Below are 230,686 nucleotides of genomic sequence, written 5' to 3'. Positions count from 1 at the left end.
CGCGTCGTCCGGATTCAATTCGGAGACGGCCGATTGCTGCCTGGTCAGCAACTCTTGCGTCCGCCCACCCGGGTGACCGGAAAATGGTGGCCTGCCGCGATGTGGGCCGGCAAGGCCGAGCTCGGCGCAGACCACTGCCACGCAGTGCTTGCAGTTATAGGCGACCGGGCAACTGCACGAACCGTTCAGCGAATCCAATTCGCCATCCAAAGCCAGCGAATACGAGACGTGGACGGTGTAGTTGCGGTTGTGGGAGCCTTTGCAACGCGCAGTGATGCCATGGTGGACGCGGTCATGGTGCATGACGTTCACGCGACCTTCGCGGGCATACGCAAGCCCGAGACCCCAGGTACTGGGGGTCGCAAGGCCAGGTGGTCCGTCGGGTCGTTTCACAACGGCAAGCCTACGAGGGCGTCCTGACATTTTCGCCAGCGGTGTCGAGGCGTGACGAGGAGCAGCGGCTCGTCAGCGACTTGGCGCACCGGGAAAGGGCTTGTGGTACGCGATCTGCGGGACGTTCGTCCGACGTTCGCCGCTAGCAATATGAGGCGCGTTGCAGAAACCCGGAAGTACCGGAAACTATCGGCATTCGTTGGAATTCCGGGGCTTCGTCTGGTTGTGTGGAGAGACAGTCGAATGTCGTGATCTTGCCTGCGGGACGTGGTAAGAGACGCAGGCGGGGTCGAGCACAGAGGAGGTCATCGAATGAGCGCAAACTCGCAGGGCAAGGTAGATCAACTCGACTTTTCCGACGTCTGGGAGGCCGGTGCGGGAGCCGGCCCGAAGATCACCTTCACGGTGCCAACCGAGGTCGCCGACACCAGGGCATCGAAGTCAGGAACCGAGCTCAAGAACCTGCTCAAACAAGCCCGCGCCGAGCTGAACGTCGTGGGAGTGCTGGGTGACCAGGCCGACGATTTGCTCGAACCGGTCGAGGAGCTCGTCCGCGACACGACCTATTGGCGCCTGCAAAGCAGGGGACTCATCATCTTCGTCGCGCCCGGATTCTTCCGGGCGGTGCGCGTGCCGGTCGAGGTGGACGCCCATGTCACCGTGGGCGAGCGTTTTCACCTGACACCGATTGCGGCGGTCCTGGCCACCGGTGGCAGGTGCTATGTTCTGGCGCTCGCGAAGAACGGCGTCCGGCTGTTCAACTCCACCCGAAACTCGATCGATCAGCTTGACCTGGGCGCCATCCCCGCAACCTTCGATGACGTGATCGACGAGCTTCCGGAGCCTGAGTTGCAGGTGCGGTCGGCCGGGCCGGGAGCGGTCGGGTATCACGGCCACGGAGACAACGGCGACACCGATCGGCTGCTGACCGAGAAGTTCATCACGGCGGTCGCCAAGGGAGTGGACCAAGAACTCGGCACTGCTCGTTCGCAGCCCCTGGTGCTCGCCTCGGTCGCCGAGTATCTGCCGATCTTCCGCAAGGTCAGCCGGTATCCGGCGATTCAGGACGCCGTGATCGCGGGCAATCCGGAGCACACCCAACCGGACAAGCTGCGCTCGGACGCCTGGGCGATTCTCGCGGAGAGCTCTCGGGAGCGGGAGACTGCCGCACGCGAACAGGCGCTCGCTCAGGTTCATTCCGGTCGTGGTTCGCTGGATCTGGCGGAGATCTGCCGGGCTGCCACCGAGGGACGCGTGGATACGCTCTATCTTCCCGAGGATCTGTCTCGGCTGAGCGATCCGGAGACAGCGGCCTTCGTCGACGCCGCGATTTTCGACGTGCTCCAAAACTCGGGGAGCCTGCGCCTGCTGAGTGATGGGGACGAGCCGGCGCAGCCGATGGCCACCTTCCGCTACTGAGGCCTGCAGACTACTACACGTAATTCACGCATTCGTGAATTACGTGTAGTAGTCTGTTACGCATGACAGATGTGATCCGGCTTGAGAACGTCAGCAAGTCGTTCGGGGCGGTGAAAGCACTCGATGGACTGGATCTCGACGTCGCCGAGGGCGAGGTCCACGGGTTCCTGGGGCCGAACGGTGCGGGGAAGACCACGACGATCCGGATTCTGCTGGGCTTGTATCGCCCGAGTAGTGGTCATGCGCAACTATTCGGCGCCCATCCGTGGCGGCATCCTGCCGACCTGCACCGTCGACTTGCGTATGTTCCCGGTGAGGTGAACCTCTGGCCCGCGCTCACGGGCGGTGAGGCCATAGACCTCTTGATCCGGTTAAGAGGAGGATCAGTCCGCCGTTCCGCGCGGGAGCGGCTGATCGAAGAATTCGACTTCGATCCCACCAAGCGCATCCGCAGCTACTCCAAAGGCAATCGTCAAAAGGTGGTTCTGATAGCTGCGTTCGCCCACCAGGCGGAGCTATATATCTTGGACGAGCCGACCTCTGGTCTTGACCCTCTGATGGCCCAGCGGTTCCAATCCGAGGTCATGCGAGTGACGGGCGAAGGCTCCTCCGTGTTGCTCTCCAGCCATATTCTCGCCGAAGTCGAACAGGTGGCCGATCGGCTCTCGATCATCCGCCGCGGCCGGCGGGTCGAGACCGGCACCCTGGACGAGGTCGGCCACCTCGCACACACCGAATACGTGATCACCGACCCGCTGCAGCCCGATAAGCTCGCGCAGCTCAGGGAAATTGCGGATGACGTCCGAGATGATGCCGGGACGATTCGATTCACCGTCGAACCCGGCCGAACCGCTGAAGTGCTGCGGCTATTGGCCGATGCCGAGGTAACCGGATTCACGGCGCAACGCTCCTCGCTGGAGCAGGCATTCCTGCGCCATTACGGCGACGATGCGGCCGGGCAAGCCACGACCGCCGGGACCTTGCCGTGATCACCGGGACCACGATGCTCGCAAGGGCCGCATTGAAGAAGGACAGGCTCTGGCTCACAATCTGGACGCTCGGCGTAGCGGCAGGGGCGCTGATCTGTGCGTCCAATATCTCATCCGGATACGGTGACGAAGCTCAGCGTGCCGCGGCGTTGCAGGCCGCGATCAATAGCCCGGTCTTGCTCATCGGACGAGGCCTGCCCATGGGGCCGGGCGAGGGAGCATTCCTCTTCTATACCTACGGCGTCATCTTCGCCACGATCTTCGCGATCTTCGGGATCATTTTCGCGATCCGGCACGGACGCGCCGAAGAGGACGATGGCACCCGGGAGCTGCTGCGGGCTTGCGCGACCGGACGCGTCGCCGGCCTGTCGGCCGCTTTCATCTCCGGGACGATCGGCACTGCAGTCGTTGCGTTCGGCCTGGTGGCCGGGCTGATCGCCGGGGGAGCCGACGTAGCCGGTTCGCTCCGCGCGGGCGGGGTATGCGCATCCGTGGGGTTGCTATTCATAGCCGTTGGTGCGCTCTGCGGCCAGCTCGCTTCCACCGCTCGCCTGGCGTCCGGGTTGGGCGCAGGCTTGGTCGCCATGCTCTTCCTCGTCCGAGTGGTTGCTGATGTCAATGCCGAAGTCGACCCACTCACCTTGGTGGCAGATCCCGGGGTGTGGGGATGGCTGACACCGTTTACCCTGGTGCAGCTCGCGAACCCCTATGGGAGTCTCGATCTGGCGCCGGTTATGGCGATGATCGCTGTCACCGTGGCATGCGGAATCGTGGCGGCGCTCGTCGAGCGGCAACGCGAATTCGGGGCCTCACTGGTGAGGCCACGGCCAGGCCCCGCTCACGGCGGCCGGACGCTCCGCTCGACGCTCGGGCTCAGCCTGCGGTTGCAGCGCGGTACCTTGATCGGAATGTCGTTGGCGGGCTTCGCGGTCGGTGGGTTCGCGGCAGCCCTGGCGGCGCTGGCATGGAAGGGCGGGGACGACCCCGTCGTCCGGCAACTGATCGAGTCGCTGGTCGGTACCGAGGGTCCGCTCTACGATGTGCTGCTCAGCTACGTCATGGTGTTGGTCGGCGAATGCGGGGCGATCGCCGGCGTGCTGGCCGTGCTGCGTGCCAGACGCGAAGAGGCCACGGGAAATGCTGAATTGATTCGCGGCGCAGCCATCGACCCCACACGCTGGCTTGCCTCGGTTTTGGTGACCGGACTGGTTTCAATCGGGTTGGTACTGCTGGCCGCATGGTGCGGCGCCACCTGTGTCTATCTAGCCCAGGGCATGGGCTGGATCACCATCTGGCAGGTGCTCGGGGCCAGCTTCGTCCAGTTGCCGGCGGCCGCGCTTCACCTCGGACTCATCGGTGTGGTGTTTGCGGTTGCCCCTCGACTGACCAGCGCATTCGCCTGGGCCGTTCTCGGGGCCGGTGTGGTGCTCGCCGAACTGGGCGGACGCCTCGGGCTGCCTGCCCAGGCAATCGCGCTGTCGCCTTTTGTGCACACTCCGCTGGTGACCACCACCGATCCGAGGTGGGGCGGTGCGATCATAATGGTGATTGCTGCCGTTGCACTGGCTGGGTTGGCGATCGCCTGCTATCGAAGAAGGGACCTCAGCCTGTGAGCAATACATCCGGGAAGCCTGAGCGGACGCCGGACTCGGTTTCGGCGAAGGGTTCTCAGCCTGTGACCAGCACATCTGTCCGTGACTATGGAGATCAGCTCGCAGGGTTGTTGGAAGAGGCTGGATTCCCGCGAATGCCTGCGAGGGTATTGATGACGTTTGTGACCAGCGAGAGCGGTGACCTGACGGCTGATCAAATCGCACAGACCTTGGGCGTCAGCCCGGCAGCAGTCTCGGGAGCCATTCAGTACTTACGCTCGACACAACTCGTCCGAGTGGGATCGCTGCCGGCCACCAGACGCCGCATCTACACGCTCAATCCGGCGTGGTACACGGTCACGTTGAGCAGGGCGACGATGTATGGCGAGATCCAGGAATTGGTCCGCGAGATTCCGGCCGAGTTGGGTCCGGACACCGCGGCCGGCAAGCGGGTGGCCGAGATGGCCGATTTCTACGCCTATCTGGCACGAAGGTTCCCCGAGATTCTCGAGGAGTGGCGGGAGCTCAAGAATCAGGAACGTCCGTCTGCTTCGTAAAGTTGTGCAGCGGAGTGCAGCAGGGCGGCGATCGGTTCGCGTTGCTCGGCGACTGCGTCCGGTTTCGAAAGCTTGATGTGACGCATGACCGCGGTGCCGGTGAGCAGGCGGGCGGGGTCGTCCAGCTGCGAACCCTGCAACAGGGTGAGCGATACCCACTTGCCGAATGGCGTCAGGGCGCCCAGGCCCCAGCCGTTGTAGCCGTACTGGTGCGCCCCGTAACCGATCTCGGCGTCGACGGTGTCGACCGAAAAGCGAACATCCGGCAGCACCGTGCGGACGACCTCGTGTAGCGCGAGGTAGGTCGCGACGATATTCTCCGGCCGCCCCTCGATCACCTGGCGAAGCTGATCGACAGTGGGCGCCTCAATATGCGGGTGCGTTTTCGCCATGCGCTGAGTCTATTGGTGGACGGCTACGCGCAATACTCTGATGTATGTTTCAGGCCACCTGTTTTCAGGCCACCTGACGGTAGTGCCGGTTGCGGATGCCCAGGGTGGTCGATCCGGCGAGGGCGGCGGTGAGTGACGCGGTGAGGATGGCCACCTTGGCATGGTCGTGGTGGTCTGATCCGACGACAAAGCTGAGATCGGTGACCAGCAGCGAAACCGTGAAGCCGATACCGGCGAGGACCCCTACGCCGGCGATGTCGACCCAGCTCAACGACGGGTCGAGATTGATCTGCCGGAACCTGGTCACGAGCCAGGTTGCGAATGTGATGCCGATCGGCTTTCCAACGAACAGGCCGAGCACGATCCCGATCAGGACCGGGTCACCTAGCGCCGAACGGAAACCTTCGACGCCTCCGACGGCAACCCCTGTCGAGAAGAATGCGAAAACCGGAACTGCAACACCGGCTGACAACGGACGAAACCGATGCTCGAAGACTTCTGCCAGCCCGGATCGCATGCCACTCTCGCCGGCTGCCGGGCGAACCGGGATGGTGAAACCCAGCAGGACGCCCGCGATGGTCGCATGGACACCCGATGCATGCAGCAGCGCCCAGGCGATGATGCCGACCGGCAGCAGTACCAGCCAGGCGGCCGCTGGACGCAGCCGAAAGAACTGCCGGTAGCGCTGAGCTAGCGTCCCGTAGATGGCAACCGCGACAAGTGCCCCGAGCAGCGCGGCGATTGCGATGGTCTCGGTGTAGAAGATCGCGATGATGGTGATGGCTATCAGGTCGTCCATCACAGCCAAGGTGAGCAAGAAGATCCGTAACGCGCCCGGCAGATGAGAACCGATTAGCGCGAGCACGGCAACCGCAAACGCGATATCGGTGGCCGTCGGGATGGCCCAGCCGCGACTCATCTCCGGCGACCCGGATGCGACGCCCAAGTAGATCGCAGCGGGAACCGCAACACCGCCGACGGCAGCCACGACCGGCACGATCGCGGTACTGAATCTGCGCAGGCCGCCGATGACCATCTCACGTTTGAGCTCGAGACCCACGAGAAAGAAGAACACGGCGAGTAGCCCATCGGCTGCCCACGCCCCAAGAGTCAACTTCAGATGCCAAGGCTCGTAGCCGACCTCGAGATCTCGTAGCCAGAAGTAGCCGGCGGCCCAAGGCGAATTCGCCCAAACCAATGCGGCGGCTGCGAAGACGACCAGCAATATGCCGCCCACGGTCTCCCTACGTAAGAAAGAGCCCACACGGTGAAGAAGGCCGGAGCCCGAAGGTGCTGAGGAGGAAGGCGCGCCGGTTCGTGTCGGGGGCTGCGGAGCGTGTGACATGGGAGATCTCTCGGGTCGGCAACAGTTCGTGTCGACCAGACTTCCCGACGCACCTTCCGGACATGCTACCCGGAGCAAGCGGCGGGCTTGTCCACACGCACGACATCTAAGACCGCAGGATCTTTTCGATGGCCTTGCCTTTGGCCAACTCGTCGACGAGCTTGTCCATGTAACGGGCCTTGCGCATCACCGGGTCCTCGATCTCCTCGACCCGCACCCCGCAGACCACACCGGTGATCAATGAGGCGTTGGCGTTAAGGCGGGCGTCGGCAAACAGGTCCTCGAAGGTCGTCTGATTCGCGAGGTGCTCATTGAGTTCTGCGTCGCTGAAACCGGTCAGCCAGGTGAGAACCCGATCGAGTTCTTCCTTGGTGCGGCCCTTTTTCTCCACCTTCGCCTGATAGAGCGGATAGACCGACGAGAACGGCATGTGGTAAATCCGCTTGAGGGTCTTTTCGTCCGTTTTCATGAGAGGAAGCGTACTTGTCGGGTCGCCGGAACCTGGCTTTCCGAAGTCGGCCGACCCTCTCCTGGTTGAGACTGTCACCATGCCGATGCTCAATCAGTCCGATTACCAGCGCGCCATCACTGGCCTGCCGCCGGGTGCGGTCTACGCCGTAACCGCGCCCGACGGTGTCGAGACGTTCGACTTCTCCGGTTACGTCGACGGCTACCTGGTTTTTGCGATCGCGACACTGTTCGACGCCGTCGATGACAACGGCGAATTGGATGCGGCGGCCACCGAACTTTATCTCGGGCTGGCAGGCATCCAGTTGCGGGTCGCGAATGGCTATCCGGTTCTCTGGGCCTGCCAGCGCAAGGGTGATGTTGAGGCACTGACGGCGCTGCTACAACGATTCGGTGCCGGTCTGCGTAAGCTGCACCCGGTCGGCAAGATCGCGGTCCAGCATGTGCCGGCACTGACGGCTCAGGTCAGCGACGCCTGATAGATCGAATCTATGGACGCGGACAGCGTCGCATTGAATTCGTCGTCGTTTTGCGAGACCGACAGCCCCTCGGTCAGGGCGCGGGAGAAGCTGGCGATCAGTCCATGGTTGCGGGTGAGCCGTTCGTTGGCCTCGTCGCGGCTGTATCCGCCGGATAGCGCAACCACGCGAAGCACCGCCGGGTTGGCGATCAGCGGGGCGTAGAAATCGTCCACCGTCGGGATGCTCAATTTGAACATCACCGGTAGCGGGAAGGACTCTGCGTCCAGTCGCTTGGTGATCTCGTCCAACAGAATCTGCTCGCTCTGCTCCTTGTCGGGCGCGGAGATGGTGACCTCGGGCTCGATAATCGGCACCAGCCCGGCCTCGGCGATCTGGTGGGCCGTTTCGAATTGCTGAGCCACATTCTGGGCGATGCCCGCGGGATTCGCCGAGCCGATGACCGAGCGCATCTTCGTCCCGAAAATATGAGCGGCCTTGGCGCGCACCAGCAGGTCGGCCAAACCGGGGTTGGGCTTCATCAACTGGACGCCATCAGCCTGCTCGGCCAGCCCCTTGTCGATCTTGAGAATGGGAACGACGTGCTTGGTCTCCCACAGGTAGTCGGCCGCGGGCTGCCCGGCGAATTGGCGGTCCATCGTCTTCTCGAACAAGATCGCCCCGAGAATGTGATCGCCACCGAACGCGGGGCTGGTGACGATTCGCTCGCGCATCGCGTGCACGAGATCGAACATCTCGTCCTCGCCGGAATACTTGTCTTCATCAATCCCGTAGAGCCGGAGTGCCTTTGGCGTGCTGCCGCCGCTTTGATCGAGGGCTGCGATAAACCCGTGCCCGGCGCCCATTCGCTCGACTTGCTGTGTATTCATCTGACCTCCTCGGCCTAGATGCCGACATGACGTCTCCAGCCTACGCGTCCCTGGACGAGTCGAGGCGAGCCCGCCCGAATAGCCGAAAAGCCTGGAAGACGGTCGGGCAAGCGGCGGTCTCGATATTTCGTGCCGGGTCCTTAATAGCCGAGTCGCGTCCGCTTATTGGAACCTGTTCGATTCCCGATTCTTGCGAGTCTAAGTATCCCGGAGTCGTTCGGTTCGCACCTGGAACGGTTGGGTTTCACTTCGAGACAGACGCCGGACGGTAAGTCTCTCCGTGGCGTCGCTGGATAAGCCGCGGTTCCACCGCTCGACATAAGCCGCGGTCCCACCGCTCGACCGCTTAACGCGCTTCAGTGTCCTCCAAATGCGCGCATCGCGTCCCTGGCGGGCTTCTGGAAGTTATCTGGCATGCACGCAAGCGCGTTACTGCTCGATGGCTGCTTCTTCGTCCACCGGGGTCTCGTCTTGGCTCGCATGTTTGTGGCATCGTTGATGAATGAGTGATTCCCAACTAACGCCCACACAAGTGGCCGCAGCCAGCCTCAAGGATTGGCACCAGGACGGCGACACTCTGCGTGCCCATTTCGATACCGGCGACTTCGCCACCGGGCTGGAGTTCGTCAACCGCATCGGCGCCGCCGCCGAACGGCGCCAACACCACCCGGACGTCACCTTGACCTATCCCGAGGTGTCGATCTCGTTGAGCAGTCACGATGTCGGCGGCATCACCGGCCGCGACATCGATCTTGCCCGCGAGATCTCCAAAATTTCCGCCGATATGGGGTTATAGAGCGTGGCTTTTAATTCTGTGGGGGCCGCTGCGGGATGATCATGGGCATGGTCCCGTAGTGGCGTGATTTCGGATGGTTTTTCGGCAATCACCGACCAAGACCTTCATGCGTCCGGTTGTCTCAGCTTGCGGTCCTTTTGAACGGACGCGCGAGTGAGCGCCGGCCACGAAAGGAATAGGGCCCGGCGCCGTGTCGCTGGGCGGCACCGCAAAGATTGAGCCATCGATACCAATGTGCTCGCGCATGTTCGGGTGGGAGATCATCGCCCAGCACACGAAGCCGGTCTCGGAATGCTTCCGGGGCGCATGCCCGAGTGGGAGTAGCCTGGCGGGCGTGCCAGAACCTGAGCCACGACCGGTGGGCCGATTGCGCGGGGTTTTCGCGGACACTCGTCCACTGGCTTCGGCCGATTTCCGGCGATTGTGGACCGCCAACATCGTGACGGTGATCGGCGCCCAGCTGACGGTGGTGGCGGTGCCGGCCCAGATCTACGCGATCACCGGCTCGTCCGGGATGGTCGGCCTGACCGGAATCTTCGGACTGGTGCCTCTGGTGGTGATGGGGCTGTGGGGCGGCGCGCTCGCCGATGCCATGGACCGGCGCCGGCTGCTGGAGGTCACCACTTTCGGGCTGATCGCCACCTCCGCGATGTTCTGGGTGCAGGCGGCTCTCGGCCTCGGCAATGTCTGGCTGCTGCTGGGTATTTTCGCGCTGCAACAGGCCTTCTTCGCCGTCAACCAGCCGACTCGCACAGCGATCCTGCCCAAGCTCGTCCCCGCCGCGCAGTTGCCGGCCGCCAACGCCTTGAACATGACGGTGACATCGGTGGGAGCCATTGCCGGTCCGCTGGTCGGCGGTGCGCTGATTCCGGTGCTCGGGTATTCCTGGCTCTACCTGATCGACACGATCACGTTGCTGGCAACGCTTTATGCGGTGTGGCGGCTGAAGCCGATGCCGGTCGACGGTGTGGTAGGCGCGCCCGGGCTGCGTTCGGTGATCGACGGTCTGATCTATCTGAGCGGGCACAAGGTGTTGCTGGTGAGTTTCGCCGTCGACCTGATCGCGATGATCTTCGGCATGCCGCGGGCCTTGTTCCCCGAGATCGCGCACGTCTCGTTCGGTGGCCCGGTCACTGGCGGGCTCGAGTTCGCGCTGCTCTATGCGGCGATGCCCGCCGGTGCGGTGCTGGGCGGAATCTTCGGGGGCTGGGTGTCGCGCGTCCATAAGCAGGGAGCGGCGGTGCTGTGGGCCGTCGCGGCATGGGGTGGCTCGATGGCGCTGATGGGGCTTGCTGTCGGGCTGGCCGGATGGTCGATGAACGTGGCGCTGGGAATTGCGCTGGGCATGCTGGTGGTCGGCGGCGCCTCAGACATGGTGTCGGCGGCGTTCCGGCAATCGATCCTGCTCAGCGCGACCGACGACGCGGTGCGTGGGCGCATGCAGGGCGTCTTCATCGTGGTGGTCGCGGGTGGCCCCAGACTTGCCGATGTTTTGCATGGTGCCGCGTCTGATGTCGTGGGCCCGGCGTGGACGACCGGAGGCGGCGGCCTGCTCGTCGTCGTCGGCATGATCTTGATCGCGTTGCTGGTTCCGGCGTTTCGCAACTACAGCATTCCCAAGAGCTGACCGGGTCTCGAAGGAAACCAGCGCGCTTGGTTGTGCGCCAGATTTCGTTTTGGGGTCGCTGGCTCCCGTGAATTGTGCATTTGGCGTGCACTCAGGCGCGTTGGGGTCCCAGAGCATCAAGCGCGAGCTCTCAACTCACTCGGTTATCCACAGGGCCTCGTTTTTTTGAACGGTTCGGCCCCGATTTGCCAATCCTTGAGGCGTGCATGCGGACCTATTGAGAGCGTTGGCTGCCACCGGAGGAGTGGTCAGCCGTGCCCGGTCACCCCACCTGCGGGGACAGATCAACTGGGCGGTGAAGAAGGGCGAGATCACGCGGATGCTGCCCGCGATCTACGCGCACTCTGGAGAAGCAGCGAGTCTGAGAATCAGGGTGCGTGCTGTGATGCAGGCCGATCCTGATGCAGTGATCGTCGGCCGGGCGGCCGCGGTCTTGCACGGGCTGCTGCGCGAGAGCGAGTGCCGGGTGATCGAAACCGCCTCTGCGCGGTTGCACTCCCGGGGTTGGCTACGGGTAACGCGCAGGTCGATACCGGTCGAGTTGATCAAGTCGGATCAGGGGGTCCGAGTCAGCAGCGCGGCACTGACCGTGGTGGATCTGATTCCGGTGTTCGGTTCTTCGATCGTGGATACCGGCTTGCGTTGCCGGGTCCGGCTCGACGAAATGAAGGCCGCTTTGGCTGCCATTCCGTGGCGTCCCGGTAACCGGCGACGGGCGAAAGTTCTCGCCAAATCGGCAAGTCAGCCGTGGTCGCCGGCGGAGCGGGTCGGTCATGAGGCCTTGAATGCTGCGGGGATACGAGGCTGGAAGGCGAACCTGGCGATCATGTCGTCGGCGATCGCGGACATCGCGTTCGAAGAACTCAAGCTCGTTTTCGAGATCGATGGACGCACGTACCACGGCGACGAGCGGGCTTTCGTGCGGGATCGCCGCCGTGACAAGGAGTTGGCGATCAGAGGCTGGCAGGCAGTGCGGTTCGCGGCGAGTGATGTCTTTGATGATCCTGCCCGGTTCGCGGCGGCCGTGCGGCGCATCTGTCAGGTGCGAGCCCGCCAATTGAGCATTCGGACGACCTGATCGCTCGCCGGTTCCGCTTGGCTGGATGCGGTGAGTCATCGAGTTCAACCGAGTTCAATAGTCGAATCGGACGCTGATGGGCAGGCCATGTTGACTGTGTCTCCTCTCGGCCTGCAAGAAATAGCCGGCAGGGGCCCGGGCGCGCGACATAGCGTTGCCGTGGAACAAATTGCGGAGACTCGGCACCCGTACGGGAGATTTCTCAGCCATCCAGGGCACGGCCGAGCGCGTCGAGCTTGTGCTCGACGGCGGAGAGGCGTGCGTCCAGTTCCCCCACCTGACCGGAGGCGAGCTCACTCGTGGCGGCAGCGGCCACGGCGGGCCCGCGTCTGCGCACGAACTTGAGGTATCCGATCCCGATCGTCACTGCGAGCGCCACCGCCATGACCGCGAGCCGGACGTAGCTCGTCTCTGCGGAAAAGCTCACTCCCACGGCGTAAAGCATGGTGAAAATCCCACCGAGTAGCAGTCCATTGGACAGCACGCCCTGTTTCTCGGGCAGAAATAGCGAGATCGCCAAGATCGCTGTTGCGCATATCAGCAAGATGATGCTGGTGATGAGATACCACTGATCGCTTGCGTCCTGGTACGCCGTCTCGGCGGCAGGAGTCGTGGGATTGGGGTACTCCGGCCGCGGATAGAACGTGTTCACCGCGATGCCGACGAACGCGACCACTACGAGGCCGAGAAAGAACGCGAAGATGATCTGGAGAGCAGCGTTGGCCTTCATGACCAAACATTACTCCTGGCCGCGCCAAACCCGTCAGGAGTTCGACTACGTCTGAAATTGTGGAGCATAGGGGGCTCGAACCCCTGACCTACGGCTTGCAAAGCCGTCGCTCTACCATCTGAGCTAATGCCCCAACGCCTGCGCTGACCCGCGTAGGCCCGCTCATACTACTAGCGGCCGACGCTCAGAACCAAACTATCGATTGCGCGGTGATCGCTTGTTCTTGGAGGCGGTCGCGTTGGGATGCCCTGCGACCGCATTCGTCAGCCAGACCACGTGGGCAGTGTGGTCGACGCAGTACCAAAGCCTGGCACCGGAGGAGATGTCATATTGCCACTGCTCCAACTCGACGCCACGAACGGTGCGACGTGCCGGCGTTCCCTTGAGTGGTTTCAGCGGTCTCGTGAGCGGCGGTTAGGTTGACCTGCCGGTTTACCCTGGTGGTCATGGCTCCACGACGTTTCCGCACGCAGCGCGAACAGATGAGCCATGCCCTGCAGCGCCGGGCGACCCTCGAAGCAATGCGTCATCCGCAGGCCCTGCTTCAAGGCCTTGACCCTTGTGATGCCGACCCTATTCTCGTTCGATCGGCTCTGCATCATGGCTATCCGGCCGGACGCGATTGTCCGGTGTGCGTCTCCGATCGGCTCACCTTGTTGAACTATGTTTTCGGCGACCAGCTGGGACAGTTCTCCGGCCGCATCAAATCGGACGAGGAACTCGCCGAAATGCAGGACGAATTCGGCGAATTCAAGGTTCGTGTCGTTGAGGTTTGCCCCGACTGCGGATGGAATCATCTAATAGAGACATTCGTACTGGGTGATGGCCACTGGCGCCGTCCGCCTCGTAGACAGAAGACAGTTGAGGACATCTATGGCTGACAAGGCAAAATCGCCCAAACGCGGGTCTGATCGTCCGAAATCTGGCAAGGGCGCCAGCAGGGTCAAGAAGAGTGGACGAGCAGGCCACATCGCCAAGATCGCCGGCATTGTCGTGCTATCGGTACTCCTGGTCGTCAGCATCGTGGGCATCATCATCTATGAGAAGGCCGAGTTGCCCGACCCGAATGCCGATTTCGGCACCCAGACCAGCAAGATCTACTTCAACGACGGCACCAGTGAGATGGGCTCACTAGCCATTCAGAACCGCACCAATATCGACTACGGCGAGATGCCGCAATCGATCAAGGACGCGGCGGTCGCTGCCGAGGACCGCACCTTCTGGACGAACCAGGGCGTCGATTTCAAGGGCCTCGCGCGTGCCGTCTGGGGGCTGGTGACGAACCAGGAGATCACCGGCGGCGGCTCGACGATCACCCAGCAATACATCAAGATCCGCTATCTGACCAGCGAACAGACCTTCTCCCGCAAGTTCAACGAGCTCGCGCTGGCCATGAAGATGAACAAGGCCGAGTCGAAGGAAGAGGTTCTGGAGGGCTACCTCAACACCATCTACTTCGGACGCGGCGCGTACGGCATCCAGGCGGCGGCGCAGGCTTACTTCCAGGTGGACGCGGGCGATCTTACGGTCGGGCAATCCGCGGCGCTGGCGGCGATGGTGAACACGCCGTCGGCCCTCGACCCCGCCAACGGGGACGAGGCCGCCCAGCAGCTGCTCGACCGCTATAACTACGTGCTGGACGGCATGCTCGACCCGATGGGTTCGATCACCCAGGAGGAGCACGACCAGTTCTACGGGCAACTGCCGGAATTCCCGGACATAGCCACCAGCGACGTGTACGGCGGCCCCAATGGTTTTCTGATCGATATGGCCGTCAACGAGCTCGAGAGCAAGGGTTTCACTCCCGAACAGATCAACGGTGGCGGCCTCTCGATCGTCACCACTGTCGATGCGCGAATGCAGCAGGCGGCGATCGACGCGGTCGACTCGACCGTGCAGACCGCGGTCGAGAACGCCCGCGGGTCGGTTGACGAGAACGGCAACTGGGTGGAGCCCGACCCGAACGGCCTGCATACGGGGCTCGCGTCTCTCGATGTGAGTACCGGAGGCATCGTCGCGCTCTATGGCGGTGCCGACTATGTCTCCGATTCGCGCAACTGGGCGACCACACCGCGGTACGCGGCGTCCACCTTCAAGGTGTGGGGTGCGGTCGCGGGCCTGCGCAACGGATTCGGGCTGAGCTCGACCTTGCAGGGCTCGACCTATACTCCGCCGGGCGATTCGGTTCCGGTGCACAACGATTCCGGCGCGCAATACGGGACGATCACCTTGCAGACCGCGATCCGTGATTCGGTGAACACCGCCTTCGTCGACCTGGTCGGCAAGATCCCGAACGGCACCGAAGAACTCGTCCGGGCGGCGACCGATGCGGGCCTGGTGGAGCACGACTCCTGGGCTCCGCAGCTCAACCGCATGGTCCTGGGCGAGGGTGAGGTCAGCGCGCTGGAGAACGCGACCGGCTACGCGACGCTCGCGAACAACGGTGTGCGTAACGAAACCCACATTGTCGCTCAGGTGACAGATGCGTCCGGCAACGTCGTCTACAGCGGCAACACCGAGGGCACGCAAGCCATTGAGGACGCAGTCGCCCGCGACCTCACCTATGGCCTTGCTGGTTCGGCTGAGGCTGCGCAACGTACCGCCGTCGGTGGACGCGACGTGGCCGGCAAGACGGGCACCGAGGGCGTCGCGGCCGGGCAGGATGGCGCTACCGCGCAGATTACCCGTTCGGCGTGGCTCGCCGGATACACCAAGCAGATCGCAACGGCTGTCGTGATGGTGGCCGGCGATGACGGCAACGGCAACCTCGACGTCTACAACCCGGCGTGGCGAAGCGCGTTCTACGGGGCGGGATATCCGACCGACGTCTGGGCGGCCTACATGTCGGTGGCCACCGAAGGCATGGATGCGGTGCCCTTCGATCCGCCGGCCAATATCCAGCCGACGGTGCAGAACAGCCTGCCGGTAAACACGCCGTCCGCTCCGGCCACCACCGCAGCGCCGACCGAAACCGCCACGACCGAGGCCCCGGCGAGTGAGGAGCCGCCGGAAACGCCCGGGTCCGATACTGGTGACGGAACCGGTGACGAGGGCGGCGGCGATTCTCCGGCTCCACCAACAGGGACGCCTGCAGTAGCGCCAGCTACTCCGGGCGGCTGATCGTGCACAGCGAGTAGGTAGGCCCCGACAAAGGCGCCCGCGAAACGGCATCGACGCGGTCTATGCGAACGCGAGGGCACGAACCTCAGGTCGGTCGTCGGTGACTGCGGGAGATCCGGGGGCGGCGACGATGAACCGTAACCACGACCGTCATCATCAGTGGCGACTGCGTGTCGCCCGCATCCGCGCCCGAAGTCTGAAGCTGCGCCGGATATACGTATACCGGGCGCACGCTCATAGTTAGTGCGTATAAGGTGATGTGACGCCGCATTGGGCCGTTATCCGTGCGATGGCCGGACCACGCTCATTGGCGGCATGCGGCACAATGGCCGGGTGAGCGAACCAGTCGATTTCACTTCCCGCACCGGCGGACCGGTCGGCAGGCGGGCAAGCCGGGCGGGCATCTGGTTCAATCCGGCATTCTTCGCCTTCATCGCCGCCACCCTCAGCTGGCTGATCGTGACCTGGCGGCAGGTGCCCTGTCGTCCGCTGCCCGGAGACGAATTTCCGAACGCCTTCATGCGGCTGTGCTACAGCGACATTCCGACGCTCTACCTCAACCGCGACCTTTCTCTAGGGTCCGGCATATACACCGATATATCGCTTGAGTATCCGGTGCTCACCGGAGGCTTTGTCGCTCTGGCCAGGATGATCACCCGAGGGCTCGGAGCGGTTATCGCGCCCGGGGCGACGATGGACGAGCAGCTGGCTGCGTCCCAGATCTTCTTTCAGGTGAACGCCGTCCTGCTGTTCATCTGCTTCTTGGTGACCGTGCGTGCGCATCTCGCGATCGGCCAGGATTCGCCCGAGGGCGACTACGCCGGGCCGGCGCGGACATGGGACGCGCTGCTGATTGCCGCCTCCCCGATCGTCATGCTGAACGGCCTGATCAACTGGGACATGCTGGCGGTGATGCTGACCTCGATCGGCCTGCTGGTGTGGGGACGCAAGCGTCCGTTCTGGGCGGGTGTGGTGCTCGGGTTGGCGTTTGCGGCCAAGTTCTATCCCGTGCTGATCTTGATCGCGATCACCGTCATCTGTGTGCGCGCCGACCGCTATCGGCCGATCGTGCAGGCTTGGCTCGGTGCGGTCATCGCTTGGACCGTGGTGAACGTGCCGGTGATGATCTTCGCCTGGCAAGGGTGGTCGCAGTTCTGGACGCTGAACGCCGACCGGGGTTCCGATCTCGGATCCATCTGGTACGTGCTGACCCTGGCCGGGCTGGAGATTCCCCAGGTGACGGCGCTGTCGTTTGTCTGCATGGCGCTCGGCGGCATCGGCATCTGCTGGCTGGTGCTGAACGCTCCCCGGCGTCCACGGCTCGCCCAGATCGTGCTGCTTCTGTTGCTGTGCTTCCTGATCTTCAACAAGGTCTATTCGCCGCAGTACGCCCTGTGGCTGTTGCCCGTCATCGTCCTGGCGCGTCCGAAAGCCGTCGACGTGGGCGTCTGGACGGCAGGCGAGGCGCTCTACTACCTGGCGATCTGGGGATTCCTGGAGGGCAAGTTCGGCATCGGTACCGACTGGGAGTGGATCTACTGGCTCGCTGTCATCGTCCGCATCGGGGTGCAGCTGTGGATCGGTCTGCGGGTGATCGATGATATCCGGATGCCGTGGTCCGATCCGGTCCGTTTGCCGATGGTGGACGACCCGCTCGGCGGGGTGGTCAATCACGCCTCGGACGCGCCGTGGCTGGTGGCCGTCCAGGACCGGGCCGCCCGCAGGACACGGGCCAGGCAAGCGCGCTGGGCGGACGACGAAGACGCGGAAGAAGATCTAGATCCTGAGGGCAGGCCGCCGAGAGATGCTCAAGAACTGGGGGCCGGGGAACCCCGCCGAACCGAGCCGGGCGAATGACCGACACAAAATCGAGCGACACGAAGTCGGCCGGCGTGAGATCGACGGGCGCGTCGAGACCAGCCCGCGGGAGGCCGGGCAGCGCTCGTCCGGTGATCATCTGCTGGCTGGTCACGCGCGGCTTGCTGTTCGGTGTCGCCGCCTATCTGATGGCCAGCACCGGCGCATCGCTGACCCAGGTGCTGACCCATTGGGATGTCGAGCACTACCAGGCGATCGCGCGGCACGGCTACGCCGATCCGCTCGACGTCGCGTTCTTTCCGGGGCTGCCGCTGCTGATGGCCGGTTTGGGTAAGCTCGGCCTGCCCATCGCGGTCGGCACCGCGGTGGCCGCGCAACTGGCATCCGGCTTGGCGGCATGGGCGTTGTACCGCATCGGCGGAGCACCGATGGCCTGCTTGTGGCTGTTGGCACCGATGACTCTCTTCACCGCCGTCCCCTACACCGAGCCGTTCTTTTGCGCTGCCGCCTTCTGGGCCTGGGAACGCGGCCTGGCCACACGCTGGACGCAGGCCGGGGCGCTGGCGGCGCTCGGCTGCACGTTGCGTATCTCCGGGCTCTTCCTGATCGCGGCGCTGGGCATCATGGCGCTGACCAGGCGTGGCAGGCCCTTCGCGCACAAGGTAAAGGACTGCTGCTGGCTGTTGCTGCCGGCAGCCGTGCTGGTCGGCTATGTGATCTTCTTGCACCAACTGACCGGTTCATGGACGGCCTGGTATTCGGCGCAGGGCGAAGGGTGGCAGCGCAACCTCTCGACGCCGTGGGCGGCACTGCAGCAAACCCTCCCGCTGACGGCCGAATCGTACTGGCCGGGGCGTCCGGAAGTACCGATCATGTTCCGGTTTGAGATCGTCTCAGTAGCGCTCGGCTATTTGACCGCGGCGTGGTGTCTGCTGAGGCGCCGCTGGGCCGAGTTCACCTGGGTGGCGATCAATGTGCTCGTGCTCAGCTGCTCCGGCTGGTTCATGTCGGTGAACCGGGCCGTGCTCTTGTGGTTCCCACTCTTCGGTCTGCTCGGCGTATTGTTCAGCTGGCGTCCGAAGTCATCGGGCGGCAGGTCGGCCTGGACGGTGCTGCGCATCCTGCTGCTGTCGGCGGACCTGGCGTTGATCTGCTGGTGGGGCTACCTCTTCGGCACCGGCGGCTGGTCGTCCTAGCGTCACAGGACGCGATAGTGGGTGACCGACTCCGACGCTTGGACGATCGCCTGCCGCAGTGCGGCGGTGAAATCCGTCCCGCTCGCCAGCTGGGCGATCAGTGAACCGTGCAGCACGTCACCTGCGCCGGTGCTGTCGACCACTTCGACCTCGGGAACCGGGAACTCCGCCAGCTGCTCACCGATCATCGCCTGTAGCGGCTTGCCGCCGCGGCTGCGTGCCAGCCTGGGGATGCCCAATGCGGCGAGATCGCTCAGCGCATGCTCGGGATCGCTGCCGGGGAGCGCGAAATCGGACGAGACGACCGCGATGTCGAGCATGGGCAGCAGATCCTCCAGCCCGGGTTTCCAGGAGCCGCCGTCGAGCACGTGAATGGACGCGGGATTCGCAGCAAGCGCGAGTGATGCGTCCAGAAGATGCCCGTCGTGCAGCACGACGTCGGCGCCGTCGAGAACGTTAGGGCCGGGCAAGGTGATTTCTGAGGACTTGGTGGACGGTGCGGGCCGGGTGCGCCCTGCTGCGCTGTGTCCTGCGCTGGCATGCGGGCTGGGTTCGCCGGCGTTCGCTGGTGTCTCGTGGCTTATCACTACCTCGGTGGCTGGATTTTCAGGTTCGGCGGGAGTGTGGTGTGGTGTGCTGTTCGCGCGGGCGTTGCCGGCATTCGCCCCTGGTTCATGGTTCGGGGCTCTTGCCGAAATACTCAATCCCGCGGCGTTTCGGGAGACCACCGAGCGTCCCCCATCGGGAGTGATGAAGATGGTGGAGACCGGAATCTGATGGGTGGGCGGCGCGATGTCGATGATCTCGATGCTCGCCAGCCGCTCGCGGGCCAGGGCGGCCAAGGTGGAGTCGCCGAGCGCAGTCACCAACTTCACCCGGCAACCCTCCCGGCTCGCGATCCGGGCCGCGTTCGCCGCGGGCCCACCCACATCGAACCAGGCATCGTTCGCGATTATCTTGGCGTTGGGCGCGGGCAGCGCGTCCACCACCTGGGCAAAATCAATGGTGGTGAGTCCGACGCAGACGATCACGGGTTGCACGTGCCCATCGTAGTCAAGGCACTATCTGCGGAACTTGCTATGTCGTCCGGAGTCGAGATGCACTTCGGGAGTGGACGCGAGCAACGCGTTCACCGCGGCCGTGCCGAGTTGCGGTCGATCGGTGACACGTTGACCACGTTCGATCCAGACCAGACATGCCGCGTCCAGAAAGCCGAGGAAGCCATAGATCGCGTAGTCACTGACGCCCGAGAGATCGATGAGCTCGCGCAACTCGGCGAGCCTTTCCTCGCGCAACTGATCGCGCAGGTCGGCGAGCTCGGCAGGGTCTGCGCGCGCGCTGACGATCGCGGACGACCACTGCGGCGTCGCACCTGCCAGATAGTCGAGATAGCCATTGACAACGACGGTTAGCTTGTCGCGGATGGCTGCGGCCCGGCCCAAAGCGCGGACGCTCGCTTTCTGGCGGGCAACGATCTCGGCAGCCGCGGCGCGCAGCACCTCGGCATAGAGCCTGGGCTTCGAGCCGAAATACCGGTACAGCAGCGCCTCGGACGCATTCGCCTGCGCGGCCACCTCGGCCATCGAGACGTGCTCATAAGGCTGGGACGCGAAGGCCTCGGCCGCGGCGCTCAGCATGTCTGCCTGTCTGGTTGTGGGGTCGAGACGCCGGCGTGGACTGCGGTCTGTCCTGCTCATGGCCACATCGTAGGCACAAGTGAGCCTTACTCACTAGAGACGCGCTCAAAGTTCTGACGGCGGCGCGGCGACAACCCGAATATGCTCATAGCTATCGGCCTGCATTCACCGGCTCGCGCACGATTGGGCGATCAGAGGTTGTGCGGATAGGTTCGGTCGAGGCACGCGGGTGTCCGTCGCATCAGTGGGCGGAAGACCTTGAATACGGGTCCAGGATCGCATGACGAAGGAGGCTGCCATGTCCGCCCCTGGTTGGACGCAAACAGCAATCTGGTACGCCGTTTATCCGCTCGGCATGACCGGAGCGCTGCACGCTCCGGAGAGCTTCGAAGCCGGATCGGCACCCGTTCACCGGCTGCCGCGACTGGAGGCCTGGCTCGATCATCTGCTCTCGCTGGGCTGCAACGGGCTGCTGCTCGGGCCCATCTTCGCGTCCAAATCACATGGCTATGACACCCTCGACTACTTCACGATCGATCCCAGGCTGGGGGACGACGAAGACTTTGACGCCCTGGTGGGTGCCTGTCATCAACGCGGTATCAAAATCGTGCTGGATGGCGTGTTCAACCATGTCAGCCAGGATTTCCCGGCGCTTCGCGAGGCTCTTGGATCCCCGGATTCACCGGCCTCGGACTGGTTCTTCATCGACTATTCGGCCGACCCGCCGACCAGGCTGAACTTCGAGGGCAGCGACGATCTCGTCCGTCTCAACCATCAAAGCCCGGGCGTGCACAAACTGGTCGCCGACGTGATGCGGCACTGGCTGTCGCGCGGCATCGACGGCTGGCGTCTGGACGCGGCCTACGCGGTTGATCCCGAGTTTTGGGCGGGCCTGTTGCCCGAGATCCGGGCCGACTATCCGCACGCGCTCTTCTTGGGCGAGGTGATTCACTTCGAATCCGATTGGCTCAAGACCTCGACCCTCGAATCGATCACCGCCTATGAACTGTGGAAGTCGACCTGGAGCAGCCTCAATGACGCGAACTTCTTCGAACTCGATTGGACGCTAACCAGGCACGATGAGTTGCTCGACATTCTGCGTCCGCTCACCTTCCTGAGCAATCACGACGTCACTCGCATCACCACGATGGTGGGGGCCGACGCTGCGGTGCTCGCGATGGCCGTGATGTGCACCGTCGGCGGCATGCCCTCGGTCTACTACGGGGACGAGGCCGGTATGCCCGGCACCAAATATGATCGTCCGGGCGGCGACGACGAGGTTCGCCCGGAACTGCCCGCCGATCCGTCCGATTGGCAGCTCCCGGTGCCGTGGCTGCTCGATCAATACCGCGCACTGATCGCCTTGCGCCGCCGCAACCCGTGGCTGGTGGACGCCCGGCACGAAAAACTGGAACTCACGAACGAGCGATTCAGCTACCGGGTGCACGCCGACGAGCACTGGCTGCAGGTCGAGCTCGATGTGGCACAAGAGCCACAGGTGGTCATCAGCGGACCCGAAGGCGAATGCTTCCGGTTCGGCTAGTGCAGGCGCTGCACCACGATGTCGTCGTAATCGGGGGAGTGCTGCGACACGAATGAGGCGGTGAAGGGGCACAACGGCACTATCTTGCGTCCGCGGGCGCGAACATCGTCCAATGCCCACCGGGTCAGCTTGTCGGCGAGCTGACGGCCTCGATGCTGCGGCGGGGTGCCGGTGTGGGTGAAGGTCATGACATCGCCGTCGACGGTGTAGTCGATCTGGCTGACCAGTTCGCCTCCCTCGAGCGCCTCGTAGCGGAATCCCGCCTCATTGTTACGGAACTCCAAATTTGCCATGATCGATCGTCCTCTCTCAAACACGGATGAAGCCACCTTGGTTATCGATGGAATCTGCGTCCGGATCATCGAACCAGACCCCGTCACAGCCGAGGTAACGGAAATGAACAGTACTTCCTGCCGAAAAAAGAATCGTCGTGCTCAAGCTGCCGTCAGGGCGCTTGATCATCGGGTGACGTGACGGCTGCCATTCGTTGAAGTCGCCCACTACGCTCACCGGCGCATTCGGGTGGGACGCGGGCAAGATAAACGTCACGGCGACTGCATCGCTACGCGGCTGCCTGCGGATCACCTTCGGAGCTCACCCTTTCATCGGTTCGGCCAGAGCGTTTCGGGGAGTTGCCGCTACGTGAACGCTCCCGGACTCTGGTCTCATCGGTAACGTCATTCGCGCAACATCTGCCCCGCTGTCGCCCTGTTATCCGAACGTTATGCGAAGTGAGAGCCGTTGCGTGGCGACTCCGGCAGGTGAGATGGACGAGCTGGTCCGAGCGTCTTCGTGGAGGGGTTCAACGGGGCCGTTGCAGAGCAGCCCGTGGTTGGCCCAGCCGAAATCTGAGGGACCGGACTTATTGGGTACGTTTTTGCAGACTATAGCTGCATAACTGAACCCAATAATTGAGAATCCCGCGGGTACTACGCGAGCTGGCTGCGCAGATAGCGTCCGAAATGGGGAACGGTGAAGGCCACCTGGCCGCGCTCGCAGGCATAGACCAGACCTTTCTTCAGCAACGCATCGCGGGCGGGGGAGAGTGATTGAGGGGTGCGGTCCAGCTTTTCGGCTACCGCGCTCGTGGGGACGCCCTCGGTCGAGCTGTCGGGATCGGCGATCTCGGCCATTGCCCGCAGGTATTCGCGCTCGGCAGGTGTCGCCCGCTCGTAGCGGCTGCCGAAGAACCCGACCGCCAACTCGGCTTCGGCCTCGGGGGTCGCCACCGTGATGTCGTCGGCGGTGATCGGCGAGGCGGGCGCCAGATCCCAGGTGACCTTGCCATAGGCCTGAATGAAGTAGGGGTAGCCGCTGGTCACCTGATACATGGCTGCCAGGGCCTCGTCGTCGAAGCTTGCCTCTTCGTCCTCGGCGGGCATCTGCAGGGCGCGGTCGGCCGCCTCCCGATCAAGCCGATCGATACGCAGGTACCTGAATAGCCGTTCCGAGTAGCTCTTGGACGCGCTCAGCGCGGTCGGCAGATGGGGCAATCCCGCGCCGACGATGATCAGCGGCAGCCGTTGCTGGCTGATCTCGTGGCATGCCGCGCACAGCGCCGAGAGATCGTCGGCGCGCAGATCTTGCATCTCGTCGATGCACACCGCCACGCCCACTCCCTTGTCGGCGGCGAGCCCGCCGACGTCGGTGAACAGTTCGACCAGGTCGATCTCGATGTCGCCGGAGTCGGCGCGTCCCGGGGTGGGTGGTACCTGAATCCCGGGGTTCCAGCGCTCGGCGAGCTTGGCGCGTGGGCCCGCGTCCCGCTCGATGAAGGAGCGGATGGTGCCCAGCGTGGTGTTGGCGTCCGGGTGGGCCAGTTCGCGCACCGCGGTATGCAGCGCGGCCCCGAGCGGACGACGAATGCCCTGGTCAGGGCGCGCTTCGAACTTGCCGGTGCCCCACCCGGCCCGCACCGCGGATGACCGGAGGGCATTGAGCAGCACGGTCTTGCCCACACCACGCAGTCCGGTCAGAATGACCGATCGCTCGGGGCGGCCCCGCGCGATGCGCTCCAGGACGACGTCGAAGGCTCGCAGCTGCTCGTCGCGGCCGGCGAGTTCGGGCGGGCGCTGCCCGGCGCCGGGGGCGTAGGGGTTGCGGATCGGGTCCATGCGAGGACTCTATTCGGCTGTCTAGTAGTTCTGGAAGAGACACGCATAGAGCGATCGAGATTGCCGGTACCACGGTGTCGATCGGGTCCTCTATTTGGCTCTAGCTGTCGAGTTAGATAATCGAATACTCGGCTACCGCTTTGGGCTGAAGATGCGGATTCGCTCCGCAACTGCGTGATTCCTGAGCTCGGCCCGGCTAATTGTCTGCTCGGCCCGTGTGCTTCACCTTCGTGATCTCCTCGGTGACGGCTTGCATCACCGGGCGAAGCTGCAGCCACCACTGATCGAGCGGACGGCGATAGGTGGCGTCCATGAAATCCATCATGTGCGAGAGCGGCCAGGTTCGGATCTCGGAGGAGGTGAGTCCCACATAGGAACCGACCGGTCTTCCGGCGGCGAAGGCGGCAGCGAGTTGGTTCAATGCCTCGCTGACAAGGCGCGCAGCCAGCAGGCGGTCGGCGGGAGTGGGCTCGCCGCCTTGCTGAACATGGCCGATGATGTGGGTCCGCACGTCGTATTCGCCCTTGCTCGCGCCCTCCAGCATCTGCCCGATGAACTCGGTCGTGTACGAGGTGGACGCCCGCTCGTTGCGTATCGCGAGGAAGAGCTTTCGTCCGGTCGCGAAACTCTTCTGCAACCACGTCACGTCGGCGGCCAAGGCATCCAACTCGATGCCTTCCTCGTTGAGGTAGACCCGCTCGGCGCCCCCGGCCAGTCCGCTCATCAGGGCCTGGAATCCGCAGTAGCGTCCCATGGTCTCGACGATGAAGGCGCGGGTGGTGGCCGCCCCGCTCATCTTGATCATGTCGATCGAGCTCGCGTTGATGTTCAGCGCGGTGTCGGCGCCGATGGCGAGCTCGGTGCCGGGCAGATTGTTGTCGATGGACGCCGGCACCGCCACGATCGGGACCTGGAATGCGGGGTAGCGGGTGCGCTCCGAATGCAGCAGGTTTGCCGCCTGGTAGGCGTTCCAGCCGCCGATCACCAGCAGCGCGTCGATGTGCAGATTCTCCAGGGAGCGGCTGATCTGATAGAGGTCCTCTGCCGCTGGCACGCCTCGCCGCAACCCCAGTTCGGCACCGCCGGTACCGATCCAGCCCTCGACATCGTCCCAGCCGAGATCGCGGGCCTCGCCCTTGCGCAGACCGTCGAATCCGTTCTGGATGCCGACCATCGAGAATCCGCGTGAAATGCCTAGCCGCACCGCAATGGCGGCAGCGGTATTCATGCCCGGGGCCAGCCCGCCGGCGTGCACGATACCGATGCGCTTCGAGCCGTCGGGTGCCGCGTACCGTTGGGGCTTCGACAATTCGGCGAAGATCGAATCGAGTTCGTTGAACGAGGGCCCCCGGGCGTCCATGGCGGCCTTATAGTCGCCGGACGAGATCAGTTCCGGCACCTGCTGGGTGTTCTCGATGGCGGTGGCCAGCGGCAGCCGGACGACACCGTTGCCCAGAATGCCGATCACTTTCGCCTCGCCGGGCTTCGACGGGCTGAGCACCTCGTCGACGGCCTCGGCGCCGAGCCAGGTGGGCGTCCAACGGTCGTAGGCGCTGGGGGTGCCGCCGCGCTGCACGTGCCCGAGGATCGTGGTGCGGGTGGCCTCGTGCAGGTGGTCCTCGATGACCTGACGGACGTACTCGCTCTTGATCGGGTTGCCGTGGCGGTCGGTGGCGCCCTCGGCGACCACCACGATCGAATCGCGCCTGCCGCGGGCACGGGCGGTGCGCAAGATCTCGCACATCTCGTCCTCCCAGCCCTGCTCGGGTGGGTTCTCGGGGATCAGCACGTAGTCGCAACCGCCGACGATGGCGGCGGCCAATGCCAGGTAGCCGCAATGGCGTCCCATGACCTCGAGGACGAAGCTGCGCTGGTGGCTTGCCGCGGTGCTCGACAGGGCATCGATGGCCTCCATGATGCGATGCAGTGCGGTGTCGGCGCCGATCGTCGAATCCACTCCGACAAGGTCATTGTCGATAGAGCCGACCAGACCGGCGATGATCAGATCGGCGTGCCGGGAGGCTTGTTCTGCACTGATCCGGTCACTTGCGACGAGTTCGTCCAGCAGGGAGGGCCACTCTTGGCGCAGCATGTCGAGCCCGGTCAGAGAGCCGTCGCCGCCGATCACGATCAACCGGTCGATCCCGCGATCCACCAGATTTGCGACGGCCTTCAGCCGGCCCTCGCGGGTGCGGAACTCGGTGCTCCGGAAGGTGCCGATGACGGTGCCGCCCTTGGCCAGGATCGAGCCGACATCGTCCCAGCCGAACGGGCGGATACCGTCGCCGCCGTCGATCATGCCCTGGTAGCCCTCGAAGATCGCGAAGACTTCGGCGCCCCGGCTCAATGCGGTGCGGACGACCGCGCGTACCGCCGCGTTCATGCCCTGCGCGTCGCCGCCGCTGGTGAGGACGCCGATTCTGACGGGGGTTGTCTGTGCCTGCTCGTTGCCCATCTCAATCCTCCCGTCGGCGCGCTCGCTGTAGCGAACTGCACCAAGCCTAGGGGCGGACGCGATTCCTGGTCCAAGGTAAGCGGCAACCTGTGGCCGAAGTCGTTATGCCTCTTGATCTTGTCTTTGCCGAGCTGTGGCTTGACTAGGAAGCCCCTACACTTCTTTCATGGCGACGACGAAGTGGAAGGATGTTCGCCCGGAACTCGTGGTTGCACTCGGCGGCGAGAGCGCAATTGGACGCGCCCGCCGGGACAATCAGGCTTACATTGATGCGTTGATAAAAACGAACGCGATGGACATTTTCGAGACCCTTCGGGCAGCCGCCGATCCAGAGAAGGCCGTTCAGATGAGCGCGTATATGCGCGACCAGTTCCCGTTTCTCGGAATTGCCACCCCACAGCGCAAGAAACTCGCTCGCGAGTTCTTGAAGGAACTCGGAAAAGCGCCCGTCGATTGGGGATTTGTTGCGGCCTGCTGGCAGCAACCCGAGCGGGAATTCCAGTATCTGGCGGCAGATTACCTGATTCGGATGAACGCGTTATTGACGCCGGACGACATCCCACGCATTCGCGAACTGGTCGTCCAGAAATCGTGGTGGGACAGTGTGGACTGTTTGGACAGAGTCGTCGGCAACATCGCATTGCGATATCCGGAGGTCAACGAAACGCTGCTGGCCTGGAGCGTGGACGAGAATTTCTGGCTGCGCCGGCTGGCGATCGATCATCAGCTCGTCCGGCACGAAAAGACCGATACCGAACTGCTCGAGCGCATCATCGTCAACAACCTCGGCCAGACCGAATTCTTCATCACCAAGGCGATCGGCTGGGCATTGCGCGACTTCAGCAAAACCGATCCGGTTTGGGTGCGCGATTTCGTCGAGCGGCATCGCAGCCGGATGGCACCACTCAGCATCCGGGAAGCGAGCAAATACCTCAGCTGACCCGGCGCAGCCAGCCGTGCGGATCGGGCTCGGTGCCGTATTGGATTCCGGTCAGGTGAGAACGCAATTCCAGGGTCTTCTCGCCGGGCGTCCCGTCGCCGACCACGAGGTCGAGATCGGGAGACTTCAGGCCCACCACCGGGCTGACCACTGCAGCGGTGCCACAGGCCATCGCCTCGGTGATGCGTCCGGATTCGATGCCCTCGCACAGTTCGGTAAACGGCAGCGGACGCTCGACCGGCCGCAATCCGTGGCTTTCGGCCAACGTCAGCAGCGAGTCGCGGGTGACGCCGGCGAGGATCTTGCCGTTCAGTTCGGGGGTCACCAGCTCTCCGGAAGCGGTGATGACGAGGAAATTCATCGTCCCGCCCTCTTCGACCAGCGTCCGGGTCGCGGAATCCAGCCAGAGCACCTGCCCACAACCATTGCGGTGCGCCTCGTCCTCGGCGATCATGGACGCCCCGTAGTTGCCGCCGCACTTGGCGTCGCCGGTGCCGCCCGCCATCGAGCGCGAGTAGATCGGTGGCACCCACAAGGTGAGCGGCTCGGGATAGAAGGGCGACACCGGCATGCCCAAGCAGACATAGGTGTATTCGTTCGACGCGCGCACACCGATCAGCGACTCCGAGGCGAACATGAACGGACGCAGATACAGGCTCTTCTCGCCCTCGGGCTCGGGCACCCAGTCGAGATTGAGGGCGACCAGCTGGTTGACCGAATCGAGAAAATCGCCCTCGGGAAGCGCGGGCATCTCCATACGTGTGGCGGAGTGGGCGAAGCGGGCCGCGTTCTTCTCGGGCCGGAACAGCCAGACCGAATCGTCCGCGTGCCGGAAGGCCTTCAGGCCCTCGAAGATCTCCTGACCGTAATGCAAACCGGCCAGCGCCGGATGCAGCGGGATCGGCCCGGTGGCCGCCAGCTTCTCGTCGTGCCAGCCCTGACCACGCGTCCAGGTGGCGATCGCCATGTGATCGACGAAGTAGCGTCCGAAGCCGGGATCCTGCAGGGCAGCCGCGATGTCGGCTGCGGGGGTGCGGGGAACGGAAGGATCAACGTCGAATGCTGCCATGAGGGCGAGTTTAGTGGCGTGCACGCGGGGAGATCGGACTGTGTCAAACCGGAGCAGTGTGCAAAACCTTCCGCGATCGATGACGTGGATCGATACAACAGGCCGAATGGTGGCCGGTGGCGGATAATCGCGGAAGGTTCTGCACGAGAAACCAGTCGTGAGTTGCCGGAAGGCAGCTACTCAGGCCTTCCGAGAGGCGAATGCCCGCAACTCGGCGGCCAGCGCCGCCGCGACGAGGGCGACGATTACCCAGAACGCGATACCTGCTCCCGACGTCGTACCCGCCTGGAACTCGGTGCTTCCGGGGGCCAGGCCGGTCTGGTTCACCGCGATGATGGTCGACAGCACGGTCATCGCGACCGCAGCAGCGAACTGCTGGCAGGTGCTCATCATGGCGGTGGCGTCTGGAGTGAGCTCGCGGCGCACCTTGGCCATGCCGTTGGTCTGGGAATTCGCGAAGCACAGCGCGAAGCCGAACATGAACACCAGGTAGAACGCGCTCAGTCCCACGACGCCTGCCTTGACCCCAAACAGGGCCATCGCCACGGTCGCCACCAGTGCTGTGACGACGCCGATGGTGATCGGCAGTTTCGCGCCGAACTTGTCGAACAGCGAGCCCGCGACCGGGGCAAGTGCCGCACCGACGATGGCACCGGGCAGCACCAGCAGACCGCCGACCAGCGAGGTGCGTCCGAGAGCGAGCTGCACATAGTTGGGAAGCAGATAGCCCAGTCCGAGCGCCACGAACTGCAGGCAGCAGAAGGCCAGCAAGCTCCAGGTATAGCCGCGGTCGCGCAGCACGCTGAGCTGAAGAAGCGGGTTGGACGACCGCCTGGCGGCCATCGCGAACCAGGCCAGCGAGGCCAGGCCGAGCACGACCAGTGCGATCGAAACGACCACCTGAAGCACGGCTGCCTGGGTGCCGCCACTCAGTAGCGAACCGAGCTGCTCGATACCGAGCACCAGCCCGATCAGGCCGATGGCAAGCAGAATCAACTGCCCGAATGCGAGCGGGGCCTTGCTTGTCGGGGTGACCTGTTGAATACTGCGCCAGCCCACGACCGCCGCGACCGCCAACAACGGCAGCGTCATCCAGAAGACGACCCGCCAGCCGGCCATCGTCCCGATGACCCCACCCAGCGTTGGGCCGAGAGCGGGGGCAGAGCCGAGCACCAAGGCTCCGACACCCATCAGCATGCCTACCTTGGCTCGCGGCGCCTGCATCATGATGATGGAGAACATCAGCGGGGTGGAGATGCCGGTACCGACACCTTGCAGAATTCGTCCGGCCAGCAGCACCGGGTAGATCTGGGCGGTGGCGGCGATGATCGCTCCGGCGAACACCACCAGGGCTGCCGTCATGAACAGCGAGCGGGCGGTGAAGCGGCGCTGCAGAAAACCGGAAAGCGGCATGGTCAGCGAGACCACCAGCAGGTAGCCGGTGGTCATCCAGGAGACCGCGCCCATCCCGATGCCGAAGGTTTCCATCAGCGCGGGGAAGAGCACGCCGACCACGGTCTCGAGCAGCAGCCCGAGGAAGGCCAAGATGGCGGTCGCCGTGATAGAGCCGGCGAGGTTGCGGCTGATGGTTTCAGTCGGTGCTGGCCCGCTGGTATGGACCGCAGTGGGTGGAGTGTGGGACTCCGAGAGTCCTCCAGTGCTTCGGTCGTTCGCAGACTCGACGTTCGGGTCTGGGGTCGGGGGCAGCGAAGCGAGAGTGTCAGCAGACACAGGCGACTGTTTCCTTTCGGGGCACGTCGATCTGCGCTAAGTGCCGAATCGGGGACAAGCCTCGATCAAGCTTTATCGACGTGCATGCGCGAAAAGAAACCCTAAACGAATGGGTCAATCTCGGGTAAGTGGCCGCGTGGCAACCGGTTTCCACAGCTCGGCCCGCTGGCTTTCAGTGCCCTTGTGATTCCCGCTTGCCATTAGTGCCAAGTCAAAATCGGTTGCCGAGCCGGACGAGCTGGTTGCCGGGAAGCGAGCCTATCTCTTCCTTCCGGCGAGCGACGGCAACCAGGGCGGCAGGCGATCCGGACGGGCTGACAGCCAACGATTCAGCGATGGCCCGGATGGACGCCTACAGCGCGTCTTCGTTCACGCTGTGCAGCTGGCGTCCGGCCTCCGAGATCGAGCCCGAGAGCGAGGGGAAAACCGCGAACGCCCGGGCGGCCTGATCGACGGTGAGTCTGGCCGACACGCACAGCGAAAGGGAATAGATCAGCTCGCTCGCACCGGGTGCCACGATCACCCCACCGACGATGATTCCCGTAGTCGGAAGGCAGAAAATCTTGATGAAACCGGCGTAATGGCCCTGCATCTTCGCCCGCGCATTGCCGGCCAACGGCAGCGTGACCGAGCGCACCTTGAGTGCGCCGGCATCAATCTGCTGCTGAGTGATGCCGACGGTCGCGATCTCGGGTGCGGTGAACACATTGGACGCGACCGAGCGCAGATCCAGCGGTTGCACCGCGTCGCCCAGCGCATGCCACATGGCAATGCGTCCCTGCATGGCGGCCACCGACGCCAGCGGGAAGACCCCGGTGCAGTCACCGGCGGCGTACACACCCCGGGCAGTGGTGCGCGACATCCGGTCGACCTCGATATGGCCGCCGGATTTCAGCGTGACACCGGTTTCGGACAGGCCGAGATTCTCGGTATTGGGGATAGATCCGACCGCCATCAGCAGATGACTGCCTTCGACCGTGCGTCCGTCCGCCAGTGTCAGGATCACCCGATCGCCATCGCGGCGCGCCGACTGCGCGCGCGAGCGGGACATGATCGTCATGCCCGAGCTCTCGAAGACATCCTGGATGACCTTCGCCGCATCGCGATCCTCGCTGGGCAGCACCTGGTCGCGGGACGACACCAGCACCACGTCGACGCCGAGTTGGTTGTAGGCGCCCGCGAACTCGGCGCCGGTCACGCCCGATCCGACCACGATCAGCCGCTCGGGCAACTCGGTGAGGTTGTAGAGCTGCTTCCAGGTGAGAATCCGTTCGCCATCGGGCTTGGCGTCCGGCAGTTCACGCGGACGCGTCCCCACCGAGATCAAGGTGAAGTCCGCGGGCAACTCTTCGTCCCCATCCGGGGTGGACGCCACGACCCGCTCGGTGCTGAGCAGCTTGCCTCGTCCGGTGATCAGGCGCACACCTTGGGCGGCCAGCGCCTCATTGATGTCGTGGCTCTGCGCGGCGGCGAGCCCCAGCAGGCGCTGGTTGATGCCGGCCAGATCGACCCGGACCGCCTGATGCAGCTCATTGAGCGACCGATCGCCGGGCACCAGTCCGAGTTCGCGGCCGTGCCGCACCCTGGTCATCACCTCGGCGGTCGCGATCAGCGACTTGGACGGCACCACATCGGTCAGCACGGCCGACCCGCCCAAACCCTCCTCGGTGATCAGCGTGACCTGACCGCCCAGTTGAGCGGCGACCATCGCCGCCTCGTAGCCGCCCGGTCCGCCGCCGATGATCACCACAGTCGCCATGGCATCCATTGTTACGGGATTGGCCTCGCTACGTTGCGGAATCACTGCCGGTTCGTGATTACTCAACGACAGCAGCGCCCGAAATCGACAGCCGCGCCAGGGATCTCGGGCGCGGGAGCAGATTTCGGGCGCGGCCCTGTGCCGGCAGCGTCACTGCTCTGGGACGTTCTCCAGATCCGCCAGCCAAAGCTTGGACGACGCGTCCGAGGGCATCCGCCAATCGCCCCTGGGCGACAGCGACCCGCCGGCCACCACCTTCGGGCCATTCGGCAGCGCGGAGCGTTTGAACTGGTTGGCGAAGAACCGCTTGCCGAAGCCACCCAGCCATCCTGTGATGGTCGGCAGGTCGTAGGCGACCCGCTCGTCTTCGGGATATCCCTCGGGCCACAACCCCGAGTCTTTTTCGACCCACGCCTGCTCGGCAAGGTAGGCGATCTTGCTTGGCCGCATGCCATGGCGAAGCGTCCAATAGAGGAAGAAGTCGTGCAGGTTGTACGGGCCGATGGTGCCCTGGGTGCTCTGCGGCTTCGCATCTCCGGTAGTCGGCACCAGTTCGGGAGTGATCTCGGTGTCGAGAATCGACTGCAGCACCTCGTTCACCTGGGAATCGTGCTCTCCGCTGGCGATCACCCAGCGGATCAGATGCTGAATCAGGGTCTTCGGCACCCCGGCGTTGACGCCGTAGTGATTCATCTGGTCGCCGACGCCGTAGGTGCACCAGCCGAGCGCCAGTTCCGACAGGTCGCCGGTGCCCAGCACGATGCCGCCGCGCTGGTTGGCGATCCGGAAGAGGTAGTCGGTGCGCAGCCCCGCCTGCACGTTCTCGTAGGTGACGTCGTAGACGTCGGTGGGATGCCCGAGATCGGCGAGCATCTGCTCCGCGGCGGGCCGGATGTCGATCGTGTCGAAGCTGCAGCCGAGTGCCGTGGCCAATGCGGTGGCGTTGTTGCGGGTGTGATCCGAGGTGGCGAAACCGGGCAGTGTGAACGCGAGAATGTCCGATCTCGGACGCCCGAGTTCGTCCATGGCACGGGCCGCGACCAGCAGCGCATGAGTGGAATCCAGGCCGCCCGACACCCCGATCACGATCTTCGGCGTTCCGATCGAGCGGACGCGCTGCTTGAGCCCGTAGACCTGAATGCTGTACGCCTCGTAGCAGTCCTGGGCGAGCCGGGACGGGTCGTCCGGCACGAAGGGGAAGCGGTCAACCTGGCGCCGCAAGCCGATGTCGCGATGCGGCGGGTCGAGAGTGAATTCCACCACCGGGCCACCCATAGGGAACGGGAAACGCGCCGCGCAATCGTTGAAGGTGTTCTGCCTCATCCGTTCTTGGCGCAGCAGATCGAGATCAATATCGGCCGAGCACCACAGCGAGTCAGCCGGGAAGCGTTCGGTCGAGGCCAACAGCGCGCCGTTCTCGTGAATCGAGGTCTGGCCATCCCAGCTCAGGTCGGTGGAAGACTCGCCCGGCCCGCCCGCGGCATAGACATAGGCTGCCAGATCGCGGGCCGAGGCCGAACGGCAGAGCAGCTCGCGGTCGTCCGCTCGTCCAACCGTGATAGGCGAACCGGAGATGTTGACCAGCACCGTGGCCCCGCGCATCGCCGCCAGCGTGCTGGGCGGCAGCGGCACCCACATGTCTTCGCAGATCTCCACCGAGAAGCAGAAATCGGGCAGATCGGTGGCCTTGAACAGCATGCCCGCCCCGAACGGCACGGTCTCGGCGGCGGCAACCCCGGCCAGCGTGATGGTCGGCTCGCCCTGCGTCCACAGGGGCGCCTCGGCGAAATGCCGCTTCTCGTAGAACTCCCGGTAGTTCGGCAGGTAGCTCTTGGGCACCACGCCGAGCACGCGTCCGCGGTGCAGGACGACTGCGCAGTTATATAGCCGGTTGCCCTGCCGCAGCGGCGCACCCACCACGATCGCCGGCAGCAGCTCGGACGACGCCTCGCGCACGGCCTCAATGGCGTCCAGCGTGGCCTCAAGCACCACATCATTGAGCAGCAGGTCGTCGATCGCGTAGCCGGTCAGGCAGAGCTCCGGAAAGACGGCCAGGCCGACGCCCTCGGCGTCCAGCTGCTTGGCGATCCGGATGACGGTCGCCGCATTGTCCGGCGGGATCGCGATCGAGGTGCGCATGGTGGACGCGGCGATGCGCACGAAACCCTGGTCATAGCACGAGCGGAAGTTCACGCTTGAAAGCCTAATCCAGGCCTACGCCGGACCGGCATCAAACGTTGACCAGAGAGCACTAATCTTGGGGCCATGTTGGTGGTCACGATGAGCCAGATTCCGGGATACCGGATCGAGGCTGTTCTCGGTGAGGTATTCGGGGTTGGCGCTCAGCAGCAGATGCGCCCCGACATGGGTCCGGCGGAGATGGTCTATCTCGCTCGCGAGCAGGCGATCCGGATGATGGTGCAGCAAGGCCAGCAGCGTTCGACGAACGCGATCATCGGCTACTCGATCGATGTCTTCCAGTCCGATCGATTCGGAGCAGGGGTGACCGCGATCGGCACCGCAGTGAAGGCGGTCGCAATCGAAGAAGGCGAAGACGGCGCCACGCCGCAGTCGATCGAAGACTCGAAGATCCCCGGCGACAAGATTCCGCAGCCCGGCCCCGAATACGGCCAATCGTCCCAGAACCCGAACGCGCAGCAGAATGCCGGCGCGACCCCGCCGCCGCTGTCCGGCCAGCCTCCGCAGCTGAACCAGCCAGTGCAACCCGGTCAGCCTCAGGGCTACCCGGGGCAGGCCTACCCGCCTGCTCAACCGGGGCCCGGCTACGCATACCCGGGCCAGCAGCCGCCCGGTCAGCGAGGGCCGCAGCAAGGGTGGGGGCAGCAGCAGTATCCCCAGGGTTACGGACGCTGACCCTTCGTCGGCGTTCAGGCGATCGAGATCGTCTGGCTGGTCAGGTAGCTGGAGCCTGGTTCGACGCGAATCGATTGGTCGCGCACATTGACGGCCTCGGCGCAGATGAAGTGAGACCACTCGTCGTCGCCGAGATCAGCGGTGGCCCGGGCCTTGTCTACCCACGGATTCCAGATCACCGACTGGGCCGAGCCGACCTTCTCGATCAGCAGAGTGCGATCCCACTCCTCATCGACGATCCGCAGCGATTCGGTCGACTCATAGATGCGATCGGTTTCGCCGCCGAAGGTGACTGCGTCCTGCTGAGTCTGGCAGCAGTCGGTGAGACGGTCGCTGTAAGCCGCCCCATCGAGCCCCTCCACGCGGGTCTTACGAATGTCGCCGACCGCGAAGTAGCTGTGCAGGCCGTTCTCGAACTCGAGGGCGGTATCTCCGGCGAAGGCCATCAGCTGCACGGTCAGCGTCTGTCCCATCACAATGTGGAGTTCGAGGCGGAAATCCGTGGGCAGTTCGGCTGCCAGTGCTTCGTCCACGCCTCCGGCATCCAGACACAGAACAAGAGTGGCGGTGCCCGCAGGACTGACCTTGGCCTGCACCAATTTCCATTCCGAGATCCGTGCCACACCGTGCATCGGGTCGCGCGAGCCGTCGGCGCCCGCGCCGAACCACGGCCAGAGCAGCGGCACGCCACCGCGAATCGCGGTGCCCGGCTCGAATCGGGCCTTGTCGCTGAGCCAGATCACCGGACGCTCACCAGCGGGCGTCCATGAGGCGATGTGTGCTCCGTTGAAATAGATGACGCCGCTAGCCGCACCGGTATCAACCTTGATTCCGGCCAGTGGAGCGTCGATGGGCGTGATGCCCTCGGGTAGCTCAATATCGGTCATGAATCCATAACCTACGTTGCTCCGCCGAGGTTCGTCACCTCGAATGGCCAATTTCCCAGATCACCGCCGTGCCGGCGATGCCTGGAGCACACACCCTGGTGGTGGTTCGAAGGTGGATACGCCATAATGCGGAGAGTCGTCCGGCAACGCAATCAGAGGCCTGATCCGAGCGGCGATAGGTGAGGTCCATGACCAACGAGGACCGCGTGCGACATGGACCGGAGAAGACGTTCGAGGCAATTCGTGATTGAGTATTCAAGTGACCAGCGCTGATCTGACCGACGACGCACCCAGGTCCTTGCATGTCGCGATGGTCTCGATGCACACCTCGCCGACAGCCTCACCGGGGTCGGCGGACGCGGGCGGCATGAACGTCGTCGCTCTCAATTCGGCGCTTGCGCTGGCCCGTCGTGGGCACCGGGTGAGTTTGCTGACCAGGCGCGATGATCCCGGCGCGCCTGCCAGTGTCGAGCTTCGCCCAGGGGTGACGCTCTTCAATCTGGACGCCGGACCTGCGCGTCCGGTTGCCAAGAGCGAGCAGGAAGTACTGATCGAGCCATTCTCCGAAGCCCTGAGCGGATGGTTCTTACGCGCGGGGCATCAGGCCGACATCATTCACTCCCACCATTGGTTCTCCGGGGTGGCCGCCCTCCCGATCGCCCGGGCTATGGGCGTGCCGCATCTGCAAAGCTTTCACTCGGTCGCCGCTCCTGCGGGCAGTTCGCTTGACGAGGGGGAGCAGCCGGAATCGTCCGGACGCAACGCCGGCGAGCAACAGGTGGCCCAACAGTCCGATCTGATCATCGCGGTGAGCGAGGCAGAAAGACGGACGATTATCGATCGGCTCGGCGCCGGCCCGGATCTGGTCACGGTGGTCTATCCGGGCGTCGACACCGAGCAATTCCGCCCGCTACGTCCGGCCGAGCCGCATTGGGCGTGGGATGGCTGTTATCTCTTCTTCGCTGCCCGATTGCAGCCGCTCAAGGGGCCAGACCTGGCCGTCCGGACGCTGGCCGCACTGCCCGAGGGGCATCGTCCGAGGCTGGTCATCGCAGGAGAGACTTCCGCCGATTTCTCGTGGTACGCGAGCCAACTGCGCGAGTTGGTGGATTCCCTCGGGCTCACCGATGAGGTCACCTATCTCGGCTCGCAAGACCGCGACGAATTGGCGACCATGATGCGGGGGGCGTGCGCATTGCTGAATCCGAGCCGCTCCGAGACCTATGGGCTGATCAACCTGGAGGCCTCCGCCTCGGGTGTGCCGGTGGTGGCAAGCCGCAACGGCGGCATGCCCGAGTCGGTGATCGATGGCGAGACCGGTCTGCTGTTATCGAGCAGAGATCCCGAGGTGTGGGCCGAAGCCGTGCGCAGATTCACCGACGAGGCCGAATACCGTGCGATGTTTTCTCAGGCCGGTCGCACGTTCGCGCTGCAACATACCTGGTCGCACGTGGCCCGTGAACTGGAGGCCCGCTATCTCGAGGAGCTGGTGCGGTGAGTACTCCTTTGGAACTTCTTGCCTCTGCTAGTGAGGCTGTCTCAGTGAAGCCACTGTTCGTCCACGCGCATCCGGACGACGAAACCGTGCAGACCGGCTCGTTGTTGTCGTGGCTGACCGGCCACGGCGTGCCGGTCGTGCTGCTGACCTGTAGCAGGGGTGAGCAGGGCGAGATCGTCGCGGGCGTGCTGCCTGCCGAAACGACGTCCGGTGAGCTGATCCGGGTCCGTGAGCGGGAGCTCGCCTGTGCTACTGAGACGCTTGGAATAACGGAGCATTATCTGCTCGGCACACCTCCGGCCCGCGCCGGGGGGCTGGCGCCCAGGCATTATCACGACTCGGGGATGCGCTGGGTACGCGAAGGGCTGGCCGGCCCGGCCGATATCGATGATCCCGAGACGTTTACGGCGTCCGATCTGGACGACGAGGTTGCCGATCTGCTGGCCCTGATCGAGCACGTGCGGCCCACCGTGATCGTGGGATACGACAAGGCGGGCAGCTATGGGCATCCCGATCACGTCCGGGCCCACGATCTGGCGGTGGCCGCCGCCCGGGCGTCCGGGCTGCCATTGGTCGAGGTGGCATCCGACGACGACTCCGAAGGCTTCGAGCGATACGACCTCGCCGACCAGAAGCAGACCGTGATCGCCGCCTTGCGCTGCCACGCGACCCAGCTGAGCGTGGTGGACGACCACATCGTCCACGTCGGGGGCCAACACCAGGGGTTGCCTCTGACAGCGGGCCTTCGGCTCGTCCGTCAATAGCGCGGCGACTTAGCTGATCCTGATGCCTTGTTCTGACAAGAAACAGCTATGGTCATCTGGTGAACACGACCGCGCCGCCAGACGACCACGAGATTCGGGTGCTGCTGGTCGAAGACGATCCATTGGCGCGCAAGGCCGTCGCCACCTACCTGGGCGCCGCCGGGGGGATGTGCCTGGCCGGGATCGCCTGCGACGGCGTCGAAGCCATCCAACTGGCGAGCGACATGAATGCAGACGTGGCGATCGTCGACATCCATATGCCCCGGCTGAACGGCATCGAAGCGACCCGGCGGCTGACCAAGGAGCCGTTCAATCTCAAGGTGTTGTGCTTCACCGCGCTTGCCAGCGACGATGTGCTGATGGACGCGCTGTCGGCCGGCGCGTCCGGTTTCTTGCTGAAGTCTGACAGTCCGGAACTGATTCAGCACGGGGTGCGCAGCGCCTACTCGGGGGACGCACTCATTTCGCCGCAACTGGTGTGCCAGGTGCTGGCTCGCGCCAGCGTCCGTTCGCAGCCCCCGGCCGAGCTGTCGTACGTCGACATCGAACTCGTCCAATTCGTCGGCCTCGGGCTCACCAATGCCCAGATCAGCAAGCGAATGGGATATTCGACCAGCACCGTGAAGACCTATGTGAGCCGGCTGCTCGGGCGGCTCGGCAAACGCAATCGTGCCGAATTGGCGACCCTCGCCTACGAGTGGGGGCTCATTGACGAGCGGCGTTCCTGACGGCTCGAGGCCGGGGAAATCGATCTAAATCGATGCGGTGCAATGGACGCTTAACAGGCTAACCTGTAGATAACCTAATTTTTGGTGAGGAGTTTGCCATGAAAGCGTCGATCACTGCTGCTGCGATTGCCAAATACGCGGCCGTCATCGCCCTGGTCGTCACGACCTTCACGCGTGACCCGTGGTATTGCCGTATGTTCCCCTGGACCTGCTGGAGCTGAGCGGTTCTAGTTTGATCTCGCCGATCCGCGGAGCAGTCCGCCAAGGCAAGCTACGTACGGTTGCCGACGCGCTTCAGACACGTTGGCTCGAACCGGTCCTGGCGGCACTGGTGCTCGGCATCGGCATCGCCGACGCGCCCGAGCAGCCGTGGGAGTGGATTACCATCGGGTTGTTCGCGATCGGTGCCGGCGTATCCGGGACATCTTCGGTTGCCGGCGCCGGAATCGTGGGCCTCGGTCTGGTGACGTCGGCGTTTCTGCCGGCAGACCAGGTATCCGGCGCAGGTCTGGCGCTATTCGTCCCGATCTTCGCATTGGTGCGTCGTTCGTCGCGATATGCGGCGCTGATCACTGTTGCGCTGGTCGCGCTCGGATTCTATGTGATGGTCATTCATGCGAGCGGCGGGCGCTCGCTGTCCGGAAGCGCAGCGGCGATCCTACCGACACTATTGGCGCTCAGCGTGGGTTCCGGACTGATCATGCGAGCGTCCCGTGAGCAGCTGGAGGCCGAACGCCTGCGCTCTGAAGAACGCCTCGCAGAACTTCGCCTCGACCTGGCCCGCGAGCTGCACGACAACGCGGTGCACAAGATATCGCAGGCGGCGATGCGTGCCCACATGGCCGCTATGCGTCCGGATACTTCACCCGACTTGGCCGACGAATTCACCCAGATCGCCACCTCGTGCAATGACGCGGCGCATGAACTCCGGCTGCTGCTGAGCGGGTTGCGGCAGACCGATCCCAGCCTCGGTGCCGGCCAGCCCCAAATCATCGATGCGGACGCTCTGGCTGCGCTGATAGAAGGCCAGGCCGATCGGCTCGCCGCCGTTGGATTCACGGTTACCCAGGATGTGAACATCGACGCGCCGACGAGCCTGCAAAGCAGGACGCTGGCCGCGATTGCGGTCGAGGCGGTGAACAACATCGTCCAGCATGCTCCTGCGAAGAGCGACTGTGTGATCAGGGTCTTTCCGCACGACGGCGCCCTGTGCGCCGAGTTCACCAATCACACCCGCAACTCGAAGCAGTCGACCAGCCGGCCGTCCTTCGGGCTGCTCGGCATCGAAGAACGTGCCCGCGCGGCCGGCGGCTTCATCACGATCAGTAAACCCGCAGGCTATTGGCGGTTCGAGGTCACCCTGCCGCCGGTGCCGGCCGTGGTGCCCAGCCCCGAGCTGGATATGGTCGATCAGCCGAGAGCCGCGCGCCGGGCAGCGCCGTCCGCCGATCTGCTGCGCGGCCATCCGCAATCCGAAGACGACTACCAGATCTAGGTCCGTCGGGAGCTGCTCATGCCAACAGCCGCCCAGCTCCACATGCAGCTCGTCTTCATGGATGCCAACTAGCGGGCCATACCTCGCGCATCCGACAGTGTCATGCAGCGCTCAGAAGAGCCCTTCCGGAGCGGCCGGTGGGGCATAGACCGGATCGACACCCTTGAACAGCTTGCTCACCGAGCGTCCTTGATGAATGCGGGCGATCGCCTCGGCGAACAGCGGCGCAACACTCAAAATGGTCAACTCGGGCCAGCCGTCGGGCGGCGGCACGGTATCCGTGGTCACCACATCGTCGATGAACTGGTTGGCCCGCAGCCGCTCGACGGCGCGTCCGGCAAACAGACCATGGGTGCAGGCGACGGTCACCGACAGCGCACCGAAATCTTTCAGCCGCTGGGTGATCTCGAGGATCGAGCCGCCGGTGGCGATCTCGTCGTCCAACACGATGGCGTGGCGACCGGTCACGTCGCCGACGATCGAATCGATCACCACCTTGTCGTCGCCCAGCCGCTGTTTGCTGCCGGCAGCGACCGGAAGCCCGAGCAGCCGCGCGAACTGGGTGGCGTTCTTCGCGTTGCCCAGGTCGGGGGAGACCACCACGCCGCCCGCAAGATCGCTGCCCCGGAAGTGATCGGCCAGCACGCCGAGCGGAGTCAACTGGTCGACCGGGCAACTGAAGAATCCCTGCACCTGCGGCGAATGCAACTGCATCGTCAGCACGCGTGAGGCACCTGCAGTGACGAGCAGGTCCGCGACCAGCCGGCCACCGAGCGAGATACGCGAGGCATCCTTCTTGTCGGAGCGGGCGTAGGAATAGTGCGGAATCACCGCGGTGATCTGTGCCGCGGAGGCACGTTTCGCAGCATCGATCATCAGGAGCAGTTCCATCAGGTGCTCCTGGGTGGGTGGCACCAGCGGCTGAATGATGTAGACGTCTCGCTGGCGCACGTTGGTCAGCAGCTGCGCCTGGAGGCAGTCGTTGCTGAACCGGCTGATGCGCACCGGGCACAGCCTGGTGTCCAGGTGTTCGCAAATACGATTGGCCAACTCGTGGTGGGCCGAACCAGAAAATACGACGATGTCCTTCACGCGGTGAGACCCCTTCCAGCCTCGCGTTGCCGACGAACCCCACACTAGTGCGATTCGCCGCAGCCGGTGCATCGCCCTTGAATCTTCATCAGGTGGCCGCCGCTGCGACGCGAAGCGCGTGCGGAACCTTCCGCGATCGGGCCGATCCACCAGGGACTACGCGATGATTGCGGCGCTTTCGATGCAATCGGGGAAGCTTTTGCACGCGCATACAACCTGCCGTGGACGCGAGCCATCGGAGGGCACGCTGTGGGAGAATGCCAGACATGGCCACCGATCTGCATGAAACCGACGCCCAAGCCGATCTTCCTCCGTGGCGCAGGACTCTCGCCGACGGCTCCCCCTATTGGACGAAGCACTACCAGCCCGGGGTGCCTGCCGAGATCGAGCTGCCCACCCAGTCGCTCAGTTCGCTGCTGGAAACTGCCGTTCACGAGGGTGGAAGCCATGTGGCCACCGATTTCTTCGGTGCGGAGATGACCTACCGTCAGCTGGGCGACCGGGTCGCTCGGGCTGCCGAGGGTCTGCGTCAGCTGGGTGTGAAAGCGGGAGATCGGGTGGCGCTGCTGCTGCCGAACTGTCCCCAGCACCTCATCGCGTTCTACGCGGTGGTCCGGCTCGGTGCAGTAGTCATCGAACACAATCCGCTCTACACCACCCACGAACTCGGCCGGCTTTTCGAGGACCACGGTGCGCGGGTCGCGATCTGCATGGACACGGCGATCCAGAAGCTGGACGAACTGCCGAACTATGCGCGTCCGGCCACCGTCATCTCGGTGAACCTGGTCAAGGCGATGCCGAAACCTCTCCAGTTGGCCCTCAGACTGCCGGTGCCCTCCCTCAAGAAGAAGCGGGATGCCTTGACGAACGGGGCCAAGGGCACCATCAGCTGGGAGAAGCTGATCAACCATCGTCCACTGTCCAGGCGATTCCCGCGTCCGGACGTCAATGATCTGGCCGCGATTCAATACACCTCCGGAACCACCGGCAGGGCCAAGGGTGCGATGCTGACCCATCTCAATCTCTATGCGAATGCCAGGCAGGGCGAGGCCTGGATGCTCGGGGCGACGCCCAGGGAAGAGACGAACTACGCGGTGTTGCCGATGTTCCACTCGTTCGGCGTCACCATGCACACCACTTTCGGCGTGCTCAAGCAGTCGCGGCAGGTGCTCTTCCCCAAGCCCGACGCGGACATGATTTTGGACGCCTGGCGCAAGCATCCGGCGACGATCTACTGCGTCGTCCCGATCCTCTACCAGCGCACCGCCGAAGGGGCGCACGAGCGGGGCCAGTCGCTGGCCAGCGCCAGGTGGTGCATCTCGGGTGCGATGGCGCTGCCCGAGGACACCCGGGAGCTGTGGGAGTCGCTGTCGAGCGGGCTGCTGGTCGAGGGCTACGGGCTGACCGAGGCCTCCCCGGTCGCGCTCGGCAATCCGTTCTTCCCGACCCGGCTGTCGGGAACCATCGGTGTGCCCTTTCCGTCGACCCTGATGAAGGTCGTCGACGTGAACGATGCAGCCCGCGAGGTCGAGGTCGGCGAGCCGGGCGAGTTGCTGATCAAGGGGCCGCAGGTCTTTCAGGGATACTGGCGGGATGCGGATGCGACCGCCGAGACGCTGGTGGATGGCTGGCTGCACACCGGCGACGTGGTCACCGTCGACGACGAGGGTTTCACCACCATCGTGGACCGCAAGAAAGAGATCATCATCACCGGCGGCTTCAACGTCAGCCCGAGCGAGGTCGAGGAGGAGCTGAAGCACCACGAGCACATCATCGACGCTGCGGTGGTCGGCATGCCGACCGGCCGGGGTGACGAAGAGGTGACGGCGGCGATCGTCACCGACGACGATTTCGAGGTGGACGACAAGCAGCTGCGCGCCTGGGCCAAACAGAATCTGGCCGCCTACAAGGTGCCGCGGCACTTCGTGAAGGTGGACGAGCTGCCGCGCTCGATGCTCGGCAAGGTGCTGCGGGCCGAGGTCCGCAAGCAGATCGCGAAGAAGTGAGCGCGACGAGCTACTTGCCCGTAGCGGCCAACGCGCGTCCGGCGGCCGACCTGATGACCGACGTGGTCATCGTCGGCAGCTCGCCGGGCGCATTGTGTGCCGCGATCGCGTGCCGCCAGCTCCGGTTGGAAGTGCTGCTCATGGAGCCGTCCGGGAAACTCGGCGGGCCGGGCGGCGGATCTGACGGCAGGGTGTGGCTGCCCGGCCACCACGGGCTGCCCGGTGATGACTACGCCACGGCGCGCGACTATTTCGACCGCGTGGTCGGCGACTTCGAACCGTGCAGCAGTGCCCCTCGCAGGCACGCGTTCTTGAACGGCACGGCGGCGCTGGCGAGTTGGCTCGCCGATCTCGGCGTCGAACTCGAGCCCGATGTGGCAGGTGATTATTATCCGGACGTGCCCGGAGCGCTGGCGAGCGGACGAGTGCTTCGTCCGGGCGCCGTTGACCTGACGGCGATCGGGCAGCTGGCCGAGTTTCTCCCGGGGAGCGCTTTCGGGTCGAGCCAAGGCGTGGTCGACAAGCTCGAAAGCGGGGTTCGGCGAGTAGGGGAGTTGGCCACCGGACGTCGCTGGGCGCGGGGCCGGGCCGCGTTGGAGGCGGGACTGCTGGCGATCTGCCAGCGGCTGCAGGTGAACATCTGGTGGCAGGCGCCGGTGCGCGAATTGCTGATGGCGGCGGACAACGCCCGGGTGAGCGGGGTGGTGGCCGACCGTGCCGGACGCCAGGTGCGGGTCTTCGCCGGGCGGGGTGTGATTCTCGCCGACGGCGGATTCGGCGCCGATGCGGCGTTGCGGCGGCAGTTCTTGCCGAAACCATCGCGTCCCGATTGGACGATCGGCAAGGCGAGCGACGCCGGGGTGCGCCAGCTCGGCTGGGCGCAGGATCTGGGGTTGCAGCTGGCCGGAATGGGCTATGCATGGTGGCGTCCGGGCTTGTGGGCGCCCAGTGCGCCATCGGTCACCGCTGCCGGACGCGCGCTCGCGCGGCCGCACGGATTCTTGGTCGACGAGCAGGGGCAGCGCTTCACCAACGAGGCAGGGCGTCCGGTCGACGTCGCCCGGGCGATCTATGCCCGATTCAACGATCTGGGCCCGCAGGCCACGTTCTGGCTGGTCATCGATGCCGATCACCGCAAGCACTACCGGCTCGGAAAACTCGAGCCGGGCAGGCTGCCGAGGGCTGCGGAGAACTCCGGGCTGGTGGTCTCGGCGCGCACCCTGCCCGAGCTCGCGACCAAGATCAAGGTGGACGCCGCCGGCCTGCACGCCACCGCCGTGCGTTTCAATGCGCTCTGCGAAACCGGCACCGACGAGGATTTTCATCGCGGGACCAGGGCTTGGGAACGGGACCGGGGCGACCGCAAGAATGCGCCCAACCCCTGCCTGGGCGCGGTCGCGAAACCGCCCTTCTATGCTGTCCGAGTGGTGCCGGCCGACCTGGGAACCAAGGGTGGTCTGCTGACCGATGAGTACTCCCGGGCGTTGTTCGATGATGGTCGCCCGATGCCCGGGTTGTGGGCGATCGGCAGTTCGGCGTCCTCGGTGACCGGGCCCGCCGATCCTGCCCCCGGTGTCGGGCTGGCCGAGGCCATGGTTGCCGGACGCGCAGCCGCCGCGTCCATCGCTACCGCTGAGTGGTAGCCGAAGTCTCCTCGGGCAGCTGGAGGAGCGCGACCGCCTGCTTCAGATAGGACTCCTCGTCGAACCCGTTGACCAGGACGCGCTGCGACGCGTATCCCAGGGTCAGTCCGACGAGCAGCTGGCCGTAGCCCTCGATCCTCGAGGCCGGAATGTCGTGCTGAGTGGCCCAGACCTGCATGGTGTGGTCCAACGCCTCGCGCAACATCGAGAACTCGGCTCGAAGCTGGTGGCCCAACTCGTCGTCCGTGATCGCACCGGCGCCGAGCTGCGCCAGCAGTTCACCCAGGTGGGGAGCAAGCTCCAGCGCGCTCATGGCATAGGACGCCAACTGGGCGGGCGAAGCCGGGCGGTCGAGGTATTCGTTCAGCGCCTCCAACGGAATGGCTATCGCCGAGCGGGCGACTTCGACGACCACGGCGTTCTTACCGCTGAAGTGGTGATAGATCGCGCCGGCCGAGGTTCCGGAGGCGGCGACCAGCTGGGCGACCGAGGTGCCCTGAACCCCGTGAGTACGAATCAGCGCGGCGGCAGCCTCGATGATGCCCTGCTTGCTGGTTTGCCTATCAGTCACCCTTCAACCATAAGTCCTGGGGTCGTCCGCGGTGAACGGCGGGTGGCGGCGTGGCACCTGCCATCGCGCAGTCGAAATCTCATCGCGCGGCCACTATTTCGACCGCGCCATAACATTTCGACCGCGCGATGTGAACGGGCGCGGTGAATCGGGCCGGGCCAGAAGCGACGTGGGGAAGCGACGGGGTGATTGACGCCTCAACCAATCTCTGAGTAGGAGTAAGGATCCAATCTGGGGGGGCGCCCGACAGAACGATCGTTCGGTGGGTTACCGTTATTACACGAACAGAATGAGCGTTCTGTTACATCACAGTCCCGGTCGGATGATCGTCCGGCCCGAATCCAGCGATTCGGGCTGAACCGAACAGATCGGGGCAGAGCTCATGAAGGACGAGATGACCGGCACACTGTCTTTGGGACTCGACGTAGGTTCGACCACGGTCAAGGCCGTGGTCACGAACGGCAGCGAGATCCTGTTCAGCGACTACCGCCGCCACAACGCCGACGTGCGCGGCGAATTGGCGAAGCTGCTGCGAGACATCGAAAAGCAGTTCCCCACCGACGCCCTGTGCGTCGCGATGACCGGCTCGGGCGGCCTGGGCGTCGCCAAGGCCATGGGTGTGCAGTTCGTGCAGGAGGTCATCGCCTCCACCGAGGCCATCGAGCGGCTCAACCCCGAGGTCGACGTGATGATCGAGCTCGGCGGCGAGGACGCCAAGATCACCTACCTGCATCCCGTCCCCGAGCAGCGGATGAACGGCACCTGCGCCGGGGGCACGGGCGCCTTCATCGACCAGATGGCCACCCTGTTGAAGGTGGACGCCACCGGCCTCAATGATCTGGCTGCCGATTACAAGAACCTCTACCCGATTGCCTCGCGCTGCGGTGTCTTCGCGAAGACCGACATCCAACCGCTGATCAACCAGGGCGCCGAGCACTCCGACATCGCAGCCTCGGTCTTTCAGGCCGTCGCCACCCAGACCGTCGCCGGATTGGCCTGCGGCAGGCCGATCCGCGGCAAGGTGATCTTCCTCGGCGGCCCGCTGCACTTCATGTCCGAACTGCGGGCCGCGTTCGTGCGTGCCCTGCATGACAACGTGGACGAGTTCGTCAACCCCGGCAACGGTCAGCTCTACGTCGCCCTGGGTGCCGCGTTCAGCGCCCACGGCCCGGCACTGAGCCTGTCTCACTTGGCCAATGAGCTGGCCAACGCCAACAAGATCCAGATCTCGACCAAGACCATGCGTCCGCTCTTCTTGGACGCCGCCGAGCGCCAGGAGTTCGATGAGCGCCATGCCAAGGCGAGCATTCCGCAGGGCACCCTCGACGGGGTGAGCGGGCCGGTGTGGTTGGGCATCGACGCCGGGTCGACCACCATCAAGTCGGTCGTGCTCGACGCCGAGGGCACCATCGTCCATTCGTCGTATGGTTCGAACGAGGGCGACCCGGTCAAGGCCGCCGTCAATATCGCGAAGACCGTGATCGGCGCCCTGCCCGAGGGCGCCTTCATCGGACGCTCCTGCGTCACCGGCTATGGCGAAGAGCTGGTCAAGTCGGCCCTGCACGTGGACGAGGGCGAGATCGAGACGATGGCGCACTACCGCGCTGCGTCCGAGGTCTGCCCGGGTGTCACCAGCCTGCTCGACATCGGCGGGCAGGACATGAAGTTCATCAAGATCCGTAACGACGCGGTCGACTCGATCGCGGTCAACGAGGCCTGCTCGGCGGGCTGTGGATCGTTCTTGCAGACCTTCGCGCAGACCATGAACACCGATGTGCAGAACTTCGCCAAGGTGGGGCTGGCCTCGACGGCGCCGGTCGACCTGGGCAGCCGCTGCACCGTGTTCATGAACTCGTCGGTCAAGCAGGCCCAAAAGGAGGGCGCCTCGATCGGTGACATCTCGGCGGGGCTGAGCTACTCGGTCGTCCGCAATGCGCTTTACAAGGTGATGAAGCTGCGCGATACCGGCGAACTCGGCGACAAGGTCGTGGTGCAGGGCGGCACCTTCTTGAACGACGCCGTGCTGAGGGCTTTCGAGCTGCAGACCGGCATCGAGGTGGTGCGTCCGAACATCGCCGGGCTGATGGGCGCCTACGGTGCCGCGCTGACCGCGAAGATGCACTACGAGCCGGGCGCCGTGTCGGCCATGATGGAGCGCAATCTCGACGGTTTCACGGTGGAGAGTTCGCAGCGCACCTGCCAGCTATGCCAGAACCACTGCAAACTGACCATCACCAATTTCGACGACGGCGCGCGGCTGGTGTCGGGCAACCGGTGCGAGCGGGGCGCTTCGCTGGAGGCCCGTCCGAAGAAGTCGGAGATTCCGAACCTCTACGACTTCAAGTACAAGCGCATCTTCGGCTACCGCAGGCTCACCGACGCCAAGGCGACCCGCGGCGAGATCGGCATCCCCCGCGCGCTCGGCATGTATGAGGACTACCCGCTGTGGTTCACGATTCTGACCCAACTCGGTTTCAAGGTGGTGATCTCGGGACGCAGCTCCCACGATCTGTTCCAGACCGGCATGGAGTCGATCCCTTCCGAGAACGTCTGCTACCCGGCGAAGATCGCCCACGGCCATATCGAATGGCTGCTCGACAAGGGCATCAAGACGATTTTCATGCCTTGCGTCAACTACGAGCGCAAGCAGTTCGAGGACGCCGACAACAACTTCAACTGCCCGATCGTGGCCTTCTATCCGCAGGTGCTGGAGAAGAACGTCGAGCGGCTGCGCGATGAGGACGTGAACTTCCTCGATCCGTTCATCAACCTGGACAACCCGGAGAAGCTGGCCGAGCGGATGGTCGAGATCTTCGCCGACTGGAATGTCACCTTGGCCGAGGCCAAGGGCGCTGTTGCGGCTGGCTACGCCGAGCTCGACAAGGTGCACGAAGACATCAAGGCCGAAGGCGACCGGGCCCTGCAATACATGCGTGAGAAGGGCATTCGCGGCATCGTGCTGGCCGGTCGTCCGTATCACATCGACCCGGAGATCAACCACGGCGTGCCCGAGATGATCACCACGCTCGGTATGGCGGTGCTCAGCGAGGACGCGCTGACCGCAGGGATGACGAAAACCGTGATGGAGCGCCCGTTGCGCGTCCGGGATCAGTGGACGTACCACACCCGGCTGTACGAGGCGGCCACCCAGGTGGGCACCGAGCCCGATCTGAACCTGGTGCAGCTGAACAGCTTCGGCTGCGGCGTGGACGCGATCACCACCGACCAGGTGCAGGAGATTCTGGAGAAGGTCGGCGACGTCTACACCGTGCTGAAGATCGATGAGGTCTCCAACCTCGGCGCTGCGAAGATCCGGCTGCGCTCGCTGCAGGCCGCGACTAAGGAGCGTCCGGCCTTCGATCCGAGCACCGAGATCGACACGACCGGCCCGAACCCGGTGTACGGTCTGGCCGAGCGCGAGACCCACACGGTTTATGTGCCGCAGATGGCGCCGATTCACTTCCGGATGCTGGAGCCGGTGCTGCGCCGCTCGGGCATCAAGGCCGAGGTGCTGGAGCATGCTTCCACCGCCGATATCGAGTGCGGTCTGCGGCACGTCAACAACGATGCCTGCTACCCGGCGATCATGGTGATCGGTCAGCTGATCAACAAATTCGTCGAAGGCGGGGCCGACCCCGACAATTCGACGGTCGCGATCACCCAGACCGGCGGCATGTGCCGCGCCACGAACTACGTCGGCATGCTGCGTAAAGGCTTGAAGGACGCTGGTTATCCCCAGGTTCCGGTGCTCGCGGTGAGCGCCCAGGGGCTGGAATCAAACCCTGGTTTCAAGCTGTCGGCGGGGCTCGTACACCACGGCATCCAGGGCCTGGTGATCGGCGATCTGCTGCAGAATGTGCTGCTGCGAGTGCGTCCCTACGAGCGGGACGAAGGCTCCGCGATGGCGCTCTACCATCGTTGGGACGCCATCACCCGCGAGTTCTTCACCAACGGCGGCTTCTCCGAAACGCTGAACCGGCGGATCGGCTTCACCTGGATGATCAAAACAATAGTCAAGGAGTTCGACGAGCTGCCGCTGCTCGACATTCCGCGCAAACCCCGGGTCGGCGTGGTCGGCGAGATCTTGGTGAAGTTTCAGCCGGACGCCAACAATGACGCGGTCCGGGTGATCGAGGACGAAGGCTGCGAGGCCGTGCTGCCCGGCCTGACCGGGTTCTTCCTGCAGGGCATGTACACCGCCGACTATAAGTGGGACACCTTCGGCATGGGCTCCAAGAAGGGCCGCCGGGGCCAGAAGCTGGGCATCTGGGCGATCGAGCAGTACGAGCGTCCGATGCGCAAGGCGCTGGCCGCCACCGGTGGCAAGTTCGACGTGCCCGAGACCATCGATCAGCTGGCCCACAACGCTGAGGACGTGATCTCGCTGGGCACCCAGGCCGGTGAGGGCTGGCTGCTGGTCGGCGAGATGATCGAGCTGATCAAGCACGGCGCGCCGAACATCATCTGCGCGCAGCCCTTCGCCTGTTTGCCGAACCACGTTGTCGGACGCGGCATCTTCGCCGAGCTCAGGCGTCAGCATCCGACCGCCAATGTGGTGTCGATCGACTACGACCCGGGTGCCTCCGAGGTGAACCAGCTGAACCGCATCAAGCTGATGGTGGCCACCGCGCAGAAGAATGCCGGGGTGCTGGCGACCTGGACCGACGAAGACTCGGAGTTCGAGCCGGGCTCCCGGGACCTGAAGGTGACCGACAAGCTGGTCGGCGCAGGCGCGGGCGGCCATGGCTGCGGCGGTTCGGGCCCGATCCCGATCGGCATCACGCCGGTAGGTCGCTGAGCAATCCGCCGTCCGAAGCGGGCAGACGCACAGCCGCGCTCGACATCTGAAGCTGCGCCGGATAGACCGGGCGCGTGTTCAGAGATCGGGCGCGGCTGCGCTTGTCAGCGCCGGAAGCCGGCTGCCGATGCCCAGATCAGGCGGCAGCGAGCTGGCCGGAGGTCCACTGCTCGACGAAATCGGGATTCTCCGACACCCACTGCGCGACCGCGGCATCGTTGTCTTCGCCGTTGAAGTTGTCCTCCGAGAACATCACGTTCTCCAGGCTGGCCAGATGATCATCGTCGAAGACGAAGTTGTTCATCAGCTGAGCGACGGCAGGATTGTCGTCCGCAAACCCCTTGGTCGAGAAGGTGTAGAGAATCTCGGCATCACCCATCGCACCCTCGGGATCCTCGAGGTCGCGCACCGGGAAGGCATCGTAGGCCCAATGCGGACGCCACAGCGTCACGGCCACGTTCTCGCCGGCCTCGGTCGACTTCTTCAACTGGGCGAGCATGGCAGGTGTCGACGAGACGCGGAACTCGAGGTTGTCCAGCCCGTAGGTGGGGATGGCGCTTTCCTCAGTGGTCTTGGTCAGGCCGGCACCGGACTCGATGCCGTACAGCACGCCGCCGTACTCGTCACCCATGTCCTTGAGGTCGCCGATCGACTGTGCCGGCGAATCCTCATTGACGGCGATCGTCAGTTTCGCGTTGTCATACCAGCAGCCCTGGGCGTCGAGCTTGTCGCCGTATTCCTCCAGGTAGTCGGCGTGGGTGATGGGCAACCAGGCGTCGACGATGAAGTCGATGTCGCCGTTGGCCACCGCGGTGTATCCGGGTGCGGCGTCGAAGGCCTGGATGTCGACGGTGTATCCGGCGTCCTCCAGCACGTACTTGGTCAGGTGCGCGACCGCGAACGACTCGTCCCAGCCGTTGAAGGCGCCGATGGTGATCTCTTTGTCCGAGTCGGAGGCAAGATCATCGATGGACGCCGAATTCTCGCCCGGGGTGCACTGCAGCCACTTCGGGTCACCCTGTGGAGCGCCTGCGGACCCCTCATCGCCGGAGCCGGATCCCGAGTTGGACGCGCCACATGCGCTCAAAGCCAGCATCGAGGCGACGATTGCAGCACCCACCGCGAGTCTTGGTTTGCTTGTCATCTACCTATTCCTTCCTGTTGGGGTACTTCTTCGAAAGTTGAAATCTCGGAGTGCCGACCTGCGAGTGAGCCGGACGAATCCCCGATACATCGAGCTCCCGTCAGGCCGCGGCGGCAACCTTGGTGCGGCGGAAGAGCGACCGCCGCGGGCTGCGATGCTTGCCGAAGACCGCGGTGACCCGGTCGAGGTAGACGGCGATGATGACCACCGCGACGCCCGCCTCGACGCCGAGCGCGACATTGAGCGAGCTGATGGCGCCGACCACCGCACCGCCGAGACCACCGGCACCGGCCATACCGGCCAGCACCACCATCGACAGCGCCAGCATGATGACCTGGTTGACACCGGCCATGATCGTGGGCAGCGCGAGCGGCAGCTGGATGCGTCCGAGAATGTGACGGCCCGTGGCGCCGAATGCCTGCCCGGCCTCCACCACCTCGGTGTCAACCTGCCGGATGCCGAGTTCGGTCAGCCGCACCCCTGGTGGCAGCGAGAAGATCACCGTCGCGATCGCCCCGGGGACGATGCCGACCGAGAACATCACGATGGCGGGCACCAGATAGGCCAGCGCGGGCATCGACTGCATGAAGTCGAGAATCGGTTTGATGACCTTGGAGAAGCCTTCGGATTTGGCCGCGAGAATACCCAGGGGGATGGCGGCCAGCAGCGCGAAGAAGACCGCGACGATGACCAGCGACAGGGTCGACATGGCGTTGTCCCATTGGTCGAATGCCCTGATCAGGAAGAATCCGATGACCGCGAAGACGGCCATCTTCCATCCGCTCACCAGCCAAGCGATGGCGGCGAAAACGACGATCATCACCCAGAAGACCGGCGAGCTGAGCACCGCGTAGAGGGCGTCATAAATGGTGTTGAAGATGGCGGAGGTGAAGGCGAGGAACCAGTCGAAATGAACTTGGAACCAGTCCAAGAACGTATCGACCCATTCACCGAGTGGAATCCGCGGATGACGGGGATCGAGATTCATGAATTACTCCTGGACAAGATTCTTGGTGGGGGACGCGGCTGCCGAGCCGGAGTGGACGACGTCTTCAGCGGTACTGTCGTCGGCCCGCTGGGGGTGAGGCTCGCCCCACGTGTCAGATTCGCCGTCCGGCCCGGGGCCATCCACGGCCGATGTCTCGGCGCTGTCTCCGGAAGTCCCATTCGCGCCGCCGTTGACGGCCGGAAGCTGGCCCGTGGAGTGAGAGTCGGTCGACATCGCGTCCAGCAGGACGACACGAGGGATGACGCCGAGCAGCTTGTTGTTCTCGTCGACCACGCACAGTGGCACCCGCGATGTCGCACTGGGCGCGAAGAGCTCGGAGATCGAGATGTCGGGCTGGACGGTCAGGATGTCGGCGGTCTGGATGATGTCGTACACGGTCTGCTTACCGGCATGCGCGGCCTCGACCGCGTCCGAGTCGGTGATCATGCCGAGCAGCACATCATTGCGATCGGTCACCAGCAGCCCCGACAGACCGGCCTCGCGCATGTTTCGGATGGCCAGGTGCGGCCCCGTCGTTGAAGTCACGACTCCCGCCGGGTGATGCATGACCGAGCTGGCGGTGAGCACCCGGCTGCGGTCGACGTCCTGAATGAACTCGGCCACATAGTCGTCGGCGGGCGCCGTCAGGATTTCCTCCGCGGTGCCGATCTGGACGATCCTGCCGTCGCGCATCACGGCGATCCGGTCACCGAGCAGCATGGCTTCGTTGAGGTCGTGGGTGATGAAGACGATCGTCTTCTGCAGTTCCCGCTGCAAGGTGATGAGCAGCTGCTGCATATCGCGGCGGATCAGCGGATCGAGCGCCGAGAACGCTTCGTCCATCAGCAAGATGTCGGTTTCGGCGCACAACGCGCGGGCCAGGCCCACTCGCTGCTGCATGCCGCCGGACAACTCGCCGGGGTACTTGTCTCCCCAACCGCCCAGGCCGACCCTTTTCAGCCACTTGTCAGCACGGGCCGTACGCTCGGCGGCATCGACTCCTTGAATCTCCAACCCGTAGGCGGCGTTCTCTCGCACGGTCCGGTGCGGTAGCAGTGCGAAGTGCTGAAAGACCATCGAGATGTGGTCGCGGCGCACCTCACGCAATTGCGTCGCGTTCATCTTCGAGATGTCGTTGCCCATCACCTCGATCTGACCCGAGCTGGGCGCCCAGAGGCCGTTGAGGGTGCGGATCAATGTCGACTTGCCCGAGCCGGACAGACCCATGACGACGAAGATCTCGCCGGGTTGAACGTCGAAGCTGACGTCGATGACGGCCGCGGTGCCCAAGGCACGCAGCTCTTTGCGGTCGGCACCTGCCTTCAGGCGGCGGACCATCTCGTCTTCGCGTCTGCCGAAGACCTTAAAGACATGTGACGCTTTGATCACCGACACAGTTGAGTAACCCCTTCTTTCGGTTTTCGCATGCGGCTGGCCTCGGTGCCCACGCGCTTGCAGCAAGGCGGACAACCGGCCTGCATTAGCGCTGACGGCAGAACCATTGAGAGGTTCCGCTCAGTTCGCCGGGCCGCCCAGGCACATGATCGGCGACGCTACTGCACACCCGAATCGGGTACAAGGCTCCTCCGCCGCGCACCGCAACCGGCGGGCCCGTTACTAAAAATTCGGTCGGGCAGCTCGCCGCCGGCCCTTATCGCGGCCAGTAAGGGCGACAAAATGCCTAGCCACAGCGCTGCTAACGGATTCTCGGCAGAAGTGCAACTATGGCCCGGCGAATCTACCCGGGGTTTGGACTTTTCTAAGAATTGGGGCCACGTTGCCAAATAGGCGAAATTCGACCCGTCCGAAAACGCTGTGCGTAGGCTGGGTGGCGACCTAGCCGAGGAGGGAAATCGTGACCGAGGATTGGGCAGGTGCTGCGCAGAATGCCTCAACCGACGGCGAGTTCGTGCGCGACGCCAGCTACATCGGTGACCGCATCGTAGCGTCGGTTCCGGACGGATCAGCGCCCCGGCCGATGCCGGGAACCGACGGCCGGGTAGGTGAGATGCTGTGGCCCGCCGAACCGGGACGCTACCGCTTGATGGCGGCCAGGGCATGCCCGTGGGCGAACCGGGCCATCATCGTCCGCCGGTTGATGGGGCTGGAGGATGCGTTCTCACTCAGCCTGGCAGCGCCCACCCATGACGTCCGCTCATGGAACTATGCGGGCGTCTACCCCAATGGAGTGGACCCGGTGCTGGGGATTCCCAGGCTTCAGGACGCCTACTTCGCCCGGGTGCCGGACTATCCGCGGGGCATCACGGTGCCTGCCATGGTCGAGGTCTCCTCCGGCAAGGTCGTCACGAACGACTACGACCAGATGACCATCGATTTCATCCGCGAATGGGGCGCCTATCAGCGCGCGGGTGCGCCCGACCTGTATCCGGACGAATTGGCCGACGAGATCGAGGACGTCAACAAGCTGGTCTACCCGTCCATCAACAACGGTGTTTACCGCTGCGGCTTCGCCGGCAGCCAAGAGGCCTATGACAAGGCATATGACGAGCTATGGAAGGCCCTCGACGTGATAACCGAGAGGCTTGAGACCAGGCGCTACCTGGTCGGCGATCACATCACGCTCGCCGACGTCAGGTTGTTCACCACCTTGGTGCGGTTCGACGCGGTCTATCACGGGCATTTCAAGTGCAACCGTTCGAAACTCAGCGAGATCCCGGTGCTCTGGGCATACCTTCGCGATCTCTACCAGACCCCCGGATTCGGCGACACCATCGACTTCGTGCAGATCAAGCAGCACTATTACATCGTCCATGCCGAGATCAATCCGACCGGGATCGTGCCCCGGGGCCCTGAGCTGTCGGGGCTGCTCACCGCTCACGGACGCGAGGAGCTCGGCGGAACTCCCTTTGGCGACGGCACCCCGCCCGGCCCGGTGCCCGAGGACGACCGGCCCATCGCCGGGCACAATCCGCTGTTTCCCGGGTAGCCCGATCAGCCGATCAGGGCTTGTGTCACGGTTTCGGAGACCGAGCCGACGACGGCGCGTCCCTGTTCGTCGGTCGCATTGCCGTCGCTCAGGATCACCAATGAGTACGACTGATCGATGCCGGAGACATATCCGATCGAGTTGTTCGTCCAGGTCGCGTTCGGATCGATCTGCTCGCCGTATGATTCGTCGTCCTCATACGGCTCGTCCTCATATGGTTCCCCCTCGTCGAGGGGAGTCATGTCCTCGTCCTCATCGGGCTGACCAGGAGTTGCCGTCGGGGCATCGGCGGGCTGTTCGGGCGAGGGATCCGAGACCCACTCGTCGGAGGGGTCGTCCAACCAGCCGTTCTTGAGCGCGACCAAAGCCCCCAACGGCGCTCCCTCGCTGACACCCCAAACCTGCTCGGTGTCGATCTGGCGCATCAGGCCGAGCAGGTAGTCGCTGTCGGACGCCGAGATCACCTCGGCGTTGACGATGCCGTCCATCAGGCGCAACTGGTCGTCCGCGGTCGTCATGGTCAATCCCCAGGTGCCTTCGCCATCGGTGAGGGTGTCGGTCATGCCCGCCGCATCGAGAAACTCCCGGATGCCCGCCTCGCCGCCGATGAACTGCCAAAGCTCTTCTTGTGCGTCATTGTCTGACACGGTGATGGCCTGCTCGGCGAGCGCTTGGAGGTTTTCATCGAACATCAGGTCGGGACTCTGCTCGATTTGCCATAGCAGCGTCGCGAGGGTTGCGACCTTGATGATGCTCGCCGTCTCGTACGCGTCCGCCGGTTGGTAGGAGCACAGCACCCCGGTTTCATAGTCGTGAACCGCGAACGAAAAATGTGCCTCATCGGCGGTGAACCGGGGCTCGGCGGCGACCAGCCGTTCGGCTTGGCCGCGAGCTTCGGAATCGTCCGCGGGAGCCTCGCAGCTCACCTCACCCGACGAGATGACGACCGTTGTCTCGCCGCCGCCGGCGGGCGGGTCGACGGTTTGCACGGTTTCTTCGGACTGTGGAGCGGCGCACCCGCACAGCAGCAAGGCTGCCGCGCACGAGATGCCCCAGCCACGTCGGTTCATCGTCCATCCTCCGGTTGCGATCGCGGGCAGGGAGCCGAGGCTCCTGTTGTGAACCCGAATCCATCGGTTCGCGGCCCCTGCAGGGCGCTCATCACATGGCTCAGGTTGACGGGTTGCCACCCTAGCGTGAGTTTCTGTTGATTGTTCGGGGCAGCCCCGCGTGGCGCCCGATTCCGCCGCTCGACCGCCTCAAGATTGGGGCCCGAGGTCGTAGCTGAAGTGCCATTCGTCCAGACCGAATGGTGAGTGCGGCCGTTCGGGAATCTGACGCCACCCCCAATGCTCATAGAGTTCGACCGCCGGCTTGTTGACCGCCAGCACCCACAGATTCGCCCGCGTGCAGCCGAGTTCGCGAAGACTTGCCAGCGCACGGTCATGCAGCGCGCGTCCGACCCCCTGCCCCTGAAAATCAGGATGCACATAGAGCCGGTGCAGCCAGCCTTCGCCGTCCGCCACTCGCCAGGCCAGCACGCCGGCCGGTCGTCCATCAATGGTGGCCAGCAAGGTGGTGGCGCCGCTTTCGTGTAAGACCCGCCATTCGTCGCGCAGCGTGTCATCGGCCGGGAATGGGGTACAGAAGTAGCCGGCGTAGGCGACCTTCATGGACGCCCGGTGCGGCACGATGAGAGCCTCGACGTCGGTGGTCGCAGTGATCCGTATCGAAGTCGTATTCATGTGGTCCACATTCAAAGCAGGTGATCAGCGAGACTGTCCACGATAGCCTGCGCGATCCGAATCCCCGTATCGCGGGTTGTCGACCAATCGGGGCACGCCCGGCAGCGGGGTAACGTTCGATGAATGCTGAGGCAATTGCGTGAGTCGTTGGGCGAGGAGGCAGTGATCACGGACTCGGCGGCGTTGCAGGCGCGATGCCATGACCGGTCGGGGACTCCCGCCCCGGGAATGCCGCTGGCAGTGGTGCGTCCGACAAGCACGGACGATGTTTCGACCGTGCTGCGCATGGCGTATGAGCATGGCATCTCTGTGGTGCCCCAGGGTGCGCTCACCGGTTTGGCCGGCGGAGCCAATGCGCTGCCCGGCTCGATCCTGCTCGATCTGACAGCCATGAGTGCGATTGTCCGCATCGACCCCGTCGATCTGGTGGCAGTTGTGCAGCCGGGGGTCGTCACCGCCGATCTGGCGGCTGCCGCCGCCGCGAGGGGCCTGTTTTATGCACCGGACCCGGCTTCGGCCACCGAATCCACCATCGGTGGGAACGTGGCCACCAACGCCGGCGGCATGCGCTGCGTGAAGTACGGTGTCACCCGCGACGCGGTCCGCTCACTTGAAATCGTGCTTGCCAATGGCGATGTGGTGCGCACCGCGCCGCCCACCGTCAAGAAGGTGGGCGGGCTCGATCTCACGTCGCTGATCGTGGGTTGTGAGGGAACCCTGGCCGTGGTCACCGAGGTCACCGTCGGTCTGCTGCCGGCGCCCGGTCCGGTGAGAGGAATCACCGCGAGCTTCGACTCCCGCGACGCTGCCCTGGACGCGGCTAACGAGATCATGGTGCGCCCGCACCGGCCCAGCACCTTGGAGTTCATGGACGAGACCGTGATCGGTGCCACCGTCGCCTACGACCCGGCGGCAGGCCTCCCGACCGCCGCCAAGGGATGGCTGCTCGTCCTCACCGATTCCGAGCTTCAGGGCGCCGACGACATCGCCGACTATGTTTCGGTCGCCCGCGAGCACGGCGCCATGATGATCGACACCGCGACCGACCCCGAACGGGTGGACGAGCTGCTCAAGGCGCGGAGGCTACTCAACCCGGCGATGCACGAGTTGCGCGGCGACAGCCTGAACGAGGATGTATCCGTGCCGCGAAGCAGGCTGCCGGAACTGATGACTCGGCTTGACGAGCTTTCCGCCGATTGCGGGCTTCCCATCGGCACCGCAGGCCACGTCGGCGACGGCAACCTACACCCGGTAATCTGCTTCGACCCGGACGATCCCGAGCAGACCAGGGTTGCGCATCAGACCCATGAGCGGGTTCTGGCGTTGGCGAGTGAACTCGGTGGCACGGTCACCGGAGAGCACGGCATCGGGTTGGAGAAGCTGAGTGCCGTCGATACCGAACTCGGGCCGAGGGTGCGTGATCTGCAGCGCGGCATCAAGCAGGTGCTGGACCCGTCCGGCATCCTGAACCCCGGCAAGAAGTTCTGAGGCGGACGGGTTTTCGTCCGGGCACGCTCAGCGCCGCAACACCTTGCGTGCGAGGGTATTGCCGAGCAGCTGCGCGAGCTGGACGACAATGATGATCACGCCGACAGCGATCCAGGTGACCGCGAAGTTATAACGCTGGTAGCCGTAGACGATCGCGAAGTCGCCCAGGCCACCGCCGGCGACCGCACCTGCCATCGCGGACATATCGGTGATGCTCACGAACAAGAACGTGTAGCCGAGAATCAGCGGCCCGAGGGCCTCCGGGACGATGACGGTGGCGATAACCCACAGCGGCCCGGCACCCATGGCGCGGGCCGCCTCGATGAGTCCGGGATCGATGGCCACGATATTCTGCTCGACAATCCGCGAGGTGGCCACGGTAGCCATGATGGTCATCGGAAAGATCGCGGCGGTCGGGCCGAAACTGGTTCCGGTCACCTTGATCGTCAGCGGCAACAGAGCCGAGATGAAAATGATGAAAGGAATCGGCCTGATCACGTTGACGAGCACATTCAGCACGAAATGCACCGGGCGGTTCGACAGAAGATTGCCGGGTCGGGTTGTGTAGAGCCCGATGCCGAGAACAAGCCCGGCGATACCGCCGATCCCGAGGGTGACAATCACCATTTGGAGAGTCTGCCCGAGAGCTTCCAACAGCACGGGCCATAGATTCTGATTTCCGGCGGTCATCGTAGGTCTCCATCCTTGGCGTCGACACCCACGGGGTTCGCGGCCGTTCCGTGGTCGGTGAGGGTCGTCTGCCGGCGCAGATCGTCGATGACCGCGTCGATTGCTGCTGCGCCACCGGTCAATTCGACGGTCAGCGAGCCGAGGGGACGCGTCTCGATCTCGGAGATGCCTCCATGAATGATGGCGCCGTCCACACCATGAACGCGCAGCCGTTCGGTCAGCAGCGTCGCGGAGCCGCCCTGATCGTTGACCCCGATCGTCACGATGCGCCCCGGATGTCTGGAGCGCAACCGCTTCAGTACATCGGCACTGGGACGATCGTGAAGTGCTGTGCCCACGAAACGCCTGGTGACCATCTGTTGCGGGTTGGCGAACACGTCGTAGACATTGCCAGTTTCCACGACATGCCCGGATTCCATCACTGCCACCCGACTACACAAATACGACACGACCGCCATCTCATGGGTGATCACCGCGATCGTCACGCCGAACTTGTCGTTCACCCGGCGCAACAGGTCGAGCACATCCTGGGTGGTCTCGGGATCGAGAGCGCTGGTTGCCTCGTCCGCCAGGAGCAGGCTCGGCCGGGTGGCCAGGGCGCGGGCGATGCCCACGCGCTGCTTCTGGCCACCCGACAGCTGATCGGGGTACTGGCCGGCTTTGTCGGCCAAACCGACGAACTCCAGCAGTTCGGCAACCCGGCTTTCGCGTTCGCGTTTGTCTGCGCCGGCCACTTTCAGTGGGTACGCGACATTTCCGGCGACAGTACGCGAGGAGAACAAGTTGAATTGCTGAAAGATGAAGCCGATGCCGGCTCGAATGGGACGCAATTTCCGCTCGGGCAGACCTGTGATCACCTGCCCATCGATCGACACGGTGCCTGCGGTTGGGGTCTCCAAACCGTTTATCAAACGGACCAAGGTCGACTTGCCTGCGCCGGAATACCCGATAATGCCGAAGATTTCACCCGAATTGATATCGAGCGAAAGGTGATCGACGGCACGCACATAACCCGATGAAGTGTGGAACTCCTTGGTTACGTCGCGCAGCGAAACAGTTGCTCCCATTGCCCTAAATTGCCTTCTTCTGATCGTTTTGGCGTGTTAGCCCTGTTCACGGATGAGGTCTTCGAGGCCGCTCAGGATTTCTTGGAGTTCTTCCGGGGTCTTGTCGATGGCAAGCGCGGTGCCCTTGTTCTCCTCCACAACGGCATCGATCACCGACGGATCGTGATAGATCTCGACGAGTCGGTTCAACGTGGCATCGTCGACGTCCTCACTGCGAACTGCCCAGACATTGATATATGCCTCCGCTGAATCCGGATCCTGCAGATCCGAGTAGATGGCGGTGGTCGGGTCGATGCTCGCATCGGCGGCGAAGTTGTTGTTGATCACCGCGCCGTCGAGCGACTGCAGTTGGACGGCGGTCTGATTCGGGTCCACGGGCACCACCGTCACCTTGGAGGCGCTCTGGTCGATGTCGGCCGGAGATGACAACGGATTCCCGCCGTCAGCGAGCTTGATGAGCCCGGCAGATTGCAGCACGAGCAGCGCCCGGGCCTGATTGGTGACGTCGTTGGGAATGGCGATCTGGCCGCCGTCCGGAATCTCCGACGGGCTGGTGTAGCCCTTCGACGTGTACAGGCCCAACTGGAAGATGACCGTTGCGCCGATGGGTGTGAGATCCTCATCGGTGTTCACGTTGTAGTTGGCCAGGAAGAGCAGATGCTGGAACTGGTTCGCGTCGAGCCCTCCCTGCGTGAGGATGGGGTTCGGCTGCTGGTAGTCGGTGAAGTTCTGGATTTCGACGTCGATGCCCTCGGCAGCGGCCAGATCGGTGAAGGTCGTCCAATAGTCCTTGCTGAGGTCGGTGACACCGATGGTGACGGTTTCGGATCCGGCCGACCCGGATTCTCCCGAGCTGGACGAGCAGGCCGTGAGCGTGGTGCCCAAAGCAAGCGCTGTCGCCCAGATCGCAATATTTCGTAGCCTCATTGGAGGGCCTTTCTCAAGATGGCCGGGCGCTGCTGCGCCGCGGTTCGGGTACATGAATGTCAGTGGTGAAGCAGAGTACGAGTTCATTCGCAGTGGCGGCATAAACCAGCACAGGAAATGCGGAGATCAGAACTCGGGAATTGGCCGCAAATGCGGCGATCAACCTGGAAGACTCCGGTTGAGAGCTGGGTGGAGAGTCAGTAGCCGATCAGCGCATACAGCAGCACATATGGCATCCGTGCATGAGCATGGCTGAACCCATGAAACGCGGTGCGCGTGCGGTGCTGAACACAATTGCTCCTGTCGCGAAGATGCGAAACGGAATGTCGAACAGACAATAACACGCACCTGTACGCGCCGAAGAATTGCATCAAAGAATTGAGATTCCGGACGGACCCGTGATTGGGACCGTCGATGCACCACGGATGGCGCCAATACAATTGTCGGAGTCGATCCAGAGGAATCATGTCCAGTCGTCCAAGACCCGGATGATCATCGTCAATGACCCGAATAATCCGACAGGTGCCGTTTTCGGCAGGCAGGTCCTGGAGCGGATCGTCGAACTCGCCGACCGATACAACGTGGTGATCGTGATCGACGAGGTTTACGAGCATCTCGTTTTCGATCAGGCTCGCCATATCCCCATCGCAACCCTGCCCGGCGCCCGGGAACGCACCGTCACCATCTCGTCCGCGGGCAAAACCTTCTCGACCACGGGCTGGAAGATCGGCTGGGCCATCGCGCCGCCCGAGATCACCTCGGCGATACTCACCGTCAAGCAATACCTGACCTATGTGAACGGGGCGCCCTTCCAACCCGCGATTGCAACCGGGCTGCGGCTACCGGACGATTTCTATGCCGGGACCGCCCAGAACCTGCAGGGCAAACGTGACCTGCTGGTCGAGGCACTGCATGATGCAGGTTTTCGGGTCTTCTCACCGAAGGGCGCTTATTACGTCCTTGTCGATACCGCTGCTGTGGGTTATCCGGACGCCACCGAGCTCTCCCGGAAACTGCCATCGACGCTGGGAGTGGCCGGTGTGCCCGCAACCGCGTTCGTCCAGGCCGCGCGCCGCGGACTACCGTTCGTTGTTGCGATTCACCTTCTGCAAGCGTGAGGATGTGCTGCGCGAAGGAGCCTCGAGGCTGGCGCGGCTCCGTTCGGTGTGACCTCTGTCAGTCGGCCGGGGTGCTGGCTTCGCAGACCAGCCGGTAACTGTGCTGGACCTTCTCGCAGGAGCCCAGGAAGCGCCGGCGTTCGTCGTCGGTCAGACTCAACTCGTAAATGTCCTCGACACCGTCGGCACCGATCACCGCCGGGGTCGAGATGTAGAAGCCGGACTGCCCGTATTGGCCGTCGAGGTGCACCGAGGCTGCGAGTACCGCGTTCTCGCCACGCACGATGGCGGTGGTGATCCGGGCGGCCGCAGCGCCCACCCCATATTCGGTGCAGTGCTTGAAGTTGTAGATGTCGTATCCGCCATTGAGGCCGTCGCGCTCGACCTCTTCGGCCGAGAAGCCGAACTGCTCGGGATGCTCGGCGGCCAGCTCGGACAGCGGTTTGCCGCCGATGGACACCTGGGAGAAGGCGGCAAGGCCGCTGAACCCGTGTTCTCCCAGCATGTAGGCATCGATGGAGCGAATCGATACGCCGGTCTTGGTAGCGATCGCACGACGCAGCCGGGCCGAGTCCAGGCTGGTTCCGGTACCCAGCACACGGTTTGCCGGCAGACCCGAAAGATCGTGGACGAGACGAGTCACCACGTCGCAGGGATTGGAGACATTCACCCAGAAGCCGTCGAAGCCGGCTGCGGCGATTCGTCCGACGAAGGTACGTGCGATGGCGGTGGTGCCGAAGAGTTCGCCATCGCGGTTGACCGCGACCTGGGAGACATCGCCGGCGGCGTTGATGATGACGTCGGTCTCGGCGAGGGCCTCGTAGTCGGCGCCGACATCGTGGATTCTCACCGGACGCGGCGCGAATGCCGTCGAGTCCAGCAGGTCGAACCGTTCCGCCCGACACTTCTTCTCGTCGATGTCGCACAGATAGAGTTCGTCGGCGACGCCCCAATTGATGAGTGCGCTCGCGGCGTGCGGGCCGACGTGGCCCATTCCCACGATTCCGATCTTGACAGTATTGCGATGCGCCATGATTGCGCTCGGCCTCCTCGAACCGTCGCCGGTGGCTGAAACCGGCTTGCCAGCATGAGCCTATGCCTCACGAACGGACCGCCTGGATCATGGACTCATGGCGGAACTATCTCCGGCGGTGGAAGCTTTGTGCCTTCAATCCCGGCTGCTTCGACAGCCTTCTGACGGGCACAACTGCGGGATCCACGTGGTATGAATGGGCCGCAGGAGTGCCGGCGTGAGATCAGGGAGGGGGCGCCGATGCCGAAGGATCATCCTTTTGCGGATCGCTGGAACCACAACACCCAGCAGTACCCGCGAGTCGCCGAGCTGATCGCGGACTGCCCGCTCGTGCTGGATGTCGGCTGTGGGGAGGGGACGCTGGCCCGCCATCTGGCAGATCTTGGTCACCAGGTGGTGGGCATCGATCCCGACCCGGATGTGCTCCCCACCGATGGCGAGAGCACCCACTTCATGATCGGTGACGTCACCGGGCTGCCATTCGCGGACGCATCATTCGACGCTGTGGTCAGCGTGATGGTGTTGCACCAGACCAGGCTCGAATTGGCGTTGGTCGAGATGCGCCGGGTGCTGCGTCCGGGAGGCTTGTTGGTGGACATCGGCTACGCCCGCAACAAGGGCCTCGGGGAGAAACTGCGATCGGCCGCCGACATCCCTCAGAACCTGATCGCCAAGATCGGCACCACAAGCTGGGAGCCGGACACCATCAAGATGGACGCGCTGCTCGGCTGGGCGGAGACCCGCGAGGCGATTCAGGGCATCCTGCCCGGCGCAACCTGGCAGCGGCTGCCGGGCTGGCGCTATTTGTCCGTGTGGCGCAACAACTAGCCTTCTCCCCACCCTCACGCGACGGCTTCTGCAGGTTGGCCCGTTCCCGCCGCGCTTGTCGACCTGCCGTCTTTCTTCAGTCGCGAGCGCGGTTTGGCCCCATGCTGAAGACTCAAGCGCACCCACTACATGGGCGGCAGCGCAAAACCAGGTTCCCTCGCTCCGTGACTCTGGTTACAGCTCAACGAACGGTTGGTCGATCACGAACCGGATCTTCATGCCCGGCACCAACTGGGCTATGCGGTCGAGATCGGCGTCCGCCACCGAGCCGATGATCGGGTAGCCGCCAGTCAACGGATGATCGGGCAAGAAGAGCACCGGCTGACCACCCGACGGCACCTGGATGGCCCCGGCCGCCGCGCCCTCACTGGGTAATTCACGGGTCACCACACGATCGAGCGGAGTTTTGCCCTCAAGCCGGACGCCGACCCGGTCGGATTGCGGCGTGACAAGCCATTCCTGCCCGGTCAGCAGTTCGATAGCCTCGGATGTGAACCAGTCGGTCCTTGGCCCGAGGACGACGCGCAGTTCGACGATCTCGTCAAACGCCGCCGGTGGCCGGAACGCCGCAAGCGGTTGATGGGAAGGCACCTGGTCGGGCCAGATCACGCGGCCGGGGCTGCCGCCGCCAATGGGAAGCCGGTCGCCCGATCGCAGTGGATCGGGGCCAACTCCCGACAATGTGTCGGTGGCCAGCGAACCCAAGATGGGCTCCAGCCCGAAGCCACGGCGCACCGCCAAGTAGGCGCGCAACCCACGGGTGAATCCACCGATCCGGACGACATCCCCCGGCTCGACGAGCATCGGGACCCCATCCGGAAGATCCAATTCGCCACGGGTTTCACTGATGATCGAGCGCGGCCCATCGGCCCCGGCCACACCCACCAAGGTGCGAGCTTCGAATCGCAATTCTGCCCCGCCACCGGCGATCTCCAAGGCGGCGGTTCCCGGATCATTCCCGACAGCCCGGTTCGCCGCCATCAACGCACCACGGTCGGCGGCACCCGAGGCCGCGACCCCTTGGCCGAGCAGACCCGGGCGTCCGAGATCTTCGAGCAACATCTGCGGCCCGGACGAGACGGCTTCGCACCAGGCATCCCCCAATTCGGGTGGCTCAGCGGCGGGATCTGTAACCATGATCTGCTCGCGCACCGCCCGGTAGCGCACCGGCTGGCCCGGCTGAGCAAGAGCGGGAGGATCACGATCCAACGACCACATCTGCGCGGCCGAATGCCCGAGCAACTGCCAGCCACCAGGTGATTCGCGCGGATAAACCGCCGAAAAGGTGCCGGCCAGTCCCACCGATCCCGCAGGGATCCGGGTCCTGGGCGACGACCGCCGGGGCACATCGAACAACTCGTCGTCCCCCTGGCAATACGAGAACCCGGGCGCGAAACCGACGAACGCCACCTCCCAATGGGCTGCGGTGTGCCGGTTGATCAATTCCTCGACGCTGACCTGAAGCAGGCCGGCCACATCGGCCAGATCCTCCCCGTCGTAGCTGACGTCGATCGTCACCGTCTCGAATTGCGTCTCACCGGCCTGCTTCGGAGCAACCGCCCGAATCATTTTCGCCAGCTCCGCGGCGCTCACCACCGCAGGGTCATAGCGCACCATCACGGTGGACGCAGCGGGCACCAGTTCGTCCACTCCCAGCAGCGAAGCCTCAACCAATGGCGGGTAATGCGCCAGCACACCCGCGAGATCCGGGTATTCGACGATCAGCGCGCGATCGGAGACCGGGACGATCCGCAGCCCGGCCGGGCGAGACACCTGAGTCATACCGCGTAGGTTTCGTTCAGCACATCGGTGACGAACATGGCTCCCGGCGCGTGGGTGATCGCGAAGGGCACTTTCGATGCGGCGATCGCAGCTTGCGGGGTCACCCCGCAAGCCCAGAACACCGGCACTTCGCCGTCGCGCAGCGGCACCGGGGCGTCCCCGTATTCGGGCGCATAGAAGTCGCGGATACCCAAGGCATCCGGGTCACCGATGTGTACCGGGGCGCCGTGCACCGAGGGATAACCGCCGGAGATGCGCACCGCGTCCGCTATCCGGTCGCAGGCGATCGGACGCATCGACACCACCAACTTGCCCTTGAGTCTGCCCGCGGGCCGGCAGTCGACCCCGGTGCGGTACATCGGCACATTGCGTCCGGCAGTTTGGTGCCGGATCTCGATCTGGGCCTGATGCAGCCCGGCCTCGAAGGTGAAACTGCAGCCGATCAGGAAGGTCACCAGATCGGGATGCTCAGCCCAGGCCTCGGTGGCATCCACCGGCTCGGAATCGAGTTCGCCGTCACGCCAGACGCGGTACTGCGGAATATCGGTGCGCAGATCGCTGCCCGGGGCAAGGGCCGACTCGTATCCGCCGCCCTCGATCACGTCGAGCACCGGAACCGGCTTCGGATTGCGCTGGGCATAGAGCAGCACATCCCAGGCCCAATCCTTGGGCACCGAGATCATATTGGCTTGGACGAGGCCCTCCGCGACACCACTGGTGGGTGCCGGATCGGTGCGGGCCTTGAGCCGGGCCGCCCGTCCCGAGGCGAGTAGATCGCCTTCTGCGAATAGTTGCGACATCATTGCTTCCTTTTTTATTGCTGGTCGATCAGGCCCGGGCGAACGGCGCGATCTCGATGCCGTCAGCGGTCAACGCCGCACGCACCGCGGCAGCCATCTGCACCGCACCGGCCGAGTCGCCGTGCACACAGATCGAATCCGCCTCAATGTGGATGACCGAGCCGTCGATCGCCGTGATCGTGCCCTCATGCACCAACTGGAGCATCCGCTCGGCGACCAGCGCGGGGTCGTGCAGCACGGAGCCCTCCTTTTTGCGCGACACCAGGTCGCCGGTCGGCTCGTAGGCGCGGTCGGCGAAAGCTTCGCGGGCCACCGGCAAGCCAACTCGCTCGGCGACCGCGACGCTCACGCCGCCTGCCAGCCCGAGAAAGACCAGGGACGAGTCGACTGCCTTGATGGCGTGAGCCACGACCTCGGCCAGGTGTTCGTCGCGGGCGATGGTGTTGTACAGAGCACCGTGCGGCTTCACATAACGCACCGGCACCCCGGCACCGGCCGCCATCCCCAACAACGCGCCGAGCTGATACTCGACGTCGGCCTGCAGCGTGGCGTCGTCAATGGCGAGTGCCTCGCGTCCGAAATTCGCGTAGTCGCGGTAGCCGGGATGTACCCCGACCGTGACGCCGCGGTCGCGAGCCGCCACCAGGGTCTGGTAGATGCCGGCCGGGTCACCGGCGTGGAACCCGGCGGACACATTCGCGCTCGACACGACGCCGAGCATGGCTTCATCGTCCGAAACCGGACGATCGGCCGTGTTTTCTCCCAGGTCGCTGTTCAGATCGATACTTAACATCGTTTTCTCTCCATGGAAATGACCCTTGATAAATCCAAATACATTACTTCCCGGGGCCGAGGGCAGCAGCCCGCGGGATCAGCCGAGCAGCTCGAAGATCGGGCCGATCGACACGATCGCCATGTACCAGCTCAGCAGCGTGGCCGCGGTACCGAATGTGAGCAGCCACCTAGGGTATGCGTAGCCCTGCAGCAGGCTCTTTTGCCGGAACCAGCCGATGTACATGAAGATCGTCAGCCCGATCGGCAGGATCAGGCCGTTGAGCCCGCCGACGAAGACCAGGATGTTCGCCGGTGCCGCGCCCCAGATTAGGTAGCAGACCATCGACACTGCGATGAAGGCGATGGTGGCGATGCGTAGTGGCAAACCCTCGTGCAGCCGCTTGTCGAATACCGACAGGAAGGTGGCCGAGGTGTATGCGGCGCCGATCACCGACGAGATCGAAGCGGCCCATAAAATAACGCCGAAGATTCGCAGGCCTGCGGTGCCGAGCACATATTGGAATGCCTGTCCGGCCGGGTTGAAGTTGGTGTTGGTGGTGTCGAGCACGAACCCGGACGCGGCAACGCCGAGGATGGCCAGGAAGAGCACATAGCGCATGATGCCGGTGACGATGATGCCGTTCATGGACGCGCGGTGCACGCTCTTCACGTTGTCCGGGCCCGTCTGACCGGAATCCAGGAAGCGGTGTGCTCCGGAGTAGGTGATGTAGCCGCCGACGGTGCCGCCCACGATCGTGGTGATGGACGCCCAGTTGATGGTGTCCGGAAGCACTGTCTGCTTCAACGCTTCGCCGACCGGCGGAGCCGAGACGATCGCTACGTAGATGGTCAGCACGATCATGGCCACGCCCAGCACCAGTACGACCTTGTCCATGACCGGTCCGGCCTTTTTGTAGGCGAAGATGCAGATGGCCAGTAGCGCGGTGATCAGGCCGCCGAGCTTCGCGTCGATACCGAGCATTGCATTGATGCCCAGCCCGCCGCCCGCGACGTTGCCGATGTTGAAGGCCAGCCCGCCGACGATGATCAGGACCCCCAGTACATGGCCGGCGCCGGGCAAAGCCTCATTGGCGAGTTGCCCGGCGCGCTTGCCGGACACGGTGACGATTCGCCAGATGTTCATCTGGACAGCGAAATCGACCAGGATCGAGATCAGGATCGCGAAACCGAATGCCGCGCCGAAACTCAGCGTGAAGGTTGCGGTCTGGGTGATGAAACCGGGGCCGATGGCGCTGGTCGCCATCAAGAAGATCGCGCCGATGATCGGGCTACGGCGGCTCTTCGCGAACTTCTTTGCTGCCGTCTTTCGGTCTTCACCCGACTGTGCAGCGTCGTAGTTGGTATCGGTCATCGTGATTCCTTGCTGTTGCTTGGCGGCATGAAACCCGTGGTGGCGGGTCGCACAGAGGGCACCACTGAGGTTCGGTGCCCATCTGGGGATTCGGCTGTCAGTGAGCAAGACTGCACCTTGCCGGCTTGCTCCGACCGACGGTCTCAGCGTGTGTTACACAGCGTTAACCGTTGTCTTGGGTCTGTCGGCCGCTTGGGGGCGACCTGATCAAATAACGACGGCGCCTGTCGTTGGCTAGGAAGATTACTCTATTGTTCGGACGAAAACAGGCCCGTTATGAGAGCACAACAGGGGCCCGCTAAGCTTTGCGCCATGCAGATAGGCATTCCACGTGAATCCCTGCCTGGTGAAAATCGAGTTGCAGCCACACCGACGACGGTTCCGCAACTGATCAAACTGGGCTACACAGTGATCATCGAGACGCGTGCCGGGCAACGCGCCTCCTTCCCCGATTCGGCGTATGAGGCGGCGGGCGCGCAGATCGGTAGCACTGCCGAAGTGTGGGCGTCCGATATCGTGCTGGCGGTCAACGAACCCAGCGTCGACGAGCTCGAGGCGATGCGTCAGGGTTCGACGCTCGTCACCTTCCTCAATCCGCGGCAGAACCAGCCCCTGCTCGAGGCGTTGCAGAAGCAGGGTGTCAACGGCATGTCGATGGACATGGTGCCGCGTATCTCGCGTGCCCAGTCGATGGACGCGCTGAGTTCGACCGCCAACATCTCCGGTTACCGTGCGGTCGTCGAGGCGTCCTACGCGTTCGGACGCACCTTCGGTGGCCAGGTCACCGCGGCCGGCAAGGTCGCCCCCGCAAAGGTCTTCGTTATCGGCACCGGCGTGGCAGGTCTGGCGGCCCTGGGCGCGGCCAATTCGCGGGGAGCCGAGGTCTATGCGACCGACGTGCGTCCGGAGACGGCCGAGCAGGTCGAGTCGATGGGCGCCACCTTCTTGAAGGTGCGCACCTCATCGGACGATCAAGGCGTCAGCTCCGACGGCTACGCGAAAGAGACCTCGGACGACTACAACGTGCGTGCGGCCGAGCTCTACATGGAGCAGGCCAAGAAGGTCGACATCATCGTGACGACCGCGGCGATACCGGGGCGTCCCTCACCCAAGCTGATCACCGCCGAGATGGTGCGGGCCATGAAGCCCGGCAGCATCATCGTCGACCTGGCGGCACTTGGCGGCGGCAACTGCGAACTGACCAAGCCGGGCGAGAAATACGTCACCGACAACGGCGTGACCATCATCGGCTACACCGACCTGGCGAGCAGGCTTCCGGGCCTGGCAAGCCAGCTTTACGCCACCAACCTGGTCAATCTGCTGAAGCTGGCCACTCCGCAGGCCGACGGGCAACTCGTCATCGATTTCGACGACGAAGTGCTGCGGAACATGACGGTCACCAAGGCCGGTGAGATCACTTTCCCGCCACCTCCGATTCAGGTGTCGGCGGCACCCGCGCCGCTGCCCGACAAGGAGGAATTGCCGGCCGCTATGAGTGTGTCACCCAAGGAACCGAAGCCCTGGTGGGTGACCTTCGGGATCGTTGCGGTGCTTGCTGTTGCGGCGATAGCGCTGCTGACCATCGCGCCGGCCTCGTTCGTCCGGCTGTTCGGCATCTTCGCTCTCGCCCTGGTGGTCGGCTACTACGTGGTCTGGAATGTGACCTCGGCGTTGCACACGCCGCTGATGAGCGTGACCAACGCGGTCTCCGGCATCATCTTGGTGGGTGCGATCAGCCAACTCGGCAATGAATCACTGGCCATCAAGATCGTCGCGACCTTGGCCGTGCTGATCGCCAGTATCAACGTTTTCGGTGGGTTCACGGTGACCCAGCGCATGCTCACGATGTTCCGGAAGTGATCGGCGATGCTCGCAAACTTTGTTCAGGCGACCTACATCGTCGCCGGTGTTCTGTTCATTCTCGCTTTGGCTGGGCTGTCGAAGTTCGAGACTTCCAAGCGAGGCAATGCCTTCGGCGTCCTGGGTATGGTGCTCGCCGTTGCGGCGACCATCACCGCGGTGTGGGCGCCCGAGTCGTGGCGTGGTGACGATTGGGCCGAGCAGATGCCCAGCTTCGTCGGCGGCGGAGGAGTTCTGCCGCTGGTGTTGCTGGTCGTTGCGATGCTGATCGGCGCGGTCATCGGCTTGTTCAAGGCGACCCGGGTCGAGATGACCGGAATGCCGCAGCTCATCGCGCAGCTGCACTCGTTCGTCGGCCTGGCCGCCGTGCTGATCGGTTTCAACGTGTTCGTCGAGACCCGTCAGCTGCTGGCCGCCGGTGAGACGGTGCACGACGTCGGCTTTCATCTGGCAGAAATTTGGATCGGCATCTTCATCGGCGCGGTCACCTTCACCGGCTCGATCGTGGCGTGGGGCAAGCTGGCCGAGAAGATTCCCTCGAAGCCGCTCACCCTGCCCGGACGCAACTTCATCAACCTGGGCTGCATCATCGGCATCATCGCTTGTGGTATCTGGTTCCAGAGTTCGCATGCATGGCTGCCGTTGATTCTGCTCACCGTGCTCAGCCTGTTCCTGGGCTTCCATCTGGTGGCCGCGATCGGCGGTGCCGACATGCCGGTGGTCATCTCGATGCTGAACAGCTACTCGGGCTTCGCGGCCGCGTTCAGCGGCTTCTCGCTCGGCATGAACGTGCTCATCATCACCGGTGCGCTGGTCGGTGCGTCCGGCGCGATCCTGAGCTTCATCATGTGCAAGGCGATGAATCGGTCGTTCGTCTCGGTGATCCTGGGTGGTTTCGGGGCGACCGCTGCCGCCACCTCTGATGGTCCTCAGGGCGAGGTTCAAGAGGTCAAGGCGGACGAGTTGGCGAGTTGGCTGGCCGACGCGCGTTCGGTGATGATCACCCCCGGCTACGGCATGGCCGTCGCCCAGGCGCAGTATCCGGTTGCCGAGCTGACCAAGCGGCTCACCGAGGCCGGCGTCCAGGTGCGGTTCGCCATTCACCCGGTCGCCGGACGCCTGCCCGGCCACATGAACGTGCTGCTCGCCGAGGCCCACGTGCCCTACGACATCGTCTACGAGATGGACGAGGTCAACGACGAGTTCGATGAGACCGACGTCGTCCTGGTGATCGGAGCCAACGACACCGTCAACCCGACGGCGATGGAGCCGGGCACCCCGATCTCGGGCATGCCGGTGCTGCACGTCTGGGAAGCCAAGAAGGTCGTGGTGTTCAAGCGTTCGATGAAGCCCGGCTATGCAGGGGTGGAGAACCCGCTGTTCTTCCTCGATAACACCTTCATGTTGTTCGGGGACGCGAAGGCTTCGGTGGACGCCATCAATGCCGCTCTCCCGGCAGCGGAGGGCCGTCCGGCGATCGCCTGATCTTTGTCTGCAGCATCGCGGTTGCCCGGTCTTCCAACAGGTGGCCGGGCAACTGGCATTATTGGGTTCACTTTTACGCACTATGGCTGCAAAAGTGAACCCAATAATTGAGCCCGGCCCGGCCCAACGGTAATTCGTACTACACTTGTGTCGTACGGAATCATGATCGGAGCGGAATCGTGGTGATTCGGGTTCATCCGCGAGTGACCAGGAGGCATCCTGAAGTCGCAGAAGCCGATGCCGAACAAGCATTTGTCGGCACGCTTCGAAAGGTATTGCGCGAGGACGCTGACCCCCGCCAGTGGGTCGGCGTCGGGCTTGACGGACGGGGACGGTTGCTGGAATACGTTGCGATTGAGACAGGACCCGATGAATGGCTGATATTCCATGCGATGTCGGCAACGAAGAAAGTGCTCCATGAAGTCGGTTTGAGGAGGTAAGGAAATGGCCGAATACACAGCTGCAAACGGGACGAAGTTCACCGATGCCGATCTTGAGCGATGGGGTCTGGAGGCCGAGTCGGGATTTCCTGATGCCAAATTCGGAGTCTCGTCGCCGGGACGTCCCGTGAGCGTGGGCGATGACGCGCGCCCGCTCACGGTGCGCCTTGATGCGGTTCGCCGAGCGAAGCTTCGTGAGGTCGCCCGGACGAAGCACACCACCGTTTCCGAAGTGGTGCGCGAGCTCATTGATGCTCTGTGAGAACGGCGCACGCTCTTGACGATCCACAGCGAGCACCCATTTCTGCCGCCCCCTGACCAGCGGGATTTGGTGAGGCGGCTGCGAGGATCGATGCCGGCTCCGGTGAGCATCTGGACGAGTGCTTCGGACGGGCAGCGGGACGGCTGGACGATCTCTTCGGTGATGATCGCCGACGGAGAGCCTGCCGAGATCGTCGCGCTCGTCGACGAGGACTGCGACTGGTGGGACCTGTTCAGCGAGACCGGTCTGGCCTGCGTTAACATTCTGGGCCCTGGTCAGGGTGGCATCGCCGACGCCTTTGCCCGGGTGGCGCCCTCGGCCGGTGGAGTCTTCCGGACCGGCGAGTGGCAGGACTCCAGCCACGGTCCGAGATTGACCGGTGCGTCGGCGTGGGCCGGAGTCAGTCTGATGACGGCCGATCCCGAACATAGCGGCTGGGGCCTATTGGTGCGCGCCCAGGTGGACTGGATCGAGATCGCCGAAGGCATCCAAGCGTTGGAGCATCGCAAGGGCCGCTATCTGTGATCGGTGGCATGTTGACGGAACGTAGAAAAATTCGAAGAGTTTTTTTACACATCGCGTGAACATGTAAAGATTTTTTCTGTGCTCACTCGGGCACTTTCAACTGATGCACGGCGGCGTAGGTGTCGCGCAGTGCCGCCATTGATTTGTCGTAGTTCGACTGGGCGACCCCGATGAACAGGCAGTCGATAACCATGAGCTGGGCGATCCGGCTGCCCAGGGCGCCGGATCGAAAGACGGTCTCGCGGGCGGCAGTGGTGAGCACGATGTCGGCGTGGCTGGCCAGCGGTGCGCCGGCATGATTGGTTATCGCGATAGTGGTTGCGCCGGAGCACCGGGCCAGCCGCAGATATTCGATGGTGTCTTGAGTGGTTCCCGAGTGCGAGACCGCGACGGCCACCGTACCGGCGGGGAGTGCGACTGCCGACGTCCAGGCAGAATGTGCGTCCGACCAGTTGACGCAGGTGTGGCCGATGCGGGTGAGCTTTTGCTGCAGGTCCAGCCCGATGAACGAGCTCGCGCCCACCCCGAAGACATCGATCCTGAGTGCCCGCGCAACTGCATCGACAGCTTGGCCGAGGGCATCCATGCTCAGTACCTTCGCGGTATCGGAGATCGACATGGTCTCGGCCAGCGAGATCTTTGCGACGATGTCTGCCAGTGAATCGGCGCGGTCGATATCTCCGGATGCCTCCGGCAGCCCGGCGGTCTCGAATGACTCCCTGGCTACGTCGCGCAGCACGTCAACCCGCAGTTCTTGCAGATGCCGGTAGCCGAGTACCCGATAGAAGCGCACCACCGTCGTGGTCGATGTCTGTCCGCGAGCCGCAAGGTCGGCGATCGACAACGCAGAGGCCTCGGCAGGGTCGTTCAGGAACAAGCGGGCGATGCGTTGTTCGCTCGGACGCATCTTCGGTAACAACGCACGTATGCGCACCAGCGCCGGCGATGCATCGGCCTCGCCGACGCGGTTCATTTCGGCCATCGACTCTCCTGTACAAGGTCTTTAGTTGCAATTATGTGACAGCCTGCGTCATTCTCTTACATAGATGCAGCGATCAACGTACTTTTATTTCACATCCAGGGGTCGGACTGATCACCGCAGTGGATTTGACCAGAGTCCGTCCCGTTCATCCGTACAGAGGAGTTATCCATGGCTGGAGGAAAACGCACGAAGCGCAAGATCCTCGCCGCGTTCGGTGTCGTCTCGGCACTTGCGCTCGTCATTTCCGGCTGCTCGTCGTCTTCACAGCCTGCCGAGACCAGCAATGATGCCGGTGCAACAGGCGGTGCGCTGGTGATCGGTGTCACTAGCGAGCCCGACACGCTCTTCCCGTGGAAGGCAACCCAGTTTCAGGCAGTCAACGTGCTGCAGAATATCTACGGCACTCTGACCGAGTTTGACCAGAATCTCGAAGTCGTGCCCGGCCTCGCCGAGTCGTGGGATACCTCGGACGACGGGTTGACCGTTACCTTGCACCTGCGTGAGGGAGTCACCTTTACCGACGGCAGCACCTTTGGCTCCGAAGACGTCAAGTATTCGCTCGAGGCGATGATGGACGAAGCAACCGCGGCGGTCGGAGCGGCATCGCTCAGTTCGGTTGACGAGGTCGAGGCCACCGATGAGAACACTGTGACTCTCACCATGAGTGCCCCCGACTCGTCCCTGTTCGCGAATCTGGCCCCGATCAACATGGCGATGCTCTCTTCGGACGATACCGAAGAGGCGCTTAACACCACACCCAACGGCACCGGCGCTTTCGAACTGTCGGATCGTAAGCCGAGCCAGTCGCTGACCCTGGCCCGCAACGACTCCTACTGGGGCGAGGCGGCGAAGCTCGACTCGGTCGAGTTCCGCATCATCCCCGACGAGTCGTCCATCGTTTCGGCCATGCAGTCCGGCAATGTGCAGCTCGCTACCTTCGACGACGCGCTGGTGGCACAGACCGCGGAGGCGGCCAACCTCACGGTCGCCAAGACACCGCAGCTGAACTATCACGTGTTGCAGTTGAAGGCTACCGACGGCCCGCTCGCCGATGTCAACGTGCGGTTGGCCATCCAGTGCGCGGTGGACCGTCAGCAGGTGCTCGATACCGCGGCGATGGGCGAGGGTGAGGTGACTGGTCCGATCACCGCTCCGGCTTATGAGTCTGACCCGAGTTCGCGTCCCTGCCCGGAGCGCGATCTCGACAAGGCCGCCGACTACCTGAATAAGGCCGGATTGTCGGATGGCGTGACGATCAATACGATCGTTTCCCAGGGCGAGTACTCGACCTCGGTCAACGAGGCGCAGAACCTGAAGGCCCAGCTGGCCGAGGCAAACATCAACATCGAACTTGAAGTTCTCGAATCGGGTAGCTATGTCGATCGCTGGGTTGCCGGCGACTTCGAGGCGGCCGTTGCGCTCAACGGTGGTCGTCCCGACCCGGACGGCTCGTACTCGCGCTACTTCACCAGCACCGGAAACCTGAACAAGGTCGCCGGCTACTCTTCTCCCGAACTCGACCAGCTCTTCGCCGAGGGACGCGAGACCTCGGACGTCGAGAAGCGCAAGGAGATCTATACCGAGATCTCCAACAATCTCGAAGAGAACGCTCCGTGGATTTGGCTGTTCACCAGCTACTCCTACACCGCGACCACGTCCAATGTGACCGGTTTCACTCCGATGGCCAATGGCTCGCTGCAGTTCTTGCGCGAGACTTCGCTCGCCTGAGTCGGTCGGCCCGGGTTCAGGGGGTGAACCTGGATCCGGGCCGAACTCGTTTGATCCCTCTTTATCTGGAGGAGCATGATTCACCGTCTGTTCGCGAACCGGATATTCCGGCGCATATTGGCCTCGCTGGGCACTTTGCTCGGTGTGGCAATCGTCGTCTTCGTCATGCTGCGGGCCATTCCCGGTGACCAGATCACCGCGGGCCTCGGCACCGAGGCAGCAGCGCTCACCCCTGACCAACGCGCCGCGCTCGAGGCCTACTACGGCCTGGACAAGCCACTGGTCGTCCAGTTCTTCTCCTGGCTGGGCAATATCTTCACCGGCAACCTGGGATTCTCGGCCAGGTCGCAGATGGGCGTCGGCGCGATGATCGCCCAGTCGCTGCCGGTGACATTGGAGTTGGCAATCTTCTCGATCGTCCTCGCCCTTGTCGTCGGTGTGCCGCTCGGCATGATGTCGGCGTCGAAGCCCGATTCGGCCCGTGACGCGGCAGGTCAGGTCGTCGGGCTCGCCGGGCTGTCGATCCCGGCCTTCCTGCTGGCGACCGCGCTCGTGTCGTTGCTGTCTTCGGCGTTCGGATTCAATCCGAACGGACAGGCGTATGCCGGCCTGTTCACCAACCCCGCCCTGAACCTGAAGCAGATGCTGTTGCCGTCGGTCGTGCTGGGCTTCGGAATCGCGGCACCGATCATGCGGACGACCCGCACCGCCGTGCTGGAGATCCGCTCCCAGGACTTCATCCGCACCGCCAAGGCCAAGGGCGTCGGCCCGCGCCGGATCCAGCTGAAGCATGTGCTGCGCAACGCGCTCGTCCCGATCACGACGATGACCGGCCTGCAATTCGGCTATCTGTTAGGTGGTGCCGTGGTTGTCGAGCAGATCTTCTCGTTGCCGGGCATCGGACGACAGGTGCTGCTCGGTATTCAGCAGAAGGAATATGCGGTCGTGCAATCGACGGTGCTGATGATCGCTCTGTTCTTCGTCATCGTGAATCTGCTGACCGACATCTTGTACCGGATCATCGACCCGAGGGTGCGTGCAGAATGACGGACATTTCGCAATCGGTCACCATTGTTCCCGGGGGCGGACGAACCGCAGAGCGCGTCCGGCTGCTCGTGCACAGTGCTTCGGGCTTGACCGGCCTCATCATTCTGGTCGCATTGCTGCTGCTCAGCATGGGCAGTGCCTTCGGCCTATGGGGCGATCCGCTCGCCCAAGACGCCGCCGTGAGAATCCAGGGGCCCTCGGCTGCGCACTGGTTCGGCACCGACCAGTTCGGACGCGATGTCTTCGCCCGGGTCGCGGCCGGCGCTGCCAACTCCGCTCTGATCGCGGTCGTCGCGGTCACCTTCTCAACCGTCGCCGGCACGCTGGCCGGAGTGTTCTCCGGCTTCTACCGCGGCACCACAGACACCGTGGTGGGCGGCATCACCAACGTGCTGTTTGCGTTTCCTCCGCTGCTGCTGGCCCTGTCGCTGGCGTCGGTTTTCGAACGCACCTGGTTCACCGTTGCGATCGCCATCGCCATCGTCTATGTGCCGATCTTCGTCCGCGTCACTCGCGGCCCGGTGCTCTCGCTGCGCGAGATCGAATACGTAAAATCGGCAGTCAGCACCGGCCAATCAAGACTATCGATCATGTTCCGGCACGTGCTGCCCAATATCACCTCGATCATCATCGTGCAGATCGCGCTCTCGCTGTCGTGGGCCGTGCTGACCGAGGCGTCCTTGAGCTTCCTCGGCCTGGGCACCCCGCCGCCGGTTCCCTCGCTCGGTTCGATGATCTACGAGTCCCGCACCCTGGTGACGATCGCCCCATGGACGATGATTGCTCCCGGCGTCGTGGTCGTGCTGCTGGTCGTCGGCCTCAACCTGCTCGGTGACGGACTGCGCGACGCCCTCGACCCATCGAACAGAGGAAAACGATGACCGCCCTCGGTGACGAACTCGCCACGCTGGTGACCGAATCCAGCGACCCGCGCTATTCGAAGATCGACACCCTTCCGGTGGCCGATCTGGCCGCGATCATGAATGATGCGGACGCTACAGTGCCCGGCGCGGTGCGCAAGGCTCTGCCGCAGCTCGTGCCTGCGATCGAAGGCGTCGCCGACCGGATGGCCCGCGGCGGGCGGCTGCTTTATGTCGGTGCCGGCACGCCCGGCAGGCTCGGCGTGGTGGACGCATCCGAGTGCCCACCCACCTTCAACACCGATCCCGACCAGGTCACGGGCATCATCGCCGGGGGACCGGCCGCCATCTTGAATGCGGTCGAGGGTGCTGAGGATGATGAGTCAGCCGGTGTTTCGGCAATGGACGAGGCGGGCGTCGGGATGCTCGACTCGGTGGTGGGCATCGCCTCCAGTGGACGCACCCCCTTCGTCGTCGCCGCCATCGCCCGCGCCCGCGAGTTGGGTGCCTTGACGGTGGGACTGTCGTGCAATACCGACACGAGGTTGAGCGCGGCGGCCGAGCATGCCATCGAGGTTCCGCTGGGGCCCGAAATAGTATCCGGGTCGACCAGATTGAAGGCCGGCACCGCCCAGAAGCTGGTGCTCAACATGATTTCGACGATCACCATGATCCGGCTGGGCAAGACTTACGGCAGCCTGATGGTCGACGTTCGCGCCACCAACGAGAAACTGCGCGAACGCGCGATCAGGATCGTCAAATTGATCACCGATGCCGATCGCGAACAGGCACTCGGCACGCTGGAGCAGGTCAGTTTCGATGTGAAGCTCGCTTCGGTGATGATCGCCCGTGGCGTCGGCGAGCAAGGCGCGCGAGCCCTGCTCGATGGTGCGAATGGACGCCTGCGCCAAGCGCTGGAGGCGGAAAAATGAGCGCGGTCTATACCTGGGTTGCCGGGCCGATCGTGGTTGCCGACGTTCGCGCAAAAGACAAGCTCACTTCCCGGCAACCAGTGCCGGCCCGGCTCAGGAGTACTCATGGAGGCCAACTGACATGCGCGTTCTAGGGATGATCTCGGGTACCTCTCATGACGGGATCGATGCGGCAGTCGTTGATTTCAGCGAACAAGACGGGCTGCTCACCGCTCGGATCGTGACCGATGCGAGCGTGCCCTATGACAACCGGCTGCGTTCTCGATTGATCGCCGCGCTGCCTCCTGCCGAGACGACGTTGGACGAGATCTGTGAGCTCGACACCCTGATCGGGCAGGCCTTCGCAAAGGTTGCCGTCAAGGTCGCGAACGCCGCGGGTGGTATCGACGCGGTGTGCTCGCACGGCCAGACCGTCTACCACTGGGTGAAGAACAACCGGGCTCTCGGCACTTTGCAGATCGGGCAGCCCGCCTGGATCGCCGAGGCAACCGGACGCCCGGTGGTGTCCGACATCAGGGCCCGCGATCTCACCGTTGGTGGCCAGGGTGCGCCTCTGGCGTCCACCATCGATCATTTGCTGCTGGCCGGACGAGGCGAGACTGCGGGCGCTCTGAACATGGGCGGCATCTCGAATCTGACGGTCGTGGCTCCGGATTCGCTGTCGGCCTTCGACATCGGGCCGGCCAACGCGCTGATCGATGCGATCGTGACCACCTACGGGCTCAACCCGCTGGGCTATGACGCCGACGCCACCATCGCCCGCCAGGGCAGAATCGATCAGGAACTCTTGGGAAAGCTCCTGGACGACCCCTATTACTCCTTGCCAAACCCGAAAAGCACGGGCAAGGAATACTTCAACATCGAATATGTCGACGAGGCGATTTCCGGGCTCGGCCACCGCGTGCCGGCCTACGATCTGATCGCCAGCCTGACCGAACTGACGGTGTGCACGATCGCCGATGCCGTGCGGGCAGCTGGCATCAGTTATCTCGCCTGCTCGGGTGGTGGCATTCATAATCCGCTGATCATGGAGGGCCTGCGCCGCGAACTCCCGGGGGTCGAAGTGGTGCTCAGCGATGCCCTTGGGGTGCCCGCCGATTCCAAAGAGGCGGTCTTGATGGCCCTGCTCGGCTGGTGCACGCTGCACGGAGTGCCAGGGATCGTTCCCGGCGGTACCGGTTCTGCCGAACCGAGAATTCTGGGCAGTATCACTCCCGGCACCGGTCCATTGGTGTTGCCCGAGCCAGTGGATACGATCACCGGCTTACGAATCGAAGACCAGAACCGGTAGCCATGGACGACCTCACTTTGCGCGTCGCTTCGCCGGACGATCTCGACCGGATCGTCCGAGTCTTCCTGGAATGCTGGCGGCAAAGCTACGTCGGCGTTTTGCCATCGTCGGTCATCGACGAGATGACCGACGGGCGCGCCGACGCGCTCTGGCAACGGGTGTTGGCCTCGCATGAGGGCGAAGTCGTGGTGGCCGAAGACGGCCGGGAATTGCTCGGGCTCACCCGGTATGCACGGATCGGCAACAAGGGCGCGGTCCACTCGTTGTATGTGGCGCCCGGCGTCCACGGCCAAGGTGTCGGCGGGCGCCTTCTCGGGCATGCGGAAACTCGGCTGCATGCTCAGGGGGCGAGCGTCGTCCGGTTGTGGGTATTCGCCGCCAACGCCGGGTCGTTGGGCTTCTACCGGGCGCATGGCTGGCAGCCCGATGGTGAACAACGAGTGGAGGACGAATTCGGCGAACCTGAATTGAGACTGACGAAGGCATTGGGATGAGGAGGGCCAACCGATGAGCGCCATCGTCCGGCTTCTCACGCACAAGGTGAGCGTGCCTCTCAAACGGCCGTTCATCACCGCCGTGCGCCGGGCGGATGCGGTTGAGCTCGCGCTCGTAGAGGCGGTCGACGAAGACGGACGAAGCGGTTGGGGCGAGGCGGCCACGAGTTGGAAGGTCACTGGAGAATCGCCGGAATCGGTGGCGGCCGCCGTGGTGGACCCGCTCGGCGACGCAGTGCTCGGACACGAACCCGATGATCCAGCCTTGCCCGGTCTGATAGCCCGCGCGATCTGGGGAAACGTGGCCGCCCGCAGCGCGGTCGAGACCGCGGTGCTCGATCTGCGGGCTCAAGCAGCCGGGATGAGCATGGTCACTTTGCTCAAGGTGATGGCGACCGATGCAGCGACTTCGCCGGACGAGATAGCCCTGATGTCCTCTGTCCTCACCGAGCGCAAGGGAAGCCGAAACGGACAAGGCAACGAACATATAGCGCAGATGAGGCCCGCGCTTGGCGCGTCATCCGGGGAGGATAGTTCGACCCTAAGACGCAGTCGGCGTACCCGGGCCGTACGCACCGACATGACATTGTCGGCGGGAGATCCCGAGGAGCTCGCACGGATCGCGGCCGGCCACGTCGAAGATGGCTTCGACCACATCAAGATTAAAGCTTCCCGTGATCACGACGCCTTCGCCGCGGTGAGCGCGGTGCGCCGGGCAGTCGGTGATGAGGTCGTGTTGCGAGTGGACGCCAATCAGGCCTGGACGCCCGGCGAGGCGATCGCCTTCATCCAGAAATCCGAGGATGCGGGGCTTGGATTGGAGTTCGTCGAGCAGCCGGTCGCCTTCTACGATCTGGCCGGCATGGCGAAGGCCAAGGCTGCGAGCCACACCCCGATCGTCGCGGACGAATCGGTGCGCGTGGCCCGCGATGTGCGCGAACTGGCCGAGCGTGGTGCTTGCGACCAGATCAACGTGAAGCTTGCCAAGACGGGCGGCTTGTGCGAAGCACTCGCCGTTGCAGGCGCCACCCGCAAGGCAGGAATGGGCATACTCGTGGGGTGCATGATGGAGGGCCCGATCGGGGTTTCGGCTTCAGCTGCCTTGGCCGCGGTGGTCTCGCCCGATCGCGTCCACGACCTGGATGCAGCACTCTGGCTGGCCGAAACTCCGGTCGCAGGCGGGGCACGATTCGTTGATGAGGCGGTCGAACTGGACGAAGGACCGGGGCTGGGCATTCGAGCGCTGAGGGAGGCGGCGTGACTATCTCCTTGAAGTTCTTCCACATCACGCGATCGGCTGAACAGTATTCGTTTGAGCCTCCGACAGGCATCACGACCTGTCCTTCCTCCAGAGATTCAGAGGAACGGTGGGCGACAAGCGAGGCTCGACAGCCGTGGTTGACGAATAGTTGGCAGAGGGCACGATCATGACTGCGGAATTGATGACTCGGTCGGTGATGGCCGACCCGAATTCGGCCCCGGCAGGTGTCGCTGCAGGCATCAGTTGGTACCAGGTGCGCGAGATCGCGTCCGCAGGCGCCACCGGATCGTCCGGTGAGCCGGTGACCGACGACACCGTCTTCGACCTGGCCTCGGTGACCAAGGTCGCGGCCACCACCTGCACACTGCAACGGCTCGCGGCACTCGGCGAGGTGAACGTCGACGACCCGGTACGCACGTTCTTGCCCGATTCGCCCTGCACCGACGACACCACGCTGGCCGACCTGCTCAGCCATCGGGCGGGCCTGTGGGAGTGGCAGCCGCTCTACCTTTCCGGACGCGACCCCTGGCAGACCATCAACGATCTGCCGCTGCGTTACGCCCCTCATTCCGGTCGCCACTACTCTGATCTGGGATTTATGCTGCTCGGACGCATCATCTCCAAGATCACCGGTCTTCCGCTTGACGGCGCGGTATCCGAGCTCGTCACTGGACCATTGGGTCTCTCCTCAATGGTGTTCCGGCCGAAAAGTCCCCAGCAGTTCTGTGCCGCGGCCGAGCCGAGGCCGGTACCTGGCATCGCGTCCAGCGCGTGGGGAGACGACGCCGAGCGCCAGATGGTCGCCACCGGCGAGCCGTATCCGATCGTGGTCGACAAGATCGACTTCAGTTGGCGAACCACCGAGATCTGTGGCGAGGTGGACGACGGCAACTCCTTCTACGCTTTCGGTGGCATCAGCGGGCACGCCGGGCTATTCAGCACCGTCGGAGATCTGCTTACATTGGCCGCGAGCCTGGCGTCCGAGACCTACGAGCTGTGGGGTGAACAGGCCTCAGCCCGCTTCTTCGCCGATGGCCCGGACGCGGGGCAGGCACTGGGCTGGCGCAGCATGCCCATCCGGTTGGAGGGGCGCAGAACAAGAATGCTGTGGCATCACGGCTTCACCGGCACCGCTGTCGGCTTCATTCCACACAACGGCTTCGCGGTGGCCATGGTCACCAACCGGCTGCTCGCCGGGCGCCCGGTGCCCACGCGCGAACTCTGGGAGCCCGCGCTTGAGACCATCAGCGCTTTGACCCTCGAAGAAGACAAGGAAGGAATGACCCGATGAGCGAACAAGAACCGCTATTGAAAATCAGCGGGCTGAGCGTGGCATTCCGCTCCGGCTCCGAGCTGGTCACGGCGATCAGCGACGTCGACATCGACGTGGCCGCCGGTGAGACCGTGGCGCTGGTCGGCCAGTCCGGCTCCGGAAAGTCCACCACGGGTGCCGCGACCAACCGGCTGCTGCCCGATAACGGCGTGATCACCGGGGGAAGCATCCGCTTCGACGGAAAAGAGATCACCGACCTCGGTGAGCACGAACTGATCCGGTTGCGTGGCGCCGGCATCGGCTTGGTGCCGCAGGACCCGATGTCGAACCTCGACCCGGTGATGCGGGTCGGCGATCAGATCGCCGAAGCCCTCGAGGTGCATGGTTATACGAGCGGTGCCGAGACCGAGAAGCGGGCCATCGAATTGCTGGATATGGTCGGTATCGCCGACGCCGAGCGCAGATTTCGGCAATACCCGCATGAATTCTCCGGTGGTATGCGGCAGCGCGTGCTGATCGCCATCGGACTGGCCTGTCGTCCACGGCTGTTGATTGCGGACGAGCCCACGTCGGCGCTCGACGTCACCGTGCAGCGCAAGGTGCTCGATCAGCTGGAATCGCTGACCGATGAGCTGGGCACCGCCGTGATCCTGATCACCCACGATCTGGCGCTGGCCGCCGAGCGCGCCGATCGGATCGTGGTCATGCACAACGGACGAGTGGTCGAGACCGGCCCGAGCGATCAGGTGCTGAGCCATCCCGAAGACGACTACACGAAGGAACTGATCGCAGCCGCGCCGAGCCTGGCGTCCAAACGGGAGCTGCGTCCGCGTGCCGCTGCAGCGGACGAGCGGCCCGCGATCTTGGTTGAGGCGACGGACCTCACGAAGGTATTCCCGGTGCGGGCGGCCAAGAAGAATGAGCCGCGAGAGTTCATGGCGGTCGACAAGGTGAGTTTTCAGATCCCGGCTTCGTCCACGGTGTCGTTGGTCGGGGAGTCCGGCTCGGGCAAGTCGACCACGGCAAATATGCTGCTGGGGCTGGAGACCATCACGTCGGGGACGATCACCTTCGAGGGCACTGATTTGACAGCGCTGAACAAGACCGAGCTGTTCAGCTTCCGCCGCAAGGTTCAGCCGGTCTTCCAAAACCCGTACTCATCGCTGGACCCGCGGTACACGATCGAGCAGACCATCGCGGAGCCGATGCGAGTGCACGGCGTCGGCGACAAGACGAGTAGACGCACCAGGGTGCTGGAGCTGCTTGACCAGGTGGCGTTGCCGGCAAGTATGGCCGAGCGACTGCCGCACGAACTCTCCGGTGGTCAGCGTCAGCGGGTTGCGATCGCCAGGGCGTTGGCCCTCAATCCCGAACTCGTGGTGCTGGACGAAGCCGTCTCTGCGCTCGACGTCCTCGTCCAAGCGCAGATCTTGAAGCTGCTCGCCGACCTCCAGGCCGATCTGGGGTTGAGCTACCTGTTCATCAGTCACGATCTGGCGGTCGTCCGGCTGATCTCGGACGAGGTACACGTCATGCAGCACGGAACGATCGTGGAATCGGGCACGCCCGAGGAGCTGTTCGAACATCCGCAGCACCCTTACACCCAGGAGCTGCTGGCCGCGATCCCCGGCCGCGACATCGCCGCCTGAGGCTACGCGTCGGCGTCAGCTGTTCCAGCGCAGCATCGCCCAGGATTCCTTCTCGCGGCCCAGGATGGAAAGGCTTGCCGTCTCAACCGGGAATGCCTGGCCGAAGATCAACGGGAAGTCCATCCAGCACAGCGCCAGCACTCGCGAGGCGTGCCCGTGGCCGAAGCAGATGGCCTTGTCGACGCCGGATGAGCGAACCAGCCGGACGACCCGGGTGAGGCGCTGGCGCACTTCGTCCGCTGTCTCTCCGCCCGGAACACCGTTGAACCACAACCGCCATCCCGGGTGATAGTTGGCGCGGATCTCGGCAGAGGTTTTGCCCTCGTAGTCGCCGTAGTTCCATTCCTGGAGGTCGTCGGTGACCACATAGTTGCTGAAGCCGGCCAACTCGGCGGTTCGCCGGGCCCTTAGCCTGGGGCTCGACAGCACCAGGCCGAACTCGCTCGGATCGAGCCGGGGACGCAGCGCCCGCGCCTGTTCTTCGCCTTCGGGGGTCAGATCAAGGTCGGTATAAGAAGTGTGTTGACCGGATTTGCTCCACTCGGTCTGTCCGTGCCGGACAAGGTACAACAGCGTCATGACGTCAATGTAGTGGTTCAATGCGATTTGCGGATACGAGCCCGTCGTCTGCGGAGGAAACCGACACCCATGGACACGTTGAACACACCCATCGCAGCAGTTCGTCGAGCGAATCCCCGGCTTGCTGCCGGCAGGTCTGGGCAACAACCTAAGCCCGGACGACGCCCACACTCCGGGGACACGTCGCCCGGGGCGCGCGGGAAATCGTCCGCACTTGTACGGCTGCAGCCCAGCGGTTACGGCCTCACCTGGGCCTCTTCGGGAAACATGCCGTTCTTGATGCCCCACAACACGGCCTGGCTGCGCCTGGTCACGCCCATCTTCCGGTAGGCCGACCGGATGTATGACTTCACCGAGTTGATGCTCAGATAGCATGCTTCGGCAATGTCCTCGTTGGTCACCCCCTGAGAAATGAGGGCGACGACCTCCGCCTCTCTGGCCGAAAGGCCCTCCTCGCGTCCGGGCCAATTGCCGTTGACCGGGCTGTCGTCCGAGCCACCCAGCTCGACCACGCGCTCACCGTTGCTTGCCCGCATGACTGCAGCCGTCAATTCGTCGGCGGTCAATGCCTTGGAAAGGTAGCCATCGACTCCGAGCATCAAAGCCTCTTGGACGAGGGGCTCGCGCACATTCCAGCTATAGATCAACACTCGGTCATACTTCGGGTCGTGGATCAGGTGTTTCACTCCGGCGAGACCATCCTTGGCGGCGAAGGCGTCGAAGAGTACGACCTTGACCGGCAGATCCGGTGTACGCGCCGAGGCCAACTCGACGACGAGGATTCTCGGATCGCGCAGCAGTTCGGCCACCCCCAAGACAACCACCGGATAGTCATTGACAATGGCAACTGAGACCTGCTCGTCTTCACCCATGAGGCCATTGTCGCCCGCAGCTATGGGAGTTATCGCGAAACGTGGAGAACTCCCCGCGGCCACAGCTCTTTTCAGGGTGCCAGTGCCCCGTTTTCCGGGTACATGCCGTTCTTGATGCCCCAGAGCACCGCCTGCGTCCGCCTGGTGACGCCCATCTTGCGATAGGCCGACCGGATGTATGACTTCACCGAGTTGATGCTGAGATAGCACGCTTCGGCGATGTCGTCGTTGGTCACTCCCTGGGTGATCAGGGCGACGATCTCTGCCTCCCTGGCTGACAGCCCCTCATTGCGTCCGGGCCAGTTGTCAACATCCTGGTCCTCATCGACTTCACCCAGCTCGAGGACGCACTCACCCGCATGGGCCCGGATCACCGCACTGATCAACTCGTCGGCTGCCAATGACTTCGACAGGTAACCGTCGATGCCGAGCGTCATCGCTTCTTGGACGAGTGGTTCTTGCACGTTCCAGCTGTAGATGAGCACGTGCTCAATGCCCGGATCGGCCACCAGACGCCGCACCTGGGCGGGCCCGTCCGTGGTCGCGAACGCGTCGAAGAGAGCAACGTTCACCGGCCACCGCGGTCTACGGTCTGTCGCCAATTCCACCACGGTGATCCGCGGGTCACGCAAGAGCTCGGCCACCCCCAACACCACGACCGGATAGTCGTTCACGATGGCGACCGAGATCTGCTCGACTTCAGTCATGCCACAATTCTCCCTGACTCCGTCGCCGGAAGAACGTCGTCTAATGGCGGGTTCTGCTGCATTCAAGGGACGATCAATAGGAAGAACGGGTTGTTCGTCGTCGGGTGTTGCCCGGGTCTTCACCGCTCCTCAGATCTCAAAAGACCGGCCTTCCGCCGGTGACACCGACGACGGTGCCTGAAACATACGAGGCTTCGGTCGGGCTCGCCAAGAAGACGAATGCTCCGGCGAGTTCTGCGGGCTGGCCCGGGCGTCCCAGAGGAGTGTTCATCCCGAACTTCGGCATGCTGTCGGCAGCCTTGGTGGCGGGCTGCAGCGGAGTCCAGATAGGTCCTGGGGCCACCGCATTGACGCGGATGCCACGCGGGCCGAGTTCGGCGGCAAGATTCACGGTGAAGTTGTTGATGGCCGCCTTCGTCGCGGCGTAGTCGATGAGCGGAGTCGAAGGATCGTATGCCTGAATGGACGACAGGTTGATGATGCTCGCGCCCTCGCTCATATGGCTGAGCGCCTGCTGCGTCGTCCAGAACATGGCATAGAGATTCGTCTTGAAGGTTCGATCCATCTCGGCTGTGGTGAGGTCGGCGATGCCGTGCTCACGCCTTGCCCACTGGAAGCCTGCGTTGTTGATCAGGATGTCCAGGCCACCGAGCTGATCGGCGGCCGAGTCCACGGCATTGCGGGCGGCTTGCTCGTCGGTGAGATCCCCGGGCAGCAGGACGCATCGGGCCCCTGCCTCTTCGACCCAGGTCCTGGTGTCGTCGGCGTCACTTTGCTCGTCCGGGAGATAGCACAATGCAACATCGCAGCCCTCGCGGGCGAAGGCGATCGCGACGGCGCGTCCGATGCCCGAGTCGCCACCGGTGATCAGGGCTTTCATGCCGGGCAATCTGTTACGACCAACCCAACTCTGCTCCCCGTGATCGGGCTGCGGGGTCATCTCGCTGGTCAGGCCCGGGGGCTGCTGTTCCTGGGGCGGGATCCCGTTGTTTAGGTGATCTGTCATGACCCTATTCTGGCCGTCCACTGTGAGGCAGAACACCCCCCTAGGGGTGGACCACATCCCGAACAGCGATTCAGCGGCTAAGGCCATCCTTAACCTTTAATTCGCGTCGGCCGGAATACTCGGCAGGGCAGGCATGTTCTACTAGGCGTGAGGGCGCGGAGCCCGGAAGCTTGCAGCACACCAGCGCGAGCACAGTGGTTTCCGCACCATCCGAAGACAACGTTTAGGAGAGAGAAGGATCATGACTGTTTCTGCTACTCAGGCTCCCATCAACACGTTCCAGGCGTCGAAGGAACTGGCTACCAATCTGCAGGCTGTTCTCGTCGATCTGATCGCACTCGATCTGGTCGGCAAGCAGGCCCACTGGAACATCGTCGGCCCGAACTTCCGCGACCTGCACCTCAACCTCGACGAGCTGGTCGGTGTCTCCCGCGAGGCGTCGGACGAGATCGCCGAGCGGATGCGTGCACTGAGCGCGTCGCCGGACGGTCGTCCGTCGGTTGTTGCCGCGCTGACCACGCTGCCCGAATTTCCGCAGGGCGAGATCAGCACCCACGACGCCATCCGCGAGATCGTGAAGTCGATTGAGGCCGCGGTAGGCACCATGCGCAAGGTCCATGATCAGGTCGATCACGAAGATCCGACAACTTCCGACATCCTGCACAAGATCATCGAAGGCCTGGAGCAGCAGGCCTGGTTCATCGGTGCCGAGTTGCGCGAGCCGACTGTACGCTGAACCCACTGACCGATTAAGCCCCGCGTAGGGGTGGGCGAGAGGTCCGGGCCAATGGCCCGGACCTCTCGCCCTATGTTTGCTGACTTGCTGATCTCGGTTCGTGCCGACGAGCAGTGGAACCAACAAACGGCGCGGCGCGTCAGTATCTCTTGTTACGCGTCAGCACGCGAACCTACCGGGGATCAACTTTGTTGGGTCTTCTGCGGAGTCAGCATTGGATCAATCATTGACAACTCGGCGACAGGCGTTGATCAGCTCTGCTCGGCTTTATGCGAGTTGCCATCGGTCGACGCGAACCGATCCCACACCCGGTGTGTCTCCAACAGTCCCTGCACGGTCTTCAACACAGCCTGTGGGTTGTGTCCCGCGATGACGCCCTTGGTCGTCTGAATTCCCAGCCCGGTCAGAAGGCCGGTCGCAGCTCCCCAGGCACCGATGGGTTTGGCCTGCCGCCAGCACTCGCTGATCAGCAGCGAGACTCGCGGGTCTGTGCTGACGAGCTTTCGCGTCGCGGCTTTCGTGTCTTGGGCACCCAGCGAGTCCGCCGCCGGTTCGGGATCGTCGGCGATCAACAGTGCGTCGAGTTCTGCCGACCGCGCGGTGGCGAAGGTGCGCTGAATAGGCAGCCCGTTCAGCGTTCCGGCATGCGGCCCAATGAGGATCGGCAGCATCCCGCTATCAGCGATAGCGCTTGTCAGAGCCGCAATCGGTGCCGGATCTTCGGGGCTGTCGGAGACAACGACTCCGATCAGGCGTCCGTCCACCGGCCAGCGGCGGCCAACCTGAGAAAGGGCCGGGCTGACGAGGCGTCCGGCTTCGGGCTCGTCATCGGGGTGGGGCTCCTCGGTTGGATCGGGAGCAGGCAGCCCCAGGGACGCCGCGACCTGCCGGCACAGCGACTCGTCGATATTCGCGAGGCATTGCAGTTGCCGGGCGCGTACCGCTGGCTCGTAGCACTTCGAGAGTTCGAACGAGTAGGCCGCGATGATGTGATCTTGCTCGATCGGGCTCATGCTCCGCCAGAAGAGCCGAGGCTGGCTGAAATGATCGTCGAAGCTGCTGGCGAGCTTCCTGTTCTTCGGGGCGGCCGGAACCTGGACGGGGATGTCGGTGAATGCGTGTTCCGGGTCGCCTGCGGTGAATGGGCAGCCGCCGTCCAGCGAATTCGGACGATAAGGGGCGACGCCGCTGTGATCGGCCTGCTGCCCGTACCCGTCGCGGAGCATGTCATTGACGCCCGCGTGCGGCCGGTTGATGGGCAGCTGCCCATAGTTCGGCCCGCCGAGGCGGGTCAGCTGGGTGTCCTGGTAGGAGAACAGCCGCACTTGCAGCAGGGGATCGTCCGTGACATCGATCCCCGGCGGAAGGTTGCCCGGATGAAACGCGACCTGCTCGGTCTCGGCAAAGTAATTGAGTGGGTTCTTGTTGAGCACCAGCCGGCCGATGAGCTGCACCGGCGCCAGTTCTTCGGGGACGATCTTCGTCGGGTCGAGCAGATCGATGCCTTCGAAGGTTTGCTCCGGAGTGTCGGGAAACGTCTGGACGCCGAGCTCCCACTCGGGATAGGCGCCCGCCTCGATTGCGTCGGCCAGGTCCCGGCGATGAAAGTCCGGATCGATGCCAGCGAGCAGTTGCGCCTCCTCCCACACCAGCGAGTGGACGCCCAGCTTGGGCTTCCAATGGAACTTCACCAGGGTCGTCTCTTCGTCCTCGTTGATGAAGCGGAAGGTGTGGATGCCGAATCCCTCCATCATCCGGAAGGAGCGCGGAATGCCCCGGTCGGACATGTTCCACAAGGTGTGATGCTGCGCCTCGGTGTGCAGGGAGACGAAGTCCCAGAAGGTGTCGTGAGCGCTTTGGGCCTGCGGAATCTCGCGATCGGGGTGCGGTTTGCCGGCGTGGATCACATCGGGGAATTTGATCCCGTCCTGAATGAAGAAGACCGGAATGTTGTTGCCGGCCAGGTCGAAGGTTCCTTCGTCCGTGTAGAACTTGGTGGCGAACCCGCGGGTGTCGCGCACCGTGTCGGCCGAGCCGCGGGAGCCGAGGACGGTGGAGAAACGGGTGAAGACCGGCGTGACCTTTCCCTTCGCCAAGAATCCCGCCTTGGTGAGGGAGCTCGCGGTTCCGTATCCCTCGAAGTAGCCGTGGGCGGCCGCACCCCTGGCATGGACGACCCTCTCGGGTATCCGCTCATGGTCGAAGTGGGTGACCTTGTCACGCAGGTGGTGGTCCTGCAGCAGGATCGGCCCTCGCTCACCGGCCTTCAGCGAATGGTCGGTATCACGCAGCCTGACCCCCTGCGAGGTCGTCAGATAGCTGCCCTGTTGCCCGACGGAGGTCTCGCTCGCACTCGGTGTGGCGCCGGTCGGTGTCACCGGTTCAGCCCCTTGTTGGCTGGGCTTGGGCGGCGACGGAGCGGTCGGCTGCTCGGGTTCATCAAAACTGGGCGCCTGCGAACCGGGGCGTCCTGGTGAAGCGGGTAGGTCGGTCTGGAAGTCGTCATCTTTGGAAGACGTCATTAGTTACTCCTTTATGTCGTCGGTGGGCTGTGCGCCGCATCGGCTACGGCGTGTACATGCCGCCATTGACATGCAGAGTCTCTCCGACGACGTAGCTCGATTCGGGGGAGGTCAGGAAGACATATGCCGGTGCCAGCTCGGCGGGCTGGCCGGCACGTCCGAGCGGAGTCGAGTGGCCGAACTCGGGCAGAGCATCTTTCGGCTGATTCTGGAAAGTGAGTTGATCTGTCATTCTCGCTCCTTTGCCTGTACGGGCCGGCGGCACGCCGGGTGAAGCGTGCCGCCAACCGTGCGAGCCGTGGCGGACTCGCGCATCGGTTGCTAGTGACGTCCGCCTTCAACTTTCGCCCGGGTGGGCTGGGCGGCTGCGCCCTTGCGTCCGGCCTCACGAGGGTCGGCGCCGTGTTCACGGCCGAACTGGCCCGAGCTTGCCTGGCCGCCCTTCGAGGCCTGCTGGAGGGTGTCACTGCGATTCCCGAACTGGCCGGGATTGTTCTTAGCTGCCATAGCGTTCTCCCTTTGTTCGATTCTTGATGTGGGGGTGGGAAGCCGTCCGAGCATTTGCTTCGTGCCTTCTGATAACGATCTTCCTGCGAACTGAGAAGCAGAGATACACCCCTATGGGTGGAACGTGCAATGAGATTGGCGGCGCACCCCTAAGGGTGTGGTGTCGGTTCATATCGGGTGCTTATGTTGGTAAAGAGATGGGGTGCACCGGCATGCCCGAGCGCATATACAGGAGGCAAGGATGGCTGTTTGTGATGTGTGTGGTAACGATTACGATTCGCCGCTCAGTGTGACTCAGGGCGGTAGGACGGGTGTCTTCGATAGCTTCGAATGCGCCGCGCACGCCTTCGCACCCGAGTGCGCGCATTGCGGATGCAAGATTCTCGGCCACGGCGTGCAGGTGGGCACGAGCGTGTATTGTTGCGCGAATTGTGCCCGGTTGGCCACGAGCGCCGGTGAGGTTGCCGACAGAGCGTGAGCTATTTGCGGCAGCACAAAATGACATGCTCACGATAAGAGGCAGTTTCTGAAGGGGCTTGCACAGCTCCTTGATCGAATTGACCATGTAACCAAGATGATGGAGAGGAAATCATGGGAATTATCGGCTGGATTATTCTCGGACTCATTGCAGGTGCTATCGCCAAGGCTATTTTGGCGGATCGGGCGCCGGGTGGCTGGCTCGGATCTCTGGTCGTGGGCGTCATCGGAGCGGCTCTCGGTGGCTGGATAGGCAGCGCCATTTTCGGGGTCGGCCTCGAAGACTTCTGGAGCCTGCAGACCTGGCTCATCGCGATTCTGGGCTCGTTGCTGGTGCTCGTGATCTATGGCTGGTTGGGTGGCCGCAGGCGCGCCTGAGTAGTTCTTTTAAGGTGAGTGGGGTCCCGGGCAATGCGCCCGGGACCCCACTTTGTCAAGACTTCAACCTGAGGAAGTCCCCTGCGAGGACAGCGTTGATGGCATAGATTCGATGTCGCCATCAGCTTCGAATTCAACTAGCGCATCGATAGGGGGTTGGCGTGGTGGTTTACGGAGTCGTGCTTGGGCGCCACGACAACCCGAACGGTGGTGAACACCACCTGGTGGGCCCGCAAGTGCAGGCACTGAGAGGCTTGCTGGCGGCACTGCTCGTGCTCGGCGTCCTGCTCGTGTCCGGATGCGGCATCCCCAAGGACAGCAGGGGAAGCCTCGACGCGGCCACCGGCGGAGTTTTGCGAGTGGGAGTATCGGCGAATCCACCGTGGACGCAGGTAGATGCAGCAGGGACGGTCAGCGGCACCGAGGCCGAGCTTGTGGAACGTTATGCCGCGACCATCGGCGCCGAGATCGACTGGCAGGTCGGCAGCGAGGCGGTGCTGGCGGACGCGATCCACCGCGCAGATCTCGACATCTTCATAGCAGGATTGACGTCGGACTCGCCTTGGACCGACAAGGTGGCGCTGACGATGCCATACGCCACGGCGCAGGCGTCCGATGGCAGCTCGGTCAAGATGGTGATGGCCGTTCCGATGGGGGAGAACGCTCTGCAAGTGTCGCTGGAACGATTCCTGGCGGAACAGTAGGTGCAGGCCGGCCATGACGCGCTCACGACAACGATTCGCTGAAGCCTACGGGTTCTTACCCGATGACGTGCGTAAGGACCTTGCCAAGGCCGTACGGCTTGAAAAGGTGACGATCGGAATCCAACTGGTCGTGACGGCGCTGGTCGCGTTGGTGTCGGGCGAATCACAGGCGATGAAGGTGGCGTGGACCGAAGATCTGCTGTCGGTGCTGCCACCGTTGGCCTTCCTGATCGCAACCAGACGCATCCGGCGCCGTCCCTCGGCCGAGTATCCGTACGGGCACCATCGGTCGATCGGGGTTGCGCATCTGGTGGCAGCGTCCGCCCTGTTCGCGATGGGGCTCTACCTGGTGATCGATTCCGGCATCGGCTTGATCAAAGCGGAGCGTCCGCCGCTGGGCATCGTCGTCTTGTTCGGGTATCCGCTGTGGTCGGGATGGCTGATGGTCGCGGTCATGGCGCTCACCAATATCCCCGCGGTGATTCTCGGACGAATGAAGCTGGCGCTCGCCAAACCCCTGCATGACAAGGTGCTTTACGCCGACGCCAAGATGAACAAGGCAGACTGGAGCTCTGCGCTCGCCACCATCGTCGGCATTCTCGGAATCGGCATCGGATGGTGGTGGGCGGATTCAGCGGCCGCTCTGCTGGTCTCGGTGTCGATCCTGCATGACGGCGTCAGTAACGTGCGGGCGGCCGTCGCGGGCCTCACCGATGCCCGGGCGCGTGCCTACGATGACAGCGAACCGCATCCCTTGATCCGGCGGATCGAGGACGAAGTGGCCGCGCTGGACTGGGTGAGCGAGGTCAGCAGTCGCGTCCGTGACGAGGGACACCTGTTTCACGTCGAACTGTTCGTCGTGCCGGCCTCGGGTCCGGCCGTGTCGGTGCAAGCGTGCGTCGATCTCGTCGAGCACCTGCGCGCCCTCGATTGGAAACTCCACGACATCGTGGTCATCCCGGTGCCCGAGTTACCCCGCGACCAGGCACTCCCTCGCGAACTGCCGGACGACGATTCCCGGTAGCGGCAGGCCGGCATTTTCGTGTCGGTGCCAGACTGTATCGTCAATCATGTGCAGCGCTCGCGGTGCACTCACGGGCTCCAAGGCCGGAGTCCGCACCCCAGATACGAACCCACCGTTCGTCCCCAGGTCAGGAGGTTGCCGTGATCAATCCCGATGAAGAAACCCGCACGCCGTTCCCAGGCGAGCAGATCCGCCAGGCGATCGAGCTGGCCGAGCAGACCGCGCAGCGCTGGGCGGAGGCCTCCGCGAAATACCCCGAAAACCGGGCGGCGCGTCTGCTCGCCGATGTATTGGACGACCCGGACGGTCTGGATTACACCGTGCAGTTCGTTGACCAGGTGGTGCGTCCCGAAGATATGAACGTGGCGGCGCGCCACCTGGCAGATCTGGGCGCGCGTAACCCCTCGTTCTTGCCCGGATGGCTGCGAGTGCCGGCCAGGGTCGGCGGCAAGGCCGGCAGGCTCGTCCCGAAGGTCGCGGTTCCGGCCGCGCGCCGGGTCTTCCAGGAATTGGTCGGTGACCTGGTGGTCGACGTCACGGACGACAAGCTGGGCCCGGCCATCGAGCGGCTGCGCGCGGACGGTTCGCGGCTCAACATCAACCTGCTCGGCGAGGCCGTGCTCGGCGACGAAGAGGCCGACCGCAGGCTCGCCGATGTGGCCGCGCTGATGCGCCGCGACGACGTCGACTACGTGTCGCTCAAGGTGTCGGCGGTTACCGGGCCGCACAACGCGTGGGCCTACGACGAGGTGGTCGAGGCCGCAGTACGCAAGCTGACCCCGGTATACGCCGTAGCCAGGCAGGCATCGTCGGCGACCTTCATCAACCTCGACATGGAGGAGTATCACGATCTCGACCTGACCCTCGACGTCTTCACGCAGCTGCTGGATCAGCCCGAGAACCAGCAGCTCGATGCCGGAATCGTCTTGCAGGCCTACCTGCCCGACGCGCTGCCCGCGATGGAGCGCCTGCAGGACTGGGCGGCCCGGCGCCGCGCCAAGGGTGGTGCGCCCATCAAGGTGCGACTGGTGAAGGGCGCGAACCTGGCGATGGAACGCGTCGACGCCGACATACACGGCTGGGAAGAGGTCACCTGGGAGTCCAAGCGGGCCACCGACGCGAACTATCTGCGGGTGCTCGAGTGGGCGCTCACCCCCGAGCGGATGGCGAACGTGCATCTGGGCGTGGCCGGCCACAACCTGTTCACGCTGGCCTTCGCCTGGGAACTGGCCGGGCTGCGCGGGGTACGTGACGGCATCGACGTCGAGATGCTGTCGGGCATGGCCACCCAGCAGGCGGCCGCCGTCAGGGAGGATGTCGGCGATCTGCTGCTCTACGTGCCGGTCGTCCACCCGGAGGAATACGACGTGGCCATCGCCTATCTGGTGAGGCGTTTGGAGGAGAACTCGGCGTCCGAGAACTTCATGGCGCGCATCTTCGACATCGGCACGGACGCGGGCGCCCAGTCGTTGGAACGCGATCGCTTCCGGGCGGCTGCGGCTCAGTGGTTGCGTGAGGGCGACTCGCGCGTCCACCCGAATCGCGGGCAGGACCGAGCCACGCAATCCGGTGCCGCCCTCGAGTATCCGGTGCGGGTTGAAGGTGACGGCTGGGAGTTCGCGAACACGCCGGATTCCGATCCGGCGCTGCCCGCGAACCGCGCTTGGGCCATGGAGATCCTGAAACGGGTACCGGGCTGTGGGCTCGGCATTGAAACCGTCGAAGCCAGCACCATCTCGGATGCCGGCCGGCTGGACGAGACGATCGCGCGCGGTGCTGCTGTCGGCCGAGACTGGGCGGCCACGGGTGCGGACGAACGCGCTGAGATCTTGCACCGGGCAGGCGTCGAATTGTCCAGGCGGCGGGGCGAACTCATCGAGGTTGCCGCGTCCGAGTTGGGCAAGACCATCGACCAGTGCGATGTCGAGGTCTCCGAGGCCACCGATTTCGCGCACTACTACGCTGAACAGGCGCTCACGCTCGACGCCTTGCCCGATGCGGTGTTCACGCCGGCCGCGCTCACCGTGGTGACGCCGCCGTGGAACTTCCCGCTCGCCATCCCAATGGGAGGCACGGTGGCGGCGCTGGCGGCCGGGTCGGCCGTGATCTTGAAGCCCGCATCGGCGGCGAAGAGATGCGCGGCACTGCTCGCCGAATGCCTGTGGGCTGCAGGCGTGCCCCGCGACGTGCTGCAGTTCGTGGTGCCCGCCGATCACTCGCTCGGCGAGCAGCTGATCCGGGATACCCGGGTGGAGCGGGTCGTGCTCACCGGCTCCTCGGATACCGCGCGGATGTTCCGCTCCTGGCGGCCCGATCTGCCGCTGCTGGCCGAGACCTCCGGCAAGAACGCAATCATCGTGACTCCGTCGGCCGACTTCGATCTGGCCGTGAAAGACATTGTCACCAGCGCTTTCGGGCATGCCGGTCAGAAGTGTTCAGCGGCGTCCCTGGTGATTCTGGTCGGATCGGTGGCGTCCTCCAAGCGGTTCCGTAACCAGCTGATCGATGCGGTGTCGTCGCTGGTGGTCGACTGGCCGACGAACCCGGCCGCGCAGATGGGCCCGCTGTCGGAGGTGCCGGACGAAGGCTCGAAGCTTCGGCGCGGGCTGACGCAGCTGGAGCCGGGCCAGAACTGGGTGCTGAAGCCCCGCCAACTGGACGACACCGAGCGGCTGTGGAGCCCGGGCATTCGTGCCGGGGTGGAGCCCGGTTCCGAATACCACATGGTTGAGTACTTCGGGCCGATCCTCGGTGTGATGCGTGCCGCGAGCTTGGACGAGGCCATCCGGTGGCAAAACGCGACCGCCTATGGGCTCACCGCGGGTCTGCAGTCGCTGGACGCCGGCGAGATCCGCACCTGGCTGGATCACGTGCAGGCGGGCAACGTCTACGTCAACCGCGGCATCACCGGGGCTATCGTCCGCAGGCAGCCGTTCGGTGGCTGGAAGCAGTCGGCGGTAGGAGCCGGTGCAAAGGCGGGCGGCCCGAACTATCTGTTCGGCTTCGGCTCGTTCACGCCCCGGGAGGAGATCGCGGATGCTTTCGCTCGACCTGTCGAATTGCGCAAACCGCAGCTGACCGAACTCCTGGACGCGGCAGCGCCCAGCCTGGACCAGGCCGATTGGGCCCGGCTGGAGCGGGCGATGCACTCGATCGAAGATGCATGTGACAAGGAGTTCGACGTCTTGCACGACCCGAGCGCGCTGCGCTCGGAGCGCAATGTGTTGCGCTATCTGCCGGCTGCGGCGACCATCCGTGCCGAGGCCGGTGCCGGGCTCACCGATGTGGTGAGCGTGGCGGGCGCGGCGCTGGCAGTGGGCGAGTTCAACACCCCGAAGGGTGCCGACGGCAAGCGGCGGCTGCGCAGGATGGCCGCTGGTAATCCGGACGCCATCCAGCCGCTCACCGTCTCGGTCGCCGAGGCTTTGCCGGAGCCGGTCGAGCGGGTGCTGGGCAGGTTCGGGGCCGTCGTCCTGCACGAGTCGCGGGAGTCGTTCGTCGTCAGGGCGAAGTCCGAGGACCAGCATCACGATGGCCGCATCCGACTGGTCGGCGGCGACCCGGATGGACTGGCCCGTGATCTCGACGGTGACATCGACGTGGCGATCTGGGGTGGCCCGGTCACCGGTGAGGGACGCGTCGAGGTGCTGCCGTTCGTCCACGAGCAGGCAGTCTCGATCACGAATCATCGCTTCGGCAACCCGACGCCCTTGGGCGCGGAGGTACTCCCCGCGAGCGCTGCTAGCATCAGTGCGTGATGGTGGTTTGCTGGTAGAGCGCCAACCGGGCTTGTCCATCGATCCGGCGGTAGACGCTCGACATGATTGCCGTGAAAGGTTCGGGTAGATCCGGCCGCGATGAGGTGCAGCGGTAGGTGAGAGCAGCAGCATCTTGCCCGAGCTGGATCAGTTGCGCGTCGGTGATTTCGTAGGACGCCCAGCCTGGCGCGCCGTCAAGGGAGTTGGCGACCGCCTCTCGCGTCATCGTCATGCCGTTCACCAGGATGAACAAGGCATCCGGTGTCATCAGTTTGCCGTAGAACGTGCCGCCCCTGGATTCGCAGAGCGAACGCCAGCCTGCATGTTCGAGTTCGAGAAGCTCGTCCAAAGTGAAACCGTTCATGCCGTCGATGCTATTTGGCGCGGCTGGTTCCTGCGGGTGTGACCTTGTATTGGTAGCCGAGTTTTGAGGTCCAGGTGTAGTGGCCGGGGTTGGTTGGTGGAGTTGCCAGCCGCCGAAGGTTTTTGCTCGGTGAGCGGTCCGGCTGAGGGGTCCGAGGTTGCCGGGGCTGGTTTGGCCGGCTGGCGCGTTCCGGCCTCTGATGTAGGGGGCCGTGTGGTCCAGATCGCAGTGTTTCGCGGCGGCGGTGCCGTACGGGAACACGTCGGTGGGGTTGCGTTGCTCGATGGCGAATCGCATCTTGTCTGGTGTCTGGTAGGCGTCGGTCGGTTCGATCTGTGCCGGATCAATGATTGGCCGGACGACGACTTTGGTGCCTTTCAGGAATTCGGGGAGTTGGCTGGTGAGCAGGGGTCCCCAGTCTTCGATCCGGGCAACGCCGACGGGTGGCAGATGCGGCTGGTGGCAGATCAGGTGCCGGTCGTCGAGGCCGGTGTTCTGATCAGGTGTGTCGTTTCGGGTCTGCTGACCGGTCATCGAAGCCGTGCCCATCGGCCCGGTGCGGAGCGCGAGATCGTCGGCGTTGATGTGGATGATCAGGGTGTGAGTGGGCGTGCTGGTGCTCTTGTCGCCACCGTTGGCGAATGCAGCATGAGATAGTTGTGCCTGTTCCTCGTTGTTCTGTTTCGTGGCGCTGTTGCCCACACACGACGCCCATTCTGGCTGGGACCGGTAGGCACTGCCGTGGCTGGCCTGTCCGACATCTCGCGGTCCGGGGTGCTCGAACTCCTGGTGGCCGGGCGCGGTGGTCCCGGTCGGCCAACCGGTCCGGGAACGCCCAGGGCTGTCGGATGCCCGGTTGCTGGTTTGTGTCTGGTGGTGGCGGCAAATCACGCCGAGCGCTTGGGTCCGGCGTAGGTCGTGGTCGGTGAAGCTGTCGACGTCAGGGTTTTTCGGGAGGATGGCGGCGACTTTGTTCAGGATGGTGTTGAACAGGATACCGTCTGTGGCGTCGAGGATGCCGTGAATGGTGACGTGTCCGTCTTCGATGGGGGAGATCCGGATGAACCGGGCCTTGCGTTTCGTCTCGGCCCGCTGGGCAGCAAGCGCGGGGTCGGCGGCGATGATCCATTCGTCCAGGCGTTTCATCACCATGCTGAAGGGCAGTGTTTTCAGGGCGTCTGCGAGCTGGGTGTCGACTTCGAGGGCCGCGGCCAGGGGGAGGTCGTTGCACCGGTGGGAGGCTTTCAATGCCTGCCAGACCCGGATTGTTCCCATCAGGACTTGGCTCAGCGTTTTGGGGAATCGGTAGGCCAGGTCGAGGGCGTCTGCGATGCGGCAGATCGCGGTGTGGGCGGAGATCCCCAGGAGGGGCCCGATTTCGAGGGCGAGGAATTCGCCGATGTGTGGGGTGCCGTCGTGCCCGTAGGCCCGTAGTTTCTCGGTCCGGGCGACCCGTTCGATGCTGGCGTCGATCTGGTCACAGGTGACGGCCCATAGTTGGGCGGCGTGCAGGATGCCAACCAGTTCGGCGGTTTCGGCAGCGATCACTTGGTGGTGGGCGTGGTCCAGGCTGGCGAACGCTTCCCGGCGCGCCTGCTCCGATACCGTGAATTGTGGGTCGGGGATACCGGCCGGCAGTGACGGCCCGGCAGCTGTTGTAATCGAACACGCCGTCGCGGCTGGATGAACGGTAAGGCCGAGCGGCCGGCCTGTTTGTTTCCCGTTGGCTTGGAGTGTTGGTGTTTCCATGACACAACTGTAGTAGAACGTCAGTTCGAATACTAGTGCCTGCAACGAATCCTTGAATATATTATTCGAATGTGTGCTGCATATCCGATGTCTGAGAGGTGGATAGATGCGGGTCGGCGGCAGCTTCACGTCTGGGTTGGTCATGATCTGATTGATGTCGGCGGAAGCAGGGACCGGTGAGGTGTGGATGGCCGCGGACCTGGTCTCTACTGTCATCGACCCGAACCCGCTTCGTCTCTAAGCTCGTCGGCGCGAAGGCCGTCAGCGCTGAATCGCCCGTGCGGATGCAGAAGACAGTGCAGGGGCTCAGAATGTCTGCTGACTACACCGCTATCTTCGAGCGGATCGTCAACACGGTCAATGCGCTATAACCGGGCGTCCTGTTCTGCTTCAACGAGACACCCGAGACGACCATCGACGCAGTACCGCGTCCTCTGCTATCAGGCGCTGCCGGGGCCCGGCGGGAGCGGGGCGTCCAACAGACGCGGACGATAGTCGAGCAGCACGGTTCCTCCGTCGAAAGTGCGCGTCTCGATCATGTCGAGCGCCACATCGGGGTAGCCGTCGTAGATTCTGTCGCTGCCGGTTTTGCCGGTGATGACTGGGAAGACGACGACCCGGAAGCGGTCGACGAGGCCAGCCGCCATCAGCGATCGCGCCAGTGACACGCTGCCGATGGTGGACAGTCGTCGCTCGCCATGCTCCTTCAACTCGCGGACCGCCTCGGCTGCGTCACCACGGACGAGCCGACTGTTGGCCCACTCCAGCGGTTCGTCCAAAGTGTTCGAGAACACAACCTTCTGCATCGCACCGAGCTGATCGACGCCTTCGGCCTGCGAGGCGGCGAATCCATGCATGAGGCGGTAGGTGTTCGCGCCCATCAGCAGCGTCGCCTCGTTTTTGGCGTCCTCCCCGAGCCATTCAAGATATTCGGGGCCCTCGAGCCCCCACCAGCCGGGCCATCCTTCGGCAGCGCCGTAGCCATCGAGCGAGGTGATGAAGTCAACCATGAGTTCCATGAGAATCGCTCCTTTCGTGCCTCCAGCAAACCCGCTTTACCGCCCATCCGCATCTGACGAGGGGTGGAGATATGCAGGCGTACGGGCGTTGTAGACAAGGTCGGCGAGCTGCAGGCGTGCTTCGGCCTCCACTGAGACCGCATCATATTCCGCACGCTCGGCTCCGGTCATTGCGGCCAGAGACTCGTCCCTTATCTGTTCCCAAGGGGTGGTGGTGTGGTTGCTCATCGTTTTTGCCCCGCTTATCGGTACTCGGAGACTGCTCGGCGACCCCTTCGTGCAGTCTGTCATCCGATGGTATGGCAGGCGAGTTCGACGAGCATCCCGGCACCGAACAGGATGAGGAACCCGCCGGCGGCCTTGCTGAGCCATGGGAGGACGCGGCCCATGTGGGCGAGGGCTCGTCTGGAACCGAGCGCGACGGCGACGAAGATATCCCAGCCTAGTAGAACGGTGAACATCCAGACGCCGTAGCCCAGCAGCACCAGGGGCGCAGCGTCCCCGACGATCGCGGCGAGGCTGACATAGAACAAGATGTTCTTCGGGTTCAGGAGCCCGGAGGTGATGCCGAGCCCGAAGTTCCGCTGCCAGGTCGTGTGCTCGGTGCTCGACGTGCGGTCCGGGTCGATCAGTGCCGGCGAGCAAAGAAAAGCGGTACCGATGAAGATGAGGAATCCACCCCCGAACAGCTGGACGGCGCTGAGCAGAATCGGGCTCGAGATGAGAGCGATGCTGGAGAACACGGCGGTGATGATGCTGGCGTTGGCGGTGGCAATACCCAGGCAGGCGCCGGTGGCATTGCGCCAGCCGTTCGTGATCGTGGTGCGGACGATGAGGAAGAAGTCGACGCCTGGTATGAGTAGCGCGAAAAAATGTGCGAGCGCGACGGCGACGAACTGTTCCATGTCTCCCTCATGTCGTGGGCGGTATGCCCGTCCAGTATCGGGAGTAAGAAACGATCAGGTCTTGTACGATCTAGCGCTCAGCCTTGATAGGCACCCGGCGTCGCAGCGACGTGAGCACGGAACACGCGGTGGAAGTGGCTCTGATCGGTGAACCCCAGTGCATACGCGGTCTCGGCGATCGGTGTGCCGTCGCGAAGCAAGTGACGGGCGTGGATGATCCGGGCGTTCTGTCGCCAGGCCATCGGTGTCAGTCCGGTCGCCCGCCGCATCGCCCGATCCAGTTGGTAGCGGGACATGCCGGCCAGCGCCGCCAACTCGTCCAATACCGGGTTGGCCTCGTCGTAACGGAGGCGCTCCATGACCGGACGCAGCCGTGCGAGCAGCTGGGGATCGGCGTTTGTGCCTGCCGTATAGGTGGCAGGCAGGGACTCAAGCGCACCGAGCACGGAGGTGAAAGTGGCCTCGATGCGTTCGCGGGTGCCGTCGGCGAACACCAGGGCGTTCAGGTTCGCGATGTGGCCGGGTAAGTCCGGATGACGAAGCACGGTGATCTGAGCGAAGAGGTCGGACGATTGACCGGCAGGGGCGAGGGAGGCGGCCCAACCCTGATCCATGTGGATCATCTGGTACAGCCATCTTCCCTTGTCAGGATTGCAGGCGTGAACTTGTCCGGACGGGATGAGGATGACATCACCGGTCGTCAGGCGGATCGTGCCATCGATCGGGCCGGAGAGGATTGAGTTTCCTTCATCGATCAGGCCGATCGAGAACGTGTCGTGCGCATGTGGGCGATAGCAGGGATTCTCCTGGCACGAACGCCGTCCCTCAAGATGGGGCAGCGCCGTGTTGCGCCAGAACTCAGCCACTGATGAACCCCTCACATGAAGTTGTGCCGCGAACGTGTCCCGCGAGTTTGTATTTTACTTCCGAATGGCGCGCCGCCGACTTGCTTCAGAAGTCTCTTTGATGTCCCTGGATGAGGCGATGCGCGCTTATTTCCTCACGGATGTGAGCAAGGCTTGCGACGCCTATAACTAGTTGCGTATAATCTTGTCATGGGGTCAGCTTGGAGGATCGTGCTATCTGCGGAAGTCGCGCAGTGGTACCAAACGCTCGCCCCGGCAGACATCAAGGTAACGGACAAGATGATTGGCCTGCTCAAACAACAAGGCAATCAGCTGCGTATGCCGCACAGCAAACCTCTCGGGGACGGCCTATTCGAGCTTCGGTTCGCTGTGCAGCGGGGCACCGTTGATCAGCGAATCACTTACACCTATCAACCAGATCAGTTAGTCATCACGCTGACCGCATTCCGCAAGACGCGTAACAACGAGCGTCGCGAGATCGAACGCGCCAGGCAGGCAAAAGCCGACTTCGAGAAAGGTTCACGTTCATGAATACGCTGCCCGATGGATATGTTGACTACGATCAGCTCCACGCTGAGGTCACCGCGTCCTTCACGCCAGAGCAACGCAAAGAATACGACGACGCAGACGCAGATGCGGAGACTCAAATTGCGTTGGCTGAGCTCGTCTATCAGATGCGGACCAGCGCGGGAATCAGTCAAAGCGAGCTTGCTCGCCGCATGGGGACGAGGCAGCCATTCATTAGTGACATCGAACGTGGCGGCCGCACACCGACCGTAGCGACCCTCACTAAGATCGCGCGCGCCACCGGTAACCGTCTTACTGTTTCGGCAGTACCCGTATGACGCCGTACGTCCGAGACGACTCTGAAAAGAAGATAGCCGCTGCTACGCGGCGCGCTGGTCGACGCGATGCTTCCATCACTCAACAGGAGTCACGTGCCCCGGCTGGGCCCGCGGCTGAGCAGATCGCCAGATCGCACCCGCTGACGCTGGCAACCGTCGAGACCAGCCACCCCGAGCCGTTTGACCGCAGCGAGTTCTACGACGACGACCGCTGATCCCGCACGCTACGAGACGTGCTGCTAAAATGCATGCATGACAGTCTCGATTACGATCCGCCACGTACCCGACCGGACGCGTGACGTGCTCGCGGAGCGGGCGTCGCGCTCGGGACGGTCACTCCAGGAGTATCTGTCGAGCGAACTGCAGCGGCTGGCAGACGAGCCCAGCGTTGACGACTGGCTCTCGTCGGCCCGGTCCTTTGCCTCATCGAATAGTGAAGAGAGCGCTGATCGCATTCTCTCCGATCTCAATGCGGATCGCCGGTGAGCGTCGTCATTGATGCTTCAGCGCTGCTCGAGGTCTGGCTCTCCCCGTCCAGTGCCAAGCTCGCTGCCCGGCTCGAAGGTGAGACTCTCCATGCACCCGCGCATGCTCGTATCGAGGCGACCAATGTCATCCGGCGTCAGCGGAATGCGGGGATTCTCACCGACGACGCTGCACGCATAGCCTTCGACGGCATCATGAACGCCCCGGTTCGGCTGTGGCCATTCGAACTGCTGGCCGCCCGCGCGTGGGAGCTGGGCGCGAACGCGACAAGCTATGACGCGGCGTACATTGCCCTGGCGGAACGACTGCGTGTCCCGCTCGTGACACACGACGGCAAACTTGACCGTGTGCCCGGCGTGACCTGCACTGTCGAGGTGTTCTGACTCCCGCGTCCACGCGCCAGACTTTGGTCACTCGACCATGTCAGAGCGCGACCAGTCCGGAGGCAATGTTCACCAGCCCGTGGACGATCCCACCGGGCAGGAACGTCCCGGTCTTGTGGCGCAGCCAACCCAAGAGCCAGCCCGCTGCAAACTGCACCGGGATGACCGGCCACACGCGAGTATCGACCAACAGCAGAGCAAAGTGGGGAATCAGGAACAGGATCGCTTGTATGAGGTTGCCCCAGCCGAATCCGAGTCGCCTCATCAGGACGCCACCCAGCAATCCCCGGAAGAAGATCTCTTCACCAACTGCCCGGAATATGGTCCCCATAGCGGCGCCCACCGAGGTCAGTCGGGCGATTGAGAAACCCGGCATCTCTATCACCTCGGTGGGGATCAAGACGATGGAAAGCCAACCCGTGAAGACCAGCGGAAGCAGGAGCGCCAGCGCCCAGGCATATCCTGACGGAGCTCCCCAGCAAGCGCCTGCACGTTGCATCGCGGCGTTGAGCGAACGGTCCTTCCCACGCGACTGCACGGCCACGTAGATGATGGTCGGCACGCAGAACAGGACAAACTCCGTCATGGCGTTCACCCTATCGACTCTGATGCCAGGCTGGAGCCGATGAGTCTGCGAGGATGGACGCGTGACAACGTCGAATGTTTCGCATGTGATTGTTGGCGCCGGCCCGGTTGGCACCGCCTTGGCGCGCTTGCTTGCTGCCGAGGGTGAACCAGTGCGGGTGGTGACCCGCTCGGGACGCGACATCGGTGTCGCCGGAGTGGAGGCGATCGCGCTGGACGCTTCCGACGCCGACGCCCTCACTGAGGTGGCCAAGAACGCACAAGTGCTGTACAACTGCGCAAATCCGGGGGCATACCAGGCATGGGAAAGGCAGTGGCCGCCCCTTGCCACCGCGATCTTGACTGCTGCTGAACGCACGGATGCGGTGCTGGTGACTGCGAGCAACCTCTACGGATACGGTCCGGTGACCGAGCCGATGACCCGGTCCACTGAATTGCGCCCGTCCGACCACAAGGGTGCGCTGCGGGTGCGGATGTGGCAAGAAGCTCTCGCCTCGCACCAAGCCGGGCGGGCCCGAGTGACCGAAGCACGGTCGTCCGACTACATCGGCCCCGGGCTGCCGATCAGCAGCGGCCTGCTCGCCAGATATGCGGATGCCACGCTCTCGGGCAAGACCGCGGCAGTGTTCGCCGATCCCGACCAGCCGCACACCTGGACGGCGATAGAAGACGTTGCGGCCACCCTCGCCGCTCTCGGACGAGACGAGCAGGCGTGGGGTTCAGCCTGGATCGTCCCGTCGGACCCGCCCCAAAGCGTGCGCCAGGTGCTCCGGAGCCTGCACGAGCGCTGCTCGCTACCGGGGCCGAAGCTGCGCCAAGTGCCCTGGTGGATACTGCGCACCGGAGGTCTGTTCATTCCCTTGCTCAGAGAAGTCACCGGCGTCCTCTACCAATTCGACGCACCGTTCATCGCCGATGGCTCGGAGACGACCGAGTATCTGGGAATCGCGCCGACACCTTGGGAACAAATCATCGACTCCACCGCGGCGGCTTGGCGGGCACGAGCAGCGTAGAGCGCATCTGGATACTCGTCACGCGCCGCAGGAAGCTCGCACCGGCGCGGCAAGTGTCAGGGCGCTCGGTGCGATGGCCATGAAACGGGAGTTGAGTGCCGGATTGGTGCTGAACCCGAGGAGCCCGAGCAGGAAGAAGAGAGCAATCGTCGCTCCCGCCGGATGCGCGGTGAGGGCGAGCAGCAGCGAGGTGACAAGGAGTCCGGAGAAGCCGATGCCGAGGATTCACCGGTCTGATGTTCGGTTTGCTGATGCCGGCACAGCGTAGGTTAATTCCTCGACGCCGCGCCCGTCCGTTGTGAGTGCCGTCGCGACCAGAGTCATGCGAAGTCGCTCGCAAAGCGCACGCGAAGATTCGTTGGCGGCGTCCGTCTTAGCTATCACTTGAACGAAGCCCCAGTCGTTGCGGGCAGCAGCCAGGAGAGTGCCCACAGCTTCAGTTGCCAAGCCCCTCCCACCGAAACGTGGATTGAATACGTAACCAATCTCGGCGCTGTCATTTTGAAGCCAGACCAGACCGACCTCCCCGACAACTTCGGCTGTCTCAAGAAGCTCGACAACCAGCACCAGCTCGTCGCCGGGGCCTTCGAACCGCGCAGTGGCATACAGAGACAGCTCACTCGTGGTGTGCTCCCGCGTCCACGTTCCAGCGCTCAGGTACTGAGCCACGTCCGGTCTCGATCTATAGGCGAGGACCGCATCAACATCGGCCGCACGCGGTCGCCTCATTCGGAGTCTGGATGTTTCAAGCACATGAAGAGCGTAACTGAACGAGCATTTAGCAATACGCCCTAACCGGCGCCACGTTGCATATGCTCAACGCGCACGATCCGGCCGTTCAGGACGTAACTGCCTTTCGCCCTCACGGGGTGCTGTGGGGCCGTAAAAGGATGTCCATCTCAGGAGCCAAGAAAGCTAGACCCCGCGGTCATCATGGCAACGACCCCCAGCGGTAACACCGGCCTGCAACCTCGCGCCCGACGCGCGGCTTGCGTGTTCTACCCGCTTCCGGCAGTGGTGCAGTTCTCGCAGAAGCCGAACTGCGTGGTTTCTAGGTCGGTGCGTAAGCAGCGCAAGCACCGCGTGCCCCGGTACATCTCGGAAGGTGGGTTATGGGTCGCGGTCGTCGGGCTGCTGGCGAACGCCGCTCGGTGTGCATGCACGGTGAGCGGGTGGACGCGACCGAGCCGACTGTGCAGTTCTTCGGGTGTGACGCGCGGGTTGCGCGAGAGTTCTGCAAGGAAGTCGAGCGCTTCCCGATACCCGGCTTCAGCTGTACACGACGACAGGAATAGATCCGGGTTGACCGCAGCAATACTGAGCGTTTCGAGATCAGTGTCGGCGAAGTCATCGACATCCTCGGTCACGATGAATGATGCGCCCGCCTCTTCGGCATCCGCAAGCACCTGACGATCCGACATAGAAGTGGCCGCGAAGCGGCCTGCAACCTCGCCCGGCTTAGACAACTCTTGGCTCGCGAGTTCCCGAACTTCCGAGACAGGGCGTTGCCGGGAGCGAAGGTGCCGATCGGCCTCGGACTCGACATATCCGCTCCACGTCACCCCGTAGCCGCTCGACCGAGAGGCGAGCATGATGAGCGTGCGCGTGACCGGTTTCGCTAGCACGTTCGCGTCGAGGAAGACCGTGAATGACGGTCCATTACTCGTCATTGAACAGCTCGGCCTCGATGTCGGCCATCGACGCCGCAGCGGCCTTCGTCATCGACTCCTCCCACAGACGGCGGTACTCCGGGTAGGGCACATGATGCCGGTTGCCCACCTTGACCGACTGGATCGTACCGTCGGCAATCCGCCGCGACACCGTCGAACGCGACAGGTTCAATCCGCGTGCCACCTCCTCCGGGGTCAGGGTCTCGACCTCGGTGCTGACGATGATCGTCTTCCCCTCGGCAGACGCGCGACGGATGAACTCGATCAGCGCCTTCTCCCACACTGACTCCCCACGTGGGGTGTCTCGCAGTGCGTCCGGTGCCAGCGTCATCACCTGCGTGTTCATAACGCCGACTCTACCACTCGATGCACAGATTGACACATGAAGTGTGCAGTTTTCGATAACGGTCCTGTGCTCCGCCATCGGTACTGCCTCGCACTTCTTGAACATGCTCGTCGCGGGCTACATGTCGTTCAACTGGGGCCAAACGATGATAAATCGCATCTGATGCCTCCCCATCGTTTGTACGTGGACTATTAGTTCGCGGATCTGCGGACGGTTCACCATTGCACCCGCTCGACGGGCGTGGGGCTACCAGTCATACAGCAAATTTAATGTGCTGACCGAGACGGTGTTCGCGAAAGCGATCTGGCATCTCAGCGCGGTGGGGGCGGCGGCAGGGTGCCGAGCGGTGGAATGTCACCCGGCCAGACGAGGACGACCGTGCAGGGTGCGTGGTCGACGACGAAGCGGGTGTCCTTGCCCAGGCTCTTGGGGCCCAACCGTGACCGGTCGCCATCGCGGGCGATCACCAGCACATCGGCGGCTTGTGCTGCTTGGACGATCTCCCGGGAGGCCGGGCCGGAGAGCAATTGAGTGTGGACGCGGGCGTCGTCCCCGGTCATGCGGGCAAGCGCCTCATCGAGCAGTTCCTCAATGGATCTTCTGACGGTGTTTGCGGCCTGACCCCTGCGCAAGCCGGACCCCAGTGGCGAGGGCCGTCCCGGGAGCTGAGCAGAATCGGCGACCGCCACGAGCGTGATCTCATCGGCCGGCAACCGAGTGGCGGCATCGACCACAGCCGGCCAGGTTGCCGGCGCCACCCAGGCGAGAATCTTCATCGACTACATACCTCCGATCAGCGATCGGGCCCACAACGCTGTTGTTGCAGCCAGGATAGCCAGCGGCACGCTGATCAACCCCAGCTTTGTGAATTCGCCGAAGTCGGTATCCTCATCGTGCTCGTGCAGAATGCGCCGCCACAGCAGGGTCGCCAACGACCCGACATAGGTGAGATTCGGGCCGATGTTGACGCCGATCAGCACGGCCAGCACGGCTTCGGGTCCGGTGTGCGCGACCAGTGGAGCGAGGACCATCACCGCGGGCAGGTTGTTGACCACGTTCGCCAGCACGGCGCCGATCGCCGCGAGCAGCAGCAACTCGGGCAGGCCTTGCCCATCCGGGATCAGGGCGCGGATCTGCTCCCCGAACCCGGACGAGACAGCTGCGTCCACCACGATCGACAGCGTTAGCACGAAGATCAGGAAGAGCGGGTTCATAGCCAGCGCGGTCGAGCGCAGCTCCGTGCGAGTGCGGGCACCAAGCGGCGTATGAGGGGTAGCGGTCGCTTGCCCACGGTCCTGGTTACGCCCATTCTCCTTGTCAGGACGCTGATTGTCTGGGCTCGTGGATTCGATGGGCTTAGGTGCGCTGGAACTAGCGTCGCTGGCCGGGTCCTTCTCGGAGCGGGGAACAGCGACAATTCGCCTGGCCAGCAGTAGTGCCACGGCGGCGAGCGCCACCCAGAACGGCTCGATGCCCAGCAGTTGGGAAGATGCGAATCCCGCCAGGGCACCTCCGACCACGATCAGCGCGAAAACAGGCACGGGTTGGTCGTCCCGTTCGGCTGTGGGGACGTCGCGCACCGGAGCAGATACTTTGAGATCACCCCTGAAATGGACGAACAAGACCGCGAACTCGACGGCGATAGCCGCGGCCCAGGGCAGCGCCATGTCGGAGGCGAACTCCAGGAACCCGAGACCGGCTACCTGCAATGCCAGCAGGTTCGTCAGATTGGAAACCGGCAGCAGCAAGGACGCAGAGTTGGCCAGATGCGCAGTCAGGTGCACATGCGGACGGGGGCTGGCCCCCACCCGAGAGGCGGTGGCGAAGATGATCGGCGTCAGCAAGACGACCGTCGCGTCCAGGCTGAGGACGGCGGTGGTGAGCGCCGCGAGCAGAAAGACCAACCGGAACAAGACCACCGGACGTCCGCGACTGCGCCGGGCGATCAGTGATCCGGCCGCCCGGAAGACCCCTTCTTCGTCGCAGAGGCTCGCCAGCGCCAGCACTCCGGCCAAGAAGAGCACCGTCGGCCCCATCTCGACGACCTGGGCCCACGCGTCCCCGAGAGGCAGGATGCCCAGGACGATCAAAAGCAAAGCGGCAGGAAGGGCAGCGGTGGCTTCGGGCAACCCCCTGGGCCGGACGACGGCGAACACCAGCACGGCCGCCAGCGCGACCAGCGATATCGTCTCCGCCATCCAACCCTGCACAAGGGCACTGTAGTTCGATATCCAGGTGAGGGCGTTGCCGCTACAGGTTCTAGGTGCGATTCGGACGCCCGGCGAAGTGCCTACTCGATGTGATCGGATCGTTGTCGGCAGTGCCTGAAGCGCCTCAGGATGTGCCGGCTACTTCACCGCACCAGCGGTCAGACCTCGAACGAAGTAGCGCTGCATGATCAGGAAGACCACGACCGGGACGATCATCGAGATGAAGGCGCCCGAGCTCAGTAGGTACCAGGCCGATCCGCGGCTGCCGGACAGCTGCGAGATGTAGACGGTCAGCGGCGCCACGTTGGAGCTGCCGCCCAGGAAGACCATCGAGACCAGCAGGTCGTTCCACGTCCACAAGAACTGGAAGATGCCGTAGGCGGTGATGGCCGGTGTGGCCAGCGGCAGCACGATCCGCAAGAAGATCTGCACCGGGCTCGCGCCGTCAATGGTGGCGGCCTCGACCAGAGCGGGCGGCAGATCGCGGATCGTGTTGAACATCATGAATACCGCCAGCGGCAGCCCGAAGATGGTGTGCGAGATCCACACGGTCCAGTAGCTTCCGTCGATGCCGATGCTTCCATACATCTGCATCAGCGGCACCAGCGCCACCTGCAGCGGCACCACCTGCAGCGCGAACACGGCCACGAACAGCCAGTCGCGTCCGGGGAAGCGCAGCCAGGCGAACCCGTAGGCGGCCAACGCGGCCAGCGCCAGCGGGAACAGGGTCGAGGGAATCGTGATCACGAACGAGTTCACGAAGTAGTCGAGCATGGACGACGAGCCCGAGCCGGACAGCGCCTTCTCGTAGTTCGACAAAGTGAAATCCGGGTCGGTGACCACGGTCCACCAACCCGAGCGGGTGATGTCGATCTCGGGGCGGAACGAGGTGATCAGCAATCCGACCGTCGGCACCGTCCACACGGTCGCGATCACGATCGCGACTACCGTCGCCCACGGCGAACTGACGGCCCTGGTCGGATCGTGCCTGCGCCGGTGTTTCGGCTTGTCGAGATCGAGCTCCGCCTCGACCGGAAGAACGACTGCAGTCATCTAACTCACCTGCCTCAGTTGCCGCACGTTGTAGACGATGATCGGGGAGACCAGCACGAACAGCAGCACCGCCAGAGCCGAACCGAGCCCCGGCTGGTTCTGCGTGAAACTGGACGAGTAGAAGTCGTTGGCGACCACCGATGTGCCGAAGTTGCCGCCGGTCATCGTCCGGACGATGTCGAACACCTTCAGCGCGGCAATCGCGATCGTGGTCAGCACCATGATCAGCGAGTTACGGATGCTCGGCAGCGTGATGAACCGGAACAGCGACCAACCGGTGGCGCCGTCGATCTTCGCGGCCTCGATGATGTCGTCCGGAATCGCCTTGATGGCCGCCGAGAGCACGGTCATCGCGAAGCCGGCCTGAATCCAGATCATCACGATGATCAAGAAGAGGTTGTTCCACGGACTGGCGGTCAAGAACTGTTGGGTTTCCAATCCGAGACTCTTCAACACCTGGTTGAGCAGCCCGATCTGATTGGCCTGGGTGGGTTTGTACTCGTAGACGAACTTCCAGATCACCGACGCCCCGACCATCGAGATCGCCATCGGTAAGAAGATCAGGGTCTTGGCTATGGCCTCGATCGGCGTCCTGTCGACGATGATCGCGTAGAGCAGGCCGATGGCGATCGCCAGCACCGGCACCAGCAGCACCCAGACCGCTGTGTTGATGATCGAGGTGCGCAGATCGGCACGGGTGAAGATCTGCACGTAGTTCGATACGGTGAAACCGCTTGCCCCACCCAGCCCGCGGAACGATTTCTCGATGGTGAGAATGGTCGGCCAGACCAACCCGACAGCGACCAAGAAGACCGTGGGGCCGACGAAGAAGATGGCCCGGACGCGGTCACCGAGCCTGCCTCGGGCCAGACTCGCCGCCCACAGCAGCAGCGCGACGACGACCACCAGCACGGCGATGGCCAACAGAAGTTGGAGGAACTTATCGAGCATGGTTACCTCGCTTGTTCCGGGTATCGGGTTGACGCATCGGTCGTTTCACATACGTCATTGACTTCATCTCTCAGACGGTGATCCGGACGCCGACTTCGAGGCGATGGGGTAGCCCCTGATGGCATCTCTTGGTGGATCAGGGGCCAAATAGCTTTGGTTGCCGAAGGCAAGCCGAACCATTTCGACGAGCCCTCGGCAACCAAAACCATTCGTTGGCCATGCCCGGCATCCGCGAAGGCCGAATCGCCCTATGCGGGCCAGGTGCTTTCGACCTGATCGGTCACCTGTTCGGTGCTCGCGCCACTGGTCGTCCAATCGACCATGGCCGTCCAGAAGGTACCGGAGCCGACCGCGCTCGGCATCAGATCGGAACCATCGAAGCGGAAGACCGCGTTCTCGTCCGTCAGCAACTCGACCGACAACTTGTCAACCTCATTGGTCAGCAACGATTGATCCAGACCGGTGTTCGCGGTGACCGCACCACCGGACGTGGTCGCCTTGGCGCGTTCGTTCGCCCAATCGGCGCTCGACAGGTACGTCTGGAAGGCTTGTACCTCGGGCCGGTCGGAGAACGCCAGCGCGAAGTCTCCACCGCCGATGACCGGCTTGGCCTGATCGGGATCGGTCGCAGGCAGGTAGAACGCCCACACGTCGCCATCGGGTCCGACGTTGGTTCCTTCCGGCCACGAATTGCCGTAGAACGACGCCTGGCGATGCATGAAGCAGGTGCCATCGAGAATCGGCAGACCGGCGTCGGTGAACGCGGTGGTCGAGATGGTGGTCGCGTCACCCAGGCCGCCATTGACGTAGTCGTTGTTCTTGAGGATGTCTCCGGCCGTATCGAAGGCGGTGACCACCGACGAGTCATTGAACGGGATGTCGTGGTTTACCCACTTGTCGTAGGTGTCGCCATCGCTGGTGCGCAGCATGACGTCCTCGATCCAGTCGGTGCCAACCCAGCCGGTGGAGGCGCCGTCGCCGAAGCCCACGCACCACGGCTTGGTCAGGCCATCATTATGATCGGACGCGATCTGTTGGGTGAGATCCATCATCTGATCCCAGGTCTCGGGAACTTCGTATCCACCGTCGGCGAATGCCGAAGGCGAATACCAGACCAGCGACTTCACCGAAGCGCCGAGTGGTGCCGCGTAGAAGGTGTCGTCGACGGTGCCGTATTTCTTCCAGTCTTCGCTGAAGTACTGGTCGACGTTGGCTTCGGTATCTGCCGGGGCTGGCACCGCGTTGCCGGTGTCCACCAGGGTCTGGACGAGTCCGGGCTGCGGCACGAACGCGATATCGGGGGCGTTGCCGCCTTGTACGCGTACCGAGATCTGCTCGGAGAAAGCCTTGTCGCCTTCGTAATTGATGGTTGCTCCGGTGCACTCTTCGAACGCTTTGAACGATTCGACGTAGGGATCGGATTCCGGCGAGACGATCGCGGTGTACACCGAGACTTCGGTTCCCGAGAGATCTCCATAAGCGTCGAAAGCGGAACAATCGACGGACTCGGACGATCCGGAGCCACCATCGTCACCGCCACCACATGCAGCCATTCCCAATGCCAGAACGACGGCACTGGAAACAGCGAGCGGACGGACGAACTTCCTTGACATCAGCATCTCCTCCACTGTGAGTTGAGTTTTTGCCTTTTCCGGATGCTCCGATCAGTGCCCGATGTGCTGGCTACCGGTGGATCCGGCGTGCTTCATCTATCGTGCAACGCAAAGTGGCTTGCCAACTGGTTTCCGCCGAGAAAGAGATAACTTTCCGATAAAGGTGAAGGCTCAGCTGAACAGTTGAATCAGCTTGTTCACCTCGCCATCGGGAAGGTTGTTGCCTGCGCCGGCCTGCCGCAGCCGCCAGTTGAGCTCGGCGGTGAACTCGAGCCTTTCCATCAGCAGGTAGGCGCTCGTCACATCTGTGCCCCAAGTCAGCGCCCCATGGTTCTCCAGCAGGCAGGCGCGATGATCGCGGACGAACGGTCGCACCGATTCCGGCACCCCTGGAGTCGAAGGAGTCGCATAGGGAGCCAACGGCACCTCGGCCATGCTGACAATGGTCTCCGGCAGCATTCGCGCTTCGAATCCCTCGCCGCAGACCGCCCACATGGTCGCGAACATCGGATGTGCATGAACCACGGCGCCGACGTTCGGGTCCTGCCGGTATACCTCCAGGTGCATCAAGACCTCGCTGGAGGGACGCACGGGTTTGTCATCCAGCCGAGTGCCGTCGAGGTCGACCAGCGTCAGCATCTCGGGCGTCATGGCGCCCTTGCTGACTCCGGTCGGCGTGCACAACACCCGCGTCTCGTCGAGCCGCACGGAGACATTGCCGTCGTTTGCGGTGACCAGTCGTTGCAGCCAGAGATTCCGGCCGATCGTGCAGATCTGTTCGCGGGTGCTCTGCTCGTCCATGCTCAGTCCTCGGCTCCGCCGGATAGATCCCGGTATTCCTCGCAGGCCTGCTCGACGGTCAAGCCCTCATGGACGATGCCCTTGACCGCCTGGATCATCGCGGTCGGGTTCTCGCGCTGGAAGATGTTGCGGCCCATGTCGACTCCGGCCGCGCCCTGATCGATCGCCTTCCAGGCCATGGCGAGCGCATCGGGCACCGGCTGCTTCTTGCCGCCGGCCATGATGATCGGTACCGGGCAGCCGGCCACCACCTGCTCGAAGCCCTCCTCAATGAAATAGGTCTTGACCAGCTGGGCGCCGAACTCGGCGATGATCCTGGTGGCCAAACCGAGATAACGGGCGTCCCTGGTCATCTGCGTGCCGACCGCCGTGACACCCAGCACCGGCATACCGGCTCCGAATCCGGCGTCCACGAGCTGGTTGAGATTGGCGATCGACTGCGTCTCGAAGTCACCGCCGATGAAGACCTGAACGGCCACCGCGGCCACGTCGAGCCGGACCGCGTCCGCCATCTCGACGGCGACGCGCTCGTTCGAAAGTTCCTTCAACACTGATGGGCCACCGGAAGCCCGCAACACCAGCGCATTGCCACACTCGGCAGGGATCGTCGAACGGAAGGCGCCGCGGGTGCCCATCAGTGCGTCCGCGTAAGGCGCCAGCGGCACGATGCTCAGATCGAGGCGCTCCAGCCCGCGCGTCGGCCCTTGAAAATAGCCGTGATCGAACGCCAGCATCGTGGTGTGGCCGTCATCGGCAAAAATTCGTGCCAGTCGGTGCCGCATACCGAAATCGAGTTGCCCGGCGCCCTTGATTCTGCTGCCGGCGGTTTTCTGCGGTTGATCGATTCCCCAATTATGGGCGTCGAGATTTCCTTCGAGATCTGCCATTATTCGTCCTTTCCATGCGAATTTGTTGGTGCCGGACGAGGATTGCCCGGCTTCCAGGGAAGATTGATGGTGTCGCTCGGGCTTTGTGGAGATTTGATGAAGATCATCTCCAGCGATATGTCGCCTTCATTGACAAAATAGTGCATTTCTCCCGGTGAGCAGCGATAGACGTCTCCGGGTTGCAATTCGAAGCGATTTTCGCAATCGACCCATAGGGTCACGGCACCATTGAGCACAATGAATGATTCGTCGCAATGCTCATGAATGTGGTTGGTCATCTCGTCGCCGGGCCGTAGCGTCAGCAGCCCGATGTCGCTGGTCGGGCCTTGCAGGGCATAGGCCGGGCCCCAATCTCCCCATCTGGGTTGTGCCGCGTGCAGGTTTCCGGATTGCATCATCGCTCCTTGCCATGGTTTGGTTCGCAATATTTCGATCTGTCAGATCACTCGTTCGTTGCCGCCGTCGATGGGCACCTGCGCACCCGTGGTGCAGGCGAAGCTCTCGCTGCACATCGCCACCGCGAGCCGGCCGACCGCCGCGGAGGTGATTTCGGTGTGCAGTAGGTTGCGCCGTTTGTATTCCTCGACACTCATGCCGTAATGCTCGGCTCTTGACGCCAGGAGATCGGGGGTCCATAAACCGGTGTCGAATACCGCATCGGGATGCACCATATTGACCCGGATTCCCTCACCTGCCCATTCCAGCGCGGCGACTCGGCTGAGTTGGGTGACTCCTGCCTTCGACGCTGAATAGGCTGCGGCGCCAGGACCGGGAGCAGCGACATTCTTGGACGCGATCAAGACCACGCGTCCGTAGGGAACCGCGCATTTCAGCAACGGATGCGCCAACCCATACAGCTCCATGATGGCGTCCATATTGACCGCCATCGTCTTGCGCCAAGTCTGGGAGGTGAGTTCGCCGAGATTGGCGCCCTGCGGGAAAATACCGGCCGCTACGACGAGAATATCGAGGCCGCCGAATGCCGCCACCTGCTGATCGAGAGCGGACTTCATTGCATCGGCATCGGTCACATCGATCTCGATCCCCAGCCAATTCGGCGAATCGAAGGTGTCGGTCACCTTGGGCGAGAGATCCCAGCCGACGACACTCGCCCCGGCGTCCAGAAGCTGGGCGGCACATCCTCGTCCGATGCCCGAGGCGGCGCCTGTCACCAGCGCGACTTGCCCGGCAAGTGGTTTGCCGGAATCGGTACGGGTGAGCTTGCCCTCTTGGAAACCCCAGTATTCGAGGTCGAAGATGTGCGCCTGATCCGCCGGACGATAGCCGCCGAGCGCCTCGGCCAACCGGACAGCACGCATGGTATGCCGGGTGATCTCGGCGGTGATGCCGGCTTGGTTCGCGTCGCGGCCGAACGCGACCAGGCCGAGCTCGGGATCGAGCACGACCCGGGGCGCCGGATCATGCTCGATCAGTTCGCGCCCCTGTCTGGCCTGGCCGGCTTGGAACCAGTCATGTTCGTGGCTCGCATATTCGTCGAGATCGGTTCCCATGCACGGCGTGTTGCGCGTCCAGATGACGTGATCAGGAGTCAGCGGGCCTCGGCAGATCGCCTGCATCAGTCTGGAATCTGCGATGAATGACCTTGTGGTGGCGCTGTCGTCCACGACTGCGTGAAGGGGACGAACCGCAAGCCGGGAAACCTCGTGGCGTAGCGCTGAGATCTGCTCACTGGGCGATGTCGGTGCACTGTCGGCCGGCTGCGCGACGTCGGGCAGCCGAATCTCGGACAGTACCTCGCGGGCCCGCCCGATGATGGCCCGGTGCCGATCCAGTGCTTCGACCGGCGAATCCCCGACCGTGAACAGCCCATGACCTTGGAGGAACAGGCCTACCGTCCGGTCGGTCGCCGCGGCGGTCCAGGCTTTCGCGCACGCGGCCACCAACTGAGGGCCGGGCATCGCGTAGTCGACGATCACACAGTCGCCCAGCACGTCGGGGAGCAGCGCCCTGCCATTGACGCTGTTGGACAGGATCAGCAGATCGTCCGAGTGGGAATGCAGCACGGCGGTCTGCGGCAACAGGGCATGGACGAGCGTCTCCACAGACGGATCCGGGGCCGCGGCGTCAACCAGCGCGCACCGCAATTCACCGAGCAGCGCCGACTCTGGGACATGCACCGGGGGCAGCAACTCGCGAACACGATCGAGTCGCAGCGGCGCGAAACCGTCAGGCGTGATCGTGGCGAGATCATGCCCGCTGCCCTTCACCCATAAGACGGGCACGTCACGACCGGTGATGTCGCGATAGCTGCTCTTGACGGAAGTGTTTCCGCCACCTCCCAGCACCAGCCTGTCATCGGCGCCGAGCGCGCGCGATGCCTCGGCCAGTTCGAGCAGTAGCGGATCCGATTCAGCGAGTCTTGCCATCTCAACTCCATCGTTGCCAAGTTGCTTTACAAGTTAGGCGGAAGAGTTGCAGGCGTCAAGAGAAGGGAAGAGGCCTGGTCAGTTCGATTTGCGGTAGACGGTGAAGTTGTAGCGATTTTCGATGAAGTAGGTTCGCGAGTAAAGGACCAAACGATCCGCGCTGTCGTAGTGCAATTGGTTGAGCAGGACGAATAGATCGTGGGCGGCGGCTTCGCGTCCCCACCCTATGTGCTGGGAGTGCACGGCATGGATTTCAGCTTCGCCGTAACTTGGGTCAATCCCGAGTTGGCTACGGAAGAAGTTGAAGAGTGAGCCCTCCAGCCGGCCATCGTCGAAATCCTTGGGCAGTATCTGCGCCGGGATCAGATCATACGAGTAGGCGACCACCTCGCCATCCGCGAGGATCGTTCGGCGTAGCTCGAGTACTTCTGACTCCGTCGGACACGACATGATGACCGCTTCTTCGGGCAACACCCGGCGTCGGATGCGGCTGAAATAGATCATTCCGGGCGTCTTGCCCGTCGAGCGGATCGAGTCGGTGATGGAGCCAAGCCGTTCCAGACCGGCTTTCACGGTGGGCGGATCGGTGACGAAGGTACCCAGGCCATGTTGGGTGCGCACCAAGGACAGCGCTTGTAGTTCACGCAAGGCGGCGCGCACGGTTGGCCGCGAAGCGCCGAACCGAGTAGCCAGCTCTGTTTCGGAAGGAAGTTTGGAGCCTACCGGATAGTTTCCGGCGGCCAGTTCGCCGCGTAGTTCGCCGGAGATGCGCGACACGAGGGTGGCGCGTCCTGTCACGGCTTCACCTCAATCCCTGCCGCCGGTGCAACGTTTCACTGGTCCAAAGCCTAAAGCCATCCTCTTCGGCCTGCTGGGTGACCCTGCGGTCGGTGCTCGAGTGCCGGATGGCTACCGACTCGGTCATCTTAAATCTTCACTGTACTTGGAAAATAAAGTATTGACATGTTGAACAACTTGTACTTACTCTCGAACCAGGTTGAAACGGACGATGCGGTTCGCAGGAGGCACGATGGTCAGCGCACTCAGGTGGATCGATGAGGACTCTTCACTGGAACTCATCGATCAGACACAGCTTCCGGGGGAAACCCGGCTGCTGCAGATCACCACGACCGATGCACTTGTCAGAGCGATAGAAGACCTGGCGGTGCGTGGTGCTCCGGCGCTCGGCGTTGCGGGGGCATTCGGGGTCGCAATCGCGATGCAGCAGGGTGCAGCACAGGGCTGGGACGCCGACCGGATCCAGACCGAGATCGATCGCATCAGGCACGCTCGTCCGACCGCCGTCAACCTGGCCTGGGGCGTCGACCAAGTGCGTCCTCTGGTCGGAGAAGGCCTCGGCGCCGTGGTTGGCGCAGCCAAGCAGATTGCGCAGGCCGACGAGAGTGCCAACCGGGAGCTGTCCCGGCTCGGAGCGGACTGGATCCTTACGCACTGCCCGACGGACAAACTTCGCGTCATCACCCACTGCAATACCGGCGCTCTGGCGACCAGCGCCTGGGGAACCGCATACGGGATCATCCACGAGTTGCATGACCGCGGAAAGTTGGGTCTGGTCTACGCGGACGAGACCCGTCCGCTGCTGCAGGGGTCCCGGCTGACGAGCTGGGAGCTCGTCCAGGACGGAATCGAGCACGTCGTCGAGGCAGATGGTGCGGCCTCGAGCACGATTCTCCGTGGACTGGTCGATGTCGCCATCATCGGGGCTGACCGGATAGCGGCCAATGGCGACACCGCGAACAAGATCGGATCGGTTGCTCTCGCGCTGGCCTGCCAACGCGCCGGCATACCGTTCATCGTTGCCGCCCCTTACTCGACTGTCGATCTGAGCACTGCGTCCGGAGAGCAGATCCATGTCGAGCAACGCGATGAAGCGGAGGTGCTGGGTTTCGGTGCGGTCCGCACCACGCCCGCGCAGTCCAGGGGGTTCAACCCGGCCTTCGACGTCACGCCCCACGACCTGATCTCGGCAATCGCCACCGAAAAAGGCATCGCCGAGCCCGCACACGATCCCCGGCCACGAATGATGGCCGAGCTAGACAGCTGAACTACAAGGAGACATCATGAACAAGCCGCGTTTGGTAGGTGCGCTCGGGCTGGCCCTGATCTTGGGAGCCAGCGGCTGTAGCCAGGGTGGAGACGCCGCCTCGAGTTCACCACAGAATCAAGATTCCGGCTCCGTCGCGACGGCTTCGGCTCCAATGCCGTCTCCCTTCGATGGCGACCCTGTGCACATCGCCATCGTCCAGAACACCGGGCAAGGCGACTATTTCCAGCAGTATCTCAACGGCACCAGGTTGCAGGCCGAGGCTCTCAATATGGAGTTGGATGTCTATGACGCTCAGGGTGACAATGCGACCCAGGCAAGCCAGCTCGACCAGGCCATCGCCTCGGGGGCGCAGGGAATCATCGTGCGTCACGGATTCGCCGATACCTTGTGCCCTGGCGTAAACAAGGCACTGGAAGCAGGCATCTCGGTGGTCATCTATGACGTCGAGATCCAGACCTGTGCGCCGGATGCCGTGCAGACCCAGCAGTCCGACGCGGTGATGGCCAGTCTGGTGCTCGATCAGATGCTTGCCGATGTCGGTCCCGACCAAGATGTCGGATATGTCAATGTCGCCGGCATCGCACCTCTCGATCGTCGTGACGTCGTCTGGCAGCAATACACCGCAGACAACAACTGGAATGTGCTTTTCAAGACCGGAAAGTACACCACCTCGTCGGCCACCGATTCTGCGCCGATGGTAGACAATGCACTGAAGGCCAATCCGGACATTAGTGCCATCTACGCACCCTACGATGAGCTGACCAAGGGGACTCTATCCGCCTTGGAACAGAATCCTGATCTGGCCGGAAAAGTGAAGGTATACGGCGCGGATATCTCAACGGCGGATATCGAGCTCATGATCGCCGATAACAGCCCTTGGGTTGCCACCGGAGCCACCGATCCCAATGCAATCGGTGCGGCGGTGACTCGCACCTTGGCGCTCGACATGGCGGGTCAGCTCGATACCTTGAACGTCGAATTTCCGCCCATTCTGGTGACTCAGGACATGCTTCGCGAAAAGAATATCAAGAATATGGACGATCTACGTGCCGCCGAGCCCGACTTGAATATCTCTTCGGAATCGTCAGCGGATTGGATTCCGGTCGTCACGTTCTAGTCAATTCACAATGGAGCCAACGATGGACGAAGAATCTCTGAGCGTTTCTGACAGGCTGGTTGGCCCGGCTTTGGAACTGCGCGATGTCACCAAGGCATTCGGGCCCAACCAGGTACTCAAGGGCGTCAGTCTGGAATTGCGTCCCGGCCAGGTCACCGCCTTGCTCGGCGCGAACGGGGCGGGCAAGTCGACGCTGATCAAGATCCTCGCCGGGGTCTATGAGATGGACGCGGGCGAGATCATCTCCGTCGGCCGGCCGGTGGTGATCGATTCGCCGTCGACTGCCGCCCAGAACGGCATCCAGACCGTCCATCAGCGCGTCGATGAGTCAATCGTGCCGGGGCTCACGGTTGCCGAGAATCTGCTCTTCGAAGACATCGTCCATGACCAGGTGAAACGTATCGGGTCGATTCGCAGTTACCTGCCGCTCGCTCGGCAGGTTGCTGCGACCCTCAACCTCGGCTGGCCGGATTCGAAGCTTCGTGCAGATGCATTCGAACTGGGTATCGCGGACGCCCAGCTACTGCTGCTGGCCCGGGCGTTGTCGAAGCGTCCATCGGTGCTGATCCTCGACGAGCCGACCTCCACGTTGTCGCAATCCGAGGCCGAGCGGCTCTTCGAGGTCGTTCGCGAGTTGCGCGACCGCGGTGTCGCCATCTTGTACGTTTCGCACCATCTCAGCGAGATCGGTCACCTCGCGGATGACCTGGTCGTGTTGCGCGACGGGCAGATCAAAGACCGGCAGGCCGCCCCGATCAACCTCAACCAGGCGGTCAAATCGATGCTCGGCACCGACGTATTCGTCGAAGTGCAGCAAGTCACCGAGGCCAGAGGAAACGATATCGCGCTCGAATTGCACGGTATTCAGTTGCTGAAACGCTCGCAGCCCTTCGATCTGGAATTGCGTTACGGCGAAGTCACCGGAGTGCTGGGACTGTTGGGTGCCGGAAAATCTGAATTGGCACGGGCGATTTTCGGCGTTGACCAGGCGTTCTCGGGAGATATGAGCTTCAAGGGCCGTCCTTATAGACCGCGCAACTCTCGCGACGCCGTGCATGCCGGCATCTATCTCGTGCCGGAAGACCGCGCAGCCGAGGCAATGCTGCCGGGCTGGTCATTGCAACGCACCATGACCTTGCCATTCATGAGCAAGATGAGCTCTGCAGGAGTGATAAACAATCAGCGTGAACGCAAACGTGCCCAATCGGTCATCGGCAATTGTTCGATAGTTTGCATCGGTCCCGAACAATCCATGGATTCTCTATCGGGTGGTAATCAGCAAAAGGTGATAGTCGGACGCTGGCTGGCCGGCAGCCCCGACGTGCTATTAATGGACGAGCCCTTCCGCGGCGTCGATATCGGTGCCAGAAGGGATCTCTCGGAAAAAGCTAGACAAGCCGCCCATGAGGGGGCCTGCGTGGTGGTTTTTTCCAGCGACATCGATGAGATCCGCGAAGTCGCCGATCGCATTCTCGTGCTCGTTGAGGGCCGCATCACCCTCGACAGCTATTCATCCGAGACAAATCCAAACATCATCATGGCAAGCATGTCGGAGGTGGCATGACATGACGGAGCAGACCAAGGTGGCTGTGCCTCACGACACCAGTGGCGAGAAGACTCGTCCGGGAGCAAGGGATGAGCTCGATCTCGGGTCGAAGATCCGCGATTGGGTCGTCAGGTATGGGTTCGTTGCAGTGACGATCGTCCTCTTTGTCTATTTCGCAGCCACCGAGCCGGCCTTTCGGACGAGCCCAGCGATCTTGTCGATGCTGAAGTTCGCGTCGACCACGGCCATTCTCGGGCTGGCGATGACATTCGCGATGGTGGTCGGCGGCATGGACATGTCGATCGGTTCTCAGGCCGGGCTGGCCGTTCAGCTTGCCGCGATGACCATGGTCTTCTACAACATGACCGGTGGCACGGCGATCGTTATCGTCCTTATCGCGGGACTGATCGTCGGTGCAGTCAACGCCGTATTAATCGTGGTCTGTAAGATTCCCGATCTGCTGGCGACGCTCGCGATGATGTTCGTCATTCAAGGTGCCAAGCTGATCCCCGTCGACGGGCAATCGGTCTCTGCCGGCATGGTGATGAGCAACGGGTCTCAGGCGCCCGGCAAGTTCACACAAGGCTTCTTGATGCTCGACCGCGGCACCGTTGGGCCGATTCCCATGCCGGTGGTCATCATGTTGGTGCTGACGATTGCATCCTGGTTCTTTCTCAGCCGCACCAAATGGGGCCGACTGATGTACGCGGTGGGCGCGAACCCGGAAGCCGCCAGACTCGCCGGTGTCCGAGTCGGATGGATGCGTGCTGCCGCTTACATCATCTGTGCGGAACTAGCCGCCATCGCCGGACTGATTCTGGTATCGCGAATCGGCCAGGGAGACGTCAACGCGGGATCGTCGAGTCTGCTCGAGGCAGTTGCCGTCGCATTGGTCGGCACCTCGGTTCTCGGTATGAACAAGCCGAACCCATGGGGCACCCTGCTCGGCGCATTGCTGGTGGGCATCGTTTTGACCGGCCTCACGATGAAGGGCTTCCAGTACTACTACCAAGACACCTCCAAAGGGCTGGTCTTGGTGCTCGCGCTGCTCTTCTCGTACACGGTTTCCCGTAAGAAGGTGCGCTATACCCCGGCAACTTAATTCCGTCGAGCAATCAATGATGAAAGGCGCGAAACAATGGCGGATTATGAATTCTTGAACAAAGACAATTTGGCCGATTACATCAGATCGAAGCCGGAACTGTCGTCACGGATCAACGCGGACGACATCGCCAAGTTCGAAGAAGTCGGTGACGGAAACCTCAATATGGTCTTCTTGCTGGCCGATTCGGAGGGAAAGCGGCTGTGTATCAAGCAGGCCTTGCCCTATGTCAGAATGACCGGCGAAGGCTGGCCGATGACCCCCGACCGTGCCCGACATGAGGCGTTGGCGCTCTCCACCCATCATGAGCTGACCCCGGATTTGGTGCCTGAGCTTTATCTCTATGACCCTCAGCGTTACATCATCGCGATGCAGGATCTGAGCGACCACAAGGTCTGGCGGCAGGCGCTGTGCGACGGCGAGATCAACGATGGTGCCGCTGAAGCGATGGGCCGATATGTTGGCGCGGTGGCCTTCGGGACTTCACTGTTTGCGCTGGAGCGCCAGGAGTACGCGGACGCGATCGCCGAGGCCCTCAATCCTGAAATCTGCACCATCACAGAAGATCTGGTTTTCACCGAGCCCCTGGTGGATGCCGGACGCAATGTGGTGCTCGATGCGAACGTGCCGGACATGTTGGCTTTCCAGCAAGATCGGGAGATGTTCGACGCCATGGGATACGCCAAGTGGGCGTTCATGACCCGTACCGAAGCGCTGATCCACGGTGATCTGCATACCGGGTCGGTTTTCGTCCGGAACGAGCCCGGCACCCGGAGAGTCGATTCGGTGAAGGCCTTCGACTCCGAGTTCTCGTTCTACGGTCCGCTGGCCTTCGATCTCGGCGCACTGTTCGCCAACTATATTGCTGCTGCGGCCAGGGCATACGCGCTCGGCGAGGACGATCGGGCCGGTTGGCGCCTGAGCTTGATCGAACAGACCTGGGAGGCATTCGAGGCCGAATTCCGGGACCGCTGGCCCGATCGGCGTGATCCCAGGGTCTGGGGAGACGACTTTCTGGAATCGCGGCTGGCCACCTGGCAGTCGGAGGCATGGCTGTTCGCGGCAGCGAAGATGTCGCGCCGCATCATCGGGGCGGCCAAGAACAAGGATATCGAATCGCTGCCGGAGCATCTTCGCGAAGGCGCCGCCCGCGGCATTCTGAATATCTCACGGCAGGCAGTGCGGCAACGCGATTCCGACCACAGCCCGACAGCGCTGGCGGAGCTCTCGGCCCAGATCCTCACATCCGATCGCACCGGCTAGGCACTGTGGCCCAGCCTCTCAGCGGCTCTCGTGCATCAACTGGACCAGGTCACGCGACAGCTTCGAGGTCATGATGTCGTCCGCGAAACCGGGCAGCGCGATCCGCCAGTTCGGATAGCTGTCGACCGTGCCGGGCATGTTGGGGCGCTCGGCGACCATCGCGGCGTCGTCGATATTGACCACGATCATGATCGAGTCCGCGTTCGACAGCATCCGGTACCGGGCCATCACCGCCGACTTGATCTCGCCGGTCTTCATGGACGCCGGGTCCTGCTCGGGGTCAATCTGCGCCATTTCGGCAAGTGAGCGGCGCGTACGCTCGATCTGATCCCAATCGGCGTTCTTGCCGATTCGTTTCAGGTCCGCCACATCGCTGCCGGTCAACAGACCCGCCACACTCACCTGATCGTGAGTCGAGCTGGTGCCCACACCGAGCATCGGGAAGTCGTCGATCGGCGTCCGCATCCCCGAGCGGTTGCCCAGCATGCCGATGTCCTCCATCGTCTCGCGCACCCCGGACGCCACCGTGCCCATGTCCTCACCGACGATCCAGGCATCGGCCCGCATGGCCTCCAACCGCAGAATCGCCAGATAGGCGTCCACCGGGTAGTAGACGTAGACGCCGTCGGCAGCCCCAGCGATGATCGGCACCCAGTAGAGCCGCCACAGCTGCATCACATGGTCCATTCGCAGGCTGCCGGCATAGGCGAGCGCGGCATGCACCATCTCGATGAACGGGGCGAAATCGGCCTGCACCATCGACTGGGGGTTGAACGGCGGCAGACCCCAGCGCTGGCCCTCGGTGTTGTGCGAGTCGGGAGGAGCGCCGATCTCGAAGTTGAAGTTCAGCAGATCTTGAAAGGCCCAGGCGTCCGCGCTGCCGGCATCGAATCCGACGGCCAGATCTGCGATCACGTCGACGCCGAAGCTGCACGCCTCTTGATACTGCACAGCCGCCACCCACTGCGCCCAAACATGAAAACGGACGCGCTCGGCATGCTCGGCGGCAAACTCGACGACTCCGGGAGAATCCGGACGACGCAACCGGTCGGGCCAGGTGTGCCAGTTGCTGTTCTGCTGGGTCTCGGCAATGACCGACCAAATGGCGAAGCGCTGCAACTGCTGGCCGTGCTGATCACGCCAGGCCTTGAACTCGACGTTCGGCTCGTCCTTCACCTGCTCGAAGATGCGCTCCAGAGCCTCGAGTTTGAGCGCCCAGACGGCGTCCCGGTCGATGATCCGGTCATTGTTGAGCGCGCGTCCCTTGGCGTCCAGGTCCGACAGATTGACCCGCTCGGCACCGAATGCGCGTCCGGGAGCCACATGCAGCAGGTTCAGGAACAGTCTGGACGCGGGGGAGTACGGGGAGGGCTGCGGCGAGGACAGTGGTGCGATCGCGTGCACCGGCGAGACCTGAACGCACGATGCGCCCTGGCTAGCGGCGACCCGGCAGATCAGGCCGAGATCGCGGAAGTCGCCGATGCCCCATGAGCGCCGGGTACGCGTCGCATACAGCTGAATCTGCCAGCCCCAGCCGCGCTCGGGCACCTTCAGCCGATCGGGGGCGGCGATGACGAACCTGCGCACGCCCTCGCGGGTGTAGAGAATGTGATAGCCGGGGGCGTCGACGACGCCGTGCACCTGCACATTGAAACCGTCCTCCAGAATCAACGTGCCGAACAGCTCCGGATGCCAGCGTCCCGGCGTACACACGATGGGGGCGCCGGTGCCGGCGAGGCCGTCCGGGTCGGGAAAACTGTCGTCCACCATCCGCAGGGTTTTCGTGGGCGTGTCCACCCAGTTGCCCGAGGTGTTCTGGTAGCCGAAGGAGACTCCCAAGGGAGCCAGCTTCGCCACGAGTTCTTCGCGATTCTCGCTCAGGGCGGAGTCACTACGGTTCTGCGTGGTATTCAGTACAGTCACGATCCCGTGTCTTTCGTTGAGAACTTGCACTGCAGCCTAGTGTGCCGTGTGCTCAAAGGTTTCAGCGACCGCATAGCGGAGCGTCCGTTGCAAGATCATATAGCCATCTGCCGTGCCGGACGCCGGGGGCCTGCGTGCACGACGCCTGTGCACGAACTCCTAAACTGTGCCCATGCCGATGCTCTTCGTCGATCTCGACAACACGCTGTCCGACCGAGCGTCCTCCTTTCAACGGTGGGCCACGAACTACCTGATCGAGCGCTTCGGCCATGCGGACGAGCAGTTGATCGACAAGATGACGGTGGCCGACGGTGACGGACTGCGGGCCAAGTCCGACGTCGCGGCCGATCTCGCCGAGATTCTCGACCTCTCGGCCTCCGAGCAGGCCGACATCATCGCGGTGCTCAGGGCAGGCACGCTCGACGAGCTTCGGCCCACTCCGGGCATCACCGAGGCACTGGACGCCGCCCGGGCTTCGGGCTATGAGCCCTTCATCGTCACCAACGGGCGGCCATCCCAACAGGAGGGCAAGGTCGCCAAACTCGGGCTGGCCGGCCACATCGCCGGCATGATCGTCAGCGAGGCGGCCGGGGTGAGCAAGCCCGATCCGGAGATCTTCGAGATGGCGGCGCGCCAGGCCGGTGGGGTGCTCGAAGGCGGTTGGATGATCGGTGACTCGGCCGATGCCGACATCTGCGGGGCGGTTGCCGCCGGGCTGAAATCGGTCTGGCTGCGCCGCGGACGCGAATATCCGCAGGCTTCGCCCGAGCCCACGTTTATCGCGGACTCGTTCGTGGAGGCGGTCGGCCGGGTATTGAGCGTGTAGCTGAGCCGGCACTGCCTGGTGCTTGTTTCTCAGTAGGCCTCAACGACGGTTGCTAGCGTGGATTTGCAGGGCTTTGGCCCGGCACATCACCTTCGGATGGGAATCTTCGATGCTCAATGCGGTACTGGCAGCGCTCTGCTGGTGGTTGTACGTGCGGACGAAACGGACCGACCCCAGGCAGCTACGGATGGCCTGGTGGTTCTTGCTGGCCTGTTGGTTCACTGTGTTGGCGGCCACCGAGGTCGCCTTCTACTTTCTGCCGATCGTCGCGGCGTTGCTCGCGGTCGTTCTGCTGGCTCCCTTCTCAGTGTTCGTCCTCGCCGGGATACTGCTCAGCAACGGGCTTCAGATGTTCCGCAAGGAGGGCCGCTCGCTGGGCAATTCGCTTGCGGGCTTGCTCGGTCTCGCGCTGGTCGTGCTGCCGGTGGCCGGTGTCGCCGGCCTGCTGCTGACCAGGAACCAAGGATTCGGCATCTGGCTGGGATTCGCCCTGCTCTTCCTCTACGGCGCCGCCCAATTGGGTATCAGCTTCCTGGTTTTCTGGACCTTCGCCAAGCTTTACGCCCGCATTCCACCCAGGCCCCACCCGGACGCGGTAGTCGTGTTGGGCAGCGGTCTGATGGCCGGCGGCCAGGTGCCGCAGCTGCTCGCCAATCGTCTCGATCGCGGGCGGGCGGCCTATGATGCGGCTCTTGCCGGAACGCTTTCCGGCCCCCGGATCGCTGCGCTCGGCGATCCGGCCCGCACACTGCCTACGTCACGGGCATTACCCACCCCGTCGGGGAGCGCCGACCTGATCTCATCGTCAGGCATGGGCAATGAGGCGGGCAATGAGCGCCATGAATCGCAGGTGGGCCGCGAAGGCTCCCAGCAACTCTTCATGATCCCGTCGGGCGGAAAGGGCAGCGATGAGCAGCGATCCGAATCGTCCGCGATGGCTGAGTATCTCGTCGAGCAGGGCATGAATCCCGCAAATTTGGTGCTGGAGGAAAACTCCGCCAACACCGAGCAGAACCTGATCTTTTCCCGTGCCGCCGCCGATCAGGCCAAACTCGCCCACGCGGATCACTCCGCGTCCAGACAACTGCTGGTGGTCACCAACGGCTACCACGTGCCCCGCGCCGCGCTGCTCTCCCGCCAGGTGAACGTGGACGCCGATGTCGTCGGCGCCCCCACCGCCCGCTACTTCGTGCCGAGCGCCTTCATCCGCGAATTCATCGCGGTCGTGAAAATGCACTGGAAGCTGCAATTGGGCATCGCCGTCCCCGGCGTCCTTGCGGGCCTCGCGATCATCGTCATGGCGATTTTCCAGTTCTGAACCGCCCACGACGGCGTCTGGGCGTGACTAACCTGGTAGGCAATCCCGACGGAGGGTTGTTGCCATGAAGATCAGACCAGCTGCAGTAGCCGGCACCTTCTATCCCGCCGATCCGCGCGCTTTGGCGTCGATGGTCGGCCAGTTGCTCGACGATGCCCGTCCGGACGAGCAGGCCACCCCACCGAAGGCCCTGATCTGCCCGCACGCCGGATATATCTATTCGGGATCCACCGCCGCGCTCGGCTACGCGTCCCTGCGCCCGGACAAGCATCCGATCGCCCGGGTAGTCATCGCCGGGCCCGCCCACCGGGTGGGCATCCGCGGTATCGCCCTTCCCGGGGTGGACGCGATGGCCACGCCCCTGGGTGAGGTGCCGCTCGATCTTGAGCTCTGTCAGCAGATCAGCAAACTGGACGACGTTGATATCCGCCCCGACGTGCACGCCGAAGAACATAGTGTCGAGGTGCAGCTGCCGTTCCTGCAAAGCGTCCTCGGCGAGTTCACCGTCGTGCCGCTGGTGGTCGGCGACGCCTCACCCGACGCGGTCGCCGATGTGCTCGAAGCATGCGCCGGTGGCCCGGAGACGCTGCTGGTCATCAGCTCGGATCTGTCGCACTATCACCCGTACGACGAGGCCAAACATATGGACGCCGAGACACTGGCCGCCATCTGCGCACTGCGCGGGCCGATCAGCGCCCACCGCGCCTGCGGGGCCCACCCGATCAACGGCCTGCTGACGTTCGCCGGGCGCCACGACCTGCATCCCGTGCTGCTCGGCTCCCGCAATTCGGGCGACACGGCCGGCGACAAGGGGCGAGTGGTCGGCTACGCCTCGCTCGCCTGGTATCAGGAGTGAGGCCCGCATGCTGCCTGCCGATGCCGGCGAGATCCTGCTGCCGCTGGCCCGCTCAGCCATAGCGTTGGCCCTTCATCAGGACGCGCCCGCGGCCGGTGAGGCCCGCTGGCTGGACGATCCCGGTGCGAGCTTCGTCACCTTGACCATCGGCGGCAGGCTGCGCGGCTGCATCGGAAGCCTGGAGGCCTATCGGGCGCTCGGCGAAGACGTGGCGTCCAATGCCCGGGCCGCGGCCTTCCACGATCCCAGGTTTGCGCCGGTCTCCGCGTCCGAATACCCGGATATCGATATCGAGGTCTCGGTGCTGAGCCCGCCCGAGCCAATGCCCGTGACCAGCCGGGCCGACGCCCTTGCCCAGCTGCGCCCGGGTGCCGATGGATTGATCGTGAGCGAAGGACGACATCGCGCGACGTTCCTGCCGCAGATCTGGGAGCAGCTGCCGAGCCCGGACGAGTTCTTGCGGGCCCTGCTGCGCAAGGCAGGCCTGCCGCCCGAACACTGGTCCGGGCACCTCGAACTGGCCCGCTACACCGTCCAGAAATGGGCCGAACAATAATCGGCCAACCCTGGTATTGACCTCCGGAATCGATGAGCGAGAATGGAAGGTACCCGGGCGAAGGATCACTCAACGAGGGGGCCGGATCCGTGGAACCTGAGGCGAGATACTGGCATCGAACCCAAGACCAACGTGTGCAGTGTGATCTGTGCCCGCGAGAATGCCGACTGCGGCCAGGCCAGCGAGGCTTCTGTTTCGTCCGCGAGAACCAGGACGATCGCCTCGTGTTGACCACCTACGGGCGCTCGTCCGGCTTTTGCGTGGACCCCATAGAGAAGAAGCCGCTCAATCATTTCCTGCCGGGCAGCCGAGTCTTCAGCTTCGGCACGGCGGGCTGCAACCTGGGATGCAAGTACTGCCAGAACTGGGAGATCAGCACCTCGCGCGAGATGAGGCTGCTCGCCGAAGAAGCAACGCCGGCGCAGATCGCCGAAGCCGCGGTGGAATGGGACTGTTCCGCAGTCGCATTCACCTATAACGATCCGGTGATCTTCGCCGAATATGCGATCGACACCGCGCTGGCCTGCCGCGAGCGGCAAGTGGCGACCGTCGCGGTCACCGCCGGCTACCTCAATCCCGATGCCAGAAGCGATTTCTTCGCCGTGATGGACGCCGCGAACATCGACCTCAAGGGGTTCTCCGACAGCTTCTATCAGAAGCTCACCGGCGGACGCCTGCGCCCGGTGCTCGACACGATCAGCTACGCCGTCAACCAGACGGATACCTGGGTGGAACTCACCACCCTGCTGATTCCCGGCCACAACGACGGATCCAGCGATCTGCGGTCGATGTGCGAGTGGATCATGACCGAGCTCGGGCCGGATGTGCCGGTGCACTTCACCGCCTTCCACCCTGCCAACCGGATGCGCGAGCTACCCGGCACGCCGTTGCGGACCCTCGCCCGGGCCAGAGCCATTGCGTTGGACGCCGGGCTGCACCACGTCTACACCGGCAATGTGGACGACCCGGAGGGCGAGACGACCTTCTGCCCGAATTGCTCGACCCCGGTGATCAGGCGCAATCGTTATCTGATCGACTCCTATCAGCTGGACGCCGATGGACGCTGCGCGATGTGCGGAACCCGGATCGCCGGCAGGTTCGCCGATCCGGGCCGAGGCAAGCGGCGGCTCCGGTTGCCGCAGCGCGTCGCGATGAGCTGAGCGGCCAGGCCGGGCGCTAATAGTCCGGCTCATCCAGCAACCAGGTAGCACGTTTGCGGCGCAGTTGAACGGCGGGCGCCGCCGGGTCGCCTATCGTCTGCTCGGCGAGCCAATGTGCTCTGGCTTCGTCCATCAGATGGCCGGGCAGCCGTCCGGAAGCGTTGACGACCCGCCACCACGGTGTGTCGGAGGCATCGGTGGCCATGATGCGTCCAACCTGACGGGGACCGGTGCCGACCAACTCGGCGATATCGCCGTAGGTGACCACGGTGCCCGGCGGAATCCGCCGCACGGCACGGCGCACCCGCTCGGCCAGTTCGTCCATGTCGTCCACCCTTTGATGTTCGCACAGTGCCGGTTGATGGTTACACACTGCCGGGCCGGCCCACGCCACGCCGTGAACCGGCTGTGTTTGCTCTGTCAGTGGGCCGTGCTTGACTGGGGAGCATGTTCGGACGACTCGCATCGCTGCTCGTGGTCCTCCTGCTGGTGGCAGGCTGCTCCTCGTCGGAGTCCGCCTCACCGAATCAGGAGGACACCCAGGCGAGCCCCGCGGCCAGCGCAACCCCTACTCCCACCCCGACACCGACTCCCACGCTGCCCGGAGGAGGCCGCGAACTGTTCCCGGACTACCGGTTGTGCGGGTATGTGGGTTATCCGGGTGCCGAGGGCCAGGGCCGGCTGGGCATCGGAGATCTCGAGGAGCGGATGACCGAGCTGCAGGGCGCCTGCGCGCCCTATGCGGGTGACCGGGCGGTGATGCCGGTGATGGAGCTCATCGCCGTGACCGTGCAGCCCGAGCCTGGGCCGGACGGCCTGTGGCGCGAACGCATCGATCCGAGCGTCATCGATCAGTGGCTGGCCACCGCCCGCGAACACGGTGCCCTGCTGCTGCTCGACATCCAGCCAGGCCAGGCCAACTTCATGGACGAGCTGAAGGCGCTGGAACCGTACCTGAGCGAGCCCGATGTGGGTGTCGCCCTCGACCCCGAATGGGCGATGGGCCCGGGCGAGATACCGATGCAGAGCTTCGGCTCGATCTCGGGGGCCGAACTCGACGAGATCGCCGGCTACTTGTCCGGGCTGGTCGAAGACAACAACCTGCCCGAAAAGGTGATGCTCTACCACATCTTGCATCCGACGATCATCAGCGGCGAGGAAGCGCTGACCGATCACCCGGGCATCGTCCAGATCAAGAGCGTGGACGGCATCGGCTCCCCCGAAGCCAAGATCTCCACCTATCAGCAGGTGGCCGCGACGGTGCCCCCGCACGTATACATGGGCTTCAAGCTCTTCTACGACGAGGACGTGCAGACCAGCGGTGTGCTGATGACCCCGGACGAGGTGCTGGCGCTGTCGCCGGTCCCCGATTACGTGCTGTACGAGTGATCGGCGCGTCACCGATAGACCGGGCGGGTCTGGTCGTCCACCCAATTGAGGTAGTCGGCCGATCCGCCGATGATCGGCAGCGCGATGATCTCGGGCGCGTCGTAGATATGCACCTCACGTACCTGCTCGATCAGTTCATCAAGCAGTGCGGTGCGAGTCTTCACCAACATCAGAACCTCGGGTTCGTGATGCACCTCGCTCGACCACCGGTAGGTCGATTCGATGGTGGTCATCTGGACGCACGCCCCGAGCCGCAGCTCGATCAGCCGGTCGGCGATCCGTTTCGCCAACTGTTCGTCCCCGGTCGTGATCAGGACGACGCAGAACTCGGAAGACATCGCCACCACCCCTAGGTCGCCGAATGAATCGGGCTGGGCTCGAAACGGCGGATTCGGTCGGCGAGAATCAACTCGGTACGCCGCCATAGCTGGTCGGCGAGATCACGGTCGGCCGCCGTCTTGGACGTGGCACGCACCGAGCGATTCACAAAGTAGCGGTCGGCCGGGTAGTTGATGCCCGGCGTGCCTTCGGCAAGCCAGACCATGGTGTCGGCTCCCTTCTCGGGGCTGATCATCTGGGAGCCGAAGGCCTGATACATGCGTGCCAGCAGACTCGTCTCGGCTTCCGAGGAGAAATCCGTGCCCACGATGCCGGGATGAAAGGCCACCGCCGACAGGCCCTTGGTGCCACAGCGGCGATTCAGCTCATGCATGTGGAGCACGAGCTCCAATTTGGCGTTGCCATAGGCGACCGACGGTGCGAAGCGGCGTTCTGCGTCCAGATCCCCGATATCGAAACGAGCGAGCAGCTTGTGGGCGACGCTCGAGGTGTTGATCACGGTGGCCCTTGAGGCGGCCAGTCGTTCGGCCAGCAGCCAGGTGAGATACCACGGGGCGAGATAGTTCACCTGGAAGGTGAGTTCGTGGCCGTCGGTGGTCTCGATGCGGTCGTCGCCGAAGGTACCGCCGGCGTTGTTGACCAGCACGTCGATCTGCGGATATTCGGTGAGCAGGTCGGCTGCCAGTTGCTCGACGTCGTCCAGATCGGAGAAATCCGCGAGGAGGTACGGGCTGTGCAGCGGATTGGCCACGGCCGCCGTCTTCTCGGGCGAACGCCCGACCACGATGACCCGATGGCCGCGGTCGGTGAGTTTGCGTGCGGCTGCTGCCCCGATTCCGTCGCTGGCTCCGGTGATGACAATCGTCTTCATGGGGTTCATCGTAGGCAGGCCGTTAGCCGCTAATCCGGCATATCGGTGAAGCGGCTGAAATGGCCTTGGAAGGAGACCGGCAGGGTGTCGGTGCGTCCATTGCGGTGCTTCGCGAGGATCAGGTCGGCCTCACCGGGACGATTGTCCTTCTCATAGAGGTCTTCGCGGTGCAGCAGGATCACGATGTCGGCGTCCTGTTCGAGCGAACCTGATTCACGCAGGTCGCTCATCATCGGCTTCTTGTCGCCGCGCTGCTCGGGGCCACGGTTCAACTGGCTCAACGCCACCACCGGAATGTCGAGCTCTTTGGCGAGCAGTTTGATCTGGCGGCTGAACTCCGAGACCTCCAACTGGCGGCTCTCGACCTTCTTGCCCGAACTCATCAACTGCATGTAGTCGATCACCACGAAACGCAGGTCGTGGCGTTGCTTGAGCCGGCGGGCCTTCGCCCGGATCTCCATCATGGTCAGGTTGGGGGAATCGTCGATGAACAGCGGGGCATCCTCGAACGACTTCGTGCGGGTCACGATCCGGGACCACTCGTCCTCGCCGAGGCTGCCGTTGCGGATCGAGTTCAGCATCACGCCTGCCTCGGCCGACAGCAGACGCATCACGATCTCGGACTGGCTCATCTCCAAGCTGAAGAATGCCGTGGTCAGCTTGTGTTTGATGGCCGCCGAGCGGGCGAAATCGAGAGCCAGCGTCGACTTGCCGACCGCAGGCCGGGCGGCGATGATGATCATCTGTCCGCCGTGCAGGCCGTTGGTCAGCTCGTCGAGCTTCGCAAACCCGGTCGGCACTCCCGAAAGGCCGCCACCGCGGGCTCCGATGGCCTCGATCTCATCGTAGGTGGGCTCCAGCAGTTCGCGCAGCGGCTTGTAGTCCTCGGAGCGTTTCCCTTCGGAGACCTCGTAGATGGTCTGCTGGGCGACGTCGACGATGTTCTCGACCTCACCCTGGCCTTGATAGCCGAGCTGGGCGATCTTGATGGACGCGTCCACCAGGCGGCGCAGCACCGCCTTGTCGTGCACGATCTTCGCGTAGTAGGCGGCATTCGCGGCCACCGAGATGGACGACAACAGGTCGGCCAGATAGACGTGGCCGCCGACCCGGGAGAGTTCGCCGCGCCGGTCGAGCTCGGCGGCGACCGTCACGGGGTCGGCCGGGTCGCCGTGGCCATAGAGGTCGATGACGGCCTGATAGATCAATTCATGTGCCGGACGATAGAAGTCCGCCGGCTTGATGACCTCCAGGACCTCGGCGATCGCGTCCTTGCTCATCAGCATGGCGCCGAGCACGCCCTGCTCGGCCGCGAAATCCTGTGGGGGAGTGCGATCGATTCCGGAGGGTGCGCCGGGCGCATCGTCGTACATCGTGCCCCTCCCTCTCCGGCAAAATCGTTGCTTACGCCATCCACCATTACCAGGTGCTGCCTGTCGAAGGACGCCCCGTCCTAACCCGCTGTCCACGGCAGACTAGAAGCACCGCATCGAGCTGTCAAACGAAGTTATCCACAAGGCTTGTGGAGAACCACGCAAGCCTGTGGAACTCGCCGATCCGTCGGTGGACAACGATGTGGTTAACACTTCGAGCATGACCGAGTTTCATCCAGCAAATGCGACTTGACAAGGTGAAATTGGTGACTCTGCCGGTGTCTCAAAGATTCCTCGGCGTGTCGCGAGATAGTTGCGATCCGGGCGTTTCGCCCACGGCGCGGCCGATGACGCCGCAGGGGTGCAATCGGCTGTCCACAACCAGGACGAAGTTATCCACCTGAGCCGAACAATCGGCGGGCGGTGCGCTGGTGGTGTCGTCCGGTTCATTAGCGGCGCTTTTTGCGAGGTCGGCTGTCAGTGGTATTCGGCTTTGCCGGTCCGGCTGGTCAAGTGACACAATTGCCACATCGACTCTCGCGTCCGATCAGAAAGGAGGTTCTGGTATGCCCAGTGAACCTCCTAGTCCGCGGAATTGATTTCTTCGCACCTTTCCGCAGCTTCGGCCGTTGCCCGGCCACACCCCGCCTCCCCGAAAGATCGAGAGTAGATATGACCACCGATCGTCCTTTTGCCGCACGTGATCAGCCGCCTCGCCTGGGCGGAAATTTCGGTTTCCCGACCCCGGTCAAACGGGTCCCCATCGCCCCCGAACAGCAACCGAGAACCGTCACCGGAAATGCGATCTATGTCGGCGGAAAACGCATCTCGCGTCCCGATTCTCTTGCCGAGGCGGCGGCCCAGCTTCAAGAAATCCCGGGCTCGATGGCCTGGATCGGTCTCTATCAACCCGATTCGGACGATTTGATCGAACTCGGCGAACAATTCGGTTTGCATGAGCTCGCCGTCGAAGATGCCATCTCGGCTCATCAGCGCAGCAAACTCGAGCGCTATGACGAGACCTTGTTCTTGGTGCTGCGGGCGGCCCGCTATATCGACGAGGCAGAAGAGATCGAATTCGGTGAGTTGCACATCTTCAGTGGCGCCAACTTCGTGATCACCGTCCGGCACGGGCGCTCGCCCGATCTGAGCGTGGTGCGCCGCCGGATGGAAGCCGATCCGCAGATGCTTTCCTTCGGGCCTGAAGGCATCGTCTATGCGATTTTGGACGCGGTGGTCGATGGCTATGCGCCGGTGCTCGAAGGTCTGGCCAACGATGTGGAAGAGATCGAGGATCAGGTATTCACCGGCTCGGCCGGCGTCTCGCGGCGTATCTATGAATTGAGCCAGGAAGTCGTCGATTTTCACGAGGCGGTGCGTCCGCTGCGGGCCATTATCGGCGGCTTGGCGGGCGGATTCAGCAAATACGAGGTCTCGGACGACCTGCAGGAATACCTGCGCGACGTGGCCGATCACTCGGCCCGTGCATTGGAGGAAATCGAGGGTTTCCGGACGACTCTCCGCGACGTTTTATCGCTGAATGCGGCGCTTGTCGCGCAGCGGCAAAACGAAGAGATGAAGAGCCTCGCCGAGGCGTCCAATGCCCAGAACGAGGATATGAAGAAGATCTCGGCATGGGCCGGTATCTTATTCGTCCCGACCATGATCACCGGTATCTACGGCATGAACTTCACCCATATGCCGGAGGTGGATTGGGCAGCGGGATATCCCTACGCGATAGGCATGATGCTGATATCGGCCGTCGTGATGTGGCTGGTCTTTCACCGCAAAGGGTGGATCTAGGGCCCTTCGAGACTGCGCTCGAGCAGCGCGTCATAGATCGGCGGAATGCGCAGGGCGTCCGCGGTGAACACGGCGATGACCACGACGGTTGCGACCGGAAGTAGATGCGCCAGACTGCCCGTCATCTCGGCGGTGAGCAGAATCGAGGTGAGCGGGGTCCGCACGCTTGCCGCGAGTACACCGGCCATGCCGCACACCGCCAGAATCGCCTGGTACTGGCCGGGCAGGCCCAGCGTCTGTGCCGCGATCGCGTAACCGGCGCCGGTCAAAGTGCCGATGGCGAGGATAGGCATGAAGATGCCGCCGGGGATTCCTGACCCGAAGCTGGTCGACGTGAAGAGGATCTTTGCGACGAGCAGCAGCGCGACGATGCCGAGCCCGGTCGCCTCGAACTCGGCCCAGCCGATGAGACGCTCACCGCCGCCGAGCACCTGCGGAAGCCACAGGCCGCAGGGCAGTGCGATGAGCAGTGCCACGAATAGCCGCGCTGTCGTCGGCAATTTGCCCAACAGATCTTGGGAGGCGAGCAGCAGCCGATTGACCAGCGAACCCACCAGGCCCGCGACCACTCCCAGTGGCAGCACCACCCACAACAACGGCAGCGTCAGCACGTCGACGGTGCCGAACTGCAAGATCGGGTGCGGTCCGAAGATCGCGGTGGCCACCGCGTCGGCCGCGAGTGCCCCGGTGGACGCGGACGCAATCACCAGCGGCGAGAAGCTGCGATGCAGGCCCTCGATGCCGAACAACATGCCCGAGACGGGGGCGCTGAACGCAGCCGAGAGACCGGCCGCTGCCCCGCTGGTCAGCAGATGATCCTGCTCCTCGGAGGTGGCTCGTAGGGGTTTGGCGAGCAACTGGGCGCTTGCCGCTCCGAGATGAATGGAGGGACCTTCGCGTCCCAACGAGAGCCCGAAGACCGAGCCGATCGTCCCGCCGGCGAAGCGGGCCACCAGCACGGGCAGCGGACGCATCGTCATCTTGTGCTCCAGGATCCCCTTGACCTGCGGAATCCCGGAGCCGGACGACATCGGCTCCCAGACGATCAGCCTCGACGTGGCGAATGCCGCCAATCCGGCAGCTACCATCCAGGCCACGAGCGGCAATGGGCCCTCCGAACCCAGAAACTCGTAGATCCGGCGAGCAACGCCCGAGGTCTCGGCGATCATCGCCCGGTAGGCGCTGCCGATCAGCCCCGCCAGCAGCCCGGCGAGCACCCCATTACGGGCGATCCGCCAGCGGCGCGATCCGAAGAGGTGACGGACCCGGTCAGCGAATGAACTCCATACGGAGCGGGGCGATCGGATCACGGGACAGCAGTCTAAGGCCCTCCGCCCGGATCAGAAGATCTGGTGCATGTTAGCGCGGGTCAGATCGACCAGCTCGTCACCGCGTCCCGACAGCAGGGTGCGCATCGCATAGAGCGCGAAACCCTTCGCCTGGTCGTACTTGACCGACGGCGGAATGGTGAGTTCCTGGCGCTCGGTGACGATGTCGACCAGGGCGGGACCGTCGTAGGCGAAGGCCTTCTTCAACACGGCCTGCAGCTCGTCGGAGCGCTCGACCTTGAACCCCTTCAGCCCGGCCGCGCTGGCGATACCGGCGAGATCCGGGTTGTCGAGACCGGTCGCGGTCGTCACGAAACCACCCGCCTTCATCTCCAACTCGACGAAGTTCAGCGAGGAGTTGTTGAACACGATCACCTTCACCGGCAGCTTGTTCTGGGTGAGGGTCAGCAGCTCGCCGAGCAGCATCTCGACGCCGCCATCACCCGACAGCGCGACGATCTGGCGGCCCGGGAAGGCCGAGGCTGCACCGACCGCCTGGGGCAGCGCATTGGCCATCGAGCCGTGAATGAACGAGCCGATCACCTTGCGCCTGCCGTTCATCTTCAGGTAGCGGGCGGCCCAGATGACCGGGGAGCCGACATCGGGAATGAACACCGCATCATCGGCGGCGATCTCGTCGATCAACTTCGCGACATACTGCGGATGCAGCGGCTGCTTGCCGCGGCGCGGAGTTGCCAGATCGTCCAGCTTGGCGCGGGTCTTCTTGTAATGGCCCAGCGAATCCTTCAAGAAGCTGCGGTTGCGCTCATGCTTGAGATGCGGCAGCAGGGCGTCCACGGTGCCGGCGACGTCACCGACCAGGCCGAGGTCGAGCGGGATCCGGCGTCCGAGGTGCTCGCCGCGCAGATCGATCTGAATGACCTTCGCGTCGTCGGGCAGGAATGGACGGTAGGGGAAGTCGGTGCCCAGCATGAGCAGCGTGTCACAACCCTCCATCGCCCGGTAGCCGGACGCGAACCCGAGCAGACCGGTCATGCCGACATCGAAGGGGTTGTCGTACTCGATGAACTGCTTGGAGCGCAGCGTGTGGACGATCGGGGCCTCCAGCTTGTCGGCCAACGCCACGACCTGATCGTGAGCGTGCTCGGCGCCGGCGCCTGCCAAGATGGTGACCTTCTTGGACTTGTTCAGCAACTCGGCGGCCTGCTTCAGCTCGTCCTCGCCGGGAATCACGCTCGGGGTGGCTGCCCTGACGGCGGTGACCGTCTCGTCCACGGCCTCGGCCAGCGCGACATCGCCGGGGATGACCACGACGGCGACACCCTTCTGGGCGAGCGCGGCCTGCATGGCCGTGCGCATGACGCGCGGCATCTGAACCGGATCGGCGGCGTATTCGACGTAGACGGAGCATTCACGGAAGAGCTCTTGCGGATGCGTCTCCTGGAAATAGCCGGAGCCGATCTCGGAGGTGGGGATGTGCGCGGCGATGGCCAGCACCGGGACGCGGGACCGCTGCGCATCGAAAAGGCCATTGATCAGGTGCAGGTTTCCCGGACCGCAGCTGCCCACGCAGACCGCGAGCTCGCCGGTGAGTGCCGCCTCGGCGCTGGCGGCGAAAGCCGCAGCCTCTTCATGGCGTACATGCACCCAGCCGATACCGGAATCGCGCAGCGCGTCGGTGAAGCCGTTGAGCGAATCTCCCGGAATACCGTAGACCCGCTTCACTCCGCTCGCGGCCAGCGTGTCGACCATGTTCTTGGCTACTGTGACCATTTCTTCTTTCCCACGACGATTGATGAGACTCACGAATAGCGGAGAGTCTGCTTGCAGGACCGATTTTGCCTGCTCGGCAGACACTCACAGCAGATTTGGGGATCTCCTGCGGGTAAGGATACCCTCAGCCCCCTTCGGGTAGCGACGTGAGCCGCCGATGTCCGCCGAGGGCGGACGCGCACGTGGGTGGAGCGGGGCAGACCCGGCCAGATCGGATCTGCCCCACGATTGGAGGTTGCTCGGTGCCGTGGCTCAGAATCCTTGGGCGACCCGGTAGTAGACGGCGCTCCACTTGAGTTCGGACTCGAACTTCGTCTGGGTGGTGTCCTCGTCGATCACGGCGAGTTCGACACCGGCGATCGTGGCGAAATCGCGCCAGGCATCCAACCCGACGGCGGTGGTCATCACGGTGTGGTGGGCGGCGCCGGCCGCCAGCCAGCAGGCGGCCGAGGTCGCCAGATCGGGGGCCGGGTTCCACACGGCGCGAGCCACCGGCAGTTTGGGCAGCGGCTGATCGGGTTCTACGACGTCGACCACATTGGCGGTCAGCCGGAAGCGGTCGCGAAGGTCGCTCAACGCGACCACCAGTCCCGGACGCGGAGTCGCGTTGAAGACCAGCCGCACCGGATCCTCCCGGTCGCCGATGCCCAGCGGATGGATCTCGAGCTTCGGCTTGTCGTCCGAGAGTGAGGGGCAGACCTCGAGCATGTGGGCGCCGAGGATCTTCTGCTCGCCGGGCACAAAGTTGTAGGAGTAGTCCTCCATCAGGCTGGCCCCGCCGGGCAGGCCGTAGCCCATCACCTTGGCGATCCGCACCAGCACCGCGGTCTTCCAGTCACCCTCCGCCCCGAAACCGTAGCCGTCGGCCATCAGCCGCTGCACGGCGAGCCCGGGCAACTGCTTCAGCGCACCGAGATCTTCGAAGGTGTCGGTGAAGGCGGTGGCGCCGACCTGCTCCAGCAGCGTCCGAAGCGCGGCCTCCTGAGCGGCGGCGTAGCGCAGCGATTCGTGGCGTTCGCCCCCGGGCAGCAACTCCGGTACTACGTCGTAGCTCTCGACGTACTCGGCGATCAGGGAGTCGATCTGGAGGTCGGTGACCTCGGCGATGGTATCGGTCAGATCGTTGATGCCCCAGGTGTTGACGGAGGTGCCGAAACGGATCTCGGCCTCGGTCTTGTCGCCCTCGGTGACGGCGACGTAGCGCATGTTGTCGCCGAAACGGGCAAGCGTGAGGTGCTGAGCCGCATCCCAGCCGGCGGCAGCCCGCGACCAGATTCCGATGCGCTGGGTGACCTCATGCTGCCCGGCATAGCCCACCACCGTGGTGCGCGGCACCCCGAGCCGGGTCAGGATGTAGCCGAACTCGCGGTCGCCGTGGGCCGCCTGATTCAGATTCATGAAGTCCATGTCGATGGTGCTCCACGGCAGTTGCTCATGGGCCTGGGTGTGCAGGTGGAGCAGCGGCTTGCGCAGCGCCTCCAAGCCGCGGATCCACATCTTCGCGGGCGAAAACGTGTGCATCCAGCAGATCACGCCGATCACCGAATCGTCCGAGTCGGCGTCCAGCATGGCGCGCAGGATCGTCTCGGAGTCGGTCAGCACCGGACGCCAGACGACCTCGACCGGGATGTCGCCCGAGTCGTTCAGCAGGGCCGCGACCTGCTGAGACTGCTCGGCTACCTGAGCCAGAGTTTCCTCGCCGTAGAGGCCCTGGCTGCCGGTGAGAAGCCAGATTTGCTTGCCTTCGAAGGGGTTCTTCATTGTTTACACCTTTGTCACTAGTGCTGGTGTGGAGAGCTGGTTGGTGATTCTTGATGCGCCCGAAATCTGCTCCCGCGCCCGATATCTCGGGCGCGTCTGCGTATTTCGGGCGCGGATGCGTTGTTCGGACGACCCGCAGGCGACGATCCGCAGCTGGCGGGGTCAGTGCTGGCCGTAGACGTTGGTGTAGCGGTCGTAGAGCCGGTCGATGAGATCCTGGGCGATCGGCAGCGGCTCGCCGAGCTGCCGGGCGACATGCACCGTGTGCGCCACTTCCTCGACCATCGCGGCGGCCTTCACGGCGTCTTCGCCCGACTTGCCGATGGTGAACGGGCCATGGTTCTGCATCAGCACGGCCGGTGAGCGCGACCCCCGCAGGGTCTCGACGATGCCGCGTCCGATGGAGTCATCGCCGATGATGGCGAACGGGCCGACCGGCACCGGGCCACCGAACTCGTCGCCCATCATGGTCAGCACGCAGGGGATCTCCTCGCCGCGCGCGGCCCAGGCGGTGGCATAGGTGGAGTGGGTATGTACTACGCCGTAGACCTCGGCCATGTGCCGGTAGACGTAGGCGTGTGCCGCGGTATCGGACGACGGGGAGTGCTCACCATCGATCAGGTTGCCGTCGAGATCACAGACCACCATGTCTTCGGGGGTCAGCTTGTCGTAGCGGACGCCCGAGGGCTTGATCACCATCAGGTCGGCGGTGTGCAGTCGCTGCGAGACGTTGCCGGCGGTCCAAACCACCAGGTTCCAGCGGGTGAGTTCGGAATGCAACGCGCAGACCTCTGCGCGGGCCTCGGCTATCTCGGCTTGCGTCTCGGCCGAGTAGGCCGCCAGTTCATTCATTTCTTGATCTCCTTCGGTGATGGAAGAGGTTCGTTTGGCGCTACGACGAGCGTTTAGCTGGGCAGCGCCTTGACGGCTGCGCGTTCGGCGGCAAGCCCGGCCTCATAGGCCTCGAGATATCGCTGGTAGCCGGCCACATCTTCACCGGTGGCAGGCATGGACTGTGTGTCGACGGACGCGAAGACGTCCTCGGTGAGAAAGGCGGGCAGGGTGCGGCCCTTGCCACTCACCAGATAGGACGCCAGCACTGCCACGCCCCAGGCTCCTCCTTCGCTCGCGGTGGTCGACACGGCCACCGGGGTGTCGATGGCCGCCGCGAGGAATCGCTGCGCAACTCCCGCGGTGCGGAAGACGCCGCCGTGGGCATACATGGTGTCGAGTGCTACATGTTCTTCTGCGAGGGTTCGCATGCCGATGGAAAGCGCTGCGAACATGCCGTAGACCTGCGCCCGCATGAAGTTGGCCAACGTGAAATCGCTGCCGGGCGTGCGCACCACCAGTGGACGCCCCTCGGTCAGACCGGTGATCGGCTCGCCGGCCAGAGTGTTGAAAGCGAGCAGCCCTCCGGCGTCCGGCTCGCCGGCCAGCGCCGTGCCCAGCAGGGCGGCAAATATCGCGTCTGTGTCGGCCTCAGCGCCGATCCGCTCGGCGAAGTCGGTGAAGAGCCCAGCCCAGGAGCCGAGCTCGCTGGCCCCGTTGTTGCAGTGCACCATCGCGACCTGGTCTCCGGCCGGGGTGGTGACCAGATCGATCTCGGTGTGCACCTGGGCCAGTGGACGCTCCAGCACGACCATGGCGAAGATCGAGGTGCCGACCGAGACATTGCCGGTGCGAGGGGCGACCGCGTTGGTGGCGACCATGCCGGTAGCGGCATCGCCTTCGGGAGGGCAGAGCGGAATGCCGGCCTCGAGCCGCCCTGTGGGGTCGAGCAGCAGGGCACCCTCGGCGGTCAGCGTGCCGGCGTCGGCGCCGGCGTCCAACGGCCGGGAAAAGACGTCTTCCACGCGCACACTGACGCCGTGTTCGGCGAGCAGCGCGTCCACTTTCGCCAGGCGGGTCTGGTCCCAGCCATGGGTTGCGTCATCGATCGGGAACATGCCGGAGGCATCGCCCACCCCGAGAACCTTGCGTCCGGTCAGCCGCCAGTGCACGTATCCGGCCAGCGTGGTGCAGAAATCGAGTTCGGCCAGGTGTGGCTCGCCGTTCAATACGGCTTGGTAGAGATGCGCGACAGACCAGCGCAGCGGCACGTTGAAGTCGAGGAGCTGGGTGAGTTCGGCGGCCGCCGGGCCCGTCGAGGTGTTGCGCCAGGTGCGGAAGGGCGCCAGTTGATGTCCTTGTTGGTCGAAGGCGAGGTAGCCGTGCATCATTGCCGAAATGCCGATGGCGGCGAACCGGATCGGATGCACGCCGTGGTTGACTTCGGCGGCTGCGCAGACCGCGGTGAATGCCTGTTGGATGCCTTGCCAGACGGCATCGAGAGAGTAGGTCCAGGTTTCGTCGATGTACTGGTTCTCCCAGGTGAACCCGCCGCTGGCCAGTACCTGTTCGCCGTCGCCGACGATCACTGCCTTGATCCGGGTCGAGCCCAGCTCGATGCCCAGCCGGGCATTGCCGTTCGCCAGTGTGGTGGCCGCGCTGCTCGCGTCATCTGTCGTCGACATCGTCATCCTTGAGTCCGTCCTGGTCGCCTGCGACCCGAATGTTACCGTTCACACAACATAACCCGAAGCCTTGCGGAGCGCAAGATGAGAACGATAACATTTTGGACAAGCAGGAACCGGTTCAAGGTCTGTCGGTCGTCGACGTCCGTGGTGAAAGTCCTAGTCATGACCGGTTCGCGCGATCGCAGCAGATGTCTACAGGAAGGGCTCCCATGCCAGCAGATCTGTTCACCCGGCGTCCGGTCAGCGGTGATCAGGCGTCCATCACCTGGGGGCCATACCAAGCGGCCGTCGCCTCGGTCGGGGCGAGCCTGAGATCGTTGACCTATCAGGGACGAGAATTGGTCGCCGGGTTCGAGGCTAACGCGCTGCGTCCGGCCTTCCGGGGGGCGGTACTGGTGCCGTGGCCGAATCGGATCGCCGACGGACGCTACGTCTTCGACGGCGTGGAGTATCAGGTTCCATTGAACGAACCGGAGCGGGGCAACGCCCTGCACGGCCTGGCGATCTGGGCCGACTGGCAGATCGGCGAGCGCGACGCGTCCTCGGTGACGTTCGAATACCGGCTGGTGGCGCAGCAGGCCTATCCGGCCGATCTGGGCGTGCAGGCGACCTACCGGTTGGACGATCAGGGCCTGCACTGGTCGGTGCGCGCCACGAATCTGGGTGAGGTCCGCGCCCCCTTCGCACTCGGCTCGCACGCGTATCTGGTCGCCGGGCCGGGCCACGTCGACGATTGGACGCTAAAAGTCCCGGCGGCAGCGGTTCTGGAGGTCACACCCGACCGTCTGCTGCCGGTGGCGGAGCGTCCGGTCGCATCGTTCGAAGGCGGAACTTTGGATTTCCGCCGACCGCGTGCCATCGGGTCAACCTTCATCGACCATGCGTTCACCGATGTCACTGCCCGGGCTGACCGGCTCGCAAGAGTCGAACTGCGCACCCCATCGGGCGAGGGCGTGGCGATGACCTGGGATCCGGCGCAGCTGCCCTGGGTGCAGGTGCACACCGCCGATCGTCCGGAGCCGGAGCTGAATCGCAGTGGATTGGCCGTCGAACCGATGACCTGCCCGCCCGATGCCTTCAACAGCGGCAACGACCTGATCGTCCTCGAACCGGGCGCGAGCTTTGCGTCATCATGGACGATCGGCGCGTTGGGGGAGGATGCGTGAACGGACGGCCGCCGAGCCTGCGAGATGTCGCCGAGCGCGCCCGGGTCTCCCACCAGACCGTCTCCCGGGTGATCAACAACTTCCCCGGGGTACGTCCCGAAACCAGGGAGCGGGTTCACCAGGCCATCGACGAACTGGGATACCGCCGCAACAATGCCGCCCGCACGCTGGTCACCCAGCGCTCGGGACTGATCGGCATCATCGCCGTGGGGTCGTTCTTGTACGGCCCCACCAGCACCTTGGCTGCCATCGAAGAGGCAGCTCGCAAGCACGGCTTCATGACGCTGCTGGCGACCTTGCGCGACGTGGCGCCCGGCGGCCTGACCGAGGCCGTGAACGATGCACTCAACCATGACGTGGAGGCATTGGTCGTCATCGCGTCTCGTGAGGCGCTGTTGCGCCGCACCGCCGAACTGCAACTGAACGTGCCGTTGATCGTGGTCGGCCCCAGTCCCGACGATGTGGACGATCTGATGACGCTGAGCGTCGATCAGGCCGCCGGTGCGGCGTCCGCGATCGATCATCTGGCCGGGCTCGGGCACCGCCGGGTCGTCCTGCTGGCCGGCCCGCAGGACTGGGTGGACGCCCAGCAGCGCCTTTCTGCCGCCGAACGCGCATGCGAGCGCCACAACATCGCCACCCAGGTCGTCTTCGGTGATTGGACGGCCGCGAGCGGGTTCGCGGCCGGTCAGGAGTTGCTGGCGAGTTGGGCGTCCGATCTGAGCGGGTCGCTGCCGACGGCCGTCTTCGCGGCGAACGATCAGATGGCGCTGGGGCTGCTGGCCGCCTTCAACGAGGCGGGCGTCTCGGTGCCGAGCGACATCTCGGTGGTGGGGTTCGACGACATCGCCGGCGCCGACCACTTCAGCCCGTCGTTGACCACCGTGCACCAAGACTTCACCGCGCTCGGATTCAAGGTCATGCAGGCCACCCTCGCGGCGCTCGGCGGTGAGAAACCTGATCTGGCCCCGGTGTCCGCACAGCTGCGCGTCCGTGCCTCGACCGCTGCGCCGAGAGTGTGAGCAGCGGCGATCAAACTCGAGCTTCGAGGCGATAGCGATTGCCGGGAAGCGAGCCTATCTTTTCTCTTCGGCTCGCGGCGGCAATCACGGACGCCGCCCAGGCGATGTGCTCAGCCGAGCGCCGGATCGTGTGGATCGGCCTCGCGATACATCCGCAGGCGGGCCTCGCGGGCCTTCTCGAAATGGCCGTGCATCTGCGACCAGGAGCGGCGTCCCGAGGTGCCGGTCTGATCGACCTCGCCCCACTTGTCCGACAGCACCATGCGTGGGCGGTTGGCCTCCGCCTCGTTCTCGAACGGCAGCACGTCACCGGGTTCGGCGAGGTATTCGAGGATCTGCCAGATGCCCTCGCCGGTATAGGCGCTGACCGGGAAGATCTCGGTGCAACCGGCCAGCTTCAGCCAGCGGGTCACCCGGGGAACGTTGGCGTCCGGCGAATCGATCTTGGTGATGATGCCGATCACTGGACGATTGCAGGTCACCGTGCAGCACGGCGGATACAGCGAGTACGGCTCGGTGGCGTTCAGCAGCAGGCCGACGACATCGGCCTCATAAGCGTAAAGAGCGAGCGCGCGGGCGAGATCGGAGGTCTCGGCGTATTCGCCCGGGGTGTCGATGACGACGTTCTCGTGCCCGATGTATTGGGTCTTCTGATAGCTGAGGGCGCCGCCGTTGAGTGCCTGCCGCAGCGTGGTCTTGCCGGTCTCGCTGCGGCCCATCAAAATGATCTTGCGCATCTGCCCTACTAGGTTCTGGTGACCTCGCAGATGGTGAAGCCGAGCCGGTTCTTCAGGTAGCTGAGGATGCTCGACAGCGCCGCCTGCACATTGGCGATGCGTCCGGTGAAGATCAGCGTGCCGCTGAAACGGTCGATGAAGCCCATGTCGACCTTGGCCGCCTTGATCGCAATATCGGCGGCGATCACCGAGATCTCGGACGGGGTCATCGACAAGATGCCGATGGCCGCCTGGTCATAGTCGACCGCAGGGTCGAGGCCCAGCTTGATGTAGATGATCTCGTCCGGGCTGGCGATGATGTGGGCCAAGGTGACTTGCTTGCCCGGCACCGTCTCCTGGATGATGCGCATCTTGCCTTCGTGCATCGTGCCGAAGTCACTCAAGTCCATGACGTTCAATGTCCATCTGTCGTTGCCGCCGGTCGGGGTGGAACCCGTTGCTCTTCTTCGGAGTCTAGGACGATGGCCCAGGCCCGCAGCAGCCGCGACGGTGGAAGACGGCCAGATCGTGCAGCAGGATCACCGAATCGGATCAGGGCCGGCCCAGTCGATGCCGGGCGAGCGATACCAGGCGATCCGGCGGGCGTCCCAGCCCCGGGACAGGGCGGTGACGTCGTTGACGAATGAGTCCCAGCGTCCGACTCCCGACCCTCGCCACGCGATCTCGGCGACTGCGGCCAGCCGGGGGAGCAGCATCATGGTCAGGTCGTGGGTGCTGCGGATCGTCTCGGTCCACAAACAGGCCTCGATCCCGATCACCGAATCCCGCTCGATATCCGCGACTATCTCGAACGGGTCCCACTCGAAGGCCTCGCGCAAGTCGAAGGTGCCGGCCCAACTCAATCCGAGCGGGAACGCCTCGTGGTACTTCTGATCGAGGTAGACCCGGGTTGCCGGTGACAACAGCACCCGGACGCCGCGTTCGGCGGCCGCCCGGACCTGCCCGAAATCGAGCCGTTCGTCCCACACCTGGACGATGTCGCCGGGCTCCAGGGCCTCGGCGGCCTCCTGCCAGGCGACGACCCGGCACCCTCGCCGATGGACGATCGCCACCGCCTGTTTCACCATCGACAGATAGTCGTCATGACCGATGGCATGCGACTCGTCCCCGCCGATGTGCACCCAGCCGCCGCTCAGTTCACAGGCATAGCCGAGCACCTCTTGCAGAAACCTTCCGATCTCCGCAGCCGCGGGCGACAAGGTGGAGAAGCCCACGTCGATGCCGCCATAGGGCGGGGCCGCGACACCGGTGGGATTCAGCCCGGGCACGGCGTGCAGTGCTGCGTTGACATGGCCCGGAACATCGATCTCCGGCACAACCGCGATGCCCAGCCGATGGGCATGGGCGACGAGCCGATCCCAATCGGCGCGACCGAAGTGGCCACCCGGATTGCCGTCCACCGCCGTTGGGCCCGAGAGCTCGGTCAACTGCGGCCAGCCCGGCACCTCGATGCGCCAGCCCTGGTCGTCGCTCAGATGCAGATGCATGACGTTGAGCTTGAGCGAAGCCATCAGGTCGAGCACCAGCTCAACATCCAAGACCCCGAAGAAACTCCTGGCGACGTCGAGGCTCAGGCCGCGCCAGCCGAACAGCGGATCCATGCTCAACCCCCGAATGTTGCAATGAGGTCACAGTAGCCGGACCGCACTGGCAAACCTAATTGTAAAGATGCTTTACTAATATCGTGATCAATCGAGAGCTCCGCAGCATCGGGAAGGCGCTTCCCGCGTCGGCCCGCGCCCATAACCGGTCGGTGGTGCTGCAACAGCTCTTCGGGTCGGGTCCGGGTTCGCGGGCAGAGCTGGCCCGCACCACCGGGCTCACCCGCGTCACGGTCTCGGCGGTCGTCGAGGAACTGTCCGCCGAGGGGTTCGTGACCGACCTCGGGCTCGCACAATCCGAGCCCGGCAAGGTCGGTAAGAAGGCGACCCTGGTCGGGCTATCCGATCAGCACTGGCAGCTGGCGTCCATCAGCCTCACCAACGAAGGAGTGCTCACCGGCGCGATCCTCACCCTCACCGGCGAGGTCGTGCATCGGCACAGCGAAGCCGGCAGACTCCCGGCGGGCCAGACCGGGTTGGACGCGCTCACCGAGTTCTGCCGCCGGGTCGTGCAGACCGCCGATCACCGGATCCTGGGAGTCGGCGTATCGTCGCCGGGAATCGTGAGCCCGGACGGTGTCGTCGAAGAGGCGCCGAACCGCGGCTGGCACGATCTGCCACTCGCCCGAGACCTCACCGACGCGCTGGGCGTGCCCGTGCTGGTGGCCAACGACGCGAACTGTGCCGCCCTGGGCGAGTTCACCTTCGGTGGCGCCGACGGCAGCGGACTGTTGCGGCTGGTGATCGGCTACGGCGTGGGTGCCGGGCTGGTCAGTGGGGGCGTGCTGCTGCGCGGCGGACGCGATGCCGCCGGCGAGATCGGTCACGTCACCGTCGTTGACGAACGCGACGATGACGAGGTGCTGGGTGCGCCGATCATGTGCGCCTGCGGACGCCGCGGCTGCCTCGAAACCTTGCTCGCCACCCCGGCGTTGCGCCGGGCCATGGCCGGATTGGACACGGATGAAGCCAGGCAACGCCACCTTCGCGCGGTCGGGCAACGGCTCGGACGCGTGCTCGCGCCCGTTGTCGCGACACTGAACATCACCGAGCTGGTCGTCTCCGGTCCGGACGACCTGCTGCGCGGCCCGCTGCTGGCCGAAACCCGAGCCACCATCATCGCCCGCACCCTGCCCCGTTCCCATCGGGCCCTCAGTGTCGGAGTGTCCCGGCTGGGGGACGAGGGAGCGCTGCGGGGCGCGGCGGTGCTCGTCCTCTCGGATCGGCTGGGCATCGCATGACCAGTCCTATCCGACAACCCTGACCTGCGACCAAACCGACAACCGAAGAAGTATTCCTCCATAGACGCCACCGGCGCCGTCCTGAAAGGAACCAAAAATGAAGAAATCCGGAAAGGCAGTCGCCGCACTCGCGGCGTTGTCGATGCTCGCGCTCGCGGGCTGCTCATCGGGCGGAGGCGGGCAAGCCTCGGCGTCCGCGCAGCCCGGTGACATCACCATGTGGGTGGCCGGATCGGATACTCCCGACGAACTGCGCGAGTACCTGAAGACCACCTTCGAAGAACAGAACCCCGGATCGACGCTGACGATCGAGGAACAGAACTGGGCAGACCTCGTCTCAAAGCTGACGACCTCGCTACCGGACGCCGAGAACACGCCGGATGTGGTCGAGATCGGCAACACCCAGTCGCCGACCTTCACCACGGTGGGAGCCTTCCTCGATATCTCCGACATGTATGACGAACTCGGCGGCGACAAGCTCATTCCGTCGTTCGTCGAGGTCGGCGAGGTGGACGGCAAGAACTACGCCCTGCCCTACTATTTCGGCTCCCGCTACATGTTCTACCGTGCGGACGTGTGGAGTGAGGCGGGGCTCGACAAGCCGGCGACGCTCACCGAATTCAACGAGGACGTCGCCAAGCTGAAGACCGACTCGATGTCGGGGTTCGCCATGGGCGGCCAGGACTGGCGCAACGGCATCTCCTGGGTGTTCGCCAACGGTGGTGAATTGGCGAGCGTCGACGGCACCACCTGGACCTCGACGCTGTCGGATCCGAAGACCATCGAGGGCCTCGAGATGTGGCAGGACGTCTACCAGAACGCCTCGAATCTGCCCTCCACCGAACGCGACGTCGCCTACTGGGACTTCATCAACGACGGCACCGACGGTGCTGCTCCCGAAGCTGCCACGATCATGGCCCCGAACTGGGCACGTTGGGAGATCGGCGAGTTGACCACCAACGATGAGGGCGAAGAGGTGCGCGACGGCATGGAAGATGCCTCCAAGTACGACATCTTCGCGCTGCCTGGTCTCGACGGCGGAATCGCACCGGTCTTCGCCGGCGGATCCAACATTGCCATCTCCGCGCAATCGCAGAACCCCGAGCTGGCGAAGAATCTGCTGCGCATCGTCTATTCGGAGGAGTACCAGACGATGCTCGGTGAGAACGGACTCGGCCCGGCCAACTCCGATTTCATGTCTTCGCTTGGTGACGACAAGTTCGCCGAGACCATGGTCGAGACCGCCGAGGTCTCCAAGCTCACCCCGGCGGCGCCCGGGTGGGCGGCGGTCGAAGGTGCCTTCGTCTATGAAGAACTCTTCCAGAAGATCGCCGACGGCGGCGACGTCAGCGCGCTCGCCAAGGAGTACGACGAGACGCTGACTCCGATGCTGAATGGCGAGTCGTAGTCGTAGGTCTGGCTTGGGCCTCATAGCTTGGGGTCGCCTGCCGTCCTGGTTGCTGCCGCGAGCCGAAGGGAAAAGATGGGCTCGCTTTCCGGCAACCAGGCCGTCCGGCTCAGATAAAAAACAGTGTTAGCGGAGTTGGTATGTCTTCTCGCACCAGTGTGACCAGCGCAGACACCGGGTCTGCCGAGCACCACAAGAAGGTGCACCCGGCGCCCTATGTTCTGCTGCTGGGCGCGGTGGTGATCCTGCTGGCGGGGCTCGGATACCCGGTGCTTTGGCAGATCATCACCTCGTTCCAGAAGTTCGGCCTCGCCCAGCAGTTCGGCCAGTCGGCAGAATTCGCTGGGTTCGACAACTATGCGCGGGTGTTCGCCGATGGCCGGCTGTGGGCAATACTGGGACGCTCCATCGCGTTCTGCCTGGTCAACGCGTTCGTCACCGTGCTGATCGGGCTCGGCTGTGCGCTGCTGATGAGGGCGGTGAACCGTGGCGTCCGGATCATCATTCAGGTCTGCCTGCTGCTCGCCTGGGCGATGCCGATGGTCGCCGCGGTCACCGTGTTCCGGTGGCTGTTCGACTACCGCAGCGGTGTGATCAACTGGCTGCTCGCCACGCTCGGCCTGGAGCAATTCCGCGGCTTCTCCTGGCTGTCGCAGCCGGGCACCTTCTTCTTCGTGGCGACCTGCATCATCGTGTGGATGTCGGTGCCGTTCGTCGCGATGTCGCTGTACGCGGGGTTGACCCAGGTGCCCGGTGAGATCACCGAGGCCGCCTCGATCGACGGCGCGTCCCGCTGGCAGCAACTGCGCTACATTCTGCTGCCGATGGTGCGGCCCGTGCTGTCGATCGTGTTGTTGCTGCAGATCATCTGGGATCTGCGGGTCTTCGCGCAGATCAGGCTGCTGCAAGATGCCGGCTCTCCGGTGGCCGACACCAACCTGCTGGGCAACCTGGTCTACGAACTGGGTATGGGACGCCAGGACTTCGGCGGAGCGTCCGCGGTCTCCTTGCTGGTGCTCATCTTGACGATGGTGCTGAGCTCGCCCTACGTCCGCTCGCTGATGAAGGAGGACGAGCAGTGAGAGCCATGCCTGAGCCGCGGCGGAAGAGCTTTCGCTCCGCCCGACTGATCGCGAACATCGGCGGCCTGCTGCTGGCGCTGGTCTGGGTCTTTCCGGTTTATTGGATGCTGCTGTCGGCGCTCACGCCGAACGCCCGGTTGCGCCAGATTCCGCCCTCGTTCTGGCCCACCAACACCACCTGGGCCAATTTCCGCGCGGTGGTTGGCGACCCCGGATTCGTCTCGGCGCTGCGGATGAGCCTCGCGATCACGCTGCTGACCGTCGGCCTCGTGTTGTTCTTCGCCTTCTTGGCCGCGCTGGCGATCAGCCGCTATAAGTTCCGTGGACGCAAGGCCTTCGTGCTGGCCGTCCTCTTCATCCAGATGCTTCCCGCCGAGGGGCTGTTCATCGCGCAGTACAAGATGCTGTCGACCGTCGGTCAGCAGGTGCCGATGCTCGGGCTCAGCTCGGTCGGCGGCATCACCATTTTGTATTCGGCCGCCGTGATCCCGTTCACCGTGTGGATGCTCCGGGGATTCGTGGCGGGTGTGCCGGCCGATCTGGAGGAAGCCGCGATGGTCGACGGACTGTCGCGTCCACAAGCCTTCATGCGCATCACGTTTCCGCTACTCGCGCCCGGCCTGGTCGCCTCCGGGGTGTACGCATTCTTGCAGGCCTGGAACGAATTCACCATCGCACTCGTGGCGCTGCCCGATGCGTCCGCCCAAACCCTGCCGCTGTGGCTGCGTGGCTTCCTGAACGCGTCGGTCAACCGTGGCGTCGACTGGGCTCAGGTGATGGCGGCTTCATCATTGATCGCGGTTCCGGTGATCATCTTCTTCATGTTCGTGCAGAACAAGATGACCTCGGGGCTGGTGTCGGGAGCGGTGAAGGGATGAGCGCCCCTGACTGCCTCGTCATCGGAATCGATCTCGGTGGCACCAAGACGCAGGGGGTGCTGTACGCAGTGCGTCCGGCGGGTTGCGGGCAAGATGACGTGCTGGCGTCGGTGACGCGGCCGACTCGGCGCGGCGGCAAAGGCGTCATCGCGACGATCACGCAGGTCGCGGCCGAATTGCTTGCTGCCCGGGGCATGCGTACGGACGAATTGGCCGCGATCGGCATCGGAGTTCCGGGAGTGGTGTCCGCCGCCTGCGGCACCGTGTCACATGGTGTGAACATCGGCATCGATCAGGATGATCTGCCGCTTGCCGCGATGGTCACCGCACGGTTGGGCGTGCCTGCGGTAATGGTGAACGATGTCACCGCGGCGATGCTGGGCGCTGCGCACGCACTGGGCGTGGGCGACGATGTCGCGTTGCTGTCGATCGGGACGGGGCTGGCCGCGGGCTTGTTGCTGGACGGCAAGCCCCGGGTCGGGGCCCGTGGAAATGTCGGTGAGATCGGACACCTGGTCTACCGGGCCGGCGGGTTGCCTTGTGCGTGCGGCCAGCGGGGTTGCCTGGAGCTTTATGCCTCGGGCAGCGCGGTGGCGAGGATGTGGCCGCAAACCTCGGACGGCAGCCCCGCGGTTGCCCTCTTGGACGCCGCGGCCGGCGGGGTTCCGGAGGCGATCGAAGCCCGGGACGAATGGCTGGGCGCGTTGGCCCACGCCGTGACCGTGCTCGGCCTGACCGTCGATGTCGGAACGATCTTTCTGGCGGGTGGGGTCACCCGGCTGGGCGATCGCTTGCTGGCCGGGCTGCAGAACGAACTCGACCGTCGGGCACGATCGTCTGCTTTCCTGCAGCAGATCGACCTGGCATCTCGGTTGGTCATCGTCGACCCGCACCTGCAGGTGGGGACGCTGGGTGCCGCGCTATCGGCCTTCACCCGATCGGGGCTCACCTGACACTGTGGCGCAGCTCGGTTACCGGCAGCACCGGGCGGAGCAGCGGAACCGACCCGAGACCGCAGGACGCGAGGCCGACACCTTGCAGTCGGGTGCCCGCATAGTAGTGATTGGCCGCCGAAGACGCGACGGTGACCGTCAAGTGGTTATCACCAGATGCGAGGAGCCGACGCGCGATAGTGACCCGTCCCGGTGCCCACGGCAATTCTCCGGCAGGTTCACCATTCACCTCGACAGTCGCACTTCCGTGCACGACCGGAAGGTCAAGCTGCCAGTCGAAGGCAGTGTCCTCGTCCGAAAGGACGAACGTGTGGCGATAGCTACCGAATCCGCTGATCGTGGCGAAACCTTGGGTCTCCCAGCCTCTAATCACTTCAATAGGTGAGCTCATGCCGCCGGCAAAACTGATGGTCCAGCCCTCGGCGAGCGTTCTCGTGCGGGGAAGGGTATCGCCACCCGGTTCGACTTCGATCAGCAGGACCTGCCCGGGATCGAGGACGAGCCTGATATCGCCTTCGACTCGTTGCCAATCCGAGATCGTGCCGTCGTCCGCATTCCAGAACCGCACCTGGCCGAAAGCCCTTCCGGTATGCAATACGACCGGTTTGCGGGTGTCGGAGTCATTGAACGCCATCACGCGGAACACATCGGCATGGCGTCCCCGGCGAACCCACAGCTGCCCCGAATCGGGCGATTCATCCTCGACCCATACGTGGGTCGGTAACCCCTCGAGCACAGCTGCTCGAGCGAGTTGCCAATCGGGAATCTCGTCCCAACGAATCCGGGGAGCCCAACTCGTCTGCACAGCTCGGCCTCGATGAGTGAGTTCGGACGGCAGTGCACCGGTCGACAGAACCCGCCCGCCGGATGCCTGATAAGCCTCGAGCACGTCGATCACCCGGGAGTCATACAGCGTCTGCGCTGCCGGCAGCACAATGACGGAGTAGTTCCGTCCATGGGGCAGCCGAAGCCGATCAACGGTCGCTTTGGCACCGAGCAACTCGCGCTCATCGACAAGGTGATAGTCGAATCCGGCCCGGGCAAGGTGCTCGGTCCAAAAAGCGGTGTGTTTGCCGAACTCGTGGCCCGGGCCGTGCGCCTGGGCGGTGGCGAGTGGATAGAGCACGGCGACCTCACTCAAAGCCGTCATGCCGTCGCAGAAGACCGAAACCCGCGCGGACTCGTCCGCGAAGCTGCGGTGATAACCGAACCATGGCTCGAAGTTGATTCCGGGCGCAAAGTCGAAGCGCGGATTGCTGAACATTTGCTCGCCGTCGAATCCGTCGGTCAGCCAGAAGGCGTGCATCAGCAGCTGCCTCATGCCCAGGATATGGTGACGCATGGTCTGGGCGCGCAGTTGCTTCAGGGTCAGCTCCCACCATCCGGCGGCGAAGTGAGAGCCGGGCACGACGCGTCCGAAGTACTGTTCGATGATGCAACCCGAGCGTCCGTGAGCTCGGGCGACCGAATCACCGAACTTGGCTGACAACTGTGGATAGTCGTTGCGGGCATCGGCTGCTGTGATATCTCGCCAGGAGTCGATGCCGAAATAGTCGACACCAAAGTTGGTGCGCGGGTCATCGGTGATGACGGTGCCGGTCGGATCCCAGGTGGAGACGTGCCCGAGCACCTCATGGCCGGTGAGCAGCAGATCGTGTTCGTGACACCAGCGCGACAATGTGCCGAAGAACGCATCGATGCCACAGCTTGCGTACTCCTCGAAAAATCGTGCCCGAAGGATCGCCGATCGCTCACCGGTGTCCTCGGCCAGGCTCAGCAGCATCGGCATCCAGTCGCCACCGGCTGCCTCGCGCAGCGCAGAGTAGAACCCCTCCTCGTACATCAAGGTGGACGCAGTAGTCCCGCAGTTTTGGTCCCAGGTGAAGAAGCACGCATGTGGCTGATCGAAGAAGACATAGCGCACCGTCGAGCCGAGATAGCCATCAAAGGCGCGGGCATATGGGCTCAGACCGACCTCGGTGAAGCGTTCGGCAGCGGCAGGCATCAGGTAGTTGATCATCCGGCTGGTGGCGCAGCGAGCTGCCACGAAGAAGGTCACGCGGGAACCATCACCGAGGTGCTCGCCACGCAGATCGGCACCCAGGACGCAGCCGTCGGCGTGGCCTTCGACGTCAATCACCGAACCGGTGACGTCGGTGCAAGAAGGGCCGGGCCGCAGGCCGGTCGGCTGATCGTGCAGCACCGCCGCGATCAGCGTCCACTCGTCCCACTTCGGTTCGCCGCCCTCAAAAACCCAGTTCATGCCGGGTTCGAGCAAATAGGAAACATCGACGGGGACGATGCCCGAGATCTGTGCGCTGGCGTGCCCGTGGTCGACCGGTGCCGTTACATGAAAGAGGTGGCGTTCTCTCAGGTCGTCGTGACCGGCGACCACACGCCCGCCGGCGTGGCCACTCAGCCAGTTGTATTCGTCATAGATGCCGACGATCATGTTCTGCCTGCGGGCCTGCTCGGCAGCCAAGCGGCAGGCAGCCAGATAGTCGTCCGATAGGTACTGATCGAGTGGAAAGGACAGCCTGGTCTGAATCTGGAAGGACTGATACCCCGCCCGGCGCATCGTGGCGACCTGCGTGGTGATCTCGTCCGGGCTCGGAACACGATGCCAGAACCAGTAACAAGCGGGTGCATTGAACGGGCCCGGGTGGGCGAATTCTGCTCGGCCTCCGTCCGAGCAGATCTCGGTGGCGGCCTGCGGAACCGTTACCTCATTCATTGGCCGTGACCTTGGACGCAGGACGCCTCGAGCGATCTGGTTGAGGATCGAACCTGAAGGCGAAGGTGAGTAGGGCATACAGTGCAGCGCCGACGGCCATGGCCACCACCACGCCCACGTTGCTCGTCCCGATGACTCCTGCCCGTTGTTCTGGGGTGAGGAGGAAGCCGACAAACTTCGCGATGTTCGGGTCAGCGGATGTCACCATACCGAGCCCGATGACGGTCGCGACGACCAGCGAGGTGACCGCCGTCCAACGCCAGGAGCGTCCGCCAAGACCGGCGGGTTCGGCCATCCGTACATCCCAGCCCATCTGTCGCTGCCGGATGAAGTCGATGAGCTGAATGCCGCCCATGGTGCCCATCGGTACCGCGATGAGAGCGAGGAAAGCCTGGAACGTTGCCAGGAACGAGTCGGAGATGAACAGCAGGTAGAACGCTCCTGCCGCGATGATGAGCCCATTGACGGTGGTGACCATCATCCGTGAGCCGGGTAAGCCCACCGCCATCAGAGCCAACCCGGACGAGTAGATGCCGGTCATTGCCGCTGAGACCAGCGAGATCACGATGACGACGCTGAACGGAACGAAGAACCAGGTGGGAAGCAGACCGGTGAGCGCCGCGATCGGATCGATGGCCGCCTGGGCGCCGAGATCAGGATTGGACCCTGCCAGCAGCACACCCAGAATCAGCAACACGCCGACCGGCAGCGAGATACCCAGTGTCGACCAGCCGATGACTCCACGGGCCGGGGTGGAGGGCGGAAGATAGCGGGCGAAGTCACCGCCGTAGTTGAGCATGCCGAGGCCGACCATGGTCATCGCCATCACCGCGCCGCCGATTACCGTCAAGGGCGATCCAGCCGGTTGGTTGACGAGATTTGCCCACTCGATGTGCGGGATGATCATGAATAAGAAGACGATCGACATCAGCCCGGTCAACCACGAGATCCATTTCTCGGCACGCATGATCAGCGCATGGCCGGCGAGCGCGAACCACATGGTCAGTACCAGGACGACAACGAACCAAGTCCCGATCAGCCACATGACCGGGCGCCCGCCGGCGGTGGCGAACTGGGCGGGCCACAGCCTGGCGAAGATATTCGCGCCGGTCGTGGACGCCAAGGTGATGATCGTGACCTTCCAGCCGATATTCGAGATATAGGCGAAGGCGGCCGGGATCTTGTTGCCGTGATATCCGAAGGCGAATCGGGTCTGAGTCAGCGTCGGCAGTCCCGTTCTGGGGCCGCCGACCGACAAGATGCCGACCAAGAATGATGAGACGGCGTATCCGGCCACCCCGGCAAGAATTGCCTGCAGCGGGCTGAGCCCCAGCCCGTAGACGTAGATGCCGTAGCCGACGCCCATAATCGAGACGTTCCAGGCGAACCAGACGGCAAACAGATCCCGGGACCTGCCGCGCCTTTCGTTCAACGGCACCGGGTTGACGCCGTTCGTCTCGGCGCCACTCGGCGCGGTGATTGTGGTGGTGGCTGCTCCGTCGTCAGACATTCGCTCATTCCTGGGTCCGGTGGGTTCCGGCGCGAGTCTACGAGAGCGTGAAACCCGATTTCAGAGCGTCCAGATTATGCCCGGTCGGATCAGTCGATCTGGAGTTCGCCCATCTCGTCCCAGCTCGATCCTTCGACCTTGCGGGAGATGATCTTCGGAGTGCTGACCAGCATCGGACGCATGGTTTCCAGTCCATTCGCGAAGTGTTCGGAATTGACATGGCGACTGGCGGCATCGTCGTCGAGGAAGCCCTCGACGAGCAAATACTGGTTCGGGTCGTCCACGCTGCGATACCAGTCGAACCACAGGTTGCCTTCTTCGCCCCGGGTGGCGTTCGTGAATACGGAGTTCAACTCCACAAAGTTCTCGACGAATTCGGGTTTGACTTGGTACTTGACCACGATGAAGTACATGCGGCGATTCTAGCCGCCTTGGACTATGCCGGGTTGTGCCCGCAGTGGTCGGCCCATCTCGCGATGGCGGGCGCGTCCACATAGTCGTGGGTGGCGACTCCGGGAATCGTCTCGAACCACCAGGTGCCGGGAGTGTGACCGGTGACAAGCCCAAGAGCATCGCTGGCTTCACCCACCGGATCGTGCTCATTTTGTACCGCGGTCAGCGGCGGCAATCCCGGCAGGTATCCGGTCGCTTCCGGGCTCTGCTGCCACATCGCAAGCGGCATACCCATGAAGACTTCGCCGGATGGTCGGATACCGCCGCGTCCGATCGCAAGGGTTGCGATCACGGTGCCGATCGACTTCGCGACGATGACGGGGCTCGTCAGGCCTTCGGCCAGTTTGGTGGCCGCCGTCACCTCACTCTCGACATCGGTGACCGCGGTCTGATCCAGCCAATTGGCGTATTCGAGAGGTACGACCCGGTGCCCGAAGGCCGAAAGGCCGTCTGCGATCTGATGCGACCACTCGAGATGACGTGGGGTCTGTCCACCGAGCAAGAGAATATCCATGACTCAACGGTAGTGCGCCCCTTGCGTCCATACCCTAGGGGGGTATGGTGGTTGACATGAGCGTGGACGAATGCGAGATGCACGGGCATCACCATGGCTATCTCAACGATAAGGACGCCTACCTTTCGAGGTTGCGCCGGGTCGAGGGTCAGGTGCGCGGCATCGCGCGGATGGTCGAGGACGAGAAGTACTGCATCGATGTGCTGACCCAGATCTCGGCTGCCACCAGCGCCCTGCAATCCGTGGCGCTCGGCCTGCTGGACGATCACATGAACTCATGCGTTCTCGACGCCGCTAAACAGGGCGACGATGCGGCCAAGCAGAAGCTGGACGAGGCCAGCAAGGCGATCGCGAGATTGGTCCGTTCTTAGCTCGACACGAGAAACAACACCAAACCCGGAAGGTACCACCATGATCACCAATTACGTCGTTACCGGAATGACCTGCGGACACTGCGTGAACCATGTCACCGAAGAGGTCTCGGCCATCCCCGGCGTCACCGATGTGAAGGTCGAGCAGGCCGGCCCGATGGCTGTCACCAGCGACGCCGCCATCGACCTGGCGAAGGTCGAAGAAGCCGTCGCCGAAGCGGGCGACTACAAGGTGGCGCTGGTCTGATGTCAGTAGGGACGACAGACGGCGTCCGGCCCGAAACGCCTGCCCCGGCGAGTCAGATCATCGAACTCGATGTGCAGGGCATGACCTGTGCTTCGTGTGCGGCACGTATCGAGAAGAAGCTGGGCAAGCTTGGCGGAGTGCAGGCGAGCGTCAACTACGCGACCGAGAAGGCCCATGTGGTGGCTCCCGCCGAGCTGACCGCCGATGATCTCATCTCGACCGTGCAAGCTGCGGGATACGACGCCGCTCTGCCCGTCCCCGACGCCCCGCCGCGCGACCGGGCGGCCGAGATCAAGCGCCGCCTGATCACCTCGGCGGCGCTTGCGGTGCCGGTCATCGCGATGGCGATGATCCCGCCGCTGCAATTCCCCGGCTGGCAGTGGGTCAGCCTGGTGCTGGCCACCCCGGTGGTCACCTGGGCCGCCTGGCCGTTCCACCGCTCGACCCTGGTGAATCTTCGCCACGGCGCGGCCACCATGGACACGCTGATCAGCCTGGGCACCAGCGCCGCCTATATCTGGTCGCTGGTCGCTCTGATCTTCGGCAACGCCGGCATGATCGGCATGACCCATCACTGGACGCTCAGCCTCTCGCACGACCACGAGCTGAGCTCGGTCTACTTCGAGGCCGCGGTCGGCATCATCACATTCATCCTTGCCGGACGCTATATCGAGGCGCGTTCCAGGCAGGACGCCAGCTCCGCGCTGCGTGCCTTGGCCGAGGTCGGCGCCAAATCGGTGACCGTGCTGCGCGATGGCGTAGAGGTGACGTTGCCGATCGAAAAGCTCGGGACCGACGATGAGTTCATCGTGCGTCCGGGTGAGAAGGTGGCCACCGACGGTGTGGTCGTCAGCGGCGATTCGGCCGTCGACAACTCGGTCATCACCGGCGAGTCACTGCCGGTCGACGTGCATCCTGGCAGCACTGTGGTGGGCGCGTCGGTGAACACGACCGGACGACTGGTCGTCCGCGCGACGGCGGTCGGCTCCGACACCCAGCTGTCGCAGATCGCCCATCTGGTGGAGCTTGCCCAGACCGGCAAGTCCCGTTCGCAGGCGCTGGCCGACAAGATCTCCGGCATCTTCGTGCCGATCGTCATCTCGCTGGCGCTGATCACTCTGGTTGTCTGGCTGCTGCTGGGTGAGTCGGCGACCTTCGCGATCACCGCCGCGGTCTCGGTGCTGATCATCAGCTGCCCGTGCGCGCTTGGGTTGGCGACTCCGACCGCGCTGTTGGCCGGATCGTTGCGGGGTTCGCAGTTGGGCATTCTGATCCGCGGACCGGAAGCTCTCGAAGAGGCGCACCGCATCAAGGTGATCGCCCTCGACAAGACCGGCACCATCACCGCGGGTCAGATGAGTCTGGAAACGGTCGTCCCGGCCGAGGGTGTCGGCGCCGATGAGGTGCTGAGGCTGGCCGCGACTCTGGAATCGGCGTCCGAGCACCCGATTGCGAGAGCGATCGTCAGGGCTTATCAAGGCGATCCCGCTGCTCAGCAAAGTATTAGCGATGGGCAAGCGAGCGAGGACCAGCCGTTGATGTCACCAGTGCTTGCTGAACTTCAAGATCCCGAATCCAAGCTGAGCGGCACGCCGGTACTGCAAACTTTGGAAAACTTCAGCAATGTGCCGGGCCGGGGCGTCCGGGCGACCGTCGACGGGCAACCGGCAGCCGCCGGAAATCCTGCCTTGATGGCTGACCTCGGCCTCGACGTTCCAGAACCGTTGACTCGGGCCGCCCAAGACGCCGCGAAGCGGGGTGCCAGCACCGTTCTGGTCGCTCACGCGGGCCGGGTCATCGGCCTGGTCGGGGTGTCAGACAAGGTGGATCCGGGCGCGGCCGACGCCGTCGAGGCGCTGCACGGGCTGGGTCTGACCACGGTGATGGTGACCGGCGACAATCAGGCCGCTGCCGAATACGTGGCTGCACAGGTGGGCATCGACGGCGTGCGCGCCGAGGTGCTGCCGGGCGACAAGTTCGATGTGGTCACCGAGCTGCAGCAAGACGGCCAGACTCCGGTCGCGATGATCGGCGACGGCGTGAACGACGCCGCCGCGCTGACTCAGGCCGACCTGGGCATCGCGATGGGGTCGGGCACCGACGCAGCGATCGCCGCGTCCGACCTGACGCTGATGCGCCACGATCTGATGCTGGCCGCGGACGCCATCCGGCTCTCCCGCCGGACGCTCAACACCATCCACGGCAACCTGTTCTGGGCGTTCATCTACAACGTGTGTGCGATCCCGGTCGCCGCGCTGGGCTACCTGAACCCGATGTTCGCCGGTGCGGCGATGGCCTTCAGCTCGGTATTCGTGGTGACGAATAGCCTGCGGCTGCGCACCTGGAAGCCCAAGCACTGATCGGCGGCGATCCAAGCGGTGTCTTTGCCCGAGGTTGTATTGCCCTTTGCGCTACTGTGAACTACAGTTGACGCATGGTGGAGGTCGTCAAGAGTACGACGTTTGACCGTTGGCTGACCAGACTTAGGGACCGGCAGGGTGCTGGTCGTATCTTGGCAAGGATCGATCGTCTCTCTGCTGGTAATCGTGGTGATGCGAAATCGGTCGGAGCCGGGATTTGGGAGTTGCGCATCGATTATGGGCCCGGATATCGGGTCTACTACTTGCAACGTGGTTCCCGGCTGATTTTGTTGCTGTGTGGTGGCGACAAGTCAAGCCAACAGCGCGATATTGAGAACGCGCACCGCATCGCTCGGGAATGGATAAGCAATGAATGATTCGGCTGAGCAATTTAGCTCCTATGACGGTGCCGACTATCTGAGTAGCCTTGGCGACGCTGCTGCCTATCTGGAGGCGACGCTCGAAGATAGCGACGATCCGGCCCTGATCGCGAATGCGCTGGGTACGATTGCCCGCTCCGGCAATCTCAGCCAGCTTGCCCGCCGAGTGGGCATGAGCCGGGAGGGGCTCTATAAGGCGCTTTCCGCAGACGGTAATCCTAGCTTTGCCACCATTATGAAAGTCGCGAGCGCGCTGGGACTCAAGCTTCACTTCGAGACGGTCAGTTGATGAGTATCGAGGTTGCGGGAGAGCTGAGCATGGCCGATATGGCCGTTATCAAGGTTCCCCGCGCCGTTCGTGATGATGTTCGTGATGCGGCTCGGGCAGCAAACCTGACGCCCGGTCAGTTGATTGAGCAAATGCTTCAAGCACGCCGGCATACTGAGTTGAGGACTGCTCTCGAGACCGAGACACCGGACCACGAGTACCTGGACGACCTTGCGGAGGTCGATGCAGTGCTCCTGCCGGATACTGAAGAGAGCATTGCGCAGTATGAGGCCGGTGAATGACCGGTCAGATTGTTCGAGGCGATTCTGCATGGGCCCGCTAAGCGGTCGCCCGGTGGGCACCGGGATGACCGCGCCTGCGGATGCACGGGGCCTTTGCCCGGACCATGTATGCGCCGCAGCGCGGCTCCGAACGCACTTTGAGGATCTGCTCAGGGTCCGAACTGGAGGCGACACGTCGCAGCGCGGCCTTCAAGGCGCGCTCAGGATCGAGCTCGCCGGTGTCGGGATCCCAGGCCTCCTCGAGCGCCGCAGTGATCTCGTCCGCTGAGAGCCGCTCGGCCACTTCGCGGGTAAGCGCCCCTGTTACGACCGCAGCCTTGACGAGGCCGGCAGATGCCGGTTGCGGCTGGTAGTCCCACAACTCGAGGCCGAACCGCTCCGCGGTGTCCTCGAAGATCTTGAGAAGATCCCAGATCTGTTGCTCCAGGGAGGGATCGAGGTGCCCACAGCAGAGCAGGGCATTGACGGCGTCGTAGACGCGGGAGTCGGTCCGTCGTCCGATCGCCACGACCTGGATGAGTCCGGTTCCGGCACTGGTAACCGTACTGCGGAACACGATGCGGTAATCACCGCGCAAGGTCGTCGCGGTATTGAATCCGGCGAGATGATCTGCGGCATTGCGGTTGGATAGTGGGTGCTTTCCCCATGGTTGCGTGAAGAGCGCGACGACATCGTCCAGTACCTCGTCTCGCTGAGAGTCGGTGATGTTGTCGATCATCCATTCTGTGACGTCGTCCGAGATGACGACTTCGGCTTGATCGCCGGGAAAATGCTCACCGGTCAACATGCAGACGCTGCCTGGCGTCCTCGACGGATCGAAATGTCGCGCCCTCGGCGACGAGATCCGTAACCCCACTGATCAAACGGTTCGCAGCCTCCCTCAGAGCGCGCTGCAGTTCATCGAAGTTCTCAGGGCTCATGACAACGGCCGTCGACTTGCCGTGGTTGGTGAGGACGACAGTTTGATCGCCGGCCTGCTCTGCGAGGTAGCCGGCACCCTTCTTGGTGGCAAGGGCGGCAGGCACATGAAGAACGGCGGACATGCACCAACTGTAGCAAAGAGATGCTTAAAAGTTCGAACTATCGGTACGGGGCGAACCGAGACGGGCTGGGCAGAGGAAACCCGGAAAAGCGAACTCCCCGCCGGACTGAACACGGCGGGGAGTTCGCCACCCCGTGGAATAGACGCTTACTTGGCGTAGGTCTTCTTGGCCCGCTCCAGACCCGAGACGTAACCCGAACGCGCGTACTCGTCCGCGTCCGCCCCGGCCGGAACAGCGAGCATGCCGCGAGCCTGATTGAGGGTCAGCTGGCGGCGGTTCAACCATGAGGTCACACCGTCGACCAACTGGCCGGCATACGAACTGCCGTTGCGTACCAGCGCCGCGGTTGTCATCACTACGTCGGCACCGGCCAGTAGATACTTCACCACGTCCTGGGTGGTCTCGACACCGGTACTTGCGGCCAGCGAGGCACTGACCCGGCGATACAGCGCGGAGATCCAGCTGCGCGGCAGCTTCGCCTCGTCCGGATTCGACAGATCAAAGCCGGAGATGACCTGAAGCTGATCGAGATCGATGTCGGGCTGCAAGAACCGGTTGAACAACACCAGCGCATCCGCGCCGGCCTCGTCGAGCCTGCGCGCCATCTCGCCGAAGCTCGAGAAGAACGGGCTCAGCTTCACCGCGACCGGGACGCTGACCTTCTGCTTCACGTCCGCCACGATGTCGACGTACCGCTGCTCGACCTCGCGGCCCGAGACCTGCAGATCTTCGGGCAGGTAATAGACGTTCAACTCGATACCGGACGCCCCGGCGTCGACCATCCGACGGGCCATGCCCGACCATTCGCCCTTGGCGGAGCCGTTGAGGCTGGCGATCAGCGGCACGTCGATCACCGGCGCCGCCTTCTCGATCAGCTGCAGATAGCTGTGCACCAGGCCCGACTCGTTGCTCGGCTCGGTCGGGAAGTAGCTCAGCGCCTCGGCGAAGCTCTCGGCGCTGCGGTCCATCATCTCGGTCTCGCGCGCAGCCTCGTGACGGATCTGCTCCTCGAACAGCGAGTACATCACGATCGCGCCCACGCCACCACCGGCGAGCGATTTGATGCCATCGAGCGTCTGACTCAACGGACCGGCCGAGGCCACCAGCGGATTGCGCAACTGCAAACCCATGTAGCGGGTCCGCAGGTCGTTGATGGCCTCCGGGGCGGCCGGCTCCTCGTCCTCGATCAAGGCGGAGGCGGGAGCCAACTGGTCGGTGGCATTGCTGCCCATCGCCGATTTCAGCCGGGCCGACTCTGCAGCGGCTTGCAAGGCATCGGGATCGAACTCCACCATCTCAGGCCTCCTTGCTGCTGGTGGCGGGCACCGCGCCGGCGTTGCCGTTGACGGATTTGCGGGCATCAGCGCTGAACATCTCGGCCGGACGACCCGCCATCTGCTCATATTCGGCATAGCGGCGCAGCACATGCTGCTGACCGATTTCGAGCAGCCGCTCGGCCTCTTCCGGGTCGGACTGGGTCAGCATCTTGAAGCGCAACTCGGACGAGCGGTACTCCTTCAGCGTGATCCGCGGACGAGGCGAGTCGAGCAGGAACGGGTTCATGCCCTCGTCGCGCAGCACGGGGTTGAAGCGCATCAGCGGCCAGTGCCCGCAGGCCACCGCCTTGTACTGCTGCTCCAAGCCCTTGCGCATGTCGATGCCGTGGCTGATGCAGTGGCTGTAGGCGATGATCAGGCTCGGGCCGTCATAGGCCTCGGCCTCACGGAACGCCTTCAGCGTCTGCTGCGGATCGGCGCCCAGCGCGACCCGGGCCACATAGACGTGGCCGTAGGCGACAGCCTGCATGGCCAGATCCTTCTTGTTGGTCGTCTTGCCGCCGGTGGCGAACTTGGCGACCGCGCCCAGCGGGGTCGACTTGGACGATTGGCCGCCGGTGTTCGAGTAGACCTCGGTATCCATCACCAGCACGTTCACATTTCGTCCGGACGCCAGCACATGGTCGAGACCACCCGAGCCGATGTCGTAGGCCCAGCCGTCGCCACCGATGATCCACACCGAGCGGCGCAGCAGATGATCGGCGACCGAACGCAGATCATCGACCAGCGGGCCGCTCAATTGATCGAGCTTCTCGTAGAGCTTCTGCATCTGCCGGTACTGAATGCGCAGTTCGTGCATGCTTTCCTGCGGACCGCTCAGCAGGCTGTCGACCAGCGCATCGTCGTCGATATCGGCACGCAACTGCTCCAGGCGCCGCTTGGCCAGCGAATTGTGCAGGTCGGCGGCCAGCCGCATGCCCAGCCCGAACTCGGCGTTGTCCTCGAACAAGGAGTTCGACCAGGCGGGGCCCCTGCCGTCCTCGTTCTTCGCCCAGGGTGTGGTCGGCAGGTTGCCGCCGTAGATGGACGAGCAGCCGGTCGCGTTGGCGACCTGCAGCCGATCACCGAACAGCTGGGTCAGCAACTTCAGATACGGGGTTTCGCCGCAACCCGAGCAGGCACCCGAGAACTCGAACAGTGGGGTGAGGAACTGCACACCACGCACCGACGAGAAGTTGACCCGGCTACGCTTCGGCCGGGGGATCTTCTCGAAGAATTCGACATTGTTGCGCTGCTTGCTTCGTTCCAGCACCGGCGCCAGGTTGATCGCCTTGCGCTGCGGCTGACCGATCGGGGAGACCGGGCAGGCCTCCACGCACAGGCCGCAGCCGGTGCAGTCCTCGGCGTAGATCTGCAGCGTGTAACGCGAGCCGGGCAGGCCTGCCGCGTCCAACGGTGCCGAATCGAAACCTTCGGGCGCACCGTCGAGAGAGGCAGCCGGGTAGTGCTTGGCACGGATCACGGCGTGCGGGCAGACGAACGAGCAATTGCCGCACTGAATGCAGGTTTCGGGGTCCCACACCGCGATGATGTCGGAGATGTTGCGCTTCTCATAGCGGGTCGTGCCGCTCGGGAAGGAGCCGTCGACCGGCAGCTTGCTGACCGGAAGGGTGTCGCCCTTGTCGATCAGCATGGTCGCTGTCACGTCCTGCACGAAATCGGGGGCGGACGCCGGCACCGGCGCAAGATAGCCGTGATCGCTGGTGGCGGTTTCGGGCACCTCGATCTTGTGCAGGTGCGCGACTGCTTCGTCCACCGCGACATGGTTCTTGCGGACGATCTCCATCGACTTACGCGAGTAGGTCTTGGTGATCGACTGCTTGATGCGTTCGATCGCCACATCGGAGGGCAGCACACCCGAGATCGCGAAGTAGCAGGTCTGCAGCACCGTGTTGGTCCGCCCGCCCAGGCCTGCGGTACGGGCCACCTCGTTGGCGTTGATTGCATACAACAAGATGTCGTTGTCGATGATCTTCTGCTGCATCGGGGCCGGCAGATGATCCCAGACCTGGTCGGCCTCGAAGGGGGAGTTGATCAGCAAGGTGGTGCCGCTGACCCGCTCGCCGGCTTCGTTGTAGATGGCCTTGCGGGCGAACTCCAGGACGTCGATGCGTTCCAGGATCGACCAGTGGTGGCAGCCGATGAACGACGCCTTGTTCACCAGATAGGGGGCCTTGATCGGATCGGGACCGAACCGCAGGTGGCTGGTGGTCCTGGACCCGGACTTCTTCGAGTCGTAGACGAAGTAGCCCTGGGCGTAGGTGTCGGAGTCCGAGCCGAGGATCTTGATGGTGTTCTTGTTGGCGCCGACGGTGCCGTCCGAACCCATGCCGTAGAACACGGCCCGCTTGGTCAGCGGATCCTCCAGGTCGATGTGCGGATCGTAGTCGAGCGACAGCCGGGTCACGTCGTCATTGATGCCGACGGTGAACCGCGGACGCGGGTTGTCGCTGCTGAGCTCGTCGAAGATCGCCGCGGCCATGGCCGGGGTGAAGTCCTTGCTCGACAGGCCGTAGCGGCCGCCGATGATGCGAGGCATCGTCTCGCGCTTGCCCATGCCGACAGCTTCCGCCAACGCTGCGGTGACATCGAGGAACAGCGGCTCGCCCTCGGAGCCGGGCTCCTTGGTGCGGTCCAGCACCGCGATCTTCTTCACGGTCTGGGGAATGGCCGCGAGAAGCTGTTCGGTGGGGAACGGACGATAGAGCCTAACGATCAGCACGCCGGTCTTCTGGCCGGATTCGTTCAGGTACTTGACCGCCTGCTGGATCACCTCTGCGCCCGAACCCATCACGACCGCGATCCGGTCGGCGTCCGGGGCACCCACGTAGTCGACCAGGTGGTATTGGCGCCCGGTCAGACGCGCGAAGTCGTCCATGGCCTGCTGCACGATACCCGGTGTGGCAAGGTAGAACGGGTTCGCGGACTCGCGTCCCTGGAAGTAGACGTCCGGGTTCTGCGCGGTGCCGCGGATGAACGGGTGCTCGGGGCTGAGCGCCCGGCGGCGGTGCTCGCGCACCAGTTCGTCCGGGATCATGGCGCGCAGCACGTCGTCGCTGAGCATCATGCAGGTGTTCAGCTCGTGGCTGGTGCGGAAGCCGTCGAAGAAGTGCATGAACGGCACGCGCGAATGCAAGGTGGCGTTCTGCGCGATCAGCGCATTGTCGTGGCATTCCTGCACCGAGGTGGAGGCCAGCATCGCCCAACCGGTCTGGCGGGCCGCCATCACGTCCTGATGGTCGCCGAAGATCGACAGGCCCTGGGTGGCCAGCGAGCGGGCCGCGACGTGCATGACGGTGCTGGTCAGCTCGCCGGCGATCTTGAACATGTTCGGGATCATCAACAGCAATCCCTGAGATGCCGTGAAGGTCGTCGACAGCGCTCCGGCCTGCAGGGCGCCGTGCATGGCGCCGGCGGCGCCGGCCTCGGACTGCATCTCCATCACCGAGGGCACCTCGCCCCAGATGTTCGGACGATCGAAGGCCGACCATTCGTCCGCGAGCTCTGCCATCGGGGAGCTCGGGGTGATCGGATAGATCGAGCAGAGCTCGTTGACCCGGAAGGCGACGTCGGCCGCGGCAGTGTTGCCGTCGACGATGGAGCGCACCTCGGTGGGCTCGGCGGCGGGCTCGTCGCGGTCGAGGTTGGCGACCGGATCCTCGGCACCCAGCATGTTGGGGTGGGGAGCAGGAATCTTGTTGTCGGTGGTCGTGGTTGTCATCACTTCTCCGCAATCATTTCGATAGCGTGCGCCGGGCACTGGTCGTAACAGGTTGCACAACCTGTGCATTTCTCGTAATCAAAGCGATATCTGTGGCCCTTGCCGAGCTTGATGACGGCGTCTTCGGGGCAGGCCCCCAAGCAGCCGTCGCACTCGAAGCAGTTGCCGCAGGAAAGGCAACGGCGGGCCTCGAAGTTGGCCTGGTCTTCGGTCAGACCCTGCACGATCTCGTCGAAATCGGCGACGCGCTCACTGGGATCAAGTTCGGACTGGATGCTGCGCGGATGATCGCCGAAGTACCACAGGTGCAGGTCGTCGAAGCCGACACCCGGGTGCTTGACGGTCGGCAGCACCCGGCGGCGGTTCAGCCAGGCGTCGATCATCTTGGCGGCCTTCTTGCCATGCCCGGTGCCGACGGTGACGGTGCGCTCGGAGGGCACCGCGTCGCCACCGGCGAAGATGCCGGGCACGTCGGTCATCAAAGTGGTGGGATCAACCTGGACGACATCGTTGACGAATTGCAGGCCGGGCAGGCTGTGCAGGAATCCGGTGTCGGCGACCTGGCCGACAGCCATGATCACGGTGTCGGCGGGCAGCTTCTCGAACTTGCCGGTGCCATGCGGCTTGCCCCACTCGTCGAGCTCCATGATCTCGACCTCGATGTCGTCGGCATCGACCTCGTTGATGGTGCGCAACCAGTGCACCTTGACGCCCTCTTGCTCGGCGTCGGTGAGTTCCTCCGCGTGGGCCGGCATCTGCTCCTGGCTACGGCGGTAGATGATGACTGCCTCTTCGGCGCCCATCCGGCGGGCGGTGCGGGCAGCGTCCATGGCCGTGTTACCGCCACCATAGACGGCGACTCTGCGTCCGATCTTCGGCTTCTCGCCGGACGCGACGTTACGCAGGAAGTCGACGGCGTCGACCATCTTGCCGGCGTCCATGCTGGGGATCTCGACGCGCTTCGACAGGTGAGCGCCGACAGCGATGAAGACCGCGTCGAAATTGCCCTCGCGCTGCTCTCGCAGCAGGTCTTTGACGGAGTGGTTGAGGACGATCTTGACCCCGAGGTCTTCGACCCGCTTGATCTCGGCATCGACGACGTCGCGGGGAAGCCGGTATTCGGGGATGCCGTAGCGCATCATGCCGCCCGGCTTCTCGCCGGCGTCGTGAATCTCGACCTCGTGGCCGACCCTGGCCAGATGGTAGGCGGCCGACAAGCCCGACGGCCCGGCACCGATGATCAGCACCCGGTAACCGGTGTTGTTGCGGGGCTTGCTGAAGTGCCAATCGTTCTCGATGGCCTGGTCGCCGAGATAGCGCTCAACCGAATGAATGGAGACCGCGGAATCCAGGTCGCGGCGGTTGCAGGCCACCTCACAAGGGTGGTAGCAAACCCGGCCGTGAATGGCGGGGAAAGGATTGTCACGGGTCAGCTGCCGCCACGCGGCTTCGGCTTGGCCCTCCTTGATCAGCCGCAGCCACTCCTGGATGTTCTCGCCCGCGGGGCAGGCGTTGTTGCAGGGCGGCAGCAGATCGACATAGATCGGCCGGCGACTGCGAACCGGGGTAACCCGGCCGGTACCCTCGGCCAGATCAGGTAGTTGGGTTATATCTAGTTGACCGTCGGTCGTCGTCATCGCAAAATCCCTGCCCTCGATGATCGCTTCGGTACACGATCACCGGGGCGGAATCATTTGCCCTTCCGCTGATCAGTTGCGACCGCGCACCTGTCACGAATGCGTTCTTGGCGGTCACTTTACTAGTGCTCAATTGCCTAGTCGGCTAAGGGTATCCTATCTTTGCCCGTGCTTACTGACGGGTCTTTAGAGCTTCCTCCAACCGGTCCACCTTGCCGGTCATCTCGCCGCTGTAGCCGGGCCGGATGTCGGCTTTGAGGACGAGCGAGACCCTGGGATCGGATTCGCCGACCTTGTCGCAGGCCTTCTTGATGACGGCCATGCATTCGTCCCAGTTGCCCTCGATCGTAGTGAACATCGAGTCGGTGTGGTTGGGTAGCCCTGATGCGCGGATGACCTCGACAGCGGCGGCGACCGCATCGTGCACGGCGCCATCGGGGCCGGATCCGGATGGAGTGATAGAGAATGCGACTAACATGCCTTCAGCCTAGTTCGGATCGAAGGTGTGAGCCGGTGGCAAGTGATGATTACGCCTGCTGCGCCCTGGAACATCGGGGCCGGCGAATCGTGTGCGAGGACTTCCGCCCTTGAACCCTGAGGCGACTCTTCAAAGATCTGTCGGGCCCTGTCTGGCGCGATCGCAGGAGTATCGCGCGCCGTGGTTGGCGTGGCTTGGATCCCGTAATGCGCCATTTGTTGTGACAATCTCCAAAAGTTTCCTGCTTTCTGCTACGGCCTGACGCGGGTGGTGGAAGAGCCGGTGGACGCTGGGATTCGGCATACACTTGCGGCCGTGCCCGAAGGTCATGTCATTCACCGCCTCAGTTCGGCGATCACCGCCAGATTCGGGCACCGTGAGGTTCAGGTGGCGAGCCCGCAAGGGCGGTTCGCTGCAGCGTCCGCTCTCTTGAACGGCACCGAGTTGGTGTCCGCGGATGCGGTGGGCAAGCATCTGCTGATCGATTTCGAGGGTGGACGAACGGTCTGGATTCATCTCGGGTTGATCGGCAAACTGTGGTTCGTCCCGGTCGATGGGGTGGTGCCGCATCCTGCGACCCTGCGGATGCGCATCGCGGACCCGACTCAGGCCGCGGATCTGCGCGGGCCGCAGTGGTGCCGTTTAATCGACCCGGCCGAGCGCGATGCGGTGGTCGCTTCGGCGGGTCCCGACCCGTTGCGTCCGGGCGCCGACCCCGAGCGTGCCTGGAAGAAGGTGCATGCCAGCGGTCGTCCGATCGGCGTGCTGCTGATGGATCAGAAGGTGTTCGCCGGAGTCGGCAACATCTTCAGGGCCGAGGTGCTGTTTCGGCACGGCATCGATCCGTTGCTGCCGGCCAAGAAGCTCCCTCGCGATATCTTCGATTCGGTATGGGCCGACCTGGTCGTGCTGATGGCCTACGCCGTCAAAGCCGGCAAGATCGACACGGTTGCGCCCGCACACATGCCCGAGGCGATGGGACGCCCGCCCCGCGTCGATGCGCACGGCGGCGAGGTTTACGTCTACCGCAGACTCGGAGAACCCTGCTGGGTCTGCGGCACTCCGGTTGCAGGTGCCGCTCTTGCCGGACGCAATCTCTACTGGTGCCCCTCATGCCAGCCCGCCGGCTCCGTGGGCCACGAGGTGGAGTTGTAGCTAACCAACCGGATACGCGAACCGCACCTTTCGCTGGTCGACGTCGACTTCGGCCAGCCGGACCTGCACCTTTTGGCCCGCAGGAACTTCACCGCGGCATTGGGCGATGACCGGAGGCTCGTAGACGAAGATCTCGCTGTCATGTTGTTCGTCGCCGTCGCGCAGCAGGCCGGCGTCGTAGACCTGACCGATGCAGTCTTGCAGCGCGACCGCCTCGGCAAGGTTGATGCAGGAGTTTTCGACATCGGAGGCGATGCGTCCGGAGCGAGAGAGCAGGCCCGGCAGCTCGGGCAGGGCTTCGGCGATATCGGCGGGGAGGTTACCGCTGAGATGGGTGGTCTCGTCGTCCAAGCGTGCCCAATCGCCACCGAAGGCCAGGCAAATCTCGCTCACGAATCGGTCGCCGAGCCGGCGGATAGGCGCGGTTGCGTGCGCGTAGGTACCGGCCACGCCGGCGTGCCAGGCTTCCGGCTGCGGCGGCCGGGACGAGAAGGCCAAATACCCTGATCCCCGGAGCAGCTTGGTAGCGGCAGCATTCAGAGCCAGGGCGGCAGGGTCGGCCAGATCCAACCGGGCCAAGATTTCGCCCGGCGGGAAGCCATCGATGATCCGGACGCCGAGGGCCTTTGCTGCTGCCCGGAATTGTGATTTTGCCGCGTCGCTGGGTGCGGGCAAGGTGCGCAACAGGCCGGCGCCTCCGGCGAACATGATCCGGGCTGCGGCGATCCCGGTAGCCAGTGAGCATTCGCTGTTCCACGCGTCCATCTGGGTGCGGGGTTCGAGGCGTAGCTGCCAGCCGTCAGGGGTACGGACGAGGTCCTGCTCCGGCAAGTGCAGTTCGATAGCGCCGCGCTCGCGGGCGCGTTGTTGCCTCATCGTGCCGAACTCCGGCAGATGTTTGATCGGTTCGGGCAGGGATTCGGCACGGTCGTATCGGGCCTGCAAACTGGGGTAGTCGAGGCGGGCCCGGACGCGCACCATTGCCCGGCGGACCCGGGCGCTAGTCAACAGGCCGGTGCCGTCGGTTTCGATCTGCCAGAGCACGGCGGGGCGGTCTTCGCCTGCGACCAGGCTCGCAGTCTGCTCGGTGAGGACGCGTGGATAAAGCGGGATGTTTCCGCTGGGCAGATAGATAGTCTCCCCGCGTCTCTTCGCCTCGGCATCGAGGGGGCTGCCCGGAGCTACGAAGGCGCCCACGTCGGCGATCGCGTAATAAAGGGTGAAGCCATCGTCGCCTGTTTCGGTGCCCTGCTCGATGCGGACGGCCTGATCGAGATCCTTGGAGCCGGGTGGGTCGATGGTGACCAGTTCGAGGTTGCGCGCATCAATGCGCCCTTCGCTGAACCGATCGGACGCCCGGCTGGCCTCGTCCTCCAGCTCCGGTGCGAAGGCCTCACTCAACTCGAATTTTTCGATGATCGCACTGAAGTCGAGATCGGCCATCGTCATCGGGACACTCATGGCCTGAGCGTACCCGCGCTGCTGAGCCTGCGGAGGGCAATCACTACGAGGTAAAAATCAGCCGACGGGATCGTGGTGATCATGACAGGATTCCAGTGACAGCAAACTAGAATAGTGCTGTCATCGCGATCTTGGAGGTGTTCTGGTGGCGGTATATACGGTGAGGAATGTTCCGGAAGACGTCCATCGCGCTCTAAAGGCTCGCGCCGCGCAACACGGGCACAGCGCGGAAGCAGAAGTCCGCGAAATCTTGGCGGAAGCGGTGCTTCCCGCACGGAGGATCCACCTGGGGCGCGCTTTGGCTGACCTTGGGCGCGATCTTGGGCTCACCGATCGTGACATCGACGAGATCGAGGCCGTGCGTGACCAGACTCCGGCGGAACCGATTGAGCTGCCGTGATTGTTCTCGACACGAATGTGATCTCAGAAGTGATGCGCCCGAGGCCGGAGGCGCGAGTGCAGGCGTGGTTGGATGGCCAATCCATCGACACCTTGTATGTCTCTAGTATCACTGTGGCGGAGCTACTTTTCGGTGTCGGCGCCTTGCCGGTCGGCGCGCGAAAAGATCGCCTACGGAAAGCTGCGGACGGGCTGTTGGCGCTGTTCGCCGGTCGTGTGTTGGCGTTTGATCAAGAATCCGCGCGTCGCTACGCAGAAATCGCCGTAGACGCCCGCAGATTGGGCCGCAGTCTTGCGGTAGCGGATGGGTATATTGCCGCGATTGCTGCTTCACGGAGTTTCGCGGTGGCGACTCGCAATGTGTCAGATTTTGAGTATGCAGGTGTCGAGATAATCAATCCCTGGGATTGAGGTGCAGTCCGAGCTTCACGCTGATGATGATCAGCCTGATCACCCCGACTGCTAAACCGATCCACATCACATAGCTCAGCACGCCGCTCACAGCTTGTTGCGGATCAGCCGTGGTGTCCACACGGGAGGACTGTGTCAGGTCGGGGGTGCCGACGTTGACCCACAGGGTGCCGAGTGATGCTCCTGCTGAATCGACGGCTTCCATGACGGCGTTTTTCAGGTTCTCGATCGCGTCACCGACAACTGCTTCGCCGACTTGGTTCATAACGCACTTGACCTGGCCGGGGGCACATACCATTGCTGGTCACTCTCCCCAGTCCACATATCCAGCGAGATCGGGGATCTGTGCGAGTCGCAACGGATTTACCGAGTCCGTTGGAGACATTTTCCAGTCCCCGTTTTCCCACACCAGGTCATAGACGCCTGACATATACACGGTCCTGCCATCTACCATCGAGCTGAATGCAAGATCAACACGTGCGTCGCCCGCGTTGTATGAAAGAAGACGGAACCCCTCGATTCTTAGTTGGGCCGCCGGATCTGAGTCGGTGCCGGCCGCTGCCTGATCCAGCAGTTGATCTCTGATTGGGCAGTCAACCGAAACGAAATAGTTCATCCAAGCCAGATATGCCTCGAAGTCTGTAGCGGCCATCGAGCCTTGAATACCTGCATTCGCAGCACTGAAGAGGGCTCCTTCGGGGGTGTGTTGGTAGCACATTCTGTAGCCGTCGCGGGTGTCTGCTGGCCCGTATTTGGGTGAGGTGGGGTAGGCGTCGATGTCTTGGTATTGCCAGGTGGTTTCGGGCGCGGTCGTGAGTGTGCCGGTCAGCACTTCCCCATCGAGACCACAGATGCTGGGTTCGCTGGCGGTGGTGCTTTCACCAGTGGTCGCGGCTGTGGTGGCTGGTGGCGCCTCGGGTTCGGGCTTGTTTCGGGTGATGCCGACGATGACGCCGGCTACAACGATGAGCGCGATGACGAGGGCGGCGGCGATGAAGCCTGGCCGGGTGAATGGACTGTGTTGCGGGGTATCGGTGGACATGACGGTGTCATCCTGCGAGTGCGTCCACGAGGAAAGCTGCCGTTATCACGATCGCCCTGTCGAGGTTGAATTCACTGTGGGTTCCTTATCACTGGGTGGGGGTGGCCACACGTCAGCGTCGTCGCGCGTGGTACATCACCTGAGATCATCTTAGAGAGACGGTGGCGAGAAGATCCGTCGGGTCACAGTTCTCGTGCGAGAGAGCTGGAGAAGGTACCGGGGATGAAAGCGACGCATCTACAGGTAAAAAGTGATATTTGACGCAGAAGGGAGTGGGTAGACGCGCGCGATCAGACTGTCGATAGACCTCTTAATGGGGCGCCTCATCTGTACCGCATTGCCAAGGAGGCATCACGGCGCCTGGATGCGGGTGGTACCTGCGGCGGTGATGGCGTACTGGTAGCCGTGTTTGGTGTTCCAGATGAACACGCCGGGGCTGGGTTGCTCCAGGTGGCAGCTGCCGCTGGTCTTCGCCCTGTGGGCTTTCCTCGATAGGGGCCCGAGGTTGCCGAGGTTAGTTTGCCCGGCCGGTGCGTTCGGACCGCGCTGGAACGGGACCGTGTGATCCATGTCGCAGCGACTCGAGGGAAGGGTTCCATAGGGGAAGACTTCGATCAGGTTGCGCTGCTCGATGGCGAACCGCATCCGGCCGGGCACCTGGTAGGCGTCCGACGGGCTGATCTGCTCGGGGTCGAGAATCGGCCGGACGACCACTTTCGAGTCTTTCAGGAACTCGGGAAGTTGCTCGGTCAGGAGAGGTCCCCAGCCGTCGACGCGGGCGGTGCCGGGTGCCAGGTCACAGGCATTGATGTGGACGACCAGCGTGTGGGTGGGCATGGTGGTGTGCTGCCACGGGTGCGGGCGTGCTGAAGCGCTTGCTGGCATGCTGGGATCGGCCGGGACCTGTGGCGAGTTGCCGGAACGGTGCGCAGTCCCGCCCTCGCTGGTAACTGGTGCTGGTGTCGTGAGGAATTCGGGTGGGTCGGGTAGTTCGGGTGGCCCCCAGTAATCGGGGTCATCCGGCGGTGGACTTGCACTGCTGCCCTCATCATGGGCAGGGCTGTTCCCGAAGATCGCGCCGCGCCGTTCCCGCCAGGTAGATTCTTGGTCCTGCGACCTGTCTGATGGTGCAGGTTGCCGGTGCGGAGGGGTTGTTGGTCGAGCCGGTTTGGCCGAGTCCGCGTTCTTGCTCGTGTTTTGGGCAGAGTCGTCCCTAAAAACGGCGTCGAGTTTGCGTCGCCAGGTAGATTCTTGGTCCTGCGACCTGTCTGATGGTGCAGGTTGCCGGTGCGGAGGAGCTGTTGGTCGAGCCGGTTTGGCCGGGTCCGCGCCCTTGTTCGTGTTCTGGGCAGAGTCGTCCCTAAAAACGGCGTCGAGTTTGCGTCGCCAGGCGGGGCGCTGATCATTCGGCTCGCGGGAACTGACGCCTCGTTCAGGTGTGGGGGCCGGTTGCGCACTGGCAGGAGCGCTATCGCCTGCTGATTCATCGAAGATGGTGTGCCAGCAGGTACTGAATTCGGGTGGCTCTGGTTCGGGTGGTTCATCGGGCGCTGGCGGCCCGTGGGTGACCACCACTGCGGGGTCGGCGCCAGGCTGCTGATACTGCCGGCACAAGATGCCCAATGCCCGGGCGCGGCGCTGGTCGAAGTCGTTCCCGATGAGCGGGTCCGGGTGCTCGGGCAGAGTGGTGGCGATCTTCTTCAAAATGAAGTCGAACAGGAGCCCGTCTTCGGGGTTGACGATGCCGAAGATCTTCACGTGGCCGTCGTCGACGGCGCTGATTTTGATGAATCGTTGCAGGCGTTGGGCTTCGGCTCGTTTGCGGGCGGTTTCCACGTCGGCGGCGATGATGTGCTCTTCGAGTAGCCGCATGGCTTTGGCCGTGGTGTGGTATTCGAAGATCGGAGCAACTTTTTCGTCCACTTCGAGGCAGACGTCGAGAGGCAGGACCCAGCAGCATTTGACGACTTCTTTGGCTTTCCAGATGTGGAGATTGCCTGCGATGACGCGCCGGAACATGTGGGGGTGTCGGTGTCTGAGGTCGAGGGCGAATCCGATCTGGTCGAGTGCTGATTTCGGGGTGACTTGCAGCAGTGGCCCGAGCTCCAGCGCGACGAATTCGCCGACCGAAGGGGTGCCATCGTGGCCGGGGGTGATGAGACGTTCCATGCCTTCGAACACGACCTCGTCGTCCATCTTCCAAAGGTCTGCAGTGTGAAGGATAGCGATCAATTCGGCGACCTCGTACGCCCGTTTTTGCCGGTGCGCGTAATCAAGGGCTGCCACGGCTGCGGCCTCGCCGGCCGGACGAGTCAGGGCCTCGGTGCCACACAACGGGTCGGCGTCGGCGAGGGCTGTCATATCAGCGGTGCCGACGCCATGGCTGGAGGTAGAATCCCGGTCGGCTCGCGGAGGTTGAATCCGCCCGGTCCCCGGCGAGTTAATTGTTGCGGCGCCAGGCGAAGAAGCAGAGACGCCGGATGTCGTGTGAGAACAGGCCGAGTTCGAACGTGCTGCGTCCGGTATCTCGAATGGGAGCACCGCAGGCTCAACCGCCGCACTGGTCGGGCGGCCGGCCACCGGTTCACGAGTGCTGGTGTGCTCCATGACAAGACTCTACTCGAACACACCGACAAAAACTGGAGGATCGAGCAATAAATCGAAAAAAGATTCGAGAGAGTTTGCCCGTGTGATGAGAGTACTGGGGTGCACTGAATAAGCAACGGCAAGGTTGAGAGGACCCGGGTCCGCAACTCTCGGATGTGTCCCACATGCGCCGCTAGCCTGAATGAATGGAGCACCTGATCAGGCTCGACGAGACGTGGGCGCTTTCGGCCATCCCGCTTTCGTCGGGCACGGATTCACATCCGCGTTGAAGCTGGTGCAGCAGGCCATCATGACCACCGTGCTGGGCATCGCATGACGTTCTCAGATTGGCGTAGCCAACCGGTCGTAGGGCTCTCAGCTGAGCAGAAGCGCTTCACGCATCCCGGACGCGTCCAGCCAGTGACCGAAGACCGGGCCTTCCGGCTCCAGGAGCTTGGCGCGGTCGAAGGGCACCGGCACCGGGTCGAAACCGATGTCGTCCACGAACTCGCTGACGATTGTGCGAGCGTCCGCGTCGTCCGAAGCCACCGCCATTGCGCGTCTGGGGGAGACATCGCCGGAGCGGGCGTCCGAGGTGAAGTCGTGGTAGCTGAAGTGGTTGAGCGACTTGACCAGCCGCATCTTCGGGTTGTGTGCGGCCAGCAGGGCGCTGGTGGAATCCGGCCATGCGTCCAGCTCGGGCATCGGGCCGTCGACGTAGGGCCAATGATTGGTCGGATCGAGCACCACCTTGCCGCTGAGGGCTGACAGGTCTGCATGGGATGCGGCGCCGAACGGCACGGCCAGTAACACGATGTCGGCGGCGTTCAGCAACTCGGGCAGGCTCACGAACGTGGCGTCCGACGAACCCTCGGCAAGCGTGGCACCGGCCACCTGATCGACCGGAGCCACGTCATAGAACAAGACCTGCCAGCCGGAATCGGTGGCCAGTCGTCCGATGGCGGTGCCCACTTTGCCGGCGCCGATGATGCCCAGAACCTTGCTCATAATGGCCGCAACGCTACTCCAGGCAATGCGGGTTTGGACGGCGTACTGTATTTTGTGCGGCCCGGCGATGACGCCTGGGCAACAGGCAATGACGCGAGAATCGGGACGGTTGAGAAAACGATGACGCATAAGAATGTCGAGTTCGGCATCGACAGCTTCGCAGACATCTCCAACGATGCGCAGGGCAATCCGGTCGCGCCCGGACAGGTCGTCCGCAACGTCGTCGAGGAGGCCGTGCTGGCCGACGAGGTGGGCGTCGACTATCTCGGTCTCGGCGAGCATCATCGCTCTGACTACGCCATTTCCTCTCCTGACATGGTGCTGGCGAATATCGCGGGACGCACCACCAATCTTCGGCTGAGTTCGTCGGTGACCGTCCTCAGCTCGGACGATCCGGTGCGGCTATGGGAGCGTTACGCGACCCTGGCGGCGCTATCGAACGGGCGAGCCGAGATCATCGTCGGACGCGGTTCTTTCACCGAATCGTTCCCGCTTTTCGGTTTCAGCCTGGACGATTATGGTTCGCTATTCGAGGAAAAGCTTGACCTTCTCGACAAGCTTCGCACTCAACAGCCGGTCACCTGGGAAGGGACATTCACCCAGAGCCTGAACGATGTGACGCTGCATCCCGAACTCGAGTCGGACGATCCACTGCCGATGTGGGTGGCAGTGGGCGGCAACCCGGAATCGGCTATCCGGGCCGCTCGCCACGGGCTGCCGGTCATCGTGGCGGTTCTCAACGGACCGCACGCCAGGTTCGCGCCCATCGCCGACCGGTACCGCCAGTCGCTGGCAGAATTCGGCAAGCCGGGCCTGCCGGTCGGCTTCCAGTCGTCCGGATTCATTGCCGAAACCGATGACGAGGCGAAGGAGCAATTCTTCGAGCCGTGGCGCGACTACATGACCAAGCTCGGACGCGAGCGCGGCTGGATGGCCCCGAGCCGTGCCCAGTTCGAGTTGGAGATCGCTCAAGGATCGCTGTTCGTCGGCTCGCCGGAATCGGTCGCCGGCAAGCTCGCGAAGGTCATCGAGCTGCTGGACGCCGGACGCGTGACGATCCGGGTCAGCACCGGCGTGCTCTCGCACGAGCTGATCATGAAGTCGATCGAGCTCTACGGGACGCAGGTCATCCCCCGGGTGCGGGAACTGCTCGGCTAGCGTTCTCCGCTCGCGCAAGTCGTTTCGTAATTGGCGCCGAATGACTTAGCGAGCGATCGGCCAACTCGCTGTATAGCGGAAGTGTTACAATGGCTATACAAAGGAGGTCGCTATGTCCAAGTCAACAATTACGGTTCGGGTCGACGACACGACGAAGCTGGCAGCGGAGTCATTGTTCTCGGAGCTTGGCTTGAATACCTCGGTGGCTGTTAATGCCTTTCTGAGACAGGCAGTGCGTGAGCGCCGTATCCCCTTTGAGATCACTGCGGAGCCCTTCAATTCCGCCACCGCCGATGCGATCGCGGAGGGCAAGGCGAAGCTGGCTGACCCGTCTACCCCAAAGTTTTCCGACGTGAACGCGCTGCGTAAGTCACTGGGTGTGTAGTCCTCGTGTCGTATTCGATTGCCTATACCAGCGCATTCAAGAAAGATGTGAAGGCCGCGAAGAAGCGCGGCAAGAGCATGGACAAGCTCTTCAGCATCATCGAGCAGCTTGCGGAAGACAGGACCCTTGCCCCAGCAAACCGAGGCCACGCGTTGGCAAAGAACTGGGGCGGAACCCGCGAGTGTCACATAGAGCCTGACTGGCTTCTCGTCTATGAAAAGGATGAGAACGCCCTCGTTCTCATGTGTATGCGAACAGGTACACACGCGGACCTGTTCTAGGCACGTCCCTGGACGGTCTGGTCCGAAACCCCGCGCACGCTTACTTGGCCGTAAGCTCTCGGAATCGCCGCTTGTAGAGCACGTCGTCGGCGCCAACGTCATCTGGACGATGGAACGTGCGTCTTCCTCGCGGTCTGCCAAGTGGAGTTCCGCAGTGTCGCTCACCGACCAGGTCGGCTGGGATCAAGGAATCACCTGACTGTCAGGTTGATCCGTTGCCCGGATTCAGCGTGTGCCGCTTGCCGACTCCCATTGGCGCAGGTCGATGACCTGGTTGCAGCGGCCCATCAGATCTTCGTCGTGGGTGATGACCAGCAATGCCGTCTCGGCCAGCGACGCGAACAGATCGTCCAGCAGGGCATCGGCGGTTTCGCGGTCGAGATGCTCGGTGGGCTCGTCCAGAATCACCAGGTCGGGTGTGGTGTCGGCAACCAGCAACCGGGCCAGCGCCACCCGCTGCGCCTCGCCCCCCGACAGTGTCGCTCCTTGCTCGCCGACCTCGCGTTCGGCGTCAAGACCAAGCCCGGCCTGATGCATCGCCGAGGCGACCTGCTCGCCGGTGGCGTCCTTGTTGCCGATCTTGACGTTCTCGGCCAGCGTGGTCGCGAAGATATGTGCGTTCTGCGCCAGATATCCGATCCGAGTCGGGGCCGCCAGCTCGCCGCTACGGGCCGGGATCAGCCCCATGATCGTGGCGGCCAGTGTGGTCTTGCCGAGCCCCGAGGGGCCGACCAGCGCGACCGATTCCCCGGAGTGCACATCAAGGTTGACCCCTGACAACAAGACCGGTCCGTCGGGCCAGCCGACCGCCAGATCGTGGAGCATCAAGTGGGCGGGTGCCGTTGCAGAAGCATCGTCCGTCGCTCGGTCGCCTGTCCCCACCGGATCCGCCTGCAAGACATCGATCACCCGGGCCAGCGCCGCCCTCGACCTGGTCAGGGTCTGGGCGGCCTTCGAGAAGTCGGCGTAGACCTCGTGCAGCGCCAGCGGCACCAGCGCGAGGATCGCCAGGTCGCGCCCGAGCATCGCTCCGGAGGCAACAGCGGGTGCGCCTATCACCAGGCCAAGGACGACGGCGAGCCCGGTTGCTAGCATCTGGGCGGCCTCGGCAACACCGCGTGTCCAGGCGCCCTCGCGTTCGCTGTCGCGCAGTTCGGCATCGATCGCGCCCAATGCGTCGAGTTCGCGGTCGGCCTGCCCGTAGGCGACCAGGTCGGGCGCGCCGAGCGACATCTCACGCACCTTGTCGCCCAAGGCCCCGCGGGCCGGTATCGCCCGCTCGTCCGCGGCGCGTGACCAGCGTCCGGCAAGCCACGGGACGACGACCCCGGCGAAGACGGAGATCGCCAGCAGCACCACGGCGTCCAACGGGTTGAAGATGGTCAAGATGGCGCTGGTGCCGAGAAAGACCACGGCGGCCGAGCAGAACGGCAGCACCACCCGCACCACCAGGTCGACGATGGCCTCGACATCGGCGGTGATGCGAACCAGCAGATCGCCGAAGCGCTGTCCCAGCAAGGTGGTGCGAGATAGCTTGTCATAGCTGAGTTCGCGGAGCGAGCTCTGCATCCGGAGCGCCAGGTCATGCCCGACGAGCCGCTCGAAATAGCGGCCGACCCCGCGTCCGATACCGAAGAACCGGACGCCCACCGAAGCCGCCAGCAGATACAGCACCGGCGGGTGTTCGGCGGCCCGGCTGAGCAGCCAGGCCGACACCCCCATCAGGGCCACCGAGCAGCCGCTGGCGAAGATCGCCAGCAACACCGACACGAACAGCCGCCAGCGTCCCCGCGGCGTGCCCCTCAATAACCGGACGAGCAGAGCCCAGACATCACGCATCGGCGCCATGGGTCACCTCCCCGACGGCCACCATCTCGTCAGCCAGCTTCAGCAGAGCCTCCCGATGGCTCACCACGATCGCCCCGACGCCTGCCGCCCGCACCGCAGCCACCGCCTGGGCCTCAGTCGCCTGATCGAGCCCCGCCGTCGGTTCATCGAGGACGAGCAGTTTGGCGCCGCCCAACTCAATGCGCAGCAGGGCCCTGGCCAGCGCCACCCGCCGCCGCTCGCCCGCCGACAGACCCTCGCCGTCGTCGGCGATCGTCCGGTCGAGGGCAAGCTCCGAGCCACCGGCCCGATCGAGCGCCTCGCGCAGCTGGTCATCGGACGCCTGGTCATACCCCAACCGCAGATTGGACGCGATGGTGCCGCGCAACATGCCCGGATTCTGCCCGACCCAGGCGATCTGCCGCCGCCACTGATCGAGGTCGATCCGGGCCAGATCCAGACCGCCGATCCGAACGGTTCCCGAGGTGGGCGCCACGAAACCCATCAGCACACTGAGCGCGGTCGACTTGCCGCCACCCGATCGTCCGATCAGTGCGAGCACATCGCCGGGACGCATGGTGAACGACAGGTTGTCCAGGCTCGGGCGATCGGTGCCCGGATACTGCACGCTGACCTGGTCGAAGCAGATCTCCGCTGAGCCAAGATCCGGAGGCACGACCACCTCGGCCTCAGCCTCGAGGGACGACTCGATCACCTTGAACACGGCATCGGCGGCAGCCGTGCCATCGGCGGAATCATGAAAGTGGACGCCCACCATCCGCACCGGCAGATAGGCCTCGGGCGCCAGCACCAGCACGAACAGGGCCGTGGTCAGGTCGAGCTCGCCGGCGACCACCCGAAATCCGACGGTGACCGCAACCAGCGCCACCGACAAGGTGGCCAGCAGCTCCAGCACCCCGCCGGACAAGAACGCGATGCGCAAGGTCTTCATGGTCTCGGTGCGCGAGCGGCCCTCGGTCTCGCGAAGACCACGCAACTGCGCGCGGGCGCGTCCGAAGACCTGCAGGGTCGGCAGGCCGGTAACCAGGTCGGCGAAGTGGTTGGCCAGTCTGGTCTGGTATTTCAGCCTGCGGTTGACCTGGTCGCGGGTGGTGACGCCGATCAACGCCATGAAGAAAGGAATCAGCGGAATCGTGATCGCGATGATGATCGCCGACTCGGTGTCCTGGCGAAGAATCACCACCCAGATCAGCAGCGGAATGAAGGCGGCCATCACGAGCTGTGGGAGGTACTTCGAGAAGTATCCGTCCAGCGCGTCCAGGCCTTGGGTGGCCAGATGAATCAGGGTGCTCGACGGGGTCGAGGCGTCCAGCGGCCGGGCCAACCGGGCAGCCATCAGGTCGGTGCGCAGCTGGCTCTTCACGGACGCGGACGCCCGGTGCGCCAGCCACGAATTCAGCCAGCTCAGCCCCGCCCGCAGACAGAAGACGCCGGCCAGCGCCCACAGATAGGACGAGAATCCGGCGAGCGGGCCGTCGAAATCGATCGAACCCGCGTAGAAGACTCCGGAGACCGCCTGGGCGATCAGCCAGGCCTGCACGATGATGCAGCAAGCGCCCACTATCCCGGTCGCGGCGACGGCGACCAGGAAACCCCTGGTCGCCGTCGCACGCTTGAGAAGCCGCGGATCAAGCGGTCCCGCCAAAATCAGTCTCCCGTGACGTTGACGGTCGCCTGAGCCGATCCGGCATCTTGCGGCATGTTCGCCACTGAGATGCGGCGGCGGAATACCCGGTAGGTCCAAATGCTGTAGATGAGTACGACCGGCACGCCCACCAAAGCGGCCTTGCTCATCAGATCGAGAGTGTCCGGCGAGCTGGCGGCGATCCACATGTCGAAGTTGGTTCCCTCGGTGGGCACGAAACCGAGCGTCCCGAACATCTTGATGAAGATCGTCGCGAAGAGCGTCGCGATCGACACACCGGTGCCGAAGAAGGCGAGATTCTCGCGCCTTTGTACGCCGTGCTGGGTGTGCATGAGAATCGCGTAGCCGAGAGCGGCCACCGAGACCAGCCCGGTGATCCACATCGCCACGGACGCCCCGGCACCCAGGTTCGGATTCTGAGTCGCGGGGTAGACGATGTTGCCGATGACGACGAACCCGGCGAGCAGGGCCAGCGCGATCGGGCCGGCGACCTTGACCACGCCGTTGGCCTTCTCGTGCACGGTGCCGGAGGTCTTCAGGCAGAGGAAGACCGCACCGTGCACCATGAAGAGCACGATCAGCGCGAGGCCACCGAGCAGCGTGAACGGGGTGAACAGATTCCAGAAACCGCTCATGTGCGGAGGCTCACCGGCGACGGTCATGCCCTTCCACATGTTGGCGAAGCCGATGCCGAAGACCAGCGGCACGAGGTACGAGCCGATGATCGCGCACCAGTCGAAGGTGTCGCGCCAATCCTCATTGCCGAGAGCGCGGTATTCGAACGAGACCCCTCGGATGATCAACCCGAGCAACACCAGCAGCAAGGGTACGTAGAGCCCGCTGAACAGCGTCGAATACCAGCCCGGGAAGGCCGCGAACATCGCACCGCCCGCAGTGATCAACCAGACCTCGTTACCGTCCCAGACCGGGCCGATCGAATTGATCATGACGCGGCGTTCGGTGGGGTCCTTACCGATCACCGGATAGAGCATCGCGACTCCGAAGTCGAAGCCTTCGAGGAAGAAGAAGCCGATCCACAGCACGGCTACCAACAAGAACCACAAGACAATCAGTTGATCGTGTGACATGAAATCTCCTCGGCCTCAGTAAGCGAACGACATCGGCTGGTCGGCGTCCTTGGACACCTCGGGCGGGGTCACATCGGGCAGGCCCTTGGCGACGAAGGTGAAGAAGAGCTTCAGCACGAGCACCGCGATGATGCCGTAGACCAGCGTGAACGCGATCATCGAGAACAAGATCTGGCCGGCACTGACATTGGGTGAATTCGCTGTCCATGTGGGCAGCACTCCGTAGACGATCCAGGGTTGGCGGCCCATCTCGGTCAGAATCCAGCCGAACGAGTTGGCGAACAGCGGCATGAAGGGCAGCGCGCCCATTGTGTACTTCCAGGTCTTGAACTGCCAGTTCTTTTCAGTTGGTGGGTAGTGGCCCTTGCGGGTGAACCACAAGATCGCCAGCCCGACCAACAGACCGAGGGTGCCCAAACCGATCATCAGGCGGAAGCTGTAATAGGAGATCATCACGTTGGGGACCGGATCGACCCCCATCTCGGCAAGCTCACTGGAGAACTGCTCCTGAAGTGCGGTGCGCTCCCCATCGACATTCAGGAAACCGTCGTTCAGATACTGCTCGGTCAAATCATTGATGCCCATGACTTCGGCGTTGGGATCATTGAAGGCCAAGAAGCTCAGCACATAAGGCACCTCGAAGCTGAATACTTCGGTGACTTCGGTGATTCCCTCAGAGTTACGTTCTTGCGTGTAAATGCCGACAATGGAGAACCCTGCTGCCGTCGTGGTGTCGAGCAGCCCCTCGGAGGCGGCAAGCTTCATCGGCTGAAACTTGGCTTCGACCTGAGCCTGTGCGTGGCCGGTGCCGAACACTGCCAGGCAGGCGGCGATCAGTACCCAGGCGCCCATCCGGGACGACTTGCGCCAAGCCTCTTCGTCCGCATGGCCTTCAGGATGGTCCTTGTGTAGCTTGGCGAGCCTCCAAGCGCCCACGCCTGCTACCAGCGAGCCGCCGACCATCAGCGAGGCGGCGATCTGGTGGGGGAAGGTGACGATGAAGAACGGATTGGTGAACAGCGCAGTGAAATCGGAGAGCTCTGCGCGTCCATTTTCGTAGACGGCTCCCACCGGGTTCTGCATGAAGCAGTTCGCGGCCAAAATGAAAACTGCCGAGATCGTCGAGCCGAGTGCTACCAGATACATGCACAAGTTGTGCAGGCCACGGGGCAACTTGTCCCAACCGAAGATCCACACGCCGATGAACACCGATTCGAGGAAGAAGGCGATCAGGGCTTCAAGGGCTAGCGGAGCACCGAAGATATCGCCGACGAACCGGGAGTATTCGGACCAGTTCATGCCGAACTGGAACTCCTGCACGATACCGGTGACCACGCCGGCGGTGAAGTTGATGAGGAAGAGCTTGGAGAAGAACTTGGTGAGGCGCAGCCATTGATTGTCCCCGCTGCGTATCCAGCGAGTTTGCAGAACTGCAACCATCCAAGCTGTGCCGATGGTCATCGGCACAAAAAAGAAGTGGTAGACAGTCGTTATACCGAACTGCCAACGCGCGAGTACCTGTGCGTCCATGACCGTGAACTTACACCTAAGTCAGGGGGTAAACCCAATTTTTTTGGGCCCCCAGTGTGAGTTAACGTCCACCGCAGTGGTATAAGCAGCATTTTGGTTACTAGGGGCTTCCCTTATTCGCTCAGATTCGCCGATGGGCTGCCTGTGATACGGCCCATCGGAGCGTTCAGGGTTAGGTTCTGTCGTGCAGTGCCCCGCCGTCACCGGTATGAGTCGTGACCAAACTTCCGCAACTATGCCCGCGACTACTCCCGGCATTCGGTCGGGTGACAAACCCTGATGACTTGCGGAAGGTTCGTCACGACGATCGAAGGTAACCACGTCGAACCCCATCAATGAACAGTGTTAAAGTAATGCCGTTCTTGCTTGAAAGGCCACTGCTCATGAGTAATCAGCAATCCCAGCCGGCGCGTGATCTCGCGCTGATCGCCGTATTCGCCGGAGTTACCGCAGCGCTCGGTGCGATCCCGCCGATCGTGGTGCCTATCTCACCCGCTCCGATCACCGCTCAGTCGCTCGGGCCGATGTTGGCCGGTGTGATTCTGGGCGGACGACGGGCAGGCCTTTCTCAGTTGCTCTTCTTGACGCTGGTCGCGCTGGGGCTGCCGCTGCTTGCGGGTGGACGCGGCGGTATCGGCGTCTTCGTCTCTCCCACCTGGGGTTTCTTGATCGCGTTCGTGGCGTGCGCCTGGTTCATCGGTTGGGCCACCTACCGGATCGGTGCACCGTACTCGATCTGGAAGGGCGCGATCGTGTTGGTGCTGGGCGGATTGGTGCTGATGTACGGGCTGGGTATCCCGGGAATGATGGTGTCGGGACACTTGAGCTTCACTCAGGCCGTCGTGGCCAATATCCCCTATCTGCCAGGCGACATTGCCAAGATCGTCATCGCCTTGATCGTCGCAAAGGGTGTGCACGCCGCGCTGCCGGGCATGTTGCCCTGGGGTGGCGCAAAAGCAGAAGCGGCGGCCGCGGCACACGACAAATTCAACGCCGACAGCGCAGCCGCGGCGCGCTGAACTACGCTGATCTGCCGTGGTACATATCGAGGCCGATCACGTCGGGCACGTCTATGGTCAAGGGCCGCTCGCCCGGCAGGTGCTGGATGACATCAATCTCGACCTGACCGAGCAGCGGGTCGGGGTGGTCGGGCACAACGGGTCGGGCAAATCGACCTTCGTGAGGATGCTCAACGCCCTGCACATTCCGAGCGAGGGCGCCATCCGGGTGAACGGGCTGGATACCGCCAAGGATCCGGCCAAGGTGCGTAAACTGGCCGGCTTCTTGTTCACCGATCCGGACACCCAGATCATCATGCCGACCGTCGCCGAAGACGTCGCCTTCGGGTTGCGCAAGTCCGGTCTGAGCAAGTCGGAGATCGCGGCGCGAGTCGACGAATTACTCGTCCGGTTCGGCCTGGGTGAGCATCGCGATCACCCGGCACATCTGCTTTCCGGCGGGCAGAAACAGCTGCTGGCGCTTGCCTCGGTGCTGATCACCTCACCGGAGTTGATCATCATGGACGAGCCGACGACCCTGCTCGACCTGCGTAATGCCCGGATGATTGGGCAGGTGATTCGCGAGTTGTCGCAGACGGTCGTGTTGGCCACCCATCACCTCTATCTATTGGACGACTTCGACAGGGTGCTCGTCTTCGACGGCGGGCGTCTGGTTGCCGACGGCTCGCCTGCCGAATCGATCGCCTATTACCGCGAACTGATGGACGCCTGATGTCGATCGGTATCAATACTCTCGGTCTCTACCGGCAGGGAACCTCCGTCATTCACCGGGCCCCCGCGGGTGCGAAGCTTGCGCTACTGCTCGGGCTGGGTGTGGCATCGGTATGGCTGCAAACACGGTGGTGGCTGGTGCTGGTGGTGCTGGGTGTTGTGTTTGCCGCATATCTGGTGGCGGGATTTCCTCTCGGATTGATGCTGAAGCAGCTGCGTCCGATGTGGTGGCTGCTGATCTTCATCGCGGCGATGAACTGGTGGTCATTCGGTTGGCAGAAGGGTATTGCCGTGCCCGGCATGATCGCGATGCTGGTGGCTGCGGCCGGGCTGGTCACCCTAACCACCCCGATGAGCCGGTTGATCGAGGTCGTGGTGTGGGCCGCCGGACCACTGCGCAAGGTCGGCGTCGATCCCGATCGAGTCGGCCTCACCCTGATGCTGGGCATCCGGTGTGTGCCGGTGGTGGCGGGGCTGGCCCGCGAGGTACGCGAGGCGCAGATCGCGCGGGCGGCAACGACCAGCTTCAAGGCGTTCGCGGTGCCGCTGATGGTGCGGGCGCTGCGCGATGCGGAAGCGATGGGAGATGCCCTGGTCGCCCGAGGGTTCGACGACTGATTCCGCCGTGTCGCCGACCTAAACGCTCACCTTCCGGCACAAACGCCTAGTCAAACCGAGTTAGCCTACGTTGCAACAGCAGCGAACTCAGTTAGTGCGAGCGGATGAAAACCACGGCGAGCGAACGAACGGTGGTCAGCGCGCCACCAGTGGCAGATCGACGATGAACGTCGAGAATCCGGCGTGCGTTTGCGTCGCCTGCTCCGATTCCACCCGAACCCTGCCGCCATGAGCGTGCGCAACTGCCGCGACGATGGCAAGCCCGAGCCCGGTTGAGCCCTCCTCATCGTGTGCGCGGGAGGTGTCGGCCTTGGTGAAGCGTTCGAAGATCTGACTTACCATGCTGGGCGCAATACCGGGACCGTTGTCGGCCACCTCGATGCGTATCCAGCTGTCCGTCACCTCGACCGTGGTGGTCACGGTGGTGCCGGCCGGAGTGTGTTTGCGGGCATTGCCCAGCAGATTCACCATCAACTGCTGCAGTTGCGCGGCGTCGCCGACGATGTTGATGGGCTCATCAGGCACCTGAATTCGCCAGTGGTGGTCGGGTCCGGCAGCCTGGGCATCGCTCATCGCGTTGAGCGCCACCTCGCCGAGATCGAGTTCGGCGCGCACCTGCCGCGGATCGTTGTCGAGCCTGGCCAGCAGCAGCATCTGCTCGACCAGATGACTCATCCGTTGCGACTCCGATTCGATGCGTCCGAGCGCGAAGACGGTGTCCGGCGGCAGCTCGTCGCGTCCACGCCTGGTCAGTTCGGCATAACCGCGGATGGACGCCAAAGGATTGCGCAGCTCATGGCTGGCATCGGCCACGAACTGGCGCACCTTGGTTTCGGACGCCTGCCTGGCCTGCAGCGAGGTCTCGACGTTGTCGAGCATCGCATTGAATGCGCTACTCACGCGTCCGACCTCGCTGTTGGCGCTCTCAGCAGGGCACGGCACTCGCACGTCGATCTCGACTTCACCCGACTCCAGCGGCAGGTCGGCCACCTGCGTCGCGGTATCGGCCAGCCGGCTCAGGGGACGCAGCGATCTGCGCACGACGACGGTCGAAACGCCCCAGGCGACGAACGCTGCAACGATCGTGCAGCCGAGCTCGATCCAGACCATCGCGGTGATGACGGCATCATTGACGGCGGTCGGCGCGGCGACCACCAGGGTCGCGGTCCCTGAATCTGTCTCGCTGCTCAGGGCGACCGCCCGATAGTTCCCCCATCCAAAGATGGTGACTTTCCGCACCGTGCCATCGACCGGCAGGTCGAGTAGCACTGCCAGCCGACTCAGCTGGCTATCCGTTGGTACCGTGCCGTAATCGCCGGTCATCGTGCCTCGCACAGCACCCGATTCCGAAACCGACAGCGCGATGCTGCCGATAGGCAGGCCACCGACGCGCAGTGTGCCGTCGGGCGGCAGGTCGGGCTCGTTCTCATTCTTCGGGCCTTGCGGACGATCGTCGCTCGCTCGCACGGCATAGAGCAATTGCTGATCGAGCTTTGCGGTCAGGATGTAGGAGACCAGAAGCGTCGAACAAGCCGACAGCACGATCGCGACGATCGCGACGATCGCCGTGATCCGGACGACGAGCTGCCGTTTCAGGGTCCGCCCTTGCCGGATGCGCTTGGCCCCACCGGCAAGTGTCGTTACGGGCGCTTCTGCAATGTCTGGCACATCAGCCTTTCGTTTCGTTTCCGGTGGCTGAGCCAGCGGCTCCGGATCTAGGCCGCGGGCTTGAGAACGTATCCTGCCCCGCGCATGGTATGAATCATCGGCTTCCGGCCCACGTCGATCTTCTTGCGCAAATAGCTGATGTAGAGCTCGACCACGTTGGCCTGCCCGCCGAAATCGTAATTCCAGACCCTGTCCAGAATCTGCGCCTTCGAAAGCACCCGGCGCGGGTTGCGCATCATGAAGCGCAGCAACTCGAATTCGGTGGCGGTCAGATGAATCGAATCGCCGGCTCGGTAGACCTCGTGGGTGTCTTCATCAAGGGTGAGATCACCGACCACCAGCTGAGCCTCCGAGCGTTTGGACGCGGCCCCGCTGCGCCGCAACAAGGAACGCAGCCGGGCGATCAACTCTTCGATGCTGAACGGCTTGGTCACGTAGTCGTCGCCGCCGGCGGTCAGCCCGGTCACCCGGTCGGACACCGCGTCGCGGGCGGTGAGGAATATCACCGGGACGTAGGGCTGATCTGCTCGCACCCGGCGCATCACCTCGAGCCCGTCGAAGTCCGGCAGCATCATGTCGAGGATGATGGCGTCCGGTTTGAATTCCCGAGCCGCCTTGACCGCTTCGGAGCCGCGGCCGGCGGTTCTGGCCTCCCATCCTTCGTAGCGCAACGCCATGCCCAGAAGCTCGGTGAGGCTGGGCTCGTCGTCCACAGCGAGGACGCGTAGCGGCGTCCCGTCAGGGCGGGTCAGTTGCTCAGGTTTCGTATTCGCCATAACAGTATCCTGACAGGGATTTCACAGGATTCGCTGTGGGCCGGCTGTGGATCAGCTGTGTGCGGCAGGCGCCCGTTCTGTCAGGCTCTCAGTACTCGGTGGAACCCAGCTTGGGCTGATACAGGTCGGTGCTCTCATCGGTTCTGGTCTTCTTCCGCGGACGGAAGAAAAGGCTGTCGAGGCCGGTGTAATACGCGCCGGCCGCCAGGAAGGTCAGCCCCAGCAGAGCGAGGGCGATGTTGTATTCATAGCCGCCGTCGCCCAGGAACGGGCCGGCCTGCCATCGAATGAAGATGATGATCGCGATGTTCTCGATGGTGACCATCAGGCCGATGAAGCGGGTGAGCAGGCCGAACACCAGCAGCACGCCGCCGATGCCCTCCAACGCGACGGTGCCCCAGGCCAGCACCTCGGGCGCCGGCAGGCCTGAATCTGTGAGCCGGGCGACTTGTGCGTCCATGCCTTCGATCTGCCAGCGCCACCAGGCGCGGGCGAGCAAGATTGCGGCGAATCCGAGCCGGACGATCAGAAAGAGCACGGCTTGGCTCGCGGTTCCGGCGGCCGAGCGGGTGTTGGACATGGCGTTCCCTTCTGCGTGGTCATGTTCACGCTACCCGCCCGAACTCGCCCGGGAGCGGAAGCGCGGCGGGGTGTGGCCGGATCGGGCCTACGGATTCACCGGCGGCACGTCGACGTTCAGCGCGTCGATCACCTGCGACCACTCGGCTTCGGGGTCGAGCCCCAACACTCCCGCCCAGGCCGGGACGCACTGGGATGCGTGGTACTTGTGGCCAAAGCCGGGCCCGACATTGCGGCACACCGGCATGTCGGCGGCCACCTGCCAGAAGGTGATGAACGGCCACCAGGTCATCGCGGCCATCGGCGTGCCCGTGCCGCGCATCTCGTCCAGCCATTCGGGCTTGTGCCACAGCAACCGGGGCTCCCACCAGACCACCGGATCGGTGTCGTTCTGCAGGTAGCAGAACCTCGGCGCCAGCCATTCGCCGAGTCGCTCGCCCTGCAATCCGAGCGTCAAATCATCGGGCCGGCAAGCGAATCGCACGTGGCGTCCCCGATCGACGACCGGACGCACCAGTGTCGATCCGGCGGTGCGGCGGCGCGACCATTCGCTTTGAATGGGCGAGAACGACGGGCATCCCGTCCACACTCCACCGGCGGCGCGCGAGAGCATGTCTTCCGGGCTGGCGAAGATGCCGTTGGAGCCGTATGCCCCCAGTGACTCGCCCGCGACATACAGTTGCGGACGCTCACCGATCGGCAAGGCCGACACCCGCTCCTCGATCGCGCCGAAGAGCAGCCGGGAAGCGTCCACCGGGATCTGCTTGCTCGACAAGATGGTGACTGCCGACGGCAGGCCTGAGTACTGCATGGCGGCAGTTGCGCAGTCGCCGCGCATCAAGAACTCGAAGGCCGAGGTGCTCCACTCGTTGACATTGCCGCGTCCGGTGGTGGTCACGATCAGGATCGCCTTGCGCGCCCAGGCGTTCGTCCGGTCGAGTTCGGCGAGCACCGCATCGATGACCTCGGGCGTGCTTCGTCCATTCATGGACGCGTAGGCCCGGATTGGTTGCTTGGCCTGTTCGCCGAGCACTTCTTCGATGCGTTGCTTGGACGGGCCGCCGCAGGCGTATCTCTTGCCTTGCAGACCCAAGGAGTTCCATTTCTCGAAGGATTCCTCGCTGCCCGAATGCAGGGGGGAATCAGGCTGATGGACGCCCGGCGGGATGCGCAGATCGACCTTCGCGGACGCCGAGATGGTGACTCCCAGGATCGCCCGCCAGATCACCTGATCGAAGACCACCAGGATGGTCGTGATGATCACCAGCGTCGAGACCAGGCGTCCGAGGGCCTGCCAGGCGAACCGATTGCGCAGGTGCCCCGACAGGTAGTTGATCGACCACAAAATGCCCTTCCACTGCGCCAAAAGCAGTGAGAACGTGGCTGCGGCCGCGGCCGCGGAGGCCACCGCCCAGAAGGCGTTGGGGCCGGCGACCCGCGCGTAGTCGGCGGTGCGGCGATTCCAGCGCACCGAACGCAGCGGAACCGCTATCGCCGCAGCCGCCAAGACGGCGCCGCCCGCGATCATGCCCCCTTGCCCGGTGCCCGGCGTCAGCTTGATCCGGACGCCGGTCTTGTCGGCCAGCAGCCGGGCGGCGGTGCTGGTCAGCAGGCCCACCTGGTACCCGAACATCGCGCTCAGGCCTGCGATGAAGCCCTGCCAGTACCAGGGTCTGGCCAGCAGGCTGGGCGAATAGGACGCCGCGTAGGCGCTCCAGCCGGTGAGCGTCTCGGGAACGGTGACCTGGGCCAGTTCATGGGTTCGCGCGGCGGCGATCTTCCAGCGGGTTTCGACGAATGCGGCGAGCCCTTTGCCCGGCAGCCTGGTGCGGTGCAGGGGGAGCCGGGGCCTGACGCGCCCGCCCTTGCCGAACGCGCGGCTCGGTCCGGGGATCTCTCGTTTGGGCGCGCGGCGCAGCCGGGGGAACTCGCGTCTAGCGGACGCCTGCCCGGGCTTTGCCTGTTTCTTGAACAAACCCACGGTTGCCAAGCATATGTGGCGACGCGTTCGTTGAATGGATCGTCCGAGTCGCCCGGGCTCGCGTCCGAGCAGGCGTGTGTTCGCAGATCAGGCACGGCTGCGTGTCGGCATGTGACACCAGGCGTGCGGAGCATGTAGCATCTCGATATATCGAGCCGATATATATGGTTCGGCAACCCGACATGGGTAAGGCGCCACTTGGCCGATTCTGGACGAACACCAGGAGCGCCTTGGTCTCCACGAAGAAGTAGAAGTGAGGTGCGTAGATGGCCCTGCGGCAACCGACTTTGGATCTTGCGATCCTTGGGCGACTGTCACATGGCCCGTCCTATGGCTACGAGGTGCGCAAGCACGTCAATATGGTGGTCGGTTACCTGCACAAGGTGTCGTTCGGCTCGCTGTATCCGGCTCTGCGCCGGCTGCTGGAGCGGGGCCTGATATGTGATTGCGGCACCGAGCGTCCACTGCTGGTCGGTGGTCGTTCGCGTCGTATCTATCACCTGACGCCGGCCGGTGAGGAATACCTCACGCAGCAACTGGCCACCACAGATCCCAGTGTGTGGAGCGACGACTTCGGCGTCCGCTTCTCTTTGCTGGGGATGACCAGCCCACGTAACCGGCTGCGCATTCTGCACGGGCGGCGTGAGGGATCAACATCCAGGCTCGCTGCGATTGATTCTTGGTCATTATCGGGTTTGGACCATTACGGACAAGAACTCGTTCGGCACACTCGCGACGTCCTGGCAGGCGAATTGTCCTGGCTCGACCAAATGATTGCCGCCGAGGAAACCGGAATTCAAAAAGACGGAATTCAAGAAGGAGAATAGATGAGCGCGATCCGTGTTGCGATCGTTGGGGTGGGCAACTGTGCATCATCCCTGGTGCAAGGTGTCACCTATTACCACGACGCGTCACCCGAGGAAACCGTTCCGGGACTGATGCACGTGCAATTCGGTGATTATCATGTCAGCGATATCGAATTCGTTGCCGCATTCGACGTCGACGCCGCAAAAGTCGGTCTCGACCTCGCCGACGCGATCAATGCCAGCGACAATTGCACCATCAGAATCTGCGACGTTCCGCAAACCGGCGTCACGGTGCAACGTGGCGTGACTCTTGATGGTTTCGGCAAGTATTACCGCGAGACCGTCGAAGAATCGGCCGAAACCCCGGTTGATGTCGTCCAGGCGCTCAAGGACGCGCAAGTCGACGTGCTGGTCAGCTACCTTCCGGTCGGTTCGGAGGAGGCGGACAAGTATTACGCGCAGTGCGCGATCGACGCCGGCTGCGCGATGGTCAACTGCCTGCCGGTGTTCATCGCGTCCACCCCCGAGTGGGCGCAGAAGTTCACCGATGCCAAGCTGCCGATCGTGGGCGACGACATCAAGAGCCAGATCGGCGCCACCATCACCCACCGCGTGCTGGCCAAGCTGTTCGAGGACCGCGGTATCACCATCGACCGCACCTACCAGCTGAACGTCGGCGGCAACATGGACTTCAAGAACATGCTGGAGCGCGAGCGTCTGGTGTCGAAGAAGATCTCCAAAACCCAAGCCGTCACCAGCAATGTGGAGCATCATTTCGAAGACCGCGACATCCACGTCGGGCCGTCTGACTACGTCGATTGGCTGGACGACCGCAAGTGGGCCTTCGTCCGGCTGGAGGGACGCAACTTCGGCGGCGCACCGGTCAGCCTCGAATACAAGCTCGAGGTCTGGGATTCGCCGAACTCGGCGGGTGTGGTGATCGATGCGATCCGCGCGGCAAAGATCGGGCTCGATCGCGGCGTCGGTGGTCCGCTGCTGTCTCCGGCCAGCTTCTTCATGAAGTCTCCGCCCGAACAGCGCCACGATGAGGACGCCCAGGCGTCGGTCGAGGCCTTCATCGCCGGTGAGGTCGAGCGGTAGTTCTTCGACGGACGATTATTGGGTTCGGTTTTGCAGACTATGGCTGTAAAACCGAACCCAATAATTTTGATCGGGCCAGGCTCAGCGTCTGCTTGGGTTGTCCGCTTGACCGCTGGCGGACTTTGCGAACGTTCCGAGTTGATGCGCTGATGATATGATGACGACATGCGGACGACGTTGGACATCGATGATGCAGTGCTGAGCGCGGCCCGTGCCAAGGCCACAGCTGAGCGAATTTCCATCGGCAAGGCAATATCTGAACTCGCACTTCAGGGTCTGCGCGTGCGTCAGGCTCCAGTCACCGGGCAAGATGGCTTTCCCGTGATGACGGGCTCGCCGGATCATCTCGTCACGGACGAAATGGTCGCCCAATACCGAGATGACGACACCCCTGCCGCCGATGCTGCTTGATGTCAATGTGCTCCTGGCTCTCAGTTGGGATCAGCATGTGCATCACGCTGCGGCTCATGCCCATTTCGCGAAGCTGGATGAGTGGAGTACCTGTTCGGTAACCGAGTCTGGTCTTTTGCGGCTGCTTCTGACCGAAGCAGTTGTCGGCCGAAGGGTCAGCGGAGCGGAGGCGCTGGAGCAGTTGCGTGCGATTCGGCAAGTGCCGGGGTGGAAATGGCTGCCGGATTCGACCACGCTTGCGGATTCCCTTATCGACACCCGGGTATTGATGGGCCGCAGGCAAGTGACCGACCTCCACCTGGTGGGCCTGGCAGCGGCTCACGCCACGAAACTCGCGACCTTCGATGCGGCGATTCGAGAATCGCTGATTGCTGCTGACCGGCAGTGGGTGGACGTCTGGAGTGCCTGAGTGCCAGTGGCGCCTCTTGTCGCCCGCACCTCGGTCGTGGTCGTCTGCCCATTATAAGATTGATCGCATGGTTAGCCAGACAGTTCAGGTTGCGGTGGACGCCCTGACATACGCCGAACGGGTTGATCTGCTTGAGTACCTGAAGATTTCGACGGCGGCTCAAGAAGAATCGATCACCGATTCGCAAGCTCAACTCGTAAGTCGGCGTGCGGCCGAGATACGTGCTGATTCTGCCCTCGGTATCTCGTTGGAGGAGCTGAATCGGCGACTGGATGAAAAGTGGCAGTGAGATGGCACCTTAGTATTCATCCAGATGTCTGGATCGACATAGATAAGGCGCTTTCCTACTACGCCGAGATCGACCGCGACCTCGTGCGCCGCTGGCGCAAGGAATTCAATGATGGTGTCAAGCTCGCACAACACTACCCGTATATTGGGCCAGAAGGGGTCGCAGAGTCGCGGCGACTGAAACTGCCCAGCTTCCCGTACATGGTCTATTACCTTGCCGAAACCGGGGTCATTGAGGTGGTGGCGGTTATTCATGTCAAGCAAGATCCGGCAAGGACGACGAAGATGATCACTGACCGGTCCCGGGCATAGACCTCCGGAGCAACCCCGCAAGTAGGGAATACCAGACCCCGAACCAGAGTTGAGTGGCATAGACTCAACTTTGAGTTGGATCGGATTCGTCAACGGACGCGCAGTTAGCGCTCCTTTGATGGATCCGGCAAAGATCTACTACGCGGAGACCTGATGGACACTGAGAAACTAACCACCATGAGCCGCGACGCGGTTTCCACCGCGTTACGACTCGCATTGACCGGCGGCAACCCGTCCGCCGAGCCGGTGCACCTGCTGCATGCACTGCTGATGGTGCCCGACAATTCCGTCAGCCCCCTGTTGGCCAAGATCGGCGTGGACGCCGGTCAGATCGACCAGCAGGCCGAGGCTGCAATCAAGCACCTGCCCGCGACCTCGGGCTCGTCTGTTACCCAGCCACAACTGTCGGGCGCATTCGCCCGGGTGATGGCGGACGCCGAGACCCGCGCCGAGCAGATGGGCGACCAGTACGTCGCCACCGAACACCTGCTGATCTCGCTTGCCCAGGTGCAATCCGAAGCAAGCCAGATTCTGACCAGGGCCGGAGCAACCGCCAAAAAGCTGACCGAGACCTTCAACGAGGCGCGCGGCTCCAAGCGCGTCACCAGCGCCGAATCCGAGGGCGGCGAATCCGCGCTCGACAAGTACTCGGTCGACCTGACCGCACGTGCACGTGAGGGCAAACTCGATCCGGTGATCGGGCGTGACGCCGAGATCAGGCGTGTCGTCCAGGTGTTGAGCCGGCGCACCAAGAACAACCCGGTGCTGATCGGTGAACCCGGCGTCGGCAAGACCGCCGTCGTCGAGGGCCTGGCCCAGCGCGTGGTCGCCGGCGATGTTCCCGACTCCTTGAAGGGACGTCGCGTCGTCTCCCTCGACCTGGCTTCGATGGTCGCAGGTGCGAAATACCGTGGCGAGTTCGAGGAGCGGCTGAAGGCCGTCCTGAACGAGATCAAGGACGCTGAAGGCCAGATCATCACCTTCATCGACGAGCTGCACACGGTCGTCGGGGCGGGAGCCTCCGAAGGATCGATGGATGCGTCCAATATGTTGAAGCCGATGCTGGCCCGCGGCGAGCTGCGGATGATCGGCGCTACCACCTTGGACGAATACCGCGAGCACATCGAGAAGGACCCTGCTCTGGAACGCCGTTTCCAGCAGGTCTATGTCGGTGAGCCGAGCGTCGAGGACACGGTTGCGATTCTTCGTGGCATCCGCGAGCGTTATGAGGCGCACCACAAGGTGCGGATCACCGATAGTGCGCTGGTCGCGGCAGCAACCCTGTCGAACCGCTATATCTCGAATCGTCAGCTCCCTGACAAGGCTATCGACCTGATCGACGAGGCGGCGTCCCGGCTGCGGATGGAGATCGATTCGTCCCCCGAAGAGATCGACCAGCTGCGCCGCCAGGTCGACCGGCTGACCATGGAACAGTTCGCGCTGGGCACCGAAACCGACGAGGCGTCCAAGCAGCGTCTGGAGAACCTGAACGCCGAACTTGCCGATGCCAAGGAGCACTTGCGTGCACTGGAGGCCCAATGGGACGCCGAGAAGGGCGGACTGAACCGGGTCGGTGAGCTGAAGGAGCAGATCGACTCGTTGCGTACCGACGCTGAGCGCTACCAGCGTGAGGGCAACCTCGAGAAGTCCGCGCAGATTCTCTATGGCGAGATTCCGGCCATCGAAAAGGAGATGAACGAGGCCGAGCAGGTCGCCGGTGACAAGAAGACCATGGTCTCCGAAGACGTCACCAGTGCCGATATCGCCGAGGTCGTCAGCGCCTGGACCGGTATTCCGGTGGGCAAGATGCTGGAAGGCGAGTCCGCGAAGCTGCTCGAGATGGAGGACCGTATCGGCAAGCGGCTGATCGGCCAGCGCGACGCCGTCAAGGCTGTGTCGGACGCGGTGCGCCGTGCCCGTGCCGGTATCTCGGACCCGAATCGTCCGACCGGATCGTTCCTGTTTCTCGGGCCGACCGGTGTCGGCAAGACGGAGCTGGCCAAGGCGTTGGCCGACTTCCTCTTCGATGACGAGCAGGCCATGGTCCGTATCGACATGAGCGAATACATGGAGAAGCACTCCGTCTCGCGGCTGGTCGGTGCCCCTCCGGGTTACATCGGCTACGAAGAGGGCGGCCAGCTGACCGAAGCGGTGCGGCGTCGTCCCTACTCGGTGGTGCTGCTGGACGAGGTGGAGAAGGCCCATCCGGATGTCTTCAACATCTTGCTGCAGGTGCTCGACGACGGCCGGCTGACCGACGGCCAGGGACGCACGATCGACTTCCGCAACGTGATCTTGATCATGACCTCGAATCTGGGCAGCAACTTCTTGTCCGACACCGCGATGAGCGACAAGGCCAAGAACGAAGCCGTCATGAACGTGGTCCGCAAGACCTTCCGTCCGGAGTTCTTGAACCGGCTGGACGAGATCGTGATGTTCTCGCCGCTGAGCCGCGAAGACCTGGCCCACATCGTCGACATCAACCTCGACCGCATCAACCACCGGCTGGCCGAGCGCCGCATCACCGTCGAGGTGAGCGATGCCGGACGCCGTTGGCTGGCCAATCGTGGCTACGACCCGGTTTACGGTGCTCGTCCGTTGCGCCGGTTGCTGCAGACCACGATCGAGGACCAGCTGGCCCGCAAGGTGCTGGCCGGTGAGGTCACCGATGGGCAGAGCGTGCACTTTGGCGTGCAGCCCGAGGCAGATGGACTGCAGATCGACAGTATCGCCTGACGAAATAACTGCCGGCCCGCCGTCATGATCCGCCGAAAGGCGGCATGACGGCGGGCCTCGTCGTTGCCGGTATTGGTGTAAGCGCGTAGCCCGAAATAATTTCGGATAAAAACGGCCACTGAAGGAATGAATATATACCGGCGAAACCCGTTCGTAAGGGGGGTCTGCTCTTTACGCAGCTGCTGCTATGTGATAAGAACCATCCGATATATTCCCGCTGCGTGTCGCTTCTGGGATCGGGCGCCTGATTGCGTTATCGGCCCGCCCACGTGCCATCGGCACGAGGTTATGCCTCCGCTTTGTCATGCATCCCACCCCGAAACCGCCACTCGACGCGTTAATTTATCGTCACGTTCTAAACGAATCTCGTGCTCGATTATTTCGGACGCCGGGCGGTTCCCAGCGCAATAGATTTGCGCTATTGTCCTGACTACTTGAGAACCGCGGTACGAGGGAGTGCTGATGCGCAAGATCATCAATGATCCGGGTAGTTTTGTCGACGAAGTCGTGGATGGAATCCTGTGGGGGCATCCCGACGAACTGAAGGCAGTCGATCCTGATCGAAGAGCCCTGGTGAGGACCGACGCCGGAACCAACGGCCGGGTCGGCATCGTCACCGGCGGCGGATCGGGCCACCTACCGCTCTTCCTCGGATACGTGGGCCGGGGGGCGGGCCGCGCTCGGGCTATTTCAGGCGCGGCCGCTCTTCCTCGGATACGTGGGCCGGGGACTGGCGTCTGGCTGCGCGGTCGGGAATGTGTTCAGCTCTCCCTCGCCCGAGCAGATTCACGCAGCGACGGTAGCCAGCGACGATGGCGCAGGCGTTCTCTATCTCTATGGAAACTACGGCGGAGATATCTTCAATTTCGATATCGCAGCAGACCTGGCATCGACCGAGGGCATTCGTACCACAACGGTATTGGGACGCGACGATATCCTTTCCGCTCCTCCCGAAAAGGCAGATACCCGTCGCGGTGTGGCGGGTCTTTTCTTTGCTTACAAGACGGCCGGGGCGGCCGCCGAAAAGGGATGCGACCTCGACAAGGTGACCGAGATCGCGCAGCGCACCTGTGACGCCACCCGGACGATGGGCGTTGGGCTGTCGCCGACGATTCTGCCCGCGGCGGGAGAACCGACATTCACTCTCGACGAGGGCGAAATGGAGATCGGTATCGGTATTCACGGTGAACCCGGCCAGTTCCGCGGGCCGCTGGAAACCGCCGATCAGATCACCGATAGATTCCTCACGGAGTTGGAGAAGGAACTCGACCTTTCGCAGGGCAGGCAACTGGCCGTGCTCGTCAACGGCTTGGGGTCGACCCCGCTCGAAGAACTGTATGTCATTTACCGCCGGGTGCATCAGCAACTGACCGAACGTAGGGCGGTCGTCCGGAATCTGTTCATCGGCGAATACGCAACCTCACTCGAAATGGCCGGCGCCTCTCTTTCCATCTGCCAATTGGACGACAAACTGGCCGAATTGATGGATGAGCCCGCTCGTTCGCCGTTCTTCCAACACGGCTCGGTGCAGCTGACCGAGGGGGTGCGCACGACCGCCAGCCACACCGCTGCCACTACTGAAGATGGAGTTGACGAGGGGATACGCACCGTCGAGGAGCCCAGCCGGCTGCGCGATATCGTGCTGGCGGTCACCGCCGGGCTGCCGGGCTACTCCGAAGAGCTTCGTGAACTGGACGCTGCCCTCGGCGATGGCGACCTGGGCATCACGGTCGGCGAGGGAGCCAAAGCGCAGAACGCCGCCGTTGCGGCCCTGCCCGACAATGCCGCCCCGGCAGAGATCTTCAAGGCACTCGGCACGGCATTCTCGTCCGCGAACCCGTCGACCTACGCAGCCCTGCTGGGCGGCGGGATGATCGCCGCTTCGACCGCCTTCGCCGATGATCGCGTCGGCGCCAACGCATTCGCTGCCGCCGCGCACACCATGGCCGAGAAGATCATGGCCAGAGGCGGCGCCCAGGTGGGCGACAAGACGGTCGTCGACGTGATCGATGCCATCGCCAACTACCTGGAGCAGACCACCAGCAGCGACGCCAAAGCAGTGGCCGCCGGCGCCGTGCAGGTCGCCACCGGTGTCGTGGAGACCCAGACCGGGCAGACCTCTCAGCGCGGCAGGGCCGCTTGGGTGGGGGAACGTTCCGTCGGCCGCAAGGATCCCGGATCGGTCGCCTTCTTACGACTGCTCGAAGAAATCGCGCGCGTTATCTAGCCGGATCCAGTCTTGGCCCGGATCAGGGTTTAGCGCCTGACGATAAATAAACGCAACGGAAATTTATCTGCAGGCCCCTTAGTCGACATCTTTTGCATAGTTCGATATTTAGGTATTAGTCAACGTGGTGAGCGAACGACACGGAGCGGAGTAGCAATGTCAATCGAATTCAATCGTCGTCAATTCATGTATATCGGTGCCGGCGTGGCCGCCATGGGTGCACTGTCGGCCTGCGGGACGACCGGGGGATCCACCGAAGCGAGCGGGTCCGGCGGCGGCGATGCCGCCGGGGCGATGGTCACGGTGCCGAAGCTCACCGGCATCGCCTGGTTCAACCGGATGGAGGAGGGCGTCAAGCAATATGCCTCCGACACCGGCAACAACGCCTACTATCAGGGTTCGAGCCAGGCCGACGCCAACGCCCAGGTCAAGGTGATCCAAGACCTGATCGCCTCGAACGTCTCCGCATTGCTGGTCTGCCCCTTCCAGCCGGACGCCGTGGAGCAGGTGCTGCGGCAGGCGATGGAGGCGGGCATCATCGTCATCACCCACGAGGCGCCGGGTATCGACAATGCCGATTACGACATCGAAGCCTTCCAGAATGAGGATTACGGCATCAATTTGATGAAGGAACTCGCCTCCCGGATGAATGAGACCGGCGAATACATTCAAATGGTCGGATCACTATCGTCCACCACCCATATGGAATGGGTGGAAGCCGCCGAAAAGTACCAGCTGGATAATTATCCGAATATGACCAGGGTGGGCGATCGGATCGAGACGTCAGACGACTCCCAGCAGGCCTATCAGAAGATGCAGGAGGCGCTATCCGCGTTCCCGAACCTGGCAGGTGTGCAAGGTTCTGCGTCCACCGATGTCGTGGGTGTCGGCCAGGCCGTCGAGGAGGCCGGGCTGCAGGACACGATCGTGGTCTGCGGCACCTCGACCCCGAAGGACACCAAAGATCTGCTGGCCAGCGGCGCGATCGATCTCATCCAGTTCTGGGATCCCGGGCAGGCCGCCTACGCCCAGAACGAGGTCGCCAAGATCATGCTGGACGGCGGCACGGTTGACGAATCCATGAAGCTGGACGCCGAGGGATACGCCACGATCACCATCGAGGACAAGGTCATTTACGGCGAGAACGCCTGGATCAACGTCACCAAAGACAATGCCGACGAGTATGACTTCTGACGAAGATCCGGACGGGGACCAGGTGGCTCCGGCCGCCGATCTGGCGGCCGGAACGGGTGGTTCCCCTGTCGGCGTTGCCCCGGAGACGGCAGCCGGGGATGTTCCCGCTGTCGAATGCCGAAAGATCTCCAAGGCATTCGGCAGCGTCCAGGCCCTGGACGGCGTCGATCTGGTGCTGCGCCGGGGCACCGTGCACGCACTGGTCGGCGAGAACGGCTCCGGCAAGTCCACCCTGACGAAGATCATCGCCGGTGCCCACGCGCCCGACTCCGGCCAGATCATCATCGGCGGCACCGAGATCGAGGCCATCACTCCACGTGACGCGATCGCTCACGGGGTGCGGGTGATCTACCAGGATCTGGCGCTGTTCCCGAATATGACAGTGGCCGAGAACATCGCGTTCGAAGGCGGCGCCCGTCCGTTCGGCAAGGCCCCCGGCAAGCAGGCTGTCGCGTCCGCGGCAGCTGCGCTGCCCGGTTGGGCGCAGAGATCGACCCAAACGCCCGGCTGGGCGATCTGTCGACCGCCGAACGGCAACTGGTCGCCATCGCCCGGGCCATCTCCAGCGACGGCCAGATCATTGTGATGGACGAGCCGACCGCGGCCCTCACCCAGGACGAGATCGACTCGTTGCTCGCCTCGGTGCGCACCCTCGCCGCCGGTGGGGTCTCTTTCATCTTCATCTCGCACAAACTGCGCGAGGTGGTCGACATCGCCGACGACGTCTCGGTGATCCGCGACGGAAAACTGATCGCGACCGGCCCGGCGTCCGAATTCGACACCGACAAGATCAGCTTCTTGATGACCGGCAACCAGGTCGTCAATGTGCGGCGCACCGATGTGGCGCAGGCTACGGGCGAACCGACGCTGCGGGTGAGCGGACTGAGCCTGGGGGAGACCTTTCAGCAGATCGATCTCGATCTCTACGCCGGGCGCATCCTCGGGCTCTCCGGTCTGGTCGGTTGCGGAAAGATCTCCATCGGGCTGGCGATCGCAGGGCTCATCCCCACCGAGTCCGGCACCATCGCGCTGCATGGCAAGCGGGTTCATTCGGCGCGCAGCCGCCGCGACATTCAGTACCTGCCCGACGACCGGCTGACCGAGGGGCTCTACCTCGACTGGTCGATAGCCGAGAACGTGGTGGCCTCCAGCCTTGCCGAAACCCGCAACCCGGCGCACCTGCTCAGCACCGGCAGGCAGCAGGCCCTGGCCGAGCAATGGCGGTCGAAGCTTTCCATCAAGACCCCGACCGTCGAAGCCCCGGTCTCGTCATTGTCCGGCGGCAATCAACAGCGCGTGCTGCTGGCCAGGGCGCTTGCCCCGCGCCCCGACGTGATGATCTTCAACAACCCGACGGTCGGTGTCGATGTCGGCTCGCGGGCCGCGATCCACGACCTCATCAGGACGGTGGCGAACGAGGGCACGGCAGTCCTGCTGATCTCGGACGAGCCGGCCGAACTGCTCGCCGTCAGCGACGATGTCGGATTCGTGATTTCTGGACGATTGACCGAAACCCACGCGGCCGACGGCCTCACCGAGGAGCGCATCATCGACATCAACCAGAGCGAGGTGGCCGCATGATCGGGCGCCTGTTCGCACACCGCGAGGCTCTGCTGGGCGTGGTGCTGGTGGTGATCATGGTGCTCTTCGGCGTCGCGAACCCCAGCTTCTTCTCGGCGGCCCATCTATTCGGTGTGGCCAGAAGTGCCGTGGTGCTGGGCATCATGGCCCTCGGCGTGATGACGGTGCTGGTCACCAACGGCATCGATATTTCGGTGCCCGCGATCGAGGTGGTCTCCATGTATCTGACCACCGTGACCCTGAACGCCATCAACTTTCAGGGCACCGTGTTGCTGGCGATCGCCGTCGGCTGTTTGATCGGTGCCGTGCTCGGCCTGGTCAACGGCATATTGGTGGCCTGGCTGAGGCTGCCCGCGATGATCGTGACCATCGGCACACTGACCCTCTACCGGGGTGGTCTGCTCGCCTTCGTCGGCACCGAGCGCATCCGCGTGCTGCCGGCTCAGATGTCCGAATTCGGCCAGCTATCGCTGTTCTCGGTCAACTCCGGCGGCCGCATCGCCTCGTTGAGCGTCACCGTGCTGATCTGGGCGCTATTGGCGGTCGGGCTCGCGCTGCTGCTGAAACGCACCTGGTGGGGCCGATATCTCTATGCGATCGGTGACAACGAGGAGGCCGCCGAACGGCTGGGCGTCAAGATCAACCGGACGAGGATCTCGGCCTTCGTGCTGTCCGGCCTGCTGGCGGGCCTGGGCGGCATCTTCTATGCGTCCATGAACCGGGCGGCCGATCCGTCCACCTTGATCGGCTTCGAGATGTCGGTGCTCGCCGCAGTCGTGTTGGGCGGCGCGAACGTGACCGGTGGCAGGGGCACGGTGACGGGCACGGTGCTGGGCGTTCTGCTGATCACCGTTGTCGGCAATTCGCTGGTGCTGGTCGGGATACCTTCGGCCTGGCAGCAGGTCTTCGTCGGTGGCTTCTTGCTGATCGGCGTCGTGATGCCGGCCTTCCGCGATCGAAGAGAGCGGATCAAGCGCGGAAAGGTGGTGGACGACTGATGGAATCCAGGTTCGGGCCCAGATCTCACACCTGGTCGCTGATCGTCCTGCTGGTGGTGCTGACGGCGGTGTTGAGCGTGCTGGCGCCCCATACCTTCCCGAAGATCGCCAACCTGCAATCGATGGCCGTCCAGATCGCCCCGTTGGGGCTGCTCGCCTTGTGCATCGCCATCACCTTTCTGATCGGCGGCATCGACCTGTCATGCGTGAACGTGGCCAACGGGTCGGCGATCGTGGCCGCGCTGGTGATGAACGCGCTGACCCCTGGCACCGGCGCGGGCACGGCGACCGTGATCGGTATCGTCGCGGGACTCGCCACGGGGCTCGCGGCCGGACTACTGAACGGCACCGTGATCGCGATCTTGCGGGTGCATCCGATCCGGACCACGCTCGGCACTTCTGCGGTTTTCCTCGGTATCTTCACCGGCGCCACCTCGGGCAGCACCGTCTACGGTCAGGGCACGCTGGGCTGGATCAGCACCACCACGGTCGCGGTGTTGCCGATTTCGTTCTGGTTTTTCCTGATCGGGGGTCGCGGTGCTGTGGCTGCTGACGCAACGTACCCAATTCGGTTTCCGGCTGTACGCCATCGGTGAACAGACCAAGGTCGCCAGGTTCGGGCGCACGAATGTGGAACGTGACCAGATCGTCACCTACGCGGTGTCCGGCCTGATCGCCTCCATCGCAGGGCTGCTGCTCTTCGCCGGACTGAACGCGGCAAATGTGTCGTTCGGTTCGTCCTATCTCACCCAGGCGCTGTTGATCGCCGTGGTGGCAGGCATGAATCCCTACGGCGGCTCGGGGCGGATCTCCATGGTGATTCTGGCGGCCATCGTGGCTCAGGAGTTGCAGACCGGGCTGAACATGATTCTCGGCGGCTGGTCGGGCGCGGCGTTCGCGTCCGATTTCGCCTGGGGCGTGTTGCTGATCGCCATCCTCGGATTCTCCCGCTGGCTGGCCAGGCGCAGCGTCCGCAAACGCAGGGTGGAGGCCACCGAAGAACTGGTTCAGTCACCACCGAGCCAGGCGGCTACGCTGAGCTGATGAGCGAGATTTCGTTCCAGCCGGACGGCTCGGGCTGGGTGCTGACCATGGACGAGGTTGCTCACTCGTGGGTCGATCCCGACGATCCCACCCGGTTGGAGTTCGCCTACATGGTGCGGCTCGCCGACTACCTCGACCTGGCCGCCGGGCCCGGCGAGCGGATGTGGGTGATCCACATCGGTGGCGGGGCGATGAGCCTGCCACGGTATGTGGCCGCCACGCGCCCGACCTCTGCGCAGATCGTGCTGGAACCCAACGTTGAACTCACCGCCAAGGTGCGCGAGTACCTGCCATTGCCGCCGAGATCGGGCGTCAAAGTGCGTCCGCTGGGCGGACGCGAAGGTGTCACCGAGATGCCGGACGACTATGCGCAGGCCATCGTGGTGGACGCGTTTGCGGACGCCCGGGTACCGAAGTCGTTGATCAGCACCGAGTTCTTCGAGCAGTGTTTCCGGGTGCTGCACGCGGACGGGATGCTGTTGGTCAATGTCATCGACACCTTTCCGCTGGCCTGGACGAAACGGGTGCTGGCCGGCATCTCGCAGTTCGCCGGGCATCTCGCATTGAGCGCCGAATTGGCGGTTCTCAAGGGCAGACGGCACGGCAACCTGGTGCTGGCCGCGAGCCGGGCCGAGCTGCCAGTAGACCAGATCGTCCGCAAGGCGGCGGGCGCGGACTTCCCCTATCGGGTGATGCACGGCGCCAAGCTGGTGAGTTTCATCGGTGGCGCGGAGCCCTTCACTGACGCGGACGCCGAGCCGTCGCCTGTGGTGGAGCGTGGCCTGCTGCATTTCGAATGAGAGAAAGGGCATTCAGCATCCCGCCTGACTGCGTTGTGTGTTATACGGGCCCTGAATGCCCTCTTTCAGTTCTCAAATATCCCGCCTGACTGTCTTGTCCACCCGAACACATCGATACCGGGCTTGGCGGCGAAGGAGCCCGGGTGAAGGCTCGAACAGGCGAGTGGCTAGGCTGAGCCCGGCGGGCGGTCCGTACCGCATGCCTGCTCCCTGACTGCTTCTCTCGACGGAAGGCTTCCCGATGAAACGCCCACTTGCCCTGGCCGCTACCGTATTCTCTGCGGCGGCCCTTGTCCTGAGTGGGTGTGGATCCGACTCGCTGAGCACCGACGGATCGTCCGGTCCGGCAGCATCCGATGCCGAGATTCCCGCCGTCGAGGCCTCCCAAGAGCTGCACGACTCGCTGCCCGATGCCATCCAAGAAGCGGGCGTCATCCAGGTGGGGGCCGAGGCCACCTACAAGCCCAATGAATACCTCGACGGCACCGAGATCAAGGGCATGAACCCCGAGCTTTTCGACGCCGTGGCCGCGCGCCTGGGCGTCGAAAACAACTGGAATATGGCGGCCTTCGATTCGATTCTCGCCGGTGTGCAGGCGGGTAAATACGACGTGGGCAGCTCGTCTTTCACCATCACCAATGAGCGCATGGAGACTCTGACATTCGTCGAGTATTTGAATGTCGGCTCGCAGTGGGCCACCTTGACCGGCAACCCCGGTGATTTCGATCCGGCCGCTCCCTGCGGAAAGACCGTCGCCTACCAGACCGGCACCACCCAGGAAGTGGAGATCAAGGAACTGCAAGAAACAACGTGCGCGTCCGACCCGATGGCCGAGCTCGCCTACACCGGTCAGGATGAGGTCAACAATGCGCTGATGATCGGCAAGGCGGACGCGATGACCGCCGACTACCCGATCGTCCAGAACGCCATTCAGGCAGCCGAGGGCGAGATGGAGGCCCTGGGCGAGCAATACGGTGCGGCGCCCTACGGATTCACCATGGCCAAGGACAATCTGCAGTTGGCCGAGGCCATCGCGCAGGCGCTGGACGACCTGAAGGCCTCCGGCGTGTACGACGCCATCCTCGACAAGTACGGCGTCGCCGACGCCGCAGTGGAGCAATTCCCGATCAATCCCGAGTTGGCCTGAGCCTGAATTCAGGCCTGAGCCTGAATCCGCATGCTGCGTGGCACTCATCGTAATTTGAAGGGGCGGAATTGGCCGCCGGAAAGCGAGCCTATCTTTTCTGTCCGGCGAGCGGCGGCGGCCAATGTAGTCCCGGATACAGACTGGAGCATTCGAACCGGTACCCGGATATCGATCCGGCGCCCCGCAGCGGATCTGGGTTGAGGCTGAGCCCGCATCCAGGACGAGCGCAATCTGGAGGAGCATCTAGCCTGCCCCGGTTACGAAGTTGTAACCGACTAATCGGTGGACGCCGTGGCCGGGCCAGGCCAGGGGTGTCAGTCTTGTGCCGAGACGAAGCCCGGTGATGGGCTCCGCCAGATCATCAAGGAAGGTCCACCGATGAAACGTCCATTCGCTGCGGCTGCGGCCGTGTTGTCCGCCGCTGCGCTGCTGATGAGCGGCTGCGGCTCAGATTCGTTGAGCACCGGCTCGGCCTCGGGAGAGGGATCCGATGCGGGTATCCCCGCCGTCGAGGTGTCGCAGGAGCTGCACGATTCGCTGCCCGATGCGATCAAAGACGCCGGCACCATCGAGGTCGGTGTGGATGCGACCTATAAGCCCAACGAGTACATGGACGGCACCACTGTGGTCGGCATGAACGTCGAGGTCTTCGATGCGGTGGCCGCGAAACTCGGTGTCGAGAACAACTGGAACCCGGCCGCCTTCGATTCGATTCTGGCCGGTGTCGAGGCAGGCAAGTACAACATCGGCAGCTCGTCGTTCACCATCACGCCCGAGCGCCTGGAGTCGGTCACCTTCGTGGAATACCTGAACGTCGGTTCCCAATGGGCGACGCTGACCGGTAATCCTTCCGACGTCGATCAGGCCGACCCGTGCGGCACGACGATCGCCTACCAGACCGGCACCACCCAGGAAGAAGAGATCAAGGAACTGCAGGAGACCACCTGCGCCTCCGACCCGATCAGCGAACTGTCCTACCAGGGCCAAGACGAGGTCAACAATGCGCTGATGATCGGCAAGGCGGACGCGATGGCAGCCGACTACCCGATCGTCCAGAGCGCGATTCAAACCTCCGACGGCAAAATGGAGGCGCTCGGCGAACAGTACGGCCAGGCACCCTACGGATTCACCATGGCCAAGGACAACCTAGAGTTGGCATCGGTCATTTCGAAGGCGTTGGAAGAGTTGAAAGCTGACGGCGTCTACGAGGCCATCCTTGACAAGTACGGCGTCTCGGCGGCTGCCGTAGACGAATTCCCGGTTAACCCACAGGTGTCATGACCCAACCTCAACAAGCAAGCAATGAATCCGGCGACGAGCGGCCGGGGGTGATCGACGCGATCCCGTTGCGTCGTCCCGGCCGGATCGTCGCCGGATTCGTGATGGTGCTGATAGGCGTCTTCATCGTCTATCAGCTGATCACCAATCAGGCCTTCGACTGGGCGTTCACCTTCGAGGCGATGAACCAGAAGCAGGTCATCAAAGGCTTCGTCACCGGAACCCTGGTCGCCACCGTCGGCTCCATGGTGCTCGGCGTGGTGCTGGGGGTTCTGCTCGCCGTCATGCGAATGTCGGACAATCCGATCCTCAGGGTGACGGCGAGCACCTACATCTGGTTCTTCCGCGCCATTCCCCGCTACGTGCTGCTGATGATCCTGGGAGCGGCCGGGGCGTTCGCCCTGGGCGGGCTGCCGATCGGGGTGTGGCCGGTCGATGGTTCCTGGGAGGTATTCCGGCTCGATCTGAACCGCATCTCGACCACCATCTGGATGGCGATCTTGGGACTGGGGTTGTCGGAGGCCGCCTATATGGCAGAGATCGCCCGCTCCGGAATCCTGAGTGTCGATCGTGGCCAGTGGGAGGCGGCCCGGGCCATCGGCATGAGCAACGGGCAGACCATGCGGCGCATCGTCTTGCCGCAGGCCATGCGAGTGATCGTGCCGCCGACCGGCAACGAGACCATCGCGATGTTCAAGGACACCTCGCTGCTGAGCGCCTTGCCGCTGGCCAACGAGATGTTCTTCCAGCTGCGGATGATCGGCACCAATACCTACAACCTGATTCCCTCCTACATGGGCGCAACCTTGTATTACGTCGTCACCGCGACAGTTCTGGGATTTGGGCAGTCGTGGCTGGAGAAGCACTTCGGACGCGGCTATAACCCGACCGAACCCGCCAACGGCAAACGGCGGGCAAAGGCGGACGCCAAGACCCATAGGACGGCGATCATGTTTCCGGGGAGCGACCACTGATGAACGACTACCTGGATGAGGCCCGTGGGACCGCCGGGTGCCCTGATTCCGGTGCTGGAGAACCCGGCCCGGGTATCATGCCTGGCACGCACGGCGATGTCTCGTCGTCCGCAGCGGGGTTGGTGCCGGATGGTGGTCATGCGTCCCATATCGATCGCAGCGGCGAACCGCTGGTGCGGGCGGTCAACGTACACAAGTCGTTCGGCGAAACCGAGGTGCTGAAGGGCATCGACTTGGAGGTTTACCCGGGCGAGGCGGTCGTTTTGCTCGGGCCCTCCGGGTCGGGCAAGACCACCTTCTTGCGGCTGATCAACCAGATGGAGACGTTGACCGGCGGACGCATCTGGATCAACGGCGAACTGATCGGCTACCAGGAACGGAACGGCAGGCTCTATCAGCGCAAGGATTCCGAGATCGACCGTCAGCGGTCGAAGATCGGTATGGTCTTTCAGCGATTCAACCTCTTCCCACACAAGACCGCGCTGGAGAACATCACCGAAGGCCAGATCGTTGTCACCAAGAAGTCGAAGAAGGACGCCGGCGAGCGCGCCTGGGATCTGCTCGCCCAGGTCGGCCTGACCGACAAGGCGGACGCCTACCCGGCGCAACTATCCGGCGGCCAACAGCAGCGCATCGCCATCGCCCGCGCATTGGCCATGGATCCCGAGTTGATGCTCTTCGACGAGCCGACCTCGGCGCTCGACCCCGAACTGGTGGGGGAGGTGCTGCAAGTGATGAAGACCCTGGCCGCCGAGGGCGTCACGATGATCGTCGTCACCCACGAGATGGGTTTCGCTCACGAGGTCGCCGACCGGGCCTATTTCATGGACGCCGGCGTGGTCGTCGAGTCAGGGACGCCCGAGCAGGTCCTCGACCACCCGCAAGCAGACCGGACGCAAGCCTTCCTGTCGCGCGTCCGCCGGTGAATCTGGCATTAGGATCATCCAGGTGAGCAAGAAGTCAGGCGCGACCAGCGCCCGTCCGTCCAGAAGCTGGGGCGGACGGTTACTGAAGGCCGCCTGGCTGTTGCTTGCCGTGGCGATCGTTGCCGTAGCGGTCTGGTCGTTCTGGGTCTATGTCGGCACCGATCAACGGGCGGCCGCTCAGGCCCGCGACGCGATCGAACAATTCGAGGCCTCATGCGCCACCGGTGATGCTACCGGCACCGGTACCTCGGAAACCGATGCAGAAGTGATCGGATTGCTGAGCTTCCCGGGGCATGGCGAGGAGTCCTGGCCGATCTTGGCCGGAACAGGCGCGGACGAGCTCGGCGCCGGCGTCGGATGGTATCCGCAGACCGCGGGCGTGGGCGAGGTCGGCAACACCGTGCTGGCCGGATACCGGATCACCCACGGCGCGCCGTTCGCGAACCTGCTCGACCTCAACGAGGGCGACCGGGTCGAGATCACCACCTGCACCGATGTTTTCAGCTATGAACTCGATGTGGCCCCACGCGAGCTGACCGTCCAATCAGGCGATGACTGGGTGCTGGACGCAGTTCCCGGCGACTCGGGGAAGCGCCCGACCGGACAGATGATCACCCTGGTCACCAGTCAGGACCTGCTGCCGACCAAGGATCGCTCGGTGGGCGTGGGGCATCTGATCTCGTCCGAACCACGCTGAATCCACCCGATAAGCTGAGGCCATGACTGACCGTGAACGCCTGCGCGAACTGATCAACGAACTGGCCGTCGTCCGGGGCAAGGTGACGCTCGCCTCCGGCCGCGAAGCCGACTACTACGTCGACGTTCGCCGCGTCACACTCGACGGCGAGGCTGCTCCGCTGGTCGGACGCATCATGTGCGAACTGGTCGCCGATTGGGAGTTCGAGGCCGTCGGTGGGCTGACCATGGGTGCTGATCCGGTAGCCATCGCCATGTTGCATGCCGCGGCAGCTGAAGGCGAGAGGCTCGACGCGTTCGTCGTCCGCAAGGACGCGAAGTCGCACGGTCTGCAAAAGCGCATCGAGGGCCCCGATATTGCCGGACGCAAGGTGCTGGTCGTCGAGGACACCTCCACCACCGGCGGATCGTCCTTGCAGGCGGTCGCCGCGCTGCGCGAAGCCGGGGCAGAGGTGGTCGGAGTCGCCGTGATCGTCGACCGCTCGACCGGCGCCGCCGAGGCGGTCAACGCCGCGGGCCTGGAATACCGCTACGCCTACGGCATCGATGACCTCGACATCTGAGCCGCCAGAACCGGACGATCCGACCAATACGGACGTCGGTGTCGGCCCCTATCCCGGGCCTTGGCCCGATGACCCGCGGTTCGACCCCGAACTGCTCGCCCAAGGCGACCGGCGCAATGTGATCGATCGCTACCGCTATTGGACGATGCCTGCGATCATCGCCGACCTGGATGCCCGGCGCCAAGCGATTCGTCCGGCCCGATTACAGGTCGCTATCCAGAACTGGCAGCACGATTTCAACATCGGATCGATGGTGCGCACCGCCAACGCTTTCAACGTCGAACTGGTGCATATCGTCGGACGACGCCGCTGGAACCGGCGCGGAGCCATGGTCACCGACCGGTATCTGCACGTCGTCCATCAACCAGACGAGCAAGCTCTTGCAGACCACTGCAAGGCAGAAGAACTGACCATGGTGGGGGTCGACAACCTGCCGGGATCGGTGCCGCTCGAGACCACCGAATTGCCGCAAGCGTGTTGCCTGGTCTTCGGGTCGGAGGGCCCCGGTCTCACCCCGGAAATGGTGGACAAATGCGAGAAGCTGGTAGCCATCAGCCAATACGGCTCGACGCGCTCGTTCAACGCGGGAGCCGCAGCCGCCATCACCTTGTATCAGTGGACGCTCACCCACGCTGGGCCTGCACGCGTTCGGGAATAGGGTAGCTGCGTGAGCGAGTTTGCCGACCGAATCGATGCCCTGACCCCTGATGACCTGCGCACAGCAGGCAGTCTGAAATGGACGACCTATCCCGGCGCGATCGGAGCGTGGATCGCCGAGATGGACTTCGGCATCGCCCCAAAGATCCAGGACGCGCTCGGCGACATGGTGGCCCGGCAGCAAACCGGATACGCGCCGATGGCGATGCGTACCGAACTCAAGCAGGCGACCTCGGAGTTCCTCGCCGCGCGTTACGGCTGGCAGGTTGATTGGCCGAAGGTGCAGTGGTTGCCCGATGTGCTGACCGGGCTGGGCATCGTGATGACCCACTGGCTGCCCGCGCATTCGAAGATCATCGTCCCGACGCCGTGCTATTTCCCCTTCGTCGACATGCCGGTCACCTTCGGTCACGAACGCGTCGACCTCCCCATGCTGCGCGGCAATGATGAGTGGACGATGGACTTCGACGCCCTCGACCGCGAATTCGCCGCCGGAGCCAAACTGCTGATCCTGTGCAATCCGCACAACCCGATCGGCAAGGTGTTCGACCGGGCCGAATTGGAGGCGATCTGCGAGATCGTCGAGCGGCATCACGGCATGGTCTTCAGCGACGAAATCCACGCGCCGCTGGTCTACCCGGCGAGCAATCCTCATATCCCTTATGCGAGCATCAACGAAACCGCTGCCGCGCACACCGTTACCGCAATGTCGGCGTCCAAGTCATTCAATATCGCCGGGCTGAAATGCGCGCAAATGGTGCTCACCAACCCCACCCAGCAGCGTTTCTATGAAACCCAAGGCCACGGGCTGCCCTACGAGTCGTCGCCGCTGGGCATGGCCGCCAACATCGCGGCTTTCCGCGAGGGGACGCCGTGGCTCGGCGAGGTGCTCGACTATCTTGATGGAAACCGTGCAGTGGTCACCAAAATGGTTTCCGAACTGCTGCCCGGCGTGAAATACATCGAACCGCAGGCATCCTTCCTGGCCTGGCTCGATTTCCGTCCCGTGGGCCTGGACGATCCCCAGCGGCACTTCCTCGAAGCGGGAGTGGCGGTCACCGCCGGCGCCGAATGCGGTGAGATCGGACGCGGACAGGTGCGGTTCAACTTCGCGATGCCCAGGCCGGTGCTCATCGAGGCCATCGAGAAAATGGCCGACGCGCTGCCGAAGTGATCACGCCTTGATGTAAACCTTGGCATTGTCCCCGCCCGAACAGGTCGCGATGCCTGCTTCGGCTTTCGTGCAGGTCATCGAATAGGTCCTGCCGGTGGTCGGGCTCTTGACATCGTAGGTGCCCGCTCCCGAGGAGGCGAAGACCTTCTGGACTTCTTCGGCGAATCCACAACTGGTGACCGAGTTCGCTGCGACCTTGTCGCCGCAGGCCGCAGCATCGGTGGGCGGCCACTGTGCCGACGATGTGGACGGCTTGGCCGACGAGGACGATGACTTCGCCGAAGGAGAGGCCGGCACCGTAACGGTCACGGTGGCCGTCGCCTCAGCACTCGGCTGGGCCGATTCCTGAGCAGTCGTGCTCTGACTGCCACTCGGCGCCGGAGTGACCTCGGTGAGATGGGGGCCCGGCCGGAACAACATGATCGCGCCGAGAACAACGGCCATCGCCACGCAAACCAAGATGGTGATCAGCACGGTGCGCGTCCGCTCGCCCTCATCGCCGCCCCCACCCGATGGTGCGCCGAAGGTGTGCCACTGCTCGGGACCACGATTGCCGCGCTGGCGCGGACCGTCGGGTGTAAAACCGGAGTTGGGCGAATACGTCATGCGTTGGACCTTCTCGTTGGCTTGTGGATCGATCGCCAATGCACCAATGTACCGGCTGCACCTTTGATCTCGCCGGTCACCTCCCGTGCAGATGCGTCGGGTGGGACGATGCGTCCTGCCCAAACCTGGTTGAATATGGCGGGGAGGGCAAAATGGAAAAACTGCGCATCGTGATAGCAAAGCCGCTGGCCGAAGAGTACGTCGATCGGCTCCGCGCCTGTGATCCGAGGGTCGAGGTCGTCTACGAAGGCGATCTGATGGCGCCGATGCGCTGGCCCTCCGACCATCATGGCGACCCCAATTTCAAACGGACCCCCGAACAGCAGGCCAGGCTCGACGAACTGGTCGATAGCGCGGATATTCTCTACAGCTTTCCCGACCTCGACCCGGCCGAGCTCGCCAGGATCGTGCGCGCCAACCCCAAACTGAAGTGGGTGCACATCATGGCCGCCGGCGGCGGCGCCGCGGTGAAAGCGGCTCAGCTGACCGATGAGGAATTGAAGCGGGTTATCTTCACCACGTCCGCGGGCGTGCACGCCGGCACGTTGGCCGAGTTCGCCCTGTTCGGCGTGCTCGCCGGGGCGAAGCAGCTCCCCGAACTGGAGGAAGACAAGAAGAAACACCTGTGGCCGCCGAGCCGCCGGCTGATGGGCATGATCTCCGACATGAGGATCGTGGTCGTCGGCATGGGGGCGATCGGCCAGGAATGCGCCAAGCGATTCCACCAGCTCGGCGCCACCGTGATCGGCGTGAACCGCTCGATCAAGCCGGTCGAGGCGATCGAGAAGCTTTTCACCTCCGACCAGATCGTCGAAGCGGCCAAGGGCGCGGATGCGCTGGTGAACGCGCTGCCGGGCGCGGTCGGCACCGAAGAGTTGATCAGCCGGGAGGTGCTCGAAGCACTCGCTCCCGGTGCGATCATCGCCAGCGTCGGGCGGGGCCAGTGCATCGACGAGGACGCCATGATCGAACTGCTGGCCTGTGGACACCTCGGATTTGCGGCGCTCGATGTCACCAAGGTCGAGCCGCTCCCGGAATCCAGCCCGCTGTGGGATCTGCCCAATGTGGTGATCTCACCCCACACCGCGGCGAACTCGGCCAAGGAGGATTCGCGGATCGCCGACTTGTTCATCGAAAACCTGCATGCCTTCCTCGATGACGCTCCGATGCGTAACGTGGTCAACACCAAGCTCTTCTACTGAGGTTGACCAGATGAGGATGTGTTCGTGAGCGCTGAAACAGTAGGCCCGGTGGTTCCCGGGACCCCCGATCATCCGGGCATCGCCGGCGAGGCAGCGCTGAACGCCCAGGCGCCGTCGTCCGATGGCATGGGAATGCTGGTCAGCTATTCACCGATCGCCATTGCACAGCGAGCCGGCGGAATACGCAAAAACCTCGACCGGACGACGATCATGGGCGTGATCAGCCTGATCATCACCGTGGCGCTGTATCTCTATTTCAAGCCGGAGACCACCAGCGTCTTCTTCTGGCTGCTGATCGCATCCGCCGCCTACACGGTGGCCAACATCATCGTGAAGTTCGTCCAACTGAAAAGGGCCCGCAAGTCGACCGCGCAGGTGCCACTCGGCCCTGCCTTCCAGATCGACGACCACGGGCTCGTGCTGTCGACTCGTCCGGAAGGCGAGCGGATCGACTGGGAACAGGTCACGTCGATCAAAGGGACCAACAAGATCGTCAACCCCGGGCCCCGACTCGAAATCCACTGGGACGAAAACCGCAGCTGGTCGGTCCCGATCATCGTGCTGGACGCCTCCCCGAGCGCCGTCGATTCGGCGCTGCGAGCCTTCTCGCTCGGCAGATTCGGACTCGATTTGAGTTCAGTAGATGACATTTGGTGAGCGGTTCGGTGACCGCCGACGGAATTTGACACAATAGGGCGTGACGAAGAATCAGCGCGCAGCGGTCATTCTTTGGAACGCCCATAGTGCCAACGGCCATCGCGAATCCACGAATACTCGCGGCGAGCGCCGCGAGAACGACAGAAAGAAGCAGATATGCCTATCGCAAGCCCCGAGGTCTACCAGGAGATGTTCGCCAAGGCCAAGGCAGGCGGATACGCCTACCCGGCCATCAACGTGACCTCTTCACAGACCGTGATCGCCGCCATCCGAGGTTTCGCCGAGGCCGGCTCCGACGGCATCATCCAGGTTTCGACCGGTGGCGCAGAGTATGCGTCCGGATCGACCGTCAAGGACATGGTCACCGGTGCCGTGGCGCTCGCCGAGTTCGCTCGCGTGGTAGCGAAGAACTACCCGATCACCATCGCCCTGCACACCGACCACTGCCAGAAGGAAAAGCTCGACAAGTACGTCAACCCCCTGATCGCGCTCTCCCAGGAGCGCGTCGACCGCGGCGAAGATCCGATCTTCAACTCGCACATGTGGGACGGCTCGGCCGTTCCGGTCGAGGAGAACCTGCAGATCGCCGAAGAGCTGCTGTCGCGCACCTCGAAGGCCAAGCAGATCCTCGAGATCGAGGTCGGTGCCGTCGGTGGTGAAGAGGACGGCGTGGTCGGCGAGATCAACGACAAGCTGTACTCCACCGTGGCCGATGGCCTGCGTACCCTCGAGGTGCTCGGCACCGGCGAGCAGGGCAAGTACATCACCGCGCTGACCTTCGGCAACGTGCACGGCGTCTACAAGCCGGGCAACGTGAAGCTGCGTCCCGAGGTGCTCAAGGAGATCCAGGACGCCTGTGGCGAGAAGTACGGCATCGACAAGCCCTTCGACCTGGTCTTCCACGGCGGCTCCGGCTCGACCGCCCAGGAGATCGCGGACGCTGTCAGCTACGGCGTGGTGAAGATGAACATCGACACCGACACCCAGTACGCGTTCACTCGTCCGGTCGTCGACTTCATGCTCAAGAACTACGAGGGCGTGCTGAAGATCGACGGCGAGGTCGGCAACAAGAAGCAGTACGACCCGCGCGCCTGGGGCAAGGAGGCCGAGGGCGGCATGGCTGCCCGCGTCATCGAGGCCTGCCAGCAGCTCGGTTCGGCCGGCACCCACAGCAACTGATAGCTGTTACTGACACGCATAAAGGAACTGGGGCAGACGATGGGTCTGCCCCAGTTCCTTCATGTTGTGATGGTTATCCAGCTCGCGTTCTGGACGATGGGCTCATTCCGGCTCGCGATATGGCGTTTGCTCGTGTTGTGCTGCGAGCCGGAATCTACAACGCGAGCGGGAAGGGAACCCGGGGGCGCGCAACGCGAGCGCAACGCGAGCCGGAATGGGTCGGGCAATCGGTCCGGGCTAGCGCAGCAGCGGATCGGCGGTCAGCACCCGGGCGACCTCGGCCCGGTTCGGCGAATAGGCACCCGAGTGACTGACGGTGAGCCCCGAGGTGACCACGGCGCGATGCAGCGCGGTGCGTACCTGGCTCCAATCGGCTGCCTTCAGCCTGGTCTTTGCCTCCGGGCTGCCCGCCAGGCCCGCGTCCAACAGGCCGGAAAGCAAACCCGCCATGAACGAATCGCCGGCCCCCACGGTATCGGCAATCTCGACGTTCAGCGGGTCGATGACCAGCATGTCGCGGTCGCCCGACAGCAACGCGTACGCGCCCCAGGGGCCACGGGTGCACACCACCAGGCCTGGCCCCATCTTGGCCCATTTGCGCATGACCTGCTCGACAGGAGTGTCTTCGCCATACAGCCAGGCGAGGTCTTCATCGCTGGCCTTCACGATGTCGGATAGTGAAACGATCTCTTCGACTCGTCCGATCACCTTGTCCGGGGACTCCATCAAAGCCGGACGCACGTTCGGGTCGTAGCTGACCGTGCCATTGATGGCCATCTTTTTCACCGCGGCCAGTACCTTCGCGCCGCCCGGCGCCAAGGTGGCGGCGAAACTACCGGTGTGCAGATGGGCGAGCGAAGCGGGCGGCGGCAGGGCGGGAACGTCCCAGACCAGATCGAAGTCGTAAGTCGCGCGGCCCTGCTCGTCCAGATGGGCGTTGGCGATGGCGGTGTTGTCGGCCTTGTCGCTCCCGGAAACGATGCCGACGGTGTGGGCGGTGGCGTGCTCTTCAATGGCCTTGCCACGTTCGTCGTCACCCCACCAGGAGGCGATCAGTGCCGGATGACCGAGCCCGGTCAGTCCACAGGCCACGTTGAGCGGGCTGCCTCCGACGTGCTCGGAGAGGATCTCCCCATTACGAATGATGATGTCGACCAGCGCCTCGCCCAAACACAAGACCGGGGCCTCGCTGCGGACCGGGACCGCGGGTGCGGCGGGTGAATGCGTCATGACACTCCTTTGAATCACGCTGATGGTTCAAACCCCTGATCCACCAATCTGCACCAATTATGCAATGGCGCTCACCGGTGGATCAGGGGATGTGGGCAATCGCGATGATCGCCCACAACAACTACTACTTGTCGAGGCCCAGCTTGGTTTCCATCTCTTCCAGCGGGACGCCCTTGGTCTCGGGCATCACCTTCAACACCCAGAAGAGCTGCGCACACATGAAGCAGAAGAAGATGGCGAACCCGACGCCTCCACCGAGAATATCGAGAACCGGCGGGAACGCGTAAGTCGTGATCGCCGCGAACGTCCAGTGGGTGAGGCTGCCGAACGACTGGCCACGGCCACGGACCCGGTTCGGGAAGATCTCCGAGATGAAGACCCAGATGACCGAGCCTTGGCCGAAGGCGTGCGCCGCGATGAAGCAGAGCAGGCCGACCAGCACCAGCACCGAGGAGGTCGAGTCGTAGCGTCCCTCGTAGAAGAACATGATGATGGTCAAGAAGCCCAGGCTGATCAGGTAGCCGATCGAACCGACGATCATCAGCGAACGGCGTCCGATACGGTCGATCACGGTGAGTGCGGTCATGGTGGCGACCAGGTTCATGAAGCCGACGGCGACGCTCATCAGGTAAGAGGCGTTGTCGGAGGCGCCTGCCTGCTGCATGACGACCGGAGCGTAGTAGAGGATCGCGTTCACGCCGGAGAGCTGGTTGAACATGGCGATCGCAAACGCCATCAAGATGACCTTGCGGTAGCGCTTGGTGAAGAAGGGCACCTTGGTTGCCTTGGCATTGATATCCGCCTGAATCTGAGCGCGGATCTCGGCGACCTGGCCGTCCGACTCCTCCTGAGTCCGGCAGAGTTTGCGGCTGATCGCGACGGCATCGTTTTCGCGTCCATGCGCCATCAGCCAGCGCGGCGTCTCGGGCACGGTGAGCAGCAACAGCAGGAAGATCACTGCCGGGAAGGCCATCACGCCGAGCATCCAGCGCCAGGCGTTCTCCTCGGAGACGATCTGGCGGATGATGTAGTTGCTCAGGTAGGCGAGCAGAATGCCGATCACGATATTCAGCTGGACGAGGCCGACGAGGCGTCCGCGTTGCGATGGCGGCGCGATCTCGGCGGTGTAGATCGGAGCACAGACGCTGGACATACCGACGCCGATACCGCCGAGGAACCGGAAAAGCATGAACAGGTTGTGGCCGGTCGCGCTCTCGGGCGCCAGCGCGGTGCCGAGCGCTCCGATGATATAGAAGCTGCCGATGATGAACAGCATCTTGTGGCGGCCGTACTTGTCGGCCAATTGGCCGGAGAACATCGCGCCGACGATGGTGCCGATGGTGGCGATCGCCACGGTGAAACCAAGACCGCTCGACGAGAGATTGAATACTCGCTCGAGTGAGGTCGTGGTGCCTGAGATCACGGCGGTATCGAAGCCGAAGATCAGGCCACCGATGGACGCGACGATAGCGCTGCGGATGACCAGCGAATTGGCACCCGAGCTCTTTTGTAAAACAGCGGTATCCGACATTGGGGTAGTTCCTTGCCTGGGGTACAGATTCTTGCTGCGGCGCGACCCAGCTCTGATTCAGAGAACTGCTAGAACGTTGTCGCTAGGAGGGAAACTACGCCTAACGCCGGGAGTTCGGCAAGAGTTCTCGTGGGTCTCACAAGATGAGCAGTGCAGCCTGCCGCCGTGGGCGAGCACGGCACGTGAAGCGCAGGACTCTCCTGCTATCTGCACGTGGCCCTCGGCCCAGGGCAGCTCTGTGACCGATTCAGTGCGAGCTGTGCTCGGGGCCCAGATCGCCGTGCATAAAATGCTCGATGACCGGAGCGGCGGCGCGGATGATGTCGGCGCGCGTGGCCCTCGACAGTGCGGGGAGCCTGATGCCGTGGCGCACCAGCACGATGCCGACCATCTGCGCGGCGATCAGCGCAACGCGCAGGTCGTGGTGGTCGGATCGCACGCAGCTTCCGACCTTCTTCAGGATGGTGCGCGTGATCACCTTGCGTGCCGTGAGCGATGCCCGTTCGCTGGCGGTGGCCGAGCGGATCACGCTCATGCCGATCATTCTGCGTCCGGGGTTTTCCCACAGGTCGAGGGCCAGTTCGACCAGCTCGCGTCCATTTGCGATGTCGCGATCGTAGCCGGGCATGCTGGCGAAGATCTTCTGGAAGACCTCATCGAAGAGGGCATCCTTGTTTCCGAAATGGCGGTAGATGAGCGCGGGATCGACTTTGGCACGGCTGGCGATGGCGCGGGCGGTTGCCCGGTTGATGCCTTCGGCCTCGACGATCTCAGCCGTGGCACGCACGATCTCGTCCCTGGTCGTCGAGATTCCGGGACGACGACCTCGCGCTCGCGTGCTCATATCGTCAACAGTGCCATGCACTCGTCGAGGGTCGCCCTTTCCATGGTGATGATGGCCGAAGCGATCCCTCCGGGGAGATTGCCGAGCACCTGGCCGACGTGTTCCAAGCCGGCTCCCAAGACGCGGACCGATCGTCCGATCAGGGTCACCATGAGGTGTGCGTCCGACAAAAGTTCGAAGGCCATCTGCCAGTCGATGGTCTCGACGGTGACCACCTGAGTGTCCCCGATGATCTCGGATTCGGTTCCCTCGGCAGCTAGTCGTCCGTCGGTCATGATCGCCAATCGGTCGCACTGGGCGGCCTCGGCCATGTTGTGCGTGGTCACCAGGACGCCAATGCCCGACTCGGCCTGCGCACCGATGATCTCCCACAGTTCGGACGATTCGAGCGGACCGACTCCCGATGTCGGCTCGTCGAGCACCAGCAGCTCCGGACGATGGGCGAGCGCGAGATCGAACGCGAGCCGGCGTTGCCGGCCGGCGGGCAGATCGCGGACGGGCACGTCGCGATAGCCGGCGGCAGCGAGACCCGCTCTCGGCTCGGCTTGATCATTTGCCCGAGCCGGGCTCGTTGATTGATTCGGATCGGCTGAGAGAGCCTCGTCCTGGCTGCTGTCCGATCGGCGTCTTGCTGCCTCAGCCCTACCGCGGACCGGGCGGAACTCTGTTTGCCGTCGGCGCTCCGCCTTCAGCTGACCGAAGACGGACGCACTGAACTCTGCGTTCTGGCGGGCGGTCAGGTCGGGATACAGCCCGCGAATCTGAGGGACATAGCCGATGCGGGCGCGGCCCTCGCGTGAAGGGGCCTGGCCGAAGAGCATTGAGGAGCCGTGGCTTGCCGCGAGGATCCCCAGCGCGCAGCGCATCAAGGTCGTCTTGCCCGCGCCGTTGGCGCCGAGCAGTCCGACGATTTCGCCCGGGTTCACCTCGAGGCTGACCTCTCTTACGGCGTCGAAGCGTCCGAATGATTTGCTGAGCGACCTGATGCTGAGCAGGGGCACGGCCGCACGCTTCGCCAGATTCGGGATGACCCGGTTTCCGCCGGTGGTGGCGCGTTGGACAGCGGCACCGGCTGTTCGTTTGCCGGTTGAGGTCTCGCTTGCCCGGGCGCCATTCTGATCGTTCTGGTCGGTGGGTTCGAGTTGGGCGCGGAGCGAGGCTGCTACTACCAGGTCGTGGAGATCGGGCTGCCGGGCAGCTGCGTCCTTGGGAAGCTCCCGACCCCAGTGATGCCAGGAGCGGCCCCGTCTCCAGGCAAGGCCTGATCGCCGGTCGGAAGATGCCCAGAATGCTCCGCTGAAGGTGGTCTTCGCCGTGGCGGGCTCGCCACACAGCAATGGACGCCCGGCGTCGAGCGCCAGGAACCAACTGGCGCGCTCGGCCTCGTCCAGATAGGTCGTCGTCGTGACAACGGCTGCACCATCGGCAGCAGCCCGACTGATCAGCCGCCACAGCTCGACACGGCTCACCGGATCGACGCCGGTGCTCGGTTCATCGAGCAACACAAGGTCCGGACGCGCGACCAGCGCCATGATCACGCCGAGCTTGCGGCGCATGCCTCCCGACGACGCTGAGCTCAGCCGGTTCCGGGCGGCGTCCAGACCGGCAGAAGAGATCAGCTCGTTGATTCGTCCGCGGGATTCGGATCGCGCCAGGCCGTGGGCAGCCGCGGCGAACTCGAGGTTCTGCTGCACCGTCAGATTCGCCCAGGAACCATCGGTGGCCGGCAGCATGCCCAACCGGCCGGCTGGGGGAGCGTGAACGGTTCCCCGATCGGGCAGGATGCGTCCGGCCAGCACTTTCAGCAGGGTCGACTTGCCGGCGCCGTCGCCGCCGACGACGGTCGTGACAGCCCCGGGCGGGGCGTCCAGACTCACCTCGCGGAGGGCAAGCCGGTCGCCGAACCTCACCGTGACATCGTGGACGCCGAACATCATGCTGCCTCGCGGTCTGTGGCAGCCTCGGCTTCAGAGCGACGGACGGATCGGGGCTGGCGCGGCGCGAGTGATCGTCCGAATCGCAGGGTCGCCGCCGAGAGCACGACCAGCGCCATGCCTGCCAAGACGACCAGATTCGGCCACAGCTCGGCGATGCCGGCGCCCTGCAGCAGCACGCCGAGAGCGACCTTGATGAAGTAGGTCAGGGGCAGGATAAAGCCGATCCACCGCACGCCCCAGGGCATGGCGTCCAGCGGGAAGACCATGCCGGACAGCAGGATCTGCGGGAACATGAAGAACATCGCCGTCTGGATGGCCTGGCCGGTTGTCGTCGAGACGGTGGAGGCGAAGACGCCGAAGCCGAGCACCACGAGAAGGAAACAGCCGGCGCCGAGCGCATACACCCACACCGGCCCGTTGAACGGCACGCCGAAAAGCCACAGTCCGAGCAGGGTGACGATCGTGATGTCTGCGGTGGCCAGCACGAAGTAGGGCGCGATCTTGCCGATGATGACGGCGGACGGCCGGATCGGCAGCACCGCCAGCTGCTCGATGGTGCCGGTCTCCTTCTCCCTGACCAGGCCGATCGAGGTGATAATGGTGCCGATCAGCGCCATGATCAGTCCGGCGATCGCGGGCACCAGCACCCACGACGTTGTCAGGTCGGGGTTGAACAGCACCTCTGATTGCAGCAGGCCGCCCGATTGGCCGACGGCTATCTGCACCGACTGGGCGGCGAACAGTGCCGAGCCGTCGATGTATGCGGTCACCGGCGTGGCCGAGGTGTCGAGTACGACATCGACCTGGCCCGAGCGCAGAATCTGCTCTGGGTTGCTGTTGTCGCCCTGGCTCGTTGACCCTGTGAGTTCGGTCACCTCGAACAGGTCGGGCAACCGGTCTTGCACGGTCTGAGTGTTGCTGCCGATTAGTGCGGTCGGCACCTGATCGACGTTGAAGTTCGCGGCGTATCCGAAGACCACCAGCAGCAATATGGGCAGCACAAGAGTCATCGCAAGGGTGCGATGATCCCTGGCCAGTTCCCGGAACTCTTTGACGATCATGGCTCGCATGCCGTCAGATTGATCTCCGCGTAAGGACTAAGTCAATCTTGTTGATTTATTCCTGACGGACGGGTGTGGGCTGCTCGAGTCGGGCGTTGGCTGTTCGGAATCCGGGTCACCCGATAGTGTGCGAGCCATGTCGAGCGACTGCCTTTTACTGCCGAAATAGATCCTGGCTCGCGGCATAGCACGCGCCATCGTCCATACCGGCAGCCAGGACACTGATCATGCCTGGTATCGGCAGTCATCGTCTATTTCAGTAGCCACTTGACGGTGGGCGATCGGTCAGTGGCTGGCGCGCGGAACCCCCGAGGTTTGGGCGACGTGTTGATATGCGGCCGCGCCGCGCATGAACAGCAACGTGTGCTCGTCGATGCCGAGGGTGGGGTTCTCGATCCGGGCGTGGTGGTCCTCCGGGCCATCGAAGGCGACAGCCTTAGGATGAGGCTCTTCGAGATGTCATGTTTGTACGCTAGAAGCGCTCATATTTGAGTAGTAAATCTACTCGTAGTCGGGTAGTTGACGTGCTCATGTTTGGTACCTTGGAATCATGATCGATGCGTCTCCGCTACTGGAACGCCGGGTAACAGCGGTGTTGTCAAGCAGGCTTCTAGACGAGCCAGTGGTCGCGTTGCATGGACCGAGGTCCGTGGGAAAGTCCACGGTGCTTCGCAGTCTCGCCTCAAGCTGTGGCGTTGAGATCATAGATCTTGATGACGTGGATGTGCGCGAAGCAGTAGCCGGCAATCTGAGCTTGATCGGTGACGGGCAAATCCCGCTGTGCATAGACGAGTATCAGCGTGTTCCAGACGTTCTGGACGCGATCAAAGCCCGTCTTAACCGAGAAGGAAGCCAACCTGGAATAGCGATCATTACTGGATCTACGAGGCAGGATGCACTGCCGATGACGGCTCAGGCCTTGACGGGGCGCGTCCACTCGATGGTCCTCTGGCCGATGTCGCAGGGTGAGATGGCTGGCGTGACGGAGAACCTTATTGAGGAGCTTCGGATCTGTTCGGACTCTGTGGTGGCACAGCACTCCAAGTCCGGCACTTCTCGCGAAGATTATGTGGCACGGGTCTGCGCGGGCGGATTTCCGCTTGCCGTTCGACGTTCGGATGCTGCTCGTGCCCGCTGGTTTGATGATTACTTGCGTCAGTCAATCGAACGTGATGCAACCAAACTGCTCAAGGTCAGGCAAAGACAGTCGCTGGCCGATTTGGTCACTTACGTTGCCGCGCAAACTGGTCAATTGCTGAACATCACTAAGGCGGCCGAGTCAATCGGTGTGGAGCGCAAAACGGCGGAAGCCCATTTGCGATTACTTGAAGATCTCTTCTTGGTTTCTAGACTGCCGGCGTGGGGGAAAACCTTGCGGTCAAGGGTGAGTGCGCGTCCAAAAGCACACGTGGTGGACTCTGGACTTGCTGCTAGGCTGCTGCGACTTACTCCGGCAAAGCTCGGATCGCTGGACCCCGCGCCCTTGACGGAATTTGGCAACTTGCTGGAGACCTTTGTGGTAGGCGAAATTCGCAAGCAGACCTCTTGGCTTGAGGAGCCAGTGGTGCTTGGACACTGGCGCACAAGCGACGGCGCCGAGGTTGATCTCGTAATCGAGTTCGAAGATGGAACGGTCGTCGCGTTCGAGGTCAAGGCCAATCAACGTGCGACAGCACCTGATTTCAAAGGACTACAGCAATTACGGGCCGCATTAGGCTCGCACTTTGCCGCTGGGATCGTGCTGACTACGGGGCAACGATCCTTTACCTACGACGATCGCATCCATGTCATGCCGATCGATAGACTGTGGACGCCAGTGAAGCATCGAGAGTGATCAACCAACCTGAGTCTGGTCCGGCGGACGCTGGGAGCGGATCCGCGGCGGGTGTGCATCGGTAGTAAGCATCATCCTGTGGGGCCAAGGATCGTTGTGGGACGTTGCTCCGGCAAACTGCACGACAAACTTTCAGTCTTCGAGTTGGCGGCGGGCCGCGCCCTTGTCGGCGCTTTGGGCGAGCAGCGCGAAGATCTTCAGCGAGTTGGAGACCTTGCGATCACGGGTGGCCGGGTGCCAGCCGATCTTGTCCTGCTCAGCGCGGCGAGTCGCCAACTCTTCGTCCGAGAGCTCGACGTTGATCGTGCGGCCGGGGATATCGATCGAGATGATGTCGCCGTCCCGCACCAGACCGATAGCGCCGCCACTGGCGGCTTCGGGGCTGATGTGGCCGAGCGACAGGCCGGACGAACCGCCCGAGAATCGGCCGTCGGTGATCAGCGCGCACTTCGGGCCGAGCCCGACACCCTTCAGGTAGCTGGTGGGGTAGAGCATCTCCTGCATACCCGGCCCGCCCTTCGGACCCTCGTAGCGGACGACCACCACATCGCCGGCCTCGATGCGTCCGGAAAGGATCGCGTCGACGGCCTCCTCCTGAGACTCGGTAACCTTCGCCGGGCCACGGAACACCCACTGGTCGGTGGGCACACCGGCGGTCTTGACCACGCAGCCATCGAGGGCGATATTGCCCTTCAGAATGCCCAGGCCGCCGTCTGTGGTGTAGGCGTGCTCGACCGAGCGAATGCAGCCCAATTCTGCGTCCAGGTCGAGAGTGTCCCACAACGCGCTCGCTGAGAACATCTCAGTAGTGCGGACGCCGCCCGGTGCGGCATGGAACAGCCGATCGGCCTCGGGTACAGCCTTGCCTCCGCGGATGTCCCAATCGTCCAGGTAGCCCTGGATCGAATCGTGATGGATCGAGTGCACCTCAGGGTCGAGCAGGCCGGAACGATTGAGCTCACCCAGGATTGC

General features: G+C 63.7%; 214 protein-coding genes, 1 tRNA gene and 2 pseudogenes (2 of these 217 cut by a window edge). 114 read left to right on the top strand and 103 right to left on the bottom strand.

Features of this window, described 5'->3' with window-relative positions:
- Positions 1–393: the start of a DEAD/DEAH box helicase gene (locus tag QQ658_RS13575; protein WP_286025371.1), read on the bottom strand. 3,570 nt of this gene lie to the left of the window's left edge; the window shows 393 of its 3,963 coding nt (coding positions 1–393); the start codon lies at positions 391–393; its stop codon lies beyond the left edge, outside the window.
- A 312-nt stretch (positions 394–705) separates the two neighbouring features.
- Here QQ658_RS13575 and QQ658_RS13570 point away from each other — a divergent pair, with 312 nt between their 5' ends.
- The 4 genes from QQ658_RS13570 to QQ658_RS13555 all read left to right on the top strand — a co-directional run bounded on the left by QQ658_RS13570 (position 706) and on the right by QQ658_RS13555 (position 4,950).
- On the top strand, positions 706–1,812 hold the full coding sequence (locus tag QQ658_RS13570; protein ID WP_286025370.1) for a baeRF3 domain-containing protein: 1,107 nt from the start codon (positions 706–708) through the stop codon (positions 1,810–1,812).
- Between the two features lie 62 nt (positions 1,813–1,874).
- On the top strand, positions 1,875–2,801 hold the full coding sequence (locus QQ658_RS13565; RefSeq protein ID WP_286025369.1) for an ABC transporter ATP-binding protein: 927 nt from the start codon (positions 1,875–1,877) through the stop codon (positions 2,799–2,801).
- Complete coding sequence (locus tag QQ658_RS13560) at positions 2,798–4,414, top strand: ABC transporter permease (RefSeq protein WP_286025368.1); 1,617 nt, start codon at positions 2,798–2,800, stop codon at positions 4,412–4,414. Before QQ658_RS13565 ends, QQ658_RS13560 begins: the two co-directional genes overlap by 4 nt.
- A gap of 62 nt (positions 4,415–4,476) precedes the next feature.
- The gene (locus QQ658_RS13555; RefSeq protein ID WP_286025367.1) at positions 4,477–4,950 is read left to right on the top strand and encodes a GbsR/MarR family transcriptional regulator; all 474 of its coding nucleotides are present in this window, start codon (positions 4,477–4,479) and stop codon (positions 4,948–4,950) included.
- Here QQ658_RS13555 and QQ658_RS13550 read toward each other — a convergent pair.
- From QQ658_RS13550 to QQ658_RS13540, 3 genes are all read right to left on the bottom strand, one after another.
- Entirely contained in the window at positions 4,926–5,342 is a 417-nt protein-coding gene (locus QQ658_RS13550; RefSeq protein ID WP_286025366.1) for a DUF1801 domain-containing protein, read from the bottom strand. The genes QQ658_RS13555 and QQ658_RS13550 overlap by 25 nt on opposite strands.
- Before the next feature lie 64 nt (positions 5,343–5,406).
- The gene (nhaA, locus tag QQ658_RS13545; RefSeq protein ID WP_286025365.1) at positions 5,407–6,687 is read right to left on the bottom strand and encodes a Na+/H+ antiporter NhaA; all 1,281 of its coding nucleotides are present in this window, start codon (positions 6,685–6,687) and stop codon (positions 5,407–5,409) included.
- A gap of 106 nt (positions 6,688–6,793) precedes the next feature.
- Positions 6,794–7,156: a DUF2200 domain-containing protein gene (locus QQ658_RS13540; protein ID WP_286025364.1), complete on the bottom strand. Its 363-nt coding sequence runs from the start codon at positions 7,154–7,156 to the stop codon at positions 6,794–6,796.
- A gap of 79 nt (positions 7,157–7,235) precedes the next feature.
- Here QQ658_RS13540 and QQ658_RS13535 point away from each other — a divergent pair, with 79 nt between their 5' ends.
- A complete protein-coding gene (locus QQ658_RS13535; protein WP_286025363.1) occupies positions 7,236–7,634 on the top strand; it encodes a hypothetical protein in 399 nt (132 codons plus the stop codon).
- On the opposite strand, the gene QQ658_RS13530 is transcribed toward QQ658_RS13535, so the two are convergent.
- Positions 7,616–8,503, bottom strand: coding sequence for a fructose bisphosphate aldolase (locus QQ658_RS13530; protein WP_286025362.1), 888 nt, complete (start codon positions 8,501–8,503; stop codon positions 7,616–7,618). The two genes, QQ658_RS13535 and QQ658_RS13530, sit on opposite strands and share 19 nt — an antisense overlap.
- 502 nt (positions 8,504–9,005) lie before the next feature.
- Here QQ658_RS13530 and QQ658_RS13525 point away from each other — a divergent pair.
- The 3 genes from QQ658_RS13525 (at position 9,006) to QQ658_RS13515 (ending at position 12,004) form a co-directional block, all read left to right on the top strand.
- A complete protein-coding gene (locus tag QQ658_RS13525) occupies positions 9,006–9,299 on the top strand; it encodes a 4a-hydroxytetrahydrobiopterin dehydratase (RefSeq protein ID WP_286025361.1) in 294 nt (97 codons plus the stop codon).
- Positions 9,300–9,633: 334 nt separating this feature from the next.
- Positions 9,634–10,926 carry an MFS transporter gene (locus QQ658_RS13520; protein ID WP_286025360.1) on the top strand — a complete coding sequence of 431 codons (1,293 nt, stop codon included), beginning with the start codon at positions 9,634–9,636 and terminating at the stop codon, positions 10,924–10,926.
- A gap of 202 nt (positions 10,927–11,128) precedes the next feature.
- The gene (locus QQ658_RS13515; RefSeq protein ID WP_286025359.1) at positions 11,129–12,004 is read left to right on the top strand and encodes a DUF559 domain-containing protein; all 876 of its coding nucleotides are present in this window, start codon (positions 11,129–11,131) and stop codon (positions 12,002–12,004) included.
- A 202-nt stretch (positions 12,005–12,206) separates the two neighbouring features.
- Here the strand turns inward: QQ658_RS13515 and QQ658_RS13510 are convergent, their stop codons facing one another.
- Both QQ658_RS13510 and QQ658_RS13505 read right to left on the bottom strand, forming a co-directional pair.
- Positions 12,207–12,734 carry a hypothetical protein gene (locus QQ658_RS13510; RefSeq protein WP_286025358.1) on the bottom strand — a complete coding sequence of 176 codons (528 nt, stop codon included), beginning with the start codon at positions 12,732–12,734 and terminating at the stop codon, positions 12,207–12,209.
- Between the two features lie 60 nt (positions 12,735–12,794).
- Positions 12,795–12,867, bottom strand: a tRNA-Ala gene (locus QQ658_RS13505).
- Positions 12,868–13,180: 313 nt separating this feature from the next.
- On the opposite strand from QQ658_RS13505, the gene QQ658_RS13500 reads away from it, so the two are divergent.
- The 4 genes from QQ658_RS13500 (at position 13,181) to QQ658_RS13485 (ending at position 18,868) form a co-directional block, all read left to right on the top strand.
- On the top strand, positions 13,181–13,615 hold the full coding sequence (locus QQ658_RS13500; RefSeq protein WP_286025357.1) for a DUF5318 family protein: 435 nt from the start codon (positions 13,181–13,183) through the stop codon (positions 13,613–13,615).
- A complete protein-coding gene (locus QQ658_RS13495) occupies positions 13,608–15,854 on the top strand; it encodes a transglycosylase domain-containing protein (RefSeq protein WP_286025356.1) in 2,247 nt (748 codons plus the stop codon). Before QQ658_RS13500 ends, QQ658_RS13495 begins: the two co-directional genes overlap by 8 nt.
- A 333-nt stretch (positions 15,855–16,187) precedes the next feature.
- Positions 16,188–17,711 carry a glycosyltransferase family 87 protein gene (locus QQ658_RS13490; RefSeq protein ID WP_286025355.1) on the top strand — a complete coding sequence of 508 codons (1,524 nt, stop codon included), beginning with the start codon at positions 16,188–16,190 and terminating at the stop codon, positions 17,709–17,711.
- Positions 17,708–18,868: a putative hexosyltransferase gene (locus QQ658_RS13485; protein ID WP_286025354.1), complete on the top strand. Its 1,161-nt coding sequence runs from the start codon at positions 17,708–17,710 to the stop codon at positions 18,866–18,868. The genes QQ658_RS13490 and QQ658_RS13485 overlap by 4 nt, the downstream gene beginning before the upstream one ends.
- Before the next feature lie 2 nt (positions 18,869–18,870).
- On the opposite strand, the gene QQ658_RS13480 is transcribed toward QQ658_RS13485, so the two are convergent.
- Both QQ658_RS13480 and QQ658_RS13475 read right to left on the bottom strand, forming a co-directional pair.
- Positions 18,871–19,908 (bottom strand): carbohydrate kinase family protein, encoded by a 1,038-nt coding sequence (locus QQ658_RS13480; RefSeq protein ID WP_286025353.1) that lies wholly within the window; start codon positions 19,906–19,908, stop codon positions 18,871–18,873.
- Between the two features lie 21 nt (positions 19,909–19,929).
- Positions 19,930–20,565, bottom strand: coding sequence for a TetR/AcrR family transcriptional regulator (locus QQ658_RS13475; RefSeq protein ID WP_286025352.1), 636 nt, complete (start codon positions 20,563–20,565; stop codon positions 19,930–19,932).
- A 238-nt stretch (positions 20,566–20,803) separates the two neighbouring features.
- On the opposite strand from QQ658_RS13475, the gene QQ658_RS13470 reads away from it, so the two are divergent.
- Complete coding sequence (locus QQ658_RS13470) at positions 20,804–22,048, top strand: alpha-amylase family glycosyl hydrolase (protein WP_286025351.1); 1,245 nt, start codon at positions 20,804–20,806, stop codon at positions 22,046–22,048.
- Here QQ658_RS13470 and QQ658_RS13465 read toward each other — a convergent pair.
- From QQ658_RS13465 to QQ658_RS13450, 4 genes are all read right to left on the bottom strand, one after another.
- Complete coding sequence (locus QQ658_RS13465; RefSeq protein WP_286025350.1) at positions 22,045–22,341, bottom strand: GNAT family N-acetyltransferase; 297 nt, start codon at positions 22,339–22,341, stop codon at positions 22,045–22,047. The two genes, QQ658_RS13470 and QQ658_RS13465, sit on opposite strands and share 4 nt — an antisense overlap.
- A gap of 16 nt (positions 22,342–22,357) precedes the next feature.
- Positions 22,358–22,633, bottom strand: a complete 276-nt coding sequence (locus QQ658_RS13460) for an isoamylase early set domain-containing protein (RefSeq protein WP_286025349.1) — start codon at positions 22,631–22,633, stop codon at positions 22,358–22,360.
- A 344-nt stretch (positions 22,634–22,977) separates the two neighbouring features.
- Entirely contained in the window at positions 22,978–24,162 is a 1,185-nt protein-coding gene (locus QQ658_RS13455; protein WP_286025348.1) for an ATP-binding protein, read from the bottom strand.
- A gap of 196 nt (positions 24,163–24,358) precedes the next feature.
- Positions 24,359–26,617, bottom strand: a complete 2,259-nt coding sequence (locus tag QQ658_RS13450; protein ID WP_286025347.1) for a 6-phosphofructokinase — start codon at positions 26,615–26,617, stop codon at positions 24,359–24,361.
- Positions 26,618–26,783: 166 nt separating this feature from the next.
- Between QQ658_RS13450 and QQ658_RS13445 the strand changes: the two genes are divergently transcribed.
- The gene (locus QQ658_RS13445; protein ID WP_286025346.1) at positions 26,784–27,557 is read left to right on the top strand and encodes a DNA alkylation repair protein; all 774 of its coding nucleotides are present in this window, start codon (positions 26,784–26,786) and stop codon (positions 27,555–27,557) included.
- Here QQ658_RS13445 and QQ658_RS13440 read toward each other — a convergent pair.
- The 4 genes from QQ658_RS13440 to QQ658_RS13425 all read right to left on the bottom strand — a co-directional run bounded on the left by QQ658_RS13440 (position 27,550) and on the right by QQ658_RS13425 (position 34,309).
- Positions 27,550–28,626 carry a branched-chain amino acid aminotransferase gene (locus QQ658_RS13440; RefSeq protein WP_286025345.1) on the bottom strand — a complete coding sequence of 359 codons (1,077 nt, stop codon included), beginning with the start codon at positions 28,624–28,626 and terminating at the stop codon, positions 27,550–27,552. The two genes, QQ658_RS13445 and QQ658_RS13440, sit on opposite strands and share 8 nt — an antisense overlap.
- A gap of 180 nt (positions 28,627–28,806) precedes the next feature.
- A complete protein-coding gene (locus QQ658_RS13435; RefSeq protein ID WP_286025344.1) occupies positions 28,807–30,357 on the bottom strand; it encodes an MFS transporter in 1,551 nt (516 codons plus the stop codon).
- A gap of 352 nt (positions 30,358–30,709) precedes the next feature.
- The gene (locus QQ658_RS13430; RefSeq protein ID WP_286025343.1) at positions 30,710–32,116 is read right to left on the bottom strand and encodes an NAD(P)H-quinone dehydrogenase; all 1,407 of its coding nucleotides are present in this window, start codon (positions 32,114–32,116) and stop codon (positions 30,710–30,712) included.
- Positions 32,117–32,266: 150 nt separating this feature from the next.
- Positions 32,267–34,309 carry an NAD(+) synthase gene (locus QQ658_RS13425; protein ID WP_286025342.1) on the bottom strand — a complete coding sequence of 681 codons (2,043 nt, stop codon included), beginning with the start codon at positions 34,307–34,309 and terminating at the stop codon, positions 32,267–32,269.
- Between the two features lie 72 nt (positions 34,310–34,381).
- On the opposite strand from QQ658_RS13425, the gene QQ658_RS13420 reads away from it, so the two are divergent.
- Entirely contained in the window at positions 34,382–34,990 is a 609-nt protein-coding gene (locus QQ658_RS13420; protein WP_286025341.1) for a heavy metal-binding domain-containing protein, read from the top strand.
- Between the two features lie 14 nt (positions 34,991–35,004).
- Here QQ658_RS13420 and QQ658_RS13415 read toward each other — a convergent pair whose 3' ends face one another.
- Positions 35,005–35,877 (bottom strand): D-hexose-6-phosphate mutarotase, encoded by an 873-nt coding sequence (locus QQ658_RS13415; RefSeq protein ID WP_286025340.1) that lies wholly within the window; start codon positions 35,875–35,877, stop codon positions 35,005–35,007.
- 259 nt (positions 35,878–36,136) lie between these two features.
- On the opposite strand from QQ658_RS13415, the gene QQ658_RS13410 reads away from it, so the two are divergent.
- The 5 genes from QQ658_RS13410 to QQ658_RS13390 all read left to right on the top strand — a co-directional run bounded on the left by QQ658_RS13410 (position 36,137) and on the right by QQ658_RS13390 (position 40,362).
- Positions 36,137–37,375 carry a glycosyltransferase gene (locus QQ658_RS13410; RefSeq protein ID WP_286025339.1) on the top strand — a complete coding sequence of 413 codons (1,239 nt, stop codon included), beginning with the start codon at positions 36,137–36,139 and terminating at the stop codon, positions 37,373–37,375.
- Entirely contained in the window at positions 37,372–38,139 is a 768-nt protein-coding gene (locus QQ658_RS13405) for a PIG-L family deacetylase (protein WP_286025338.1), read from the top strand. The genes QQ658_RS13410 and QQ658_RS13405 overlap by 4 nt, the downstream gene beginning before the upstream one ends.
- Positions 38,140–38,198: 59 nt before the next feature.
- The gene (locus QQ658_RS13400) at positions 38,199–38,867 is read left to right on the top strand and encodes a response regulator transcription factor (protein WP_286025337.1); all 669 of its coding nucleotides are present in this window, start codon (positions 38,199–38,201) and stop codon (positions 38,865–38,867) included.
- Between the two features lie 98 nt (positions 38,868–38,965).
- Positions 38,966–39,088, top strand: a complete 123-nt coding sequence (locus tag QQ658_RS13395; RefSeq protein ID WP_286025336.1) for a hypothetical protein — start codon at positions 38,966–38,968, stop codon at positions 39,086–39,088.
- Positions 39,089–39,099: 11 nt separating this feature from the next.
- Positions 39,100–40,362: a histidine kinase gene (locus QQ658_RS13390; RefSeq protein WP_286025335.1), complete on the top strand. Its 1,263-nt coding sequence runs from the start codon at positions 39,100–39,102 to the stop codon at positions 40,360–40,362.
- A 111-nt stretch (positions 40,363–40,473) separates the two neighbouring features.
- Here QQ658_RS13390 and QQ658_RS13385 read toward each other — a convergent pair whose 3' ends face one another.
- Positions 40,474–41,454, bottom strand: a complete 981-nt coding sequence (locus tag QQ658_RS13385; protein ID WP_286025334.1) for a ribose-phosphate diphosphokinase — start codon at positions 41,452–41,454, stop codon at positions 40,474–40,476.
- Positions 41,455–41,720: 266 nt separating this feature from the next.
- On the opposite strand from QQ658_RS13385, the gene QQ658_RS13380 reads away from it, so the two are divergent.
- Together QQ658_RS13380 and QQ658_RS13375 are read left to right on the top strand one after the other, a co-directional pair.
- Positions 41,721–43,460 carry a long-chain-fatty-acid--CoA ligase gene (locus tag QQ658_RS13380; protein WP_286025333.1) on the top strand — a complete coding sequence of 580 codons (1,740 nt, stop codon included), beginning with the start codon at positions 41,721–41,723 and terminating at the stop codon, positions 43,458–43,460.
- A complete protein-coding gene (locus tag QQ658_RS13375) occupies positions 43,457–45,103 on the top strand; it encodes an FAD-binding protein (protein ID WP_286025332.1) in 1,647 nt (548 codons plus the stop codon). Before QQ658_RS13380 ends, QQ658_RS13375 begins: the two co-directional genes overlap by 4 nt.
- Here QQ658_RS13375 and QQ658_RS13370 read toward each other — a convergent pair.
- A complete protein-coding gene (locus QQ658_RS13370; RefSeq protein WP_286025331.1) occupies positions 45,087–45,674 on the bottom strand; it encodes a TetR/AcrR family transcriptional regulator in 588 nt (195 codons plus the stop codon). The genes QQ658_RS13375 and QQ658_RS13370 overlap by 17 nt on opposite strands.
- A gap of 382 nt (positions 45,675–46,056) precedes the next feature.
- Between QQ658_RS13370 and QQ658_RS13365 the strand changes: the two genes are divergently transcribed.
- Entirely contained in the window at positions 46,057–50,472 is a 4,416-nt protein-coding gene (locus tag QQ658_RS13365) for an acyl-CoA dehydratase activase-related protein (protein WP_286025330.1), read from the top strand.
- Positions 50,473–50,608: 136 nt separating this feature from the next.
- Here the strand turns inward: QQ658_RS13365 and QQ658_RS13360 are convergent, their stop codons facing one another.
- The 3 genes from QQ658_RS13360 to QQ658_RS13350 form a co-directional block, all read right to left on the bottom strand.
- Positions 50,609–51,616, bottom strand: coding sequence for a glycine betaine ABC transporter substrate-binding protein (locus QQ658_RS13360; protein ID WP_286025329.1), 1,008 nt, complete (start codon positions 51,614–51,616; stop codon positions 50,609–50,611).
- Positions 51,617–51,716: 100 nt separating this feature from the next.
- Complete coding sequence (locus QQ658_RS13355; protein WP_286025328.1) at positions 51,717–52,604, bottom strand: ABC transporter permease; 888 nt, start codon at positions 52,602–52,604, stop codon at positions 51,717–51,719.
- A 3-nt stretch (positions 52,605–52,607) separates the two neighbouring features.
- Positions 52,608–53,942: a quaternary amine ABC transporter ATP-binding protein gene (locus QQ658_RS13350; RefSeq protein ID WP_502928966.1), complete on the bottom strand. Its 1,335-nt coding sequence runs from the start codon at positions 53,940–53,942 to the stop codon at positions 52,608–52,610.
- Positions 53,943–54,459: 517 nt separating this feature from the next.
- Here QQ658_RS13350 and QQ658_RS13345 point away from each other — a divergent pair.
- Positions 54,460–55,551 (top strand): glutathione S-transferase family protein, encoded by a 1,092-nt coding sequence (locus QQ658_RS13345; RefSeq protein ID WP_286025327.1) that lies wholly within the window; start codon positions 54,460–54,462, stop codon positions 55,549–55,551.
- 5 nt (positions 55,552–55,556) lie between these two features.
- On the opposite strand, the gene QQ658_RS13340 is transcribed toward QQ658_RS13345, so the two are convergent.
- Positions 55,557–56,621, bottom strand: coding sequence for a serine hydrolase (locus QQ658_RS13340; protein ID WP_286025326.1), 1,065 nt, complete (start codon positions 56,619–56,621; stop codon positions 55,557–55,559).
- Between the two features lie 189 nt (positions 56,622–56,810).
- Positions 56,811–57,296 (bottom strand): GNAT family N-acetyltransferase, encoded by a 486-nt coding sequence (locus QQ658_RS13335; protein WP_286025325.1) that lies wholly within the window; start codon positions 57,294–57,296, stop codon positions 56,811–56,813.
- Positions 57,297–57,419: 123 nt separating this feature from the next.
- Here QQ658_RS13335 and QQ658_RS13330 point away from each other — a divergent pair, with 123 nt between their 5' ends.
- Positions 57,420–58,784: an FAD-binding oxidoreductase gene (locus QQ658_RS13330; RefSeq protein ID WP_286025324.1), complete on the top strand. Its 1,365-nt coding sequence runs from the start codon at positions 57,420–57,422 to the stop codon at positions 58,782–58,784.
- Positions 58,785–58,811: 27 nt separating this feature from the next.
- Here the strand turns inward: QQ658_RS13330 and QQ658_RS13325 are convergent, their stop codons facing one another.
- The 3 genes from QQ658_RS13325 to QQ658_RS13315 are packed head-to-tail and all read right to left on the bottom strand — an operon-like array spanning position 58,812 to position 61,468.
- Entirely contained in the window at positions 58,812–59,474 is a 663-nt protein-coding gene (locus QQ658_RS13325; protein WP_286025323.1) for a methionine ABC transporter permease, read from the bottom strand.
- Positions 59,471–60,541: a methionine ABC transporter ATP-binding protein gene (locus tag QQ658_RS13320; protein ID WP_286025322.1), complete on the bottom strand. Its 1,071-nt coding sequence runs from the start codon at positions 60,539–60,541 to the stop codon at positions 59,471–59,473. Before QQ658_RS13320 ends, QQ658_RS13325 begins: the two co-directional genes overlap by 4 nt.
- Positions 60,542–60,577: 36 nt before the next feature.
- The gene (locus tag QQ658_RS13315; RefSeq protein ID WP_286025321.1) at positions 60,578–61,468 is read right to left on the bottom strand and encodes a MetQ/NlpA family ABC transporter substrate-binding protein; all 891 of its coding nucleotides are present in this window, start codon (positions 61,466–61,468) and stop codon (positions 60,578–60,580) included.
- Between the two features lie 425 nt (positions 61,469–61,893).
- On the opposite strand from QQ658_RS13315, the gene QQ658_RS13310 reads away from it, so the two are divergent.
- Positions 61,894–62,586 carry an aminotransferase class I/II-fold pyridoxal phosphate-dependent enzyme gene (locus QQ658_RS13310; protein ID WP_286025320.1) on the top strand — a complete coding sequence of 231 codons (693 nt, stop codon included), beginning with the start codon at positions 61,894–61,896 and terminating at the stop codon, positions 62,584–62,586.
- A 58-nt stretch (positions 62,587–62,644) separates the two neighbouring features.
- On the opposite strand, the gene QQ658_RS13305 is transcribed toward QQ658_RS13310, so the two are convergent.
- The gene (locus QQ658_RS13305) at positions 62,645–63,619 is read right to left on the bottom strand and encodes a lactate/malate family dehydrogenase (protein WP_286025319.1); all 975 of its coding nucleotides are present in this window, start codon (positions 63,617–63,619) and stop codon (positions 62,645–62,647) included.
- Positions 63,620–63,859: 240 nt separating this feature from the next.
- Here QQ658_RS13305 and QQ658_RS13300 point away from each other — a divergent pair, with 240 nt between their 5' ends.
- Positions 63,860–64,447, top strand: coding sequence for a class I SAM-dependent methyltransferase (locus QQ658_RS13300; RefSeq protein ID WP_286025318.1), 588 nt, complete (start codon positions 63,860–63,862; stop codon positions 64,445–64,447).
- 174 nt (positions 64,448–64,621) lie between these two features.
- Here QQ658_RS13300 and QQ658_RS13295 read toward each other — a convergent pair whose 3' ends face one another.
- From QQ658_RS13295 to QQ658_RS13280, 4 genes are all read right to left on the bottom strand, one after another.
- Positions 64,622–66,229 (bottom strand): 5-oxoprolinase subunit B/C family protein, encoded by a 1,608-nt coding sequence (locus QQ658_RS13295; protein ID WP_286025317.1) that lies wholly within the window; start codon positions 66,227–66,229, stop codon positions 64,622–64,624.
- Positions 66,226–67,029: a putative hydro-lyase gene (locus tag QQ658_RS13290; RefSeq protein WP_286025316.1), complete on the bottom strand. Its 804-nt coding sequence runs from the start codon at positions 67,027–67,029 to the stop codon at positions 66,226–66,228. Before QQ658_RS13290 ends, QQ658_RS13295 begins: the two co-directional genes overlap by 4 nt.
- Positions 67,030–67,057: 28 nt before the next feature.
- Positions 67,058–67,822 (bottom strand): LamB/YcsF family protein, encoded by a 765-nt coding sequence (locus QQ658_RS13285; RefSeq protein WP_286025315.1) that lies wholly within the window; start codon positions 67,820–67,822, stop codon positions 67,058–67,060.
- Between the two features lie 78 nt (positions 67,823–67,900).
- On the bottom strand, positions 67,901–69,175 hold the full coding sequence (locus QQ658_RS13280; protein WP_286025314.1) for an NRAMP family divalent metal transporter: 1,275 nt from the start codon (positions 69,173–69,175) through the stop codon (positions 67,901–67,903).
- A 312-nt stretch (positions 69,176–69,487) separates the two neighbouring features.
- Between QQ658_RS13280 and QQ658_RS13275 the strand changes: the two genes are divergently transcribed.
- From QQ658_RS13275 to QQ658_RS13260, 4 genes are all read left to right on the top strand, one after another.
- Positions 69,488–71,035 carry a Re/Si-specific NAD(P)(+) transhydrogenase subunit alpha gene (locus tag QQ658_RS13275; RefSeq protein WP_286025313.1) on the top strand — a complete coding sequence of 516 codons (1,548 nt, stop codon included), beginning with the start codon at positions 69,488–69,490 and terminating at the stop codon, positions 71,033–71,035.
- Between the two features lie 6 nt (positions 71,036–71,041).
- Positions 71,042–72,520, top strand: coding sequence for an NAD(P)(+) transhydrogenase (Re/Si-specific) subunit beta (locus QQ658_RS13270; protein ID WP_286025312.1), 1,479 nt, complete (start codon positions 71,042–71,044; stop codon positions 72,518–72,520).
- A gap of 444 nt (positions 72,521–72,964) precedes the next feature.
- On the top strand, positions 72,965–73,222 hold the full coding sequence (locus tag QQ658_RS13265) for a hypothetical protein (RefSeq protein WP_286025311.1): 258 nt from the start codon (positions 72,965–72,967) through the stop codon (positions 73,220–73,222).
- 90 nt (positions 73,223–73,312) lie between these two features.
- Positions 73,313–73,747 carry a flavin reductase family protein gene (locus QQ658_RS13260; RefSeq protein WP_286025310.1) on the top strand — a complete coding sequence of 145 codons (435 nt, stop codon included), beginning with the start codon at positions 73,313–73,315 and terminating at the stop codon, positions 73,745–73,747.
- An 82-nt stretch (positions 73,748–73,829) separates the two neighbouring features.
- Here QQ658_RS13260 and QQ658_RS13255 read toward each other — a convergent pair whose 3' ends face one another.
- Positions 73,830–74,729, bottom strand: coding sequence for a MurR/RpiR family transcriptional regulator (locus QQ658_RS13255; RefSeq protein ID WP_286025309.1), 900 nt, complete (start codon positions 74,727–74,729; stop codon positions 73,830–73,832).
- A gap of 168 nt (positions 74,730–74,897) precedes the next feature.
- Here QQ658_RS13255 and QQ658_RS13250 point away from each other — a divergent pair, with 168 nt between their 5' ends.
- The 9 genes from QQ658_RS13250 (at position 74,898) to QQ658_RS13210 (ending at position 85,264) form a co-directional block, all read left to right on the top strand.
- On the top strand, positions 74,898–76,457 hold the full coding sequence (locus QQ658_RS13250) for an ABC transporter substrate-binding protein (RefSeq protein WP_286025308.1): 1,560 nt from the start codon (positions 74,898–74,900) through the stop codon (positions 76,455–76,457).
- Positions 76,458–76,532: 75 nt separating this feature from the next.
- Positions 76,533–77,504, top strand: a complete 972-nt coding sequence (locus QQ658_RS13245) for an ABC transporter permease (RefSeq protein ID WP_286025307.1) — start codon at positions 76,533–76,535, stop codon at positions 77,502–77,504.
- Positions 77,501–78,385: an ABC transporter permease gene (locus tag QQ658_RS13240; RefSeq protein ID WP_286025306.1), complete on the top strand. Its 885-nt coding sequence runs from the start codon at positions 77,501–77,503 to the stop codon at positions 78,383–78,385. Before QQ658_RS13245 ends, QQ658_RS13240 begins: the two co-directional genes overlap by 4 nt.
- The gene (gene murQ / locus QQ658_RS13235; protein WP_286025305.1) at positions 78,382–79,296 is read left to right on the top strand and encodes an N-acetylmuramic acid 6-phosphate etherase; all 915 of its coding nucleotides are present in this window, start codon (positions 78,382–78,384) and stop codon (positions 79,294–79,296) included. The genes QQ658_RS13240 and murQ overlap by 4 nt, the downstream gene beginning before the upstream one ends.
- Positions 79,297–79,417: 121 nt before the next feature.
- Positions 79,418–80,587, top strand: a complete 1,170-nt coding sequence (locus tag QQ658_RS13230) for an anhydro-N-acetylmuramic acid kinase (protein ID WP_286025304.1) — start codon at positions 79,418–79,420, stop codon at positions 80,585–80,587.
- A 2-nt stretch (positions 80,588–80,589) separates the two neighbouring features.
- Entirely contained in the window at positions 80,590–81,081 is a 492-nt protein-coding gene (locus tag QQ658_RS13225) for a GNAT family N-acetyltransferase (RefSeq protein WP_286025303.1), read from the top strand.
- 13 nt (positions 81,082–81,094) lie between these two features.
- Positions 81,095–82,342, top strand: a complete 1,248-nt coding sequence (locus QQ658_RS13220; RefSeq protein ID WP_286025302.1) for a mandelate racemase/muconate lactonizing enzyme family protein — start codon at positions 81,095–81,097, stop codon at positions 82,340–82,342.
- A gap of 166 nt (positions 82,343–82,508) precedes the next feature.
- Positions 82,509–83,633, top strand: a complete 1,125-nt coding sequence (locus QQ658_RS13215) for a serine hydrolase domain-containing protein (RefSeq protein WP_286025301.1) — start codon at positions 82,509–82,511, stop codon at positions 83,631–83,633.
- On the top strand, positions 83,630–85,264 hold the full coding sequence (locus QQ658_RS13210) for an ABC transporter ATP-binding protein (RefSeq protein WP_286025300.1): 1,635 nt from the start codon (positions 83,630–83,632) through the stop codon (positions 85,262–85,264). Before QQ658_RS13215 ends, QQ658_RS13210 begins: the two co-directional genes overlap by 4 nt.
- A 15-nt stretch (positions 85,265–85,279) precedes the next feature.
- Here QQ658_RS13210 and QQ658_RS13205 read toward each other — a convergent pair whose 3' ends face one another.
- The 4 genes from QQ658_RS13205 to QQ658_RS13190 all read right to left on the bottom strand — a co-directional run bounded on the left by QQ658_RS13205 (position 85,280) and on the right by QQ658_RS13190 (position 88,428).
- Entirely contained in the window at positions 85,280–85,843 is a 564-nt protein-coding gene (locus QQ658_RS13205; RefSeq protein ID WP_286025299.1) for a histidine phosphatase family protein, read from the bottom strand.
- A 236-nt stretch (positions 85,844–86,079) separates the two neighbouring features.
- Positions 86,080–86,715: a response regulator transcription factor gene (locus QQ658_RS13200; protein WP_286025298.1), complete on the bottom strand. Its 636-nt coding sequence runs from the start codon at positions 86,713–86,715 to the stop codon at positions 86,080–86,082.
- Positions 86,716–86,786: 71 nt separating this feature from the next.
- Positions 86,787–87,422, bottom strand: a complete 636-nt coding sequence (locus QQ658_RS13195; protein WP_286025297.1) for a helix-turn-helix transcriptional regulator — start codon at positions 87,420–87,422, stop codon at positions 86,787–86,789.
- Positions 87,423–87,558: 136 nt separating this feature from the next.
- A complete protein-coding gene (locus QQ658_RS13190; RefSeq protein ID WP_286025296.1) occupies positions 87,559–88,428 on the bottom strand; it encodes an SDR family oxidoreductase in 870 nt (289 codons plus the stop codon).
- A gap of 241 nt (positions 88,429–88,669) precedes the next feature.
- Between QQ658_RS13190 and QQ658_RS13185 the strand changes: the two genes are divergently transcribed.
- Entirely contained in the window at positions 88,670–89,164 is a 495-nt protein-coding gene (locus QQ658_RS13185) for a Dps family protein (RefSeq protein WP_286025295.1), read from the top strand.
- 251 nt (positions 89,165–89,415) lie between these two features.
- Here QQ658_RS13185 and QQ658_RS13180 read toward each other — a convergent pair whose 3' ends face one another.
- The 3 genes from QQ658_RS13180 to QQ658_RS13170 form a co-directional block, all read right to left on the bottom strand.
- A complete protein-coding gene (locus tag QQ658_RS13180; RefSeq protein ID WP_286025294.1) occupies positions 89,416–91,686 on the bottom strand; it encodes a catalase in 2,271 nt (756 codons plus the stop codon).
- A gap of 43 nt (positions 91,687–91,729) precedes the next feature.
- On the bottom strand, positions 91,730–91,918 hold the full coding sequence (locus QQ658_RS13175; RefSeq protein ID WP_286025293.1) for an SDR family oxidoreductase: 189 nt from the start codon (positions 91,916–91,918) through the stop codon (positions 91,730–91,732).
- A gap of 89 nt (positions 91,919–92,007) precedes the next feature.
- Positions 92,008–92,193, bottom strand: a complete 186-nt coding sequence (locus tag QQ658_RS13170) for a hypothetical protein (protein ID WP_286025292.1) — start codon at positions 92,191–92,193, stop codon at positions 92,008–92,010.
- Between the two features lie 241 nt (positions 92,194–92,434).
- Between QQ658_RS13170 and QQ658_RS15550 the strand changes: the two genes are divergently transcribed.
- The 5 genes from QQ658_RS15550 (at position 92,435) to QQ658_RS13150 (ending at position 98,534) form a co-directional block, all read left to right on the top strand.
- Complete coding sequence (locus QQ658_RS15550) at positions 92,435–92,671, top strand: metallothionein (protein WP_502928917.1); 237 nt, start codon at positions 92,435–92,437, stop codon at positions 92,669–92,671.
- A 113-nt stretch (positions 92,672–92,784) separates the two neighbouring features.
- Entirely contained in the window at positions 92,785–93,048 is a 264-nt protein-coding gene (locus QQ658_RS13165) for a GlsB/YeaQ/YmgE family stress response membrane protein (RefSeq protein WP_286025291.1), read from the top strand.
- Positions 93,049–93,209: 161 nt separating this feature from the next.
- Positions 93,210–93,752: a transporter substrate-binding domain-containing protein gene (locus tag QQ658_RS13160; RefSeq protein ID WP_286025290.1), complete on the top strand. Its 543-nt coding sequence runs from the start codon at positions 93,210–93,212 to the stop codon at positions 93,750–93,752.
- A gap of 13 nt (positions 93,753–93,765) precedes the next feature.
- Positions 93,766–94,776, top strand: a complete 1,011-nt coding sequence (locus QQ658_RS13155; RefSeq protein WP_286025289.1) for a cation efflux transmembrane domain-containing protein — start codon at positions 93,766–93,768, stop codon at positions 94,774–94,776.
- 140 nt (positions 94,777–94,916) lie between these two features.
- A complete protein-coding gene (locus QQ658_RS13150) occupies positions 94,917–98,534 on the top strand; it encodes a bifunctional proline dehydrogenase/L-glutamate gamma-semialdehyde dehydrogenase (RefSeq protein ID WP_286025288.1) in 3,618 nt (1,205 codons plus the stop codon).
- Here the strand turns inward: QQ658_RS13150 and QQ658_RS13145 are convergent.
- The 4 genes from QQ658_RS13145 to QQ658_RS13130 form a co-directional block, all read right to left on the bottom strand.
- A complete protein-coding gene (locus tag QQ658_RS13145; RefSeq protein WP_286025287.1) occupies positions 98,524–100,647 on the bottom strand; it encodes a DUF4440 domain-containing protein in 2,124 nt (707 codons plus the stop codon). The genes QQ658_RS13150 and QQ658_RS13145 overlap by 11 nt on opposite strands.
- 440 nt (positions 100,648–101,087) lie before the next feature.
- Positions 101,088–101,666, bottom strand: a complete 579-nt coding sequence (locus tag QQ658_RS13140; RefSeq protein ID WP_286025286.1) for a dihydrofolate reductase family protein — start codon at positions 101,664–101,666, stop codon at positions 101,088–101,090.
- A gap of 287 nt (positions 101,667–101,953) precedes the next feature.
- Positions 101,954–102,571, bottom strand: coding sequence for a LysE family translocator (locus tag QQ658_RS13135; RefSeq protein ID WP_286025285.1), 618 nt, complete (start codon positions 102,569–102,571; stop codon positions 101,954–101,956).
- Positions 102,572–102,648: 77 nt separating this feature from the next.
- A complete protein-coding gene (locus tag QQ658_RS13130) occupies positions 102,649–103,437 on the bottom strand; it encodes an AraC family transcriptional regulator (RefSeq protein ID WP_286025284.1) in 789 nt (262 codons plus the stop codon).
- A 189-nt stretch (positions 103,438–103,626) separates the two neighbouring features.
- Between QQ658_RS13130 and QQ658_RS13125 the strand changes: the two genes are divergently transcribed.
- From QQ658_RS13125 to QQ658_RS13110, 4 genes are all read left to right on the top strand, one after another.
- Positions 103,627–103,968, top strand: coding sequence for a type II toxin-antitoxin system RelE/ParE family toxin (locus QQ658_RS13125; RefSeq protein ID WP_286025283.1), 342 nt, complete (start codon positions 103,627–103,629; stop codon positions 103,966–103,968).
- Positions 103,965–104,282 (top strand): helix-turn-helix domain-containing protein, encoded by a 318-nt coding sequence (locus tag QQ658_RS13120; protein WP_286025282.1) that lies wholly within the window; start codon positions 103,965–103,967, stop codon positions 104,280–104,282. The genes QQ658_RS13125 and QQ658_RS13120 overlap by 4 nt, the downstream gene beginning before the upstream one ends.
- Positions 104,283–104,534: 252 nt before the next feature.
- Complete coding sequence (locus QQ658_RS13115) at positions 104,535–104,768, top strand: FitA-like ribbon-helix-helix domain-containing protein (RefSeq protein ID WP_286025281.1); 234 nt, start codon at positions 104,535–104,537, stop codon at positions 104,766–104,768.
- Positions 104,765–105,151, top strand: a complete 387-nt coding sequence (locus tag QQ658_RS13110; protein ID WP_286025280.1) for a type II toxin-antitoxin system VapC family toxin — start codon at positions 104,765–104,767, stop codon at positions 105,149–105,151. Before QQ658_RS13115 ends, QQ658_RS13110 begins: the two co-directional genes overlap by 4 nt.
- Positions 105,152–105,191: 40 nt before the next feature.
- Here QQ658_RS13110 and QQ658_RS13105 read toward each other — a convergent pair whose 3' ends face one another.
- Positions 105,192–105,737: a CPBP family intramembrane glutamic endopeptidase gene (locus QQ658_RS13105; protein WP_286025279.1), complete on the bottom strand. Its 546-nt coding sequence runs from the start codon at positions 105,735–105,737 to the stop codon at positions 105,192–105,194.
- 61 nt (positions 105,738–105,798) lie between these two features.
- Between QQ658_RS13105 and QQ658_RS13100 the strand changes: the two genes are divergently transcribed.
- Positions 105,799–106,749, top strand: coding sequence for an NAD-dependent epimerase/dehydratase family protein (locus QQ658_RS13100; RefSeq protein WP_286025278.1), 951 nt, complete (start codon positions 105,799–105,801; stop codon positions 106,747–106,749).
- A gap of 225 nt (positions 106,750–106,974) precedes the next feature.
- Here the strand turns inward: QQ658_RS13100 and QQ658_RS13095 are convergent, their stop codons facing one another.
- The 14 genes and pseudogenes from QQ658_RS13095 to QQ658_RS13035 all read right to left on the bottom strand — a co-directional run bounded on the left by QQ658_RS13095 (position 106,975) and on the right by QQ658_RS13035 (position 119,465).
- Positions 106,975–107,478: a GNAT family N-acetyltransferase gene (locus QQ658_RS13095; RefSeq protein WP_286027121.1), complete on the bottom strand. Its 504-nt coding sequence runs from the start codon at positions 107,476–107,478 to the stop codon at positions 106,975–106,977.
- 269 nt (positions 107,479–107,747) lie between these two features.
- The gene (locus QQ658_RS13090; protein WP_286025277.1) at positions 107,748–108,155 is read right to left on the bottom strand and encodes a hypothetical protein; all 408 of its coding nucleotides are present in this window, start codon (positions 108,153–108,155) and stop codon (positions 107,748–107,750) included.
- A gap of 253 nt (positions 108,156–108,408) precedes the next feature.
- Positions 108,409–108,765, bottom strand: coding sequence for an excisionase family DNA-binding protein (locus tag QQ658_RS13085; protein WP_286025276.1), 357 nt, complete (start codon positions 108,763–108,765; stop codon positions 108,409–108,411).
- Positions 108,766–109,076: 311 nt separating this feature from the next.
- Complete coding sequence (locus tag QQ658_RS13080) at positions 109,077–109,541, bottom strand: universal stress protein (protein WP_286025275.1); 465 nt, start codon at positions 109,539–109,541, stop codon at positions 109,077–109,079.
- 3 nt (positions 109,542–109,544) lie between these two features.
- Positions 109,545–109,979, bottom strand: coding sequence for an ArsB/NhaD family transporter (locus QQ658_RS15545; RefSeq protein ID WP_502928965.1), 435 nt, complete (start codon positions 109,977–109,979; stop codon positions 109,545–109,547).
- A 216-nt stretch (positions 109,980–110,195) separates the two neighbouring features.
- Positions 110,196–110,963 (bottom strand): annotated as a pseudogene (locus QQ658_RS15540) (SLC13 family permease); the annotation flags it as partial.
- 150 nt (positions 110,964–111,113) lie between these two features.
- Entirely contained in the window at positions 111,114–112,028 is a 915-nt protein-coding gene (locus QQ658_RS13070) for a carbohydrate ABC transporter permease (protein WP_286025273.1), read from the bottom strand.
- Entirely contained in the window at positions 112,029–112,979 is a 951-nt protein-coding gene (locus tag QQ658_RS13065) for a carbohydrate ABC transporter permease (protein ID WP_286025272.1), read from the bottom strand.
- 248 nt (positions 112,980–113,227) lie between these two features.
- Positions 113,228–114,592 carry an ABC transporter substrate-binding protein gene (locus QQ658_RS13060; protein ID WP_286025271.1) on the bottom strand — a complete coding sequence of 455 codons (1,365 nt, stop codon included), beginning with the start codon at positions 114,590–114,592 and terminating at the stop codon, positions 113,228–113,230.
- A gap of 171 nt (positions 114,593–114,763) precedes the next feature.
- A complete protein-coding gene (locus tag QQ658_RS13055) occupies positions 114,764–115,393 on the bottom strand; it encodes a class II aldolase/adducin family protein (protein WP_286025270.1) in 630 nt (209 codons plus the stop codon).
- Positions 115,394–115,395: 2 nt separating this feature from the next.
- Positions 115,396–116,280: a 3-hydroxy-5-phosphonooxypentane-2,4-dione thiolase gene (gene lsrF / locus QQ658_RS13050; protein ID WP_286025269.1), complete on the bottom strand. Its 885-nt coding sequence runs from the start codon at positions 116,278–116,280 to the stop codon at positions 115,396–115,398.
- Positions 116,280–116,678: a cupin domain-containing protein gene (locus QQ658_RS13045; protein ID WP_286025268.1), complete on the bottom strand. Its 399-nt coding sequence runs from the start codon at positions 116,676–116,678 to the stop codon at positions 116,280–116,282. Before QQ658_RS13045 ends, lsrF begins: the two co-directional genes overlap by 1 nt.
- 39 nt (positions 116,679–116,717) lie before the next feature.
- Complete coding sequence (locus tag QQ658_RS13040; RefSeq protein WP_286025267.1) at positions 116,718–118,667, bottom strand: bifunctional aldolase/short-chain dehydrogenase; 1,950 nt, start codon at positions 118,665–118,667, stop codon at positions 116,718–116,720.
- Between the two features lie 78 nt (positions 118,668–118,745).
- A complete protein-coding gene (locus tag QQ658_RS13035) occupies positions 118,746–119,465 on the bottom strand; it encodes a GntR family transcriptional regulator (protein WP_286025266.1) in 720 nt (239 codons plus the stop codon).
- Between the two features lie 232 nt (positions 119,466–119,697).
- Between QQ658_RS13035 and mtnA the strand changes: the two genes are divergently transcribed.
- Genes mtnA through mtnK form a run of 5 tightly spaced genes read left to right on the top strand, consistent with a single transcriptional unit; the run spans position 119,698 to position 125,763 of the window.
- Positions 119,698–120,732, top strand: coding sequence for an S-methyl-5-thioribose-1-phosphate isomerase (gene mtnA / locus QQ658_RS13030; protein WP_286025265.1), 1,035 nt, complete (start codon positions 119,698–119,700; stop codon positions 120,730–120,732).
- A gap of 16 nt (positions 120,733–120,748) precedes the next feature.
- A complete protein-coding gene (locus QQ658_RS13025; RefSeq protein ID WP_286025264.1) occupies positions 120,749–121,852 on the top strand; it encodes a substrate-binding domain-containing protein in 1,104 nt (367 codons plus the stop codon).
- Positions 121,853–121,874: 22 nt separating this feature from the next.
- A complete protein-coding gene (locus QQ658_RS13020; RefSeq protein WP_286025263.1) occupies positions 121,875–123,416 on the top strand; it encodes a sugar ABC transporter ATP-binding protein in 1,542 nt (513 codons plus the stop codon).
- A gap of 1 nt (position 123,417) precedes the next feature.
- Entirely contained in the window at positions 123,418–124,500 is a 1,083-nt protein-coding gene (locus QQ658_RS13015; protein WP_286025262.1) for an ABC transporter permease, read from the top strand.
- Between the two features lie 36 nt (positions 124,501–124,536).
- A complete protein-coding gene (mtnK, locus tag QQ658_RS13010; protein ID WP_286025261.1) occupies positions 124,537–125,763 on the top strand; it encodes an S-methyl-5-thioribose kinase in 1,227 nt (408 codons plus the stop codon).
- An 18-nt stretch (positions 125,764–125,781) separates the two neighbouring features.
- On the opposite strand, the gene malQ is transcribed toward mtnK, so the two are convergent.
- Positions 125,782–127,686 (bottom strand): 4-alpha-glucanotransferase, encoded by a 1,905-nt coding sequence (gene malQ, locus QQ658_RS13005; RefSeq protein WP_286025260.1) that lies wholly within the window; start codon positions 127,684–127,686, stop codon positions 125,782–125,784.
- A 172-nt stretch (positions 127,687–127,858) separates the two neighbouring features.
- Here malQ and QQ658_RS13000 point away from each other — a divergent pair, with 172 nt between their 5' ends.
- From QQ658_RS13000 to amrS, 5 genes are all read left to right on the top strand, one after another.
- Complete coding sequence (locus QQ658_RS13000) at positions 127,859–128,512, top strand: HAD family hydrolase (protein WP_286025259.1); 654 nt, start codon at positions 127,859–127,861, stop codon at positions 128,510–128,512.
- Between the two features lie 109 nt (positions 128,513–128,621).
- Entirely contained in the window at positions 128,622–129,830 is a 1,209-nt protein-coding gene (locus QQ658_RS12995) for a YdcF family protein (protein ID WP_286025258.1), read from the top strand.
- A gap of 64 nt (positions 129,831–129,894) precedes the next feature.
- Positions 129,895–130,686 (top strand): AmmeMemoRadiSam system protein B, encoded by a 792-nt coding sequence (gene amrB / locus QQ658_RS12990; RefSeq protein WP_286025257.1) that lies wholly within the window; start codon positions 129,895–129,897, stop codon positions 130,684–130,686.
- Positions 130,687–130,693: 7 nt separating this feature from the next.
- Positions 130,694–131,242: an AmmeMemoRadiSam system protein A gene (amrA, locus tag QQ658_RS12985; RefSeq protein ID WP_286025256.1), complete on the top strand. Its 549-nt coding sequence runs from the start codon at positions 130,694–130,696 to the stop codon at positions 131,240–131,242.
- 89 nt (positions 131,243–131,331) lie between these two features.
- Entirely contained in the window at positions 131,332–132,402 is a 1,071-nt protein-coding gene (gene amrS, locus QQ658_RS12980; protein ID WP_286027120.1) for an AmmeMemoRadiSam system radical SAM enzyme, read from the top strand.
- Positions 132,403–132,418: 16 nt separating this feature from the next.
- Here the strand turns inward: amrS and QQ658_RS12975 are convergent, their stop codons facing one another.
- Positions 132,419–132,727, bottom strand: coding sequence for an MGMT family protein (locus tag QQ658_RS12975; protein ID WP_286027119.1), 309 nt, complete (start codon positions 132,725–132,727; stop codon positions 132,419–132,421).
- 122 nt (positions 132,728–132,849) lie between these two features.
- Here QQ658_RS12975 and QQ658_RS12970 point away from each other — a divergent pair, with 122 nt between their 5' ends.
- Positions 132,850–133,791, top strand: coding sequence for a hypothetical protein (locus tag QQ658_RS12970; RefSeq protein ID WP_286025255.1), 942 nt, complete (start codon positions 132,850–132,852; stop codon positions 133,789–133,791).
- A gap of 8 nt (positions 133,792–133,799) precedes the next feature.
- Here QQ658_RS12970 and cutA read toward each other — a convergent pair whose 3' ends face one another.
- Genes cutA through dnaB form a run of 3 tightly spaced genes read right to left on the bottom strand, consistent with a single transcriptional unit; the run spans position 133,800 to position 136,374 of the window.
- Positions 133,800–134,129 carry a divalent-cation tolerance protein CutA gene (cutA, locus tag QQ658_RS12965; protein ID WP_286025254.1) on the bottom strand — a complete coding sequence of 110 codons (330 nt, stop codon included), beginning with the start codon at positions 134,127–134,129 and terminating at the stop codon, positions 133,800–133,802.
- An 11-nt stretch (positions 134,130–134,140) separates the two neighbouring features.
- Positions 134,141–135,001 (bottom strand): SDR family NAD(P)-dependent oxidoreductase, encoded by an 861-nt coding sequence (locus tag QQ658_RS12960; RefSeq protein WP_286025253.1) that lies wholly within the window; start codon positions 134,999–135,001, stop codon positions 134,141–134,143.
- A 29-nt stretch (positions 135,002–135,030) separates the two neighbouring features.
- On the bottom strand, positions 135,031–136,374 hold the full coding sequence (gene dnaB, locus QQ658_RS12955; RefSeq protein WP_286025252.1) for a replicative DNA helicase: 1,344 nt from the start codon (positions 136,372–136,374) through the stop codon (positions 135,031–135,033).
- Between the two features lie 672 nt (positions 136,375–137,046).
- On the opposite strand from dnaB, the gene corA reads away from it, so the two are divergent.
- A complete protein-coding gene (corA, locus tag QQ658_RS12950) occupies positions 137,047–138,177 on the top strand; it encodes a magnesium/cobalt transporter CorA (protein WP_286025251.1) in 1,131 nt (376 codons plus the stop codon).
- Here corA and QQ658_RS12945 read toward each other — a convergent pair.
- The 5 genes from QQ658_RS12945 to QQ658_RS12925 form a co-directional block, all read right to left on the bottom strand.
- Positions 138,174–139,487: a ClC family H(+)/Cl(-) exchange transporter gene (locus tag QQ658_RS12945; protein ID WP_286025250.1), complete on the bottom strand. Its 1,314-nt coding sequence runs from the start codon at positions 139,485–139,487 to the stop codon at positions 138,174–138,176. The genes corA and QQ658_RS12945 overlap by 4 nt on opposite strands.
- Positions 139,488–139,517: 30 nt before the next feature.
- The gene (gene poxB, locus QQ658_RS12940; protein ID WP_286025249.1) at positions 139,518–141,239 is read right to left on the bottom strand and encodes a ubiquinone-dependent pyruvate dehydrogenase; all 1,722 of its coding nucleotides are present in this window, start codon (positions 141,237–141,239) and stop codon (positions 139,518–139,520) included.
- A 252-nt stretch (positions 141,240–141,491) separates the two neighbouring features.
- On the bottom strand, positions 141,492–143,000 hold the full coding sequence (gene araA / locus QQ658_RS12935) for an L-arabinose isomerase (protein ID WP_286025248.1): 1,509 nt from the start codon (positions 142,998–143,000) through the stop codon (positions 141,492–141,494).
- A 162-nt stretch (positions 143,001–143,162) separates the two neighbouring features.
- The gene (locus tag QQ658_RS12930) at positions 143,163–143,852 is read right to left on the bottom strand and encodes an L-ribulose-5-phosphate 4-epimerase (RefSeq protein ID WP_286025247.1); all 690 of its coding nucleotides are present in this window, start codon (positions 143,850–143,852) and stop codon (positions 143,163–143,165) included.
- Between the two features lie 53 nt (positions 143,853–143,905).
- A complete protein-coding gene (locus QQ658_RS12925) occupies positions 143,906–145,516 on the bottom strand; it encodes a xylulokinase (protein WP_286025246.1) in 1,611 nt (536 codons plus the stop codon).
- Between the two features lie 212 nt (positions 145,517–145,728).
- Here QQ658_RS12925 and QQ658_RS12920 point away from each other — a divergent pair, with 212 nt between their 5' ends.
- Complete coding sequence (locus QQ658_RS12920; RefSeq protein WP_286025245.1) at positions 145,729–146,685, top strand: aldose 1-epimerase family protein; 957 nt, start codon at positions 145,729–145,731, stop codon at positions 146,683–146,685.
- Complete coding sequence (locus QQ658_RS12915; protein WP_286025244.1) at positions 146,682–147,707, top strand: LacI family DNA-binding transcriptional regulator; 1,026 nt, start codon at positions 146,682–146,684, stop codon at positions 147,705–147,707. Before QQ658_RS12920 ends, QQ658_RS12915 begins: the two co-directional genes overlap by 4 nt.
- Before the next feature lie 110 nt (positions 147,708–147,817).
- On the opposite strand, the gene QQ658_RS12910 is transcribed toward QQ658_RS12915, so the two are convergent.
- The 3 genes from QQ658_RS12910 to QQ658_RS12900 form a co-directional block, all read right to left on the bottom strand.
- A complete protein-coding gene (locus QQ658_RS12910; protein WP_286025243.1) occupies positions 147,818–148,444 on the bottom strand; it encodes a EutP/PduV family microcompartment system protein in 627 nt (208 codons plus the stop codon).
- A gap of 8 nt (positions 148,445–148,452) precedes the next feature.
- Positions 148,453–148,833, bottom strand: coding sequence for a BMC domain-containing protein (locus tag QQ658_RS12905; RefSeq protein ID WP_286025242.1), 381 nt, complete (start codon positions 148,831–148,833; stop codon positions 148,453–148,455).
- Between the two features lie 129 nt (positions 148,834–148,962).
- Complete coding sequence (locus tag QQ658_RS12900; RefSeq protein ID WP_286027118.1) at positions 148,963–150,045, bottom strand: family 20 glycosylhydrolase; 1,083 nt, start codon at positions 150,043–150,045, stop codon at positions 148,963–148,965.
- An 83-nt stretch (positions 150,046–150,128) separates the two neighbouring features.
- Between QQ658_RS12900 and QQ658_RS12895 the strand changes: the two genes are divergently transcribed.
- From QQ658_RS12895 to QQ658_RS12875, 5 genes are all read left to right on the top strand, one after another.
- Positions 150,129–151,286 carry an ROK family transcriptional regulator gene (locus QQ658_RS12895; RefSeq protein WP_286025241.1) on the top strand — a complete coding sequence of 386 codons (1,158 nt, stop codon included), beginning with the start codon at positions 150,129–150,131 and terminating at the stop codon, positions 151,284–151,286.
- A gap of 97 nt (positions 151,287–151,383) precedes the next feature.
- Positions 151,384–152,694 carry an extracellular solute-binding protein gene (locus tag QQ658_RS12890; RefSeq protein ID WP_286025240.1) on the top strand — a complete coding sequence of 437 codons (1,311 nt, stop codon included), beginning with the start codon at positions 151,384–151,386 and terminating at the stop codon, positions 152,692–152,694.
- A 140-nt stretch (positions 152,695–152,834) separates the two neighbouring features.
- Complete coding sequence (locus QQ658_RS12885) at positions 152,835–153,776, top strand: carbohydrate ABC transporter permease (protein WP_286025239.1); 942 nt, start codon at positions 152,835–152,837, stop codon at positions 153,774–153,776.
- A gap of 5 nt (positions 153,777–153,781) precedes the next feature.
- The gene (locus tag QQ658_RS12880; RefSeq protein WP_286027117.1) at positions 153,782–154,654 is read left to right on the top strand and encodes a carbohydrate ABC transporter permease; all 873 of its coding nucleotides are present in this window, start codon (positions 153,782–153,784) and stop codon (positions 154,652–154,654) included.
- Positions 154,651–155,607 (top strand): ROK family protein, encoded by a 957-nt coding sequence (locus tag QQ658_RS12875; protein ID WP_286025238.1) that lies wholly within the window; start codon positions 154,651–154,653, stop codon positions 155,605–155,607. Before QQ658_RS12880 ends, QQ658_RS12875 begins: the two co-directional genes overlap by 4 nt.
- On the opposite strand, the gene QQ658_RS12870 is transcribed toward QQ658_RS12875, so the two are convergent.
- From QQ658_RS12870 to QQ658_RS12855, 4 genes are all read right to left on the bottom strand, one after another.
- Positions 155,600–158,341 carry a hypothetical protein gene (locus QQ658_RS12870; protein WP_286025237.1) on the bottom strand — a complete coding sequence of 914 codons (2,742 nt, stop codon included), beginning with the start codon at positions 158,339–158,341 and terminating at the stop codon, positions 155,600–155,602. The two genes, QQ658_RS12875 and QQ658_RS12870, sit on opposite strands and share 8 nt — an antisense overlap.
- Positions 158,334–159,851, bottom strand: a complete 1,518-nt coding sequence (locus QQ658_RS12865; protein WP_286025236.1) for a purine-cytosine permease family protein — start codon at positions 159,849–159,851, stop codon at positions 158,334–158,336. The genes QQ658_RS12870 and QQ658_RS12865 overlap by 8 nt, the downstream gene beginning before the upstream one ends.
- An 89-nt stretch (positions 159,852–159,940) precedes the next feature.
- Positions 159,941–160,264: a putative quinol monooxygenase gene (locus QQ658_RS12860; protein WP_286025235.1), complete on the bottom strand. Its 324-nt coding sequence runs from the start codon at positions 160,262–160,264 to the stop codon at positions 159,941–159,943.
- Between the two features lie 23 nt (positions 160,265–160,287).
- Positions 160,288–160,818 (bottom strand): hypothetical protein, encoded by a 531-nt coding sequence (locus tag QQ658_RS12855; protein ID WP_286025234.1) that lies wholly within the window; start codon positions 160,816–160,818, stop codon positions 160,288–160,290.
- Between the two features lie 56 nt (positions 160,819–160,874).
- Between QQ658_RS12855 and QQ658_RS12850 the strand changes: the two genes are divergently transcribed.
- The 6 genes from QQ658_RS12850 to QQ658_RS12825 all read left to right on the top strand — a co-directional run bounded on the left by QQ658_RS12850 (position 160,875) and on the right by QQ658_RS12825 (position 164,746).
- Complete coding sequence (locus tag QQ658_RS12850) at positions 160,875–161,189, top strand: metal-sensitive transcriptional regulator (protein WP_286025233.1); 315 nt, start codon at positions 160,875–160,877, stop codon at positions 161,187–161,189.
- Between the two features lie 40 nt (positions 161,190–161,229).
- Complete coding sequence (locus QQ658_RS12845) at positions 161,230–161,436, top strand: heavy-metal-associated domain-containing protein (RefSeq protein ID WP_286025232.1); 207 nt, start codon at positions 161,230–161,232, stop codon at positions 161,434–161,436.
- Positions 161,436–163,796: a heavy metal translocating P-type ATPase gene (locus QQ658_RS12840; RefSeq protein ID WP_286025231.1), complete on the top strand. Its 2,361-nt coding sequence runs from the start codon at positions 161,436–161,438 to the stop codon at positions 163,794–163,796. The genes QQ658_RS12845 and QQ658_RS12840 overlap by 1 nt, the downstream gene beginning before the upstream one ends.
- Positions 163,797–163,870: 74 nt before the next feature.
- Positions 163,871–164,173: a type II toxin-antitoxin system RelE/ParE family toxin gene (locus QQ658_RS12835; protein WP_286025230.1), complete on the top strand. Its 303-nt coding sequence runs from the start codon at positions 163,871–163,873 to the stop codon at positions 164,171–164,173.
- Positions 164,166–164,465 carry an addiction module antidote protein gene (locus QQ658_RS12830; protein WP_286025229.1) on the top strand — a complete coding sequence of 100 codons (300 nt, stop codon included), beginning with the start codon at positions 164,166–164,168 and terminating at the stop codon, positions 164,463–164,465. The genes QQ658_RS12835 and QQ658_RS12830 overlap by 8 nt, the downstream gene beginning before the upstream one ends.
- Complete coding sequence (locus QQ658_RS12825) at positions 164,465–164,746, top strand: hypothetical protein (protein WP_286025228.1); 282 nt, start codon at positions 164,465–164,467, stop codon at positions 164,744–164,746. Before QQ658_RS12830 ends, QQ658_RS12825 begins: the two co-directional genes overlap by 1 nt.
- Positions 164,747–164,783: 37 nt before the next feature.
- Here QQ658_RS12825 and QQ658_RS12820 read toward each other — a convergent pair whose 3' ends face one another.
- The 6 genes from QQ658_RS12820 to QQ658_RS12795 form a co-directional block, all read right to left on the bottom strand.
- The gene (locus QQ658_RS12820; RefSeq protein WP_286025227.1) at positions 164,784–165,533 is read right to left on the bottom strand and encodes a hypothetical protein; all 750 of its coding nucleotides are present in this window, start codon (positions 165,531–165,533) and stop codon (positions 164,784–164,786) included.
- Positions 165,520–165,789, bottom strand: a complete 270-nt coding sequence (locus QQ658_RS12815) for a type II toxin-antitoxin system prevent-host-death family antitoxin (protein ID WP_286025226.1) — start codon at positions 165,787–165,789, stop codon at positions 165,520–165,522. The genes QQ658_RS12820 and QQ658_RS12815 overlap by 14 nt, the downstream gene beginning before the upstream one ends.
- Positions 165,790–165,935: 146 nt before the next feature.
- Entirely contained in the window at positions 165,936–166,943 is a 1,008-nt protein-coding gene (locus QQ658_RS12810) for a dihydroorotate dehydrogenase-like protein (RefSeq protein WP_286027116.1), read from the bottom strand.
- A gap of 142 nt (positions 166,944–167,085) precedes the next feature.
- A complete protein-coding gene (gene nifJ, locus QQ658_RS12805; protein WP_286027115.1) occupies positions 167,086–170,799 on the bottom strand; it encodes a pyruvate:ferredoxin (flavodoxin) oxidoreductase in 3,714 nt (1,237 codons plus the stop codon).
- 47 nt (positions 170,800–170,846) lie between these two features.
- Positions 170,847–172,484, bottom strand: coding sequence for an NAD(P)-binding protein (locus QQ658_RS12800; protein WP_286025225.1), 1,638 nt, complete (start codon positions 172,482–172,484; stop codon positions 170,847–170,849).
- A 172-nt stretch (positions 172,485–172,656) separates the two neighbouring features.
- On the bottom strand, positions 172,657–172,962 hold the full coding sequence (locus QQ658_RS12795) for a thiamine-binding protein (RefSeq protein WP_286025224.1): 306 nt from the start codon (positions 172,960–172,962) through the stop codon (positions 172,657–172,659).
- Positions 172,963–173,277: 315 nt separating this feature from the next.
- Here QQ658_RS12795 and QQ658_RS12790 point away from each other — a divergent pair, with 315 nt between their 5' ends.
- Positions 173,278–174,117 (top strand): Fpg/Nei family DNA glycosylase, encoded by an 840-nt coding sequence (locus QQ658_RS12790; RefSeq protein ID WP_286025223.1) that lies wholly within the window; start codon positions 173,278–173,280, stop codon positions 174,115–174,117.
- On the opposite strand, the gene QQ658_RS12785 is transcribed toward QQ658_RS12790, so the two are convergent.
- A complete protein-coding gene (locus tag QQ658_RS12785; protein ID WP_286025222.1) occupies positions 174,118–175,578 on the bottom strand; it encodes an RNB domain-containing ribonuclease in 1,461 nt (486 codons plus the stop codon).
- A gap of 145 nt (positions 175,579–175,723) precedes the next feature.
- Between QQ658_RS12785 and QQ658_RS12780 the strand changes: the two genes are divergently transcribed.
- Complete coding sequence (locus QQ658_RS12780) at positions 175,724–175,978, top strand: FitA-like ribbon-helix-helix domain-containing protein (RefSeq protein ID WP_286025221.1); 255 nt, start codon at positions 175,724–175,726, stop codon at positions 175,976–175,978.
- Entirely contained in the window at positions 175,975–176,388 is a 414-nt protein-coding gene (locus QQ658_RS12775) for a type II toxin-antitoxin system VapC family toxin (protein WP_286025220.1), read from the top strand. The genes QQ658_RS12780 and QQ658_RS12775 overlap by 4 nt, the downstream gene beginning before the upstream one ends.
- On the opposite strand, the gene QQ658_RS12770 is transcribed toward QQ658_RS12775, so the two are convergent.
- The 3 genes from QQ658_RS12770 to QQ658_RS12760 all read right to left on the bottom strand — a co-directional run bounded on the left by QQ658_RS12770 (position 176,372) and on the right by QQ658_RS12760 (position 179,791).
- The gene (locus tag QQ658_RS12770) at positions 176,372–176,653 is read right to left on the bottom strand and encodes a hypothetical protein (protein WP_286025219.1); all 282 of its coding nucleotides are present in this window, start codon (positions 176,651–176,653) and stop codon (positions 176,372–176,374) included. The genes QQ658_RS12775 and QQ658_RS12770 overlap by 17 nt on opposite strands.
- 39 nt (positions 176,654–176,692) lie before the next feature.
- Positions 176,693–177,430, bottom strand: a complete 738-nt coding sequence (locus QQ658_RS12765) for a DUF8175 domain-containg protein (RefSeq protein WP_286025218.1) — start codon at positions 177,428–177,430, stop codon at positions 176,693–176,695.
- Between the two features lie 351 nt (positions 177,431–177,781).
- Positions 177,782–179,791 (bottom strand): DUF222 domain-containing protein, encoded by a 2,010-nt coding sequence (locus QQ658_RS12760; protein ID WP_286025217.1) that lies wholly within the window; start codon positions 179,789–179,791, stop codon positions 177,782–177,784.
- A gap of 427 nt (positions 179,792–180,218) precedes the next feature.
- Between QQ658_RS12760 and QQ658_RS12755 the strand changes: the two genes are divergently transcribed.
- Entirely contained in the window at positions 180,219–180,353 is a 135-nt protein-coding gene (locus QQ658_RS12755; RefSeq protein WP_286025216.1) for a hypothetical protein, read from the top strand.
- Between the two features lie 38 nt (positions 180,354–180,391).
- Here QQ658_RS12755 and QQ658_RS12750 read toward each other — a convergent pair whose 3' ends face one another.
- Complete coding sequence (locus QQ658_RS12750) at positions 180,392–181,024, bottom strand: NADPH-dependent F420 reductase (protein WP_286025215.1); 633 nt, start codon at positions 181,022–181,024, stop codon at positions 180,392–180,394.
- Positions 181,025–181,144: 120 nt separating this feature from the next.
- On the opposite strand from QQ658_RS12750, the gene QQ658_RS12745 reads away from it, so the two are divergent.
- From QQ658_RS12745 to QQ658_RS12735, 3 genes are all read left to right on the top strand, one after another.
- Entirely contained in the window at positions 181,145–182,182 is a 1,038-nt protein-coding gene (locus QQ658_RS12745; RefSeq protein ID WP_286025214.1) for an LLM class flavin-dependent oxidoreductase, read from the top strand.
- A 112-nt stretch (positions 182,183–182,294) separates the two neighbouring features.
- Complete coding sequence (locus QQ658_RS12740) at positions 182,295–182,567, top strand: type II toxin-antitoxin system RelB/DinJ family antitoxin (RefSeq protein ID WP_286025213.1); 273 nt, start codon at positions 182,295–182,297, stop codon at positions 182,565–182,567.
- A gap of 5 nt (positions 182,568–182,572) precedes the next feature.
- Positions 182,573–182,848, top strand: coding sequence for a type II toxin-antitoxin system YafQ family toxin (locus QQ658_RS12735; protein WP_286025212.1), 276 nt, complete (start codon positions 182,573–182,575; stop codon positions 182,846–182,848).
- 225 nt (positions 182,849–183,073) lie between these two features.
- On the opposite strand, the gene cydC is transcribed toward QQ658_RS12735, so the two are convergent.
- From cydC to QQ658_RS12715, 4 genes are read right to left on the bottom strand one after another with little or no spacing between them, the layout of a single operon-like run.
- Positions 183,074–184,687 (bottom strand): thiol reductant ABC exporter subunit CydC, encoded by a 1,614-nt coding sequence (gene cydC, locus QQ658_RS12730; protein WP_286027114.1) that lies wholly within the window; start codon positions 184,685–184,687, stop codon positions 183,074–183,076.
- Positions 184,680–186,341 carry a thiol reductant ABC exporter subunit CydD gene (cydD, locus tag QQ658_RS12725; RefSeq protein WP_286025211.1) on the bottom strand — a complete coding sequence of 554 codons (1,662 nt, stop codon included), beginning with the start codon at positions 186,339–186,341 and terminating at the stop codon, positions 184,680–184,682. Before cydD ends, cydC begins: the two co-directional genes overlap by 8 nt.
- 2 nt (positions 186,342–186,343) lie before the next feature.
- Complete coding sequence (gene cydB, locus QQ658_RS12720) at positions 186,344–187,429, bottom strand: cytochrome d ubiquinol oxidase subunit II (protein WP_286025210.1); 1,086 nt, start codon at positions 187,427–187,429, stop codon at positions 186,344–186,346.
- 15 nt (positions 187,430–187,444) lie between these two features.
- A complete protein-coding gene (locus QQ658_RS12715) occupies positions 187,445–188,959 on the bottom strand; it encodes a cytochrome ubiquinol oxidase subunit I (protein WP_286025209.1) in 1,515 nt (504 codons plus the stop codon).
- A 383-nt stretch (positions 188,960–189,342) separates the two neighbouring features.
- Between QQ658_RS12715 and QQ658_RS12710 the strand changes: the two genes are divergently transcribed.
- The 3 genes from QQ658_RS12710 to QQ658_RS12700 are packed head-to-tail and all read left to right on the top strand — an operon-like array spanning position 189,343 to position 191,307.
- Entirely contained in the window at positions 189,343–189,978 is a 636-nt protein-coding gene (locus QQ658_RS12710; protein ID WP_286025208.1) for a biotin transporter BioY, read from the top strand.
- Positions 189,979–189,994: 16 nt separating this feature from the next.
- Positions 189,995–190,690: an energy-coupling factor ABC transporter ATP-binding protein gene (locus QQ658_RS12705; protein ID WP_286025207.1), complete on the top strand. Its 696-nt coding sequence runs from the start codon at positions 189,995–189,997 to the stop codon at positions 190,688–190,690.
- Positions 190,690–191,307 carry an energy-coupling factor transporter transmembrane component T family protein gene (locus QQ658_RS12700; RefSeq protein WP_286025206.1) on the top strand — a complete coding sequence of 206 codons (618 nt, stop codon included), beginning with the start codon at positions 190,690–190,692 and terminating at the stop codon, positions 191,305–191,307. The genes QQ658_RS12705 and QQ658_RS12700 overlap by 1 nt, the downstream gene beginning before the upstream one ends.
- 135 nt (positions 191,308–191,442) lie before the next feature.
- On the opposite strand, the gene QQ658_RS12695 is transcribed toward QQ658_RS12700, so the two are convergent.
- The 4 genes from QQ658_RS12695 to QQ658_RS12680 all read right to left on the bottom strand — a co-directional run bounded on the left by QQ658_RS12695 (position 191,443) and on the right by QQ658_RS12680 (position 196,311).
- The gene (locus tag QQ658_RS12695; RefSeq protein WP_286025205.1) at positions 191,443–192,975 is read right to left on the bottom strand and encodes a sensor histidine kinase; all 1,533 of its coding nucleotides are present in this window, start codon (positions 192,973–192,975) and stop codon (positions 191,443–191,445) included.
- A gap of 47 nt (positions 192,976–193,022) precedes the next feature.
- Entirely contained in the window at positions 193,023–193,751 is a 729-nt protein-coding gene (locus tag QQ658_RS12690; protein WP_286025204.1) for a response regulator transcription factor, read from the bottom strand.
- Between the two features lie 88 nt (positions 193,752–193,839).
- Positions 193,840–194,331: a DoxX family protein gene (locus QQ658_RS12685; protein ID WP_286025203.1), complete on the bottom strand. Its 492-nt coding sequence runs from the start codon at positions 194,329–194,331 to the stop codon at positions 193,840–193,842.
- Positions 194,332–194,418: 87 nt separating this feature from the next.
- Complete coding sequence (locus QQ658_RS12680) at positions 194,419–196,311, bottom strand: alpha/beta-hydrolase family protein (protein ID WP_286025202.1); 1,893 nt, start codon at positions 196,309–196,311, stop codon at positions 194,419–194,421.
- 266 nt (positions 196,312–196,577) lie between these two features.
- Between QQ658_RS12680 and QQ658_RS12675 the strand changes: the two genes are divergently transcribed.
- From QQ658_RS12675 to QQ658_RS12560, 24 genes and pseudogenes are all read left to right on the top strand, one after another.
- The gene (locus QQ658_RS12675; protein ID WP_286025201.1) at positions 196,578–197,138 is read left to right on the top strand and encodes a PadR family transcriptional regulator; all 561 of its coding nucleotides are present in this window, start codon (positions 196,578–196,580) and stop codon (positions 197,136–197,138) included.
- Entirely contained in the window at positions 197,139–198,218 is a 1,080-nt protein-coding gene (locus QQ658_RS12670) for an inositol-3-phosphate synthase (RefSeq protein ID WP_286025200.1), read from the top strand.
- Positions 198,219–198,383: 165 nt separating this feature from the next.
- On the top strand, positions 198,384–198,629 hold the full coding sequence (locus QQ658_RS12665) for a DUF2191 domain-containing protein (protein ID WP_286025199.1): 246 nt from the start codon (positions 198,384–198,386) through the stop codon (positions 198,627–198,629).
- Positions 198,598–199,038, top strand: a complete 441-nt coding sequence (locus QQ658_RS12660; RefSeq protein WP_286025198.1) for a TA system VapC family ribonuclease toxin — start codon at positions 198,598–198,600, stop codon at positions 199,036–199,038. Before QQ658_RS12665 ends, QQ658_RS12660 begins: the two co-directional genes overlap by 32 nt.
- Before the next feature lie 67 nt (positions 199,039–199,105).
- Positions 199,106–199,327 carry an addiction module protein gene (locus QQ658_RS12655; protein ID WP_286025197.1) on the top strand — a complete coding sequence of 74 codons (222 nt, stop codon included), beginning with the start codon at positions 199,106–199,108 and terminating at the stop codon, positions 199,325–199,327.
- Positions 199,324–199,638, top strand: coding sequence for a type II toxin-antitoxin system RelE/ParE family toxin (locus QQ658_RS12650; protein WP_286025196.1), 315 nt, complete (start codon positions 199,324–199,326; stop codon positions 199,636–199,638). Before QQ658_RS12655 ends, QQ658_RS12650 begins: the two co-directional genes overlap by 4 nt.
- 153 nt (positions 199,639–199,791) lie before the next feature.
- A complete protein-coding gene (clpB, locus tag QQ658_RS12645) occupies positions 199,792–202,374 on the top strand; it encodes an ATP-dependent chaperone ClpB (protein ID WP_286025195.1) in 2,583 nt (860 codons plus the stop codon).
- Between the two features lie 462 nt (positions 202,375–202,836).
- A pseudogene (locus QQ658_RS12640) lies at positions 202,837–202,995 on the top strand (dihydroxyacetone kinase); the annotation flags it as partial.
- A 136-nt stretch (positions 202,996–203,131) separates the two neighbouring features.
- On the top strand, positions 203,132–204,601 hold the full coding sequence (locus QQ658_RS12635; RefSeq protein ID WP_286025194.1) for a dihydroxyacetone kinase subunit DhaK: 1,470 nt from the start codon (positions 203,132–203,134) through the stop codon (positions 204,599–204,601).
- A gap of 156 nt (positions 204,602–204,757) precedes the next feature.
- Positions 204,758–205,795, top strand: a complete 1,038-nt coding sequence (locus QQ658_RS12630) for a substrate-binding domain-containing protein (protein ID WP_286025193.1) — start codon at positions 204,758–204,760, stop codon at positions 205,793–205,795.
- On the top strand, positions 205,785–206,381 hold the full coding sequence (locus tag QQ658_RS12625; RefSeq protein WP_286025192.1) for an ATP-binding cassette domain-containing protein: 597 nt from the start codon (positions 205,785–205,787) through the stop codon (positions 206,379–206,381). Before QQ658_RS12630 ends, QQ658_RS12625 begins: the two co-directional genes overlap by 11 nt.
- The gene (locus QQ658_RS12620; protein ID WP_286025191.1) at positions 206,273–207,376 is read left to right on the top strand and encodes an ATP-binding cassette domain-containing protein; all 1,104 of its coding nucleotides are present in this window, start codon (positions 206,273–206,275) and stop codon (positions 207,374–207,376) included. The genes QQ658_RS12625 and QQ658_RS12620 overlap by 109 nt, the downstream gene beginning before the upstream one ends.
- The gene (locus QQ658_RS12615; protein ID WP_286025190.1) at positions 207,373–208,374 is read left to right on the top strand and encodes an ABC transporter permease; all 1,002 of its coding nucleotides are present in this window, start codon (positions 207,373–207,375) and stop codon (positions 208,372–208,374) included. Before QQ658_RS12620 ends, QQ658_RS12615 begins: the two co-directional genes overlap by 4 nt.
- Complete coding sequence (locus QQ658_RS12610; RefSeq protein ID WP_286025189.1) at positions 208,374–208,970, top strand: ABC transporter permease; 597 nt, start codon at positions 208,374–208,376, stop codon at positions 208,968–208,970. The genes QQ658_RS12615 and QQ658_RS12610 overlap by 1 nt, the downstream gene beginning before the upstream one ends.
- On the top strand, positions 208,912–209,418 hold the full coding sequence (locus QQ658_RS12605; RefSeq protein WP_286025188.1) for an ABC transporter permease: 507 nt from the start codon (positions 208,912–208,914) through the stop codon (positions 209,416–209,418). The genes QQ658_RS12610 and QQ658_RS12605 overlap by 59 nt, the downstream gene beginning before the upstream one ends.
- Positions 209,418–210,218, top strand: coding sequence for a spermidine synthase (locus QQ658_RS12600; protein WP_286025187.1), 801 nt, complete (start codon positions 209,418–209,420; stop codon positions 210,216–210,218). The genes QQ658_RS12605 and QQ658_RS12600 overlap by 1 nt, the downstream gene beginning before the upstream one ends.
- Positions 210,219–210,459: 241 nt before the next feature.
- Positions 210,460–211,365: a transporter substrate-binding domain-containing protein gene (locus QQ658_RS12595; RefSeq protein ID WP_286025186.1), complete on the top strand. Its 906-nt coding sequence runs from the start codon at positions 210,460–210,462 to the stop codon at positions 211,363–211,365.
- Positions 211,366–211,743: 378 nt separating this feature from the next.
- Entirely contained in the window at positions 211,744–212,646 is a 903-nt protein-coding gene (locus QQ658_RS12590) for an ABC transporter substrate-binding protein (RefSeq protein ID WP_286025185.1), read from the top strand.
- On the top strand, positions 212,643–213,617 hold the full coding sequence (locus QQ658_RS12585; RefSeq protein WP_286025184.1) for an amino acid ABC transporter permease: 975 nt from the start codon (positions 212,643–212,645) through the stop codon (positions 213,615–213,617). Before QQ658_RS12590 ends, QQ658_RS12585 begins: the two co-directional genes overlap by 4 nt.
- On the top strand, positions 213,617–214,543 hold the full coding sequence (locus QQ658_RS12580) for an amino acid ABC transporter ATP-binding protein (protein ID WP_286025183.1): 927 nt from the start codon (positions 213,617–213,619) through the stop codon (positions 214,541–214,543). The genes QQ658_RS12585 and QQ658_RS12580 overlap by 1 nt, the downstream gene beginning before the upstream one ends.
- A 22-nt stretch (positions 214,544–214,565) precedes the next feature.
- A complete protein-coding gene (locus QQ658_RS12575) occupies positions 214,566–215,240 on the top strand; it encodes a sortase domain-containing protein (protein ID WP_286025182.1) in 675 nt (224 codons plus the stop codon).
- 22 nt (positions 215,241–215,262) lie between these two features.
- Positions 215,263–215,802, top strand: coding sequence for an orotate phosphoribosyltransferase (gene pyrE, locus QQ658_RS12570; RefSeq protein WP_286025181.1), 540 nt, complete (start codon positions 215,263–215,265; stop codon positions 215,800–215,802).
- The gene (locus QQ658_RS12565; protein ID WP_286025180.1) at positions 215,786–216,460 is read left to right on the top strand and encodes a TrmH family RNA methyltransferase; all 675 of its coding nucleotides are present in this window, start codon (positions 215,786–215,788) and stop codon (positions 216,458–216,460) included. The genes pyrE and QQ658_RS12565 overlap by 17 nt, the downstream gene beginning before the upstream one ends.
- A gap of 9 nt (positions 216,461–216,469) precedes the next feature.
- Complete coding sequence (locus QQ658_RS12560) at positions 216,470–217,633, top strand: MalY/PatB family protein (protein ID WP_286025179.1); 1,164 nt, start codon at positions 216,470–216,472, stop codon at positions 217,631–217,633.
- Here QQ658_RS12560 and QQ658_RS12555 read toward each other — a convergent pair whose 3' ends face one another.
- On the bottom strand, positions 217,634–218,239 hold the full coding sequence (locus QQ658_RS12555) for a hypothetical protein (protein ID WP_286025178.1): 606 nt from the start codon (positions 218,237–218,239) through the stop codon (positions 217,634–217,636). It abuts the gene before it with no gap.
- 152 nt (positions 218,240–218,391) lie between these two features.
- Between QQ658_RS12555 and QQ658_RS12550 the strand changes: the two genes are divergently transcribed.
- The 3 genes from QQ658_RS12550 to fbaA all read left to right on the top strand — a co-directional run bounded on the left by QQ658_RS12550 (position 218,392) and on the right by fbaA (position 221,277).
- A complete protein-coding gene (locus QQ658_RS12550; protein ID WP_286025177.1) occupies positions 218,392–219,441 on the top strand; it encodes a D-2-hydroxyacid dehydrogenase in 1,050 nt (349 codons plus the stop codon).
- Between the two features lie 24 nt (positions 219,442–219,465).
- Entirely contained in the window at positions 219,466–220,098 is a 633-nt protein-coding gene (locus QQ658_RS12545; protein ID WP_286025176.1) for a hypothetical protein, read from the top strand.
- 156 nt (positions 220,099–220,254) lie between these two features.
- Complete coding sequence (gene fbaA, locus QQ658_RS12540) at positions 220,255–221,277, top strand: class II fructose-bisphosphate aldolase (RefSeq protein WP_286025175.1); 1,023 nt, start codon at positions 220,255–220,257, stop codon at positions 221,275–221,277.
- Positions 221,278–221,514: 237 nt separating this feature from the next.
- On the opposite strand, the gene QQ658_RS12535 is transcribed toward fbaA, so the two are convergent.
- From QQ658_RS12535 to QQ658_RS12515, 5 genes are all read right to left on the bottom strand, one after another.
- Positions 221,515–222,507, bottom strand: a complete 993-nt coding sequence (locus QQ658_RS12535) for a carbohydrate kinase family protein (protein ID WP_286025174.1) — start codon at positions 222,505–222,507, stop codon at positions 221,515–221,517.
- Positions 222,508–222,631: 124 nt separating this feature from the next.
- A complete protein-coding gene (locus QQ658_RS12530; RefSeq protein ID WP_286025173.1) occupies positions 222,632–224,038 on the bottom strand; it encodes a sugar porter family MFS transporter in 1,407 nt (468 codons plus the stop codon).
- 247 nt (positions 224,039–224,285) lie between these two features.
- The gene (locus QQ658_RS12525; protein ID WP_286025172.1) at positions 224,286–224,882 is read right to left on the bottom strand and encodes a TetR/AcrR family transcriptional regulator; all 597 of its coding nucleotides are present in this window, start codon (positions 224,880–224,882) and stop codon (positions 224,286–224,288) included.
- Positions 224,879–226,819 carry an ATP-binding cassette domain-containing protein gene (locus QQ658_RS12520; RefSeq protein WP_286025171.1) on the bottom strand — a complete coding sequence of 647 codons (1,941 nt, stop codon included), beginning with the start codon at positions 226,817–226,819 and terminating at the stop codon, positions 224,879–224,881. The genes QQ658_RS12525 and QQ658_RS12520 overlap by 4 nt, the downstream gene beginning before the upstream one ends.
- Positions 226,816–227,889: an ABC transporter permease gene (locus tag QQ658_RS12515; RefSeq protein WP_286025170.1), complete on the bottom strand. Its 1,074-nt coding sequence runs from the start codon at positions 227,887–227,889 to the stop codon at positions 226,816–226,818. The genes QQ658_RS12520 and QQ658_RS12515 overlap by 4 nt, the downstream gene beginning before the upstream one ends.
- 541 nt (positions 227,890–228,430) lie before the next feature.
- On the opposite strand from QQ658_RS12515, the gene QQ658_RS12510 reads away from it, so the two are divergent.
- Positions 228,431–229,714, top strand: coding sequence for an ATP-binding protein (locus QQ658_RS12510; protein WP_286025169.1), 1,284 nt, complete (start codon positions 228,431–228,433; stop codon positions 229,712–229,714).
- A gap of 132 nt (positions 229,715–229,846) precedes the next feature.
- Here QQ658_RS12510 and ilvD read toward each other — a convergent pair whose 3' ends face one another.
- Positions 229,847–230,686 carry the final stretch of a dihydroxy-acid dehydratase gene (ilvD, locus tag QQ658_RS12505; RefSeq protein WP_286025168.1) on the bottom strand. Its footprint extends 1,008 nt past the window's final position, so the window shows 840 of its 1,848 coding nt (coding positions 1,009–1,848); the start codon falls outside the window, past its right edge — the gene reads right to left on this strand; its stop codon occupies positions 229,847–229,849.

Source organism: Propionimicrobium sp. PCR01-08-3, from assembly GCF_030286045.1.
Classification (GTDB): Bacteria; Actinomycetota; Actinomycetes; order Propionibacteriales; family Propionibacteriaceae; genus Brooklawnia.
Note: the sequence above shows the minus strand (reverse complement) of the source record. Positions and strands in the feature narration are given on the sequence as shown.

Bases quoted from the DNA above. Each gene is read 5' to 3' on its own strand.
- QQ658_RS13570 (WP_286025370.1), top strand. From the start codon at position 706: ATGAGCGCAAACTCGCAGGGCAAGGTAGATCAACTCGACTTTTCCGAC.
- QQ658_RS13565 (WP_286025369.1), top strand. From the start codon at position 1,875: ATGACAGATGTGATCCGGCTTGAGAACGTCAGCAAGTCGTTCGGGGCG.
- QQ658_RS13550 (WP_286025366.1), bottom strand. From the start codon at position 5,342: ATGGCGAAAACGCACCCGCATATTGAGGCGCCCACTGTCGATCAGCTT.
- nhaA (WP_286025365.1), bottom strand. From the start codon at position 6,687: ATGTCACACGCTCCGCAGCCCCCGACACGAACCGGCGCGCCTTCCTCC.
- QQ658_RS13540 (WP_286025364.1), bottom strand. From the start codon at position 7,156: ATGAAAACGGACGAAAAGACCCTCAAGCGGATTTACCACATGCCGTTC.
- QQ658_RS13535 (WP_286025363.1), top strand. From the start codon at position 7,236: ATGCCGATGCTCAATCAGTCCGATTACCAGCGCGCCATCACTGGCCTG.
- QQ658_RS13530 (WP_286025362.1), bottom strand. From the start codon at position 8,503: ATGAATACACAGCAAGTCGAGCGAATGGGCGCCGGGCACGGGTTTATC.
- QQ658_RS13525 (WP_286025361.1), top strand. From the start codon at position 9,006: ATGAGTGATTCCCAACTAACGCCCACACAAGTGGCCGCAGCCAGCCTC.
- QQ658_RS13510 (WP_286025358.1), bottom strand. From the start codon at position 12,734: ATGAAGGCCAACGCTGCTCTCCAGATCATCTTCGCGTTCTTTCTCGGC.
- QQ658_RS13500 (WP_286025357.1), top strand. From the start codon at position 13,181: ATGGCTCCACGACGTTTCCGCACGCAGCGCGAACAGATGAGCCATGCC.
- QQ658_RS13495 (WP_286025356.1), top strand. From the start codon at position 13,608: ATGGCTGACAAGGCAAAATCGCCCAAACGCGGGTCTGATCGTCCGAAA.
- QQ658_RS13485 (WP_286025354.1), top strand. From the start codon at position 17,708: ATGACCGACACAAAATCGAGCGACACGAAGTCGGCCGGCGTGAGATCG.
- QQ658_RS13475 (WP_286025352.1), bottom strand. From the start codon at position 20,565: ATGAGCAGGACAGACCGCAGTCCACGCCGGCGTCTCGACCCCACAACC.
- QQ658_RS13470 (WP_286025351.1), top strand. From the start codon at position 20,804: ATGTCCGCCCCTGGTTGGACGCAAACAGCAATCTGGTACGCCGTTTAT.
- QQ658_RS13465 (WP_286025350.1), bottom strand. From the start codon at position 22,341: ATGGCAAATTTGGAGTTCCGTAACAATGAGGCGGGATTCCGCTACGAG.
- QQ658_RS13455 (WP_286025348.1), bottom strand. From the start codon at position 24,162: ATGGACCCGATCCGCAACCCCTACGCCCCCGGCGCCGGGCAGCGCCCG.
- QQ658_RS13450 (WP_286025347.1), bottom strand. From the start codon at position 26,617: ATGGGCAACGAGCAGGCACAGACAACCCCCGTCAGAATCGGCGTCCTC.
- QQ658_RS13445 (WP_286025346.1), top strand. From the start codon at position 26,784: ATGGCGACGACGAAGTGGAAGGATGTTCGCCCGGAACTCGTGGTTGCA.
- QQ658_RS13440 (WP_286025345.1), bottom strand. From the start codon at position 28,626: ATGGCAGCATTCGACGTTGATCCTTCCGTTCCCCGCACCCCCGCAGCC.
- QQ658_RS13430 (WP_286025343.1), bottom strand. From the start codon at position 32,116: ATGGCGACTGTGGTGATCATCGGCGGCGGACCGGGCGGCTACGAGGCG.
- QQ658_RS13420 (WP_286025341.1), top strand. From the start codon at position 34,382: ATGTTGGTGGTCACGATGAGCCAGATTCCGGGATACCGGATCGAGGCT.
- QQ658_RS13415 (WP_286025340.1), bottom strand. From the start codon at position 35,877: ATGACCGATATTGAGCTACCCGAGGGCATCACGCCCATCGACGCTCCA.
- QQ658_RS13395 (WP_286025336.1), top strand. From the start codon at position 38,966: ATGAAAGCGTCGATCACTGCTGCTGCGATTGCCAAATACGCGGCCGTC.
- QQ658_RS13380 (WP_286025333.1), top strand. From the start codon at position 41,721: ATGGCCACCGATCTGCATGAAACCGACGCCCAAGCCGATCTTCCTCCG.
- QQ658_RS13365 (WP_286025330.1), top strand. From the start codon at position 46,057: ATGAAGGACGAGATGACCGGCACACTGTCTTTGGGACTCGACGTAGGT.
- QQ658_RS13360 (WP_286025329.1), bottom strand. From the start codon at position 51,616: ATGACAAGCAAACCAAGACTCGCGGTGGGTGCTGCAATCGTCGCCTCG.
- QQ658_RS13355 (WP_286025328.1), bottom strand. From the start codon at position 52,604: ATGAATCTCGATCCCCGTCATCCGCGGATTCCACTCGGTGAATGGGTC.
- QQ658_RS13350 (WP_502928966.1), bottom strand. From the start codon at position 53,942: ATGGTCCGCCGCCTGAAGGCAGGTGCCGACCGCAAAGAGCTGCGTGCC.
- QQ658_RS13340 (WP_286025326.1), bottom strand. From the start codon at position 56,621: ATGAACCGACGTGGCTGGGGCATCTCGTGCGCGGCAGCCTTGCTGCTG.
- QQ658_RS13335 (WP_286025325.1), bottom strand. From the start codon at position 57,296: ATGAATACGACTTCGATACGGATCACTGCGACCACCGACGTCGAGGCT.
- QQ658_RS13330 (WP_286025324.1), top strand. From the start codon at position 57,420: ATGCTGAGGCAATTGCGTGAGTCGTTGGGCGAGGAGGCAGTGATCACG.
- QQ658_RS13325 (WP_286025323.1), bottom strand. From the start codon at position 59,474: ATGACCGCCGGAAATCAGAATCTATGGCCCGTGCTGTTGGAAGCTCTC.
- QQ658_RS13320 (WP_286025322.1), bottom strand. From the start codon at position 60,541: ATGGGAGCAACTGTTTCGCTGCGCGACGTAACCAAGGAGTTCCACACT.
- QQ658_RS13315 (WP_286025321.1), bottom strand. From the start codon at position 61,468: ATGAGGCTACGAAATATTGCGATCTGGGCGACAGCGCTTGCTTTGGGC.
- QQ658_RS13310 (WP_286025320.1), top strand. From the start codon at position 61,894: ATGGCGCCAATACAATTGTCGGAGTCGATCCAGAGGAATCATGTCCAG.
- QQ658_RS13305 (WP_286025319.1), bottom strand. From the start codon at position 63,619: ATGGCGCATCGCAATACTGTCAAGATCGGAATCGTGGGAATGGGCCAC.
- QQ658_RS13300 (WP_286025318.1), top strand. From the start codon at position 63,860: ATGCCGAAGGATCATCCTTTTGCGGATCGCTGGAACCACAACACCCAG.
- QQ658_RS13295 (WP_286025317.1), bottom strand. From the start codon at position 66,229: ATGACTCAGGTGTCTCGCCCGGCCGGGCTGCGGATCGTCCCGGTCTCC.
- QQ658_RS13290 (WP_286025316.1), bottom strand. From the start codon at position 67,029: ATGTCGCAACTATTCGCAGAAGGCGATCTACTCGCCTCGGGACGGGCG.
- QQ658_RS13285 (WP_286025315.1), bottom strand. From the start codon at position 67,822: ATGTTAAGTATCGATCTGAACAGCGACCTGGGAGAAAACACGGCCGAT.
- QQ658_RS13280 (WP_286025314.1), bottom strand. From the start codon at position 69,175: ATGACCGATACCAACTACGACGCTGCACAGTCGGGTGAAGACCGAAAG.
- QQ658_RS13275 (WP_286025313.1), top strand. From the start codon at position 69,488: ATGCAGATAGGCATTCCACGTGAATCCCTGCCTGGTGAAAATCGAGTT.
- QQ658_RS13270 (WP_286025312.1), top strand. From the start codon at position 71,042: ATGCTCGCAAACTTTGTTCAGGCGACCTACATCGTCGCCGGTGTTCTG.
- QQ658_RS13265 (WP_286025311.1), top strand. From the start codon at position 72,965: ATGGCCGAATACACAGCTGCAAACGGGACGAAGTTCACCGATGCCGAT.
- QQ658_RS13260 (WP_286025310.1), top strand. From the start codon at position 73,313: ATGCCGGCTCCGGTGAGCATCTGGACGAGTGCTTCGGACGGGCAGCGG.
- QQ658_RS13255 (WP_286025309.1), bottom strand. From the start codon at position 74,729: ATGGCCGAAATGAACCGCGTCGGCGAGGCCGATGCATCGCCGGCGCTG.
- QQ658_RS13250 (WP_286025308.1), top strand. From the start codon at position 74,898: ATGGCTGGAGGAAAACGCACGAAGCGCAAGATCCTCGCCGCGTTCGGT.
- QQ658_RS13245 (WP_286025307.1), top strand. From the start codon at position 76,533: ATGATTCACCGTCTGTTCGCGAACCGGATATTCCGGCGCATATTGGCC.
- QQ658_RS13240 (WP_286025306.1), top strand. From the start codon at position 77,501: ATGACGGACATTTCGCAATCGGTCACCATTGTTCCCGGGGGCGGACGA.
- murQ (WP_286025305.1), top strand. From the start codon at position 78,382: ATGACCGCCCTCGGTGACGAACTCGCCACGCTGGTGACCGAATCCAGC.
- QQ658_RS13230 (WP_286025304.1), top strand. From the start codon at position 79,418: ATGCGCGTTCTAGGGATGATCTCGGGTACCTCTCATGACGGGATCGAT.
- QQ658_RS13225 (WP_286025303.1), top strand. From the start codon at position 80,590: ATGGACGACCTCACTTTGCGCGTCGCTTCGCCGGACGATCTCGACCGG.
- QQ658_RS13220 (WP_286025302.1), top strand. From the start codon at position 81,095: ATGAGCGCCATCGTCCGGCTTCTCACGCACAAGGTGAGCGTGCCTCTC.
- QQ658_RS13215 (WP_286025301.1), top strand. From the start codon at position 82,509: ATGACTGCGGAATTGATGACTCGGTCGGTGATGGCCGACCCGAATTCG.
- QQ658_RS13210 (WP_286025300.1), top strand. From the start codon at position 83,630: ATGAGCGAACAAGAACCGCTATTGAAAATCAGCGGGCTGAGCGTGGCA.
- QQ658_RS13205 (WP_286025299.1), bottom strand. From the start codon at position 85,843: ATGACGCTGTTGTACCTTGTCCGGCACGGACAGACCGAGTGGAGCAAA.
- QQ658_RS13200 (WP_286025298.1), bottom strand. From the start codon at position 86,715: ATGGGTGAAGACGAGCAGGTCTCAGTTGCCATTGTCAATGACTATCCG.
- QQ658_RS13195 (WP_286025297.1), bottom strand. From the start codon at position 87,422: ATGACTGAAGTCGAGCAGATCTCGGTCGCCATCGTGAACGACTATCCG.
- QQ658_RS13190 (WP_286025296.1), bottom strand. From the start codon at position 88,428: ATGACAGATCACCTAAACAACGGGATCCCGCCCCAGGAACAGCAGCCC.
- QQ658_RS13185 (WP_286025295.1), top strand. From the start codon at position 88,670: ATGACTGTTTCTGCTACTCAGGCTCCCATCAACACGTTCCAGGCGTCG.
- QQ658_RS13180 (WP_286025294.1), bottom strand. From the start codon at position 91,686: ATGACGTCTTCCAAAGATGACGACTTCCAGACCGACCTACCCGCTTCA.
- QQ658_RS13175 (WP_286025293.1), bottom strand. From the start codon at position 91,918: ATGACAGATCAACTCACTTTCCAGAATCAGCCGAAAGATGCTCTGCCC.
- QQ658_RS13170 (WP_286025292.1), bottom strand. From the start codon at position 92,193: ATGGCAGCTAAGAACAATCCCGGCCAGTTCGGGAATCGCAGTGACACC.
- QQ658_RS15550 (WP_502928917.1), top strand. From the start codon at position 92,435: ATGGCTGTTTGTGATGTGTGTGGTAACGATTACGATTCGCCGCTCAGT.
- QQ658_RS13165 (WP_286025291.1), top strand. From the start codon at position 92,785: ATGGGAATTATCGGCTGGATTATTCTCGGACTCATTGCAGGTGCTATC.
- QQ658_RS13155 (WP_286025289.1), top strand. From the start codon at position 93,766: ATGACGCGCTCACGACAACGATTCGCTGAAGCCTACGGGTTCTTACCC.
- QQ658_RS13145 (WP_286025287.1), bottom strand. From the start codon at position 100,647: ATGGAAACACCAACACTCCAAGCCAACGGGAAACAAACAGGCCGGCCG.
- QQ658_RS13140 (WP_286025286.1), bottom strand. From the start codon at position 101,666: ATGGAACTCATGGTTGACTTCATCACCTCGCTCGATGGCTACGGCGCT.
- QQ658_RS13135 (WP_286025285.1), bottom strand. From the start codon at position 102,571: ATGGAACAGTTCGTCGCCGTCGCGCTCGCACATTTTTTCGCGCTACTC.
- QQ658_RS13125 (WP_286025283.1), top strand. From the start codon at position 103,627: ATGGGGTCAGCTTGGAGGATCGTGCTATCTGCGGAAGTCGCGCAGTGG.
- QQ658_RS13120 (WP_286025282.1), top strand. From the start codon at position 103,965: ATGAATACGCTGCCCGATGGATATGTTGACTACGATCAGCTCCACGCT.
- QQ658_RS13115 (WP_286025281.1), top strand. From the start codon at position 104,535: ATGACAGTCTCGATTACGATCCGCCACGTACCCGACCGGACGCGTGAC.
- QQ658_RS13105 (WP_286025279.1), bottom strand. From the start codon at position 105,737: ATGACGGAGTTTGTCCTGTTCTGCGTGCCGACCATCATCTACGTGGCC.
- QQ658_RS13095 (WP_286027121.1), bottom strand. From the start codon at position 107,478: ATGAGGCGACCGCGTGCGGCCGATGTTGATGCGGTCCTCGCCTATAGA.
- QQ658_RS13085 (WP_286025276.1), bottom strand. From the start codon at position 108,765: ATGAACACGCAGGTGATGACGCTGGCACCGGACGCACTGCGAGACACC.
- QQ658_RS13080 (WP_286025275.1), bottom strand. From the start codon at position 109,541: ATGAAGATTCTCGCCTGGGTGGCGCCGGCAACCTGGCCGGCTGTGGTC.
- QQ658_RS15545 (WP_502928965.1), bottom strand. From the start codon at position 109,979: ATGAACCCGCTCTTCCTGATCTTCGTGCTAACGCTGTCGATCGTGGTG.
- QQ658_RS13070 (WP_286025273.1), bottom strand. From the start codon at position 112,028: ATGACTGCAGTCGTTCTTCCGGTCGAGGCGGAGCTCGATCTCGACAAG.
- QQ658_RS13065 (WP_286025272.1), bottom strand. From the start codon at position 112,979: ATGCTCGATAAGTTCCTCCAACTTCTGTTGGCCATCGCCGTGCTGGTG.
- QQ658_RS13060 (WP_286025271.1), bottom strand. From the start codon at position 114,592: ATGTCAAGGAAGTTCGTCCGTCCGCTCGCTGTTTCCAGTGCCGTCGTT.
- QQ658_RS13055 (WP_286025270.1), bottom strand. From the start codon at position 115,393: ATGGACGAGCAGAGCACCCGCGAACAGATCTGCACGATCGGCCGGAAT.
- lsrF (WP_286025269.1), bottom strand. From the start codon at position 116,280: ATGGCAGATCTCGAAGGAAATCTCGACGCCCATAATTGGGGAATCGAT.
- QQ658_RS13045 (WP_286025268.1), bottom strand. From the start codon at position 116,678: ATGATGCAATCCGGAAACCTGCACGCGGCACAACCCAGATGGGGAGAT.
- QQ658_RS13040 (WP_286025267.1), bottom strand. From the start codon at position 118,667: ATGGCAAGACTCGCTGAATCGGATCCGCTACTGCTCGAACTGGCCGAG.
- mtnA (WP_286025265.1), top strand. From the start codon at position 119,698: ATGGTCAGCGCACTCAGGTGGATCGATGAGGACTCTTCACTGGAACTC.
- QQ658_RS13025 (WP_286025264.1), top strand. From the start codon at position 120,749: ATGAACAAGCCGCGTTTGGTAGGTGCGCTCGGGCTGGCCCTGATCTTG.
- QQ658_RS13020 (WP_286025263.1), top strand. From the start codon at position 121,875: ATGGACGAAGAATCTCTGAGCGTTTCTGACAGGCTGGTTGGCCCGGCT.
- QQ658_RS13015 (WP_286025262.1), top strand. From the start codon at position 123,418: ATGACGGAGCAGACCAAGGTGGCTGTGCCTCACGACACCAGTGGCGAG.
- mtnK (WP_286025261.1), top strand. From the start codon at position 124,537: ATGGCGGATTATGAATTCTTGAACAAAGACAATTTGGCCGATTACATC.
- QQ658_RS13000 (WP_286025259.1), top strand. From the start codon at position 127,859: ATGCCGATGCTCTTCGTCGATCTCGACAACACGCTGTCCGACCGAGCG.
- QQ658_RS12995 (WP_286025258.1), top strand. From the start codon at position 128,622: ATGCTCAATGCGGTACTGGCAGCGCTCTGCTGGTGGTTGTACGTGCGG.
- amrB (WP_286025257.1), top strand. From the start codon at position 129,895: ATGAAGATCAGACCAGCTGCAGTAGCCGGCACCTTCTATCCCGCCGAT.
- amrA (WP_286025256.1), top strand. From the start codon at position 130,694: ATGCTGCCTGCCGATGCCGGCGAGATCCTGCTGCCGCTGGCCCGCTCA.
- QQ658_RS12975 (WP_286027119.1), bottom strand. From the start codon at position 132,727: ATGGACGAACTGGCCGAGCGGGTGCGCCGTGCCGTGCGGCGGATTCCG.
- QQ658_RS12970 (WP_286025255.1), top strand. From the start codon at position 132,850: ATGTTCGGACGACTCGCATCGCTGCTCGTGGTCCTCCTGCTGGTGGCA.
- cutA (WP_286025254.1), bottom strand. From the start codon at position 134,129: ATGTCTTCCGAGTTCTGCGTCGTCCTGATCACGACCGGGGACGAACAG.
- QQ658_RS12960 (WP_286025253.1), bottom strand. From the start codon at position 135,001: ATGAAGACGATTGTCATCACCGGAGCCAGCGACGGAATCGGGGCAGCA.
- dnaB (WP_286025252.1), bottom strand. From the start codon at position 136,374: ATGTACGACGATGCGCCCGGCGCACCCTCCGGAATCGATCGCACTCCC.
- corA (WP_286025251.1), top strand. From the start codon at position 137,047: ATGACCACCGATCGTCCTTTTGCCGCACGTGATCAGCCGCCTCGCCTG.
- poxB (WP_286025249.1), bottom strand. From the start codon at position 141,239: ATGGTCACAGTAGCCAAGAACATGGTCGACACGCTGGCCGCGAGCGGA.
- araA (WP_286025248.1), bottom strand. From the start codon at position 143,000: ATGAAGAACCCCTTCGAAGGCAAGCAAATCTGGCTTCTCACCGGCAGC.
- QQ658_RS12930 (WP_286025247.1), bottom strand. From the start codon at position 143,852: ATGAATGAACTGGCGGCCTACTCGGCCGAGACGCAAGCCGAGATAGCC.
- QQ658_RS12925 (WP_286025246.1), bottom strand. From the start codon at position 145,516: ATGTCGACGACAGATGACGCGAGCAGCGCGGCCACCACACTGGCGAAC.
- QQ658_RS12920 (WP_286025245.1), top strand. From the start codon at position 145,729: ATGCCAGCAGATCTGTTCACCCGGCGTCCGGTCAGCGGTGATCAGGCG.
- QQ658_RS12910 (WP_286025243.1), bottom strand. From the start codon at position 148,444: ATGCGCAAGATCATTTTGATGGGCCGCAGCGAGACCGGCAAGACCACG.
- QQ658_RS12905 (WP_286025242.1), bottom strand. From the start codon at position 148,833: ATGGACTTGAGTGACTTCGGCACGATGCACGAAGGCAAGATGCGCATC.
- QQ658_RS12900 (WP_286027118.1), bottom strand. From the start codon at position 150,045: ATGGATCCGCTGTTCGGCTGGCGCGGCCTGAGCCTCGACGTCGCCAGG.
- QQ658_RS12890 (WP_286025240.1), top strand. From the start codon at position 151,384: ATGAAGAAATCCGGAAAGGCAGTCGCCGCACTCGCGGCGTTGTCGATG.
- QQ658_RS12885 (WP_286025239.1), top strand. From the start codon at position 152,835: ATGTCTTCTCGCACCAGTGTGACCAGCGCAGACACCGGGTCTGCCGAG.
- QQ658_RS12880 (WP_286027117.1), top strand. From the start codon at position 153,782: ATGCCTGAGCCGCGGCGGAAGAGCTTTCGCTCCGCCCGACTGATCGCG.
- QQ658_RS12875 (WP_286025238.1), top strand. From the start codon at position 154,651: ATGAGCGCCCCTGACTGCCTCGTCATCGGAATCGATCTCGGTGGCACC.
- QQ658_RS12870 (WP_286025237.1), bottom strand. From the start codon at position 158,341: ATGAATGAGGTAACGGTTCCGCAGGCCGCCACCGAGATCTGCTCGGAC.
- QQ658_RS12865 (WP_286025236.1), bottom strand. From the start codon at position 159,851: ATGTCTGACGACGGAGCAGCCACCACCACAATCACCGCGCCGAGTGGC.
- QQ658_RS12860 (WP_286025235.1), bottom strand. From the start codon at position 160,264: ATGTACTTCATCGTGGTCAAGTACCAAGTCAAACCCGAATTCGTCGAG.
- QQ658_RS12855 (WP_286025234.1), bottom strand. From the start codon at position 160,818: ATGGATATTCTCTTGCTCGGTGGACAGACCCCACGTCATCTCGAGTGG.
- QQ658_RS12850 (WP_286025233.1), top strand. From the start codon at position 160,875: ATGAGCGTGGACGAATGCGAGATGCACGGGCATCACCATGGCTATCTC.
- QQ658_RS12845 (WP_286025232.1), top strand. From the start codon at position 161,230: ATGATCACCAATTACGTCGTTACCGGAATGACCTGCGGACACTGCGTG.
- QQ658_RS12840 (WP_286025231.1), top strand. From the start codon at position 161,436: ATGTCAGTAGGGACGACAGACGGCGTCCGGCCCGAAACGCCTGCCCCG.
- QQ658_RS12835 (WP_286025230.1), top strand. From the start codon at position 163,871: ATGGTGGAGGTCGTCAAGAGTACGACGTTTGACCGTTGGCTGACCAGA.
- QQ658_RS12830 (WP_286025229.1), top strand. From the start codon at position 164,166: ATGAATGATTCGGCTGAGCAATTTAGCTCCTATGACGGTGCCGACTAT.
- QQ658_RS12825 (WP_286025228.1), top strand. From the start codon at position 164,465: ATGAGTATCGAGGTTGCGGGAGAGCTGAGCATGGCCGATATGGCCGTT.
- QQ658_RS12820 (WP_286025227.1), bottom strand. From the start codon at position 165,533: ATGTTGACCGGTGAGCATTTTCCCGGCGATCAAGCCGAAGTCGTCATC.
- QQ658_RS12815 (WP_286025226.1), bottom strand. From the start codon at position 165,789: ATGTCCGCCGTTCTTCATGTGCCTGCCGCCCTTGCCACCAAGAAGGGT.
- nifJ (WP_286027115.1), bottom strand. From the start codon at position 170,799: ATGCTGGGTGCCGAGGATCCGGTCGCCAACCTCGACCGCGACGAGCCC.
- QQ658_RS12800 (WP_286025225.1), bottom strand. From the start codon at position 172,484: ATGACGACGACCGACGGTCAACTAGATATAACCCAACTACCTGATCTG.
- QQ658_RS12795 (WP_286025224.1), bottom strand. From the start codon at position 172,962: ATGTTAGTCGCATTCTCTATCACTCCATCCGGATCCGGCCCCGATGGC.
- QQ658_RS12785 (WP_286025222.1), bottom strand. From the start codon at position 175,578: ATGAGTGTCCCGATGACGATGGCCGATCTCGACTTCAGTGCGATCATC.
- QQ658_RS12770 (WP_286025219.1), bottom strand. From the start codon at position 176,653: ATGAACCAAGTCGGCGAAGCAGTTGTCGGTGACGCGATCGAGAACCTG.
- QQ658_RS12765 (WP_286025218.1), bottom strand. From the start codon at position 177,430: ATGTCCACCGATACCCCGCAACACAGTCCATTCACCCGGCCAGGCTTC.
- QQ658_RS12760 (WP_286025217.1), bottom strand. From the start codon at position 179,791: ATGACAGCCCTCGCCGACGCCGACCCGTTGTGTGGCACCGAGGCCCTG.
- QQ658_RS12755 (WP_286025216.1), top strand. From the start codon at position 180,219: ATGAATGGAGCACCTGATCAGGCTCGACGAGACGTGGGCGCTTTCGGC.
- QQ658_RS12750 (WP_286025215.1), bottom strand. From the start codon at position 181,024: ATGAGCAAGGTTCTGGGCATCATCGGCGCCGGCAAAGTGGGCACCGCC.
- QQ658_RS12745 (WP_286025214.1), top strand. From the start codon at position 181,145: ATGACGCATAAGAATGTCGAGTTCGGCATCGACAGCTTCGCAGACATC.
- QQ658_RS12740 (WP_286025213.1), top strand. From the start codon at position 182,295: ATGTCCAAGTCAACAATTACGGTTCGGGTCGACGACACGACGAAGCTG.
- cydC (WP_286027114.1), bottom strand. From the start codon at position 184,687: ATGCGTGATGTCTGGGCTCTGCTCGTCCGGTTATTGAGGGGCACGCCG.
- cydB (WP_286025210.1), bottom strand. From the start codon at position 187,429: ATGTCACACGATCAACTGATTGTCTTGTGGTTCTTGTTGGTAGCCGTG.
- QQ658_RS12715 (WP_286025209.1), bottom strand. From the start codon at position 188,959: ATGGACGCACAGGTACTCGCGCGTTGGCAGTTCGGTATAACGACTGTC.
- QQ658_RS12710 (WP_286025208.1), top strand. From the start codon at position 189,343: ATGAGTAATCAGCAATCCCAGCCGGCGCGTGATCTCGCGCTGATCGCC.
- QQ658_RS12700 (WP_286025206.1), top strand. From the start codon at position 190,690: ATGTCGATCGGTATCAATACTCTCGGTCTCTACCGGCAGGGAACCTCC.
- QQ658_RS12690 (WP_286025204.1), bottom strand. From the start codon at position 193,751: ATGGCGAATACGAAACCTGAGCAACTGACCCGCCCTGACGGGACGCCG.
- QQ658_RS12685 (WP_286025203.1), bottom strand. From the start codon at position 194,331: ATGTCCAACACCCGCTCGGCCGCCGGAACCGCGAGCCAAGCCGTGCTC.
- QQ658_RS12675 (WP_286025201.1), top strand. From the start codon at position 196,578: ATGGCCCTGCGGCAACCGACTTTGGATCTTGCGATCCTTGGGCGACTG.
- QQ658_RS12670 (WP_286025200.1), top strand. From the start codon at position 197,139: ATGAGCGCGATCCGTGTTGCGATCGTTGGGGTGGGCAACTGTGCATCA.
- QQ658_RS12665 (WP_286025199.1), top strand. From the start codon at position 198,384: ATGCGGACGACGTTGGACATCGATGATGCAGTGCTGAGCGCGGCCCGT.
- QQ658_RS12660 (WP_286025198.1), top strand. From the start codon at position 198,598: ATGACGACACCCCTGCCGCCGATGCTGCTTGATGTCAATGTGCTCCTG.
- QQ658_RS12655 (WP_286025197.1), top strand. From the start codon at position 199,106: ATGGTTAGCCAGACAGTTCAGGTTGCGGTGGACGCCCTGACATACGCC.
- clpB (WP_286025195.1), top strand. From the start codon at position 199,792: ATGGACACTGAGAAACTAACCACCATGAGCCGCGACGCGGTTTCCACC.
- QQ658_RS12630 (WP_286025193.1), top strand. From the start codon at position 204,758: ATGTCAATCGAATTCAATCGTCGTCAATTCATGTATATCGGTGCCGGC.
- QQ658_RS12625 (WP_286025192.1), top strand. From the start codon at position 205,785: ATGACTTCTGACGAAGATCCGGACGGGGACCAGGTGGCTCCGGCCGCC.
- QQ658_RS12615 (WP_286025190.1), top strand. From the start codon at position 207,373: ATGATCGGGCGCCTGTTCGCACACCGCGAGGCTCTGCTGGGCGTGGTG.
- QQ658_RS12610 (WP_286025189.1), top strand. From the start codon at position 208,374: ATGGAATCCAGGTTCGGGCCCAGATCTCACACCTGGTCGCTGATCGTC.
- QQ658_RS12600 (WP_286025187.1), top strand. From the start codon at position 209,418: ATGAGCGAGATTTCGTTCCAGCCGGACGGCTCGGGCTGGGTGCTGACC.
- QQ658_RS12595 (WP_286025186.1), top strand. From the start codon at position 210,460: ATGAAACGCCCACTTGCCCTGGCCGCTACCGTATTCTCTGCGGCGGCC.
- QQ658_RS12590 (WP_286025185.1), top strand. From the start codon at position 211,744: ATGAAACGTCCATTCGCTGCGGCTGCGGCCGTGTTGTCCGCCGCTGCG.
- QQ658_RS12585 (WP_286025184.1), top strand. From the start codon at position 212,643: ATGACCCAACCTCAACAAGCAAGCAATGAATCCGGCGACGAGCGGCCG.
- QQ658_RS12580 (WP_286025183.1), top strand. From the start codon at position 213,617: ATGAACGACTACCTGGATGAGGCCCGTGGGACCGCCGGGTGCCCTGAT.
- pyrE (WP_286025181.1), top strand. From the start codon at position 215,263: ATGACTGACCGTGAACGCCTGCGCGAACTGATCAACGAACTGGCCGTC.
- QQ658_RS12565 (WP_286025180.1), top strand. From the start codon at position 215,786: ATGACCTCGACATCTGAGCCGCCAGAACCGGACGATCCGACCAATACG.
- QQ658_RS12555 (WP_286025178.1), bottom strand. From the start codon at position 218,239: ATGACGTATTCGCCCAACTCCGGTTTTACACCCGACGGTCCGCGCCAG.
- QQ658_RS12550 (WP_286025177.1), top strand. From the start codon at position 218,392: ATGGAAAAACTGCGCATCGTGATAGCAAAGCCGCTGGCCGAAGAGTAC.
- fbaA (WP_286025175.1), top strand. From the start codon at position 220,255: ATGCCTATCGCAAGCCCCGAGGTCTACCAGGAGATGTTCGCCAAGGCC.
- QQ658_RS12535 (WP_286025174.1), bottom strand. From the start codon at position 222,507: ATGACGCATTCACCCGCCGCACCCGCGGTCCCGGTCCGCAGCGAGGCC.
- QQ658_RS12530 (WP_286025173.1), bottom strand. From the start codon at position 224,038: ATGTCGGATACCGCTGTTTTACAAAAGAGCTCGGGTGCCAATTCGCTG.
- QQ658_RS12525 (WP_286025172.1), bottom strand. From the start codon at position 224,882: ATGAGCACGCGAGCGCGAGGTCGTCGTCCCGGAATCTCGACGACCAGG.
- QQ658_RS12520 (WP_286025171.1), bottom strand. From the start codon at position 226,819: ATGATGTTCGGCGTCCACGATGTCACGGTGAGGTTCGGCGACCGGCTT.
- QQ658_RS12515 (WP_286025170.1), bottom strand. From the start codon at position 227,889: ATGCGAGCCATGATCGTCAAAGAGTTCCGGGAACTGGCCAGGGATCAT.
- QQ658_RS12510 (WP_286025169.1), top strand. From the start codon at position 228,431: ATGATCGATGCGTCTCCGCTACTGGAACGCCGGGTAACAGCGGTGTTG.